This is a genomic window from Dorea sp. AM10-31 (assembly GCF_003435815.1).
Lineage (GTDB): Bacteria > Bacillota > Clostridia > Lachnospirales > Lachnospiraceae > Dorea_D > Dorea_D hominis.
On record NZ_QTUV01000003.1, the window covers coordinates 118,640 to 313,671 of the forward strand.

The 195,032-nt window shown below is 40.3% G+C and carries 186 protein-coding genes, 2 tRNA genes, 5 pseudogenes and 1 other annotated feature (1 of these 194 cut by a window edge); of the genes and pseudogenes, 139 read left to right on the forward strand and 54 right to left on the reverse strand.

Annotated elements, in window-relative coordinates; genetic code table 11:
• Window positions 1–117: the 3' end of a phosphatidylserine decarboxylase gene (locus tag DW125_RS06680; protein ID WP_117537540.1), read on the forward strand. It extends 759 nt beyond the left edge of the window; 117 of the gene's 876 nt are visible here — the last part of the coding sequence; the start codon falls outside the window, past its left edge; the stop codon is at window positions 115–117.
• 53 nt (window positions 118–170) lie between these two features.
• Here the strand turns inward: DW125_RS06680 and DW125_RS06685 are convergent, their stop codons facing one another.
• Genes DW125_RS06685 through aroF form a run of 3 tightly spaced genes read right to left on the reverse strand, consistent with a single transcriptional unit; the run spans window position 171 to window position 3,056 of the window.
• Complete coding sequence (locus tag DW125_RS06685) at window positions 171–914, reverse strand: SDR family NAD(P)-dependent oxidoreductase (protein ID WP_117537542.1); 744 nt, start codon at window positions 912–914, stop codon at window positions 171–173.
• 51 nt (window positions 915–965) lie between these two features.
• Window positions 966–2,027, reverse strand: a complete 1,062-nt coding sequence (gene aroB / locus DW125_RS06690; RefSeq protein WP_117537544.1) for a 3-dehydroquinate synthase — start codon at window positions 2,025–2,027, stop codon at window positions 966–968.
• A gap of 18 nt (window positions 2,028–2,045) precedes the next feature.
• The gene (gene aroF, locus DW125_RS06695) at window positions 2,046–3,056 is read right to left on the reverse strand and encodes a 3-deoxy-7-phosphoheptulonate synthase (RefSeq protein WP_117537546.1); all 1,011 of its coding nucleotides are present in this window, start codon (window positions 3,054–3,056) and stop codon (window positions 2,046–2,048) included.
• Window positions 3,057–3,407: 351 nt separating this feature from the next.
• Between aroF and DW125_RS06700 the strand changes: the two genes are divergently transcribed.
• A complete protein-coding gene (locus DW125_RS06700; protein ID WP_242992909.1) occupies window positions 3,408–4,331 on the forward strand; it encodes a S66 peptidase family protein in 924 nt (307 codons plus the stop codon).
• Between the two features lie 20 nt (window positions 4,332–4,351).
• On the opposite strand, the gene DW125_RS06705 is transcribed toward DW125_RS06700, so the two are convergent.
• Entirely contained in the window at window positions 4,352–6,601 is a 2,250-nt protein-coding gene (locus DW125_RS06705; protein WP_117537548.1) for a DNA topoisomerase III, read from the reverse strand.
• 176 nt (window positions 6,602–6,777) lie between these two features.
• On the opposite strand from DW125_RS06705, the gene DW125_RS06710 reads away from it, so the two are divergent.
• The 5 genes from DW125_RS06710 (at window position 6,778) to DW125_RS06730 (ending at window position 13,427) form a co-directional block, all read left to right on the forward strand.
• A tRNA-Glu gene (locus DW125_RS06710) sits at window positions 6,778–6,849 on the forward strand.
• A gap of 41 nt (window positions 6,850–6,890) precedes the next feature.
• Window positions 6,891–6,961, forward strand: a tRNA-Cys gene (locus DW125_RS06715).
• 223 nt (window positions 6,962–7,184) lie between these two features.
• Complete coding sequence (locus DW125_RS06720; protein ID WP_117537550.1) at window positions 7,185–8,669, forward strand: AAA family ATPase; 1,485 nt, start codon at window positions 7,185–7,187, stop codon at window positions 8,667–8,669.
• Window positions 8,670–8,747: 78 nt separating this feature from the next.
• Complete coding sequence (locus tag DW125_RS06725; protein ID WP_117537552.1) at window positions 8,748–9,260, forward strand: nitroreductase family protein; 513 nt, start codon at window positions 8,748–8,750, stop codon at window positions 9,258–9,260.
• 330 nt (window positions 9,261–9,590) lie between these two features.
• The gene (locus DW125_RS06730; protein ID WP_158549898.1) at window positions 9,591–13,427 is read left to right on the forward strand and encodes a S8 family serine peptidase; all 3,837 of its coding nucleotides are present in this window, start codon (window positions 9,591–9,593) and stop codon (window positions 13,425–13,427) included.
• Window positions 13,428–13,847: 420 nt separating this feature from the next.
• Here DW125_RS06730 and gnpA read toward each other — a convergent pair whose 3' ends face one another.
• The gene (gene gnpA / locus DW125_RS06735) at window positions 13,848–16,010 is read right to left on the reverse strand and encodes a 1,3-beta-galactosyl-N-acetylhexosamine phosphorylase (RefSeq protein WP_117537556.1); all 2,163 of its coding nucleotides are present in this window, start codon (window positions 16,008–16,010) and stop codon (window positions 13,848–13,850) included.
• Between the two features lie 357 nt (window positions 16,011–16,367).
• Here gnpA and DW125_RS06740 point away from each other — a divergent pair, with 357 nt between their 5' ends.
• From DW125_RS06740 to dnaB, 5 genes are all read left to right on the forward strand, one after another.
• Window positions 16,368–17,291 (forward strand): sugar phosphate nucleotidyltransferase, encoded by a 924-nt coding sequence (locus DW125_RS06740; RefSeq protein ID WP_117537558.1) that lies wholly within the window; start codon window positions 16,368–16,370, stop codon window positions 17,289–17,291.
• Between the two features lie 103 nt (window positions 17,292–17,394).
• On the forward strand, window positions 17,395–18,414 hold the full coding sequence (gene galE / locus DW125_RS06745) for a UDP-glucose 4-epimerase GalE (RefSeq protein ID WP_021861475.1): 1,020 nt from the start codon (window positions 17,395–17,397) through the stop codon (window positions 18,412–18,414).
• A 153-nt stretch (window positions 18,415–18,567) separates the two neighbouring features.
• Window positions 18,568–20,637: a DHH family phosphoesterase gene (locus tag DW125_RS06750; protein ID WP_117537560.1), complete on the forward strand. Its 2,070-nt coding sequence runs from the start codon at window positions 18,568–18,570 to the stop codon at window positions 20,635–20,637.
• Window positions 20,637–21,086 (forward strand): 50S ribosomal protein L9, encoded by a 450-nt coding sequence (gene rplI / locus DW125_RS06755; protein ID WP_021861473.1) that lies wholly within the window; start codon window positions 20,637–20,639, stop codon window positions 21,084–21,086. The genes DW125_RS06750 and rplI overlap by 1 nt, the downstream gene beginning before the upstream one ends.
• A gap of 10 nt (window positions 21,087–21,096) precedes the next feature.
• Entirely contained in the window at window positions 21,097–22,446 is a 1,350-nt protein-coding gene (dnaB, locus tag DW125_RS06760) for a replicative DNA helicase (RefSeq protein ID WP_021861472.1), read from the forward strand.
• Here dnaB and DW125_RS06765 read toward each other — a convergent pair.
• Complete coding sequence (locus tag DW125_RS06765) at window positions 22,420–22,776, reverse strand: hypothetical protein (protein WP_021861471.1); 357 nt, start codon at window positions 22,774–22,776, stop codon at window positions 22,420–22,422. The two genes, dnaB and DW125_RS06765, sit on opposite strands and share 27 nt — an antisense overlap.
• 185 nt (window positions 22,777–22,961) lie before the next feature.
• Window positions 22,962–23,132, reverse strand: a complete 171-nt coding sequence (locus DW125_RS06770; protein ID WP_021861470.1) for a DUF362 domain-containing protein — start codon at window positions 23,130–23,132, stop codon at window positions 22,962–22,964.
• Between the two features lie 226 nt (window positions 23,133–23,358).
• On the opposite strand from DW125_RS06770, the gene DW125_RS06775 reads away from it, so the two are divergent.
• The 6 genes from DW125_RS06775 (at window position 23,359) to tuf (ending at window position 29,938) form a co-directional block, all read left to right on the forward strand.
• A complete protein-coding gene (locus tag DW125_RS06775) occupies window positions 23,359–24,579 on the forward strand; it encodes a substrate-binding domain-containing protein (protein ID WP_117537562.1) in 1,221 nt (406 codons plus the stop codon).
• Between the two features lie 81 nt (window positions 24,580–24,660).
• Window positions 24,661–25,224, forward strand: coding sequence for an HD domain-containing protein (locus tag DW125_RS06780; protein WP_021861468.1), 564 nt, complete (start codon window positions 24,661–24,663; stop codon window positions 25,222–25,224).
• Between the two features lie 193 nt (window positions 25,225–25,417).
• Window positions 25,418–25,840: a 30S ribosomal protein S12 gene (gene rpsL, locus DW125_RS06785; protein WP_021861467.1), complete on the forward strand. Its 423-nt coding sequence runs from the start codon at window positions 25,418–25,420 to the stop codon at window positions 25,838–25,840.
• A gap of 161 nt (window positions 25,841–26,001) precedes the next feature.
• Window positions 26,002–26,472: a 30S ribosomal protein S7 gene (gene rpsG / locus DW125_RS06790; protein ID WP_021861466.1), complete on the forward strand. Its 471-nt coding sequence runs from the start codon at window positions 26,002–26,004 to the stop codon at window positions 26,470–26,472.
• A 17-nt stretch (window positions 26,473–26,489) separates the two neighbouring features.
• Complete coding sequence (fusA, locus tag DW125_RS06795) at window positions 26,490–28,607, forward strand: elongation factor G (protein WP_117537564.1); 2,118 nt, start codon at window positions 26,490–26,492, stop codon at window positions 28,605–28,607.
• 137 nt (window positions 28,608–28,744) lie between these two features.
• Window positions 28,745–29,938, forward strand: a complete 1,194-nt coding sequence (gene tuf / locus DW125_RS06800; RefSeq protein WP_117537566.1) for an elongation factor Tu — start codon at window positions 28,745–28,747, stop codon at window positions 29,936–29,938.
• A 266-nt stretch (window positions 29,939–30,204) separates the two neighbouring features.
• Here the strand turns inward: tuf and DW125_RS06805 are convergent, their stop codons facing one another.
• Window positions 30,205–30,738, reverse strand: a complete 534-nt coding sequence (locus DW125_RS06805; protein WP_117537568.1) for a helix-turn-helix domain-containing protein — start codon at window positions 30,736–30,738, stop codon at window positions 30,205–30,207.
• A gap of 210 nt (window positions 30,739–30,948) precedes the next feature.
• Here DW125_RS06805 and DW125_RS06810 point away from each other — a divergent pair, with 210 nt between their 5' ends.
• The 13 genes from DW125_RS06810 to DW125_RS06870 all read left to right on the forward strand — a co-directional run bounded on the left by DW125_RS06810 (window position 30,949) and on the right by DW125_RS06870 (window position 45,449).
• A complete protein-coding gene (locus DW125_RS06810) occupies window positions 30,949–31,140 on the forward strand; it encodes a helix-turn-helix domain-containing protein (protein ID WP_009243123.1) in 192 nt (63 codons plus the stop codon).
• Window positions 31,141–31,153: 13 nt separating this feature from the next.
• Complete coding sequence (locus DW125_RS06815) at window positions 31,154–32,206, forward strand: site-specific integrase (RefSeq protein ID WP_117537570.1); 1,053 nt, start codon at window positions 31,154–31,156, stop codon at window positions 32,204–32,206.
• Window positions 32,207–32,225: 19 nt separating this feature from the next.
• Window positions 32,226–32,396, forward strand: a complete 171-nt coding sequence (locus DW125_RS14085; protein ID WP_009243121.1) for a hypothetical protein — start codon at window positions 32,226–32,228, stop codon at window positions 32,394–32,396.
• Between the two features lie 187 nt (window positions 32,397–32,583).
• Complete coding sequence (locus DW125_RS06820; RefSeq protein ID WP_117537572.1) at window positions 32,584–33,258, forward strand: CHC2 zinc finger domain-containing protein; 675 nt, start codon at window positions 32,584–32,586, stop codon at window positions 33,256–33,258.
• Window positions 33,203–34,540 carry a virulence-associated E family protein gene (locus DW125_RS06825; RefSeq protein WP_117537574.1) on the forward strand — a complete coding sequence of 446 codons (1,338 nt, stop codon included), beginning with the start codon at window positions 33,203–33,205 and terminating at the stop codon, window positions 34,538–34,540. Before DW125_RS06820 ends, DW125_RS06825 begins: the two co-directional genes overlap by 56 nt.
• 117 nt (window positions 34,541–34,657) lie before the next feature.
• On the forward strand, window positions 34,658–34,885 hold the full coding sequence (locus DW125_RS06830) for a DUF5348 domain-containing protein (protein WP_117537576.1): 228 nt from the start codon (window positions 34,658–34,660) through the stop codon (window positions 34,883–34,885).
• 242 nt (window positions 34,886–35,127) lie between these two features.
• A complete protein-coding gene (locus tag DW125_RS06840; protein ID WP_117537578.1) occupies window positions 35,128–36,549 on the forward strand; it encodes a plasmid recombination protein in 1,422 nt (473 codons plus the stop codon).
• A 4-nt stretch (window positions 36,550–36,553) separates the two neighbouring features.
• Entirely contained in the window at window positions 36,554–36,928 is a 375-nt protein-coding gene (locus DW125_RS06845) for a TnpV protein (protein ID WP_117537580.1), read from the forward strand.
• Between the two features lie 149 nt (window positions 36,929–37,077).
• On the forward strand, window positions 37,078–37,551 hold the full coding sequence (locus DW125_RS06850; protein ID WP_117537582.1) for a very short patch repair endonuclease: 474 nt from the start codon (window positions 37,078–37,080) through the stop codon (window positions 37,549–37,551).
• Window positions 37,552–38,982, forward strand: coding sequence for a Sau3AI family type II restriction endonuclease (locus DW125_RS06855; RefSeq protein ID WP_330411831.1), 1,431 nt, complete (start codon window positions 37,552–37,554; stop codon window positions 38,980–38,982).
• Between the two features lies 1 nt (window position 38,983).
• On the forward strand, window positions 38,984–40,393 hold the full coding sequence (locus DW125_RS06860) for a hypothetical protein (protein WP_117537584.1): 1,410 nt from the start codon (window positions 38,984–38,986) through the stop codon (window positions 40,391–40,393).
• Window positions 40,394–40,472: 79 nt separating this feature from the next.
• Window positions 40,473–41,858: a DNA (cytosine-5-)-methyltransferase gene (gene dcm / locus DW125_RS06865; RefSeq protein WP_117537586.1), complete on the forward strand. Its 1,386-nt coding sequence runs from the start codon at window positions 40,473–40,475 to the stop codon at window positions 41,856–41,858.
• Window positions 41,859–41,906: 48 nt separating this feature from the next.
• Entirely contained in the window at window positions 41,907–45,449 is a 3,543-nt protein-coding gene (locus DW125_RS06870) for an SIR2 family NAD-dependent protein deacylase (protein ID WP_117537588.1), read from the forward strand.
• A gap of 538 nt (window positions 45,450–45,987) precedes the next feature.
• On the opposite strand, the gene DW125_RS14015 is transcribed toward DW125_RS06870, so the two are convergent.
• Window positions 45,988–46,125 carry a hypothetical protein gene (locus DW125_RS14015; protein ID WP_158549899.1) on the reverse strand — a complete coding sequence of 46 codons (138 nt, stop codon included), beginning with the start codon at window positions 46,123–46,125 and terminating at the stop codon, window positions 45,988–45,990.
• Window positions 46,126–46,205: 80 nt separating this feature from the next.
• On the opposite strand from DW125_RS14015, the pseudogene DW125_RS06875 reads away from it, so the two are divergent.
• From DW125_RS06875 to DW125_RS06885, 3 genes and pseudogenes are all read left to right on the forward strand, one after another.
• Window positions 46,206–46,415, forward strand: a pseudogene (locus tag DW125_RS06875) (TnpV protein).
• Between the two features lie 120 nt (window positions 46,416–46,535).
• Window positions 46,536–46,964, forward strand: a complete 429-nt coding sequence (locus tag DW125_RS06880) for a hypothetical protein (protein WP_242992910.1) — start codon at window positions 46,536–46,538, stop codon at window positions 46,962–46,964.
• 276 nt (window positions 46,965–47,240) lie between these two features.
• A complete protein-coding gene (locus tag DW125_RS06885) occupies window positions 47,241–47,681 on the forward strand; it encodes a helix-turn-helix domain-containing protein (protein ID WP_117537590.1) in 441 nt (146 codons plus the stop codon).
• Between the two features lie 11 nt (window positions 47,682–47,692).
• Here DW125_RS06885 and DW125_RS06890 read toward each other — a convergent pair whose 3' ends face one another.
• Window positions 47,693–47,923, reverse strand: coding sequence for an FCD domain-containing protein (locus tag DW125_RS06890; RefSeq protein ID WP_117537592.1), 231 nt, complete (start codon window positions 47,921–47,923; stop codon window positions 47,693–47,695).
• A gap of 499 nt (window positions 47,924–48,422) precedes the next feature.
• Between DW125_RS06890 and DW125_RS06900 the strand changes: the two genes are divergently transcribed.
• The 7 genes from DW125_RS06900 (at window position 48,423) to DW125_RS06930 (ending at window position 54,450) form a co-directional block, all read left to right on the forward strand.
• Window positions 48,423–48,986, forward strand: a complete 564-nt coding sequence (locus DW125_RS06900) for an HD domain-containing protein (RefSeq protein WP_117537594.1) — start codon at window positions 48,423–48,425, stop codon at window positions 48,984–48,986.
• Window positions 48,987–49,027: 41 nt separating this feature from the next.
• On the forward strand, window positions 49,028–49,264 hold the full coding sequence (locus DW125_RS06905; RefSeq protein ID WP_117537596.1) for a hypothetical protein: 237 nt from the start codon (window positions 49,028–49,030) through the stop codon (window positions 49,262–49,264).
• A gap of 2 nt (window positions 49,265–49,266) precedes the next feature.
• Window positions 49,267–49,743, forward strand: a complete 477-nt coding sequence (gene moaC / locus DW125_RS06910) for a cyclic pyranopterin monophosphate synthase MoaC (RefSeq protein WP_117537598.1) — start codon at window positions 49,267–49,269, stop codon at window positions 49,741–49,743.
• Window positions 49,740–50,858, forward strand: coding sequence for a sulfate/molybdate ABC transporter ATP-binding protein (locus tag DW125_RS06915; protein WP_117537599.1), 1,119 nt, complete (start codon window positions 49,740–49,742; stop codon window positions 50,856–50,858). Before moaC ends, DW125_RS06915 begins: the two co-directional genes overlap by 4 nt.
• A 418-nt stretch (window positions 50,859–51,276) precedes the next feature.
• Window positions 51,277–51,519: a winged helix-turn-helix transcriptional regulator gene (locus DW125_RS06920; protein ID WP_117537601.1), complete on the forward strand. Its 243-nt coding sequence runs from the start codon at window positions 51,277–51,279 to the stop codon at window positions 51,517–51,519.
• 22 nt (window positions 51,520–51,541) lie between these two features.
• On the forward strand, window positions 51,542–53,668 hold the full coding sequence (locus tag DW125_RS06925; protein WP_117537603.1) for a CocE/NonD family hydrolase: 2,127 nt from the start codon (window positions 51,542–51,544) through the stop codon (window positions 53,666–53,668).
• A 290-nt stretch (window positions 53,669–53,958) separates the two neighbouring features.
• Complete coding sequence (locus DW125_RS06930; protein WP_117537605.1) at window positions 53,959–54,450, forward strand: DUF2798 domain-containing protein; 492 nt, start codon at window positions 53,959–53,961, stop codon at window positions 54,448–54,450.
• Between the two features lie 86 nt (window positions 54,451–54,536).
• On the opposite strand, the gene DW125_RS06935 is transcribed toward DW125_RS06930, so the two are convergent.
• The 3 genes from DW125_RS06935 to DW125_RS06945 all read right to left on the reverse strand — a co-directional run bounded on the left by DW125_RS06935 (window position 54,537) and on the right by DW125_RS06945 (window position 57,615).
• Window positions 54,537–55,631: a glycerol dehydrogenase gene (locus tag DW125_RS06935; RefSeq protein WP_117537748.1), complete on the reverse strand. Its 1,095-nt coding sequence runs from the start codon at window positions 55,629–55,631 to the stop codon at window positions 54,537–54,539.
• Between the two features lie 182 nt (window positions 55,632–55,813).
• Entirely contained in the window at window positions 55,814–57,097 is a 1,284-nt protein-coding gene (locus DW125_RS06940) for an anti-sigma factor C-terminal domain-containing protein (RefSeq protein WP_117537607.1), read from the reverse strand.
• Window positions 57,094–57,615: an RNA polymerase sigma factor gene (locus tag DW125_RS06945; RefSeq protein WP_117537609.1), complete on the reverse strand. Its 522-nt coding sequence runs from the start codon at window positions 57,613–57,615 to the stop codon at window positions 57,094–57,096. The genes DW125_RS06940 and DW125_RS06945 overlap by 4 nt, the downstream gene beginning before the upstream one ends.
• A 199-nt stretch (window positions 57,616–57,814) precedes the next feature.
• Here DW125_RS06945 and DW125_RS06950 point away from each other — a divergent pair, with 199 nt between their 5' ends.
• The 9 genes from DW125_RS06950 (at window position 57,815) to DW125_RS06990 (ending at window position 66,553) form a co-directional block, all read left to right on the forward strand.
• Window positions 57,815–59,899, forward strand: coding sequence for an ATP-binding protein (locus DW125_RS06950; protein WP_242992911.1), 2,085 nt, complete (start codon window positions 57,815–57,817; stop codon window positions 59,897–59,899).
• A 335-nt stretch (window positions 59,900–60,234) separates the two neighbouring features.
• Window positions 60,235–60,717, forward strand: coding sequence for a transcription elongation factor GreA (greA, locus tag DW125_RS06955; RefSeq protein WP_021859512.1), 483 nt, complete (start codon window positions 60,235–60,237; stop codon window positions 60,715–60,717).
• Between the two features lie 69 nt (window positions 60,718–60,786).
• Window positions 60,787–62,739: a lysine--tRNA ligase gene (gene lysS / locus DW125_RS06960; RefSeq protein ID WP_117537613.1), complete on the forward strand. Its 1,953-nt coding sequence runs from the start codon at window positions 60,787–60,789 to the stop codon at window positions 62,737–62,739.
• Between the two features lie 239 nt (window positions 62,740–62,978).
• Window positions 62,979–63,215, forward strand: coding sequence for a DUF6462 family protein (locus DW125_RS06965; RefSeq protein WP_072447191.1), 237 nt, complete (start codon window positions 62,979–62,981; stop codon window positions 63,213–63,215).
• 32 nt (window positions 63,216–63,247) lie between these two features.
• A complete protein-coding gene (locus DW125_RS06970) occupies window positions 63,248–63,505 on the forward strand; it encodes an excisionase (protein ID WP_072447189.1) in 258 nt (85 codons plus the stop codon).
• The gene (locus DW125_RS06975; RefSeq protein WP_117537615.1) at window positions 63,484–64,269 is read left to right on the forward strand and encodes a ParA family protein; all 786 of its coding nucleotides are present in this window, start codon (window positions 63,484–63,486) and stop codon (window positions 64,267–64,269) included. The genes DW125_RS06970 and DW125_RS06975 overlap by 22 nt, the downstream gene beginning before the upstream one ends.
• Complete coding sequence (locus DW125_RS06980; RefSeq protein ID WP_072447185.1) at window positions 64,259–65,158, forward strand: ParB/RepB/Spo0J family partition protein; 900 nt, start codon at window positions 64,259–64,261, stop codon at window positions 65,156–65,158. The genes DW125_RS06975 and DW125_RS06980 overlap by 11 nt, the downstream gene beginning before the upstream one ends.
• An 89-nt stretch (window positions 65,159–65,247) precedes the next feature.
• Window positions 65,248–66,246 (forward strand): DUF6017 domain-containing protein, encoded by a 999-nt coding sequence (locus DW125_RS06985; RefSeq protein ID WP_072447495.1) that lies wholly within the window; start codon window positions 65,248–65,250, stop codon window positions 66,244–66,246.
• Window positions 66,247–66,256: 10 nt separating this feature from the next.
• Window positions 66,257–66,553, forward strand: a complete 297-nt coding sequence (locus tag DW125_RS06990; protein ID WP_072447183.1) for a hypothetical protein — start codon at window positions 66,257–66,259, stop codon at window positions 66,551–66,553.
• 121 nt (window positions 66,554–66,674) lie between these two features.
• Here the strand turns inward: DW125_RS06990 and DW125_RS06995 are convergent, their stop codons facing one another.
• Together DW125_RS06995 and DW125_RS07000 are read right to left on the reverse strand one after the other, a co-directional pair.
• Window positions 66,675–67,166, reverse strand: a complete 492-nt coding sequence (locus DW125_RS06995; RefSeq protein ID WP_009263190.1) for a nucleotidyltransferase domain-containing protein — start codon at window positions 67,164–67,166, stop codon at window positions 66,675–66,677.
• A gap of 145 nt (window positions 67,167–67,311) precedes the next feature.
• On the reverse strand, window positions 67,312–68,022 hold the full coding sequence (locus DW125_RS07000) for a hypothetical protein (RefSeq protein ID WP_072447181.1): 711 nt from the start codon (window positions 68,020–68,022) through the stop codon (window positions 67,312–67,314).
• Window positions 68,023–68,154: 132 nt separating this feature from the next.
• Between DW125_RS07000 and DW125_RS07005 the strand changes: the two genes are divergently transcribed.
• On the forward strand, window positions 68,155–68,316 hold the full coding sequence (locus DW125_RS07005; RefSeq protein WP_009263236.1) for an Arc family DNA-binding protein: 162 nt from the start codon (window positions 68,155–68,157) through the stop codon (window positions 68,314–68,316).
• Between the two features lie 59 nt (window positions 68,317–68,375).
• Here DW125_RS07005 and DW125_RS07010 read toward each other — a convergent pair whose 3' ends face one another.
• Both DW125_RS07010 and DW125_RS07015 read right to left on the reverse strand, forming a co-directional pair.
• Window positions 68,376–68,891: an ImmA/IrrE family metallo-endopeptidase gene (locus tag DW125_RS07010; protein WP_009263235.1), complete on the reverse strand. Its 516-nt coding sequence runs from the start codon at window positions 68,889–68,891 to the stop codon at window positions 68,376–68,378.
• Window positions 68,892–68,984: 93 nt separating this feature from the next.
• Window positions 68,985–69,395: a helix-turn-helix domain-containing protein gene (locus tag DW125_RS07015; RefSeq protein ID WP_009263234.1), complete on the reverse strand. Its 411-nt coding sequence runs from the start codon at window positions 69,393–69,395 to the stop codon at window positions 68,985–68,987.
• 305 nt (window positions 69,396–69,700) lie between these two features.
• Here DW125_RS07015 and DW125_RS07020 point away from each other — a divergent pair, with 305 nt between their 5' ends.
• The 22 genes and pseudogenes from DW125_RS07020 to DW125_RS07130 all read left to right on the forward strand — a co-directional run.
• Window positions 69,701–70,972 (forward strand): Y-family DNA polymerase, encoded by a 1,272-nt coding sequence (locus tag DW125_RS07020; RefSeq protein WP_072447179.1) that lies wholly within the window; start codon window positions 69,701–69,703, stop codon window positions 70,970–70,972.
• A gap of 11 nt (window positions 70,973–70,983) precedes the next feature.
• The gene (locus tag DW125_RS07025) at window positions 70,984–71,400 is read left to right on the forward strand and encodes a hypothetical protein (RefSeq protein ID WP_072447177.1); all 417 of its coding nucleotides are present in this window, start codon (window positions 70,984–70,986) and stop codon (window positions 71,398–71,400) included.
• Between the two features lie 911 nt (window positions 71,401–72,311).
• Window positions 72,312–72,932, forward strand: a complete 621-nt coding sequence (locus tag DW125_RS07035; RefSeq protein WP_072447173.1) for a sigma-70 family RNA polymerase sigma factor — start codon at window positions 72,312–72,314, stop codon at window positions 72,930–72,932.
• Window positions 72,933–73,401: 469 nt separating this feature from the next.
• Window positions 73,402–78,630, forward strand: a complete 5,229-nt coding sequence (locus tag DW125_RS07040; RefSeq protein ID WP_072447171.1) for a SpaA isopeptide-forming pilin-related protein — start codon at window positions 73,402–73,404, stop codon at window positions 78,628–78,630.
• A gap of 69 nt (window positions 78,631–78,699) precedes the next feature.
• Window positions 78,700–78,891: a hypothetical protein gene (locus DW125_RS07045; RefSeq protein ID WP_009268908.1), complete on the forward strand. Its 192-nt coding sequence runs from the start codon at window positions 78,700–78,702 to the stop codon at window positions 78,889–78,891.
• The gene (locus DW125_RS07050; RefSeq protein WP_072447168.1) at window positions 78,892–79,455 is read left to right on the forward strand and encodes a PcfB family protein; all 564 of its coding nucleotides are present in this window, start codon (window positions 78,892–78,894) and stop codon (window positions 79,453–79,455) included.
• The gene (locus DW125_RS07055; protein ID WP_117537617.1) at window positions 79,452–81,272 is read left to right on the forward strand and encodes a VirD4-like conjugal transfer protein, CD1115 family; all 1,821 of its coding nucleotides are present in this window, start codon (window positions 79,452–79,454) and stop codon (window positions 81,270–81,272) included. The genes DW125_RS07050 and DW125_RS07055 overlap by 4 nt, the downstream gene beginning before the upstream one ends.
• A gap of 324 nt (window positions 81,273–81,596) precedes the next feature.
• Window positions 81,597–82,079 (forward strand): DUF3955 domain-containing protein, encoded by a 483-nt coding sequence (locus tag DW125_RS07060; protein ID WP_117537619.1) that lies wholly within the window; start codon window positions 81,597–81,599, stop codon window positions 82,077–82,079.
• Window positions 82,080–82,402: 323 nt separating this feature from the next.
• Window positions 82,403–82,618, forward strand: a complete 216-nt coding sequence (locus tag DW125_RS07065) for a Maff2 family mobile element protein (protein WP_009268903.1) — start codon at window positions 82,403–82,405, stop codon at window positions 82,616–82,618.
• A 19-nt stretch (window positions 82,619–82,637) separates the two neighbouring features.
• Window positions 82,638–83,510: a VirB6/TrbL-like conjugal transfer protein, CD1112 family gene (locus tag DW125_RS07070; protein WP_117537621.1), complete on the forward strand. Its 873-nt coding sequence runs from the start codon at window positions 82,638–82,640 to the stop codon at window positions 83,508–83,510.
• A gap of 20 nt (window positions 83,511–83,530) precedes the next feature.
• Complete coding sequence (locus tag DW125_RS07075) at window positions 83,531–83,935, forward strand: PrgI family protein (protein ID WP_117537623.1); 405 nt, start codon at window positions 83,531–83,533, stop codon at window positions 83,933–83,935.
• Complete coding sequence (locus tag DW125_RS07080) at window positions 83,904–86,321, forward strand: VirB4-like conjugal transfer ATPase, CD1110 family (protein ID WP_117537625.1); 2,418 nt, start codon at window positions 83,904–83,906, stop codon at window positions 86,319–86,321. The genes DW125_RS07075 and DW125_RS07080 overlap by 32 nt, the downstream gene beginning before the upstream one ends.
• 1 nt (window position 86,322) lies before the next feature.
• Window positions 86,323–88,590 (forward strand): C40 family peptidase, encoded by a 2,268-nt coding sequence (locus DW125_RS07085; protein ID WP_117537749.1) that lies wholly within the window; start codon window positions 86,323–86,325, stop codon window positions 88,588–88,590.
• Window positions 88,591–88,609: 19 nt separating this feature from the next.
• Window positions 88,610–88,918 carry a DUF4315 family protein gene (locus DW125_RS07090; protein ID WP_016439433.1) on the forward strand — a complete coding sequence of 103 codons (309 nt, stop codon included), beginning with the start codon at window positions 88,610–88,612 and terminating at the stop codon, window positions 88,916–88,918.
• Complete coding sequence (locus tag DW125_RS07095) at window positions 88,893–89,612, forward strand: DUF4366 domain-containing protein (RefSeq protein WP_117537627.1); 720 nt, start codon at window positions 88,893–88,895, stop codon at window positions 89,610–89,612. Before DW125_RS07090 ends, DW125_RS07095 begins: the two co-directional genes overlap by 26 nt.
• A 75-nt stretch (window positions 89,613–89,687) precedes the next feature.
• Window positions 89,688–91,799, forward strand: coding sequence for a DNA topoisomerase 3 (locus tag DW125_RS07100; RefSeq protein WP_117537629.1), 2,112 nt, complete (start codon window positions 89,688–89,690; stop codon window positions 91,797–91,799).
• A gap of 15 nt (window positions 91,800–91,814) precedes the next feature.
• Window positions 91,815–92,876, forward strand: a complete 1,062-nt coding sequence (locus DW125_RS07105) for a DUF5688 family protein (protein ID WP_117537632.1) — start codon at window positions 91,815–91,817, stop codon at window positions 92,874–92,876.
• Window positions 92,877–92,965: 89 nt separating this feature from the next.
• Window positions 92,966–94,915 carry a YodL domain-containing protein gene (locus DW125_RS07110; protein WP_117537634.1) on the forward strand — a complete coding sequence of 650 codons (1,950 nt, stop codon included), beginning with the start codon at window positions 92,966–92,968 and terminating at the stop codon, window positions 94,913–94,915.
• A complete protein-coding gene (locus tag DW125_RS07115; protein WP_033143216.1) occupies window positions 94,912–95,172 on the forward strand; it encodes a transposon-transfer assisting family protein in 261 nt (86 codons plus the stop codon). Before DW125_RS07110 ends, DW125_RS07115 begins: the two co-directional genes overlap by 4 nt.
• Complete coding sequence (locus DW125_RS07120; protein WP_117537635.1) at window positions 95,162–96,037, forward strand: DUF4316 domain-containing protein; 876 nt, start codon at window positions 95,162–95,164, stop codon at window positions 96,035–96,037. Before DW125_RS07115 ends, DW125_RS07120 begins: the two co-directional genes overlap by 11 nt.
• 5 nt (window positions 96,038–96,042) lie before the next feature.
• The gene (locus DW125_RS07125) at window positions 96,043–96,333 is read left to right on the forward strand and encodes a molecular chaperone (protein ID WP_117537637.1); all 291 of its coding nucleotides are present in this window, start codon (window positions 96,043–96,045) and stop codon (window positions 96,331–96,333) included.
• Between the two features lie 256 nt (window positions 96,334–96,589).
• A pseudogene (locus DW125_RS07130) lies at window positions 96,590–96,766 on the forward strand (recombinase family protein); the annotation flags it as partial.
• Between the two features lie 7 nt (window positions 96,767–96,773).
• On the opposite strand, the gene DW125_RS07135 reads toward DW125_RS07130, so the two are convergent.
• From DW125_RS07135 to DW125_RS07165, 6 genes are all read right to left on the reverse strand, one after another.
• Window positions 96,774–98,447: a recombinase family protein gene (locus tag DW125_RS07135; protein WP_002604471.1), complete on the reverse strand. Its 1,674-nt coding sequence runs from the start codon at window positions 98,445–98,447 to the stop codon at window positions 96,774–96,776.
• Between the two features lie 77 nt (window positions 98,448–98,524).
• On the reverse strand, window positions 98,525–98,698 hold the full coding sequence (locus tag DW125_RS07140; RefSeq protein ID WP_002604472.1) for a transposon-encoded TnpW family protein: 174 nt from the start codon (window positions 98,696–98,698) through the stop codon (window positions 98,525–98,527).
• A gap of 458 nt (window positions 98,699–99,156) precedes the next feature.
• The gene (locus DW125_RS07150) at window positions 99,157–99,399 is read right to left on the reverse strand and encodes a helix-turn-helix domain-containing protein (protein ID WP_002604473.1); all 243 of its coding nucleotides are present in this window, start codon (window positions 99,397–99,399) and stop codon (window positions 99,157–99,159) included.
• On the reverse strand, window positions 99,383–99,820 hold the full coding sequence (locus tag DW125_RS07155; RefSeq protein ID WP_002604474.1) for a sigma-70 family RNA polymerase sigma factor: 438 nt from the start codon (window positions 99,818–99,820) through the stop codon (window positions 99,383–99,385). Before DW125_RS07155 ends, DW125_RS07150 begins: the two co-directional genes overlap by 17 nt.
• Before the next feature lie 469 nt (window positions 99,821–100,289).
• On the reverse strand, window positions 100,290–101,276 hold the full coding sequence (gene rlmN, locus DW125_RS07160; RefSeq protein ID WP_006774449.1) for a 23S rRNA (adenine(2503)-C(2))-methyltransferase RlmN: 987 nt from the start codon (window positions 101,274–101,276) through the stop codon (window positions 100,290–100,292).
• Between the two features lie 16 nt (window positions 101,277–101,292).
• Window positions 101,293–101,478, reverse strand: a complete 186-nt coding sequence (locus tag DW125_RS07165; RefSeq protein WP_003431289.1) for a cysteine-rich KTR domain-containing protein — start codon at window positions 101,476–101,478, stop codon at window positions 101,293–101,295.
• 398 nt (window positions 101,479–101,876) lie between these two features.
• Between DW125_RS07165 and DW125_RS07170 the strand changes: the two genes are divergently transcribed.
• The 3 genes from DW125_RS07170 to DW125_RS07180 all read left to right on the forward strand — a co-directional run bounded on the left by DW125_RS07170 (window position 101,877) and on the right by DW125_RS07180 (window position 104,030).
• A complete protein-coding gene (locus tag DW125_RS07170; RefSeq protein ID WP_044942672.1) occupies window positions 101,877–102,233 on the forward strand; it encodes a helix-turn-helix transcriptional regulator in 357 nt (118 codons plus the stop codon).
• Between the two features lie 199 nt (window positions 102,234–102,432).
• A complete protein-coding gene (locus DW125_RS07175; RefSeq protein ID WP_002584958.1) occupies window positions 102,433–102,762 on the forward strand; it encodes a plasmid mobilization protein in 330 nt (109 codons plus the stop codon).
• Window positions 102,723–104,030, forward strand: coding sequence for a relaxase/mobilization nuclease domain-containing protein (locus tag DW125_RS07180; protein ID WP_117500818.1), 1,308 nt, complete (start codon window positions 102,723–102,725; stop codon window positions 104,028–104,030). Before DW125_RS07175 ends, DW125_RS07180 begins: the two co-directional genes overlap by 40 nt.
• Here DW125_RS07180 and DW125_RS07185 read toward each other — a convergent pair.
• From DW125_RS07185 to DW125_RS07240, 12 genes and pseudogenes are all read right to left on the reverse strand, one after another.
• Window positions 103,981–104,718: pseudogene (locus tag DW125_RS07185) on the reverse strand (VirB4-like conjugal transfer ATPase, CD1110 family); the annotation flags it as partial. The gene DW125_RS07180 and the pseudogene DW125_RS07185 overlap by 50 nt on opposite strands.
• A gap of 60 nt (window positions 104,719–104,778) precedes the next feature.
• The gene (locus tag DW125_RS07190; RefSeq protein WP_117500819.1) at window positions 104,779–105,174 is read right to left on the reverse strand and encodes a plasmid mobilization protein; all 396 of its coding nucleotides are present in this window, start codon (window positions 105,172–105,174) and stop codon (window positions 104,779–104,781) included.
• 340 nt (window positions 105,175–105,514) lie between these two features.
• Entirely contained in the window at window positions 105,515–105,934 is a 420-nt protein-coding gene (locus DW125_RS07195; protein WP_173821045.1) for a winged helix-turn-helix domain-containing protein, read from the reverse strand.
• A gap of 206 nt (window positions 105,935–106,140) precedes the next feature.
• Window positions 106,141–108,303, reverse strand: a complete 2,163-nt coding sequence (locus tag DW125_RS07200; protein ID WP_117500820.1) for a HelD family protein — start codon at window positions 108,301–108,303, stop codon at window positions 106,141–106,143.
• 132 nt (window positions 108,304–108,435) lie between these two features.
• Window positions 108,436–108,615 (reverse strand): annotated as a pseudogene (locus DW125_RS07205) (MFS transporter); the annotation flags it as partial.
• 531 nt (window positions 108,616–109,146) lie between these two features.
• Window positions 109,147–109,524 (reverse strand): TnpV protein, encoded by a 378-nt coding sequence (locus DW125_RS07210; protein ID WP_008976875.1) that lies wholly within the window; start codon window positions 109,522–109,524, stop codon window positions 109,147–109,149.
• A 429-nt stretch (window positions 109,525–109,953) separates the two neighbouring features.
• The gene (locus DW125_RS07215) at window positions 109,954–110,229 is read right to left on the reverse strand and encodes a helix-turn-helix domain-containing protein (protein WP_008976874.1); all 276 of its coding nucleotides are present in this window, start codon (window positions 110,227–110,229) and stop codon (window positions 109,954–109,956) included.
• A gap of 83 nt (window positions 110,230–110,312) precedes the next feature.
• On the reverse strand, window positions 110,313–110,726 hold the full coding sequence (locus DW125_RS07220) for a dUTP diphosphatase (protein ID WP_008976873.1): 414 nt from the start codon (window positions 110,724–110,726) through the stop codon (window positions 110,313–110,315).
• The gene (locus DW125_RS07225; protein ID WP_008976872.1) at window positions 110,716–111,495 is read right to left on the reverse strand and encodes an FAD-dependent thymidylate synthase; all 780 of its coding nucleotides are present in this window, start codon (window positions 111,493–111,495) and stop codon (window positions 110,716–110,718) included. The genes DW125_RS07220 and DW125_RS07225 overlap by 11 nt, the downstream gene beginning before the upstream one ends.
• Window positions 111,482–111,808 carry a hypothetical protein gene (locus DW125_RS07230; protein ID WP_008976871.1) on the reverse strand — a complete coding sequence of 109 codons (327 nt, stop codon included), beginning with the start codon at window positions 111,806–111,808 and terminating at the stop codon, window positions 111,482–111,484. Before DW125_RS07230 ends, DW125_RS07225 begins: the two co-directional genes overlap by 14 nt.
• A 27-nt stretch (window positions 111,809–111,835) precedes the next feature.
• Window positions 111,836–113,383 carry a relaxase/mobilization nuclease domain-containing protein gene (locus tag DW125_RS07235; RefSeq protein WP_008976870.1) on the reverse strand — a complete coding sequence of 516 codons (1,548 nt, stop codon included), beginning with the start codon at window positions 113,381–113,383 and terminating at the stop codon, window positions 111,836–111,838.
• Complete coding sequence (locus DW125_RS07240; protein ID WP_008976869.1) at window positions 113,361–113,747, reverse strand: plasmid mobilization protein; 387 nt, start codon at window positions 113,745–113,747, stop codon at window positions 113,361–113,363. The genes DW125_RS07235 and DW125_RS07240 overlap by 23 nt, the downstream gene beginning before the upstream one ends.
• A 471-nt stretch (window positions 113,748–114,218) precedes the next feature.
• On the opposite strand from DW125_RS07240, the gene DW125_RS07250 reads away from it, so the two are divergent.
• The 20 genes from DW125_RS07250 to DW125_RS07350 all read left to right on the forward strand — a co-directional run bounded on the left by DW125_RS07250 (window position 114,219) and on the right by DW125_RS07350 (window position 132,789).
• A complete protein-coding gene (locus DW125_RS07250; protein WP_008976868.1) occupies window positions 114,219–115,097 on the forward strand; it encodes an SPL family radical SAM protein in 879 nt (292 codons plus the stop codon).
• A gap of 48 nt (window positions 115,098–115,145) precedes the next feature.
• On the forward strand, window positions 115,146–115,250 hold the full coding sequence (locus DW125_RS07255; protein ID WP_242992912.1) for a peptide deformylase: 105 nt from the start codon (window positions 115,146–115,148) through the stop codon (window positions 115,248–115,250).
• A 30-nt stretch (window positions 115,251–115,280) separates the two neighbouring features.
• Complete coding sequence (locus DW125_RS07260; RefSeq protein WP_008976867.1) at window positions 115,281–115,553, forward strand: hypothetical protein; 273 nt, start codon at window positions 115,281–115,283, stop codon at window positions 115,551–115,553.
• A 196-nt stretch (window positions 115,554–115,749) separates the two neighbouring features.
• Window positions 115,750–115,959, forward strand: a complete 210-nt coding sequence (locus DW125_RS07265) for a DUF6462 family protein (RefSeq protein ID WP_008976866.1) — start codon at window positions 115,750–115,752, stop codon at window positions 115,957–115,959.
• Window positions 115,960–116,070: 111 nt separating this feature from the next.
• Window positions 116,071–116,244, forward strand: a complete 174-nt coding sequence (locus DW125_RS14090; protein WP_004606461.1) for a hypothetical protein — start codon at window positions 116,071–116,073, stop codon at window positions 116,242–116,244.
• 33 nt (window positions 116,245–116,277) lie between these two features.
• The gene (locus tag DW125_RS07270; RefSeq protein ID WP_004606460.1) at window positions 116,278–117,513 is read left to right on the forward strand and encodes a site-specific integrase; all 1,236 of its coding nucleotides are present in this window, start codon (window positions 116,278–116,280) and stop codon (window positions 117,511–117,513) included.
• 156 nt (window positions 117,514–117,669) lie between these two features.
• A complete protein-coding gene (locus DW125_RS07275; protein WP_242992913.1) occupies window positions 117,670–118,170 on the forward strand; it encodes a hypothetical protein in 501 nt (166 codons plus the stop codon).
• 212 nt (window positions 118,171–118,382) lie between these two features.
• A complete protein-coding gene (locus DW125_RS07285) occupies window positions 118,383–119,135 on the forward strand; it encodes a hypothetical protein (RefSeq protein WP_117537639.1) in 753 nt (250 codons plus the stop codon).
• A 159-nt stretch (window positions 119,136–119,294) separates the two neighbouring features.
• Complete coding sequence (locus DW125_RS07295; protein WP_117537643.1) at window positions 119,295–120,320, forward strand: zinc-ribbon domain-containing protein; 1,026 nt, start codon at window positions 119,295–119,297, stop codon at window positions 120,318–120,320.
• A gap of 155 nt (window positions 120,321–120,475) precedes the next feature.
• Window positions 120,476–120,691, forward strand: coding sequence for a hypothetical protein (locus DW125_RS07300; RefSeq protein WP_117537645.1), 216 nt, complete (start codon window positions 120,476–120,478; stop codon window positions 120,689–120,691).
• A gap of 186 nt (window positions 120,692–120,877) precedes the next feature.
• Window positions 120,878–121,084: a helix-turn-helix domain-containing protein gene (locus DW125_RS07305; RefSeq protein WP_117537647.1), complete on the forward strand. Its 207-nt coding sequence runs from the start codon at window positions 120,878–120,880 to the stop codon at window positions 121,082–121,084.
• Window positions 121,085–121,125: 41 nt separating this feature from the next.
• The gene (locus DW125_RS07310) at window positions 121,126–123,990 is read left to right on the forward strand and encodes an ATP-dependent helicase (protein WP_117537652.1); all 2,865 of its coding nucleotides are present in this window, start codon (window positions 121,126–121,128) and stop codon (window positions 123,988–123,990) included.
• A 15-nt stretch (window positions 123,991–124,005) separates the two neighbouring features.
• Window positions 124,006–124,761 carry a hypothetical protein gene (locus DW125_RS07315; RefSeq protein WP_117537654.1) on the forward strand — a complete coding sequence of 252 codons (756 nt, stop codon included), beginning with the start codon at window positions 124,006–124,008 and terminating at the stop codon, window positions 124,759–124,761.
• On the forward strand, window positions 124,739–126,487 hold the full coding sequence (locus tag DW125_RS07320; RefSeq protein WP_117537656.1) for a site-specific DNA-methyltransferase: 1,749 nt from the start codon (window positions 124,739–124,741) through the stop codon (window positions 126,485–126,487). Before DW125_RS07315 ends, DW125_RS07320 begins: the two co-directional genes overlap by 23 nt.
• 3 nt (window positions 126,488–126,490) lie before the next feature.
• Complete coding sequence (locus DW125_RS07325) at window positions 126,491–129,115, forward strand: DEAD/DEAH box helicase (protein WP_117537658.1); 2,625 nt, start codon at window positions 126,491–126,493, stop codon at window positions 129,113–129,115.
• Between the two features lie 30 nt (window positions 129,116–129,145).
• Window positions 129,146–130,108 (forward strand): helix-turn-helix transcriptional regulator, encoded by a 963-nt coding sequence (locus DW125_RS07330; protein WP_117537660.1) that lies wholly within the window; start codon window positions 129,146–129,148, stop codon window positions 130,106–130,108.
• A gap of 187 nt (window positions 130,109–130,295) precedes the next feature.
• The gene (locus DW125_RS07335) at window positions 130,296–130,928 is read left to right on the forward strand and encodes a GNAT family N-acetyltransferase (protein WP_158549900.1); all 633 of its coding nucleotides are present in this window, start codon (window positions 130,296–130,298) and stop codon (window positions 130,926–130,928) included.
• A gap of 59 nt (window positions 130,929–130,987) precedes the next feature.
• Window positions 130,988–131,809: a MerR family transcriptional regulator gene (locus DW125_RS07340; RefSeq protein ID WP_117537664.1), complete on the forward strand. Its 822-nt coding sequence runs from the start codon at window positions 130,988–130,990 to the stop codon at window positions 131,807–131,809.
• Window positions 131,810–132,134: 325 nt separating this feature from the next.
• Complete coding sequence (locus DW125_RS07345; RefSeq protein ID WP_028087389.1) at window positions 132,135–132,350, forward strand: hypothetical protein; 216 nt, start codon at window positions 132,135–132,137, stop codon at window positions 132,348–132,350.
• A 22-nt stretch (window positions 132,351–132,372) separates the two neighbouring features.
• Window positions 132,373–132,789: a hypothetical protein gene (locus tag DW125_RS07350; protein WP_117537666.1), complete on the forward strand. Its 417-nt coding sequence runs from the start codon at window positions 132,373–132,375 to the stop codon at window positions 132,787–132,789.
• Between the two features lie 51 nt (window positions 132,790–132,840).
• Here the strand turns inward: DW125_RS07350 and DW125_RS07355 are convergent, their stop codons facing one another.
• On the reverse strand, window positions 132,841–133,356 hold the full coding sequence (locus DW125_RS07355; protein ID WP_117537668.1) for a helix-turn-helix domain-containing protein: 516 nt from the start codon (window positions 133,354–133,356) through the stop codon (window positions 132,841–132,843).
• 379 nt (window positions 133,357–133,735) lie between these two features.
• On the opposite strand from DW125_RS07355, the gene DW125_RS07365 reads away from it, so the two are divergent.
• The 11 genes from DW125_RS07365 (at window position 133,736) to DW125_RS07425 (ending at window position 146,469) form a co-directional block, all read left to right on the forward strand.
• On the forward strand, window positions 133,736–133,969 hold the full coding sequence (locus tag DW125_RS07365) for a hypothetical protein (protein ID WP_117537672.1): 234 nt from the start codon (window positions 133,736–133,738) through the stop codon (window positions 133,967–133,969).
• Between the two features lie 16 nt (window positions 133,970–133,985).
• A complete protein-coding gene (locus tag DW125_RS07370) occupies window positions 133,986–134,306 on the forward strand; it encodes an HIRAN domain-containing protein (RefSeq protein ID WP_117537751.1) in 321 nt (106 codons plus the stop codon).
• Entirely contained in the window at window positions 134,306–134,569 is a 264-nt protein-coding gene (locus DW125_RS07375) for a hypothetical protein (RefSeq protein WP_117537674.1), read from the forward strand. Before DW125_RS07370 ends, DW125_RS07375 begins: the two co-directional genes overlap by 1 nt.
• A 204-nt stretch (window positions 134,570–134,773) precedes the next feature.
• Complete coding sequence (locus tag DW125_RS07380) at window positions 134,774–135,091, forward strand: hypothetical protein (protein ID WP_173793386.1); 318 nt, start codon at window positions 134,774–134,776, stop codon at window positions 135,089–135,091.
• A 631-nt stretch (window positions 135,092–135,722) separates the two neighbouring features.
• A complete protein-coding gene (locus tag DW125_RS07390) occupies window positions 135,723–137,027 on the forward strand; it encodes an IS110 family transposase (RefSeq protein WP_117537678.1) in 1,305 nt (434 codons plus the stop codon).
• A gap of 536 nt (window positions 137,028–137,563) precedes the next feature.
• A complete protein-coding gene (locus DW125_RS07395) occupies window positions 137,564–141,286 on the forward strand; it encodes a hypothetical protein (protein WP_117537680.1) in 3,723 nt (1,240 codons plus the stop codon).
• A 789-nt stretch (window positions 141,287–142,075) separates the two neighbouring features.
• On the forward strand, window positions 142,076–142,684 hold the full coding sequence (locus DW125_RS07400; RefSeq protein WP_242992914.1) for a hypothetical protein: 609 nt from the start codon (window positions 142,076–142,078) through the stop codon (window positions 142,682–142,684).
• A gap of 36 nt (window positions 142,685–142,720) precedes the next feature.
• Window positions 142,721–143,008 carry a hypothetical protein gene (locus tag DW125_RS14215; protein ID WP_242992915.1) on the forward strand — a complete coding sequence of 96 codons (288 nt, stop codon included), beginning with the start codon at window positions 142,721–142,723 and terminating at the stop codon, window positions 143,006–143,008.
• A 250-nt stretch (window positions 143,009–143,258) separates the two neighbouring features.
• Window positions 143,259–143,438: a DUF6462 family protein gene (locus DW125_RS07405; RefSeq protein ID WP_117537682.1), complete on the forward strand. Its 180-nt coding sequence runs from the start codon at window positions 143,259–143,261 to the stop codon at window positions 143,436–143,438.
• Between the two features lie 768 nt (window positions 143,439–144,206).
• A complete protein-coding gene (locus tag DW125_RS07420; RefSeq protein WP_117537688.1) occupies window positions 144,207–145,343 on the forward strand; it encodes a Fic family protein in 1,137 nt (378 codons plus the stop codon).
• 25 nt (window positions 145,344–145,368) lie between these two features.
• Window positions 145,369–146,469 (forward strand): PDDEXK nuclease domain-containing protein, encoded by a 1,101-nt coding sequence (locus DW125_RS07425; RefSeq protein ID WP_330411838.1) that lies wholly within the window; start codon window positions 145,369–145,371, stop codon window positions 146,467–146,469.
• Window positions 146,470–146,586: 117 nt separating this feature from the next.
• Here the strand turns inward: DW125_RS07425 and DW125_RS07430 are convergent, their stop codons facing one another.
• The gene (locus DW125_RS07430; RefSeq protein WP_199537830.1) at window positions 146,587–146,781 is read right to left on the reverse strand and encodes a nitroreductase family protein; all 195 of its coding nucleotides are present in this window, start codon (window positions 146,779–146,781) and stop codon (window positions 146,587–146,589) included.
• Window positions 146,782–147,367: 586 nt separating this feature from the next.
• Here DW125_RS07430 and DW125_RS07435 point away from each other — a divergent pair.
• The 3 genes and pseudogenes from DW125_RS07435 to DW125_RS14465 all read left to right on the forward strand — a co-directional run.
• Window positions 147,368–148,735, forward strand: coding sequence for an MATE family efflux transporter (locus DW125_RS07435; RefSeq protein WP_117537690.1), 1,368 nt, complete (start codon window positions 147,368–147,370; stop codon window positions 148,733–148,735).
• Between the two features lie 13 nt (window positions 148,736–148,748).
• Entirely contained in the window at window positions 148,749–149,339 is a 591-nt protein-coding gene (locus tag DW125_RS07440) for a cytidylate kinase-like family protein (protein ID WP_117537692.1), read from the forward strand.
• Window positions 149,327–149,494: pseudogene (locus DW125_RS14465) on the forward strand (ATP-binding protein); the annotation flags it as partial. The gene DW125_RS07440 and the pseudogene DW125_RS14465, both read left to right, overlap by 13 nt.
• A gap of 326 nt (window positions 149,495–149,820) precedes the next feature.
• On the opposite strand, the gene DW125_RS07455 reads toward DW125_RS14465, so the two are convergent.
• Window positions 149,821–150,735, reverse strand: a complete 915-nt coding sequence (locus DW125_RS07455; protein ID WP_158549901.1) for a DMT family transporter — start codon at window positions 150,733–150,735, stop codon at window positions 149,821–149,823.
• 194 nt (window positions 150,736–150,929) lie between these two features.
• On the opposite strand from DW125_RS07455, the gene DW125_RS07460 reads away from it, so the two are divergent.
• The 3 genes from DW125_RS07460 (at window position 150,930) to DW125_RS07470 (ending at window position 153,651) form a co-directional block, all read left to right on the forward strand.
• Window positions 150,930–152,270 (forward strand): MATE family efflux transporter, encoded by a 1,341-nt coding sequence (locus DW125_RS07460; RefSeq protein WP_117537698.1) that lies wholly within the window; start codon window positions 150,930–150,932, stop codon window positions 152,268–152,270.
• 88 nt (window positions 152,271–152,358) lie between these two features.
• Window positions 152,359–152,709, forward strand: a complete 351-nt coding sequence (locus DW125_RS07465) for an Ig-like domain-containing protein (protein WP_117537700.1) — start codon at window positions 152,359–152,361, stop codon at window positions 152,707–152,709.
• A gap of 81 nt (window positions 152,710–152,790) precedes the next feature.
• Window positions 152,791–153,651: an Ig-like domain-containing protein gene (locus DW125_RS07470; protein WP_117537702.1), complete on the forward strand. Its 861-nt coding sequence runs from the start codon at window positions 152,791–152,793 to the stop codon at window positions 153,649–153,651.
• Window positions 153,652–153,707: 56 nt separating this feature from the next.
• Here DW125_RS07470 and DW125_RS07475 read toward each other — a convergent pair whose 3' ends face one another.
• From DW125_RS07475 to DW125_RS07520, 10 genes are all read right to left on the reverse strand, one after another.
• Window positions 153,708–154,769, reverse strand: a complete 1,062-nt coding sequence (locus DW125_RS07475; RefSeq protein WP_117537704.1) for a type IV pilus twitching motility protein PilT — start codon at window positions 154,767–154,769, stop codon at window positions 153,708–153,710.
• A gap of 17 nt (window positions 154,770–154,786) precedes the next feature.
• Entirely contained in the window at window positions 154,787–155,326 is a 540-nt protein-coding gene (locus DW125_RS07480) for a hypothetical protein (RefSeq protein WP_117537706.1), read from the reverse strand.
• Window positions 155,327–155,331: 5 nt separating this feature from the next.
• Complete coding sequence (locus tag DW125_RS07485; protein WP_117537708.1) at window positions 155,332–155,841, reverse strand: PulJ/GspJ family protein; 510 nt, start codon at window positions 155,839–155,841, stop codon at window positions 155,332–155,334.
• Window positions 155,838–156,353, reverse strand: a complete 516-nt coding sequence (locus DW125_RS07490; RefSeq protein WP_117537710.1) for a DUF4860 domain-containing protein — start codon at window positions 156,351–156,353, stop codon at window positions 155,838–155,840. Before DW125_RS07490 ends, DW125_RS07485 begins: the two co-directional genes overlap by 4 nt.
• The gene (locus DW125_RS14225) at window positions 156,353–156,553 is read right to left on the reverse strand and encodes a hypothetical protein (protein ID WP_226977310.1); all 201 of its coding nucleotides are present in this window, start codon (window positions 156,551–156,553) and stop codon (window positions 156,353–156,355) included. Before DW125_RS14225 ends, DW125_RS07490 begins: the two co-directional genes overlap by 1 nt.
• A gap of 214 nt (window positions 156,554–156,767) precedes the next feature.
• A complete protein-coding gene (locus tag DW125_RS07500; RefSeq protein ID WP_117537712.1) occupies window positions 156,768–157,814 on the reverse strand; it encodes a type II secretion system F family protein in 1,047 nt (348 codons plus the stop codon).
• 64 nt (window positions 157,815–157,878) lie between these two features.
• Complete coding sequence (locus tag DW125_RS07505) at window positions 157,879–158,814, reverse strand: transglutaminase domain-containing protein (protein ID WP_242992917.1); 936 nt, start codon at window positions 158,812–158,814, stop codon at window positions 157,879–157,881.
• 28 nt (window positions 158,815–158,842) lie between these two features.
• Window positions 158,843–159,580, reverse strand: a complete 738-nt coding sequence (locus tag DW125_RS07510; protein WP_021861492.1) for a hypothetical protein — start codon at window positions 159,578–159,580, stop codon at window positions 158,843–158,845.
• Window positions 159,573–160,166, reverse strand: coding sequence for an RNA polymerase sigma factor (locus DW125_RS07515; RefSeq protein ID WP_242992918.1), 594 nt, complete (start codon window positions 160,164–160,166; stop codon window positions 159,573–159,575). Before DW125_RS07515 ends, DW125_RS07510 begins: the two co-directional genes overlap by 8 nt.
• A gap of 4 nt (window positions 160,167–160,170) precedes the next feature.
• Window positions 160,171–160,872 (reverse strand): GGDEF domain-containing protein, encoded by a 702-nt coding sequence (locus DW125_RS07520; protein ID WP_117537714.1) that lies wholly within the window; start codon window positions 160,870–160,872, stop codon window positions 160,171–160,173.
• A 303-nt stretch (window positions 160,873–161,175) separates the two neighbouring features.
• Between DW125_RS07520 and lepB the strand changes: the two genes are divergently transcribed.
• Window positions 161,176–161,733: a signal peptidase I gene (gene lepB / locus DW125_RS07525; RefSeq protein ID WP_117537715.1), complete on the forward strand. Its 558-nt coding sequence runs from the start codon at window positions 161,176–161,178 to the stop codon at window positions 161,731–161,733.
• Window positions 161,734–161,807: 74 nt separating this feature from the next.
• Entirely contained in the window at window positions 161,808–162,743 is a 936-nt protein-coding gene (locus DW125_RS07530) for a DMT family transporter (protein ID WP_117537716.1), read from the forward strand.
• Here the strand turns inward: DW125_RS07530 and DW125_RS07535 are convergent.
• Entirely contained in the window at window positions 162,709–163,509 is an 801-nt protein-coding gene (locus DW125_RS07535) for a LytTR family DNA-binding domain-containing protein (protein WP_117537717.1), read from the reverse strand. The genes DW125_RS07530 and DW125_RS07535 overlap by 35 nt on opposite strands.
• A 278-nt stretch (window positions 163,510–163,787) precedes the next feature.
• Here DW125_RS07535 and DW125_RS07540 point away from each other — a divergent pair, with 278 nt between their 5' ends.
• The 8 genes from DW125_RS07540 (at window position 163,788) to DW125_RS07575 (ending at window position 174,153) form a co-directional block, all read left to right on the forward strand.
• Window positions 163,788–164,801, forward strand: a complete 1,014-nt coding sequence (locus DW125_RS07540) for a hypothetical protein (RefSeq protein ID WP_117537718.1) — start codon at window positions 163,788–163,790, stop codon at window positions 164,799–164,801.
• A gap of 147 nt (window positions 164,802–164,948) precedes the next feature.
• Window positions 164,949–165,938 (forward strand): relA/SpoT domain protein, encoded by a 990-nt coding sequence (locus tag DW125_RS07545; RefSeq protein ID WP_021861499.1) that lies wholly within the window; start codon window positions 164,949–164,951, stop codon window positions 165,936–165,938.
• A gap of 548 nt (window positions 165,939–166,486) precedes the next feature.
• Complete coding sequence (locus tag DW125_RS07550) at window positions 166,487–166,876, forward strand: GrdX family protein (protein WP_021861500.1); 390 nt, start codon at window positions 166,487–166,489, stop codon at window positions 166,874–166,876.
• Between the two features lie 90 nt (window positions 166,877–166,966).
• On the forward strand, window positions 166,967–168,253 hold the full coding sequence (grdG, locus tag DW125_RS07555) for a sarcosine reductase complex component B subunit alpha (RefSeq protein WP_117537719.1): 1,287 nt from the start codon (window positions 166,967–166,969) through the stop codon (window positions 168,251–168,253).
• 14 nt (window positions 168,254–168,267) lie between these two features.
• Window positions 168,268–169,578: a sarcosine reductase complex component B subunit beta gene (gene grdF, locus DW125_RS07560; RefSeq protein ID WP_117537720.1), complete on the forward strand. Its 1,311-nt coding sequence runs from the start codon at window positions 168,268–168,270 to the stop codon at window positions 169,576–169,578.
• Between the two features lie 403 nt (window positions 169,579–169,981).
• Window positions 169,982–170,485 carry a MarR family winged helix-turn-helix transcriptional regulator gene (locus tag DW125_RS07565; protein WP_117537721.1) on the forward strand — a complete coding sequence of 168 codons (504 nt, stop codon included), beginning with the start codon at window positions 169,982–169,984 and terminating at the stop codon, window positions 170,483–170,485.
• A gap of 58 nt (window positions 170,486–170,543) precedes the next feature.
• Window positions 170,544–172,277, forward strand: a complete 1,734-nt coding sequence (locus DW125_RS07570; protein ID WP_117537722.1) for an ABC transporter ATP-binding protein — start codon at window positions 170,544–170,546, stop codon at window positions 172,275–172,277.
• Window positions 172,270–174,153 carry an ABC transporter ATP-binding protein gene (locus tag DW125_RS07575; RefSeq protein ID WP_117537723.1) on the forward strand — a complete coding sequence of 628 codons (1,884 nt, stop codon included), beginning with the start codon at window positions 172,270–172,272 and terminating at the stop codon, window positions 174,151–174,153. Before DW125_RS07570 ends, DW125_RS07575 begins: the two co-directional genes overlap by 8 nt.
• Window positions 174,154–174,229: 76 nt before the next feature.
• Here the strand turns inward: DW125_RS07575 and hcp are convergent, their stop codons facing one another.
• From hcp to DW125_RS07590, 3 genes are all read right to left on the reverse strand, one after another.
• Window positions 174,230–175,795 (reverse strand): hydroxylamine reductase, encoded by a 1,566-nt coding sequence (hcp, locus tag DW125_RS07580; protein ID WP_334294210.1) that lies wholly within the window; start codon window positions 175,793–175,795, stop codon window positions 174,230–174,232.
• 169 nt (window positions 175,796–175,964) lie between these two features.
• Complete coding sequence (glgD, locus tag DW125_RS07585; RefSeq protein WP_021861509.1) at window positions 175,965–177,080, reverse strand: glucose-1-phosphate adenylyltransferase subunit GlgD; 1,116 nt, start codon at window positions 177,078–177,080, stop codon at window positions 175,965–175,967.
• Window position 177,081: 1 nt separating this feature from the next.
• Window positions 177,082–178,221, reverse strand: a complete 1,140-nt coding sequence (locus DW125_RS07590; protein WP_021861510.1) for a glucose-1-phosphate adenylyltransferase — start codon at window positions 178,219–178,221, stop codon at window positions 177,082–177,084.
• Between the two features lie 249 nt (window positions 178,222–178,470).
• Here DW125_RS07590 and DW125_RS07595 point away from each other — a divergent pair, with 249 nt between their 5' ends.
• The 7 genes from DW125_RS07595 to DW125_RS07625 all read left to right on the forward strand — a co-directional run bounded on the left by DW125_RS07595 (window position 178,471) and on the right by DW125_RS07625 (window position 182,984).
• Window positions 178,471–179,706 (forward strand): threonine/serine ThrE exporter family protein, encoded by a 1,236-nt coding sequence (locus DW125_RS07595; protein ID WP_021861511.1) that lies wholly within the window; start codon window positions 178,471–178,473, stop codon window positions 179,704–179,706.
• A 152-nt stretch (window positions 179,707–179,858) separates the two neighbouring features.
• Window positions 179,859–180,008, forward strand: a complete 150-nt coding sequence (rpmG, locus tag DW125_RS07600) for a 50S ribosomal protein L33 (RefSeq protein ID WP_117537725.1) — start codon at window positions 179,859–179,861, stop codon at window positions 180,006–180,008.
• A 24-nt stretch (window positions 180,009–180,032) separates the two neighbouring features.
• Window positions 180,033–180,230 carry a preprotein translocase subunit SecE gene (gene secE, locus DW125_RS07605; RefSeq protein ID WP_021861512.1) on the forward strand — a complete coding sequence of 66 codons (198 nt, stop codon included), beginning with the start codon at window positions 180,033–180,035 and terminating at the stop codon, window positions 180,228–180,230.
• Window positions 180,231–180,258: 28 nt separating this feature from the next.
• Window positions 180,259–180,774 (forward strand): transcription termination/antitermination protein NusG, encoded by a 516-nt coding sequence (gene nusG, locus DW125_RS07610; RefSeq protein WP_021861513.1) that lies wholly within the window; start codon window positions 180,259–180,261, stop codon window positions 180,772–180,774.
• Window positions 180,775–180,870: 96 nt separating this feature from the next.
• Entirely contained in the window at window positions 180,871–181,296 is a 426-nt protein-coding gene (rplK, locus tag DW125_RS07615) for a 50S ribosomal protein L11 (RefSeq protein WP_021861514.1), read from the forward strand.
• A 44-nt stretch (window positions 181,297–181,340) separates the two neighbouring features.
• Complete coding sequence (rplA, locus tag DW125_RS07620; protein ID WP_021861515.1) at window positions 181,341–182,033, forward strand: 50S ribosomal protein L1; 693 nt, start codon at window positions 181,341–181,343, stop codon at window positions 182,031–182,033.
• Window positions 182,034–182,249: 216 nt separating this feature from the next.
• Window positions 182,250–182,984 carry a DUF975 family protein gene (locus tag DW125_RS07625; protein ID WP_021861516.1) on the forward strand — a complete coding sequence of 245 codons (735 nt, stop codon included), beginning with the start codon at window positions 182,250–182,252 and terminating at the stop codon, window positions 182,982–182,984.
• Between the two features lie 43 nt (window positions 182,985–183,027).
• Here DW125_RS07625 and DW125_RS07630 read toward each other — a convergent pair whose 3' ends face one another.
• Window positions 183,028–183,981, reverse strand: coding sequence for a LysR family transcriptional regulator (locus tag DW125_RS07630; protein WP_021861517.1), 954 nt, complete (start codon window positions 183,979–183,981; stop codon window positions 183,028–183,030).
• A gap of 139 nt (window positions 183,982–184,120) precedes the next feature.
• Here DW125_RS07630 and DW125_RS07635 point away from each other — a divergent pair, with 139 nt between their 5' ends.
• From DW125_RS07635 to DW125_RS07675, 9 genes are all read left to right on the forward strand, one after another.
• Window positions 184,121–185,368: an aminotransferase class I/II-fold pyridoxal phosphate-dependent enzyme gene (locus DW125_RS07635; protein ID WP_117537726.1), complete on the forward strand. Its 1,248-nt coding sequence runs from the start codon at window positions 184,121–184,123 to the stop codon at window positions 185,366–185,368.
• An 87-nt stretch (window positions 185,369–185,455) separates the two neighbouring features.
• Window positions 185,456–185,600: a sequence feature (ribosomal protein L10 leader region), on the forward strand.
• Between the two features lie 44 nt (window positions 185,601–185,644).
• Window positions 185,645–186,178, forward strand: a complete 534-nt coding sequence (rplJ, locus tag DW125_RS07640; protein ID WP_021861519.1) for a 50S ribosomal protein L10 — start codon at window positions 185,645–185,647, stop codon at window positions 186,176–186,178.
• Window positions 186,179–186,216: 38 nt separating this feature from the next.
• On the forward strand, window positions 186,217–186,594 hold the full coding sequence (gene rplL / locus DW125_RS07645; protein WP_021861520.1) for a 50S ribosomal protein L7/L12: 378 nt from the start codon (window positions 186,217–186,219) through the stop codon (window positions 186,592–186,594).
• 203 nt (window positions 186,595–186,797) lie between these two features.
• Window positions 186,798–187,823 (forward strand): threonine aldolase family protein, encoded by a 1,026-nt coding sequence (locus DW125_RS07650; RefSeq protein ID WP_021861521.1) that lies wholly within the window; start codon window positions 186,798–186,800, stop codon window positions 187,821–187,823.
• 133 nt (window positions 187,824–187,956) lie between these two features.
• Window positions 187,957–189,093: an ROK family transcriptional regulator gene (locus tag DW125_RS07655; RefSeq protein WP_021861522.1), complete on the forward strand. Its 1,137-nt coding sequence runs from the start codon at window positions 187,957–187,959 to the stop codon at window positions 189,091–189,093.
• A 209-nt stretch (window positions 189,094–189,302) separates the two neighbouring features.
• Entirely contained in the window at window positions 189,303–190,445 is a 1,143-nt protein-coding gene (locus tag DW125_RS07660; protein WP_117537727.1) for a substrate-binding domain-containing protein, read from the forward strand.
• A 26-nt stretch (window positions 190,446–190,471) separates the two neighbouring features.
• Window positions 190,472–192,022, forward strand: coding sequence for a sugar ABC transporter ATP-binding protein (locus DW125_RS07665; protein WP_117537728.1), 1,551 nt, complete (start codon window positions 190,472–190,474; stop codon window positions 192,020–192,022).
• A gap of 12 nt (window positions 192,023–192,034) precedes the next feature.
• Window positions 192,035–193,189 (forward strand): sugar ABC transporter permease, encoded by a 1,155-nt coding sequence (locus tag DW125_RS07670; protein ID WP_021861525.1) that lies wholly within the window; start codon window positions 192,035–192,037, stop codon window positions 193,187–193,189.
• A 151-nt stretch (window positions 193,190–193,340) separates the two neighbouring features.
• On the forward strand, window positions 193,341–193,631 hold the full coding sequence (locus tag DW125_RS07675; protein WP_278336571.1) for a transglutaminase-like domain-containing protein: 291 nt from the start codon (window positions 193,341–193,343) through the stop codon (window positions 193,629–193,631).
• Between the two features lie 6 nt (window positions 193,632–193,637).
• On the opposite strand, the gene DW125_RS07680 is transcribed toward DW125_RS07675, so the two are convergent.
• Complete coding sequence (locus tag DW125_RS07680) at window positions 193,638–194,768, reverse strand: ROK family transcriptional regulator (protein WP_117537729.1); 1,131 nt, start codon at window positions 194,766–194,768, stop codon at window positions 193,638–193,640.
• Window positions 194,769–195,032 lie beyond the last annotated feature (264 nt).

Genomic DNA, 195,032 nt, shown 5'->3' on the forward strand with positions numbered 1-195,032 from the left:
ATTATCCTGTTATTGCAAAAGGATGCAGCAGTGCTGGATAGCGATCTCATCCGTAATACAGAAGAAGGATATGAAACTATCGTAAAGATGGGCGAAAGAATAGGAACGGCAAAGTAATTGCCGTTCCTATTCTTTTGAGGAAAATTCATATAATGAAGATTTGCCTTAAATTAAAGTGTGGTAAACATATCGATCACCTGTCCGGTCATGACTTTCGGTGAGTCGCATAAAAGGTAGATAATACCTTTTGCTACATCTGCAGCACTGTCCATAACAGCATTGTCCTGACCGACATTGTGGTTGTATACCCGCTGTCCCGGTGTATCTACCATACCAGGGGCAACAGCATTGACTTTAATGCCATATTCTTTTGTCTGGATTGCGGTTGTCTTTGTCAGTGTCACGATACCGCCTTTTGCTACTGCGTAGCCACCCATCTGGGAAGCGATACGTCCCATGCGGGAAGAAACACTTACGATGTCACCACTATGCTGTTTGATCATAACCGGCACAACTTTGTTGAGGCAGAGGAACGGAATCTTCAGATTTGTCTTGATGATCTGATCCCACTGCTCTTCGCTCCACTCCCAGATCTTGATTGCCTGATGTCCGACTTTGTCATAAATCTCAGATGGGTATCCACCGGCATTATTGATCAGGATATCAATGCGTCCAAATTGTTCTACAACAGCATCAACCATGGACTGTACCTGTGCGGCATCTGTCAGATCACGGGAAAGGGAAGTAGCTTTTCCTCCTTTTTCTTCGATCATCTGTACCGTCTCATCCAGGTTTGCCTGTGTTCTTGCAACACAGACAACGGTTGCGCCTTCTGCGGCAATTGCGAGAGCCGCTTCTCTTCCGATGCCCTTGCCGGCACCTGTTACAATTGCAATTTTACCTTCTAATTTCATTTATTCAGCCTCCAAAAATAAGTAGTTATCAATATATAATCAATCATTTACCTAAACAATTCGTTCAGTATCGTCAAAGAAATCCAAAGCAGCCGGATAGATATAACTGTCGCCGATCCCATGGAGGAGAATCAGATTCAAGTGATTGTTCAGATTCTTCTTATCCAGTGCAATGGCTTCTGTCAAAGCGCCAAGAGCAACACCGCAGGAAGAAGGAAGTCCGTAGATTGTAAGCAGATCCTGGATCCGTATAGAGGTTCCGTCCGGTGTAAGACCTTTTTCTTCTGCGAGTTTCGTCAGTTGATACATACCGATCGCAACCGCTTCACCATGGCTCTCACGCTCATAATGATAATACTGTTCGATCGTATGTGCCAGCGTATGCCCGAAATTCAGGAGCATACGGCTTCCTGTGTCAAACTGATCTTCTTCGACTACAACACGTTTGCAGTCTACACAACGGTAAATGATATTGCCAAGTTCGTCCTTTAAGTCGGCAAAGGAAGTATGTGTTTCCAGAAGGGAAAATAATTCCGGATCCTGGATGCATCCATACTTGATCACTTCGCCCATGCCATCGTGAATGAAATGGTCCGGCAGTGTCTGTAATACTTCCGGATCTATCAGGACGAGGGAAGGCTGATAAAATGCACCAACCAGATTCTTGCCCTGCGGCAGATCAACAGCAACTTTTCCGCCAACGGAAGAGTCAACCTGTGCAAGCAGGGAAGTCGGAATCTGGACCAGTTTGATTCCACGTAAGAAACTTGCCGCTGCAAATCCTGCCAGATCACCAATCATGCCACCGCCCAGAGCGATCAGAAGATCGCTGCGGGAAAATCGTGCCTGAAGCAATGCGTCATAGATCAGAGGAAGAGACTCAAATTTCTTCGTGGCCTCTCCATGCGGAAGCACAAGATGAAAGACTTCAAAGTCAGCTTCCAGTACTTCCGACAATGCATCTCCGTAGATCGGATAGACGTTATCGTCAGAGACGATCATGATCTTTCTGCCATGAAAGACTTCCTTAATATAAGTTCCGGCATCTGCAAGAATGTGATTCTCGATATAGATCGGATAACTGTTTTTTTCAAGATTAACGGTTAGTTTCATTGTAGCTTTACTCCTGTTCTATTGTCTGTGAATGATGTCAGCAATCTGTTTTACATCTTTCAGCAGTTCACTGTATTTTTCTGGTTTTAAGGACTGTGCTCCATCGCAGAGAGCAGCTTCCGGATTATTATGAACTTCGATCATCAGTCCGTCAGCACCGGCTGCAACAGATGCTTTTGCCATAGAATCTACGAGCCACCATTTTCCACCGGCATGGCTTGGATCGATGATAACCGGGAGGTGTGTCAGCTTCCGCAGTACAGGAACGCTCTGCAGATCCAGTGTATTTCTTGTATATGTTTCAAAAGTACGGATACCACGTTCGCACAGAATGACATTCTCATTACCAGAAGCCATAATATACTCTGCGGACATTATCCATTCTTCATATGTCGCATTCAGACCTCTCTTTAAGAGGATCGGGCGGTCAACCTGACCGAGCTGTTTTAACAGATCAAAGTTCTGCATATTTCTTGCGCCGATCTGGATCAGATCTACTTTCTCGTTGAAGACATCCAGATATTCCGGAGACATCAGTTCTGTAACGATCGGAAGTCCGACTTCTTCTTTTACTGCGCATAAGATGTCAAGACCTTCCGGTCCAAGTCCCTGGAAAGAATACGGGCTTGTTCTAGGCTTGAATGCACCGCCTCGTAACATATTCGCTCCGGCAGCTTTGATATCCTTTGCAATGGATAATACCTGCTCGTAAGTCTCAACGGAGCAAGGCCCTGCGATGTAAGCCATGTTGCCGCTTCCAACCTTCACACCAGATACATCTACAACAGTGTCTTCCGGGTGGAAAGCACGGTTTGCCAGTTTGTAAGGCTCCTGTACATGGATAACTTTGTCAACGTATGGGTTTACTTCGAAAAGCTTTGCATCGATACGGCTTGTATCACCGATACAGCCGATGATTGTCTGACCTGCACCTTTTACAATATGGGCGTCCAGACCTTTTGTTTTGATCAGATTCTCTACGCGGTCAATTTCTTTCTGACCGGAGTGTTGTTTTAATACAATAATCATAAGTGTTCTCCTCCATATTCACACTGTAAAATTTTAGCTGTTTAAAGTGCGAAACTACACTTATCTTAACGCGGAAGCCTATGTTTGTCAACCTTTTTAGCCCATTTTCGCAGAAAGCGTGGATTTTTCTCTGTTAGTGCTTAACAGGTGCTGAAATATTTGTAGATTTACCGTATAAAAATGTGTATTTTAAGTATAAACACCTCTGTTTTTAGGGGGAGTAACAAAACGTTAAACAAGAGTTACGAATATTATGGCGCAAGGTATCAGTGAACTGAATTGTCAAATGAAAAATTAGCCGATATAATGAATATGAAGGCGATCATTAGTGACAGAAAAAGAGGTATAAATATGGAAGAAATAAAAAAAGGAATCCTTTATCCAAAGCCGTTGAAGGAGGGTAATCAGATCTGTCTGATCGATCCGGCAAATGCATACACAGAGGAAGCCATCGAAGCGGTCAGCAGTTATTGGAAAGGGAGAGGTTTTCAAGTAATCTGTGCACCGGAGATGGCATTTAAAAGGGGAACACCGAAAGAGCGCGCGGCAAAATTAAATAAAGTATTTGCTGATGAAGAAAATAAAGCAGTTATGTGTATCTGGGGCGGTTATGGCACCATGACACTTCTTGATTATCTGGATTATGAAATGATCCGGGAGAGAAAGCCTGTATTTACCGGATTCAGTGATATTACAGCGCTGCATCTTGCAATCGGGCAGAAGACCGGGCTGGTGACATTTCACGGAGGTGCAGTTTATGGAAGGACGAGGACGATAACAGAAGATGCCAAAGAAGCGGTGTATCAGAGTGTGACGACACCGGTCAGAGGAAAAGCGTTTTCTAATTTTAACGGAGAACCTTTTCATATATATAAAGAAGGAATTGGCGAAGGAATTCTGACAGGTGGCAATCTGACACTATTAAGCCGGCTTACCGGAACGCCTTATGAAGTGAATACGCGTGAGAAAATCCTGTTTTTTGAAGAAATAGGCGAGAAGCCATACAGGCTACATGGCATGCTGACGCAGCTTAAGATGGCAGGAAAATTTGAAGAAGTAAAAGGAATCATTGTCGGAGATCTGAGTGGTTGTGATACGAAAGACCGTCCGGGAACAGCACTGGAAGCGGTGAAAGAGGTACTTGAAGATGTAAAATGCCCGGTCATCTATGGAGTGAGGGCCGGGCATATCGGAGATTCCATGACACTGCCATTGCACGCACAGGTGCGCATAGAGGCAGTGGAGGAATACGGTGTACAGTTCCGGGCAATATAAGAACTGCCCGGATACATGGTTTAATTATCTAATTTGATCCCGGACAATGCCTGTGCAAAGGCATTGTTGACAGGTTCTTCTTTTTGTTTGTTCAGATATTTGCGGACATCTTTTTTAGAAACACCTGCGCCTTCTTTCTGGCGTCTTGCTTTAAATGCTTCCAGTTTTTCTTTGTGTCCGCAGGAGCATACAAATGTCTCCGTATCTGCTTTCTTGATAAGTTCCATTTTCTTATGGCAGTTCGGACAGCGGGCATTGCTTGTGCGTGCGATTGTCTCGCGATAGCCGCATTCGCGGTCCTGGCAGACGAGAAGTCTTGCGTTTTTGCCGTTCACGGCAAGCATGCGCTTTCCGCAACGTGGGCATTTATGATTGGTAAGATTATCATGCTTAAAGGTGCCGTCCGCTGTTTTGATATCCTGGATCAGAGATCGGGTGTAATCCTGAATATCATGCAGGAAAACCTGCTCTTTCTGTGTGCCTTTCGCAATGTGGGACAATTCCATCTCCCAGGAGGCGGTAAGCTCCGGCTTTTTCAGATCTTCCGGAACCAGTTCAAGCAGTTGCTTTCCTTTGGAAGTGATCAAGATTTCCTGTCCCTTTTTTTCTATCAAAAATGTGTGGAATAATTTCTCTATAATATCAGCTCTTGTCGCAACGGTTCCGAGTCCGCCGGTTTCGCCAAGTGTTTTCCGGGCAGCAGCGTCTTTTGATTCCATATATTTGACGGGATTTTCCATTGCACTAAGTAGTGTGGCTTCGGTAAATCTTGCCGGAGGTTTTGTTTTGCCGGAAGTCAGAGTGGCGCGGTCAATTGTAAGATATTCTCCTTTTTTAAGCTCTGAAAGATTCTGCCCGGATACAGAAAAAATGTGCGTTTCATTATCGAAATCGTCCTCCCAATGCGCATTGCTGTCATTCTCATACACCGCTTTCCAACCGGGAGTAAGGATTTTATTTCCTTTGGAAGAAAATGACTGACCGGCGGCAGTTCCCTTGAGGGAAGTCTGCTCATACTCATAAGCAGGATAAAGGACACTGATAAAACGGCGCACGACGAGGTCATAGATTTTTCGCTCTTCATTTGTCATATGATCCAGCTGGACAAATTCCTCTGTTGGAATGATCGCATGGTGATCGCTGACCTTCCTGTCATCGACAAAAGATTTGCTTGTGTGGATCGGAGCTTTTAAAAGTGTTGGAACAAAGGCTTTATACGGACCGAAGTTGATAGCTTTCAGACGCTCTTTGATCGTCGGAACAACATCCGAACTAATATAGCGGCTGTCTGTCCGCGGATAAGTCAGTACTTTATGATTTTCATACAGGCGCTGCATAATGTTCAGCGTCTCTTTTGCGGAGAAACCAAAACGGCGGTTGGCATCCCGCTGTAATTCTGTCAGATCATAGAGACCTGGTGAAAATGTTTTTTTCTTTGTTTTGTGCACATCTGTAATTTGTAAAGACTGCCGGTTTGCGGAGTTGGTTTGTGAGGTTACACCGGCTGTGCGGTTTTTTGTCAGTGCTTCACGTAATTGTTCCAGATGTTCTTTGTGAAAAGAACGGGTGCTTTTGGATTTTTCACTCTGCCATGTCCAGGTAATTCCGCCTGCCTGCAGAGTCATACCATAATAATCCTGTGGTTTGAAAGAGCGGATCTCCGTCTCTCTTGCGGCGATCATAGCAAGCGTCGGTGTCTGGACACGTCCGCAGGAGAGCTGCGCATTGTATTTACAGGTTAAGGCACGGGTCGCGTTGATGCCGACAAGCCAGTCCGCTTCGGAGCGGCTTCTTGCTGCATAATAAAGATTGTTATATTTTCTGCCGTCTTTTAAATTCTGGAATCCTTCCCGGATCGCTTTGTCTGTGACAGAAGAAATCCAGAGCCTCTTGATCGGTTTGCGGCAGCCGGACTTATCCAGAATCCAACGTGCGACCAGCTCGCCCTCGCGACCGGCATCGGTTGCGATAATGATTTCTGAAATGTCCTTCCGGAATAGTTGTGTTTTTACATGCTGGTATTGTTTAGAAGTCTGTTTAATGACGACAAGATCCCATTTCTTCGGAATCATTGGCAGGACAGACATATTCCATTCTTTGAATTTTTTATCGTAGCTTTCCGGATCAGCCAGTGTGACCAGGTGTCCGAGCGCCCATGTGACAACGTAGGAATTGCCTTCGATTGCACCGGGCAGATTTTTATGACACTTCAGCACGCGCGCAATATCGCGTGCGACCGAAGGCTTTTCTGCTAAAACGAGTGATTTCATAGATGTAAGTCTCCTTAAATTAAGAGTTTTTTTATTCAACATAGCGGATTTCGGGCGGGGTGTCAACTGTTCAGATATTTGCAAAAAAAATTGCAAAAAAAGTTAAAAAATACTTGCAATCTGTATGTGAGTGTGTTATATTAATCTTCGGTCACGTTTGATAGTGATTTATATAAGGCTCCATGGTCAAGCGGTTAAGACATCGCCCTTTCACGGCGGTAACACGGGTTCGATTCCCGTTGGAGTCACTCAGAGCTTTCGGGCTTTTCATATATAGTATCTATAATATGGCGCCATAGCCAAGTGGTAAGGCAAAGGTCTGCAACACCTCTATCACCAGTTCAAATCTGGTTGGCGCCTCTTAGAAAGCTTCAGGAATGATCCTGAAGCTTTTTTGATGTTAGAAAGAAAGTATCTATTGGCATTTCTGCAGGTGATAAAGTTTCGTAAACATAAAAGAAGTATTTTAAGGGTGGACGCACTCCGGCAGATACGTTATAATTATGCATGGATATGCATAAAAGTAAGGCAATACATAAGAAAAGAAATATAAATATTTACAAAGATATAAAAGGAGAGCGCTATGCCAGTATTTGATTTCAACAATACTCCGGATGACAAGAAAGCAGCGGAGTGCACATACACGATTTTTTACTCCGGTGAAGGAGAAGCAACACCGGAAAAACCAATGATGGTGCTGGATAACCAGATGAAAAAATGGGAACATCATTCCCTTGGAATGTTTACAAACCCGGTAAAACGTACTGCATTTGAATTTCAGCAGGAGACGGGAACTGTCAGTGCGGACATTCTGAAAATTGACGCAAGATTTGTAAGCCTTCTGAAATGGCTCGGCGAAAATCATATCAATGTCCGCCTGTCAGGAGAGAATACAGAAGGAGGTTATGCAGTTTACAAGATCCGTGAGATTGCTTTCGGCGGTGGAACAAAGCTTTCGGCGGAAGATGGATTTTTACAGTTTATGATTGAGCGTCTGCTTGCCAGCGATGCGCCGACTTCACAGGTCAGTGACGAAGAACTGGAAGAGATGGGTGACAGCATGAAGCTCACCAGCTTACAGAGCATCATTGATTTTATGGACTGTGCCGGAAATACACTGCCGGATAATATCCGTCTCTGGGCGAGAAGAAACCTGGCGGTTGCAAAATCCCACGAAGTCTCACCGGAAGAACGCCGTCATGCGCAGAGAGCACTTTCTATTATGATGAATGTGCAGTGGAAGAGCGATTATTTTGAAGCAATCGATCCGGAAGAAGCAAGACGGATTCTGGATGAAGAATTATATGGAATGGAAAAAGTAAAACAGCGTATCATTGAGACGATCATTCAAATCAATCGTACACATACACTACCGGCATATGGGTTATTGCTGGTAGGTCCTGCGGGAACCGGTAAATCCCAGATTGCCTACGCAGTAGCAAGAATTCTGAAACTGCCGTGGACAACACTGGATATGAGTTCGATCAACGATCCGGAGCAGCTTACCGGAAGTTCTCGAATCTATTCCAACGCAAAACCGGGAATTATTATGGATGCATTTGCAATGGCAGGAGAATCCAATCTTGTATTTATTATTAATGAGCTGGACAAGGCCGCATCCGGAAAAGGCAACGGCAACCCGGCAGATGTTCTGCTGACATTGTTAGATAACCTTGGATTTACAGACAACTATATGGAATGTATGGTGCCGACTGTGGGTGTTTATCCGATCGCAACAGCTAATGACAAAGAACAGATCAGTGCGCCACTGATGTCACGTTTCGCAGTGATCGACATTCCGGATTACTCATTTGAAGAGAAAAAAGTGATTTTCTCAAAATTCTCACTTCCAAAAGTGCTCAAACGAATGAGCCTGAAAGAAGAAGAGTGTATCGTGACAGACGATGCACTGGATGCGATTATTGAAAAATATGCAGATACGACAGGTATCCGTGATCTGGAGCAGGCAGCAGAGCATATTGCAGCAAATGCACTTTATCAAATCGAAGTGGAGCATAAAGGTGCGATCACATACACAAGAGAAATGGTAAATGAACTGCTTGGTTAATCTGTCGCAACAAATATTTACGTATGGCAATAAAAAGCAGAGCAGTATTACAGGAACGGATAGCAGGAGGATATGACAATGGAATTACTTGATGTAATGAAAAAAAGATTTTCAGTACGCAAATACAAAGAGCAGCAGGTAGAGCCGGAGAAGCTGGCGAAAATCCTGGAAGCAGCACACGTTGCACCAACAGCTACCAATGCGCAGCCGGTGCGGCTGATCGTGGTACAGAGTGAAGTGGGCCGTGCAAAACTGGACAAAGCTGCGCGCCTTTATGGTGCACCGACAGTTATTATCGTATGCGCCGATCACGATAAAGCATGGGTGCGCAAATACGACCAGATGCAGACGACAGATATCGATGCTTCGATTCTGACAGATCATATGATGCTGGAAGCAACCGAACAGGGACTTGGAAGCTTGTGGGTATGCTGGTTTGATCCAAAGATTGTCAGAGAAGAGTTCGAACTTCCGGATAATCTGGAACCAATCAATCTGCTTGCACTTGGTTATGCGGATACAGAAAAAAAAGGACCGGATCGTCATAAAACAGAGCGAATTAGTCTGGATGAACTGGTGACGTATAAGTAAGAAAAAGGATGCCATTGATATCTGATTTTCTACATTTTTATTTGTTGTGAATGCCTGTAGTTATATACAGGCATTTTTGCTGTTAGGATAAACCCCTGTTTTTCCGGTCTCTTTTGCATTCCGTTATAGAACACAATAAGAACTCTTTATAAGAATTCACTTATTTCTACAGTTTCAAATACATAAAACGATAAAAGTTAAGATATTCTTAATTTTCACAAAAAAGACACAAAATGGAAGATTTTTCTGATAAAACAAAGTATAATGAGTGTAAATAACCCGTTTGAAGAGGAGAGAATAGAACCTGAGGGGAGAAAAAGGAGGAATCATATGAAGAAAAGAACGGTAAAATTGTTATCGCTCATGATGGTGACCACATTTCTGGCGACCAGTACGATAACAACGGAAGCAGCCGGGACGGGTGCGTATCAGAAGATTAAGACCGGAGATAAGATTAGCAAGAAAGAGAGCGCGAATAAAGGCGATTATGTAGAAGGACAGGCGCTGGTTTTGTATAAGGACAACAAGATTTCAACGAAAGCGGCTGCGCAGAGAGCGCTTAATGTAAGCGATATCAGCGTGTCAAAGGTATGGAATTTTGATGCAGCAGAAGAATCAAAGGGAAGGGCAAGTACGCAGAGTGCGGCTTCTGCACAGTCAAGTGCGACTACAACATCACTTACAGTCGGATTGGTTACTTCGAAGACATTAAGCACGAAGAAGTTAATTGAGAAATTATCTGCGGACAGTGATGTGCAGATAGCAGAGCCAAACTACCGTGTACATGCGTTGACAAATGATTCATATTTCAGTAAACAGTGGGGACTTAAAAATACGGGTCAGAATGGCGGCGCGGAAGGAAATGCCACGAACGTAGAGAAAAAATGGGAAAAGACCAAAGGTTCTGACGATGTTGTTGTTGCTGTTGTAGATACAGGTGTAGATTATACACATGAAGATCTGAAAGACAACATGTGGGAGAATACATATCAGCCGAAGTTAAGAGGCGAATATGGCTATGACTTTGCGAATGCTGATACAGATCCGATGGATGATGAAGGACATGGAACACATTGCGCCGGAATCATTGGCGCAAAAGGCGATAATGGCGTCGGCGTCAGTGGTATGAACCACAATGTGAAGATTATGGCATTGAAAGCATTGGATGAAAACGGTAGTGGTTCTGACAGCGATCTGATTGATGCTTACAATTATATTAACAAAGCTATAAACCTGGGAGTAAATGTTGCTGCAATCAACGATTCCTGGGGGGGAGAAGGAAAGAGTACCATTTTTAAGAAACTGATGGATCTTGTTGGAGCAAAGGGTGCGGTGTCTGTATGTGCAGCAGGAAATGAGTCGGCAGATAATGATGAAACGGCTATTTATCCGGCAAACGATGATTGCGCTTATAAGATCAGTGTAGCTGCTACAAATGAAAAGGGTGAGCTCAGCAATTATTCGAACTATGGAAAAGAGAAAGTGGATATTGCAGCTCCAGGAAGTGATATTCTCTCTACATATGCAGAGGATTGTTATAATCCATCCATTTATTCTGCAGAAAAACAGAAGGAAGTAACGCAGAAGTTTGAAAATTTCAATGGAGAGAGTACATGGGCTGATTGGAGTCCTGAAAATATTCAGATCACAAGTACATTGAATGAAAAAGAATCCGGGTACAAGGCAGAGTTAAGTGATGACAATTTGGGAGAAACAAAAGGAAAATCTTTGAAAATTTCTCTGAAAGGTGTCAGTGCAGGTGAGACGGTTTCTGTTCGGATTCCATATACAGTAAGTGAAGGAACAAAAGAATTTCCGGAATTTAGTGCAATGACGAAAGTAAACGGTCCAAAATCATCCGAGTCTCTTTTCTCAAATGGAAGTTTGTTAATCGTTGGAGAATGTGCTGCTGACCGTGATTTACCGGTAAGTGAAGATGACTTAATTAGTGAAGATTCGGAACTCGCATATAATTTTAACGGCTATCCAGTTAGTGGCGAAATGGAAGATTGGGTACATCTGGAAGTACCACAGGAAGAAAAAAATCCAAAAACAGGAGAACGTTCTATCTTTCTATCGCTTATGGCAGCTAAAAAAGGCGATTATACAATTACACTGGATGATCTGGGACTCAGTAAAGAAAATGTTGCTTCTTCTAATTTTGGTAAATATGAATATGAAAGTGGAACATCTATGGCAACTCCGTTCGTTACAGGAGCGGTTGCGTTAGAGGCAGCAGAGAATCCAAAGAGCAGTGCGGTGGAGCGTATTTCGGCAGTATTATCCCAGGTGAAGCGTACGGATGCACTGGAAGGAAAAGTAGCAACCGGAGGAATGCTGGATTATGCACAGAAAGTCGCAAATGCGCCAAGAATCAGTACTGTGAAAGTAAATCAGAGTAACGGACAGATTACGATTAATGGAAGTGGGCTGGATGCAACAGATCTGAGCGTAAATGTAACCGAAAAAGGCAGCACGACTGCAAAAGCAGCAAAGATTGTAAAGAAAACAGAAAAACAGGTAGTTATTGATGGAAAAGCATGGCTGAATCGAGTGGCATCTATTGCGGTTACAGGGAATGGAAGGACGGCAACAAAGAAGAATATTTATCTGGTAGACGGAAAATCTTCTTACAAAAAAGTAAAAGGTCTGGAAGTAGAAAGTTCATCTAATATGGCAACAGATGGTCGAAATATTTACATGGCTGATTCTGATTCAGACAGTATTAATATATTAGACCAGTCTGATCCGGAAGAAGTGGATGAATACCCACTGACAGTTGTAAAGCCGACAAAATATTTCAAGAAAGAGGCAGGCAGTCAGGGCAGATATGATTTTGCATTTGGAAATGATCTTGTCTATGCGGATGGAATGTTATACAACATTGGCGCATATTCAGAAGTACAGGGAAGTACAGATGATGATATAGATGAGGGTGATGACGACGATGATGACGATACTACGGAATCGGCATATTCTTCCGAATATAAATTATTTGCATTTAATACTTCAAACGGAAAGGTACAGTGTATTGGAGCACTTCCGTCAGCAGTGAAGAGAGCGGAAGACTGGACGCTTGCAGCTTATAATGGAAGAATTTACCTCATTGGCGGATATGATTACCAGCAGAAAGCATGCAGTAAGAAAGTTTACATCTACAATCCGGGTACAAAGAAATGGAATCAGGGTCCATCCCTTCCGGAAGGAAGAGCCGGTGGAAAAGCATTGCAGAGTGGTGGAAAACTGATTTATACACTCGGATATGGTGAAAAACAGGATGGTGTGGAATATGAAAAACAGACTTGTCCGGTTAATTTGATATTAAGTGGAAATAAGTGGACAGCATCCAAGAAGACCTTATCGACATATGGAGCTGTTACAAAAGTCGTAAATGGAAGTAAAGCATTTAAAAAGTATGATGTCAGTGTAAATATCTGTGCGGGAGGACTTGTATATGTGGGTAATCCTATGGTTGGATTAGGTGATACATTTACTTATAATGTAGCAAAAGATACTTATAATTCTACGAAATATAATCAGATAACAAATCTGGATGTTTATGATGAGGATTATGATTATGACTATGACGATGATGCAGATGAAGAATGCATAGATTACGATGCTATTGCTGTCGGCAGTACGCTCTACATCTTCGATGAGGACGGACAAGGCTACAAGGCAACCATTGGCAGTGGGCTTGTAAAAGTAACTGCAAAGGCATCCAAAGCCGGTAAGATTTCCGGAGCGAACAGAGGTATCCTTCCGGGAAATAAAGTAAGACTTACTGCAAAAGCAAATAAAGGTTATGCAGTGAAATCTTTCAAAGTGGCAGGTAAGAAAGTAAGCGGTACGTCTAAAACGATCCGCCTGACTGGAAATACAACTGCTTCTGCAAGCTTTGGCAAAGCAGTTTCCAAACTGACACTGAAAGACAAAGAGCTGACTTTAAAAGCCGGAAAGAAAGCAAAGATTCAGGTGAAAGTCACACCGAAGAGTGCGGTGAATAAGAAGTTATCTTACACATCCAGCAACAAGAGATATGCAACAGTATCTTCTAAAGGTGTAGTGCATGCGCTGAAAGCTGGAAAAGGTAAGACGGTGAAGATTACTGTTAAAGCAACAGATGGTTCTGGAAAGAAAGTTGTTTGCAAAGTGAAGATCCAGTAGGCGCCGGAGTACTCATTGAATTTCAATAATTTAAAATAAAAGAACAACTGCTCTGTGGAGTTTCCGTGGAGCAGTTGTTCTTTTTACATAATGAAGTTTAATTCGCAAAACGCAGGATTAGCATCCTGCAGATGTGCTCGAGGGAGTTATAGTGATACCATCGGATTGCTGCGTGCAGAGCACTTTCGCAATCCTACCCGACATTCGCAAAACGCAGGATTAGCATCCTGCAGATGTGCTCAAGGGAGTTATAGTGATACCATCGGATTGCTGCGTGCAGAGCACTTTCGCAATCCTACCCATCATTCGCAAAACGCAGGATTAGCATCCTGCTGTATTGCTCATGACGGGGCAGGTTTCAAGGGATTTCATCTATATATGAGCAAGCTCATACCGATGAAAATCCCTGAAACCTTGGTATCACATGATTCTCCACATGATTTCGCGTGGTTCGAGGTTGATGGTTTCGCGGGATCCGTTTCCGTCGTAGACATCGGTTGTCTGCGGGGAATCGGAGTTGTTCAGGATTGCGTATTTACCGCTTTCCGGATAAGCGTGGACTTCGCAGTTGATATTATCTGCGTTCCAGATGTAATAATTATCTTCCTTGTGGGAAGCGTAATATAAGGCGCGCAGAAGAAGTCTTGTGTTGTCCGGATCGTTAGCGAGTGCAGAGAAATATACACCGCGTCCGTCTCCGTATGCATTTGCGGCAATGTGGACTTCATCATTGGAATAATCAATGATCTCTGTACTGCCGGTAAGTGCGTACACGTCCGGTGTGCCTTCACCGAGCTGGTAAGCTCCCCAGTGCTCATCTGTAATAAAATGTGCAAGCCTCGGAACAATGTGGTATTTGGCAGTCGAAAGTGTGAAGCCAAGTTCACGGTCTACGCCGAGTACATCGGCAAGCTGGAAGAAACGACCACCGTGTAAAACAGCCGATGGTTCTCCGATACCGATAAATCCGCCGCCGTCATAAACCCATTTTCGTATGATCGTAACGAGGTCTGCATCCAGCCATTCTCTTCCACCGGAAAAAGCAGTTCCAGCATCTCCGGCATTGATAATCACATCAACATCATCCGGCACACCGTCCCTGCGGATATCCGCAAAGCTTAAAAAGCATACATCGACAGGCGAACCGCTGAGTGCTTCTAGAATACCGAAATAAGGATTGGTTTTCTTGTAACTTCGTCCCGGAAGAACGGTGTACGCCTGCCAGGAACGAAGTGTACCCCAGGAATTAAGGACGGCAACTTTCAGTCCGCTGTATGGTTTGCGTCCCTTTACATTGTCGTAAATGGTACGGTATTCGTCGGTTATTTTCTCAATGTAGTTTACAAAAGTGGTTGAAGATGTGGCAGTTCCCGGATCGCCGTCAAAAGTAAGGCGGTCCAACGGGCTTCGCATCATGGCACGTCTTGCTGCGATCCAGTTTGCAGAAGCCGTGATACATGCATGATTCTCATCTTCAAATGTCTCTTCGGACAGATATGGAAGAAGCCGTCCCTCTGTGTCATGGATACCCGGAATATCAGAGAGCATCCGGAGCGTTGTTCCGTTATATACATTTCCGGAAATGCAGTCTACGCTGATATCCTGAAAATATGGGCCGTAAGGCTCTGTTCCGATCCAGCTCTCACCGAAGAACATGGAAGCCTGTTTGCCAGCTGCATGTACCATGTCCACCAGTTCTTTTGCACGGCGGGATACGAATCTCTGGATAAAATGAGTGTAATCCCGGTAAGCCTTGGTCGGCACACGGAAAGTAGAGTTGAAGTATCCGTTATCGACCAGATCTTCCGGCTTCAGGGCATATCCGTATTCCTGCTCGAAAGTTTCCAGCGCCTGTGTGGAAACCGTAGTGCCATAGCCGAACCAGTTCGTATACTGTTCGTTTGCTTCTTCGTTGAAAATCAAAATATAATGATAGAAGAAAGAAGTAAAACGCACAATATCTGTATGAGAATGTTTGCTGAGCCATTTCTTCAAACGTTCTTTGGAATAAGCTGCTGAGAGTGGCTGGCGCACATCGATCGGAATGTGATGCGGCTCATTTGTCAGATCATCTGAGAGAAGCTCGTACATCTGCGTCGGATCCCATATGATAAAGACGAAGAAAGATACCGTATATTCGTGAAATGGAATGGCATCTGTGATCGTCAGATTGTCATGTATGCGGTCGTATTCCCATTTGTGGGAAGGAACGGTCTTGCCGGCTGTGCGGTCGATGACTTCCCACCATCTCTTCGGATCGTGGATATAATCGGCAACGAATTGTTCGCGGTAAAATCCGTCCAGAAAATCAATTGTTAAAGTTGTATTTTTTGCCAGAAAATGTCTGGACATCAGAAGTACCTGCTGGCATTCATCCATATGCTCCATGGCAAAATCGTTGTCGCCTTTTACGGGTGTGTATGTTGTACAGATCTTAACATCCAGAGATTTGGAGTGTTCATCCGGTGTTTTGTTTCCATCAAGACGAAGCACATCAGCGCCCCACCGCTCGGTGAATGTTTTCGCATCTTCTGAAAAAATAGATTGGACTGGCAGAGTCACTCTGCCTCTGGTTCTTGACATAATATATCTCCCCTTATATTGCGTAATATGGTAATGTTATAGTTAAAACTCTCGGCTATGATATCTATAGATTGCTCCGTGCTACGCACTCTCACAATCTATCCCCACCATTCGCATATCGCAGGATTAAAATCCCGCTTTTATGCTCATGTCGGGGCGGGTTCCAAAGTCATACATCCACTTATGAGCAAGCTCATGTGGTCGTATGACTTTGGAACCCTGATATCATCAGTATACCACAGATTTCCCGGACGCAATAGTAGGGAAAACAAGTTGTGGGATTGCTTTTTTTTGCGCGTTTCGTTATGATAAGAAATAGTATCAGATTTTTTGATATTGATATGGAGGTACAGATTTATGAACAAACCAGTATTGGTCATTATGGCGGCAGGAATGGGTAGCCGTTATGGTGGATTGAAACAGATTGACCCGGTAGATGAAGAAGGACATATCATTATGGATTTTTCCATGTATGATGCAAAGAGAGCCGGATTTGAAAAGGTAATTTTTATTATTAAGAGAGAAAATGAAGAAAGTTTCCGGGCAGCAGTCGGTGACCGGATGTCAGAATACATGGAAGTTTCATATGCATTTCAAGAGCTTTCTAACATTCCGGAGGGATATGAAGTTCCGGAAGGAAGAGTGAAACCATGGGGAACTGCGCACGCAGTGTTAAGCTGCATCGATCAGATTGATGGACCATTTGCCGTCATCAACGCAGATGACTACTATGGCGTTGAAGCATTCCGCCTGATCTACGATTATCTATCCAGTCATCCGGACGATGAGAAATACCGCTATGCAATGGTCGGATACCATCTTGGAAATACTGTGACTGACAACGGACATGTAGCGCGTGGTGTATGCACGTTAAATGAGAGTGGCGAGCTGGAGGCGATCAACGAGAGAACCCGTATTGAGAAGAGAAATGGTGGCATCGCTTATACAGAAGATGACGGCGCAAACTGGACGGAAGTTCCGGCAGATACACTTGTTTCCATGAATATGTGGGGATTTACAGAGAGTATTCTGCGTGAGATTAAAGCAGGATTTCCGGCATTTTTGGATGAAGGATTAAAAGAAAATCCGATGAAATGTGAATATTTCCTGCCGGCAGTTGTCAGCAGACTGCTCGGAGAGGAGAAGGCAACGGCAGCAGTTCTGGAATCAAAGGATAAATGGTACGGTGTTACTTACAAAGAAGATAAACCGGTTGTTGTTGCGGCGATGAAACGTATGAAAGAGGAAGGGTTGTATCCTAAGAATTTATGGGAAAAATAAAAGGATATTAGCAGGAATGTGCAGATTTCTTGAAGAGTACAGGCGAAAAGTGCTATACTTTGCAGGAAATGAAATGAGCACAGGACGATTAGGAGGCAATAAAATGGCAAAGATATTAATAACAGGTGGCGCAGGATATATTGGAAGTCACACTGCACTGGAACTTCTGAAAGAAGGTTATGAGGTTGTTGTATACGATAATCTCTGCAATTCTTCTAGAGAATCACTGAAGAGAGTGGAAGAGCTGACTGGAAAGAGCATTACATTTTATGAAGGAGATGTAATGGATGCAGAAGCTTTGAAAGCAATGTTTGAAGCAGAGAAGATCGATGCGGTTATCCATTGCGCAGCATTAAAAGCAGTTGGAGAATCTGTGCAGAAGCCATTGGAATACTATCGTAATAATATAACAGGTACACTGACGCTAATGGAAGTTATGCAGCAGGTTGGTGTGAAGAATATCGTATTCAGTTCTTCCGCAACAGTATATGGCAATCCGGAGACAATGCCAATCACAGAGGACTGCCCAAAAGGACAGTGCACGAACCCGTATGGATGGACCAAATCCATGATGGAGCAGATCATGACAGATGTGCAGAAAGCCAATCCGAAGATGAATGTAATCCTGCTTCGTTATTTCAATCCGGTTGGCGCGCATGAGAGCGGAAGAATCGGAGAAGATCCGAAAGGTATCCCGAACAATTTGATGCCATATATTTCACAGGTTGCAGTCGGTAAACTTGAAAAACTGGGTGTATTCGGAGACGATTACGACACACCGGACGGAACCGGTGTCCGCGATTACATCCATGTTGTAGACCTTGCAATCGGACATGTAAAAGCGATCAACTACATTTTTACAAATCCGGGATTGGAAGTGATCAACCTCGGAACCGGCGTCGGATATTCTGTTCTTGATATGGTAAAAGCATTTTCAAAGGCATGCGGCAAAGAGATTCCGTATGAGATCAAGCCTCGCAGAGCCGGAGATATTGCTATGTGCTATGCGGATCCGGAGAAGGCATGGAAAGTGCTTGGCTGGAAAGCGGAGAGAGGTCTGGATGAGATGTGTGCAGATTCCTGGAGATGGCAGTCTGCAAATCCGAAAGGATATGAAGCATAGATTTATAACAGAAAAATAAATATGAGATGAGAATGCGAAGGATGAAAAAGCCTTCGCATTTTTTGATCTTTTTGTTGCTTTTCATTTTCTGGCAAGAGTGGTATAATGTTACCATATGTTGAAAAGTCTGAATTCACAAATTAGGGGATAGTCATGGAAGAAAAGAAGAAAGACAGACAGAAGATTCGATTGAAAGGACAGCTCAAATTCTATATGCAGTGGCCGGCAATCATGGCGGTCGTACTGGTAGCACTTAACATATGGATTTATGCCATCAATAAGGGCGCAGGTCTTTTAATGGGCGTATTTGTGCTGATCTATATTATACTTTCGACGGTTATGTATTTGTACACGAACTCGCTGATGGTAAAGGATCTGATCGAATTTGCTGCGCAATATGGCATTATACAGAATACGCTGCTGAAGGAACTGGCAGTTCCGTATGCGATTCTGCTTGAAGACGGGAAGATCATATGGCTGAACAGTCAGTTTGAAGAGCTGATAGGCGATCGTGCAAAAGGTGACACATATATCAGCAAGATCATGCCGGAACTGAACCGATCTATTTACCCACGTCAGGAGAATGATGTGGTACATATGGATGTATTTTTTGAGGAACGGGAGTATCAGGCAGAACTCAGGAGAGTTTCTGCAAGAGGATTCAGCGAGAGGGAACAGGTTCTGGAACTGCCGGAGGAAAAAGAATATTTTATCGCTGTTTATTTACAGGATGTGACGAATCTGAATAAGGCGATCCGTGCAAATGAAGAACAGAGGCTTGTAGCGGGACTTATTTATATTGATAATTATGATGAAGTGATCAACAGTGTAGAAGAAGTCCGACAGTCACTTCTGATGGCGCTTGTGGATCGTAAGATCAATCAGTATATTGCCAAAGTAGATGGAATTGTGAAGAAGATGGAGAATGATAAATACTTTATCGTTGTCCAGAAGCAATATTTCAAACAGCTGGAAGACGACCGTTTTTCGATTCTGGAAGATGTGAAATCTGTGAATATAGGAAATGGAATACCGGCGACATTAAGTATCGGACTGGGACTTAGCAGTGAAGCATATTCGCAGAGTTATAACTATGCCCGTGTAGCTATTGACCTGGCACTTGCAAGAGGCGGCGATCAGGCGGTTATCAAAGACTGCAATGGAATTACATATTACGGCGGCAAGCGGGATCAGACTTCCCGTAATACACGTGTAAAAGCCCGCGTGAAAGCAGAAGCGCTGCGTGAGTTCATTACCGTCAAGGATAAGATCTTTGTTATGGGACATCAGCTTACGGACGTGGATTCTTTTGGTGCGGCGATCGGTATTTACCGTGCGGCAAACGCACTGGAGAAACGAGCATATATCGTTATCAACGAAGTGTCTGCCTCTCTGAAACCACTGTATACTGCTTATGAGAACAATCCGGATTATCCGGAGCGCCTGTTCCTAAATTCGGCAGAAGCGCTGGAACTCGCAGATGAAAGTTCGATGGTAGTTGTTGTGGATACGAACCGCCCGGGTATGACAGAATGTGAAGAACTGCTTCGTGTTGCGAAGACGATCGTTGTGCTTGACCACCACAGACAGAGCAGTGATAATATTGACAATGCGCTGCTGTCTTACATTGAACCGTATGCGTCTTCGGCGTGCGAGATGGTTTCGGAAGTTCTGCAGTATATTGTGGATGATATTAAGATTCCGAATCTGGAGGCAAGCAGTCTCTATGCCGGTATTATGATCGACACGAATAATTTTATGAATAAGACAGGTGTGCGTACATTTGAAGCAGCCGCATTTCTGAGAAGAAGCGGTGCGGATATTACACTGGTGCGTAAGATGTTCCGTGACGATATGGAATCTTACCGTGCAAAAGCGCAGATCATCAGTAGTGCGGAAGTATACCATAACAAATATGCGATCGCCAGAGGAGAGAATCTGACGATTGAGAGCCCGACGATTATCGGTGCACAGGCAGCAAATGAATTATTGGATATTAACGAAGTAAAAGCTTCTTTTGTACTGACTACTTACAATGGAAGAATCTATGTAAGCGCCAGATCAATTGATGAAGTTAATGTACAGATCATTATGGAGCGTCTCGGCGGTGGCGGTCATATGAACGCATCCGGGGCACAGTTTGACCACACAGACATGGATGAGGCTGTTGCAGATTTGAAACAGGTCATCGATGACGTGATAGAAGGAGGAGAAATCGAATAATGAAAGTAATTTTAAAAGAAGATGTAAAATCCCTTGGGAAAAAAGGTGAGATTGTAAATGTAAGTGACGGATATGCAAGAAACTTTATCCTGAAGACAGGAAAAGGTATCGAAGCAAATACAAAGAACCTGAACGATCTGAAACTCAAGAAAGCAAATGATGACAAAGTAGCACAGGAGCATTACGAGGCTGCTGTAGAACTTGGCAAGAAGATCGAAGCAGGTAAGATCGAGGTTTCCATTAAGACCGGAGAAGGCGGAAAAGCCTTTGGTTCTGTATCTTCCAAAGAGATCGCAACAGAAGTAAAAGCACAGATGGAACTGGAAGTAGATAAGAAGAAAGTACAGTTGAAAGATGCGATCAAAGCACTTGGAACATACGAAGTGCCGATCAAATTACATCCGAAAGTAACAGCCAAATTAAAGGTTGTCGTGAAAGAGGAAGCGTAGGAGGAAAACGATGGAAGAGACACTCATCAAACGGGTGATGCCTCACAGCGTGGAAGCAGAGCAGTCAGTAGTTGGTGCGATGCTGATGGACAAGGATGCCATTCTTGCAGCTTCGGAGATTATTTGCGGTGACGATTTTTACCAGAATGCGTACGGTGTAATCTTTGATTCTATGGTAGAGCTTTTTAATGAAGGCAAGCCGGTGGATCTGATCACTTTGCAGGAACGTCTGAAAGAGAAGGAAGTGCCGCCGGAGATCTCCAGTCTGGAATTTGTGCGTGATCTGGTTGCGGCAGTGCCGACATCGGCAAATGTGCGTTACTATGCGCAGATCGTATCGGATAAAGCAGTCATGCGTAAGCTGATCAAGATGAATGACGAGTTGTCGAATATCTGCTATGCGGGAAATGAACCACTGGAATCTGTGTTGGAGAAGACAGAAAAATCTGTATTTCAGCTACTTCAGAACCGGAATGCCGGAGAGTATGTGCCAATCAGACAGGTTGTTATGAATGCACTGGAGAAAGTTGAAAAAGCATCGAAGAGCAAGGGAACTGTTACGGGAATTCCGACCGGATTTATTGATCTGGATTATAAACTGTCCGGATTGCAGCCATCGGATCTCGTTCTGGTTGCGGCAAGACCTTCCATGGGTAAGACGGCGTTTGTTTTGAATATTGCACAGTACGTTGCATTTAAGAAAGATAAATGCACCGCTATTTTCAGCCTTGAGATGTCGAAGGAACAGCTGGTAAACCGACTGTTCTCGTTGGAATCACAGGTAGATGCGCAGGCACTCAGAACCGGTAATATGAAGGATTCTGACTGGGAGAAACTGATTGAAGCAGCAGGAATTATCGGGCAGTCGAATCTGATCATTGATGATACACCGAGTATTTCGATTTCAGAACTGCGGTCCAAATGCAGAAAATACAAGATGGAACACGGACTGGATTTGATCATCATTGACTACTTGCAGTTGATGAGCGGAAGTGTCGGAGGACGTTCCGAATCGAGACAGCAGGAGATTTCGGATATTTCCAGATCTTTAAAAGCGCTCGCCAGAGAGCTGAATGTGCCGGTGATCGCACTGTCACAGCTTAGCCGTGCAGTAGAACAGCGACCGGATAAGCGTCCAATGCTTTCGGATCTGCGTGAATCCGGAGCAATCGAACAGGATGCGGACGTTGTTATGTTTATTTACCGTGATGAATATTACAACAAAGATTCTGAATATAAGAAGCAGGCAGAGATTATTATTGCAAAACAAAGAAACGGCCCGGTAGGGACCGTTCATCTGGCTTGGCTCGGCGAATACACGAAGTTCGCAAATCTAAGCAGGCAGGAAAATACGCCTTAGTTTACTGACTGGACCGTGGTCTGCGGCAGCTCTCCGGAAGGATTGCTGTTGCCGGATTAGCTGGTCCAGTTTTTTAAACTCCTGTTCTTCCTGACGCTCCTTTGCATCCAGTAGGAATGACATTTCCTTACTGAACATGGAGAGCAGTACTTCGTTGTTATTTTCCAGCATCCGCTTCATATGTAACTGTTCTTTTGTGCGGCGGATATCCGGGATCAATGCTTTGAGTTCGGAAAAAGGTACTCCCTGTTCGTATAATTCTTTTACACAGTTATACAGTCTGGCATCGTCCTTTGTTTCACGTCTGAGTTGTTCCAGTGCCTTGCTCATTGTAAAACCCCCTTATTATAATAATAGAACTTCTGACGGGACAAGTATAGCATGTGCAATGTGCGAAATACGTCAAACGGTGAAAGGTGAATAAATAAAAACGAAGTTTCTTAATTACATGAAAAGAGCACTGCTCCCGGAAAATCCGGAAACAGTGCTCTTTGTTACGTTCATATGAATAACGATTAGCCCTGAGAGATAGCTCCTGTAGGACACTGAGCTGCACAAGCTCCACAGTCAACACAAGAATCAGCATTGATCTCGTAATGATCTGCTCCCTGAGAAATAGCTCCTACTGGACATTCTGCTTCGCATGCTCCACAGCTAACACATTCATCACCAATTACGTGTGCCATAGGTATGTACCTCCTTTTTATGATTGACAATTTACGTCTCTCACTATAATAATACAAATGAAAAAAATATACAAGAGGACAAAAGAAAAATCAATTCAAAAGAAAATTTAAGAAATTTTTCAACAAATTTTCAAAATTATGGTGTATAGTGTTTGTTGTTAAGATTACATCTGCATTTAATAATATGAAAAAAATGTGACAGATCAGAAGAGGGAGAGAAGAAATCATGAAAAATTTCAAAAAGATCGTTGCGTTATTGATAAGCATAACACTTCTGGCAGCAGGATGCGGTTTGCAGAAGAGTTCTTCTGAAGAGGAGAAAGAAACGACGAAGAAAGCAGAGAATAAAAAAATTACTAAAGAAGAATCTGCGCAGGCGAAGCTGGATGTGGTTAATCCGGCTGCTTACAATAATGCAAAAGGATTAAAACTGGAAAAAGGAACTTATATTTCTATTATAGGTAAGGCGAGTACCGGTGAGTACTGGAGCGAAGTAAAGAAAGGTGTAGAGAAAGCCACTGATGATATCAATGAGAATCTGGGCTATACAGGCAAAGATAAAGTGAAAATAACTTTCAATGCACCGGCGGATGCGGACGATGTAGACCAGCAGGTGAATCTTCTGGACGAAGAACTGGCGAGAGAGCCGGCGGCACTTGCAATTTCCATAGCCGATGAGCAGTCTTGTAAAGTACAGTTTGATATGGCGGCAGACAATGAGATCCCGATCGTGGCATATGACTGCGGAAGTGATTATCAGGGACTGATGGCAACGGTATCGACAGATAACACCAAGTCGGCAAAAGAAGCAGCAGATAAACTGGCAGAGGCGATGAGCAGCAAAGGAAAGGTTCTTATCCTTGCACATGATTCAAAATCCATGGCGGCAAAAGAGAGAGTTGCAGGATTCAAGGCAGAATTAAAAAAGAAATATCCGAAGATGTCAGTTGCAAACGTTTATTATATGGATAACATTGAAAAATTACAGAAAAATGTTGCTGCTGAGATCAACACTGGTACTTATGCAAGAAGTACGGACGGAGATGCAAGACTGCGTACCGGTGATGAGAAAATCAATCCGACTGATATCACAGAAGATGATATCATTGATTATTATTTGCAGAAACATCCAGATGTGTGCGGATGCTTTGCAACGAACGCGACTGCTGTAAAGACCATTGTTTCCGGCATGGACAGAACAAAAAAAGACAATGTTATGGTAGTTGGCTATGATGCAGACAAAGAAGAAATCGATATGCTCAAAAAAGGAAAAGTTGATGGCCTGGTTGTACAGAATCCATACGCAATGGGATATGCATCTGTGATCGCAGCGGCGAGATCAGCCCTTTCCATGGGAAATGAATCAGTCGTGGATACCGGATATACATGGATCACGAAGAGTAATCTGAATGATAATGAAGTTAAGAAAATGCTATATAATGAATAAAGAAAATGAACTGTGAGAGTACACAATGAAAAGTGATCGGCAGACATCATAAGATTAAGAAACGCAAGGGAGGAACAGAAAATGAACAGAGAACAGGCATATGAGATTTTACACAAATATATGAAAGGAGAGCGTTACCTTCAACATTCTTATGCAGTGGAAGCGATTATGAGAGGGCTTGCGAAGAAACTGGCTCCGGATGATGTGGAATACTGGGGAATCGCGGGACTTCTGCATGACCTGGATGAGGAACAGTGCGACTGGCAGAATGACTTGAGTGTACACGGACCGACTTCTGTGGAAATCCTGAAAAAAGAAGGTGTGGAAGATCAGGTGCTGTTTGATGCGATCTGTGCACACAATCCGAAAAGCGGAGTGAAGGCAAAGACAAATATCCAGTATGCACTTCTGGCAGCAGATCCGATGAGCGGATTTGTAAAGGCTGTAGCACAGATTTATCCGGATAAAAAAGTCGCAAGTGTAAAACATAAATCCGTGATGAAACGATTTAATGAATTGCGTTTTGCAGCAGGCGCTAACAGAGATTATATGGAAGCAATCGAATTTACAGGTCTGAGCCTGGACAATCTGATCGATGTGGCGCTGGAAGAAATGTGTGCGATTGCAGATGAACTGGGACTTTAAAACGTGACGCTTTACAGTGAAAAAGCAAGAGAAAGGTTCCGCTAAAAAAACAGGAAAAACTAGTGAAAACCCTTGACAACAGCGAGGATTCGTACTAAGATAAACAGGCGTGCATGAAAATGCATTGTGTTTTTGTGCGCCAAAGATTCATGAAAATGAAGCAGCTTATTAAAATCATAGGAGGTGAAAGAGAATGCCAACATTTAACCAGTTAGTAAAGAAGGGACGTCAGACATCTGTAAAGAAGTCTACAGCTCCAGCGCTTCAGAAAGGGTATAACTCTTTAAGAAAGAGAAGTACAGACGCATCTTCCCCACAGAAGAGAGGTGTATGTACAGCTGTTAAGACAGCAACACCGAAGAAGCCTAACTCAGCACTTAGAAAAATCGCCAGAGTTCGTCTTTCAAACGGTATTGAAGTAACAAGCTACATCCCAGGTGAAGGACACAACCTTCAGGAGCATAGCGTTGTTCTGATTCGTGGAGGAAGAGTAAAAGACCTTCCAGGTACACGTTATCACATCGTCAGAGGTACACTTGATACAGCAGGTGTAGCTAAGAGAAGACAGGCACGTTCTAAATACGGTGCTAAGAGACCAAAAGACGCTAAGAAATAAATCAAATAATTAGCGAATCTAGAAACTGTAGTCACAAACAGAACTATGATTAAGTAAGCTGCAAGGTATATAGATATGTATGCCCAGCGCTACACATGATCATTAGAAAGACACATGTGAGTACCGATGAATTAAATTATATGTTTAAGGAGGGAAGGACCGTGCCACGTAAAGGACATACTCAGAAAAGAGACGTATTAGCGGATCCGTTATACAACAATAAAGTGGTTACAAAGCTGATCAACAACATCATGCTTGATGGTAAGAAAGGCGTAGCTCAGAAGATTGTATATGGAGCATTTGAAAGAATTGCGGAAAAAGCCGATAAGCCAGCTATCGAAGTATTCGAAGAGGCTATGAACAACATCATGCCAGTACTTGAGGTAAAGGCAAGACGTATCGGTGGAGCAACATACCAGGTACCGATCGAGGTCAGAGCTGACAGAAGACAGGCTTTAGCACTTCGTTGGATCACATTGTATTCTCGTAAAAGAGGAGAAAAGACAATGGAAGAGAGACTGGCAAACGAACTTCTGGATGCAGCAAACAATACAGGCGCATCTGTAAAGAAGAAAGAAGATATGCACAAGATGGCAGAAGCAAACAAAGCATTTGCTCATTATCGTTTCTAATTATTTAGGAGGCTACAATGGCTGGAAGAGAATACCCATTAGAGAGAACCAGAAATATCGGTATCATGGCTCATATTGATGCAGGAAAGACTACACTTACAGAGCGTATTCTTTACTATACCGGTGTAAACTATAAAATTGGTGATACTCATGAAGGAACTGCTACCATGGACTGGATGGAACAGGAGCAGGAAAGAGGTATCACAATCACTTCAGCAGCTACAACTTGTCACTGGACATTGGAAGAGAATTGCAAACCGAAACCGGGCGCTTTAGAGCACCGTATCAATATCATTGATACACCGGGACACGTTGACTTTACAGTTGAGGTTGAGCGTTCACTTCGTGTACTTGACGGAGCTGTAGGTGTGTTCTGCGCAAAGGGTGGTGTTGAGCCACAGTCAGAGAACGTTTGGCGTCAGGCTGACACATATAACGTACCACGTATGGCATTCATCAATAAGATGGATATCCTTGGTGCAGATTTTTACAATGCCGTAGAGCAGATTAAGACAAGACTTGGTAAGAATGCTATCTGTCTGCAGCTGCCAATCGGTAAAGAAGATGATTTCAAGGGAATCATCGACCTGATGGAAATGAAAGCTTACATCTACAATGATGAAAAAGGTGATGACATTTCTATCGTAGATATTCCGGAAGATATGAAAGATGATGCAGAACTTTATCGTACAGAATTAGTAGAGAAGATCTGTGATCTGGATGATGATCTTATGATGGAATATCTGGAAGGAAACGAACCTTCTATCGAAGATATGAAGAAAGTTTTAAGAAAAGCTACATGTGAGTGTACAGCTGTTCCGGTATGCTGTGGATCTGCTTACAGAAACAAAGGTGTACAGAAACTGTTGGATGCTATTCTTGAATACATGCCGGCTCCGACAGACATTCCTCCAATCGAGGGTGTTGACGAAGACGGAAATGATGTTGTAAGACATTCTTCAGATGAAGAACCGTTCTCAGCACTTGCATTTAAGATTATGACAGACCCATTCGTTGGTAAACTGGCATACTTCAGAGTTTACTCTGGTACAATGAACGCAGGTTCCTATGTACTGAATGCAACAAAGAACAAAAAAGAGCGTGTGGGACGTATCCTGCAGATGCATGCTAATAAGAGAGAAGAACTTTCAAAAGTATATTCTGGAGATATTGCTGCAGCAATCGGATTTAAGTTCACTTCAACAGGTGATACAATCTGTGACGAGCAGCATCCGGTAATTCTGGAGTCCATGGAATTCCCAGAGCCGGTTATCGAGCTCGCTATCGAGCCTAAGACAAAAGCTTCTCAGGGTAAACTTGGTGAGTCTTTAGCAAAACTTGCTGAAGAAGACCCGACATTCCGTGCTCATACAGATCAGGAAACTGGTCAGACAATCATCGCCGGAATGGGTGAGCTTCACCTGGAAATCATCGTAGACAGACTTCTGCGTGAGTTTAAGGTAGAGGCTAATGTGGGCGCTCCACAGGTTGCTTACAAAGAAGCATTTACAAAAGCAGTTGACGTTGACAGCAAATATGCTAAACAGTCAGGTGGACGTGGACAGTACGGACACTGTAAAGTTAAATTTGAGCCAATGGATGTTAACGGTGAGGAGACATTCAAATTCGAATCTTCTGTAGTCGGAGGAGCTATTCCGAAAGAATACATTCCGAAGATTGGTGAAGGTATCGAAGAGGCTATGCAGTCTGGTATCCTTGGAGGATTCCCGGTTGTTGGTCTTAAGGCTAACGTATATGATGGTTCTTACCATGAAGTCGATTCAAGTGAAATGGCATTCCACATTGCCGGATCATTAGCATTCAAGGATGCTATGAAGAAGGCAGCTCCGGTACTTCTTGAGCCTATTATGAAGGTTGAAGTTACTATGCCGGAAGAGTACATGGGTGACGTTATTGGTGACATTAACTCACGTCGTGGACGTATCGAAGGAATGGATGATCTTGGCGGCGGTAAGATCGTTCATGGATATGTTCCGTTGTCCGAGATGTTCGGATATTCTACAGATCTTCGTTCCAGAACACAGGGACGTGGTAACTACTCAATGTTCTTCGAGAAATATGAACCAGTTCCGAAGTCTGTACAGGAAAAAGTATTATCCAGCAAAAACGACTAATAATCGTTAAAAAGCTTGAAAAAAGCTTGAAAAGTGCTTGAAAAACCTACTGATATGAAATATAATCAGAGATAGCCGAGCAAACGTAAATTATAAATTTGCCTTTTATGGCACTATAATAAGGAGGATTATTCAAAATGGCTAAAGCTAAATTTGAAAGAACAAAACCGCATTGTAATATCGGTACTATCGGTCACGTTGACCACGGTAAAACAACTCTTACAGCTGCTATCACAAAGACACTTGCAGCAAGAGTACCAGGAAACACAGCAGAGAACTTTGAAGATATCGATAAAGCTCCAGAAGAGAGAGAACGTGGTATCACAATTTCTACAGCTCACGTTGAGTACCAGACAGAGAAACGTCACTATGCACACGTTGACTGCCCAGGACATGCTGACTACGTAAAGAACATGATTACAGGAGCTGCTCAGATGGATGGAGCTATCCTTGTTGTAGCTGCTACTGATGGTGTTATGGCTCAGACAAGAGAACACATCCTGCTTTCTCGTCAGGTAGGTGTTCCTTACATCGTTGTATTCATGAACAAATGTGATATGGTAGATGACGAAGAACTTCTTGAATTAGTAGAGATGGAAATTCGTGAACTGTTAGACGAGTATGAGTTCCCAGGAGATGACACACCGATCATCCAGGGATCAGCTCTTAAAGCTCTTGAAGATCCTTCAGGAGAGTGGGGAGACAAGATCATGGAACTTATGGATGCTGTTGACAACTACATTCCAGACCCACAGCGTGCAACAGACCAGCCATTCCTGATGCCTGTAGAGGATGTATTCTCTATCACAGGACGTGGAACAGTTGCTACTGGTAGAGTAGAGCGTGGTGTTCTTCATGTATCTGACGAGGTTGAAATCGTTGGTATTCACGAAGAAACAAAGAAAACTGTTGTAACAGGTGTTGAGATGTTCCGTAAGCTTCTTGATGAGGCTCAGGCTGGAGATAACATCGGAGCTCTGCTTCGTGGTATCCAGAGAACTGAAATCGAAAGAGGACAGGTTCTTGTTAAACCAGGTTCAGTAACATGCCACCACAAATTCACAGCTCAGGTTTACGTTCTGACAAAAGATGAAGGTGGACGTCATACTCCATTCTTCAACAACTATCGTCCACAGTTCTACTTCAGAACAACAGACGTTACAGGTGTTTGCGAACTTCCAGAAGGTGTTGAAATGTGCATGCCTGGTGACAACGTAGAAATGACAATCGAACTGATTCACCCAGTTGCTATGGAGCAGGGACTTCGTTTCGCTATCCGTGAAGGTGGACGTACTGTAGGATCAGGACGTGTTGCTACAATCATCGAGTAATACAATCTGAATATAGATTTGTTATCGCAAGATAACGTTGTGTCCAAACGTAAGATACCCGTAGAACTTCGGTTCTACGGGTTTTTCTGTTGCCTGGAAATATATAAAAGGGCAGAAAAGAATAACGAAGAGTATAGAAAAACAGTTGCCGGGAGAGTGTCCTGACAACCGTTTGTGATAACAGAATGATAACAAAATATATAATTTTCGCAAATATGATAACAGATAAAGTGGATTTATCCACAAATCAGAGATTTGCCTGTGGATTAAGTCAGATCATATGTCTTGATCTCATTACCTTCAGTGCCCTTCTTAACGATGGTATGACAACCTATCGTAGTTCCCATAGCACGCAGTTTCCATTCTTCTTGGGTAGCGTTCAGCTTATCCAATTCTTCCTGTCTTTTATCTTCATTTTCGATAGCTAATATTTCAGCTTTTTCCTTTTCATAGACATTTTTAAATTGACACCATTTCCTGAAAAAGTCCTGCATTGTAGGATTATCGAACGTCAGTGAAATCTTCTGATCAGGCATCTCAGCAAGTGAGAGGTTCACTGAATCATCAATAGAAAACAGCAGGGAGAGCACATCTCCGACTGTTTCAATATTAAAATCCAGAAAAACACTAACATTTAATCCCAGTGCAGTTGCTATCTTTTCTAACTGATCCGGTTTTGGATTCCGAATTCCCAGTTCATATTTTCTGATCGTTCCTACGTTAATGCCGGACAGCTCGGCTAATTGTATCTGACTGTATCCTCGAAATTCCCGGAATGCCCGGATTTTTTTACCAATCATAATGCTGCCTCCTTAATAATATTTGTGCTTCTATTCTAGCACAAAAGTGAATGATACAAAAGAGCGAGATTTAACAAATTGTTGATACGAAAGCGATAGATATGGAATGGAAAAAATAAATTCGCAAATGTTTATTGACAAATTCACAAAAGTGAATTATTATAAGAGAACAATGAAAGAGTCACAAAAGTGACTGGAAAGGAGGACACTATGAGAACTAATTATATGATGACCGTTGATGATGTCATGGAAGAATTAGGTGTGAAACGCAGTAAAGCATATTCTATTCTGAAGCAGCTCAATGATGAACTGGCAAAGGAAGGATATGTAGCAGTTCGTGGAAAGATTCCACGTCCCTACTGGGAAACAAAATTTTATGGATGCTCTCAGAGAGCAGTATGAAGGAGGTTTTAAGATGTCAGCTTACAAAGACAAAACACAGGGAACCTGGTATGTGAGCTTCCGCTATATTGACTGGACAGGAAAGAAAACACAGAAGCTGAAAAGAGGATTCAAGACAAAGAAAGAAGCATTAAATTATGAAAAGGAATTCATAAGAAAAACTGCAGCGGATATGAAAATGGAGATGAACAGTTTTATTCAAGTCTATTTTGAAGATAAAAAGAATGAACTGAAAGAAAATTCAATCCGTAATAAGCAGCACATGATGAACAAACACATTGTTCCGTATTTTGGAACAAGAAAAATGAATGAGATTACACCGGCAGAGATTATCCAGTGGCAGAACACCATTCAGGAAAAAGGATACAGCAAGACTTATGAGCGTATGATTCAGAATCAGTTAAATGCACTGTTTAACCATGCACAGAAAATTTACAATCTGAAGGAAAATCCATGTAAGAAAGTAAAAAAGATGGGGAAATCGGATGCAAATAAGCTGGAATTCTGGACGAAAGCAGAATATGACAGATTTATCGTCGGGATTGAGCCGGGGAGTGAGGATTATCTGATATTTGAAATTCTGTTCTGGACAGGAATCAGGGAAGGAGAGCTTTTGGCATTGAGTCTTTCAGATTTTGATATGAGTGGAAATCTCCTGCATATCAATAAGACGTATAACCGGATCAGGAAAAGAGATGTGATTGATACTCCAAAAACAGAGAATTCAGTCCGTACCATTGATATTCCCAATTTTCTTAAGGAAGAGGTGCAGGAGTATGCGAAGAAACATTATGGATTTCCGGAAGATCAGCGGTTGTTCCCGATTGTGGCGAGAACACTGCAGAAACGTCTTAAGAAATATGAAGCACTGACCGGTGTAAAACCAATCAGAGTGCACGATATCCGTCACAGCCATGTGGCATATCTGATCTACCAGGGCGTAGAACCACTGATTATCAAGGAAAGGCTGGGGCACAAAGACATTCAGATGACATTGAACACTTATGGGCATCTGTATCCGTCACAGCAGAAAAAAGTTGCTGAGATGCTGGAAAATAAACGTTAATACGGAGGAAAAGAAGCAAATGAAAACAAAGAAAGTAGTCGGAAAAATATTTGATGCAATTAACTACAGTAAGAAGCTGAAAATAAGTTCCATTTTACCGGATCGGGATTCAGATTATGTGATTCTTCTTGAATTAGAGGACGGAAGCAAATTTGAAATCATTATTATTCCTACAAGGAGATTTGTGTAAGGAGCAAAAGCTATGACTACTGACAGACAAAAAGAAAAAGCCCAGATAAAATATCTGAGCAAGTTCTCTGATAATCAGATTCACTGATATACCATCTTGGCAGATTAAGTATATCACGAATTGAAAGATACAACAATTCCCGAATATCTGTTCATCGGAGTCTTGCTCGGAGGGGCAGGAGGTAGAAGTGACATTATTTGAACAGGTAAAAGAATGTGTGACAGCCAGACAGGCTGCGGAGCATTATGGGATTAAAGTAAAAAGAAATGGAATGGCATGTTGTCCGTTTCATAAAGACCGGCATCCAAGTATGAAGGCAGATAAAATATATCATTGCTTTGCATGTGGAGTGGGTGGCGATGCAATAGATTTTACAGCAAGGTTATTTGGAATATCACAGTATGAAGCTGCGAAAAAGCTGGTAGAAGATTTTGAACTGGATATTAAAGTTGGAAATAGAAGCAAATATGAAAGGACGCCCCGAAACAGGGCTCCCTTAAAACAAAAGCAGTCTAAAGTTGTTATGATCAGAGAAAAACTGGAACAGTGGTTGAAACATGCAACAGACGTGCTGATTAGATATCTGAAATGGATTCAGTTCTGGAAAGAGTTTTACAGACCAGAACCGGAAGAAGAATGGCACGAATTATTTACGGAGGCATTGGCAAATGAAAGAAAGATAAATGACTATCTGGACGTGCTGATGTTTGGAACAGGAGAAGAGATTGTAGAGTTTTTCAAGACGAAGAGAAGGGAGGTTGAAAAAATTGAAGAAAGAATTAACGAATATCAGCGAGGAGTCCTTGATGGAATTAGAAGATATTGTGAACGAGGAGATGCTTACAACAGAAGATGTCAATGATATGTTGGAGCATACGGATAAAGGAAGAACAAAGCAGACAATCAGAAATTGTGTAACCGTATTACAAAAAGATCCAGTGCTGAAAAAAGCGATTAAACGAAATGAGCTTTCTGGAAGAATGGACATTGTGAAAGAGGTGCCTTGGGAACGGAGAAATAACAGTCCTACGGTTACAGATACTGATGAAAATAATCTGAAAATGTATCTGGAAGAAAATTATGAACTGACAAGTGAGCGTGTGATCAAAGCAGGAGTAGATATTGTTTCCAATGAAAATAAATATCATCCAATCAGAGATTATCTGGAAAGTCTGGTCTGGGACGGGATTCCAAGAATAGAAAATATGCTTCCGCATTTCCTGGGAGCAGAAAAGAGTAAATACACAATCGGAGTAATGAAAATGCACATGCTGGCAGCGATTTCAAGAATTTATGAACCGGGAATAAAGTATGATATTATGCTTTGTCTGGTTGGAAGCCAGGGAGCCGGAAAGTCCACATTTTTCAAGTATCTGGCGATAAAAGAAGAATGGTTCAGTGACAATCTGGATCATCTGGACGATGAAAATATTTACAGAAAACTGCAGAATCACTGGATTATCGAAATGGGGGAAATGAAGGCAACTATCACAGCAAAGAATATTGAACAGATAAAATCGTTTTTGAGCAGACAGAAAGAAACTTACAAAGTACCTTATGAAGTTCACCCGGAAGACAGACCACGACAGTGTGTATTTTGTGGTACTTCAAATGATCTGAATTTCCTTCCGCTGGACAGAACCGGAAACAGACGATTTGCTCCGGTGATGACAGATATGTCGAAAGCAGAAGTTCATATTCTGGATAATGAAGCAGAGAGCAAAGCTTATATCGAACAGGCCTGGGCGGAGGCAATGGTACTGTATCGACAGGGAAATGTGTTCTTAGGATTCACAAAGGAAATTGAGGAAGAGGCAAAGCGTCTGCAAAAAGAATTTATGCCGGAAGATACCAATGCCGGAATCATACAGGCATTTCTTGATGACTACGATGACGAGTATGTATGTACCAGAATTCTGTTCGATGAAGCGCTACATCGAACCGGAGAAATGAAACAGTGGGAAGGCAAAGAGATTGCTAATATTATGAACAATGCGATTGAAGGCTGGAAACCACATGGCACACATCGGTTCGGAAAGGAATATGGAATACAGCGGTCATGGAAACGTATGGAAGATTCTGTGAAGAAAGATAAAGACGGATTTATGGAAGTACCGGAACAGTTGGAAATACCGTTTGAGTAAAGATTATTGTAAACGATGTAAACGGAACTTGATGGAAAAACTTAAAAAGTTAACTTTTAAAATCTTTTAAGCCCCGTTTACAAATTCCGTTTACAGACTGGAAAGGAGCAGAAAATGATGAAACAGGGAAGATTAAGATGTAACAGCAGCAATGGAAGATATGGATTATTATCATCAGATTTATGGATTGATACAGGATTTCACTGCGGAGAAGGACTGGAAGTGCTGGTAGATGATGAATGGGTACAGACCAGAATGGAGATGAATCTGGCAAGAGAATGGTATCTGGTGGGAACGCCTTATTGTGGAGATCTGGAATATGTGCAGGCGAGGATACCAGAATAAACAGATCTATGATCCACTTCGGTCGGTGTAGAACAGATGTCCATAAGGACGTTATGCCCCCGGCAGGGCGCAAGGGGACTTTTGATGGACGGTACGGCTGTCGAAAGTGCTTTTGCGTTACTTTTGACAAAAGTAACAAAACCGCCGTATCCGGCGAAGATTTCTTATAATCTCCATAACTGGCGTAAATACAGATTTTGTGCCATATCTGGCACTGATTTAAGAATGGGAGGTGAGAGAAAATGACAATGAAAAGGACAATAAGTGGGATGATCGGAGCTGGCTCCCTGGCACATAACAGACGTGCCTTTGTTGCAGAAAATGTTGACCGGGAAAGAGTTCATCTGAACATTAAATATTGTGATGAAAATCTGAAAACAGTCTATCACGAATTATTTGATCAGGCAGTGGAACGATACAATGAGGGAAAAAGAAATGACCGGAAGATTACAGATTATTACGAAAAGATACGTCAGGGAAAACAGGAAAAGCTGTTTCATGAAGTGATTTTTCAGATTGGAAACAGTAAAGACATGGCTGTCGGAACTGAAGAAGGAGAACTGGCTGCAAAAGTTTTGGACGAATATATGAATGATTTCCAGAAACGCAATCCTGCGTTACGGGTGTTTAACTGTTATCTCCATCTGGACGAAGCAACTCCGCATCTGCATATTGATTTTGTCCCTTATGTATCCAACTGGAAAGGAAAAGGGATGGATACCAGAGTATCGTTAAAGCAGGCAATGAAAAGTCTTGGATTCGAAGGTGAATCAAAACGAGATACGGAACTGAACCAGTGGATCAACCATGAGAAGAAAGTTCTGGCTGAGGTCATGGAGAGGCACGGAATTGAGTGGGAGAAAAAAGGAACACATGAAAAGCATCTGAATGTATATGAATTTAAGAAAAAGGAACGGATAAAAGAAGTACAGGAACTGGAGCAGGAGAAGGAATATCTGACGGCGGAAAATGAAGGACTGACCGCACAGATTGCAGAAACAAGAGATGATATACAGCATTTGAAAGAAGATAAGGCACAGGCTGTCAAAGAAAAAGAAGATGCTGAAAAGCGGGCTGAGAAGGCAGAAAAGGAATTAGAAAATCTGGAAAATCGCAGAGAACGACTGCAGCCGGTCATGGATAATGTCAGTAAGGAAATAAAAGAATACGGGACAATCAACACATTTCTTCCGGAAGCAGGTGCATTGGAGCGTGCGACAACTTACCGGGACAAGAAGATTAAACCACTGTTTATTCAGATGAAAAACAAGATTGCTGCAATGGCTGCTCAGGTCAAAGAACTTACAAGAGAACGTGATGCCTGGAGAAATAAGTTTCAGAAGAAAAAGAAAGAGTATGAGGACACGAAAGAAGAACTGCAGGCAGTCCAACAGGATAAAAAGGAACTGACTAAGGAGAAAGACATACTTCAAGACCTGGCAGGTCGATACCATCGGATTGTGCGTGTACTGGGGAATGATATGGTGGAGGATATTGTCCAGAGAGATATTCAGAACCAGAAAATCCTGGAAGAAAAACGCCGGATGGAGCAAATGCCACAGGGAAGTATTAAGGAAAGAATGGCATGGGCTGAGGAAAAACGAAGAATGGAAAATCAGCAACGTAAGAAAAACAGAACAAAGAACAGAGAAATGGAGTTGTAAGGATATGAAAAAGCATATTTATGATGAAAAGAATGGATTAAGTTACACACTGCATGGAGATTATTATCTGCCGGATCTTGTGATCAACGAGGATGAACCGACATATGGAAAATATGGAATGTTGCGGAAACAGTTTCTGAAAGAGCACAGACCGGCAAGATATCAGTATTTACTGATGACCGGAAAGCTGACAGAGCATCTGAATGTAGTAGATCAGGAAGCCAGAGAGCAGGTAGAGATATTGATGAAACAGATATCAAAACAGTTGGTGGTCACCGAGGAATTGAAGAGTAAAAATCAAATGGAGTGGGTTAGGAAGATGAATAATATAAAGAGTGCTGCGGAAGAGATTGTGCTTCAGGAATTGATTTATATGTAATGATAATATACAAAAATTAAAGTTGGATATATTACGAAAAGGACACGTTGATTGAAAAAACGTGTCTTTTTTCTTTGGGCAAAGAATTGAATAGTAGTCGTTAGTTTGATACAATAAAATGGATTATACGGTATTGAAGGTGAAGGATTATGCCGACGAAAGAGCCACGTTTTCATGGCGAAGTTACGGAAAAAAGTCATAAAAACATGAGTAAGATACGTGGAAAAGATACAAGCATAGAAATCGTTTTAAGAAAGGCTTTATGGCATAAAGGATATCGCTATCGGAAGAATTATAAAGGCTTGCCAGGAAGACCGGATATTGTTTTGACAAAGTATCGTATTGTGATTTTTTGTGATAGTGAGTTCTTCCATGGTAAGGATTGGGAAATATTAAAGCCTAAGTTGGAAAAAGGTAAAAATCCAGATTATTGGGTTAAGAAAATAGAACGTAATATCCAGAGAGATGAAGAAAAGGACCAACAATTGAATTTTATGGGATGGACGGTAGTGCATTTCTGGGGGAAGGATATTTTAAAAGATACAGATCAGTGTATTAAAGTGATTGAAGAGATTATATTTGATCAGAAACTGGAAGAAGTAGACGATGAAGAGGAAATATAAATGATGAACTATTTGAAGGAATACGATGAAACGGATCCTATCTCAATAGAAACATATGCAAAGCAGTTGATTGGGAAAACATTTGTGGATGTATGTAAGCAGGACGATATCACGAAAGCGATGGTTGTCAGAGAGACGACGAATTATGAAGTAAAACATGAGAACAAGAAACGAAAAGGCGGATTGGGGGAAATAATAGAAGAGAGATTCTTCCATTATCAAACCAATAATGACGCACGTCCAGATTTTGATAAAGCAGGTGTGGAACTTAAAGTAACGCCATATAAGAAAAACAAAAATGGTACATTAGTAGCAAAAGAGCGATTGATATTGACAATGATAGATTATTTTTCGGTTGTTGATGAAACATTTGAAGATAGTCATATGTGGCAAAAGGCTCGATTGATTTTATTAGTGTATTACTTGTATCAACAAGAGATTAAGAACCGATTGGATTATCGTATTGACTATGTGAAATTATTTGCACCGCCGGAACAAGATATCAAAATCATAGAGCATGATTTTGAAGTCATCGTTGAGAAAATCAGAAACGGAAAGGCACATGAATTATCTGAAGGAGATACGCTATATCTTGGAGCGGCACCAAAGGCTGCAACATCGAAAGATAGAAGAAAACAACCCTTCAGTGATGAATTAGCAAAACCACGGGCTTTTGCGTTCAAAAATTCATACATGACATATGTCCTTAACAATTATATTATTCCAGGAAAGAATACCTATGAGCCAATCATTAAAGAAAATGCAGAAGATTCTTTTGAAGATTATGTTGTGCGAAGAATAGATGCTTATTATGCTTGGTCAGTTAGTGATTTATGCGATACATTTCACATTGAGTATCAGAAGAAGCCGAAAAGCCTGGAAGCAATGTTGGCATATCGGATGTTAGGAATAAAGGGAAATCATGCGGAAGAATTTGAAAAAGCAAATGTTGTAGTTAAAACCATACGTATTGAGAAAAACAACAAGATAAAGGAAAATATGTCATTCCCAACTTTTAAATTTAAAGAGTTGGTTAAGGAAGATTGGGATGACTCCACATTTGGAAACTATTTGCGTGAAACAAGATTCCTTTTTGTTGTATATAAGTATGATCAACAGGGAGAACTTCGGCTGAAAGGATGTCAGTTCTGGAATATTCCTTATGATGATTTGGAAGGTAATGTAAAATCAGTATGGGAAAAAACACAGAAGGTGCTTCGAGAAGGTCTTGAGATAGAACGGAGAAATGGAAAGAATTATAATAACTTTCCGAAATCCAAAGAGAACCCGGTATGCCATGTAAGGCCACATGCACAGAATTCAAAAGATACATATGAGCTTCCTGATGGAAGACAGTATCCGAAACAGTGTTTTTGGTTAAATAATAGTTATATTTTGTCGCAGTTGGATGATCGATTCAAGGAGGAATAGTATGGCAGGCTTTATTTTTTCTATATATAAAGAAGAGAATATTGAAGGCGTAAAGAAGTGTATTAGGCAAGGAGTATATGCATCAAAAGTACCAAATGATAAACTTTCAGTACAGGAAAATGAAAGTTCAGGTAATAAAAGTAAACAAGTTATGGCAGCGGTATTGGCAGATTATTGTTCGATGCAGGCTGGTGATAATGTGTATTTTTTGTCTGATAGACGTATTTATGGAGTGGGAAAACTGGTTAATGTTGGAATAGATTGTAAATATAAAAATTTTTTGGATGCAAATATTTTTGAAAGAAAAGAAAAAGTAGTAGAAGCAGATCAACCATTAATGCAATTAGGACCAGAATATAGGTGGTTATGTCTCTTTGAGCCAGATCAACAGTTTTTTGCAGAAGGTGTTGATATGGATGAGGTACTGTCATATAGACCATCAGCGTTCAGAATGTTGAGAGCTTTTCAAGATGTTACTTTTATAAAGATAGATGATGAAGAAAATAGAGCTTTAAAAGAATGTATTTATTTAAAGAACAGAGACAAACAGAAGTATTTTGAATACAGTACATCAGAACATGAACGGATTTTACGATTCGATTTGGAGAAATATCGTATTAATCCTGAAGAAACTATAATAAAAGAATTTAATTATGAAAAAAATGAAATAAATACTGAAATGTTGCTAGAGGCCTGGATGATAGATTTTATTTCAAAAAATGGATTTGAAGGTGAAAAGTATGATTATGTTACACATCAGGTTATAGCTTCTCCATTTAAGCCATTGGCATATATTGATAAAATGGATATTTTTGCATACAGATATTTGGAGGATTTCCCGGATACAGAAAAACCAATAGAAAAATATATGGTTATAGAGCTAAAAAAAAGAAAGGCAACGAAGGACTTTCCTTTACAATTAATGAGATATGTTGATTGGATTAGTAGAGAGTATGCTGCAGGAGATTATTCTTTAATAAAGGCGGTTGGTATTGCAAAAGGTTATCCTAAGGGAATGCAAAAAACTCTAGACGAACAGTGTAAAAGAAGTTATTTGTCAGATTTGCATCCTAATACAACATCTCAATGGAATGATTTATGTTTATATGAATATTCTATGAACCAAGAAAATCAGCTAGAAATTAGGAAGAGTAATATTTATGATGCAATTTTTGAACTGAAAGAAAGACTTTCTGATATTGGTTTGAAGTATAATACTAGTAAAATTCAAATAAATGGAGAGGTATATTCACCTAAATTTAAAATACAATCAAAAAAGTGGGCTTTTTTTGATGGATTAGATGAAGAAAAAAGAATTATACTCAGTAAAAATAAGTGGAGAGCCATTGATATTTGCGGAATAAAAAATAGAGCGGATGTAAATCAACTTATTTTAGAATTATTTAAATAAGGATCTTTACAAAAACAATAAAATAAGATATTATATGTAAAGAACGATTGTTCGAATAAGAAAAGAAGAGGTAGGAAAAGTGAAGAAAACAGTTTGCGAATTGTTTGCCGGAGTAGGTGGCTTTAGATGTGGACTTAATAATATAAGAACAGCGGAAGATTATGGTAAAGAAGAAAAATGGGATACAGTTTGGTTTAGTCAGTGGGAGCCGGCAGAGAAAAGTACACAGTACGCACATGACTGTTATGTATATCGATTTGGAACAAGATTAGATAAAAATGGTGAAGATACTACTAACTACAATATTGAAGATGTAGATAAAACAACACTTCCAGATTTTAATTTGTTGGTCGGAGGATTTCCGTGCCAGGATTATTCAGTAGCCTCTTCATTGGCTACGTCTAAAGGACTTGAAGGGAAAAAAGGAATTTTATGGTGGTCAATACGTGAGACATTGGAAGCAAAGAAACCACCATTTGTATTATTAGAAAATGTAGACAGATTATTGAAATCCCCAGCTAAACAAAGAGGTAGAGATTTTGGTGTGATTCTTGCATGTTTTAGAGATGAAGGTTACACCGTAGAATGGCGAGTGATTAATGCTGCGGAATATGGATATCAGCAGAGAAGACGCCGAACATTTATTTTTGCTTATAAAAATGATACAAAATATGCGAATAGAATTTTGAAAGAAATTCAGTATACTGGGAAATTGGAAGAAGATAAAAAAATAGAATGTATGGAAAAGGCAGTTTTGGAAAATGGATTTTTCGCAGAAACATTTTCAGTAAATAAAGCGGAAAATGCTAAGATGAAAGTTAAGGAATTGCCAGCAGAAGTGGGAGAAGTATCAGATACATTTCAATGTGCGTTTGAAAATTCGGGAATAATGAAGGACGGAATAATCTATACAATAAAAACTGTACCGAATTATCATGGAAAACAAATAACATTAGGAGATGTTATGGAGACTGGAGAAGTCGAAGAGCAGTACTTCATTCCAGAAGAAAAATTGTATTATACAGATCCGTCTGTGACACATAGTGATGAAACAGAGCAACGTCTTCCAAAAGAAGATAGACAGACATGGCAGTATCTGAAAGGGGCAAAAAAATTGTTGCGTACAAGCTCTACTGATCATGAATATGTTTTCTCTGAAGGTGCGATTTCTATGATTGATCAGGAAGACAAGCCAGCACGTACAATGCTCACATCAGAAGGTGGATTTAGTAGAACTACGCATATTGTGAAAGACAAGATGACTGGAAGAGTAAGATTACTCACAGCCACAGAAGCAGAACGTATTCAGGGATTTCCTACGGATCATACGAAATATTGCCTGGTTAAGGGTGAAACAGTGGAAATGCCATTGAGAAAACGCAGATTTATGATGGGAAATGCGTTGGTAGTTAATTTGGTTGAGGATATGGAGAAGACGTTGGATAACATATTCGATGAAGAATGATGTGTTTACACTATTTAAAAAAGTTATTTCTGCAAAAGAGGTATTTAGATGAACGATAAGACTGTTTATTCTTATATAAATGATATTGCGCAACGGTTAAAAAATCCAAGAAAATATGGTGATGTTTCGTTAATGATTGGAGCTGGATTTTCAAAAAATGCACAAAGCAAAGGTATGGCAAGTATACAGCCGCCAAATTGGAGTGAACTTGCAGAAAAAATGTACGAGGAATTATATCCGGAACCATTAGAAGTACAAGAAAAAGAAGCATGGAATAAACAAAGGACTATAAAGACATCTGGAAAAAATGTCACAAAGCTGGCAGATGAATATATTGCTAATTTTGATAGAAATAAAATAAATAATTTAATAGAACAATCTATTGCAGACGAAATGTTTGTCCCTGGAGAATTGCACAAAAGGCTTTTAAAATTACATTGGTCAGATATTTTTACGACAAATTATGATACGTTGTTGGAACAGACAGTAGATATGATTTATCGTGAGAATAATTATGAAATTGTATATTCTCAAAACGATTTGCCAGGAAGTATAAAGCCACGAATAATTAAGTTGCATGGTAGTATTCCTCAAGTAAAACCATATATAATAAGCGATGAAGATTATAGAACATATCCAGATAAATATTCAGCATTAGTTAATACCGTACAGCAGGCGATGCTTGAAACTAGATTATGTTTACTAGGATTTTCCGGGGATGACCCAAACTTTCAAAGTTGGCTTGGGTGGCTGCGAGATAATATGGGTGAATATTGTCCTACGATTTATTTAATTGGTTTATATGAAAAACTCAGTGCACCAGAGAAAAAGTTGTTGGAAAATAAAGGGATTACTATAGTAGATATTTCTGGATTAGTATCTAAACAGGAAGAAAATCGACATTATCAAGCAATTTCGGAATTTGTTGGTTTGTTAGAACAAAATCAAAGTGAAAAAGATATTTATTCAGAAAGACCGTACCAGAAAGTGGATATGTTTTGGCAACCTACAGATACGGAAAAAGAAGAATATCTTAAAAAATTAAATAACTATTCATATAAAATCGAAAAGCTGATAGAGCCTTATATTTTGTTGCCAGATGAAAAAAGAGTTCAATATGCTGATTACTTTTCGGAACATTTTAGTATAATGTTGAAATTGGTTCATAATCAGGAAAAAGTGCCGGAGAAGATAATTTCAACTATTATAAAAATATTAAGGAAATGTCTGGTTATTTTGGAAGATAAAAATGCTGAATACTTAGAAGAAATGTTAAGTGAAAAAAACTTACAGATAGAAACTATATGTGAAACATTATTGTATTTAGCAGAAATGTATCGGATTGATGGAAAAAAAGAGTTATATAAAGCTTGCATGGAAAGATGCGAGGTGCATTGTAATAAAATTCCATACTACAAAAATGAATTCATTATTGAAAAAACGAAAAACTATATTTCGTTATTTAATTATGAGGAAGCAAAGGGACTGGTTGAAAAAATAGAAACACCGTCATTTGAGTATAAAATAAAAAAAGCAGCCTTGTATAAACAATTGTCAAAGAATGATATTGCAGACAAGATATTAAGTGAGTGTTCGGCGGAATTGGCGCAGATGAAATTGTCGGATGAAATATATGCTTCATACTTGGGATATCTAAATTTGTGCTACAGAATTGGAAATTGGGAAATAGCAGAGAAATATTCTGACAATAACTATTATGCTAATTCATATAATACAAGACGAATTATTGTTAAGCAAAGAGAAAAATTGCAGCAAGTTTTCTTTGAAAAAGATAGAAAAAAAGAAGAAAGAATAGTGCCATTTAGTCTTAATTCAAATAAGAGTGTTACAATATATTATTCAGGAGAAAATCCTTGTTACAAAAATTCTTTTGTTTTTATACTTGGAGTAGATAGATTGTGCTTGCCGATGTTTTCGGATCAAGCAAGACTGCTTCCACGTGTGTATGATGAGATAATGAATTCGAGTGAATATACTTATTGGAAGATGTCATTGGCTGTTAGGACAGATCAAGAAAAAGTTATAAATCAGATTTTTACACGGAAAACGCTTTTAAATATAACTGATTCAGAAAAACAGTGCCTTTTTGAAAAATTGATTGATGTTGTAAAACTGTATACAGAGAAAGATAGATATGATAAAAAAAAGTATTTTGTATCAGTGAAGAATATCTTAAATATATTATCGCGTTTAGTGGTGTTTATAGATGATGCAAATATAATTACTTTTTTGGAAATACTAAGTAGATTCAGCAAAAAGGAAGATTCGTTTATAGTTGGAGATATAAAAAAGATTTTACAGATAATTTCAACCAGATTTAACGGAAATATTGCAAATGCTTGTCAGAATATTATTTTCTCTGAGTTTGATGTGCGATATCATTTGGCTAGTTACTTTGATGATGTAGCATTTGAAATTTTTGAAGAAGATATGGAAGTTTTTTATGAAAAAGCTCTTTGCATGAGTTCAAGTGAAAATATATCTGAAAGAGACAATGGATTAGCTTGTTTATTAGTATTATGGAATAATAAACCGTTAGAAAAATATCGAAATGATATTGTAACAGTCTTTTGGAAAAATAACAAAGATGCTTTGCCGATGACAGAACTGTATTATTCATTTATTTGGGAGGGCCTACCACATCCAGAGTCGGTCGAGTTTTCAAAATTATATTTTACATATTTGATGAAGACAAAATATGTAGAAAGTGTAACCCAAACTGGACACGAAATAAATAATTCATATGCAAGTGTTCGGGATTATTTTAGTTTCTTTTATTCAACATCGGAAATTTCGGTGAGAGAATGTAATAAGGTGATTTTAAATAAAGAACTTGCAAATACAATTTTGACTCGTTCATATGATTTCATAATTCATGAAAAAAGCTTACTGGAAGATAATCTTATGGGAGAAAAAGACGATTGTGAAAATAAATTTCTAGTAATTGAAGAACTTGTTGCACTTGTTTATTGTGAGGCAATAAAAAATCAGTTGATTACAGAAATATATCCATTGATTAAAAAAATTAAGATAGCATTATCAGATTGTCAAATTAGTACAATTGCAATTGATATGCTAGAAATGGTCGAGAAAAATGAAGTTGAAGAATGCGTAGATTTGTTCGAAAATATTATTTTAACGAAAAATAAAAAGCTTTATTCAAGTGCATTTACAGGAATACAATGTTTGGTATTTTTAAAAGAAAATTGCATTCAAAATGTATCGTTTGAAAAATTTTTTAGCTCAATAAAATATTTAGATATAGAGTATTCAAAAACATTGTGGATTCATTTGACACCATTGCTCAGGCAACCTTTTTTTGCTAAGGAAGAAACTCAGAGATATATTACAGTATCTATCAGTAAGTGTATAGACATATATGAAGATTTAGCAAGTCAAGGTGAACGGTATTATTTGGATGGCTTATACAATTGTGTGGAGGCATTACATCAGTATTATAAAAGTGTTAAGACAACTGGAACAGAAGAAACAGACGAATTAAAACAATGTGTTGATAAGGTCAAGAAAATAAAAAATTATGAGATAGCAAATATTTGGTCTTACGAATAGCATGATATGATAACACCATGATAACAAAATCCCCAAAAACCACATGGACACAGCGGAAAATCTGGATTTTCCCCCACAAATCACATGAAAAATCACCATTTGCACACTGCAATACACCGGTCTGATATCGTGAAGGTGGACGTACTGTAGGATCAGGACGTGTTGCTACAATCATCGAGTAATATACGCGAAAGCAATGAATAAAGCGCCAATCAAGGCGATAAAAAAAAAGACTGCAAGCTTGCTTGTAGTCTCTTTTTTTATCGCTTTGGAAGTGGGCATTTTACGAATGTCCGCGAACGAACGACGAAGTCGTGAGATTGGCGCATATACAATAGATTTGTTATCGCAAGATAACGTTGTGTCCAAATGTAAGAAAAGAATTATTTGTAAATTTATCAGGTTAGTAATAGTGAAACATTTATCAGCAAGATGAAATACAGATAAATTTATAATTGAAAAATAAGACCAGCGGTGCCAAAACGGTGCCAAAAAGAAACTCCTGCGAATGTTTTTGCTATTCACAGGAGTAATTTTTTTACCAGCCTTTGATCTGTTCAGCACATTCTGGATCACGATGATATTGTAGTTTCAGACGGATAGTTTCCACAACTTCCTGTCTGGATTCATCATCAAGCTGATAGAACGATGTAAGCAGATTATCTACATCAGGCATACTGTTCTTACCGAAAAGGTACATCAGCGGATGTTACGAAAACAGTTCTTAAAAAATACAGATCAGCAAGATATCAGTATTTGTTATTGATTGGAAAGCTGACGGAACACTTGAATCAGATTGATCAAGAAGCCAGAAATCAGGTGGAAATGCTTACAGAACAGATGGTAAAAAAACAGGGTGTGAATGATAACTTAAAGAGATAAGATCAGATGATGTGGGTCAGATTGATGAATAATATAAAATTCAGTGCAGAAGAAATTGTATTGAAAAATATGGTATATGCATAAGTATGAAAGGGCGATAAGATCGTTCATTTACATTTTTGTATATATTGAAATAGCACTTTAGAAAACACTATGGTAAAATAAAGTGAAGAAAAATCGGGATTGTTAAAGGAGCGTGATTCAGTGGACATAATTGACAAACTTTTGGAAACCCCTTGCTACATAATGGATTTTCTTCCTAAACAAGTACCCATGAATTGTGACGGCCAGTTTTTTAAAGTAGAAACTTATCTACTCAACCACTATGATTGCTATGGGTTAAGGGATAGATTTGTTGGCGTTATTTTAAAAGCAATGTGTTACTATCCTGTATCGGTTCAATGGGGCAAATGGGTTGAACAGCCTACCCCTGAGCAAGTAACAAAAATCATTGATACTATACTGGAAAATCATTCCGGAGATGTAAATATATTATTTACAAGTAAAGATGCGCTTCTCCAGTTTGGATGGGATTGTTTAAATATGAGTATTTATAATCCAGATGAAGAAATGTGTATGTTGTTTGAGAAAATTGCAACCTCAGAAGGATTGTTTTGGCGAAAATCAGAGTGACAATTTCCAGTTGACCGAGTTCTTTAGAGCGAAGGATTGGTGGATTAGAAAGTGTCTTTTACAGAAAGGTAACAGAAATGTTTATAAACAACAGGCAGATGCTGTTGGATAGATTGCTAACAGATTAGATAATAAAGGAATTAATAGATTCAAGTTTATAGAGGACTTAATGAATCCTTGTAATATTGGGCGTTGCATGAATGTTAATTTGCGTTGCTTGATGTATTGATGGCTAATCAGTATGCTAGTTTTATCAAACGAAAGGAGTAACTAGAGATGCTTGGTGAAAATATAAAAACTTATCGACAGAAAAAAGGATATACACAGGAAGAGGTTGCCAACAGACTTCATGTGACAAGACAGACTATTTCAAAATGGGAGAAAAACTATTCGGTTCCAGATGCTGAAGTATTTGTAAAATTAGCAGATGTATTAGAGGTTCAAACAAGTCAGTTGCTTGAAGTAAAGGTAGATAGTGATATGCAAACAACAGAAGAAAAACAGAATGCATATGCAGAGCAACTAGCACATATTGCTGAACAGATGGCAATCAGAAATCGTCAACGTAAAAGAATATGGAAAACGATAGGAATAGCCTTTGCAGTAATCATCGTTGTATGTATTATTCTTATAGTTATGAATATTGCATTTTTTTCTGCTTACCCGACCACAGAGGATGTTCAGACACACGAAGAGACTATTATGTTGGAAGAATAGAGTTACGAACTTCAAGTTGTCGAGATGTTGCAAAATTTGGAATCAGGAAAGAGCGAGTTGTCCAGATGATTTTTCATCATTTGGGCGGCTTTTTCAATATCGCCATTTTTATAGGCGTCAAAAATCGTCTGATGTTCGTCATCAATCTGCGTCTGAATCTGAGTTTCCTGACTGTATTGATTTGAGAAAAGAATAATGATTCCAGGTTTCTGCATCAGAAAGAGCCGCAGCTTTACGTTCATTTTCCAGAATAGATTTCCAGGAGATCGTTAGCGGTATAGCTAATGACATTTACACCGATATTTGAATAATAAGAAACAAGCTGATCCTGCGTCAGGCGTGTCAGTGCTTCCCGGATAGGCGAGGAGCTTACCTAGAAACGTTCTTTTAGGACTTTCAGGGTGAGTTTCTCGCCACATTTAATTTACTGCGTTAAAATATCATTTCTTAAAAGCTGATAGATCTGTTCGGATAAAATTGATTTATTTAATTTCATATGAAAATTCTCCTGTTGCTTTTACAATATAACAAGTATTTTAGCATAGTAAGCGGGGGTGGCGCGGTTATAACAATTGCGAGTGCATTATTGTTGGTATTATAAATGAAAAATAAATGACAGGAAGAGGTGTCAGATGGTTCTGGCATCTTTTTTTATTGCTAGTGATTGTGTTATACTGGACTTGTTTAACTGGAGATAGAACTTAAACTATAAAATAAAGTATAAAACGAAGGAACAGTCATATGAGTGAATATATAACGACTTATACAGGAATACATTTTAAACCGACAGAACCGGAACCGGAGCTAATCCGGGTGGAAGACATTGCGCATGCGCTCTCGATGATTTGCCGGGGAAATGGACATGTGCATACATTCTGGTCGGTGGCAGAACATTGCATCTGTTGTGCGAAGGAAGCGGCAGCCAGAGGTTTGCCGGACCGCATGGTGCTTGCGTGCCTGCTTCATGACGCCAGCGAGTGTTATATGTCGGATGTCCCGACACCTTTTAAGAAGCAGCTCCCGGAGTACGAGGAGCGCGAAGAACGTCTGCTTCGCATGATTTATGAGAAATTTCTTGGCTCGGCATTGACGAAAGAAGAACAGGAGCAGTTAGATGAAATTGATCATGCTCTGGTCTTATATGATCTGGAAGTGCTGCTGAAAGAAAAACAGCAGGAGGAGAAGCCGGAGCTTCGCATTGAGCTGGATTATACGGTGTGTTCGTTTGATGTGGCGGAGGCAGAGTATTTGCAGATTTTCAGGAAGTATTATGAAAATCTACAGAGAGACAAAGGAATATCATGAGTATAGAAAATAAACAGGATGAATTATAAAGGAGATATACTATGAACGCAAAACGAGTGATTGCACTTATTGCAGCACTGGCAATACCGGTGCTATATATCATCACAATAATATTATTTATAATAGGAAACGATTATGCCAATCTGTTTCTGGCGGTGTCACTGGGAGGAACATTTTTCCTGACACCGGTCATTTTTCTGCTGACGAGAGTGCCAAAAGATATCGGAGAAGTGAGCGGAAACATTGCAGATATGTTAAAGAAAGATAAGGAAGAGTAACGATGAGTGATTTTACACATTTTAACAAGCAGGGTGAAGCCGTTATGGTGGATGTTAGCGAGAAGAAAGATACAGTAAGGGAGGCAACAGCGTCTGGACGGATACGGATGTCGGAAGAGTGTTACCTGAAAGTAAAAAATGATGATATGAAAAAGGGAGATGTGCTTGGTGTCGCGCGTATTGCCGGAATCATGGGCGCTAAGAAGACTTCCGAGCTGATTCCGCTGTGTCACATATTAAACTTAAGTAAACTGGAAGTGGAATTTATCTTCAATGACAATACTTTTGAAATTGAGACAAGGTGCACAGCGAAGACAACCGGGAAGACCGGTGTGGAAATGGAAGCGCTGACCGGGGTAAATGTCGCTTTGCTTACGATTTATGATATGTGTAAGGCAGTGGATAAGGGAATGGAAATAAATGAAGTACATTTGCTGCGCAAATCCGGCGGCAAAAGTGGAGTGTGGGAGAGACAATGATTGAGATAAACATACAGAAAACATTGGGCAGATTTCATCTGGATATGCATGTGAAAAGTAATAGCAAAAGAATCGGCATCCTTGGTGCAAGTGGCTGTGGAAAAAGTATGACATTAAAGTGTATTGCGGGGATAGAGACACCGGATCAGGGGCAGATTGTACTGGAAGAGCGGATTTTGTATGACAACACTCAGAAGATTAACATCAAACCGCAGAAGAGAAAGATTGGTTATCTTTTTCAGAATTATGCGCTGTTTCCGACGATGTCTGTGCGGAAAAATATTATGGCAGGACTTCGATGCAGCCAGGAAGAGCAGGAAAAAATTGCGGATCAGATGATCGAGAAATTCCAGCTGACCGGATTGGGAAACAGACTTCCGGGGGAACTGTCCGGTGGGCAGCAGCAGCGAGTGGCGCTGGCAAGAATTATGGCATATGAACCGGATGCGATTTTGCTGGATGAGCCATTTTCAGCGCTGGATGAATTTCTGAAAGATAAATTGCAGCAGGAACTGATGGAAATGCTGGAAGATTATCCGGGTACGGTTATTTTAGTGTCTCACAGCAGAGATGAGATTTATCGTTTCAGTGAAGAACTTGTCATTATGGACAAGGGAAAAGTGGTATGTGCCGGAAAGACAGAAGAGATTTTTGCATACCCGGAGTGGAAAGAAGCAGCGAGATTGACCGGGTGTAAAAATATCACGAAAGTAATCCGTGAAGATGCCCATCATTTGCAGGTGCCGGCATGGGAAATCTGTCTTGCACTGAAGCAGGAGATATCGGAAGAAATCCAGTACATAGGAATCCGCGCACATGACTTTGTGCCGGTGTGGGATGAGATTTCAGATGAAGGAAAGCGGAATCAGGAGAAAGCGAATGAAAATTTGAATAACAACCGGATCCCGGTGAAAATTGAAAGTGTAGCAAAACTTCCATTTGAGCACAGATTTTTTCTGCGGATATCCGAGAAATGCCGGGAAGAAAATGTAGAAACAGAAGCAAGCGAAAATGTGTGCTGGTTTGTGCAGCGCGACCAGTGGAAAATGCTGGAAGAGCGAGGTCTCCCGGCATGGCTTTATCTCCCGGAGGAGAAGATATTATTATTAAAATAAATATCAGAGTGTTGTAAGTACTTTCTGTTGATTTGCGTTGTATCAGGATTATGCGCCGGGACGCATGTGTGTCTGGCTTGAATCTGGTTTTATTTTATTGGGGAAGGCACTCTCCGACAAGTACACACAATTAAGTGGTGTAGTACTCTGGAGGAAACGATTGCGTGTTTATAAGGGAAATCGGAGTCTCTGAAATACAAAAAATTTAAGAAGGTGATGGAAAAACAGATGGGAATATTGGATAAAAGAATCGAATGTGTTATCATAAGCATGTAGCGAAAACTTCAAGGATTATGAATATTCGGAGAAGGATTACGTGAGTGCAAAGCGCAGAGCGATTTGTATAATTGGATACAGGAAAAGCAAGGTCAAGTATATGAGTGTACAGGGAAATGCAAAGACGTAGCCGGCATGTCCGATAGAGACAACGCTGACATTGAATGGAGATAAATGGAAAGTGCTGATCTTGAGAGATTTGCTGACCGGGACGAAACGGTTCGGTGAATTGAAGAAATCAATTGGAAGTGTGTCGCAGAAAGGTGAGTATTCCCTGATGAAACTTGGGTGGAGCCTGCAGCCGATCCTGGATGCCATGAAAGACTGGGGCGAAGACTATAAGAGCAGTCTGGAGAAAAAATACGAAAATCATAAAAAGATATGATTTGTCATTTGGAGGTTTTACAATGGAAGAAAAGTGTTACAGTAAAGTACCGGTATTTGAAAATGGAATGGCTCAGCCAGTATTTCCATTTACCGATGGGAAAAGCGGAGAAAAATACGATGCGAAGACATCTGATACAGTGAGATATTGTGTTTATGTTGAATCCGATTATGATATGGACGGAGACGGAAAAAGAGATCTTGTCAAAGCATTGATCCAAGTTCCGCGAAGTGCTGTAGAGGGAAATTATAAAGCACCTGCTTTATTCGAGGCGCGTCCGTACTGTGCCGGTGTGCAGGAAGACGGATATCAGCATATGAAAGATGTAGCGGAGAAGGAATACCGCAAATTTGATATGGAAGAGTTGAATCACAAGGCAGATCCGCGTGTACCGACTGGTTCTGTCAGTGCAATGGAACTGGCACTTAAAGCAGATCCATCTGACTGGTATTACCCGGATAAAGGGAACAACAACAGTATGGTTTACGAGAATTTAGAGAATTTCAACTATTATCTTGTGCGTGGATTTGCAGTGATTGTCAGCGCAGGATTTGGTGCACTCGGCTCAGATGGATTTAATTTTGTCGGTTCAGATTTTGAAAGAGATGCTTTCAAATGTGTGGTAGAATGGCTGCACGGAGATCGCACTGCTTACGCAGACCGCACAGGAACAACCGAGACAAAGGCAGACTGGTGCAATGGAAAAGTTGCCATGACTGGAAGATCTTATGCAGGAACAATGCCATTTGCAGTGGCAACAACCGGTGTGGAAGGTCTTAAGACAATCGTTCCGGTTGCAGGAATCGCAGACTGGTACACACAGCAGAATATGCAGGGTGCACAGCGTTACTGGCCAAAAGAGATGTTAAATAGTTTTCTGGCTTACTACTGCTCCAGCCGCTATAATGACGAGACATTATCCGAAAAGCAGCTGGATGATATCGCCGCATTTCATCACGAATTAAGTTTGCAGCAGTTAAAATGTGGATTTGACTATGATCCGGAGTTCTGGGGAAGCGGAAATTATCGCTTAAATGCAGAGAAGATCAAATGCAGCGCTCTGATCGTACAGGGATTGAATGATGAGAATGTTTCAACGAAACAGTTTGAAATGATGTACCGTTCTTTCAAACAGGCAGGACAGACGGTGAAGACAATCGTGCATCAGGGACCACATATCACACCGACTATGCCGAATAAAAATTACGGTATTTTGCTCGATGGTCAATTCTATGATGACGTTGTAAATAAATGGATTTCTCATTATCTGTTTGATGTGGAAAATGATGCAGAAGAGATGCCGGAAGTTCTGGCACAGACGAACTATGATCAGAAGAAGTGGGAAATAGAAAAGTCATGGCTCGTAAGTGACAGCATGAAGCTTAACAGCGCTGAATCGGGAGAGGCAGTGATCGATACAGACTGGGAGAAAGCCGGAATCAGTGCAGAAAACTTCGATGACGTGATGGGTATTACATCTACCAACATGGGCAAACGTTATGTGACAGCACCATTTGAGAAAGCTGTTACAGTGCAGGGTACTGTGTGCCTGAAGATGAGAGCTGCGTTAAAAGACGGAGATGCGGAATGCGATTTCCATCCGGAGAACAGAAATGATGCAGATACACTTACGATGAAGCTTGGAAACTCAAAAATTTCCGGTAAGATGGATGATGTGGAAGTTGCAGTTCTTCTCTGCGATGTGTGTGATGAGGAATTTGACAGCATTCAGACAGTTGATCCGGAGAGAAATATTGTTCCGGTAGAGGTCGTAAAAGAAGGCGGCATTGTAAATGGCGGAGATCTTCCGGCATTTGATGAAGCCGAATTTAAGACAGTACATAAAAAATACCGTGTGATCACAAGAGCATTTGCAGACCTGTGTAACCCGGAAGCAGGATACGAACCGGAGACGGCGCAGAACAGTATTGAACTTAAAAAGGGTGAATATCACGATTATAACATTTATCTGAATGCGACCAGATATACGGTGCAGCCGGGACATAGCCTTGCGATTGTAATTGCAACAGAAGATCCGGTAAACTGCCTGATCCATAAGACTTACAGTGTTGCAATCGATAATGCATCTGTGAAAGCGGAAGTACCTGTGACAAAAGCAGCAGAGGACAGAACATTAACTCTGAAATAGCAGAAGCGATTGTCTTAGATATGTTATGATGATGTGTTATAAGATGAGATGTAAATGAAAGAGATGCCAGGAAAGTAAGATAATGCTTTCCTGGTAAAAATCAAAGAATATTTTGGAGTTGAGAGTTGCATTTTCGACGGGAATTTGTTAGAATAACTAACCGTATGAAAAATAAATAAAGATTTTGGTATTAATTGGAAACGACACAAGTGTATGCTTGATTAACGAACAACACAAGTGTCTTTTTTGTACCCATTTTAAGAATTTATGAGAGAAAAGGAGAACAAACAATGCCAAAAACTTTATTTCAAAACATTTTTTTTACACTGATGATGTCATTTTTGATGGTCTACGTCATGGTCTGTTACAATATCGCACTGAACATGGGTGGAATGAGCAATGAAATTTTCCTGATGGCTTTTGTAGAAATGAAAATCATGTGGCCGGTTGCATTTTTACTGGAGTTCTTTGTAGTAGATAAGATGGCACATGCACTTGCGTTCCGTATTGTGACACCGAAGGACAGACAGATTGTAATCGTACTTGCAATTTCTGCAATGATCGTATGCATTATGTGTCCGGTTATGAGTCTGATCGCGACAGTACTTTTCAAAAATGCAGGAGCAAATGTGATTGCAACATGGTTTGAAACAACATTTTTTAATTTCCCGGTTGCATTATTCTGGCAGATTTTTTACTGCGGACCGTGTATTCGTTTTATTTTTGGAAAATTATTTCCGGAAAAGGAAAATGCATCAGATGCAGTAGGTGCGGAATCATAGAGAAATGTTATAATTAAGAAATACAACGGGGCTGTCGCGCTAGTAATCATTAAAGCGCCAGCCCCGTTTGTTAATGTATGATTATATTATTTGCCAAGCGCGAGCTTACCCATTGCATCTGCCTGAAGGATAGCATCATACAGTTCAACCGGCTGTACGTCGCCGGCAAGATTGTGGATGGTTTCACCTGGTACACAGGCATTTTTGGCGATTGTTTCAACCTGTTCTGCAGTAGTAACTCCAATTTCTTCAAGTGTAACAGGAAGACCGACTTCCATACAGAAATTCTGTACTTCTTCAAATTCTTCTTTTGGAACACCTTCCAGAATAAGCTGAACCAATGTTCCGAGTGCAACACAGCAGCCGTGGTCGGCATGTGCGATTCCAAGAGAAGTTACACCGTTGTAGAAAGAGTGTGCAGCGGCACAGTTTACATTATCAGCACCAACACCGGAAAGATATACATTTGCCTCTACAATATTCTCCAAAGCAGGAGTAACAGCATGTACTTTGCATGCTTCTACAGCCTGTTTACCGTATTCACGAAGTGTGTCATAACACAATCTTGCAAGTGCTTGACCGGCTCTTGTGATTCCAGTACCTTCCAGACTGGCAGATTCAGTACGGATAGAAGCGCGACCTTCAAAATAAGTTCCGAGTGCATCGCCCATTCCTGCAATGAGGAATTTTACCGGCGCATTGGCGATGACCGTCGTATCAACCATGACTGCATCCGGGTTAGTAGGATAGAATAAATATTTATCAAAACTATGATCGTCGTTGTAAATAACGGAAAGTCCGGTACATGGTGCATCAGTTGCAGCAACTGTAGGAACAATAACGATATGTTTTCCTGAATAGTATGCAGTTGCTTTTGCTGTATCGACTGCACTTCCACCTCCGACAGCAACAACAGTGTCTATTTTGTCTTCTTTTACAATGTCTTGCATTTTGGCTATTTCACTTTTGCTGGAAATGCCGCCGAAAATTTCATAACGTCTGTAGTCGTCTAAATCTCTAAAACTCTGCTCGATTTTATCGTGGCAGGCTTTATATCCGCTCCGGGAACAGACAAATAACCATCTTTTTCCCATATAGCCCATTTCTTCCTGAAACTTCAAAAGTGCATCTCTGCCCTGTACATATTTGAGTGGTTCACGCATTGCTCTAAGTCTCTCCATCATGATCAGTTACCTCCTGAAATTATATATATCTTTTTGCTGCCGTCTATAGTATAGCATAATTTCAAAAAAGTGTGATAATTTTTTAACATATTAATTAAAAAATAACGATGAGTTTAATGTGGTAAAGTGTTAAATTTGGGACGGGGATTTTCTAGAAAAGCCCCGTCCCAAATTTAGTTTTACTGCATCTCTTCTGTATAGATTGAATAGACTTCTTTCTGATTAATCAGTTCCTCCAGAGTTTCTTTATCCGTAACGGTTGCGTATCCATAGATGTGAAGTCCGTGTTTCTTCACATAGGATTTCGCTTGTGCAAGTATTCCGGCATTAAAAGTTCCGGTATTACCGGATTCGGACATCATCTGTACAAATTTTCCCTGATCGGTAAGGTAATTTAAAAGGCTCAGAAAATGCTGCTTCGCATATTTTTCTTTGTATAGATTTTTAATTGCACTATCTGCTTCATCAATCCAGCCATCTTTATTGATCTTACATCCCGGAAATAAATTAGGATATTTCTTATCATTCCATGCAATCGGACTGAAAGAAGAAGGATTGCATACGAAACCGATATTTGGGGTATGGAGTGAATAGGATGGATCACCATCTAAAGAATCAAATGCATTTATCTGCACACCGCACCATACTTCGTTGATCTTCTGCTTTTGAATATATTTTGCAAAAGAAGGATAATCCATAATATTTTCCAGAGATACATAAGCTAAGTACATTTTACGTGAATCCAGATCTTTGATGTAAGCTTTTGAATCTTCTTTGTTTCCACCGGCGCTTGTGGAAATAGATTCGTCTTCTTTCAAATCTGCAACTTTTTCCATGTATGCAACATTTTCAGAAGCAGAAGAGGTTTTTGACTTTGCATCTGCCTGATTCCAGAAAAATGAATTGCCGACTGGCGTTTTTAAAACATTGCTGTCATAGTAATGGATTTTTCCGCGTGTAATATAACCGGAGACATCTGTCATCGTTCCGGTCATGCTGAAAGTCTGTGGAATTGTAAAATTATAATCGCCATATCCTTTTGATTCCACAGTGGCAGAAACTCTGCGCTTACCCGGAAGAAACAGTTCTGTGTAAGCTGCCATATCCCGGCTGAGCTGTGTCTGGGTGGCTTGACCGGCCTTGGCTTCTTTGGCAGGATTATAATAAAATCTGGAAACGACTGACGGCAGGCAAAATTGTATAAATAACACCAGTACAAGTGTGACTGCAAGCACAGCGAGTCCAAGTTTGCGGAAAGCACTTCGGATAGAGCGGTTGACGACTTTGACAAAATCGGTATCGTCTTTTTCCGTAAATACATCGCCTAATTCCGGAATTTCCTCTTTTTCATAAAGATAATCACCAATAGCTTCCTGACGCTCAATGTCCTGTTCTATTTTTTTTTGCTGTTCCAGCTCAAGTTCGCCGGCTTTATATAATTCGATTAATTCACGATAAGTCATCTTGTTCCCTCCTGATATGATATAAGATATTTTTTGAGCTCTTTTTTCGCACGATAGGCAAGCATTTTCACGCTGCCGGTAGTGAGCCGTAGCATGGCGGCAATTTCTTTCTGGGAAAAATCTCCAAAATATTGTAAAAGAATGACTTCTTTCTGCTGTCCTTTTAAATGGTGGATCGCTTCCCAAAGCTGTTTTGTCCCTTCTTTTTGTAATATTTCTTCCAGAACATCCTTCTTGATAAAATATTCCGAAACAGGAGCTACATCTTCTGTATGAATTGCCTCCAGTGATGCAAGAGTTTTTGCTTTCTTATAATAATTGTAGTAAAGATTTCTCGCTACCATATAAAGCCAGGCACGCATATTGGTGTGAGAATCCTTCAGCGAAAGCCAGGCTTTTAAAAATGTATCCTGTAAAATATCGTCAGTTACAGTGCAGTTTGAACTGAGTGAATAGATGTAAAGATACAGTTCTCTGTAGTAGCGTTTATACAGTTGTTCCAGTAAATATTTGTTCAGATCCTCACCCCCTCACTTTCATACTTGAGATATCCGTAGCTTTCTTAACTATATAACAATTTTGCTTTAAAGAGGTAACGATTTTGTTTAATAATTTTTTCGGGTATCACTTTATGGTATAATAAGACTGAATTTTAGTCTAAAATATGGATAAAAAGTGACATTGAAGATAGAGGGGGATAAAATGGGAGGTTTTCACATGTTTCGGAAAAATGTGAGCGCAGGAAAGGTTAATTTTATTGTATTTATTATATTTGTATTTATTCTGGGTGGAAGTGTGGAATTGCAGATAAATATGAATAAAAAAAGTGCCAGAATGGCATGCGGTATGGTGCTGGATCAGGCGGAATCTGTAATTGATAAAAATGCCGGTGATGGAGCGGACATTACAGAATTTATTTCTAAAATGCCATTCACAGAGACAATGACAATTTACATATGGGAAGATGACGGGGCGAGTTTTCTTCCGCTTCCGAAGAAGGAAGGAGTCCGGTTAAAGAAGACAGATAAGATTGAAAAAGAATGGAATTATCTGGTTAGTGAGAAATATAAAAATTACAATCTTGCGGTGACATATCCGTTAAAGAAAGCTAATGTGAGTGTTCCGGGGACAACGGCGCTCCTAGGTCTGGCACTTATGGCGGCGCTTATCATTATCAATATTGTAATAGCGCAGGCATTTAAAGCACAGGAAAAGAGTAAAAGTGAACTGCAGGATACAAACAATATTCTGGAAACTGCAGGATTTGGAATATGGTATATCCGCCTAATGGAAGGAAAAAAGCCGCGGATGTATGCAAATCCGAAGATGAAAGAGGTACTTGGAATCGAGGGACAGTTTTTATCAGAGGAAGAAGTTTATGATTTCTGGTATTCCCGTATCCCGGAGAAAGCAGTACAATCTGTGCAGGACAGTGTGCAGGAAATGCTGGACGGAAATGTTTCAGAAAATACTTATCAATGGGAGCATCCGGATAAGGGCATGATCTATGTGCGTTGCGGTGGGGCATGTTATGAAAAAGGAGAAAAAGAACAGGTGTTAGGCGGTTATCACAGTGATGTTACGGCAATTGTCACAGAAGATGAGCGCAGACAGAGAGAACTTCGGGAAGCCAAAGAAGCAGCAGAACGCGCAAATGTAGCAAAGACAAGCTTCCTGTCGCGCATGAGTCACGATATCAGGACTCCGTTAAATGCAATTATCGGGCTGATCCGTATTAATGAAAAACACGAAAATGATAAAGAACTGGTAAAAGAGAATTATAAGAAGATCATGATTTCAGCAAATCATCTGTTATCGCTGATCAATGACATTTTACAGATGAGCAAGCTGGAAAATGGAGAAGTGAACCTGATGCATGAAGCACTTGATCTTCATCAGCTTTCGCAGGATGTTTTGAATATGATTGATCTGCGTGCGTCCGAGGCAGGAATTACATTAGAATATGAACGGTCGATGGACGAAGTGAAATATCCATATGTATATGGAAGCGCTCTGCATCTTCGCCAGATTTTCCTGAACATATACAGTAATTCAATCAAATATAATACACTTGGTGGCAGAATTACGACGAAAATGCGCTGTGCCAGCATGGAAAATGGCATTGTAACATACCAGTGGACAATCTCTGACACGGGAATCGGAATGACTGAAGAATTTCTGGAGCATATATTTGAACCATTTGCACAGGAACATTCCGATGCGAGAAGTATTTACAAAGGAACGGGGCTTGGAATGGCGATCGTAAAATCACTTATTGATAAGATGAACGGAACGATTGAAGTTTCAAGCAGAGAAGGAGTCGGCAGTATATTTGTGATCACGCTTCCTTTTGAGCTGGCAGAGGAATCTGAGGTGAAAAAATCCGAAGAACTTTCAATTGATGGAACGATTGATGGGTTGTCATTGCTACTCGCTGAAGATAATGAATTAAATGCGGAAATTGCAGAATTACAATTGAAAGAAGCAGGAGCAGACGTTACAATTGTCAGAGATGGACAACAGGCGGTAGATTTATTCATAGAAAAACCGGAAGGAACATTTGATGCAATCCTAATGGATATTATGATGCCGGTAATGGACGGACTGTCTGCAACTCGTGTGATTCGTGTGTTAGACCGGGAAGATGCTAAGACGATTCCGATCATTGCGATGACAGCAAACGCATTTGCGGAAGATGCGAGAAGAAGTATGGAAGCGGGAATGAACGCACATCTCGCAAAGCCATTGGATATGAAAAAAGTTATATTAACCATTCAAAAATGTTGTGATAATAAAAAGTAGAGTGATGTTCGGATATAGGAAAAAGAAATATACAGAACGAAAAGGAAAGGCTTAGTATAGATACGGAAAAAAGAAAAGGAACAATTAATTATCAACAGCCTATTGACGAGATATATTAAACATGGCTGGATGTTTATTCCTGTTTTAATTTGAATATAAAGAGCATATAATTAGAAAAGAAAAATATTGACATTAACAGGAACTTTCTATATAATAATGAAATTGTGAAAGTGTCTTTATTTGTGCCTGAACAGGCAGAATAATGAATAAAAATAACAGATTTATGAATATGTATACCAAAGTTGCAAGTATAAAAGAAAAGGAGTAAAAGCATAATGGAAGCAAAGAAGAGATTACTTACTTATGCAGGATTGAAGGCGCTGGAAGACGAGCTTGAGAATCTGAAAGTTGTAAAACGTAAAGAAGTTGCCGGAAAAATCAAAGAGGCAAGAGAGCAGGGAGACCTGTCTGAGAATGCAGAGTATGATGCAGCAAAAGATGAGCAGAGAGACATAGAAGCAAGAATCGAAGAGTTGGAAGGCATTTTAAAGAATGCAGAAGTTGTTGTAGAAGATGAAGTAGATTATGATAAAATCAACGTTGGATGTACTGTAAAAGTATTTGATATTACATTTGATGAAGAGATGGAATTCAAGATTGTAGGTTCTACAGAGGCTAACAGTCTGGAAGGTAAGATTTCCAATGAGTCACCGGTAGGACATGCTCTGATCGGTAAGACAGTGAACGATGTCGTAGAAGTAGAGACACAGGCAGGAATTATGCAGTACCGTGTACTGGATATCAGTCGCTCAAACTAATTTAGAAGATGACAATCCAACCCCTCAGAGACTGAGGGGTTTAGTCGCATAAAAGGGAAGGAGAAAAGAATGGGAGAGCAGAAGAAGACACAGGAACCGGATTTAAATCAGTTAAAGAAAGTCCGCAGAGAGAAACTCGCCGATTTACAGGCTAATGGAAAGAATCCATTTGAGATTACAAAGTATGATGTGACATGTCACGCTGCTGATGTGAAAGACAATTATGAAGAGATGGAAGGAAAACACGTAACACTTGCGGGACGTATCATGCAGAAACGTGTTATGGGAAAAGCTTCTTTCTGTAACATTCTGGATCAGAGTGGAAACATTCAGTCTTATGTTGCAAGAGACAGCATTGGAGAAGAAGAATACAAAGATTTCAAGAAGATGGATATCGGAGATATCGTAGGACTGGAAGGTGAAGTCTTCAAAACAAAAACAGGAGAGATTTCTATTCATGCCTCTGCTGTAAAACTGTTATCTAAGAGTCTTCAGATCCTTCCGGAAAAATTCCATGGACTGACCAATACTGATACACGTTATCGTCAGAGATATGTGGATCTGATCATGAACCCGGAAGTACGTGACACATTTATCAAGAGATCCAAAATTATCGCATCTATCAGAAATTACCTTAACGGACAGGGATTCTTAGAGGTAGAGACACCAATGCTTGTACAGAACGCAGGTGGTGCAGCAGCAAGACCGTTCGAGACACATTTCAATGCACTGAACGAAGACCTGAAACTTCGTATTTCTCTGGAGCTGTACTTAAAGAGACTGATTGTCGGTGGTATGGAGAGAGTTTATGAGATTGGACGTGTATTCCGTAATGAAGGCCTGGACACAAGACATAATCCGGAATTTACGCTGATGGAGTTATACCAGGCATATACAGATTACAATGGAATGATGGATCTGACAGAGAACCTGTATCGTCATGTTGCACAGGAAGTTCTCGGAACAACTAAGATTGTTTACAAAGGAATCGAGATCGACCTTGGTAAGCCGTTTGAAAGAATTACAATGATCGATGCTGTTAAGAAATATGCAGGTATCGACTGGAATGAAGTTGAGACAGAAGAAGATGCGAAGAAGTTAGCTGACGAGCATCATATCGAATACGAAGCAAGACATAAGAAAGGTGATATCTTAAGCCTCTTCTTTGAGGAGTATGCTGAGAAACACCTGTTACAGCCAACATTTGTTATGGATCATCCGATCGAGATTTCTCCACTTACAAAGAAGAAACCGGAAGACCCGAATTATGTAGAACGTTTTGAGTTCTTCATGAATGGATGGGAGATGGCAAATGCGTACTCTGAGTTAAATGATCCAATCGACCAGAGAGAGCGTTTCAAAGCACAGGAAGAACTGCTTGCACAGGGTGACGAGGAAGCAAACACAACAGATGAAGACTTCCTGAACGCACTGGAGATCGGTATGCCGCCTACAGGTGGTATCGGATTTGGTATCGATCGTATGTGTATGCTGCTTACAGGCGCAGAAGCAATCCGTGACGTATTATTGTTCCCGACAATGAAGAGCATGGGAGCCGCAAAGAATGAAGCTAACAATGCTGCACAGTCTGCTCCGGCAAAATCTGTTGCAACATTTACCGCTACATCTGACATGGCAGAAAAGATTGATTTCTCTAATGTAGAAGTAGAACCATTATTCGAAGACATGGTTGATTTCGATACATTTAGCAAGTCAGATTTCCGTGCTGTAAAGGTAAAAGAATGTGAAGCAGTTCCAAAATCTAAGAAGCTTTTGAAGTTCGTATTAGACGATGGAAGTGGCGTAGAACGTGTGATTTTAAGCGGAATTCACGATTATTATGAGCCGGAAGAACTGGTTGGAAAGACATTGCTTGCAATCACAAACCTTCCACCACGTAAGATGATGGGAATTGATTCTTGCGGTATGATCATCTCCGCTACACACCTTGTAGAAGGAAGAGAAGGATTGAATGTTCTGATCCTGGATGATCACATTCCGGCAGGAGCAAAATTGTACTAAGTGAGTAAAAATACTTCACAATTTGACAACAAAAATTTTCTTTGACAACAATTTGACAACAAATTTGTATTCCAACATGAATCATCATGAAGAATGGTGATTAGTTGTCAGTAATACTACTCCAACAATATAGATTGTTGAGGGCACTTTTTGAAAGAAAAATCTTTCAGAGAGTGCCCTTTTTTTATTCATTAACAATGTCCGTTGTGGTTGAGTAAAAGCTGAAAGGAGAAACAGATTTGAAAACAGAAAATATGTACTATAACCAACAGAAGCGTTCAGAGGTAAAAGAAGAAGCCCGTCGACTTAGAAGAAAATTTCTTCGTTATCAACAAGCAGAAATCGTATATAGCCTGTCACATAAAAAGTTGATGGAACTTGCAAATGATGCGGGTGCGATTTACAGAATGGAAGGAATCGTTTTGATAAACAGAGAAATCTTTGATGAATATCTTGAACAATTTCATGAAAAATAAGATGACAAATCGGAGAAAGGAATTTAGTTGAGATGCATGGAAAGGTATGGATGTTTTCTAATCTTATTGATGATGAAGATATAGAATTTATGCAACATGAATTTATAAGTTATAAACAAGCTATGGATTATTACGAGCTTGGATATAAGCCAATCGTAAGATTATCTCACAAGGCAGGAGCAGTTTATAAGGTTGGAAAAAAAGTTCTAATTAAGCGAAGCACATTTGAAAAATATCTGAGAGAAAATATCAGAAGGGAGAAAGAAGAATGGGAAAGGTTATTTCAGTAGCAAACCAGAAAGGCGGAGTTGCAAAAAGTACAACGACTTTAAATCTTGGGGTAGGATTGGCAAGACAAGGAAAAAAAGTGTTATTGATCGATGCGGATCCACAGGGAAGTTTGACTGCTAGTCTTGGGTATGTAGAACCGGATGATATTGGAACTACACTTGCAACTATTATGATGAATATTATCAATGACGAGGAAATTGCTGAGGACGAAGGCATTTTACATCATGAGGAACAAGTGGATCTCCTACCGGCCAATATTGAGTTATCTGCTTTAGAAGTAACCATGAGTAATGTAATGAGCAGAGAGCTGATCATGAAGGAATATATTGATACGATGCAATCACGATACGATTATATTTTAATTGATTGTATGCCGAGTTTAGGCATGATGACCATCAATGCTTTAGTAGCTTCTGATACGGTTCTGATACCTGTACAAGCTGCATATCTGCCGGTTAAAGGACTTCAACAGTTGATCAGGACTATTTCTATGGTAAAGAAGAGATTGAACCGGAAGCTGACGATACAGGGAATTCTTTTGACAATGGTGGATTTTCGTACTAATTACGCCAAAGATATTGCTTCTAGAGTGAGAGAAACTTATGGATCTAAGATTTCTATCTTTGAAAATGTCATTCCATTATCAGTTAAGGTAGCTGAAGCAAGTGCGGAAGGAAAAAGTATTTATTGTCATTGTCCAAATGGAAAAGTATCTATGGCTTATGAAAATCTGACGCAGGAGGTTTTGGAAAATGAAAAGTAGAAGTGGAGAAAAAATCAAATTGACAAGCATTGATGAATTGCTAGGAGTAGTCAATGAAGAGTCTGCAATGGAAATAGAAATCAACAGAATACATGCATTTAAAGATCATCCTTTCAAAGTATTGGATGATGAAAAGATGGCAGATTTAGTAGAGAGTGTAAAGACCTACGGGGTATTGACACCAGTTTTGTTACGGTCCGATGGTGAAAATGGATATGAGATGATCTCAGGTCATCGAAGAATGCACGCGGCTGTTATAGCTGGATTGGCAACAATTCCTGCAATTGTGAGAGAATTATCCGATGATGATGCAGTCATCGCTATGGTAGATGCCAATATCCAACGAGAAGAGTTACTTCCGAGCGAAAAAGCATTTGCTTATAGAATGAAATTGGAGGCAATGAAGAGACAAGGGGTAAGAAACGATTTAACTTTGTGCCAAAATGGCACGAAGTATCGTACTGATGTAGTTATAGCTGAACAGGTAGGAGAGAGCGCTCGTAATGTTCAGCGTTACATTCGCCTTACAGAATTGATTCCAGAATTATTAGATATGGTAGATGCAAAAAAATTGAATTTTACCATTGCCGTTGATATTTCCTACATTGAAAAGGAAATACAGAAATGGATCTACGAGTATATCCGTGATACAGGATTTGTTAAACCAAAGCAGATTACAGCTTTGAGAAAACAGTTGGAAGAAGGATCGGTGAACCAGGGATTTATGATTTCGATTTTTAATAGCTGCATAGCAGTAAAAGCACCGGAACGAAAAGTGGTGTTATCAGGAAAGAAGCTCACAAAGTATTTTCCGGAAGATTATTCGGAAACGGATATGGAAAAGGTGATTGAGGCATTACTGGAACAATGGAAAAGAGAACAGGAATAAGGGGTGTCAAAATAAGATACCCCAAAGAAAAAGAGATACAGAAGTTTAAAAAAAGGACTTCTATGAGAGAAAGGAAGGGAGGAAGATACATGGACAAAAAAATGAATTTTAAATATTTTTATGGAACAGAAGCAGACCAGTTTAGTTTTTACAGAATACCCAAAGCGTTATTTACCAATGACTGTTTTAAGGATCTTTCCAGTGATGCGAAGATCTTATACGGTTTGATGCTGGACAGAATGTCTTTATCCATTAAGAATCAGTGGTTTGATGAAGAAAATCGGGCATATATCTATTTTTCCATTGAAGATATCATGGAATTATTGAATTGTGGCAGAAATAAAGCGGTGAAATCTCTTCAGGAGCTGGATGATGAAAAAGGGATAGGTTTGATTGAAAAGCGCAGACAGGGCTTTGGAAAGGTTACGATCATCTATGTAAAATCATTTGTTCAGGAGGAATGTGAGGAACAGAAAAAAGAAAAATCAAAGATGGTGAAGTTTATAAATCAAACTTCTGTAGAGGAAGAAGAGACAGAAGAAGTTTACATTTCAAACTTCAAGAAGTCCGAAAAACAAACTTCAAGAAGTCCCGAAAATAAACTTCAAGAAGTTTACATTTCAAACTCTAATAATACTAATATTAACAATACTAATCTTAGTGAGAATAAATCTAATCATATCGTATCTGCAGGTGGGATAGGATCCGAAGAGGATGAGATGGAAACGTTACATGCGTATCAATCTCTGATCAAAGACAATCTGGATTATGATTCTTTGTTAGTGAGTCATCCTCATGACAAAAATCAGATTGATGAAATCGTGGATCTGATCGTAGAGACTGTTATGTGTAAGAGTGATAAAGTACTGATTGCAAGCAACTGGTATTCAGGAGCCTTGGTAAGAGGAAAATTCATGAAGCTGGATTATTCCCATGTAGAGTATGTGCTGCATTGTCTGGAAGGAAATACGAGTAAAATCAAGAATATCAAGAAATATTTACTTGCGGCATTGTTCAATGCACCTTCAACAATCAGTGGATATTACCGAGCAGAAGTAAATCATGATATGCCGTGGCTGGCAAGATAGGAGGACAGATATGGGTATTTTAAAAGTGGCAGGAAAAGTGTTATTGATTCCATTGTGGTTTATCATTTCGATCATAGGTGTCGGAGTGAAGCTATTAGTACATATGGTGGCAGTCGCAAAAAAAATATTGGGATTTGGAATTATGGCGTTGTTCATTGGAACAGTAATCTGTTATCAAGACTGGCTACAGGCAGCTTTTCTGGCTTGTATGGGAGGTGTTCTGATCTTTATCTTATTTGCCGGAGAATTTATAGATACTGTAATCGACTTACTTAGAGAAAAAATATGTGCATTGATTTTAGGTTAAGAAAAGATGATGATAGTTGAAAGAGTCTTAGTGATTTCAGATGAAAATAGAGCCTCTCCTTCATGGAAAGGCTCTATAAGAAAAGTCCAAACTGAAATTTATCTTAGAAATTACAGCAATGTTATTTTGATAAACTTTCAAGAATTGAAATATCATGCTTATCTTTATCTCTTAATTCATAACCTGAATGGAAAACTTTTTGGCCTTTTAAAGATATACAAGGAATTGTTTTGCCTTCAAAAAAAACACTACCAAAGTAATCTTTTTCAAACTCATACCATCCACCCTCTAAATCAGCTTGTTTTGAAGTTCCGTCCTCATTTAAAACGAACGGGTGAATGTCTAAGTAACCAAGTTCATCACTATATAACTCTATTCTAACCGGTTTCCAGTCTGTATCAATTTTATAGCCCAGATTCAAAAGCACATTTAACAATTTTTCCGTATGTTGAGCATCAAAATTTATATCTATATCTCTATGAATTCTTGTTTGTTTACCAGCTAAAATATCTACACCCCATCCGCCATCCAACCAGTATGTAATTCCAGTATTTTCGAATAATTCTATTACTTTCATTAAATCTTCTTTTGTTGTTATTTCTTTTCTACCCATACAAAGTCTCCTTTACAACTTCTATATAATTGTTTAGTTAAGTCAATATCAATATCTAATTGCCAAGGCTCAAAATCAAAAATCATGGTCATCACACTCCTTTTTAAAATTCAGATTTGTCGTTTTTTTCAGTATATCATAATTTTTATATTTCCGGTAGATAAAAGGCTTTTGTTTCTACGGAATTGTCTTCAAACTCCATTTCCACATAATAATCCCGGATGAAAATTGATCGGTAATAATCTTGTAAGGAATAAATATCAAGAGTTTTAAAATCAACCAAACACAGAGGAATCGGTTCTTTCTTTTCGTTTTCATATTTCCAATGTTCTAAGGAAGCAGCAACTTTATCAAGGCAACCTTGGCAGAGATGATCCGTTAGATTTCTTTTGTTCAATTTGTAGTTTTCCGGTAACGTGATATCTATCTCAGCCATTCCTCTGGAAACATCTCCATGAGAGGAATACGTGATTTCGCCGGTGTTTCCAAAAAGTATATTTGAACCGGTTTTATTTGGTATTTCATTTCCGTTTTCATCATATGCTTTTAGTTGGAAATCTAAGACGTACCAGTCATTGAGGGAAATCAGTCCAACCGTATCAAATTTTCGATAATAGTCCATCATACTATAATCAGAACTTCCACATAAATAGCATATAGAGATATCTTTCAGATTTGATTGCAGATCGTCAAAGGTTATTTCTGTCCGTTCTTTTGGGGCATCTGCTTTCAGGGAATGTGTTAGAAAAATGCGGTGATGTATAGCATAACCGATGAGAAAGGATATAGCTAATAGGATGGTGCACCAGAATAAATCTTTTCTGATATGATAATATTTTTTTCTTTTTTCATGCATAATTGAATTCCTCCGTGAAAAAATATAGTGTACTTAAAATAAGTCCATTTAAAACATTCTACCATTATTTGTACTTAAAATGAACTTGAAATATGAACTTAATATGTACTTATAGAGATGGAGAGAATAATCATGGAGAAAGAGAAGCATTTAGGATTACGGATTGATGCTGAAACGCATAAAAAACTGAAAAGCCTGGCAGAATTTGAAGGGCGTTCGATCAATGGAGAAGTGCTATATTTAATACGTCAGGCAATCATGGAATTTGAAAATAAGCATGGAGAACTGAAATAAAAGAATCTTCACATATGGATATAAGAAAAGCCCGTTCAGTTGTATGGAACGGGCAAATTTTATTTGGCCAGGAAGTTGCTCTGTATTTCCAGCGGCATATTGTAGTTCTGACCACGCTTGATCAGACTGTATAACTTGAAGCTCATGAGTTCCGGACTGGAGTTTAAGCAGCTACAGAGCCCGAAATAGTTCAGGTCTTCGTTCTTTGACAGGTCTGCGATTTCTTTATCATCCAGGATAAGATCTGCAGCGAAAAGGTTCGCTTCGTATTCCGTATTATCCCTCATGTTATATAAGACATCATCTTTCATCGGCGCCATTTTGAGCTGAGAACGATGCAGAATGATGTGACCGAGTTCGTGGGCGGCAACAATCTTTTTCTCTTCCTCAGAGAGAAAACTGCTTACCATAACATAAATGGTCTGGCAGCTCATGAAACAGTATCCCTTTAATTTTTCGTAGCGGTCTGTTTCACCAACGATCACATTCATTTCTTCCAATATTTCAAAAGGATCCCTGGTCTTGAACTTTTTTACAAGTTTTTCTACTTTGTTGTAAATATATGAATTCCCCAAATATATCACCTCGTGTATGAATCAAATAGAAGCGGGTAATGGTACTTTTGACAATAAAACTATATCCTATAGGCTGTCCCATAATCACCCCATCTATTTGGCATCTAAATATTTCTTTGGTGTAAATTTCTTTGCACGTCTCTTGGAATCCAGATATAAAGACTGGATCTCATCCATAAAGGCTGTTTTGTCTTCATCAGAAAGCTCCCCGCCAGCGAACATTGCAGCGGCCTGTTCTAAGATCTGCTGAGCCTGTTTTGCTCCACGGTTTCCAAATTGTTCAGATGCTTCTGTGATAAAAGCCTCTTCTTCTGTCATGAGATAGGAGATATCGCAGCTTAAAATGTCTGCAAGTTTCTGGTAAAGGTCATGTTTCTTTGGATAACGGCCTTCAATTTCCCATCCCCGAACAGTCCGAAGGGAGACACCGACAGCATCGGCTAATTGGGTTTGGTTGAGTCCTTTGTTCTTTCTTAAATTTTTCACTTTTTCACCGAATGTCATAAAAATACCTACTTTCTAATTGGCGTTTCAGGATCTTTATGTATGATGCTGAAACGGGATAGGAAATAAATTTCCCATAATCAACAAGTTGCCTCTTGACAAGAGGCGAATGATTGCCTATAATGTGAATCACAACAGAAAGGCAACTACTTGCCTATAATATAAATGATATTTCCTTTCTTGTCAATGGATTTACTGAAAATTGCCTATTTTGACACGATCACTATCGTGTGAAAAAGAGTTGGGATGAGATCTGATTGCTTAGGGGAAGGAGAAAGATAGGCAACTTATGGGAGGTGATTGATTTGAAACAGAAGGAAACATTCCTCTGTATTGATCTGAAATCTTTTTATGCTTCTGTTGAGTGTGTGGAAAGAGGACTGGATCCGTTTACTACCAATCTGGTTGTTGCAGATCCGGACCGATCGGTATCCACCATTTGCCTTGCCATCACGCCGGCTATGAAAAAGCTGGGGATCCGTAACCGTTGCAGGATCCATGAGATACCGGATCATATCGAATATATTGTGGCAAAACCGAGGATGCAGCTCTATATGGAGTATTCGGCAAGGATATACGGGATTTATTTAAACTATGTGGCAAAAGAAGATATCCATGTTTACAGTGTGGATGAGTGCTTTATGGATGTTACAAGATACCTTTCCCTGTATCACCTTACAGAGAAAGAAATGGCACAAAAACTGATGGATGCGGTCATGGAAGAAACCGGAATTACAGCAACAGCAGGAATTGGAACTAACCTGTATCTTGCAAAGATCGCAATGGATATTGTGGCAAAACATATAGAGGATCATATCGGAATGTTGGATGAGATCTCTTACCGGGAACAGTTATGGGAACATAAACCATTGAGTGATTTCTGGCGCATTGGTTCCAGAACAGAGAGAAAATTAGCCGGATATGGAATCCAAACGATGGGGGATATCGCACTTGCCTCTATCCAGTCGGAAGACTGGCTGTATAAAATGTTTGGAATCGATGCAGAACTATTGATCGATCATGCCTGGGGCTGTGAGTCCTGTAAAATGAGTGATATCAAAAATTATCATACAGAAGAGCATAGTCTTTCCAATGGACAGGTATTGATGAGAAATTACACATTTGAAGAAGCTGCTGTTGTTGTAAGAGAAATGACAGATGTACTGGTTTTGGATCTGGTGGAAAAGGGACTGGTAACGAATTCTGTAACCTTGTGGATCGCTTACGATCATCGTTTTGAAAGGGAGCCATCGAAAGGAACCGTAAGGTTTCCAGATCGTACCAATTGTTCCAAGGAAATGATTGATACAGTAGAAGCACTTTATCGAAAGATCGCAGATCCACATACCGGGATCAGACGGATAGAGATCATTGCAAATAAGATAACACCAGAAGGCTATCAGCAATATACTCTTTTCCAGAATTCCATAAAAGCAGAAAAGGAAAGACATCTGCAGGAAGCAGTATTACAGGTGAAAAAGCGTTATGGAAAAAATGCGATCATGCGGGGATCCAATCTGTTGGAATGTTCTACCTATCGGGAAAGAAATAATCAGGTTGGGGGACATCGTGCGTAGGAGGTGAAAGTATGCTGGCAAAGGCTTATCAGAAATATTTATATATTCCGAGACCGGTTTCCAAAAGATATCCTATGGATGTGCAGCACAGAGCGAAGCAATTTGCCCCCTTTGCAGCACTTCGGGGATTTGAGGAGATCGTTCGGAAACAGGAAGTTCTTTATGAACAAAGGAAGGTCTTATCCGAAGAACAAAAATGTGGATTGGATAGGAAGCTACAGATGGTTTCTGTTGGAATGAAGATACAGGCAACCTATTTTAAAGAAAACCGGGAAATGAAACCGGCAGGCCAGTATCATACGATTTGCGGAACCGTTGAATTTTTTGATCCATCCATTCATTTACGGATTGATGATACGATCATTTTGATCCAGGATCTTTGTGAGTTATCCGGAGATATATTTGAAGAATTGGAATTACCTTGTTAAATACAATCGGCAGAAATTCTTAGTATCCTGGGTGAGTGGGAATCCGGAGAGAATAAGGATGGATGCACCAGATCAACAAAGCAGATCTGGGATTTGATGATCATGCTGTTCGTGCAGCTTTGGCACTTACGGAATGGACAACATGATGCTCATAAGGCGGATTTGATTTCCCTTTGATCCGTTGAGTAATAAAAATGGAATTTTTTATTATTGCTTAAAGGAGGAAGCCTATGGGATCAGATGCTATCAGATGGCATGTACATTGCTCTGTATGCGGAGCATTTATTGAAAAAAGCGCACATTGCGATTCAGAAGTAGAGTGCAAGAAATGTAGAAGCACTTTGGAGATTTTAGTAAAAGATGATATTGTTTCAGTACGGCCTTTGCACATCAAAGACGAAAAACTGAAAGAAAGAATGCGGGTATATTCTCAAAAAATGATGAATTCCCGAAAGGAAACTAAATAAAATGAGCTATTAGAATAAGCGGTGGATTTGGCTGGAACCATCAAGGCTGCACCTGATAGCAAGAGTTTGTCAAGGAGCTGAACCTGACTGGAATCATGAAGAGCCCGGCAAAACATTTGCAGATACAATGCAGGATGATATTTCATTCTGTGTCTGTGGAAGCATTTGTTTTGCCGGCTTTTTTTGTTTTCTCAAAAATTTTAAAAAAAGTTGAGTTTTTAACCTGTAAAACAGGGCTTTTTCCTTTCTATATATAGAGGGCAAAGTTTCGTGTGCAAAAATCAGAGAGGATACGGAATTTTGTATGATATAGCCGAAGGAGGTAATTACATAGGAGCTGCGGACTCCCGTTCAAAAAAAACGGGTGAGTTCGTGGCTAATTGTGATGAGTTTTTTATAGAGTTCATGGATCACCCGTAGCCGTAAGGCAGAAAGGTGGTCCATATGTTGACATTAAAAGAATTAAAGAAAGTAGTAAAAGTGGCAGGTATGACAAAGAGAGTCCCTTCTGAAAAGGCGTTAGAAAAAGAAGAGATTGTAGTAAAGGAAATTCTGAGTGGGGAATGTGATATTACCGTTTACGCAAATGGGTATGTGTTATACAGGGAAAACGGAAAGAAAACCATCTTTCCACTCCATTCCTGTAAAGATTATCAATACATGGATGTGAAGGAAGATCGAAGTATTATGAACGAAGAATTTTTTGACAACGAAAATTGGTACATTCGTTTGTTAATGGAAGCAACGGATCGTATGGAAATAAATCAGACTAAGGTGGCATCAAACCATAGGATCATTTCTTATAGCGATTTTGTGGATGACAGAACCATATTGGTAGATCCATCTTCGGATATTCTCGACCAGTATATTGAAAAAGAGATGCTTCATGATCTTTTAGATTGTCTGACTGCCAGACAGAAAGAAATCATCCAATTATTTTACTTTGAAGAAATGAATCAAAACAAGATTGCGGACTATCTTGGAATCAGACAGCAGAGTGTTTGTGAAATGATAAAAAGAGCACTTTCTGTTATGAAAAAACATGCAGATAAAGAAGAAAATTAAAAAAAATCAAAAAAATTTAAAAAGCACCCTGTAAAACAGGCCGTTTTCCTTTCGTTATATGAAGACGTTTGTAAGAAACACTTCATGTACCTTGAAAAGAGAATAGCCTGCCCGGAGTGATACCTGCCTTGAATGTGCATTGTGCGTGTCCTGACAGAGAAAACGTTTTGGAGATATGGACTCTAAAACAGGAACGGATCCGGGGAAGAGAACAGGAAAACGCTTAAATCTTAAATAAAAAATAATTGTCTGAATCAAAATGAGGATGACAGTAGAAATCATATGGCGGTGTTTGTTTGAAAAAGCAGATACCGCCATATATTTGTGCTGTTATCTCAGCAAAGTGCTGACTGTCCCAAATAGCACAAAACCAGGAAAGGAGGGGATTATTTTCAGGAAAGAATGATGGAAAACGATGAACAAGTATAACGGATAAATAAGATTCAGAAGAAAGGAAGGATTTAAGAACATGAAAGTGAAACAAAAAGCAAAGCGGGTTGTATCCGGATTGCTGACAGCGGTCACTCTTTTATCTACGGTGTTATCACCAATCAGCAGTTATGCTGCGGAGCTTCCCAAAGAAAGAAAACTGCCTCTTTTGGAAGAGGTACAAAGCCAGTTAGATGAAGATGAGATTGTTCTGGCAAAGGATCATCAGGTGGAAGTGGGAACAAATTTTGATGTAAAAACAGATTTTACAGGGTTAGAGATCAAGGATGCGGCAAAGGTAAAGATTACTTTTGAAGAAGCAAAGAATGAGCAGGGAGAGGATTTTACAACATCCCATGCAGATACCTATAAAACTGTTTATCAGGTAGAAACGGTCAATCAGGAACATCCGAATTATCAGATCAGCAGAAATGTGGTCGTAAAGGAAATAGAAAAAGAGAGTGAAAGTCCTTCAGCAGATGCAGAGCAACCCGAAACAAAAGAGACGGAAGAAGATGAGGAGGATTCAGAGAAGCCGTCAGAAATCCCAACAGAGACACCGGATGTATCAGAAGGAAATGCTGCTTTTGATGCTTTGGTAGAACAGATGACAGAACAGGATACCTTTGATGAAGGATCGGGATTAGCATTACATGATGTAATGGAACAGGCTGCAAATCAGGGAGTGGATTTTGAGGCTATGGAAACCGGAGAAGTTGCGACTTTTTCAGCAATAGCAGCCAGAGATGCAAGTGTAGGATCTCAGCAGGTAACTATTGAAAAAGGTCCAATATATCGATATGCAGACTATGGGCTTGGAACATATCTTACAGAGCCGTATTATATTTCTTATGGAAGTGTAAGAGCAACGGCTTATTGTATCCAGCCGGCAAAGCCAGGTCCGGGTTCCGGTACCTATACCATCACAAAGCTGGCTGATAATCAGGCTCTTGCAAAGGTCTGTTATTACGGTACCGATGCGGCAGGTGAAGAAAGTTATTTTGCGAACAAGCACAGTGATTTTTCAGCAGGAAAGAGATTTATCCTTGTCCATATGGCGGCTGCTTATGCTTATGGCAGTAGTGATGCGTTCTATGGAACCAATGCAACAGGACAGGAACTAGCAATGGATATTTACAATTATTGTGTAAAGAAGCCTGAGATACCGGATGTATCCATGTCATTTTCCGATGCCAATGTAAAGGCTTATGTAGAAGGAAATACACAGCGTACAAAGGAAATCACATTCCATGCGGCAGGACAGCAGAGTGTGACGATCAGCCTTCCATCCGGCGTGCGTTTTCACAACGTGAGTACAGGAAGTACAAGTACACCGGGAGCAAAGGTAACGGTCAAGGGAGGTACAAAGTTTTATCTTTCTGCACCTCTGACACAGGCAGAAGATACCGCAGAAGTATTTGCTACAACCATGGCAGGTGGATTAAAGAAAGATTATTCTGCGTATAAACTGACAACGAATTCCAGTACTCAAGATCTTGCCTTTATTTTTGGAGAAGGTGTGGAAACAACAAATAAAGTAAGTCTGAATGTTACATGGACAAAACAGGCAGAAATTGCGATTGTAAAAAATGATAAAGACACCGGAAACCATCTGGCAGGAGCAATCTATGGTGTTTACCGTGATAAGGAATGCTCAGATTTAATCACACAGATGCCAGCAACAGACAGCAAAGGTGCTTCTAAAGTAACAGTCGAAAAAACACAGGAGATTGTGTATGTAAAAGAGATCCAGCCACCGGCAAATTATCAGGCAGATCCAACTGTTTATCCGGTAGATGTCAATATCGGTAAAACAAGTACAAAGAATGTTCTGAATGAACGTACTTATGCAAAGATCCATCTGATCAAAGAAGATGCGCAAACAGGAGCAAATCCACAAGGAGATGCGACTTTAGAAGGTGCGGTGTATGGCCTCTATGCGAGAGAAAACATTGTACATCCAGATGGAACAACAGGAATTGTACATAAAGCCGGTGATCTTGTATCTACCTTAAAAGTAGATCAGAAAGGAGATGCTGTGGTAAAAGACCTGTATCTTGGAAAATATTTTGTAAAAGAGATCCAGGCGCCGGAAGGATATCTGTTAGACGAGACAGAGCATGATGTGAAATGTTCTTATGAAGGTGGCACAGTCCCAATGATAGAACGTACTGTGAAATCAACAGAACTTGTTATGAAACAGCCGTTCCAGATCATAAAAGCTGCGAACAATGGGCAAACGGATGCAGATCTGTTAAAAGGGGCAGGTTTCAGCGCTTACTTAAAGAGCAGCCTGGAGAAAAAAGAAGATGGAAGTAATGATTTTTCCCATGCAGAGCCAGTCATCCTTACAGCAGATGGTAAAACGGAAATGTTCACAGATGAGAAAGGGTATGCGTGCAGTATTCCGCTTCCATATGGAACGTATATTGTACGAGAAACAACCACACCTCATAATTATAAACCGGTAGAGGATTTTGAGATTACCATCCGTGAAAACAATCCAAACAAACCACAGGTTTGGAAGGTACTGTTGGACAAAGAATTTTCCGCAAAGTTAAAGATCATCAAAAAAGATGATGAAACAAAGAAACCGGTATTAGTAGCCGGCACAGAATTCAAAATTTATGATCTGGATCATAAGAAATATGTGGAACAGGTAACAACCTATCCTACGGTCACAGTCCATAAATCTTTCTTTACGGACAGCCAGGGATACCTGATCTTGCCGAAAAACTTAGAGATCGGGCACTATCGTATTGAAGAAGTGACAGCACCGGATGGATATGTTGTGAACAAAAACTATGTAGAGATCACCGTGGATTCGGATACTGCCTATGAAGTAGATGGGGTAAGTGGAGACGTGATCATTGAAGTTTCCTATGAAGATCAGCCGGTAAAGGGAAATCTTGTTGTGTATAAGAAAGGCGAGATGATTTCCGGTTTTGAGAAAGACTTTATCTATAAGGAACAGTATCTTTCCGGGGCGGAATTTGAAGTGCGTGCGGCAGAGGATATCTGCACTCCGGATCATCAGAAAGATGCAGATGGAAACCGTATCGTACTTTATGCAAAGGATACGCTTGTGACAACGATCACAACGGGAGAGAGTGGAAAAGCTGTAGCAAAGGATCTGCCGCTTGGAAGATACTATGTAGTGGAAACAAAGGCGCCGGAAGGATTTGTATTAAATCCGGAGCCGGTAAAGGTTACATTAACTTATCAGGATCAGGATACACCGATCGTGGAAGCAGAAGCAATCGTAGGAAATGACAGACAGAAAGTCGCTATTTCCGTAGAAAAACAGGATGCAGAAAATGGACGGGTATTATCCGGGGCTGTGTTTGGCATCTATAACAAGAAAGATATCCAGGCAAATGGAAAAGTTCTTGTGAAAGCAGATACCTTATTACAGGAAATGACATCCGATGAGAACGGTATGGCAACATGCACCCTGGATCTTCCATTTGGAGAATACTATGTAAAAGAATTAAAAGCGCCGGAAGGTTTTGTTTCTTCGGATGAGGTTCTGGAATTTGTTGCAGAGTATCAGGGACAGGAGACAAAGATTGTTTCCTTACAGGCCGTAAAGAAGAATGAACCGACTACAGCAGAGTTCACAAAGTCTGATCTGACCACAGGCGTAGAGCTGGAGGGCGCAAGATTGAAGGTCATGGATAAAGATGGAAATGTGATCGATGAATGGACATCTGAAAAGGATAAGCCACATGTGATCAAGCGTCTGGTTGTCGGAGAAACCTATACCCTTCATGAAGAGTTTGCTCCATACGGTTATCTGAAAGCAACGGATGTGACATTTACGGTCAAAGATACTGCCGAAGTACAGAAAGTGGAAATGAAGGATGAAGTTCCAAAAGGGCTTCTGATCATCAACAAAAAGGGAGAATTTTTAGAGAAGATCACTCTTCTGGATAATGTGAAAGGAACGGTAGAACATTTCTTTGAATATATCACAGGAAACTTAAGTGAAGTCACCTTTGAAGTCTATGCTGCAGAAGATATCAAGGCTGCAGATGGCATAAGTGCAGACCATTATAAGAAAGATGAGCTGGTAGGCACGGTCACAACCGATGAGAAGGGAATCGCAAAAATGGAAGACCTTCCGGTAGGAAAATATTATGTGAAGGAAGTGAAAACGGCACATGGTTTTGTACTGGATGGAGAGCCTAGATTTGTGGATCTGACCTATCGTGACCAGGATACACCGGTGGTTACTTTTGATGAAGAATGGCAGAACAACCGGCAGAAGATAAAAGTAACGATCCTTAAAAAAGAAAAGGAAACAGAACGTATGCTGGAAGGTGCGATCTTCGGCTTATTTACAAAAGAAGATATCAAAGGCAGAGATGGAAAAGTCCTGATGGAAGCCGGAACGTTGATCGAGCAGAAAACAACGGATGAAAATGGACAGATTCTTTTCAAAGCAGATCTTCCAGTGGATGGGACCTATATCGTAAAAGAAATCTATGCACCGGATGGTTTTGTGACATCGAATGAAGAAAAGGAATTCACTTTTGAGTATGGAAAACCAGAAGAAGCTGAGGTTTCCTATGAGTTTGTTTTTGAAAATGAGCCGACAACGGTAGAACTTACGAAAACAGACCTTACCACAGGGAAAGAACTTCCGGGAGCGCATCTGAAGGTGACAGATGAAGATGGAAATGTAATCGAGGAGTGGGTATCTACAGAGAAAGCCCATGTGATCAAGGAACTGACAGTTGGAAAATCCTATACGATGACAGAAACAAAACCGGCAGATGGATATGTAACTGCTGAGAGCATTACCTTTACAGTAGAAAATACTGCAGAAATCCAGAAACAGGAGATGAAAGATGATGTGACAAAGGTGTTGATCTCGAAACAGGATATCGCAGGAAAAGAGCTTCCAGGTGCAAAGCTTACGATCTTAGATGAAGATGGAAAAGTGGTAGAAAGCTGGACATCTACAGAAGAGGCACATTATATAGAGATGCTTCCGATCGGAAAGTACACGCTCAGGGAAGAAACGGCACCGGAAGGTTATCTGGTTGCAAAGGATGTGGAATTTGAAGTAAAAGATACCGCCGAAGTGCAGAAGGTTGTTATGGTTGATGAGGAAAAACCAAAAGAAAGCACTCCGGAAGGTGGAAAACCTTCTAAAGATGCACCGAAGACTGGGGATAACACCAACTTGCTGTTATGGCTGCTCGTGCTTGGAATGAGTTTAAGTGGAGTGGTAGTCCTTGGAAGAAAAATAAAGAAGAAATAATGTAAGGGAAAGCGTTCATGGAAACCTGAGGGAATCTGTGAACGCTTTTTTGTAAGGAGGAACATGAGGATGGACAGGAGAAGAGACAAGAACCTGATCGTGGAACCAAATGCAGCAATGCCGGGGAGAAAATACAGTGAAGAAAAACCCTGGTCTTGTAAATATTGTTATTGGTGGGAAGGAAGAAAAAAGGGATGCATTGAGAAGCAGTGCTATTATTTGCTTCCCACAAAGGATCAAGGAAAGAAAGGAAGTGGTTAATTGCAGGATGAAGTGAATGAAAAAATCATAGCTCTGTGTGTCCAGACAACCCGGATGAGTACCGGTGTGTTAAAGGCATCTATGAGAAAATTTCTGGATGGAATGAACAGACAGAAACAGAAGCGAGTACAGGTAAAACAGGCTGTCAAAACGGGGAAAGCACAGGAAAAGGGCAGAGAAAAAGAAAGAAAACGACAGGAGATGAAAAAGCCTCATGGAAAGCAGACGATAAAGCAACTGATCGCACAGGGAGCACAGCTTACAAATATCCAGATTACAGATCAAAATATCAAGTCTTTTGACCGGGTAGCCCGAAAATATGGGATTGATTATAGTCTGAAAAAGGATTCCCGTGTGGAACCGCCGTTGTATCTGGTATTTTTTAAATCGAAAGATGTGGATGTGATGACGGCTGCTTTTAAAGAATATGCAGGTATAGAGCTGGATCAGTCTAAAAAGAAAAAACCTTCTGTCCGAAAGAAACTACAGAAGACAAAGGAGAGAAAAGCAAAACAACGTCAGAGAGTAAAAACAAGACAGAAAGTCAGAGGACAGGAACGATGATCCGGGAAAAGATGCAGAATATCCAGATGAAGAGAGTGGTGATATTAAGCATTCCGTATCTGATCATCTTCTATCTTGCAGATAAATGCTTTTGGCTTTATCGTCATTGTATGGGAAATAGCATGATTGAAAAAATCGGTGTGATGCTGATGAATTTCCCATTGGCATTTACCAACTGGTTTCCGAGCTTTTATCTACAAGATTTGCTGGGAGGTGTGATCGTAGCACTTATTTTTAGAATCGTCTTGTATTATAAAGCGAAGAATGCAAAGAAGTTCCGGCATGGAGAGGAGTATGGATCAGCCCGGTGGGGAAATCGGAAAGATATCGAACCATTTGAAGATCCGGTATTTGAGAACAATATCATTCTGACCGAAACAGAACGGCTTACGATGAATAGCAGACCGAAAGCTCCTAAATATGCCAGAAACAAGAATGTGATTGTGATCGGAGGATCAGGTTCTGGAAAAACAAGGTTTTATGTAAAGCCTCAACTTATGCAAATGACAGATCATGTATCCTATGTGGTGACAGATCCAAAGGGAACGATCATCGTAGAATGTGGAAAGATGCTAGTAAATGGAGGATATCGGATCAAGGTGCTGAATACGATCAATTTCAAAAAGTCGATGCACTATAATCCATTCCATTACATCCGTAGTGAAAAAGATATCCTCAAACTTGTGAATACCATCATAGCAAATACGAAGGGGGAAGGAGAAAAATCTACGGAAGATTTCTGGGTGAAAGCGGAACGCCTTCTGTATTCTGCTCTGATCGGTTATATTTGGTATGAAGCGCCGGAAGAAGAACAGAACTTTTCTACTCTTTTGGAATTCATCAATGCCAGTGAAACGAGAGAAGAAGATGAAGAATTTAAGAATGCGGTCGATGAACTGTTTGAAGAATTGGAGGCGGATAATCCGGAACACTTTGCAGTCAGACAATATCGAAAATATAAGCTGGCTGCCGGAAAAACAGCGAAGTCGATCCTTATTTCCTGCGGTGCCAGACTTGCTCCTTTTGATATCCAGGAACTTCGGGAGATCATGTCTTATGATGAAATGGAGCTGGATATGATCGGGGACCAGAAGACAGCAATGTTCGTGATTATCAGTGATACCGATGATACATTCAATTTTGTGGTGGCGATCATGTACACACAGCTTTTTAATCTGCTCTGTGATAAAGCAGATGATGAGCATGGTGGAAGACTTCCGTACCATGTGCGATTACTGCTGGATGAGTTCAGTAATATTGGGCAGATCCCGAAATTCGACAAATTGATCGCAACGATCCGAAGCCGTGAAATCTCTGCTTCTATTATTTTACAGTCACAGAGCCAGTTAAAAACCATTTATAAGGATGCGGCTGAAACCATCACAGGGAATTGCGATACCGTATTATTTCTTGGAGGAAAAGAAAGCTCCACGTTAAAGGAGATATCGGAAACGCTGGGAAAAGAGACCATCGATCTTTACAATACCTCTGATACCAGAGGGACAAGCCAGTCCTATGGTTTGAATTATCAGAAGACAGGGAAAGAATTGATGAGCCGGGATGAACTGGCTGTAATGGATGGAAATAAATGTATCTTACAGCTTCGAGGCGTACGGCCATTTCTCAGTAACAAATATGATATCACAAAGCATAAGAGATATAAGGAATTGTCGGATGCGGATAAAAGGAATGCGTTTGATGTGGAAAAATATCTGGAGCATAAACTGGTCTTTTCTCAGAATACAGAGTTTGAGATGTATGAAGTAAATGTAACAGAAGAGGATGTGAAAGAAGTGATAGAGGAAGAAGTAAACTAAAAAGAGTATCTTTTGGGTTAGAAATGTGATATTCTTTTATAAAAACAAATTTGAATTGAACTAAATTTCAAGTTGTGAAGGTGAAATGGCAATGTACCCTAATTTTTGGTTAATAATGTTTTGTGCTTTTATAGTTTTGCTGGAAGATATATCAGTAAAAAAAAGGAAATAGATAAAACGGGAAATTTAAATGTTGGAGAAGGGAATATTAGCCTCAATATAGGAATGCAAGAGGTTCTTGCGTCTGTTTTTTTGATATGCAAGAGGCACTTTCTTGAAAAAAACTTGGTTGAATTATAGACTGGAAACACGGAGGTGAAATACATGGATTTTGGAGAACAAATTAAAAACATTCGTCAAAAAGAAAAATTGACACAAGAACAATTTGCTATGAAACTGAATGTGAGTAGACAAGCTGTTTCAAACTGGGAGAATAACAAAAATCTTCCAGATATAGGAATGCTTATTTTGATGTCTGATGTGTTTCAAATATCTCTGGATTATTTGATTAAAGGAGAAAACGAAATGAACAACATGACAGAAAAAGTAATCAAAGATGGAAGTGAAACCAGAAGAGCCAAGTATAATATGGTGTGCTCGATTATAGGCAGTTTCTTGATTTTAATCGGAATTATACTGCTTTTTGTGAAGGGACTGTCGGTAGAGTATATTGATGCACAAGGGGTGCTGCATGAGAATTTCTTTCTTGTCCCAATTGGATTTTTATGCGTGTTTAGTGGTTTGATTTCTTTTATTACAGTTGGTATAACTACAATTATCAGCAAATTTAAAAATAGGAACTCATAATTATAGTGCTATTTTCAAGGCAATTTTTTCTTGAATGTGGAAACTATTATTCACATGGATTGTCAAATTTCAGTTTGTCAAATTGAAGTGTAGTATTAAAAATTAAATAAAAAGCGTTAGAGCATGTAGATATCCGTCTATGTGCTCTTTTTTTGCGTTTTTTTAAGAAAAGCCCTGATGATCAGGCAGAAAGGAGAGGAAAGTGAAGATAAAAATAAGATCACCTTGCAAATAAAACCAGTAAAAAAAGAGGTCTGAATAATAGGGGAAGGAGAGAGGAAACGCTGACAGACCATAGAAACAGCGTTTATTCAGAAAAGAATATGGGATTTTTCGGAAGTGCAATTACAATCTTACAGACATTAGTCGTAGCGATTGGTGCAGGTCTTGGTGTCTGGGGAGTCATCAACCTGATGGAAGGTTACGGAAATGATAATCCGGGTGCTAAATCACAGGGAATTAAGCAGCTTATGAGTGGCGGTGGTGTGATCCTGATCGGTACACAGTTGATTCCGCTTTTGAGTGGATTATTTGGTTAAAAGAAAGGAGTAGAGATCCATGTTCAATCAAATTTTTGATGCGATTGAGGAATGGATGAGGGAACTTCTAACAGGTATGATCAGTTCTAACCTGGACCGTATGTTTACGGATGTCAATCAGAAGACAAGCGAGATTGCGGGCCAGGTTGGACAGACACCACAAGGATGGAATGGCAGTATCTTTAGTATGATCGAAGGACTGTCAAATTCAGTTATCATGCCGATTGCAGGTATCATCATAACATTTGTACTGTGTTATGAATTGATCTCCATGCTGACAGAGCGAAATAATATGCATGATATTGATACATGGATGTTCTTTAAGTATTTTGTAAAAATGTGGATCGCCGTTTATCTGGTAAGCAATACGTTTACCATCACGATGGCAGTCTTTGATGTAGGACAAAGCGTCGTAAACTCGGCGGCAGGGCTGGTTTCCGGAGATACATCCATTGATATCAGCTCTGCGATCACAGATTTATCTACTACATTGGAAAGCATGGAGATCGGGGAACTTGTGATATTGGCATTGGAAACTTTGATCGTAAGTTTCTGTATGAAGATCATGTCTGTACTCATTACGGTTATCTTGTATGTCCGTATGATAGAAATTTACCTTTATACCTCAGTTGCACCGATCCCATTCGCAACGATGAGCAACAGAGAGTGGGGACAGATCGGAACGAATTATTTCAGAGGACTCTTTGCCCTGGCATTCCAGGCATTTCTGATGATGGTATGTGTTGCTATTTATGCAGTATTAGTGGCAGGCATCCAGTTTTCAGATAATCTGAGTTCCTCATTATTTGGTGTGATGGCATATACGGTGATCTTATGTTTCAGTCTGTTCAAGACAGGATCACTTAGTAAGTCAATCTTTAATGCACATTAAAAAGAAAGGAAGTGAAACACATGGCGTATGTGAGTGTGCCGAAAGATTTAACGAAAGTAAAGAATAAAGTGGCATTTAATCTTACAAAAAGGCAATTGATCTGTATTGGCATTGGAGCAGCTATGGGAATTCCCTGTTATTTTCTCTTTAGAAATGCTCTTGGAATCAATAATGCTGCAGTCCTTATGGTACTTATGATGCTGCCGGCCTTTTTGTTTGCCATGTATGAGAAAGATGGAATGCATCTGGAAGACGTATTGATGCATGTGATCCGGGTAAAATTTATCCGGCCATCTGTCAGAAAATATGAAACTGAAAACTATTATGAATTGGATCCAGATGGAGAAGATCAGAAAACGATGAGAAAGGAAGAAAGGAAAGGGGGAAAAAGCGGTGGTAAGAAAAAGAAAAAAGACCGCAAATAAAAAGAAGAATGGAAAAAAAGATGTAAAGAAACTTACCGTTCAACAGACCATTGCCTACAAAGAAATGGGAAGGGATGGTATTTGCAGGGTGCAGGGAAATGTCTATTCCAAATGTATCCGGTTTTACGATATCAACTATCAGTTAGCGCAGAATGAAGATAAGAATGCGATCTTTGAAAACTGGTGTGATTTCCTGAATTATTTTGACAGCAGCATCCATTTTCAGCTTAGTTTTATCAATCATAAGAGCAGCATGAAGGAATTTGAGCAGGTGATCAAGATCAGCCCACAGAGAGATGCTTATGATGATATCCGTATGGAATATGCCAACATGCTGAAAAAACAGCTTGCAAGAGGAAACAATGGTTTGGTGAAAACGAAATACATCACCTTTTCCATTGAAGCGGAAAATATCCGGGAAGCAAAACCGAAGCTGGAGCGTATCGAATCCGATATCCTGAATAACTTTAAGATCCTTGGTGTGATGGCGTATCCTCTGAATGGGGAGGAACGATTGCGGCTCCTGTATGAAACCTTTAATCCGGATTCCACAGTAGATTTCCAGTTTGATTATGGCTCTATGATCAAAACTGGTTTAAACACAAAAGATTATGTAGCGCCTACCAGTTTTGTCTTTAAGGATGGGAAGATCTTCCAGATGGGAAATACGATGGGGGCGGTTTCTTATTTACAGATTCTTGCTCCGGAGCTGACAGACAAGATGCTGGCAGAGTTTTTGGATATTGATAAGGACTTGATCGTAAATCTGCATATTCAGTCTGTGGATCAGATAAAAGCGATCAAGCTGGTAAAAAGCAAAGTAACGGATATCAACAGAATGAAAATTGAAGAGCAGAAAAAAGCAGTAAGAGCAGGGTACGATATGGATATCATTCCGTCGGATCTGAATACCTATGGAGGGGAAGCAAAACGGCTTTTGGAAGATCTGCAGTCACGAAATGAGCGTATGTTCCTTGTAACAGCGCTCTTTTTAAATACCGCAAAAAGCAAGCAGGAATTGGATAATGCAATCTTTCAGACAGCCGGTATCGCACAGAAATATAATTGTATGTTAAAGCGTCTGGACTATCAGCAGGAAGAAGGCTTGATGAGCAGCCTTCCCCTTGGAGTCAGCCATATTCCGATAAAAAGAGCGCTGACAACGACCAGCACAGCGATTTTTGTACCATTTACCACACAGGAATTATTTATGGGTGGCGATTCTTTGTATTATGGACTGAACGCTACCAGCAATAACCTGATCATGGTAGATAGAAAGAAGTCGAAAAACCCTAATGGCCTGATCCTCGGTACGCCCGGATCAGGAAAATCCTTTGCAGCAAAAAGGGAAATGACAAATGTATTTTTTACGACCAATGATGACATTATCATTGGAGATCCGGAAGGTGAGTATTATCCATTGGTTCATGCTTTGGGAGGACAGGTCATCCATATTTCTCCAAACAGTAAGGATTACATCAATCCGATGGATATCAACATGAATTATTCTGAGGATGATAATCCGCTGGGAGTAAAATCTGACTTTATTTTATCCCTTTGTGAATTGATCATGGGAAGCCGGGATGGAATTGAAGCGGAAGAAAAGTCTGTCATTGACCGATGCCTTCCGCTTGTATATCAGAACTATTTTTCTGATCCGAAACCGGAAAATATGCCAATCCTTGGAGATCTGTATGATTGTCTCCGCAAACAGAAAGAACCTCAGGCACAGAGGATTGCCACAGCTTTGGAAATCTACGTCAACGGATCTTTGAAAGTGTTTAATCACCAGACCAACGTAGAACTGAATAACAGGATTGTCTGTTTTGATATCAAGGAGCTCGGCAAGCAGTTGAAAAAGCTTGGAATGCTCATCATACAGGATCAGGTGTGGAACCGGGTGACTGTCAACCGTGGCGTAAAATCTACCTGGTACTATATCGATGAATTCCATCTCCTTCTGAAAGAAGAGCAGACGGCATCTTATTCGGTAGAGATCTTCAAGAGGTTTAGGAAGTGGGGCGGAATCCCGACTGGAATCACGCAGAATATAAAGGATCTCCTATCCAGCCGGGAGATTGAAAATATTTTTGAAAACAGTGACTTTATTTTGATGTTAAATCAGGCTGCAGGTGACCGGCAGATTCTGGCAAAACAATTAAATATCTCACCGTATCAGTTGTCTTATGTTACGAATTCCGGGGAAGGAGAAGGACTTCTCTTTTATGGGACAACGATCATTCCGTTTAAGGATAAGTTTGATAAGTCCCTGAAGTTATATTCTCTGATGACAACAAAGCCGGAAGAAGTGGAACAAAGAGAAAAGGAAGGAGGCGGAAGTCTTGGCAGGGAAAGAACTGAAAGGAAGAGAGAAAGTTGTAAGTAAAATGACAAGAGACGGTCTAACGGAAGAAAATCTGGCAGATGGTTCCGTAAAAGATATCAGCCATAAAAGCCGGGGCAGACCGCCGGAAATGAAACAGGACTTTGTTTTTGACCGGGAAAAGAAGAAAGTCAAGCTGCCGGATGGACAAGGTGGGGAACGGAATCTGCAAAAAAAGCAGATCCGAAAATCCTCTTTGCGAAAAGAAGCAGTAGCCGAGGAGCCTATTTTAGAAGAATCTGTGTTAGATGGAGAAGGAACTGGAGAGAAAAACGTTTCTGGAGAATCCCTCAAATACAAGAAAAAGTTTCGGGAACATGCGCAGATACCGGAAGATGACTCCTTGACCGGACAGAAGAAAAAGATCCGGAAAAAGCAGATCCAGAAACAGATGAGAAAAGAGCAGACAAAATCCGGAAGGTTATCCTTTGATGACGAGGAAAGTCAGATGGTAAAAGGCCCGGGGATGAAACTGGGCAGAACCATTGGAAGGTATGCGGTAAGAGATGCAATTTCAAAAGGGGGATCGGATCCAGAAGAAGAGGAACAGGATGTTGCAACGGAAACGGTTCAGTTTGCAGAAAGAGGGACCGAAACAGCGGTAAGAGGTCTGCGCTATGCACAGCTTCGAAACCAGCGTGCAGATGTAAAGGCAAACCGGAGAGGATATCATCTGGATGAAACCGGAGAAAAGTTAAAATTTGGTATGAGTGACAGTATGGGGAAAGCAGGGGCGGAGGAAACGGCCAAAAAGTCGGAAGAGAAGAAAAGGGTTCTGAACCGCCTTTTCCAGAGAAAACGATATAAGGATGCCTATCGGGCTGCCAGAACAGGAAAATCTGCAGGCAGTGCAGGTGGGACGGCAACTGTTGCCGGCGTTGAGAATATAACCGTGAAAGCGAAGATCGCATTAAAAGAGATTGTGAAGCGGAATCGGGCTGTATTTTTCGGCGCCGGTATTTTTGTGCTCTTATTTCTAATTGTAGCAGTATCTTTGGGAAGCTGCAGCGCTTCCATACAAGGGGGCGGCTCTGTGATCGAGATCACCACATATCCGGGAACGGATGAAGATATCTATGCGGCTGAGAACTACTATGTTTCTTTGGAAACGGCTTTGAACCAGCAGATCAATGAGATGGAAACTACTCATCCGGACTATGATGAATACCAGTACAACGTAGGCGAGATCGCTCATAATCCGTATCATCTGATCTCCTATCTGACAGCAAAATATGGGGATTGGAAATTTGAAGACATCAAGGATGAATTACAGGCTTTATTTGAAGCACAGTACAGCTTGGATACGGAAAGCAAAACAGAAACCGTGACAGAAACGAAGACGGTACGGGTAGGGGAATCCTTAGGGAACGTAGTTACCAGCGGTTACTGTAATTGTTCGATCTGTTGCGGACAATGGTCAGGCGGTCCTACAGCGAGTGGCGTTTATCCAACTGCAAACCATACAATCGCGGTAGATGCTTCTGATCCATTTGTTCCGATGGGAACAAAGATTGTGATGAATGGCGTGGAATATACCGTAGAGGATACGGGAGCCTTTGCAAGATATGGAGTGCAGTTCGATGTTTACTATGATAATCACAGTGCAGCATCCGCACATGGTCATAAGACCTGGGAAGCGTTTATTGCGGATAGTAACGGAAGCAATGAAGTGACGGTAACGAATACGACAACGAAGAAGATCTTGTATGTTACCTTAGGGAATACAGGATTTGATGCAGTCGCAAGAGCCAATCTGAATGAGGAACAGATGATCCTATACAATGCTTTAAATACCACCTATGGAAACAGAAATTACTTGTGGGATACAGGAAATATCTCTACAGGCTCCGGTTCAGACGGAATGAGTTATGAAATACCTCCGGAAGCATTACAGGATGAAGAATTTGCCCGGATGATCCGGGAAGCTGAGAAATATCTGGGAGTCCCGTATGTATGGGGAGGATATTCGCCTTCTGGATTTGACTGTTCCGGATTTGTATCCTATGTGATCAATCATTGTGGAAACGGATGGAATCTGGGAAGACAGACCGCAGAGGGATTGCGAAACAGTTGTACGTTTGTTTCTCCGGGCGATGCAAAGCCGGGAGATCTGATCTTTTTCCAGGGAACGTACAATACGCCAGGAGCAAGCCATGTGGGTATCTATGTGGGAAATAACATGATGATCCATTGTGGAGATCCGATCCATTATTCCAATATCGGTACTGCATACTGGCAGCAACATTTTATGTGTTTTGGCAGATTGCCATAAGAAAAGGAGAGTGAAAGATTTGAATAAAAAAATCAAGAAATATATGGAAGAGATCCATAAGACAGAACAGAAGATCGCTGATCTTCAACAGTATCTCAAAGGACTTCATGCTGCTTTAAAACAGGAAGAAGATAATGAGATGATCAAAAGCATCCGTGGAATGAAATTAGACAGTCATGCCCTGCATGATCTTCTGAATGGAATCCAGGAAGGAACCGTAAAATTTCAGGTCAGCCAGGAGTCTGAGGAAGAAGGAACAGGCTCCTTTGTATTTACAGAAAAGAAAGAGGAGGGACATCCGTATGGTGAAATGGAAAAAACTGAATAAGAAAGTGGCAGGAGTATTGTTAGGCGTTATGGTGCTTTTTTCCGCATCCACAACAGCCTTTGCATATGTGGATCCGTCGGCAGAGACGGCAAATACAGAAGCGGCACAGACGGAGACGGTACAGAATGAAGAAACAGAAAAGCCGGCAGATGAGGGGGTTCTGCCGGAAAATAATACAACAGAGAAGAAAGAAGATGCTTTTACAGAACCGGGGAATGGGGAAGTCCAGGATGATATCCAGAATGGATCCAGTAAAGAATTCCTTACGATCACAACAAAGAATAACAATACCTTTTATCTTGTGATTGACCGCAGTTCTACCTCCCAGAATGTATATTTGTTATCCCAGGTAGATGAAAATGATCTGAAGGAATTTGTGGATCAGGAAAAAGAGACGGCAACTGTCACACCCACTCCGCAGGTAGTCATCGATGAAAATAAAACTGAAGAAACCGGTAAAAAAGAAGAGATAACAAAGCCAGAAAAAGAGAAGATGCCACAAGCGAATATGGGAGCAATGGCAGCAATCTTTATTCTTGCGTTAGGTGGAGTTGCAGCTTATTACTACTTCAAGATCTATAAGCCAAAGAAAGAGGAAGAAGAGGATTTTGAAGAGGAAGGACTGGAAACAAGTGACGGATTGGAGATCATCAATGAGGATGAATTTGAAGACCGGGAAGAAGAAAATGAATAAAAAACAAAAAAAATGAGTGGAACGCCCTGTATTTTTGGGGCGTTTCCTTTCGTTATATGAAGGAGGTAATAAGTTATGTATTTAGTAATTGCAGAAAAACCAAGCGTGTCCAAAGCGATTGCGGAAGTGATCGGGGCATCAAAAAAAGAAGAAGGGTATCTGGAGGGAAAGGGCTGCATTGTCAGTTGGTGTTTTGGCCATCTTGCAGAATATGTTCCACCGGATTCTTATGATGAAAGGTTCACCAGATGGCTGTATGAGGATCTTCCGTTCATCCCAGAAGAATGGAAACTGGCAGTATCCAAAGATAAGAAAGAACAGTTCTATATTTTGAAAAAGCTGCTGAACCGCCCGGATATTGAGTTTGTGGTAAATGCCTGTGATGCCGGACGGGAAGGAGAACTGATCTTTAAGCATGTATATGATCTGTCGGGAAGTAAAAAGCCGGTCAAGAGATTATGGATCAGTTCGCTGGAAAGTTCTTCGATCTTAGAAGGGATGGAACATCTGAAAGCCGGAGAAACCTATCATAATCTGGCAGAAGCGGCGGTTTGCCGGGCACAGGCAGACTGGCTTGTCGGTATGAATGCGACAAGAGCTTACACAACAAAATATTTTAAAAAGCTGGCAGTTGGCCGCGTGCAGACACCGACTCTTGCCATGCTTGTCGAAAGACAGAAGCAGATTTCAGGTTTCAAAAAAGAAAAATATTTTAATGTGGTTTTGGATTGTGATGGACTGATCGCAGAGAAGAAGAAAATCTTCGATGTGGAAGAAGCAGAAAGAGTGTGGAAAACCTGTCAGGGCAGTGATGCGATTGTGGAAAAGGTGGAGTCAAAGGAAAAGACGGTAAAACCGCCGAAACTGTATGACCTGACAACCCTACAGAGAGAGGCGAACCGTATCTATGGAATGACTGCTCAGCAGACATTAAATGCGGCGCAAAGCCTGTATGAGCAGAAGCTGATCACTTATCCGCGTACAGACAGCCAGTATTTGACAAGCGATATGGAAGAAACAGCGAAACAAGTGATCCGTAAGATCCATGAGAAATATCAATTGCTGGGACCGTTTGACCAGCCCAAAACACCGGAGGTAAAGAAGGTGCTGAATGACAAGAAAGTATCGGATCATCATGCGATCATTCCTACGGTAGAACTTGCAGAATTTGACTTCTCTAAGCTAAGAGAATGGGAACAAAAGATTTTATTCCTGATCGCAGTACATACCGTAGAAGCAATGGAAGAAGATCATGTATTCATGGAGACAGAGGTGGAAGTACGATGTCAGGATGAAATATTTAAAGCAAAAGGAAAAGTGATCAAACAGATCGGTTGGAAACTGTATGAGGAATGCTTTAAGAATGATGATGGACTTGCCATAGAAAACCCGGCAGATGCAGGGAAGGACCACATTCCAAAAGTAGAAGTAGATCATAAGTTTTACAACGTGTCCGCAGCGAAGACGGAACATTTTACAGCACCACCGAAACCGTATAGTGAAGATACTCTCCTTGCGGCAATGGAAACTGCTGGAAATAAGGAATTTGATGAAGACACAGAAAAGAAAGGATTAGGAACTCCGGCAACAAGGGCAGGGATCATAGAAAAACTGATCGCTTCCCAGTATGCGGTACGAAAAGGCAAACAGATCCTTCCAACAGAGGACGGAATAATATTGATTGATATCTTACCGGATTTCTTGAAATCTGCCACCATGACAGCCGAATGGGAAAACCAACTGTTAGAGATGGAGCAGGGAAAGATGGCTCCTGGGCAGTTTATGACAGGCATCGAAAAGCTGATTTCCATGATGCTGAATCATTGTGACTCCATTCCGGAAGAAGAGACACGAAGATTCCAGAAAAAAGAGAGCTTGGGAACCTGTCCGGTCTGTGGCGGCCTGGTCTATGAAGGAAAGAAAAATTTCTATTGCGGTAATCGTGAATGTAATTTTTGTCTCTGGAAAGAAAACAAGTATTTACAGAGTATGGAAAAGGATATGGATACCAGGATGGCTGCTGAGCTTCTGAAGAATGGAAGTGTTCATGTGAAGGATCTGTATTCCAGAAAAAAAGATCTGTATTTTGAAGCAGATCTGCATATGGAAGCCGATGAAAACGGGAGAGTGACATTTTCATTATCTTTCCCGAAAAAGAAAACAACGAAGAAAAATAAGAGAAAATAGAAGGAGGAATAAGATATGGATTTTAATCAATTTGTTGACGAAGTAAAGGGAAGAATCAAACAGTTTCTTCCGATTGAATATGAAGGTGCCCAGGTAAAAATCGAAGAGATAAAGAAATTAAATGAGAATTATCTCGGAATCACGGTCTTAAAAGAAAATCAGGTAATCGCGCCGACCTTTAACCTGAATCAGTTATACGAAATGTTCCAGTCAGATCCACAGAATTCTATGGAAAACATTTTGAGAAATATTACGGAGCTGGTGCTTGATGCACCGGAACAGTTTGATCCGAAGAGCATCACAGAATATGAGACTGCAAAGGATAAGCTGTTCATCCGCGTATCTTCAGCAGAAAAAAATGAAGAAATGCTGCAGAACGTACCTCACCAGATGAGAGAAGATCTGGCAATTACCTATCATCTTGCAATCAGCATTGATGATATTGGGGTGGGTTCTACGATGATCACGAATGATATTTTAAAACGTTATGGGATCAGTGAGGAACAGCTTCATGCAGATGCCATGGAAAACAGTCCTAATGTCAGACCGGTTCAGGTGATGATTATGGGAAGTATGATTGAGCAGCTTATGGGAATGGGTTCTGAAACAATCATGAGGGACGAACCTGTTCAGAACATTACAGAAATTATTTCAAAGGGAATGGGAATGGAAAGGGAGACTCCGATGTTCATTATCACGAATCCGCAGACAGTGGATGGAGCAGGTGTGATTTTTTATCCGGAAGTAATGGAGCAGATTGGGGAAGGTTTTCAGGGAGACTTCTTTATTCTGCCCTCTTCCACCCATGAAACATTAGTCATTCCGGATAATGGAACATTTGATTACCGGGTTCTGGAGGATATGGTCCAGACGATCAATGAAAATGAAGTCGCTCCGGAAGAACGACTTTCCGATCACGTCTATCATTATGATGTGAAAGACCGGGTATTTGAAAGGGCAGATAAATTTGAAGAGCGTCAGAAAGAGAAAACAGCTCAGCTTGGTAAAAATGAGCATACGGGAAAAGAGCAGAGTATGAAGCAGCCGAAAGCTAAGAAACATGAGATGGAATTATAGAAGTGTAGAGTCCGTATAACGATAAGATGGGAATCCCTCATACACACGGCTGTATGGGGGATTTTTTAAAAGAGAAAGAGAGGAAATGAATGAGCGAAGAATTGACAAAAACCAAATTACTTCCCATACAGGGAAAAGATATGGACAGTATCATGCAAAACCTGGAAACAGGAGTCGCAGAACTATTTACCAGTGAACGGTATCAGGAATATTTGAAGACAATGTCAAAATTCCATAATTATTCTTTTAATAATACGCTGTTGATCGCCATGCAAAGACCGGATGCCACCTTAGTAACGGGATATCGGAACTGGCAGTCTATGGGCAGACAGGTAAAAAAAGGGGAGAAGGGAATCACCATTATCGCACCGGCGCCAATCAAAAGAAAAAAGGAGCAGGCAGTATTGGATCATGATCAGAAACCAGTCATCGGTCCGGATGGAAAACCAAAGACGGAAGAGGTAGAGGTCACACTTCCGTGTTTCAAGGCGATTACAGTATTTGATATTGAACAGACCACAGGAGAGCCGATTCAGACACTTGCTCCGGAAATCCTGACAGCGGCAGTAGAAGATTTTGACTTATTCCTGCAAGCAATCCGGGAAATCTCACCAGTGCCGATACGATTCGATGCGATCGAAGGATCTGCAAACGGTTATTATCACAACCTGGATAAAGAGATCGTGATCAAAAAAGAAATGAGCCAGAGCCAGACCTTAAAAACAGCGATCCATGAAACCGCACATGCAAGGTTACATGATAAGGAGATCATGGAAAGCCAGGGCATCGAGAAGGACCGGCTGACAAAAGAAGTGGAAGCAGAGTCAGTCGCGTATTGTGTGTGCTCTGCCTTTGAACTGGATACGTCAGAATACAGTTTTCCGTATATTGCAGGTTGGAGCAGTGGAAAAGAAATGAGAGAATTGAAAGCATCTATGAATGTGATCCGTAAGACGGCCGGAGAAATGATCGATGAGCTGACAGAAAAAATAGAAATGATGCTGGAACAGAAACAAGAGAAATTACTTGCTGCAGTAGAAGCTGCCGGATACCGTTTTGCAAAAGAAGAAAGCAATTCCCAACATCTGCAGTTTATTCCAGACGGCACTCATAGGATGCAGGGACATTTATTTGCAAAATCCTGGAATGAAGTGGAACGATGGGTAGAAGCAATCATAGAAAAAGGAGATCCGATCCAGAAAGAACGTGTAGAGCGAGTGATATATCCGGAACGGTTTGAACAGAGTTTTGAAGAAATGATGTTTACAAGGAAAGAATGCAGGCTCTCAATCTATCATTTGGATAAAAATGGATCTGGAAGAGATCAATTATTTGTGGGAATGGAAGACCTGCAGGAAAAAGGGATCACGATAACTGCGGATCAGTATCGATGTGTTTATTCCAGCCTGTATCTGCCAAATGAAGATATGAATGCGATTTACAGTATTTTTAATGATGATCCACCGGCTGATTATAAGGCACACTCCCTGTCTGTCAGTGATGTTGTGATCATGAATCAGAATGGGGATATGAAAGCATATTTTGTGGATCGCTTTGGATTCCAGGAACTTCCGGATTTTGTAGAAGAGAGAAAAAAGATACTCGGAATGGAAAATGACATTCAGAAAAAGGATATCTTAGAGCAAACGAGTTGTATCAGCTTCTATGCGGCAGAGTGTTCAGAGTTTCCGATATTAGGAGAAGTTCATCATGATCTTACTTTGCCGGAAGCTTTAGAAGCGTATGAGAAGATACCTGCAGAACGAATGAATGGGCTCAAATCTGTTGGTTTTAACCTGCAGGAAGGGAGTGATTATGACGGAATGATGGATCTGATGGTTGCCGGAAGATCACAAAGAGAAATCTTAGATTCCATACCATTTTACAGGGAGAACAAGTTGGTGCAGGAAGCCCTGAAACGTGTAGAACAATATATCGACAAAAAGCCTCTGAATGTAGAGAAAACCAGACCAAAAGAAGAAAAAGGAGAGATACAGAAAACCAAATCTCAAAAAAGAAGGGAGGATATGAGCTTATGAGTAAAGTAACATTTGAAGAAGATGAATTGGCGGTTGTGGCTCTTTTCCAGGAAAACACAAGAAAGGATACGATAGATATTTTGAAAGACACTTTAGAGGCATTGGAAGAAACGAAAGAAGATCCGTTGGAAGACGATCTGCTGGAAACGATTGCATCTGCGATCAGTAAGTTACAGATGATCGAAGATAAATATTATTATTCCCTGGATCTAAATCGTTATCTGAATAACCTGGAGGATGATGCTTATGAAGAATGATCAATTTGCAGTTTACCGAGTAGACCGTCACTCGGAAGGGAGAGACCTTTGGCACCTTTCCTATCAGGAAGCGGTAAGCAGGAAACTTGCGATAAGGATTGAATATTACCGGCAGATGGATATCAGGCCATTATTGGCGGGGGAGAGTGCAATTGCTTTATGGAAACGCATGAAAGAGTCCTGTGAAGTCAGTGATGTGCTTGTACTGAATCAGAATGGGGAAATCCATTGTTATTATGTCAATGAAGATTATCCACAGCTTTTATCAGGGTTCATCCGTTTAAACCCATCAGGTACATTGGTCACATTGGATACGGAAAATTACCGCATTAGTGGAAAGCCGGGAAACTGGATGGCTACGGATGATATCATCATTGATGGAAAACAGTTTTATCTCATGGAGCATCAGGAATATCACAGGCAGGTTGCCTATATCATCCTAGATAGTTATGGGAAGATGATCATGGAGGAATGTAAGAATGGATTTGATGAAAAAACCAAACAGAAACTCCATGAGCTTATGAAAACACCGGAACAAAGGGAACAGGAATATCAAAAATATAAAGAAAGGCTGGAACATTATCAGAAATTTTTTGAGAATGGGACTTATGAGAGAAGCTGGGAATCCGGAACAGAAGAAAACTATAATATGGTGGATGGCCAGGTAAATAATCTAAAAAATGCAGAAGAGAAAAGTGTGGAAAGAAAGCCGGCACAGAAGCTATACCAATCCTCAAAAAAGAAACCAAAGAAAAGAGAGTCAGTAATCAAGAGATTACGGGAAAAACAGATTGCAATCGCTGTGAAATCTGGAAAACCGGTACCGAGATATTTGGAGCAGGAGATGGAAAGGAGGAGAGACTAAATGCTATGAAATTGTCAAAGTATGAAAAAGAAACGATTATCCTGACAAATGAAGAAGATCGATATTATAGTGTCTATACATTTAATCAGGGATTACAGAAACGACTAAAGAATTTTGCAGAGAGATATCCGGAATGCTGCTATCTAAGCAACTCAACAAAAGAAGGAAGTGAAACCTATATAATCCAAAAGGGACGGTTATCATTGAATTTAAGACCTCCTTATGCAAAGGAACGAATTCAGAAAGCATTAGAAACAATTCAAATAGCACGTGAGGAGAAGTCGGATGATTCATAAGACACGATTTAAACAAAAAAAGCCTCATGACCATGAGGAAAAATGAAAGCAAAAAGTATTCTGTGATAAAGTAATAAGGCTTAGAAGAGAAAATGTCTCTTCTAGGCTTTTTTTTAGTAAGAAAGTAGTTTGGACATATGTTTTTGAAACGACAATAAGTATAGTAAAATTTGTACCAGAGGGCTATACTTTAACAGGACGATAAACATCGTCCTTTTTAAATTGCAAGAATACATAACGAAAGGAGGTTAAGAGAATGTCAAGGACTTCAAAAATTACTGCACTTTATGAGCGTTTATCAAGGGATGATGACCTTACTGGCGAGTCAAATTCAATTATCAATCAAAAGAAATACTTGGAAGATTATGCCCGTAGAAATGGGTTCGGTAACATTCGACATTTTACGGATGATGGTTTTTCGGGTGTGAATTTTGCTGGGGTTAGATAGCGATACTTTTTACATCTACCATGTTGCGGCGGTCATGGTTGACAACTTGCGTCGGCTCCTGCTCGGTATCAACCTGTCCGACAAAGCTATAATGGATTTCGATTTTCCGGGTGTTGGTTTCCCGGTCTAATTCATGTATCAAAATACGGTCGATAAACTCATGGACGTTTTCATAGGTCAATTCCTGTATGTCGCTGTATTTCCCGACAATCTGAATAAACCTTGATATATCCCTTTTTCGCTCGGTAACGGTTGCGATCTGCTGTTGTAACTCGTCTATCCTTGCGGCAAGGGATTTCTTTTCGTCCTCATAGCCGGAAGTTAGAAACACAAACCGTTCATCTGTCAGTCTGCCTAATGCGTTGTCCTCATACAGCTTGCGGAAAAGCGTGTCAAGTTCGGTCATACGCGCCTGTGCTTTGAAAAGTTCCTTTTGCTGCTGCGCTAATGCCTTTCTCGCTTCCATGTCGCCGTACTCGGTAGCTTTACAGATAAAGTCCTGTTCGTGTTCCTTAACATACCGCAAAACCCGCCGCATATCTTCCAGCACTAAATCAAGAAGTACGTTTTTGCGGATATAATGAGAGGTACACTCGCTGCCTGTCCTTGCCCTGTTGCGCCATGCGCCGCAAGAATAGGAAAACTTGCGCGGCTCGATATTTACGCCCTGTTGGTAATACATCTTATGTCTGCAACCAGCGCAAAACAGCAAGCCGGAAAAAATATCAATCTCCGCTGCTTTTGTCGGGCGGTGGCGGGTAGCAATCCGCTTTTGCGCAAGTTCAAAGGTTTCCTCGTCAACAAGCGGCTCATGGGTGTTTGGGAAGAAATAGCGTTGTTCTTCTTCGTTCTTCCGGGTCTTTTTCGACTTGTAGGATACCTTGTGAGTTTTCGCGGTTATGGTATGCCCTAAATATTCCTGCCTTGCTAATATGTCATAGAGCGTTTTGTCCGGCCAAGTATAGGGGGCGATCATTGCCCGCTGATACCGCGCCTGTCCTGTACGCTGATAGCGCAACGCTCCAATCGTCAAGACTTTGTTTTCCGCAAGCCATTTTTGGATTTCGCACATACGCACGCCGCTAACAAACATAGCGAAAACCTGTTTGACAATCGGCGCGGTTTCCGGGTCGGGTATAAGGTGGTGGCGGTTGTTCGGGTCTGGGATATAGCCGTATGGATATTCCCCGTTGACGCGCTCGCCTTTTTGCGCCTGTGCCTGTTTAACTGCGCGGATTTTCTTGCTTGTGTCGCGGGCGTAAAACTCGTTAAACCAGTTCCGCAAGGGGGTAAACTCGTTATCCTCCCGCGCTGTGTCAACTCCGTCGTTGATCGCGATATAGCGTACTCCGTTTTCGGGAAATACAATCTCTATGAGTTCGCCCGTTTTCAGATAGTTTCTGCCAAGACGGGAAAGGTCTTTGGTAATGACCGTCGCCACTCGTCCGGCTTCCACTTCCTGCAACATCGCTTGCAGCCCCTCGCGCTCAAAACTCACGCCGGAAAATCCGTCGTCCACAAAAAACTTTGTGTTCAAAAAATGGTGTTCGTCCGCATAGCGTTGAAGTATCATTTTTTGGTGCTGTATGCTTCCGCTTTCTCCGGCTTGCATATCCTCTTGACTTAAACGGCAGTAAAGGGCGGTGATTTTATTCGACTGTAACATTAGTCCTCCTTTCCGACAGCCGAATAAACAGGTATAATGTGTTGCTATCATTATACCATATCCCGCCGCCTAATGCACTACTCGGACGCTAAAAATCCCGGATTTCCGGGCTTTTTCTGCAAATCCTTTACAATGAGTTTCTCAATCTTTTTATGGATTGTATCGGTTGCCTTTTCACTCGGCAACGCTTGAACAAGATAGGTGATTTTCCCTATTTTGCGTTCGGTTGTAATTGTCTGTTTTTTATCCATTAGAAAAACCTCCTTTTCCTGTATGGATAAACTATATTCGTCAAAAGGCAAAAACGGGCGGTTGTTAGCTGCAACCTCACGGGAGTTTCACCCCGGCCCATGCTTATGGGTGCGCCGCGCAATACTTTGAGGGTGTTCAACGCGGGAGTATCATTGTGCCGCCTTGTATGTCGTCGCCCACAAGCTGCTAAACCTGTTTTACGGCGCGGTAGTTCTCGCTCGGCTTTTCCCCTATGGGGAAAAGCTGTCATGGCGTACCCGCCGACTGGCTCGGTACAGACGGAATGTACCCGTTTGCCTGTTATGCTGCGCACCAAAGGCCGCTTTCTTTGTCAAAGAACAATAGGCTTTGTCGGCCTGCAAAAGCACATCAACAGCGGATATGCTTTTGCGGAACGACAAATAGCCCATAACGGGAAGCGTGGAAAGGGGACACGCTCCCCGCATGGGCTAAAAGATTATCCTACATGAAAAGCAAGGGTGCGGGTAATAAGGCGCACTTGCAGCCTGTTACGCATTTCCTCGTCCACATAGGAATAGGTATTGCCCGCGTCGTCTTTCAGCGTGCGGGTACAAAGTTTCGCTATGTAACCCTCGTAGTGCTTCAAGATCGCGCACATGGCGGTTGTGTCGCCGTTTGCCGCTGCGGAAATGACAGGGAACGGCAACAGATTTTCAGACTTCCTAACGGTATTCATCATCTGCTTTTCCCTCCAAATACTGTTTGATTTTCGCAAGCGCGGATTTCCTGTGCCGGAAAACCGTCGTGCGTACAACATTCAGCAGTTCGCCAATTTCCGCGTCGCTCATATCCAAGAAGTAGGACAAAAGGATAATGTCGCGTTTCCTTTCGGGCAAAGCGTTAAGGGCTTCGGCAAGCAGTTCATTTTTGACGAGTACATCAAAGCCGGACACTTGAAAACGGAAATAATCGCTTTCGTATTCGTCCGTTGTGAAAAGCTGCGCGAGTTCGCTTTCGCTCAAATCCGAAAAAGTAACTTCGCGTGCTGCGCGTTTCGCAAGAGTGCGGCGGTGGCTTTTCGCTTCGCCGACCAAAGTTTTCTTTGCTAATGCGTCGTACTGATGTTGTATTCTTTCCTTGTCGGAAGAAGATAGCTCCATAGAGTTCACCTCCTTCCCGCGTGGAGTAGAGGACGGGAGTTAAGGGCTTGTCCTCTCTGCCCCTTTCGCTCCGTACCCGTTCGGGAGATGGCTCTTGAGTGCGCTTTTCAGAAAAAAGTTGAAAAAAGCAAAATGCGCCCGTCCGCAAGACGCGGACGGGCGCAAAGGAAATGTAAGCAGTAGCTAAATGTATTGACAGTTCACATTCATAGCCGGAATATCCCGCTTGCGGAGCATAGCTTTTTTTGACCGCAAAGCATTAGGCGGGTTACAGTAAATAAAAATGGACACGGCGATACCTCCCCGATACCGCCGTATCCTTAAAAAAGGGCGACTTTAATACACTACCCGCAATCCATTCTATAATAGGGAACAGCGGCTTTTGCGCAATATTAAATAAAAAAGCCGATAACACATAGGTTTTTTGACCTAATGCGTTATCGGCTCTGCGTCTATGCGTCTGGCACTTTTAATCATTTTTTTTGAATTTATTATATGTGTTAGCTAACTGTCCACAAGCCGCGTTAATCTCTCTGCCATGAGAAACTCTCATAGTAACTTCAAGTCCTGCTTGCTCTAATTGATGTTTGAATGCAACTATTTCCCGTTTCTGTGGTGCTTTAATTCTTGAATTGCTTGTTGGGTTGTATTGTAACACGTTAATCATAACTTTTTTGCCCCGAAACCATTTTGCAAGTTGTCTTACATCTGAGGGCCGGTCATTTATACCCGGTAAAAGCAAATACGCAAAGACAATTTTGCGATTATGCCTTTCAGAATAGGATAAGGCTTGCTTAACAACATCTTCAATAGCATATATGCGCATGTGAGGAATAATACGATTTCTTGCAGATTGTGTTGCTGCGTGTAAAGATATTGTCAACTGAATTTTAAGATGTTCCTCGCGCAATTTTTTTAATTGATCGACCGGACCAACTGTTGATATGGTAATGCCGTCGGTTGGAAAGTTGAGCCCATATCTATCTCGGAGAATATGGATTGCTTTTATCAAGTTGTCATAATTGAATAAAGGCTCTCCCATACCCATAAAAACGATACGGTTTACTTTTCGACGCAACAATATAATCTGTTGTACGATTTCTGACGATGTTAGATTACGAACAAAGCCATTTCGCCCGGACTCACAAAAAATACAACCAACAGGACAACCGACTTGTGTGCTCACGCAAACAGTTCCACCATCTCGCCGCTTGATAAAAACCGTTTCAATGTATTTGTTGTCTTTCAGTTCGTAAACATACTTTTCAGTATCACTGCTTTTGCAAATATTTTTTACCAACATTGATAGATTTTTTTTGCGTGGTAATTGCTTATATAATTCTTCATATAAGGCTTTTGCTTCATTCTCGCCAATAACTTCCGACATTTCTTTGTAAGTAAATCCGTATGGATCATTCCGTACTTCCGCAGGCGTATATTTAGGTAAACGTTTCATTTTTATATCCTTTCTTCTAAATAATAAAAGTTTGTTTTTCTGTATTTTTGATTACAATCTCTAATTTTTCTACATCAATGATATGCGTCAATTTGCATTTAGGGCAGAAAAGAGGAAAATCTTTTAATACAGTATTATGAAATACTTGAACTCTCGTCTTTCCGTTACAAATCGGACATTTTATCCAATATTTTTTAAGCATTATATTTCACTCGTCCTTTTTACACAAAAAAATGCAGGTCAATCCTCAACATGAGCATTGACCTGCATTTATAATGCACAGAGCAGTACAACAAAACTAAGGCATAGCTTGCACTATGTCTATACTATATCTATACGTCGTTAGTTTTTTGTATAGCATCCGCAAAATAAGCATGACAAAAAAGCCCATGTTGAAAATGGGAAAATCCTTTTTTTCAATGATTATCTAATACGCATGCTATGCAACATAAACGCCACCTCCTTTTACATAAATTTTATTTTATCAGAAAATCAGTCTACTGTCAATACACAACAGGAAGTATTTAACCTAATGATATGAATTGTGTGGACATATCCAAAAAGAAAGGTGAACTGTAAAATGTAACAGGGTGAATGAAAATGGCAAAAAGACCCGTACCATTGTACGACTTTAAGGCTTTCGGGGCAGCTATAAAAGCCGCGAGAAATGAATACGGCGAGAGCCGCAAAAAGGTAAGCGACGAGTTATATATTTCCCCGCGCTACCTTGCGAATATCGAGAACAAGGGACAACAGCCGAGTTTACAGGTATTCTATGACCTTGTAACCCGGTATCATATTTCGGTAGATCAATTTTTCTTCCCGAACAGCAATGCGGAGAAATCCACCGGGCGGCGGCAGCTTGACGCGCTGCTGGACGGTATGAGCGATAAAGGCATACGGATTGTAACCGCAACGGCAAGGGAGATAACAGAAGTCGAACAAGCAGAGGACTAACCTCACAATATGGGAAGCAGGAGATTGCAGCGCATAGGGGCTGCAATCTTTTTTTGCGCCAAATTAGAAAGAGAGTGCAACAAACGCTGCCTTTGAAACGGGATAAGGAGTAGATAGCAAGCACAGCAAACGAGTACCCGTTTGCGAAAAGTGCTTGTTGGGATAATCCCAAACCCTTATACCGAAAGGCGGTGCGGAAATGGAAAACCGAAAGAGAAATATACAGATGAAGTTTTACGTTACGGAAGAAGAAAAGCGGCTGATCGACGAGAAGATGAAGCAGCTTCCCATAAAGCAGTATGGGGCATACTTCCGTAAAATGGCGATAGACGGGTATATTCTTGTCGTTGACCGAAGCGACACAAAAGCATATATCCGGGAACTGCAAGCGGTGAGCCGGAACATCAACCAGATTGCAAAACGCGCCAATGCGACGGGGACGGTTTACAGGCAGGATATAGAGGACATTAAAAAGGCGGTGGACGAGATATGGCGGTTACAAAGACGCACCCTATTAAATCAACCTTAAAGGCTGCGATAGACTATATCTTAAATCCCGAAAAGACAGACGGGAAGCTGCTTGCGTCCTCTTTCGGCTGCGGGCTGGAAACCGCCGATATTGAGTTTGCATGGACGCGGGAAGCTGCCGGAGATCGCGGCACACATTTAGGGCGGCACTTGATACAATCCTTTGCGGTGGGAGAAACCACACCGGAAGAAGCGCACAAAATCGGCATGGAACTTGCCGGGGCGGTATTAGGCGGCAAGTATGAGTTTGTTTTGACAACTCACGTCGATAAAGACCATCTGCATAATCACTTGATTTTCAACGCGGTTAGCTTCGTTGACTACAAAAAGTACCATTCCAACAAGCAAAGCTATCACTTTATCCGGCGCACCAGCGACAGGATATGTAAAGAGCATGGGCTATCCGTCGTCGTACCGGGACAGGACAAGGGAAAAAGCTATGCAGAATACACCGCCGAAAAGCAAGGGACAAGCTACAAAGCAAAGCTGAAAACGGCGATAGATACTCTCATTCCCCAAGTGAAAGATTTTGACGAACTGCTGCGCCGCTTGCAGGAAATGGGGTATGAAATCAAACAGGGCAAATACATTTCCTTTCGCGCTGCCGGACAGGAACGGTTTACCCGCACAAAGACGCTCGGCGCGGCCTATACGGAAGAAGCGATAAAGGAGCGTATCAAGGGCGTGTATGTTGCCAAAACAAAAACGCTGCGGGAAGATAAGAAAATCCGGCTTGTCGTCGATCTTGAAAACAGTATCAAAGCCCAACAGTCGGCGGGCTATGAACGGTGGGCAAAAATCCATAATCTGAAACAGGCTGCTAAAAGCATGAACTTCCTAACCGAAAACAAGATTGAGTATTATAGCGAACTTGAAAGCAAGATAGCCGATATTATGACCGCCCATGACGCGGCGGCAAGGGCGGTTAAGGACGTAGAGCAGCGTATGTCTGATTTGTCGCTGCTTATCAAGCACACGACCACATACCGACAATTAAAACCGATTTACGAGGAATACAAGAAGTCGCGGGACAAGGAAAAGTATCTGCGGGGGCATGAAAGCGAAATTATCCTGTTTGAAGCTGCGGCAAGGGCATTAAAGGAAATGCAGATAAAGAAGCTGCCCGATCTCGCCGCGCTGCGCAAGGAGTATAGCAGCTTAAACGACAGAAAAAGCAAATTGTATGAGGATTACCGCCAAGCGAAAAAGCAAATGCAAGAACGAAAACGGCGGTGCTGCTGGTCGTCAAGCCGCGCTGGATATGGATAAGGTTTTCCCCCAACGGGATAGAGGACATAAGCCCCTGTTCCTGCCGGTAGTCAAGGCGGGTCAAAATGCAGTTGTATTTCTGCGCGATTGCCGCCGCTCCAAATACTTCGTTATCCAATTTCTGCTTGGTATCTGCAAGGTTTAAGACAAGCAGCGTAAGCAGAAACATTCTTTCGTTGCGGCTCTGCAAATCGCGGAGTAGGTTTTTTGCTTCCCCGCCGTAGGTGGCAAGGTCGGACGGAATAATATCCATGTCGTAGCCGCTGCGGATTGCTTTTTTCTGTTCCTCGATTTTCATACGGTCAAGGTCGGTAATCTTGCGCTTAATCGTCTTGATTGCTTCGTTGTGGTCGATACTCTGAATGTGCAGATTGACGATAATCCCGTTTTCCGCGTCCATGAAGTCGGCAAGCATACGGTCGGAGAGTTCCGGCGCGACGATCTGCAAAAAGGAAACTGCGCCAAACTTGCCGCCCATTTGAAACATTCGCCCGTCGCCAAATCGGAAAGAGGACGGCGCGATAAAGTCTTTGACAGAAAGACCGCTTGCGGGTAGCCATTCCCACGCAAAGTTAAAGCGTTCCCCGTCCGGGTGGAAAATCCCATGCAGCACTTCAAGACGCTGTTTCCCGTCCAATACCCGCGCCGCCGCGCCGATCACCTTAAAATGGTTGAGGGTGTGGGCTTCATGGTAAACTCGTCATGTTCAAAGGTTAGGTACTGCTCGGCAGCTCCATAGTCGGCATTTTTAGAGCTGATATGTTTGAATGTTGCCAACGGCTTCACCTACTTTCTGCAAGACTTCAAACTTCAAGGCGGCAAGCTCCGCTGTGGCGGCTCGTACCTCTTGGGAGAGGGCGTTATAGGGTGCGCCGTACTCGTTCAGACAGCGGGCAATCTGGTTTAAGTTGCCGCCGATTTTCCCGTATTCGGCTGTGAGTTTCCCAACGGCAGAGAGTAACTCATCATTGACCGGGGAAACAGTAATGACCGGGCGTATGCTTGACTTAATGAGGGCTTGTCGGATAAATTCGGCTTGGCTCATTTTGCAGAGGGTGACACGCTCGGAAAACTCGGCGTATTCTTCCTCGGTCAAGCGTGTCTTGATTACCCGGCTTCGGTGGGGCGTGTTGTATCTTTTCATGGCTGTGAACCTCCTTTCGTGGGTGGATTTTTTCAAGCGGCGCAAGCCGCAAAAGGCGGGCTTGGGGTGGCAACCCCAACAAGATTCCCATAGGACAAAATGAGCCGGTAGGCGAAATTTGGTACTGTGGTAGAATCTTGCTCTAAGAAAACGGCGAAACTCCCCCTTTACTCCTTACTACGCAGAGAAATGCAAATATGGCAAAGTTTTGAAAAACTTTTTGATAAAACTTTTCGACAAAGCTGGAAAATCAGCGCGGTTTTTGGCGCAAAAAAACAGGAAACCTTTTCTGATTTCCTGTCATGGTATGCCGCTGTAACGGGCGGCGGTTATTCTGTTGTCATTCCCCGGAAGCAAACTTGTAGCCCATACCTAAAACGGTTTTTATGTAAATGGGCTTGCGGCTGTCCGGCTCTATTTTTTTCCGCAGGTTGTAAATCACATTTGCAACGCTTGACTGGCAGCTTTCACTTTCCATGTTCCAAACGGCTTCAAATATTTGTGTCCGTGTGAGGACAATGCCGGGGTTGGAAGCAAGATATACAAGGGTACTGTATTCAAGGCGGGTAAGGCTTACTTCCTCCCCGTCTTGAAATACCCGGCGTTGGTTCTGCTTTATTTCCAGTCCCGGAAAAGATAACACGGAAGCGGTTGTGATCTGCATGGGTTCAATCTGTATATAATCAGATATTGCCGATATGATTTTGTCAATCGCTGTTTCCTCTTGTTCGTTAAGTGTCAGCAGTAGTAATTTCCCCATGTTCATTACCTCTTTTATCCGTTGAATTTAAACTATATTTTTCTGTCGTGTTTTTGACAGTAAGCAACAAATATATATGATAGAGAGCGTAATGTCAATTTAATGCCATTAAAAGAGAAAGATGGTCTGTCTAATTATTATCATTTTGTTCATATGCACTTACGCTGCGTTTGGCATTTAGGCAATTCAATATATTGTAAATTTATCTATATCAGCGGGCTAACCTCATTTTCACAAAATAAGCTAAGTTTGTGAAGCGCTCTTGTGCAGGCAACATATAAGAGGTTTTTATCATCTTCATCATGGTAGTTTTGGCTATCTGCATCACAAATTAAGACAGTATCAAATTCTAATCCCTTTGACATATATACTGGTAAGATAAACACGCCTTGTAAATCTGATACGCTCCCATTTTTAATTAATTGAATATCAAGTTTGTGTTTAATTTTATTAAATAGATAGGTTGAATTTTTTTCGGTTTTACAAATTAAGCATATCGACTGAAACCCTTTCTCTTGGCATAATTTTATTTCCTTAACAATTTCATCAATGAAGATTTCGGAATTATCAGCAATATATACTTTTGGGCTATCGCCATTCCGATTAAAACTTTTTATCTGTGAACTTTGTTCAATGAACTTTAAACTAAAATTTAAAATTTCATTCGTACAACGGAAACTTTTATCCAACATAATAAGAGAAGATTTTTTCTTGTTCAATATTTTTTGAATTTGTTCGTAGAAAGAAATATCTTCTTTTTTGGCAAGAGTCTGTTTCATATCTCCTAAAATAGTAAATTTGGCATTAGAAAAAAGCAAATTAAATATTTCATATTGGAGAGGGTAGTAGTCCTGTGCTTCATCAATGACTACCTGCTTAATATTTTTATATTTATTTGTTCCGTATATTTTTAAATACAAATAAGCGATTGCTATTGCGTCATCATAATACAAGCTGTCTGCTTCCAAATTTTCCTTAGTATATTTCCAAATATTTTTTATGTTTTGTGACGGATTGCTATTTTGCAGCAGGCTATAAAAATAGGCTTCATTGCTAAATAATATTTTATATAATTCAACAATGTCAATTTTTATAAATTTCTGTATTTCCTGCTTGATTAGATTTTTTTCTTCTTTATGCCCCCGCCCTTTTCCTGTTCCAAATATTTGTTCTAAAATATAATCTTCTAATTGTTCTAATTTTATGCCTAATGGTGTTTCTGGTCTTCCTAATATCTTGTCTTTTAGAATTTGCCCGCTTACAACGCATTTTCCCTCATAATAAACATCTTCAAATTCTATCCACTGGCGGGGTATATCAATGAGAAATTGGTCTAAAATTTCCCTAAAAAAACTTGACGTTTTAAATTCTATACTATTTCTTGAAATTTCCTTGTATTTTGAATTGACAATCAAGTTTTCTAAAAAATCATTTCTTGACTGAATTTTCCTGCCATTTAATAACTCACTAAGTATATCTTCAAACACGGAAGAAATAACATTATCTTCTCCCAATTCGGGCAATACATTTGAAATATATTGCTCAAATATAGAATTTGGGGAAATAATCATAATGTTATTTGCGGACAGCTTTGTTTGTAAACCTTGATACATAAGATAAGCAGCCCGGTGGAGAGCAATAGAGGTTTTTCCACTTCCCGCTACACCCTGTACCATTAGCAGGTCATTTTCCATATCTCTAATAACCACGTCCTGTTCATGCTGAATTGTTTCAACAATAGCTTTCATTTTAGCAGTAGTGTTTTGTGACAGTAATTGCCTTAAAAATTCATCAACAATCTGAACATCTGAATCAAAAAAATATTCCAGTATTCCGTTTTTTATTTCATATTGGCGTTTCAAATTGAGTTCACCTGTTACTCGTCCACATGGAGCGTCATAAAACGCTTCGCCTGTCATAAAACGATAGAAAACACTGGCAATCGGCGATCTCCAATCATAAACATACATCTCTTGATAGCTGTTTTTTCGTAGAGAAGAACGTCCAATGTATATTTTTTCAAATTCGTCCTCATCATCAAATTTAAAATCAATTCGGGCAAAATAGGGCGATTTTATCATCTTTTCTAACAGAAGTATTTTATGTTCTTCTTCTTCATAATCTATAATTTTGTCTGTAACAGGATTGATATATTGGCTTAATTCAACAAGTGCCTCGAAACCGTCTGATGTGTACAGTGATGTAATGCCGTGTTCTGTATTTTCACGCACATCTTTTTTGGCTTCGATAATTTCTGATTTCTTTTTGTCTGCCGCTTCTTTTGCCTGCTTTAATTGTTCCTCGGCTAAAGAGATTGTTTGTGCTAATCTTTTTTCTTCAAACGCTTTTTCTGTCTGATTATTCCCCATAATGATTATGACCTCCTTGAAAAATGAAAGAAAGTTTTACTGAAACATTGCTAGGCTAGTTTAGCATGTGTCAGCTTATATAAACAGTCTTGTATTTATAAAATTTGTATGGTATTATTATAGTGGGAAGAAGTATGTTAGATAGGGTAAAAAACCTACTAGTGAAGCCATAGACAAGACTATCGCAGATCCTGTTTTCTCTGTAAGGTAAAAAATGATCGCCATTTGCAGGATGGCACTAGTGATTAATGATACTGCCTGCCCTGCCCATATTGTATAAAACTTAAGTTTCCAATTGTTGTATTTTTCCATTTATATTATCTCCTGCATATTATTTTGCTTGAATTTCTATTTTGAACAGCATTCTAGGCAATAAAAAATGCAGGCCAAAATCCACAATGTGGCTTTTGGTCTGCATACATACAATTTGGAAACATTCATATTAAAGACATAGTTAAATAAAGGTATAGTTAAATAACTTATATCTCACCGTAACTAATGAATGCTCAATATCGTATAAATAAGCACAACAAAAAAGCCTATCATCGGGGATAGATTCTGCTTTTTTTATTGCCAGCTTATCTTAAACGCATTGAGGCTGTCATAGTTTCGGTTCCTCCTAAACTCTTATTTGTATCAGCATATATTTTAACACAATAAGTTGTTTTAAGCAACGTTTAAAATTGAAAAAAGCCACGGACAGCGATAGCAAAATACGCAATACCGTCAATGGTCTCGATGAACAGTGCAAGCACTGCCATTGACGGTATTTCTTTATTTTGCTTATGAGCAGACAAGGGCAGTAAGCCAAAAGCTGGCTTACCGCCCCAATCACTCATTCTGTTATGCGTAGATAATCTCGCTGTAAATGATTTCTCTAACTCTGGACTGAATTTCATTCATTTTCTGTACCCACAGCATAGCATTATCTGCTTTCAGTTTCTCGGTCACATTTTCCTGCTCTGCAATTTGCTTTGTCAGCAGGAGCAAACGCTCCTGTGCCTGTCTGTCAATATCTGCAAGGTAGGAGTTTAGTGTACCCTCAATCAGCATTGTGGTATAGAGGAACTGCTTATGCTCCTTTAGATACTGCTTGTGGCGCTGTCCCCACAAACCGATAGGCTGTGTTTCTTCTTCGGAAAGTATCAGACAAGGGATATAATAATCTCCCTGCAATTCATACCATAAACCGTTGCTTTCATCAAAAATGTACTTGTCCATATAATAAATCCTCCAGTATAATATATTCGCACATACGTCACAGTTCTCCGATTGCCACATTCTCTTATATCTTGTTATCAGATTTTCTTGCCCTTGTGTTTGCCCTTATCAGCTTCCAAGGGAAGAATAAACGTAAGTGAAATCGTATAATAAGTTAAGGTGAGCATTTTGCGATAAACCCTTTATTTTCAAGGCTTTCGGAGGATTTTATTAAAACCCTGTGAGGGTTAATAACCACTTATAAAAATGTGGTTTTCAAATTGCAGTTTGTATAACTGGCAACCCAATCACAATTAAATCTTCACAGCTTTGCTAAGCAGGAAATCTGAAATGATATGCTCCCTTTATGAGAGACAGTAAAATAATAAACTGTCATCACGAAGAGAGCATATCTAAAGATTTCCTGCTTTTTTTATTTTATTAAAAAAATTATAATTCTGCAGAAAGTTCATGCATCCAGAAGGACGCAGCATCATATTCTCTTGGTTCAGATAATACTGGAACGGTGAGGACATCGATTGGTACGTAAAGTATTTTAGCCATTTTAGCAAGGATTTCATCACGAGGCTTTCTTGCATCTGCTTCATATTGTGCAATTCTGACATCAGCAGAATCTTCCGGAAAGCCAAGTGCAATACCTAGTTCTTTTTGTGTGAGATGATTTTTCTGTCTCAAATGTTTTAATTTTCTTCCAAACGTAATCATAATAGAAAATCCTTTCTGTAAGTTATTTTGATTGTGCGAGGTGTCAAATGATATATCATTCGGCACCTCTGGTTTTATGATCTTTATTCCCCGGTACTTCCGAAAGCACCAATATCTCTTGCTTCTCCGAGATCCAGAACAAAGTCGGCAATTAGAACGGGAGTGATAACCAGTTGCCCTACACGGGTATCTTTGCTGAGTATTTGGGATTCTGAACTAACATTGCTGATAATGGCATGAATTTCGCCACGATATCCGGAATCAATAGGCGGAAGTTCGCAGACCAATCCTTTTGCAGCCATGCTGCTTCTTGGAAAGACATAACCGGCATATCCATCCGGAATCATGAGCCCAAATCCTAAGGGAATTCTTGCAATCTCTCCTGGCTTTAATGTGCAGTCATAAGGCATATACACATCGGCGCCGGCATCGTTTTCATGAGGTCGGAAGGGATAATGATCTTTCTCTAACCCAAAGTCGATCAATTTAATTTTCATAAACAGCTTCCCTCCCTTCTACGAGCAGAGGATAATCTGCTTTCATTATTTCTAATGGAGACCAGTCTTTTGGGATGGGGATTCCACAGGACATAGCACCTTCTTCACAACATCCCCTTTGGCAGAAAGGACCGGTCAGCTTCGGTGAAAATAACACCGGATCGAATTCATATAGTTTCTGCCAGATGTCCAACATTACAATTCTTGTTTCGTCGGTATTTCTTCTGCAGATACGCTGACTGATCATATGTTTCCACTCATAAGGTGTAGCACAGATGATCAGAATATTTCTTAAAGCATGGGGGAGGGCATAGCCGGCAGAATCATGATGAAATCCCACAGAACACAATTCCTGATAACATCTGAGATCCGATAAGCAGCTTTGCAGATAGAGATCAATGTATCTCTGTTCGGAAAAAAGGATTTCATATGGGATCACAAATGCAGCTTTTTCTGAATAGTTGCTATATTGCAGAGATGCACTCATGAATTTTACTTCATTCTGATGACGAGTGATCTGTGCAAGAAAACGTCTGCTTGCTCCTACAATCGCAACGGTGATCACAGTAAATTTCTGTACGGTTGGATGGGGAAGACTGGCAATCCGGTCTACAGTTTTATCCGTAAAAGATTTCTGATAAAGAGCCATAAGATCATCCATGTTTTGAATGGAATGCCCCTGTTGGGTAAGCCTTGCTGCGAATACCATGTTTTGAGCTGCTTCCTGAATGGTATAACTATTTAAAATCTTTGTCTCAATGTGATCCATAGGCTTGTTCCTCCTTTATCAATGCTTTCAGCAGAATGAGATAGTTGATGCAGTCTGTGATCTTCTCATCCCATTGTTCTAACTCAAATTGGAGCAACGAAGAGTAACACATATCATAGAGAGATACGACATGCTTCGACATCATTCCGGCCAGAGCAGTCTTAGGTGTGCATCCCTGTAATGAGGCAGCAATTTTAAATGCACTCAGGCGATCAATGCGGTCTCCGGTGTATTCTTTTTTCTTGTGTACCAGTACATCGGCACATTTTCGATATTGTTGTTCAAGGACAACATTAAATTCATTTTGTGTCATATTGTAATTCCTCCTTCGTAAAATGATTTATAATTCGGGTTCCCGTGTCTTTTGTTTTTTGGGAACCTGGTTGTGGAGAATTGCTTCCACATTTTTGTCTACGGTTCTTAAATCTTGTGTCAGATCCTTTAGAGATCGGATGGATGATTTTTGCTGGTCGATCTGTTCCTGCAAGCTGGCTTTTTGTTCCTTCAATGTTTTGATAGGAAGCATCTTTCCATCTGGATAAAAAGATTTCAGCCAGTCACGGGCTTCTTCATATGCTTGAATTTCAGCGGTGTGTTCCTTTCGGAATCTGCCTTTGTTTTTCGCTTTTAAAAATTCGGTATAGATTGCTTTCTGTGCAAAATATTGTCCGGTGTAATGAATCTGCCGGTTGATGCTTTTCAAATCTGCATTCATTTCCATAAGCTGATCTGTTGCCTGATCTAACTGTTTTTGAGATTCGGAAAAGGCACTTTTTAATTCGGTTTGGGTATTGTATCCATGTTCTTGCACATAGATAATGGTATTTGCCATTTCCTGAAGATTGGATATTTTTACCCGATGAGCATATCCGGGACTTTGCATTGCTTTCACATTTTTCTGAAGATCTACCACCAACCGTAAATGAGATCTGACATAAAGAATGGTTATCGGATTTTTTCGTAAGAAGAGCTGTTCTAAATGTTCTTTGCCGTATTGAGTTCCTAAAGCCTTCTCTGTAATCCGTTTGTCCCGATCCGGATGGAGATAACGATATCTTCCCCTCTCTTCAATAACGGAAATCTGATATTTTTCAAAAAGCAGAGATTGGAATTCCTGAAAGTTTTTGGAATGCGAGCTGCATTCTTCAATGGCATTTCTGAGTTCCTGCTTCTGTGTTTGAAATGTTGTGGCTGTTGGTTTCAATCCATCGGCAATGATTTTTTTATTTGTCTCTTCTAATTTTTTCTGTCCGGATTTTTGAGCCATATATTCTGCTTGTGGCACTTTAGTTTCAGCCGGAGAGAGAAGATCGATTTGATGAAGTCCCTCTTGGATGCACATATCCATAATTTCCTTTTTGAAATAATCCAGAAATTTATTTGTGGATCGGTGCTTGTATCCGGCTTCATGATCGTGAGGCTGCGTCATATAAGATTCTCTTTTTACTGTGTTTTTACGAACACTATTGATAACAATGTGCGTATGGATATTGCCGGATCCATTGTGACCATCGGTATGTGTCACGATAAGAGCCTGATATCCTGGAAAAATTTTCTTTGCAAGTTCTAAAGATAGAGCCTGTGCTTTTTCTCCCGTCAGATCACATTCAATAGCATCGGCAGGATCATAACTGATGATATAGTGATGACTTTTGATTTCGGATTTGCTTCGGTTCTTTTTAAAATGTTCATTACATTCATAGCATTCAACATCAAAAGTATCGGGATTACAGTTGAGACCATCCATGTATAATTCATCTCTTCGCAGTGGTCGATTAAATTCATCAAGAATCATTTTTCCGGTTGATTCATCATGTTGAAAGATGAGATAATCCAGAGCATCTGAATAGTTTGCATTTCGACTTTTAATATGTTTCACTATTGCCATGATAATCACCTATTACTTTTAGCAGTTCTTTTTTTAATCTATAGAGATCGTAAAGGCATTGCTGGATTTCATTTGCTACAGATTTAGAGTACGCTCCTCCAGTGTTAAAATACTTTGCAATCTGATTAAGATTAGAGCCGATTTTTCCATACTCTGCTAAGAGCATTTTTACTGTTTTGCTTTCAATGACAACCTCATAGTGTATGGCCATTTTGTGATCTAAAATCAGGTTTCTCAGATAATCAGAACGTGATAATTTTGCCTGAGAAGCGGCATGATTGACTAACTCTAATTCAATGTCACTTAATCTTAAACAGATGATATTAGAGTGTTTCATTTCATTTCTTTTTTTCTTCGGTGCCATGTTCCTCCTTTCTTAATTTGGCACTTCCAACTTTATGGCACTCCACAAGAAATATCAGCTGTCCCTTCTGATACTTCTGGTGTTGCGTACACATTTTATGTGGAAGCCAATCTGACATTTTGCAAATGTCAGTATCGAGGGTATGGGGAGCGAAATCCACATCAAGATAAAACTCAAAGTAATAGGAAAGCCAAAATGGCGATACCGTATTACTGAGTGGATCTTGCTCTTGAAAGATTAACCCTCTCATATATCGAAATGCTCAGAGGGGAAAATACAGGGCGAGATAGAAAAAAAGTTAAAAAACTGTTATACTACAATTCAGAATCAATCAAAAAACGATTTTGAGAATAAAAGTATGAAGAAAATGATAAAACTAATTTGCCTTATGAGACAGAAACTAGACGTTTACCTCTTCCAGGTGTGCGTAGGACAACAAGATATCAGGCGATAGATGAAAGGGGGAAGGAAATGCATTATGTAACATCAAAAGGCATTCTATCGGCATCCAATGGAATGAATCTATACCGGGGATGCACGCATGGTTGCATTTATTGTGATTCAAGAAGTGATTGCTATCATATGAATCATGCATTTGAAGATATTGAAGTAAAACAGAATGCACTTGAGTTGCTAGAGGATGCCCTGAAAAGAAAACGGAAGCGATGTATGATAGGTACCGGAGCAATGACCGATCCATATATCCCATTGGAAAATGACTTGCGGTATGTGAGAAAATCATTGTCACTTGCTGAAAAATATGGGTTTGGGTTTACCCTGATTACGAAATCAACCCAAGTGCTTCGTGACTTAGATATTTTAAAAAAAATCAATGAAAAAACGAAATGTGTCGTACAGATGACATTAACTACTTACGATGAACAGTTGTGTCGGAAATTAGAGCCTAATGTCAGTACAACCAAAGAACGGTATGAAGCGTTAAAGATTTTGCATCAAGAGGGCATTCCTACGGTTGTATGGTTATGTCCAATCTTGCCGTTTATTAACGATACTGAAGAAAATCTGCGTGGTATATTAAATTATTGCGTTGAAACAAAAGTGTATGGGATTATAAATTTTGGTATGGGTTTGACTTTACGAGAAGGGAATCGTGAATATTTCTATAAACAATTGGATCGTCTGTTTCCTGGACTGAAAGGAAAATATATTGCCTATTATGGGAATCAATATATTTTGCCAAGCCCAAATGAAAACCATCTACGGAAGATATTCAATCAAACATGTGACAAATACCATATTGTTCATGATAATGATAAAGTGTTTGAATATCTGCGTACCTATGAAGAAAAAGATAAGTGTGAGCAACTATCACTTTTTGATTTTATATAGATGGAATTCTTAATCATCTTGATTTGTTGGACGAATGTTGAAATTATTATGAAACAGACTTTTGATGATGCAAAACAGAATTTGAAACTTGATGGATGGATCGCGCAGATCTGTCAGCATGAATTGGATCATTGGGAAGGAATATTGATATAAGCAGCGTAAAATTTACAGGAGAAATGGTTTATGAAAACAGAGAGAACAGATGAGTTGTACAAGGTTTTACTTACCAAAGGATATCCAAAAGAACTTTGTTCAGAAATAGCTTACAATATTTTGAATACTGATTATACGGCGACTAGAATGTTAGGATACTTGTATCGTTACACGGAACCTAGAATAGAAGATGTAATAGATGAGATGATAGCAATTTTAAGTGACCGGGAAGAATTCATAAAGAAAAAAGAAATGGAACAGGCACAGGCCGTTATAAACGAGATTTATAGAAATGGGTTGTGATATAAAATATGAAAATAAAATAATTCAATATGAATATTAGTAATTTGTAACGATAGTTGTCGAAGAAAAGTCTTTGACAACTATTTTTTTAACTTTTTATCATAATCACCCTGTAAAATCCATTGATTTCCTTTCGTTATATGAGAAGACAAATTTGTTTTCTTTCTTATTTATAAATGGAAAGGAGTTTTGTGAAATGGGTTTTGCAAGAAAAGATGTGGAAGCTACTAAGAAAATGGAAAAGAAGTTCGTGAGATATCCAGAAGGTGCGGAGAAATACAGTTTAGGATTGACAAAATTTCAGGCATTAGCAAAAGAGGCGAAAGCAGTCTATAAAATTGATAAAGTAGCTTTAGTTAATTGTGAGATATTTGAAAAATATTTGGAAACATTCCGAGAGTATTAAAATTTTAAGAGAGAAAATAAGAGAGAAGAACTTCTATAGTTTTCTGCATTTTTAATTGACTTTATGTCATACAGAAAGTATAATGTTGGTATAGGAGGTATAAGAGCTGAAATGAAAAAGATGGGAAGACCAAAATCAGACAATGCAAAGAAGAAAGTATTAAGCATTCGTGTTCCTGATCAGCTATATTCCCAGATGCTTGCATACGCCGAACAACATAAAATGACTACAACGGACATTGTCCTAAAAGGGGTAGAGATACTTTTATCCGAGCAGAAAAAATAGTGAGTGCTTCTCTCTTAAGAGGAGGAAACTATTATGGCGAAAGTTAGAAAAGATTTGCGAGGAAGATCTTTACGCAAAGGAGAAGTACAAAGATCATCAGATAAAAGATATATGTACACCTATACAGACCCGATGGGCAGACGTAAATTTATATATGCTAACGATCTGGCAGAACTAAGAGAGAAAGAAGCTAAACTGATGAAGGATCAGTTGGACGGATTGGATCTCTACGTTGCTGGCAAGGCAAGTGTGAATGATACGTTTGATCGGTATATGTCCACGAAGTATAATTTGCGTGAATCTACAAAAAGTTCATATTTATATACGTACGATCATTATGTACGTGATACCTTTGGAAAAAAGCGGATTGCTGATATAAAGTATTCTGATGTATTGCAGTTTTATTATTATCTTCTTAATGAAGTAAAAATTTCATTAGGAACTTTAGATACTGTTCATTGTTTGCTTCATCCAACATTTCAGTTGGCAGTGCGGGATGAGATCATACGAAATAATCCTACTGATGGAGTAATGAAAGAAATCAGCAGAGAATCCGGGAAGAACAGAGGAATCAGACATGCATTGACAGTAGAGCAGCAAAGAGCATTTATGGAATATATTGCGAACCATCCGATATATTATCATTGGTGGCCTATGTTTACGGTGTTGCTTGGAACAGGATGTAGAATTGGTGAGGCATTAGGGCTTCGATGGCAAGACCTAGATTATGACAAAAGAACAATCAGTATCAATCACAGTTTGAGTTATTATCAAAAACCAGAAAGCAACAAAAGTGTATTGAGAATATCCAAACCTAAAACGGAAGCGGGAATTCGTACAATTCCAATGTTAGATATTGTGAAAGATGCTTTTGAAATGCTTTATGAAGAACAACTGGAAAATGGTTTTAATGAATCAGAAATTGATGGAATGTCAGGATTTATTTTTTGTAATCGTTTTGGAATGGTTCCAAATCCACAAACAGTCAATCATACGATTAAGCGTATAGCAAATAGTTATAATGCAGACGAAGTGGTGCGAGCTAAAAAAGAACGCAGAGATCCTATTATACTACCTAATTTTTCTTGCCATCATCTGAGACATACTTTTTGTACACGACTTTGCGAAAATGAAACAAATTTAAAAGTTATTCAATCCATTATGGGACATAGAAACATTGAAACAACGATGGACATTTATGCGGAAGCAACAGAAGAAAAGAAACAAGAATCATTCGAGAATTTAGCAGCAAAATTAGATATTTTTTGAGAAGTGCTTAGTAAAACGGATGACAACAATTTGTTTGGTTTACAGCAAATTGACAACAAAGATAATTTAATAATGACGAATAGTGAAGTAATTATAAGGTTTATAAATTTAGAAAAAATAGTACAGTGACGCATCCCGAAGAATCATGAAGAAAACGTGAAATCTTTCCCGACAATGAAGAGTCTTGACTCTGACAAAAAAGCAGGAAAATCCGGAGCAGTAGAAGAAGCAACTGCAAACGACAACAACGGATTCTTCAAAGACAATGCGAAGATTGACTTCTCCAACGTAAAGGTTGAGCCTTTATTTGAAGAAGAGGTTGATTTCGATACATTCAGCAAATCTGATTTCCGTGCCGTAAAGGTTAAAGAGTGTGTAGCAGTTCCGAAGAGCAAGAAGCTCCTTCAGTTCACACTGGATGACGGAACAGGTACAGACAGAACCATTTTAAGCGGTATTCACGCTTATTATGAGCCAGAAGAGTTAGTTGGAAAGACACTGATTGCAATCACCAACCTTCCGCCAAGAAAGATGATGGGAATCGAGTCTTGCGGTATGCTGCTTTCAGCAGTGAATAACCTGAAGGATTCAGAGGATGAAGAACTGCATCTTCTGATGGTTGATAACCATATTCCGGCAGGTGCGAAGCTGTATTAAGATGATGTAAAAATGTACCGTTTCACCAAATAGACGGGACGTACTTCATTTGATAAAAAACAGCGATTTACATCAAACTTACATCAATTGATGCAGAAATCGGTGCAAGCAAGAAAAAATCGCATAATTAGTGCAATGAGTGGGCAATTCCAATCGGAGTTGCCCATTTTTAAAACAAACAGAAATACAAATCGAGATTTTGTGGAGGGTTTATGGAAATAAAATATTTGGAGTGGAACTTGCATGCAATGGGTGGAATAGGATATGAGATTCCATCATTTATTAGTAATTATATTAACTCTGTAGATATATTTGTTTTAGTTGAATTTTGCACATCAAATGGTTGGGGAGAATTTAAACATGATATAGAGAAAGAGTTTGATCTATATTGTTCTCCATTTGTTTCAAAAAGGTATAACCAAGTTTGTATTGGCGTACGTAGAAACTTAATGTACAAGTTAATTGCAGTTAAGACTGTAGATGTCTGTGATGTTAATCGTCCTGAGTTTTTACAAGTTGATATTGAAATTGAAAATAAGAAGTTAAGTATTATCGGTACTCGAATTAAAACAGAAAGTGGCACGAAGTTAATTCAATATAATTATTTAAAAGGTTGCTTTAAAAATATAGATAGATTTTTGTGTTTGGGGGATTTTAATTGTGTTCATAAGACATTATCCGAATGTTTTTCATTAGTTGCTGAGGTATATGGTCCAAGGATAGTTAATGATTACCATAGTTTTGTGTTTAAGGATGGAGATAGTGTTGGCTTAGACTGGCTTGTTGAAAAAGGTTTAGATTCTGTATACAACGGATATAAAGATGTAAAATATAGTCCTATTGCTACATATGATTGGAGCTTTCTTACGGAAGAAAATGGATATTTGGGAAAAACAGAATATGACTATTTGGGAATTAAAGGTTTGCCAGACCATGCTATATTAAAAGGAATGGTTAAAATTTAAGGATTCTTAGAAGTGAAACTTCCAGTTTGCCAACTTGCCCTTTGAGAGAGGAGAAATCCTTTTCTCAAAGGTTTTTTTCTATTTATACGGATATTCGCAAACTACAAGATAAAGCCAAAACTTCATATACTCTAAGCACAAGGAGGTTGAGGTTTGGCTATGAACAACAGTTTAGCAGAAGTACACCCGGAGCTTGTTTCGGAGTGGTCAGAGAAGAATTTACCGCTTACACCTGATGATATTACCTTTGGTTCAAATAAAAAAGTATGGTGGAGAGGTGCTTGCGGTCATGAATGGCAGGCAAGTGTTAAGGCTCGTTCTAATGGAGAAAAATGCCCGATATGTTCCGGTGCGAGAGTGATTGCAGGGATTAACGATTTGGCAACATTAGAGCCGCTACTGGAAAAGCAGTGGTCGGAAAAGAATAAGATAAAACCGACAGAAGTTTCTATTGGTTCTCATAAGAAAGTAATTTGGAGATGTGAGAAAGGACACGAGTGGGAAGCTGCTGTTAAGAGCAGGACAATAAATAAAACAGGTTGCCCATATTGTTCCCATAATAAAGTGTTGGCAGGATTTAATGACCTTGCAACACTTCAGCCGGATATAGCTGCCGAGTGGTCGGATAGAAATTATCCGTTACTTCCAACTCAGGTTACGGTCTTTGCCAATCGTAAGGCTTGGTGGAAGTGTAAGGATTGCGGCAGAAAGTGGAACACTCTTATTTCTACCCGTTCCGGTGGGAGCAAATGCCCGTATTGCAGTGGGTACATATTCCTGAAAGGGTTTAACGATTTGCAGACAACACACCCTGAAATTGCTTTGGAGTGGTCAGAAAAGAACTTGCCGTTGAAGCTCGATACAATCGGCAAGAATATAAGAAAGTTCCGACTTGCGAGGAAATTACGCCAAGAAGATTTGGCTGAGAAAACAGATTTGACAACAAATTATATTGGTATGGTTGAGCGTGGAGAGAAAATTCCGTCACTCGAAACTTTCATAAAGATAGTAAATGCTTTAGGTGTATCATCAGATATGGTTCTTACAGATGTTCTGGAAACGGGATATACAGTCAAGAACTCAATGCTGAATGAGAAGCTTGAAAAACTTGCTCCTGAAGATAGAAACAGAATTTATGAAGTCATAGATACACTTGTGAAGCAGTCAAAGCAAATACTTCCATAAAACGCAGAAGTTCGTCCTAATCGACGAGCTTTCTTTTTTTCAGTATAAAAAATTTCTGCTATCGACAAATTTTTCGGGACTTCGACAGAGCAAATATGCTATAACAACAACTGTCAGTGACAGACACATACTAATAGACATAGGAGGAAGTAGATGTGAACGACATTTTCAGACAAATAGCGAAAGAAAATGGAACAACCGAAAAAGCAGTAAAAGAGGAAATGCAGTTTGCCATTCGGGAAGCAATGAAAAGTGCTGAACCGGAAGCAATAGCTTTTTGGAAAGTAGTTGCACCGGACGGAAAAGAGCCGCCGATAGAAAAGGTCATAGCAATGATTGCATTGAATGTTAATAATAGAATGTATAATTGAGGTGCTTCGGCATCTCTTTTTTAGTATTCTTTAAAAGAGTCGTATTAGGTGTTTGTAAAAAGTGACACCTTAGTGCCTGAAAGGTTACATTTCTGTCCGAAATCTTGAAATGCCTGAAAATTTAATATATAATGTTAAATGGTTAACTGTAACGAAGAAGAATTATAAGATGAAGAGGTGTTACTGATGAAGATATGCTATAACAAACTTCAAAAACTTATGATTGACAATCAAATGAAAAGACAGGATTTAATGCGTGCAGCCGAAATTACATCATACGCTGCAACGAAGATAAATAAGAATGAGCCAGTATCTCTTGAAGTACTGATGAGGATATGTCGGGTGTTTCATTGCGACATCGGAGATATATGCGAAGTTATTTTAGATGAATAAAGAAAAGTGGATTTTACTGGGACGGAATAGGAGCTGTTTATATGTTTAATTATGGAAATGCAAACGAAGCTCAAAAAGAAGCAATAAGTGCCACAGACGGTCTTGTGCTTATCACAGCAGGACCCGGTACAGGTAAAACATTTACACTTGTTAAGAGGGCGGTTTATCTTATTCAAGAATGTGGCATAAAACCTGAACAAATAATGATGGCTACTTTTACGGAAAAGGCAGCTAAAGAACTTATAACCCGTATTACAAATGAGTTAGCAGAAAGGAATATTTCTGTCAATGTAAATGAAATGTATATTGGTACATTTCACTCTTTATGTTTGAGGATTATAAAAGAGAATTTAGAGTTTACAAGACTTAAACGAAATTATCGTTTACTTGATACTTTCGACCAAAAGTATCTTGTGTTTAGAAATTTTCATAAATTCAAGAATATAGAGGGAATTGATGAGCTTCTTTCAAAGGGAGGTTCTTGGAAACGGTCTGATGAGATTTGCACATATGTCAACCATTTGTCTGAAGAAATGGTTGATATTGAAGCATTGAAGTCAGATGATAATCCTGGGATAAGAACACTTGGAAGAGTGCTGTCTGTTTATCAAGAAATGCTTGAGGAAGGAAATTTGATTGATTTCTCAACAATTCAGACTGAATGTTACAAATTGCTTATGCAGAATAAACAGATATTAGAAGAATTACAAGATAAACTGCAATATCTTATGATAGATGAATATCAGGATACAAATTACATACAGGAACAGATAGTGTTTTTGCTTGGAGCTAAACATCATAATATATGCGTTGTAGGAGATGATGACCAAGGTTTATATCGTTTTAGGGGTGCAACTATCCGTAATATACTTGAATTTCCGCACAAATTTGAAAATGAGGGATGTAAGATTATTCCGCTGGTAGTAAATTATCGTTCTAATAGTGATATTGTGGATTTTTATAACGAATGGATATCAACTACATCGGGGCATAAATTCAAATTTTCTTGGGATAGATATCGCTATCAAAAGAAAATTGAGCCACACGTAAAGTCCGATATACAAAGTCCTGCGGTAGTAAAATTATTTAGCAAAGATGATGAAGATGAGTGGCATGAGAAAATACTTGGTTTTATTAAGGAGTTAAAAGAATCAGGAAAGCTTACGGATTACAACCAACTGGCTTTTTTATTCAGCTCGGTTAAGCATCAGCGAGTAACAGCACTTGCAAATTTTTTGGAGAGAAATGGAATAAATGTCTATTCTCCCCGTTCAGATATGTTTTTCAAACGTGATGAGATAAAACTGGCATTGGGGTGTTTAATGCTTATGTTTCCTAAATATGTAATGAAACTTGAAAAACAAGAATTTGATTTTTTGCAGGTAGAACATTACCGATATTATAGGGAATGCATTGTTGCTGCTAATGAATATGTTACTAGGGCGGATAATAAAGAACTATTACAGTTTATTAGAAAACACGGCAAAGTACACGCAGGGTTGACTGGAACGACGGATTATGCTTATTCAGGATTGCTTTATAAGTTGTTTATGTTTAGACCTTTTAGCGATATTCTTGATACAGATATGAGTGTAGGTGTTGTTGATATTCGACCTACAAGAAATCTTGCTTTACTTACACAGATAATCGGTAAGTTTGAGTATCTGCATAGAGTTGATGTATTTAATGGTTCATATATTGATAGAAACACAGAACTACTTTTTAATCTTTATTTAAAACTACTTTATGACGGTGGAATATCTGAGTATGAGGACGAGGCGGAGTATGCACCGAGTGGTTGTGTGTCATTCCTTACAATACATCAATCTAAAGGAATGGAGTTCCCAATTGTATTGGTGGATTCTTTAAGTAATGTACCGAGAAAAACATATAAAGACCTTATGACAGAAGTCGAGGAAAAATATTTCCATAGACCGGCATTTGAACCTTATGACCAAACAAAGTATTTTGATTTTTGGAGATTATACTATACGGCTTTTTCAAGGGCACAGAATTTGCTCGTACTTACCTGCGATGAAAATAAACGTACTCCAAGCCAATACTTTAGAGATATTTATGATGAAATTCAGAGTGTGGATAGTGACGAATTTGATTTAAGCGAATTTTTTTTTCAATCTGTAAAGAAGGTAAATTTGAAAAATTCCTTTTCGTTTACTTCTCACATTACAGTTTATGAAACTTGTGCTTTACAGTATAAGTTCTATAAGGAACTTGAATTTATGCCTGTTCGACAGAACGCTATGATGTTCGGTACTTTGGTTCATGAAACCATTGAAGATATTCATAGAGCTGCTATCAGAGGAGAAGTCGATAAAATCACTAACGATAATATTGCTACTTGGTTTGAGTCAAATTATAATTCGCTTGTTAAGTCGGAGCATACTTATTTGGCTGAGCCACAGCGTAATGCAGCACTCAGTCAAGTAGAACGATATGCAAAGAGAATGGACGGCAAATGGGCATCTGTTCAGCAGGCTGAGGTAGATGTAAGTCTTGTTAAAGAGGACTATATCATAGATGGTAAGATTGACCTTGTCAAAGGCGTTGACGGTACAGTTGAAATAGTTGATTTCAAATCTGAGCGAAAGCCAGATATGGTTAAGATGCGAGAAAGGTTAGAACATTATCGTAGACAATTACAAATCTATGCTTATCTTATTGAACAGAGAACCGGACAGAAGGTAAGCAAAATGCATCTCTACTATACGGGAGAAGAAAATGGTAATCCGATGATAACATATCCTTATACAAGGACTGCTATTGAAGGAACAGTTGCAGCTTTTGATGATACTGTACATAAAATTCTGAGGAAGGATTTTAAGCATCGTTGCGATGATGCGAAAACTTGTAAGAACTGCGATTTTCGATACTACTGCAATAAGTAACGAGAGGTAGAGTGTATGGCAGAACATAGAGTTAGGAAAAATAATATTATATATATTATTCCAACAGATGAACTTTTCATAAAATGGAAAAATGATGAAGCTTTTATAGATGAATATGGCAGGTTGATGAATCGAAAACCACATAGGGTACTTAAGGAATTAAAGCATTATGTGGCTGATAGTGTGGTGCAGGAAAGTTATGCTTCTCCTATAAAAGATTTAGTTCGAGATAAGATGGTAGAATATTCTAAATATGCCATTGACCGAGCAGGAGATGTTTTTTTCTATGAAGTAATTCCTAATGTTTGGCATAAGCATATAGTCCCACTTTGGAAGGGGGCAAAAGATGTTTTATTTTCTAAAGAGCTTAAGATAGACCAGATAAAATGTGAAACAGAACATAAGGTAGTTGAGAATCAGCCGATATTGTCTGAAATTATGACGAAGGAAGAAGTAGATGCAGAAAAGCGAAAGCTTCTTTATCATTGGATTGGGCTGTTAAGCAGTCTTACGAAACTTCAAAATGCAGGAGAGCTTGATGTTGAATCCACTTTAGCACAGCTTACAGAACCAATGATGATTGAAGGAGTGAATGCTTTGCTGAGTGAAAATCCTAATCTGTTGGAAACTGATAAATATATTCTACTTCATAGTTTACTGGGGCGGGATTTGTATATGGAAGGACGACTTATACCGATTAGAGACGCAGAAATAAAAAAGGTAGCAAAGAATAACGGAGGATTAAAAAATGGAAGGACAAATGACTTTTGAATTTGCTAAACGCCCGACAATTAAGGGGTTTCCGGAACTTAGATGGACGGGAAAGCGTCCTTATGAATCTACACAGTATTATCCGGCTCAGCTTCGTGAGAGATACGGTGAGGAAACAAATGGCTGGATAAATAAGATATTCTGGGGAGATAACTTACAGGTTATGAGCCATTTGATTAAAGAATATCGTGGTAAAATTGACCTTATCTATATCGACCCGCCATTCGATAGTAAAGCAGATTATAAAAAGAAAATCGAAGTTAAAGGCGTAGGTAAGGCAGAAACTGACTCTACATCATTCGAAGAAAAACAATATGGCGATATTTGGACAAATGATGAATATCTTCAATTTATGTACGAACGTTTACTGATAATGAGAGAATTATTAAGTGAATCAGGCAGTATATATGTTCACTGTGATTGGCATAAGTCATCTTTTCTGAGAATAATCTTAGACGAGGTTTTTGGACCAGAAAATTTTAGAAATGAAATTGTTTGGAGTTACTTTGGCTTTAAAAGAGCAACTTCTAAAAAATTTCCACAAAAACATGATTTAATCTATTCTTATACAAAAAATAGCGATAATTATACATGGAATGTTCAATATAGACCTCACTCTCCAGAATACATAAAGAGATTTAAGAAAGATGAAAATGGACGTTTATATAGGGATGATGTAAATCCTACGGGTGGTGGAACACGAATTATCTATCTGGATGAAGTAAAGGGAGATATTATAGACTCTGTTTGGAATGATATTCCTCCTGTAAATCCAGTGGCTAAAGAACGATGCGATTATCCGACTCAAAAACCAGAAAAGCTTGTTGAAAGGATAATAAATGCATCGACAAACCCGGGCGACTTGGTTTTCGATTGCTTTATGGGAAGTGGAACAACGCAGGCTGTCGCTATGAAACTTGGTAGAAGGTTCATAGGGGCTGATATTAACCTCGGCTCAATTCAAACTACTACTAAACGCCTTATCAATGTAGCAAACGAATTAAGCGAACAGCTGCAGGACAATGAAAAATATACAGGATTTGAAGTATATAATGTCAATAATTATGACTTCTTTAGGAATCCTCTCGAAGCGAAGGAACTAATTATACAAGCTCTCGAAATTCAACCATTTCCACAGAGTGATGTTTGGGATGGTGAACTTGATGGTCGAATGGTTAAGATTATGCCGGTAAATCGTATTGCAACTAAGGCAGACTTGGAAGAGTTGAAAGCTAACTTGCCATATAAGACTTACGAAAAGAGAAAAGCTGAAAATCCAACTCAACCGGTTGAGAAGATTACAATTGTTTGTATGGGTCACGAACCGGATTTGAAGGCTTCTTTGGAGCAGGAACTTTCTGAATATAAGTTAGATATTGAAATTGTAGATATTCTTAGAGAAAAGAAAGACTTGCAATTAAAACGAGAAGCGGAAGCCGAGATTGTCAGAGAAGGCAATAAGTTAGTTATCAGAGCTTTCTATCCTATGAACCTTATGCAGAAGCTTTCATTGCAGAAGGAATATGTAGAGGATTGGCGTCAATTAGTCGAGTCTATAATGATTGATTGGAATTTTGACGGAGTAGTTATGCAGCCGACCGTAACAGATGTGCCGGATAAAAAAGAGATAGTAAGCGGTGTGTATGACATACCTGAAAATGCAGGTACGATACGAGTTAAAATCACTGACCTTTTATCGGAATCCTTAGAAGTGGAGGTCGAGTAATCTATGGCGAGAAAAACAACTGACTTTATTCAGGATTTTGCCTTTTATGAACAGTTGTGGGAGTATTATACTCAGAACAGGGGGAAAATCCGTTCACGATACAATGATTTGACTAAGAAATTCCTTGCGTATAATGACAGTCGTGAAAACAGAGATGCTTTCTTAAGAAAGCCGCAGTTTGAAGCGTTGGAGATGTATGTGTTTATAAAGGAATTTATGAATAATGCCCATATGTATCAAATATTCGATGAGTGGAGAAAGAGAGAAAATCGCTTTGCTGATGCTTCATATTACACCATCCACAAAGGTGGTCAGGGTACTTTGATTGATATGGGCGATAAACAGAATGAAATCGTATTCAAGCAGATGAAAAAATACAAGGAAGATTACCCGAACTACATTTATGCTTTGACAATGGGACTTGGTAAAACCATACTTATGGCAACTTGTATTTTCTATGAGTTTCTGCTTGCAAAGAAGTATCCGAAAGACAAGAGATTTTGTCATAATGCTTTGGTATTTGCACCAGACAAGACAGTCTTAGAATCTCTTCGAGAAATTATGACTTTTGATAAAACAAAGGTTGTGCCACCGGAATATGCTCGTGTGTTAGACCAAAATATTAAGTTCCATTTTCTTGAGGAAACAGGGGTAACGCTTCATACGATAGACGACTCGGATTTCAATATTGTTATTTCAAATAACCAGAAGATTATCGTAAAGAAAAAGCGTAAAGCAGATACACCGGCTGATGTACTTTTTGGAACCGGTTCTCTGCTTACAGATGTTTACGGAGATGATGAGGGCGATGATGATGTTTGGGATGACGCTTCTCTGATTGATAATCAGCGTTTTAAGAAACTCTGTCGTTTGCCACAGCTTGGTGTGTATGTCGATGAAGCACATCATTTGTTTGGAGCTAATTTGGAGAAAGAACTTCGTTCTGGTGGAGCAAACAAGACCACTCTGCGTAATACAATCAATATGCTTGCTGCAAGCACCTCTATTGTTGCTTGCTATAACTACACAGGTACACCGTATGTTAATAAGCAGGTGTTACCAGAGGTAGTATATGCCTATGGGTTGAATGAGTCTATCGCTCACGGATATTTAAAAGATGCAGACCCGATTGGGTTTGAAAATGTTAAAAATGAGGAGTTTCTGCGTACTTCGATTACAAAATTCTGGGAACGCTATGGCGGTAAAACTTATGAGGGATTATTACCGAAGCTTGCTATTTTTGCAGCAAATGTTAAAGAAGCAACAGATGTGGTACGTCCTGCTGTTGAAAAAGTATTAAGTGAACTTGGTATATCGCTTTCGACTGTTTTGGTAAATACAGGCGACACGTCTGTCACAAAAGATGAGGATATTAAGAATTTTAACAACCTTGATGTTATTGGTACTGAGGGAAGTAAAAAGCAATTTATTATCCTTGTTGAAAAGGGGCGAGAGGGTTGGAATTGTCGTTCACTGCTTGGAATTGCTTTATTTAGAAGTCCAAAATCAAAAGTATTTGTTCTACAGGCTACAATGCGTTGCTTAAGACAGCTTACAAAGGAACAGTTAAAAGCTACAATTTTCTTGTCAAAAGAGAATTATGACACGCTCGATGATGAACTTCGAAAAAATTATAATATGGAGATTTCAGATTTTGGTAAATCCCCAAATACAAATAAAAAAGTGTATAAGGTTCGTGTTTTACCGCCGCCAAGAAGTATTAAAATGAAAAGATTGTGGCACGAATATTCTCTCATCGAAAAGGAATATTCTGTACCTATTGATTTCCATTTGGCAGAATTGGACGAGTCAAAATATGAAGCTAAGATGTATGAAAAAGGAAGTTTGCGATTAGGATTATCTGAAAAGGAAACGAATATTGACTCTATGAAAGAGCAAGAGCGATTTAGCGAATTTTCTTTGACGGCAGAAATTTCACGGTATATGAATATTTCTTGCCTTACGATTGCTAAGATATTACGTGAGTCCGTGGACGGTTCAGATAATATTGTTGCAGCAGTTAATCGTCATAATGAGATTTTGGAAGATGTGATAATACCTGAAATTTTTCATACACTTTATGAGGTTAAGAGTACACAGAAAAGTGAAGATGTTGATATGGTACTTCTTAGGGAACCAAAAGATTCAGGATACTATGAGTTTTCTGCCAATGATGAGCTTGTAATTACCAAAGGACACAATAATTTCACTCCAAAGGAAGAAGCAAAGAGTTTCCATGCAGATACATATTGTTTCGACTCTAAACCAGAGAAAGAATGTTTTTTACAGTATATTTCAAGTAATAAGGTTAAGGAAATTTATTTTACTGGTATGTTTACTTCTAATCAAGGTGATTTGTCGGTGCAATATTATGACCCTGAGTCAAAGCGATTGAGAAAGTACTATCCTGATTTTCTTGCTCTAATGGAAGATGGTTCATATCAACTGATAGAGGTAAAAGGCGATAATAAGATAGATGATGAAGTTGTACTTGCCAAAAAAGCGGCAGCCGAGGAAATGGCAGTTGCAAGCGGTATCCACTATTTAATGTATGCAGGAAGTACGCTCATGAAATCAAATGTTTTAGAACCAACTTTAGTAGTTCAACAGGCAAGTATCGAGATATAGATTTAATCAAGTGATGAGTATGTAAAAATTATGGAAACAAAGCCAAGGATTTTATATTTACAAAAGATTTTACTGGAAAGAACCGATGAAGAAAATCCTCTTTCCACAACACAGTTAATCAATATATTGAATGATGAGTACGGAATATCTGCACATAGAACTACAGTCACAAAAGACATTGCAGCACTTCAGGAGTTTGGAATGGACATTGTTACTATCCATTCTACTCAGAGCAAATACTTTGTAGCCAGTCGTAAGTTTGAATTGCCGGAACTAAAACTGCTGATAGATGCAGTGGAGTCATCGAAGTTCATTACAAAGAAGAAAAGCGAAACTTTGATTGAGAAGATACATACGATGACCAGTCCGGGGCAGGTGGCAAAGCTAAAGCGTAATAACTATGTGGTCAATCGCATTAAGCCGGATAATGAGCAGATATATTACATTATTGACGCTATAAACGATGCCATCAACGCAGGTAAACAGATTTCTTTCCAGTATTACGATTATACCGGATTAAAGAAAAAGGTTCTGAAGAATAAGGGCGAAGTGTATAAGCTCAGTCCGTATAAACTTCTCTGGTGTGGGGACTATTATTATGTTCTCGGATATTCAGAGAAGAAAAGCAAGGTTATCAATTTCAGGGTAGACCGTATTGCTTCCAAGCCGGAGATATTGGATAAAGATATTGTTCCTATGCCCGATGATTTTGATATTGAGAATTACACAAAGGAAGTATTCTTTATGTTCTCAGGCGAGAAAGTCCTTGTAGATTTACGGTGTGATAACAGTCTGATGAAAACAATGGTTGACCGTTTCGGAGAAGATGTGACAATCCTTGCGTATGATATGACATCTTTCAGAGTACAGACAGAAGTATCAGCCAGTCCTACCTTTTTCGGTTGGGTGTTTGGCTTTAATGGCAAGGTACAGATACTTGCACCGGAAAGCTTGAAAGAGCAATACAAACAAATGCTTACAAAAGCTACTTAAGATATGAAAGAGAATGAATAGTGCAGATTTGAATTTGTGCAGATGGTCTGCACAAAGCGTGAAGTCAATATTAAATAACAATTAAAGGTAATACCACAATATATGCAGGGGTTTTTATATCCCACCTATTGTTCTACACTATAATCATCAAGATCGCATATAAAAATGATTGATGGTGGGTGAGAAAATGGATAAAGAAGAAAAATATAGCAACAGAATGAGACTTCCTAAAGATGGAGCAATATTAGCCGAAAATGATAATATTGTACTCAAAGCGGTATCTGAAGATCAAAAGTATCATATGCTCAGTGTATCATATGAATGCTCTTTTCTTAAACACGAATTCGAAAATGAAACTTACCGAAAATATCTATGGGAAGAGTTTATAAGGGAAAATGTAGCCAATTATTGTATTTATACTAAGGATACAAATGAGTTTATTGGATACTGTGGAATCAAGAACCTTGCTCGGGAAATACCAGAATTAGCAATTGAGTTGCTGTCAAAATATAGGAAATATGGATATGGATTTCAGGCATTATCTCTTCTTATGGATCAATTTTCTGAGATTACAGGGGAGCATGTTTTCCGTAGCAGAGTGGAAGTAGATAATTATGCGAGCCAGGCTTTGCACAGAAAACTGGGCGCAGTACCAAATGGAATAAGTGAATTTCTTCTCCATGGTGAAGAAATAATCAAATATCAAAATGAAAATCAACATCTTATAGATGATAATATCCGAAAACTTGCAGCAGATTTTGGTGTCGAGCCTATAGAGATCCTTGGGCATGTCTTAGAATATAAGATTGAATGGAAGTAACATAATTATCTTGACATTCCCCTTAAGGGTAATGCTAGTTTAAAGTAGAAGGTGATCTGATGTATACGATAAGTCAATTTGCAAAACTTTGTAATACAAGTACAAAAACAATTAGGTTTTATGATAATAAGGGGGTTTTACCCGCCGATTACGTTTCGAAAGAAAATGGATATCGCTTTTATGAAGAAGATACAGTAGAACTTTTTCGACAGATATCAAAATTAAAAGAAGCAGGATTTACATTAGCGGAGATTGATCAACATTTAAAAGCCCAGGATGGGATATCAACTGAAAATTTTATTGATAAAAAGATTGAAGAGTTAAAAAGTCAGATTGCACATTGCTATAAACTGAAGGAGCAAGATAATATGAGAGAAATCAATATTGTGTTTCAAAAATTGGAAGCGGAAAGAACAAGAGTTGAACAGACAGCAATAATTAATTTACGGTACGGAAATCAAAAGACGCTACTTCCGGTAGCAGCAGAAATTGTTGATGAATGTGAGAAACTAATTCAGAGAATTGCAACACCGGGAATATGTGCTATTAATTGTGAAGAGGATGAATTTATACGTTTTGTACAGGGGAGAAAAGCTGTTGAATTTGTAAGTATGCACTTTGCTTCGAAGACTTCCAGAGAAGAAATTACAAAAAAAGTAAATCAGAGCGAATATGAAAAATACGATGCTGTATTTGTATATTGCAGCTGTTCATCAGCTATATCAAAAAATACACTTGTTGTTTTAGATTTTGCGAAATGGTTTGATTATGGGACAGATGAGAAGGGACGAAAAAGAGCAGAAGGAGCTTTTGAATTTAATGAGAAGTTGGATGGAATAGATGTTAAGTTGATTCTGTTTGAAAAAAATACTGCTATATAACCAATAGGCTCAGGGAATTTCCTCTGGGTCTTTCTTAAGATTCCTCGAAAATTGAGAATTACATATGTTCAATTCTTTGTATTAGGTATATATTTTGAAAAGTTATCCGGTTATACTGACAATATCAAAAGGCAGAACTGTTAGAATGAGGTGAGCAGATGGATACAGCACAGAGAATAAGGTTAATTCGGATGATTGAAAAAATAGAGAAGAACCCAAAATTCAGTAGTAAAATCGGTGTGAGAAATACATCTGAGTTTATATCAAGTAAACAATCAAAAAAATGAATGATTCAAATCATAACAGGAGTCAGAAGGAGTAGAATATGTTATCGTTACTATTTGCTATATGCATGATCTGGTTTATTGGAAAATTTTTTATATTTGGTGTAAAAGCATCCTGGGGAATCTTAAAGCTGCTCTGTACAGTTGTCTTTTTCCCGGTGATTTTGATAGGAATGGTTGTTGGCGGACTGATTTATATTGCATTTCCATTGTTGATCATCGGTGGAATCATTGCACTTATATCATCTAACTCATAAAAATACGAGGAGGGAAGAAATTATGGGATATGATATAGAAAAAGAGAAACGAGAAGCGATTGAAGCAGGACAACGTGCGTTAAGTAGTCTTCGGACAGCAAAAGAAAACCTGAACAGTGCAAAAAAATGGGGCTTGGTGGATATGTTTGGCGGTGGATTCTTTTCTACGATGTTTAAACACTCCAAGATGGATCAAGCCAGACAAAATATGGAACAGGCGAAATATGATCTTCGTAATTTCAGTAGAGAATTAAATGATGTGAACATGGCTTGTAATTTAAATATCAATACTGGAGACTTCTTATCTTTTGCAGATTATTTTTTTGATGGATTTGTTGTGGATTGGATGGTGCAGGATCGAATCAATAATGCCAGACATCAGGTGGAAGAAGCTATCCGCAGAACGGAATACATCATAAACCAGTTACAGCATATGTAAAGGAAAGAGGCAGTGAACCATAAATAGGTTCGCTGCCTTGTTTTTTCATACTTATTTCTGTTTCTTTTTTTCTTCTCTGAGCAATTCGATGTTTAGTCCCTGCTCTCCGGCTGTTTTATCAACCCAGAGATTCAGAGAATCTATTGCCAGAGAAATTTCATCCAGTTTGTTACTGATAAAAGCAAAATCCTTGATCTCATCATCGCTGATTTTACCGTCACGGGCAATCTGGATCAGACGTGTGATAAGAGGATTAATCTCATTCAGACTGGCAATGGTTTCCAGGATTATATTGGATAAGTCAGAAACTTCGACTTCCGGGACATAACGATGACCGATTTCGCATTTATGAGAGCAGTAATAATTGCAGAGATCTGGTCGTCCGTAAGCGTCTGCCATCTGGATAATATCGTAAGGTGTAGGTTCCTGTATTTCATATTCAAATTTTTCAATTTTAGAATCAGAAACAGCAGTCATTTTTTCGCTGGCTTCTGATCTGGTAAGACCGGCTTCTTCCCGGCAAATCTGATAAATTGTTTTATTTTCTCTTGTAGATTGTTTCCCCATGAGAATGACCTCCCTGTATATCGCAAAACATGAGGATTATCAGGTGTTAAGTCCACATGCTGTGCGTGTATTTCCTGTATGGATTTTATTATACTGGAAGCATCAGTAAACAACAAGGTTATAAATGGATAGGAAGCCAGAAAGACTGCTGGTTGCTAAAAAAATCGAAAATTACGTGGGATTTTTATACCCCACCTATTGATATACACTGTAACCATCAAAGAAGATTAAATCATAAAATTCAAAGAAATGGAGGAGTTGGCAATGAAAGGTTTTAACACTGGTGATGGTTACATGGGATTGGTAGATGGTAAATATATCTTGTTTGCCAGTGAATCCGATTACTATGAATACATGAACGATTAAAGGAGGAGCTGCTATGAAAGGAATATTCGGAAGTATGTTTGATCTGAACCATGATGGAAATATTAGTCCACTGGAAAGCGTAATGGAATTTACTTTCCTAAATGAACTACTGAAAGACGATTCTGACGTACAGACGGAGTTAGAATTATCGGGACTGGATCCAGACGAGTTGGAGTTTATGGATGCAGATGAACGAAGAGAAGCACTAGAAGATGCCGGACTGGATCCGGATGAATATGATTTCTAAGGAAGGAGCGTTTACAATGGCAAAAGTATTTATCACACTGACAGGAACAAAACATTATTTCGGAAATGATTTTCTTGAAAAGGGTACGAAAATCAGACTGGAGAAAGAGCCGGATAATGAGTATGACAAGGAAGCAATCAAAGTAACTTATGAAGGCCTTGGAAAAATCGGGTATGTGGCGAACAGCTCTTATACTGTTATTGGTGAGTCGATGAGTGCCGGACGTCTCTACGACAAGATTGGAGATGTTGCATATGCAAAGGTAATACTTGTTACACCAGCTGGGACAATCTGCAAAATTTGTAAAAAGAGTCTGGTAAAAGATGAGGAGCAATAATGAAAAACAAAGAGATATTGAGAAAAATCTATTATGAAAATAGGGCAATAAACAGAAATATTCAGCGCCTGGCTAATATCAGTTTAATTGGCTTGCTTGCAAGGTCGGCCAAAGAAGCAAAAGAAAGCGATGATGAACAAGGAAAAAATCTTGCAAAAGCAGGGCTGCTCTTAGTAGTTATTTCGGAAGCCCTGATAATAATTAGTGATATTCTAGATCATCGGAAAATGAAAATCGAAGAGAAAATAGAAAAGTGTGAGTAAGGGAGCAGAAATGTATACAAAAGAACAGAATGAAGAAATCAGAAGACTGTTCCTCAGACGAACGGAAAAAGATTAAAGAAGAATTAAAGCCATATATGGATCAGCTTCCAGAATATACACATTTGGTTACTGAGCTATTCAGAGAATAACGTATTTTAATATGTAATAAAAGGGATATGAATTTTTTTTAGGAGGAACGAACAAATGAGTAAAAAAGAAGGATACAGCAGAAAAGGATTATTTGGAGAAATCAAGCATTATGATGCGAATGGAAGAAAGGTCGGAGAAAGTAGACCCAATATCTTGGGAGGATATAGCAATTACGATACAAATGGTCATAAAACCGGTGAGAGTAGACCTGGCATCTTTGGAGGAATGAATCATTATGACAGCCACGGACACAAAACTGGATCAACCAGACCTGGTATATTGGGTGGAGCAAATCATTATGATGACAAAGGGCATAAAACTGGTCACAGCAATCCTGGAATATTAGGTGGCTGGAACCACTACGATGACTGATATTTAAGAAAGAAGGAGTCAACATGTACAATCTGATCATAGATCTGGAAATGTGTAATGTGCCGAGAGATTATCGGCAGAGATCTTATAAATATGCAAATGAAAGTCTGATTTGGTGAATTGAAAAAGTAAAATCCACCTTGCAAAGGTAAATTCTACTTTGCAGAAGGGCATGCGGACGAAAAGTTGGACTGTGTAATGCCTGACATGTTATGAGATACACACAAGAACAAATATCGACAGCACTTGTATTACTGAAAGCGACAGGATCCCCAGACAAAGTTGTCCAAACCTTAGGGTATCCATCTGCACCAATGCTTTATCATTGGCGTAAAAAGTATCCTGAGTATTACGATGTTCCAAATCAAAAACATTGGAGACAAGCTCCAACTGAATTGAAACATGACGTAATTAAACATTGCCTTATTGAGGGCGAGCCTGTAAAATTAGTGGCAGAAGAAATCGGATACACACCTTCCTTGATATATAAATGGATTAGGGAGCTTCCTGTATAATTTAAAATGTAAGAAATCCTAAGAAAGAAGGTTGAGAAAAAATACCTCAGTGTAAAATAAGATTACTGACTTTGGACGGTTAGTAAAAAATCTTATTAAACAGAGAGGTATTCCATATGAATTGTAACACACAGAACGCTAAGATTAAATCTATTACTGAAAAAACTTTGATTGTAGGAATTGATGTAGGTAGTGAAACCCACTATGCAAGAGCATTCGATTGGAGAAACATTGAATTTTCCAAGAAACCATTCGCATTTAGCAATGATGAAGCTGGTTTTGCTTCTTTTAAGGCATGGTTGGAGGACATCAAGGAAAAATTCGGCAAAACGATTGTGCTTCCTGGTATGGAACCAACAGGACATTATTGGTTCAATCTTGGAGCATTCCTGCAGGACAACGGAATGAAGCCAGTACACGTGAATCCTCACCATGTACACAAGTCAAAGGAATTGGATGATAACAATCCAAGTAAAGATGATCGTAAAGATCCTAAGACAATCGCAGCGTTGGTAAATGAAGGAAGATTCAATTACCCATATATTCCTACAGGCGTATATGCAGAGATTAGAAGTTTATACGGGCTTCAAGTAATGACACAGGAAGCACTTATACGAGTGAAAAACCGAATTGCACGTTGGCTTAGTATCTATTTTCCGGAGTACAAAGACGTTTACCGGAGTTGCAATGCAATTAGTGGAGTGATGGTGCTTAAAGTATGTCCATTACCGGCAGATATCGTAATGCTTGGAGCAGATGGTGTTAATAAAATCTGGCGAGATGCCAAACTAAGAGCAGCTGGAATGAAGAGGACACGGCCCCTGGTAGAGACTGCAAAGCACAGTGTTGGAAGCACAGAGTCACCGGAAGCTGCAAAATATGAAATGGAACTTCTGCTAGGGGACTATGATGTTTATACAAAGCGCTTGGAGGAATTGACAGAAAAGATAGAAGTAAAGCTGGAAGAAATCCCATATGTAGATAAACTTTTGGAGATAAAAGGTGTAGGAAAAAAGATAGTGAGTGGACTCATTGCAGAAATAGGTGACATTAGTCGTTTTGATAATCCAAAGCAGGTACAGAAACTTGCAGGATATGCGATAGTTGCATGCAGTTCTGGAAAACATAAGGGCGAGAGTCATATCAGTTATAGAGGAAGAAAACGTCTTCGTTATGTACTGTACGAAGCAGCCATTTCATTGATTGGACAGAATGCAGAGTTCAAAGAAATACATCGTTATTATCTTACGCGACAGAACAATCCGTTGAAAAAGATGGAGTCTGTGATTGCAGTAGCATGTAAAGCCCTACGAGTCTTCTGCGCAATACTTACAAAGGGTGTGAGCTATGATGGAAAGTTTATGCTGGAATCTATCAGGTATCCAGAAAATCAGGTGTTGGGAAACCGCATAGCAGCGTAGAAACATAGAAGCAACATCTTTCATGATTGAACAGAGCTGTTGAAGATTCGACATCTGTGTTCAGTCATGATGGATGACTGAAATGAAACAATGATAACCAATGACCGAGGAAGATGTGACAGGGAAAACGTCCACGAATATCGTGCCTGCACAGGGAACAAAGGTCAGTAATGAAAAATACAAAGAGTGAGCCAGTAGTCGGAAGGAATATTTTCCAGAAGGCAATGACCCTGTAAGGGAGCTAGTCCGACACCTTGGTTATGGACAGGTGGAACGAAGGAAGTGAGGATCTCTGGAAACAGAGATGATCCTGGTAGACACGGGAGGTGCGTTGCCATAGAGGGATGGGTATACACAAGGCCATGAATAGCGGAAAACAGAGACGTTTATTCAAGTGTACCCTAAAACCACTATTTCCGCACAAGATGCAGAGGAATGTCCACACCTATGGCTCAATTCTACTGAGATATGTAACAAAGAAACATTGATTTTCTAAGGAAAATCACTTGACTAAATAGGGGGAGAGTGACTAAAGTATGATAATCGAGACAGCATTAGTAGAACTAGCAAAAGCAGGGGGAACGGAACTATTTCTATCATCGAGTGAAAGCCTACTGAAGAAGGTTAAAACAGCAAAAGATATAAAACAATTATTCATTAATACGGGTAAATTTTTTGTTGATTATGAAAATGATGCAGATCAATTATTTGATGATATGGCCAACGTGCTTTCAAAGAAGAATATGACAAAGCTGGCCAATGAATTGAAGGATGAACCAGGATATAAATTAAAGGATAGGCTACTCAATTCATTAATGGGAATCATGAAAGAATATGAAATCCCGCACGGCATGGCTCTGTCATATGCGAACGCAATTCTATTTGCAATTATGGAGCAACTTCCGGTGGTTGCACCAGACAAATATGATCGTGCATATCAAGCTGAATGGAAAGCAGAGCAGGAAGAAAGCTTTAAGGAGTTAGCAGAGAAATTTGAGAGATTAAGAAATGAACTTCAGATATATCAAAGTCGACAGTTAGAGATATTATCAGCTGATGCGATTGATTTAGATATCAGGCGTCAAACTACTGATCCTAAGATAGGTTTTGACTTCTTTAATGTGGATGACGATACATTTAGGGAAGCACTTGAAAGTAAGAAAAATGATGAAGTTATAGCGATAAAAGCGCGATGCAAAGAAGAAGCTATCTATTGCACAATAAATGAATTATGGATGCAAGGAGAAAATCGTCCAATATTCATAGTGAAGAATGAAGAAGACTGGAAGAGCTTACTTCAGATAAAGGATGCTGGAAATATTTATATACCATGGTTTTATTCAAATCAAATTGTCGCCATTCCTAATAATACTAATATATTTGTATTTACTGAACGTGTTCCGTCATTTATTAAAGGGGAGATAACTTTACGCCCACGTACATACTCTACAATATCAGCATCTTTACAGAGAGCGGGGATGGGAATAAATGAAGCCAATAAATTAGTATCAGAGACTCATGGCCTATTTATACCGTTAAAGAAGAAATTGTTTAATGGAGCATATTTAAAAGAGCCTAGATGGTTAAATGGATTACATCGCAACATTAAGGAAACAGCATTATTGATAGGCCAATGGACAGACTGTGATGGTGACAAGGCAGTTATAGAATCCTTAAGTGGCATTAAGTATCAAGATTTTATTTCAGAGATAAAGGAATATGCTAAGGATGAAGATCCATTTATTCATATCGTAGATATCAATTCAACAAAGGAATATTATCTGGCAAGTGCTGAAAATGCATGGGATTATATTGATGTTGATAACGATAGTGAAATCTGGAATAAATTTAAGGATGTTCTCTTTGAAGTTATAAATGAGGCAGAAAAACTATTCACATATTCATCTCAAGAAAAGCTTGTTGCACAGTTTAAAGGAGAAAAATTCTTTTGGTCTGCAATAATAAGAAAAGGGATGTTACGTAGTCTTATTATGAAGGCTTACTATAAAAAAGATAATAATTGCCAAGTTCAGTTAGATTCTTTAGTAAGCAAAATTTTGGAATATATCCAAACTTCAGAACAGTGGCATTATATTTCAAACTTTTTTGTTGATTTATGTGAAGTATCACCGAATAGTGTGCTTAATAAGTTAGAAGAAGAACAAATTAATCCTACGGGGCTAATGGAACTGTTTGAAAATCAATCATCTGATTTCTTATTCGGCAGGAATGATTATATTGAGATTTTGTGGGGAGTTGAGGAGTTTCTTGTACAGAGAGAATACGCATCTCGTGCATATGCATGGCTTCTATATCTTGATAATTTATCTTTTGAATACAAATCAAATTCACCAAAGGATATCTTTGGGAAATTACTATGTACGTGGCATAATTTTTCAGCATTTAGCAAAAGTAATGACAAAATAGAAATTGCAGCTAAGGCATTAGCAAAAGATAAAAATGCATGGGACCATATTTTTGGAGCACTACCAATAGGACATGCAAGTATTTTTGGCGACTTATATGCACCTAAATATAGAAATCATGTGGAAGAAGACACAATAACCAGAAAAGAGATGTATGACACCAATTTGGGATATATAGACCTTCTTTTAAAAGCAACTGATTTTAAACCCCAAAGGTGGAATGATCTGTTAAGTATATATGATGAAGTTGACCCAGATATTCGAAAGAAGATTAAGGAAAAATTATTATTTGAAATTGCACAGATGGACGATGATGAAAGGCTGATAATCAAGAATAACATCAGAAGAGTGGTTTATAAGCATCGATATTTTGCGTCAGCTGAATGGGCTATGGGCGAAGATTTGATTGGTGAGATGCTTGATATACTAGATTCAATAAACTTCACTCAACAAGAATATGATTTTGAATATCTATTTAGACCCTCATATGATGGTATTATTCTGGATCCAGTTCCTTATGATGTGGATGACAAAAGAGATATAAACGAAAGCAAAACAAAAGATCTCCTTGTCAAAAAAATAAATGAGTTTAAAGAAAATAATTATAGCCTGGAATTATTATCAAAGCTCTGTGCGAAGGAGAAGTCTTCCTATCTAGGTCGAGTATTGTCGGATTATTGGGATGATGATAATTTTGATAAAAATGTATTTGCATCACTATATAAGTGCCAGAGTAAACATGAGATGGCAATAGAATACATTGAAGGATTAGCTCGCAGAGGAGTTGATGTATATACTAATGTAAACGAATTAAGTGAGTGCGTAGAGTTAGATGATGATTTTAGAATTATACTATTCAGAATCGAAGCTTTATATACAGATAAGAAACCATTAGTCGATAATGCTTCAGTAGAAATAAAACATGCATTTTGGAAAGATTTTCGATGGTTTTCATCTAATAATATGGATTGGGCAGTGGCAGAGTGCCAGCAGTATGGAACAGTTAATTCGTATTTGGACTTATTGTATAGATTCCATGAAAATCGAAATCTTACACCAGAGCAATTGCTTGAAAAAATGCAACGGCTTGATGTGATGGAACGAGGAAGTATTAATTCGATGACGGATTATTATTTAAAAGAATTACTAAAGCCATTACAGGAGCAATGCATTGAAGATCGAGATAAATGTGCAAAGATAGCGCATATTGAGATTGCATTCTTTTATCTATTGGACTGGGAAGATATGAAGTGCTTTCAAAAGGAAATAAAGCACGATCCTGAAATGTATGCAGAAATGGTCTCAGTTATATTTAGACATGATGGTGATGATCCCGAAGAAAGAAAGACAGAAGAGTTTCGTAATTATGCGCAGGTAATACATAGGTTGTTTGATATGGCAAAGTTTTGTCCATGTGAAGAAAATGGCACTGTTAGTTATGATGAGATTAAGGTGTGGGTAGATAAACTGATACGGATACTTGATTCGAATCACCAAAAAGAAATGTTTGGATATGTGTTAGGAAGGTTGTTTGCATATGCACCTAAAACAGCTGATGGTCATTATCCATGTGAAGCAGTGTGCCAGATTATAGAGGAATATGGGGATGAATCTTTACTGAGTGAATATAGATGTGAGTTGTTCAATAAAAGAGGAATATTTAGTCCTTCAGCAGGTAGGGCAGAGAAAGACATTGCAGAAGGTTACAAAGATAATGCAGATTTTTTAAGCATTAAGTACCCGAAGACTGCTGATGTGTTTTTCAAAATGTCACAAAGATATGTATATGATTCTGACCTAGAAAGACGGCGTGTCGAAAATGGGTATTTTTAGAATTTAGTCTTAGAAATACAAATTGTAGAGGAAATGTAGAGGCTATGTAGATTGTAATGCATTTTAAAGGCTGATATTATTATCATAGACAAACGTGAACGAAATCACCGGAGCGGTGACGGACATCACGTTTGTTTTTCTTTTGCAGAAGAATTGAATATGGACAATGAGTTGAGCGTCAGCTCGTGATCAGAAGATTGCGAGTCTGGCGCTTTTTTCATGCCCACAATTCCGGGTGACGATCCGGATCAACCAAATCAAAAGCAGAAAGGAAAACAAAATTATGGATTATGAACAGTTCAAAAAATGAATCGAAGAGGATCTTCACCAGGCACTTGCTGATCATGGTATTGATGCAAACTTCAGTCAGCATCATGTTGAGAAGCTGAATGTTTCCTATGATGCACTTAGCGTTACTCCTGAGGGTAGTCACATCGGTGTGAATGCAAATCTCAGTGCCATGTTCGAGGCTATTGAGAACGGGCTGCGACTATCTTTGATAGAGAGCTAACAGATATCTTTGATGTCTGTACGAGGGTATGGGGAATCGGAATCCCCATCAAGAGACTTACCCTGAGGTATGCCGTAGCCATAAAATGGCGATACGGTAATACCTGGGTGGATCTTGCTCTAATCTACGAACCCTCTTACATATACAAAAGATGGAGGGGGAAAATACAGGGTGTGAGAGAAAAGAATTTTAGAAAAATCAAAATAACTCAAAAACTTGGCTTTTAACATTGCCAAAGTTAAAATGAAAGTGAATGAGTTAAAAGGAGAACGAGAAATATGTTTACAAGCGTATTCGGGATTTCTATAAAATATGAAGCATGGAATCATCAGGATTCTTTGCCTGTTTATATTTCAGGGAGTTATGATTTTCATACAGCATATATTGGAAACAAACGTTGTATAATGCTTGCTCCAACAGAAGAACTTGCAACACTTCCGGCACTGAAAAAACAGATTACAAAAATACAGCAGATTGATAATGTGCCAGTCGTATTTGAACTTACAACGGTATCAAATTATCGAAGAAAAAGCCTTATAGAAAATAATATATCGTTTATTACTGATAAGCAGGTCTTTCTTCCTTTCATTGGGACAATGCTTTCTGATGAAAAAGAACCCCAAAAGCTGGTGGGTAAGTTTGTTTACTCCGCGCAGCAGTTGTTTTTATTTTATCTTTACAGTAAGAAAAAACGATTGTATATTTCAGAAGCCGGAAAAGTGCTTCCATTTACAGCAATGACCTTGACCAGAGCAGTAAAGCAGTTGGAAACGACGGATTTGTTTTTGGTAGCAAAAGACGGTGTCAACAAGTTTATTGAGTCAAAATATAAGAGAGATGAATTATTTGAAAAAGCAAAAGTATATTTGACGACTCCTGTCCGCTAAGCAGGATATATAGATAAGACGCAAGTTACGGAAAATATGGTCTTTGCAGGGGAAACGGCACTTTCTGAAAAAACAATGTTAAATTCAAGCCTAGTTGTTACCTATGCAATTAGTGAGAAAGATTATGATAAAACCTTGCTAACCGATGAATTGATAGACCCGGATAAGCAGGTAAGACTTGAATTATGGGCATACAGCCCGAAACAATTTTCAGAGGATAACAGTGCTGATGATATTTCCATTGTTTTATCTTTAGGAGATACAAACGATGAAAGAATTGAAGAAGCAGTAGATGAATTGCAGGAAAGAAGGTTGCAGGAGTAATGGCCAGCGGATTTACAAAATTTAAGGAAAGATTTCAGGGTTTTGAAAATCAATATGTCATCATCGGTGGGACAGCTTGCGATTTGATTATGGAAAACGAAGAATTACCGTTTCGTGCTACAATTTGAACGATAATATATAATTTTTCTCTAAAGCCAAAAAAATTTCATATCAGAGGCTGTATTTTCACCCTCCTTCTTTTGTATATATGAAAGATATTTTTTTATGTACGAAGGAAGGAGGTTTTTTCATGCCTAAAGTCAGAAAAAAAATTCCAGAATTGGAAAAGCTGGTGCAGGTCGGAAGAAAGAAATTTGTCCGTTATGAGGAAGGGGCACAATTATATTCTATGGGTTTGCATACATTTCAGGAATTGGCGAAGGGAAAACTATATTTTATACGATTGCTGATGAACATGTGCGTTCTGTGATTGCCCAAGGACTGAACATATCGAAGAACAGTAGGAATGAAAATATAAAGAGAAAGAAGCAGAAGTTTTCTCATATATTCAGAACGAGAAAGTCCTGTAACGTCAGCAGCTTCATTTAACACTGCCAATTCAATATCCGTTGCATTCTGTATTATTCTGGAACAGATACCATTGAAAAAGTAGGATCTATATGGGATATGGGGCACTGGTGTCAGCAACCGCTCCAGCATTAGGTCTTACATATGGAGGTATTGTAAACCAGACTTTAGGATGGAGATACATTTTTGTACTTTTAGTTCCTGTTTTGATTATTACGCTTATTTCAATACGCTTATACAGTTTGCAGGAGCTGTAGGAACCAGTGTTTGTGCGGCATTGGTGGCAGCAGCGCAGATGCAGAATAATTCTTTCAGCCATGAGCAAAAAACGGCAGCAAAAGAATGTAATATGCCGTTATCAACTTTTCGATATCGAGCAGAAATTTCGAAAAAGCTAGATTATTGTAAGGTGGGTATTTTACATGAAAGTGTACTTTTTGACAAACGATTTTTACTGTTGTAGAGGCACTTCTGTCATTGGAAGATAGGCTGTTTTATGATAATATGGAATGGTAAAGAAAAAATGAGCATTTTACAGGAAGGTACAGATACTTGCACCGGAAAGTGTGAAAGAACAGTACAGACAGATGATTGCAAAAGCCGATGAGGGTATGCAGGAAAGCGAATAATGTAGATTTGACTTATAAGACTATGAAGCGAGGTAGTGGATATGGAAAAAGACCCGTTTAAGGAATATTTGAGGGAGTCTGAACCGGATAAAGCTCATAAGGGTTATGCTTGGAGTACGGCAATCGGACTTCAGGCAGTGGACGGACTCAAACCATCTAAATATCTGATTGATACTGCCATTCAGAATATTGAAGGTAAAATTACGATGAAAGAAGCACAGACCCTTATCGACAGTTATTATGAAGAAAGATCAGTGCATTTGTCCGATGATGAACGTACCGAAGAAGCGGATAAGGTTTCGTCCCGTATCGCAGAAATTCTTTCCGAAACAGCGTTCTCATTTTCTCCGAATGAGTATATCTCTATCCACCGTAAACTTTTTCAGGGGATTTATAAACACGCCGGAAAGATTCGAGATTACAACATCACAAAGAAAGAATGGGTGCTTGATGGAGCAACCGTTATGTACGGCAGTGCGTCCGAACTGAGAGCTACACTGGAATACGATTTTTCGCAGGAGAAAGATTTTAGCTATAAAGGACTTTCAATGGACGAGATTATCCATCATCTTGCGGTATTTGTTTCAAGGTTATGGCAAATCCATATCTTCGGAGAAGGCAATACGAGAACAATGGCAGTGTTCTTCATCAAATATTTAAGGACACTTGGGTTCTCTGCAACCAATGATATTTTTGCGGGAAATGCGTGGTATTTCAGAAACGCACTTGTCCGTGCAAACTATACGAACCTGCAAAAAGGTATTCACGAAACAACAGAGTATCTGGAAGCGTTTCTCAGAAATCTACTTTTGAACGAGAAAAACGAGCTTCATAATCGAAAACTTCATATAAGTGGACTTTTGAACGAAGAAAAAGTGGATATTGGGGATAAAAAAGTGGATATTGAGAATGGAAAAGTGGACATTCAAGATGAAAAAGTGGATATTGAAAGTGTACTTTCCGAAAAAAGTAGTGATTTCTCGGTAAAAACGACGATTCATATCCATAGACTTTTTGAGAAGTTTGGCTTTGATGAGGTGTTTGGAAGAAGTGCGGTTATGGAACTTCTTGAGCTGAAAAGTTCAGGTGCTTCAAAACTTCTTTCCAATTTGGTAAAGGCAGATATTATTGAACCAGTATCCGGTTACGGAAAAGGAAAATATAAATTCAAGAAGTAATTAGAAATTCCAAGGAGCGATGGCTATGGAGAATAAATTAGAAAAAATCGGTCAAAATAGTTTTATGGATAATTATGTTAAAACCGATGACATCTTAAAGGATATGTGTGGGATTATCGAGTCCTCACAAAAAGCTGCATATCAGGCTGTCAATACATTGCTCGTGCAGAGAAATTGGTTGATTGGTTACAGAATAGCAGAAGAAGAATTAGGTGGAGATGAACGCTCGGAGTATGGGCTAGAGGTAATAAAGAAAATTTCTAAAGAACTGACTCAGCGATATGGAAAAGGATATGATAGAAGTAATTTATATCATTGTCTGAAGTTTTATAAAACCTTTCCTGAAATTGTCGACACGGCGTGTAGACAATCCGGCGTTCTGCTTTCGTGGTCGCATTATAGAACATTATTACAGGTCAAAGACCCTGAAGCTCGTGACTGGTATGAGAAAGAAGCCGTAGAACAGACTTGGAGTGTTCGTACTTTGCAGAGGAACATTTCTTTTCAGTATTATTATCGTATGCTGGGGACACAGAAAAAAGAGCTTGTAGAAAGTGAAATGAAGGAACTGACTGCACCGTATCAGAATGATAAGTTGGAGTTTATCAAAAATCCGGTAGTTGCAGAGTTTTTAGGTTTTTCTCAGAATACAGATTTCACAGAGAGTGACCTTGAGAAAAGTATTCTTTCCAATTTGCAGAAATTCTTGATGGAGCTTGGAAAGGGGTATGCTTTTGTGGCAAGACAGCAGCATATTCATACGGAGAAGCAGGACTACTATATCGACCTTGTATTCTACAATTACATACTGAAATGCTTTGTCCTTATTGATTTGAAAACAGAGAAGATAACACATCAAGATGTAGGACAGATGGATATGTATATCCGTATGTATGATGAACTGAAATGCAGCGAGGGCGATAACCCAACAATCGGTATTGTCCTTTGTTCTGATACAGATGATGATATTGCCCGTTATTCTGTTATGCACGGCAATGAACAATTATTTGCTTCCAAGTACAAATTATACTTACCGACAAAAGAAGAACTGAGAGCGGAGATTGAAACCCAAAAGGCAATGTTTTATCTTCAGCAGCAGGATAACGAAGAAAAGGAAACAGAATAGAATTTGTGCAGACGGTCTGCACAAATTGCAAAATCTAAGGTCATTGAACAAAAAAATCAGGAGTTCATGCCTTTGTCATTACAAAACATAGTGTATCCGCTTCTTGTCAAAACGATCCTACTGAGTATGAACCGCTTCCGGATAGCCGCATGGAATAATAGCGAAAGCGTCCAGATTTTCAGGCACGTTCAATACTGTACGGACAGCCTCCATTCGTTCTTTCAGAGGAGCAATTCCAAGCCAGACAGCACCTAGCCCGAGGGCGTCTGCTTCCAGTAAGAGATTTTCTACAGAAGCACTCATATCAACCATACCATTTCCTAGTCCAGAAGCAAAGTATCCGCATAAAATTGTGACAGCGGCAAATACAAAGGAAATGGAAATAATCTTGAGTGCCGGAATCCAGCATTTCCGGGCTTGCGGAGAATAGCTGTAATAATTGTTTTGGTAAAGTACAGAAGATGTCTTCCAGTTTGTTTTTGGTGTTCATGTGACCTCCTGTTTGGTAAAAAAATAAGCGCGAAATCGGTGAGGATAAGCTGTTCCTCGTGATTTCACGCTTTAAAAGCCGGCTTGGTTTCTTTATTTCGTGCCTATTATAATGCATAAAAGAGAAAAAATGCAAGAAAATTTTTGTTTGACATTTTTTAAAAAGAAAAATATAATAACTTATAAACGAGTGGCAAACTAGCGTAAATCCAGTTTTGCTGCTCGTTTTTTTGTGCGCATGCTGTTGCACATTATGAAAATATATAATGCATTTTAAAGTGTGTAGCTTATCAGCGTAAGTCCAGCTTATGAGGTAAGTGCACACTTTTTTTATGCAGAAAAGGGAGGCTGAATCCTCTCCTCACCAAAGGGGTCGGATTTTGCTTCGCAAAACAAGGAGGATTATAAAATGGCAGAAAGTAACAAGATGAAGGAGATGCCGGTAAATAAGCTCATGGTTCAAATGGGAATACCGATGATCTTATCTATGGCATTGCAGGCGGTTTACAACATTGTAGACAGTGCCTTTGTTGGAAACATGAGATCAGGAAGTGAGGCGGCACTTAATGCACTTACACTGGTATTTCCGGTTCAGATGCTCATGGTAGCAGTTGGAATCGGAACAGGTGTGGGAACAAATGCACTTCTTGCAAGAACACTTGGACAGGGAAATGGTAAAAAAGCAGCAAAAGTTGCGGGAAACAGTTTGTTTCTTGGGGTGATTATTTATGCGGTGTGCCTGTTGTTTGGAATTTTCGGAGTAAGAGCATATATTTTATCACAGACAATTGACCCTGAAGTTATATCAATGGGAACAGACTACTTAAGAATATGCTGCGTAATTTCATTTGGAATTATTTTCTTTTCGATATTTGAAAAACTCTTACAGGCAACAGGACGTTCACTATATTCTACAATCGGTCAGGTTGTGGGTGCAGTGGTAAATATTATCCTTGATCCGATCATGATTTATGGTATTGGACCGGTTCCTGAAATGGGAGTGAAGGGAGCTGCATATGCAACTGTTATTGGACAGGTTGCGTCTGCAATATTATTGTTTGTATTTCATATGAAACTGAATAAGGAATTTGAACATGATGTAGAGTATATGAAACCGGATAGCGGAATAATCAAGGAAATATATGCAATTGGACTTCCTGCAATTATTGCACAGGCACTTATGTCTATCATGGTATATGTGATGAATCTGATTTTGAAATTCAGTCCTTCCGCACAGACTGCATATGGATTGTTCTATAAAGTACAGCAGTTTGTATTATTCCTTGCCTTTGGGCTTAGAGATGCAATCACTCCGATTATTGCATTTGCTTATGGTATGAGAAGTAAAAAGAGAATTCAGGATGGAATCAGGTATGGACTGCTCTATACCGTTGTACTAATGATTCTAGGAATTGCAATTACGGAAATTTTCCCTGGAGCTTTTGCAACTTTGTTCAATGCAGGACAGTCAAGGGAATATTTTATCGGAGCAATGAGGATAATCTCAATAAGCTTTCTGTTTGCTGGAATAAATGTTGCTTATCAGGGAATTTATCAGGCACTGGATGGCGGCGTTGAATCATTGGTTATCTCTCTTCTGAGACAGCTTATCATTATCCTGCCACTGGCTGGAATTTTTTCTGCGTTTGTCAGAAATGGTCAGATGGGAGTTTCCCTTATCTGGTGGGCATTTCCAATAACTGAGGTTATTTCATGTCTGGTAGGATATGTATTTTTAAAGAGAATCAGAAAGAATAAAGTAGATGTTTTAAAATAAGGAGGAATAAAAAATGGCAAAAAGAATTATTACAATCAGCAGAGAGTTTGGAAGCGGTGGTCGATTTATCGGTGAAGAAGTGGCAAAGAAGCTTGGCATTGCGTATTATGACAAGGATATCATTGGACAGATTGCAGAACAGTCAGGATTGTCACCAGAGTATATTAAAGAAAATGCAGAGTTATCCCCAAAGAAAGGCTTATTTGCATATGCATTTGCCGGACGTGACATTACAGGAAAGTCCATAGAAGATATCGTATATGAGGCACAGAGAAAAGTTATTTTGAAGTTGGCCCAAAAGGAGCCTTGTGTAATCATTGGAAGAAATGCTGATTATATTCTTAAAGACAGGGATGATGTGTTAAATGTGTTTATTCATGGGGATATGCCGGAAAAAATACAGCGTATCATGGGATTATATAATGTTGAAAAGCAGGAAGCTGTCAAAATGATGACAGACACAGATAAAAGACGTATGACAAATTATAACTTTTACACCGAGCAGAAATGGGGAAAAGCCAGTAATTATACGTTGTGCCTGAACAGTTCACAGCTTGGATATGACAGGTGTGAGAAGATAATTATGGAATGCGATATGATGTAAAAGGGAAATCCTATTTTGACTCTCCAAATAAATATTACTGAGAAGATATTGGACTTGGAAATGCAAGAATAGGTTCCCGTCGGCAGGAAATGACTCATATAATGGAGAATATCATATATAATGAGTTGAATATCAGGCAGTTTTCTGTTGATGTTTTGTAATCGCATGCGCCAAATAGAAGAAAGCTAAGACGGAATCAATACACATGCACAATATCCGCTGGCAGGTTGAAAACAGTAGATGGTCAGAGTCTTGTCGATTTCCGGACTATAATCGTGCAGGATATGTTTATTGCCGTTTAACGCCACATCCGCATAAGTAACAAGCCATTTTTTATCTCCATTTTCAAAGACTTCATAAAAGGAACGATTCAACATTTCTGAAACGGGAATGCCCTCAACAACATCCTGTGTAAATCTTTCGGGTTGATGATAAAATCGTAGGTTTATAGAATACAAAAATATAAAGAAATAGATATTGATTACTTCACATCCTTTTCCGGTACATTCAATAGCACGACCGCTGCGATCGTAAAGCAAAGCCCCAATACGGAGAGCAGACTTGGCGTCTCGGAGTAGAGCACTGCGCCGAAAATCATAGCGGCAGCAGGCTCACTGGATGCGAGGATGGAAGCTTTGCCGGTTTCCATATAGCGCATGGAAAGCGAGAAAAGCGCATACGGAAGGACAGAGGAGATCAGCGCATGTACAAACATGACACCGGTATAGGAGAAATAAGCCGGTGTGCATAAAGCACGGATAGTATGCATATTTGAAAATGGAAGCATGGACAGTCCGGAAAATAAAGTACCATAAAAAGTAATCGTCAGGAAATGATAGTTTTTCTGTGTCATGCGTTTGCTGACAAGGCTATATGAGGCATAGAAAAAGCAGGCGAGAAGACCGCAGACGATGCCGCGGACAGACCATGCAAGTCCGCCTTTTTCAAATACACCACTGACCAGGACGCAGCCGGTGAGCGCCAGAATGACGCAGCCGGTTTTGCGTCCTGTGATTTTTTCATGGAAAAACATTGCCGCCAGAAACAGTACAAAAACCGGACACATGGCAAGAAGAACTGCCGCAAGTGCCAGAGAACTGCTGGAAACCGAAATATTATAAAAAATGCTGAGTGCCGTCATTCCGATCATGCCGCTCGCAATAAAAAGCCAGAGATCCTTAAGGTTTACATGGAACAGAGAGCGGTTGTAGATGAGCATACAGATGCCTGTAATGAGAGCTGCGAGAAGCATACGGCAGCTGATGATCGTGAAATTATCAACTCCGGCATTTTCCAGAGTTCGGACAAAAATTCCTGTAGCGCCCCAGCAGATGCCGGAGAGAAAGGGAAGAATCCCAGTATATTTTTTTGCTTTTAATAATGTTTGTGCTTTCATGTTAATTAATTTCCTTATCAATCTGTGTTGCAATTCGTATTTCATGGAATTATCATACCACAAAAGCATGACATTAGGGTCAAAAGTATTTTACAGAGAAGAAAGGGTGTGCTAAAATAGACCGGAAAATATCCGAAGGACAGAAACTTAAATTAAAGTGAAAGCAAAGAGCGAAAGAGAGTAAGAAGCGTAAGATGAAAGATTTAACAAAAGGAAAACCATCGGTACTTGTATTTACATTTGCAGTACCGATTTTTTTAGGAAATTTACTACAATTGACATACAGTCTTGCCGACACACGAATCGTCGGCTCCTTTCTTGGAGGAAATGCACTTGCAGCAGTCGGAGCAACGAGCACGTTAAGTGGACTGATTATCGGTTTCCTGCTTGGATTGTCAAATGGATTTGCCATTATCACGGCACAGAAATTCGGCGCCGGAGATATCGAACAAATGCGGAAATCATTTGCCCAGTCGTTAGTTCTTGGAACAGGAATTTCGGTATTCTTTACTGTGCTTGGACTTGCATTTCTGCGACAAATTCTGCAATTCTTAAATATACCGGAAAAATTGCTGCCAATGGCAAGATCTTACATTATTATTATCATAGCCGGGCTGCTTGCAACCTTTTTATATGATGCCTGTGCGGCAGCGTTGCGTGCCATCGGGGACACTGTGACACCGCTCATCATTCTCGCAGTATCGGTCGCGTTAAATATCGCCGGAGATTTATTTTTCGTAGTTGTACTGCACAGTGGTGTGAGAGGTGCGGCAATCGCAACCGTTCTTGCACAAGGGCTGGCATTTGTCATCTGCTGGTTTTACATGATGCACAAATACGAAATTCTCCGCCTGTCAAAGGAAGACTTCTGTCATGTCAATCCGGCCATGCGAAAGGAAATGTTAAGCGCCGGTCTGTCGATGGGATTTATGAGTTCCCTTATCAATATCGGATCGTTGACCTTGCAGACGGCAATCAATCAGCTTGGAAAAGAAATTATTATTGCACACACGGCGGCAAGAAAATTGTCGGAAATGTTTATGATCATGTTCAGCGTATTTGGGCAGACGATGGCAACCTACTGCGGCCAGAATATGGGCGCAGGCAAGATGGACCGTGTAAAGCAGGGAATCAAAGTGGCACTTCTGTATACATTTATCTGGTCGGCTATGTCTGCAGTCGCAAGTTATACGATCGGTGATTTCCTTGTCTATCTCGTAACAGGAACGCACAATAAAATTGTGCTTCTGAATGCGACTAACTATTTGAAATTCAATACCATTTTTTATTTCGTGACAACGATCATCTGTATTTTGCGAAATGCGATGCAGGGACTTGGCGATCATGTAACACCGCTTGTGTCCAGTTCTCTGGAAATGATCGGGAAAATTATCATTGCTTTTACACTGGTGCCGTGGCTTGGCTATACAGGAGTGATTCTCGCGGAGCCGCTGGTCTGGTTTATTATGGTAATTCCGCTGCTGATACAGATTTTTCGCATGCCTGCATTTAAAAAGACTGAAAAAATACAATAAAAGAAAATAATGGTCTGAAAATAATTGACGAAAGCTTCTTTAGTAAAGTATAATTTTTATATGGGGTAGTAAGAAATGGAGGAATAATATGTGGAAAGGAAATAAGACCTGGTGGGAGCAGCTTGCAACCGGTATTCTGATAATTGCGCTGGCTGTTACATTTTCACTGAGTGGATGGATCGGTGTTAAGGCAAGGGGTGTTTCAAGACCGAATCTGAATACGACCAGCCTCTATATGTATGCAGGACAGAATGAGAAACTTGCCGTGAATAATACGAGGGCAAGAGTCAAATGGTCCAGTAGCAACACGAAGGTTGCGCAGGTCAGCCCAAGAGGAATGGTGCGTGCGGTCAGAACCGGCAGATGTCTGATTTCCGCGAAAGTCAAGGGTAAGACATTAAAGTGTCGTGTGCAGGTTGTCACAAAGCAGAGATACTAAGATGCTCTTTCTAAGAAAAGTTGTGTGATTAGAAGGCTTTTCTTAATGTAGAGATAAAAAACAAATTGGGAGGAAGAAGGCATGAAAGAAAACAGAAGAAACGTATGGAAACGTCTGTCGGCAGGGTTACTGGTGATTGCAATGGCGGTGACGCTTGCATTTGGTGGCTGGAGTGGGGAAGCAAAAGCAGCCGTTAAACCAAAACTCAGCAAGACAAGTGCTGCAATGTATCCGGGACAGAGTATGAAACTGAAAGTGAAGAACACAAGTGCCAAAATCAAATGGTCCAGCAGCAATAAGAAAATTGCAAAGGTCAGTTCCAAAGGAACAGTAAAAGCAGTAAAACTTGGAAAATGCACAATTACTGCAAAAGTAAAAGGTAAGAAATTAAAATGTAAAGTGGCAGTTGTCACAAAGGAAAATTACCGTGCGAGAAAGCTGTATGATCTGGTAAGAGAAAAAGGAAAAAATCAGGGCGATGGAATGTACATGCTTTCCATGACTTCTAAACAAGGAAAAAATAATGAAAAAGATATTAATATTATTGCATATCCCAAAAAATGGCAGATGCAATTCAGTTATATAGACATGAACGAAAAAGCGGACAAGATGACAGGTACAGCAATCGCGATGGATATCGTAAAAGATAAAGCAGGGGAATTACAAATAATTGATATGAAACTTAAGGAAGATTATGTTATCTTTATTTTAGGAAAGCTTGACAAATCTTACGATGGAAACCGTAAGGGAATGAATTTGACAAAATGTCTGGAAGGTGAACTGATGAGCGAAAGTGATGATGAACTGGAGTACAGCGGAAAGCCTCGTGAAAAAGACTGGACAAAAGCAGTCAGCTATACAAAAACAGCATTCAAATACTACGATAAACTTTTAGGAAAATATGGCTATTCCATGAAGAAAATCGGATTTACAAAATACTAAAAAAAGTGAACAAAGAGAGTAGATAAGGCAGGTCAATTTGACCTGCCTTGTTATTATTATAACCTCCGCTTCAACATCTCCGGATTCGTCGCATAAGTCAGCGCAGTATCCTTGGAGATCGTACCATCCTTATAAAGTTTCAAGAGGCTCGCATCCATGGAAACCAGTTCCGGTGTGGCGGAAGAATAGATCATACCATCAATCTGCGGGATTTTATTATCACGGATCATATTGCGGATGGCAGGTGTTACCGTCATAATTTCAAATGCCGGAACTTGGTGTCCGTCAATAGTAGGGACAAGCTGCTGTGATATAACAGCCTGCAGAACCATGGATAACTGGACTGCAATCTGTCGTTGCTGGTTCGGCGGGAATACATCGATGATACGGTCGATCGTATTGGCGGCACCGATCGTATGTAAAGTTGAGAAAATCAGGTGTCCGGTCTCGGCAGCCGTCATGGCAACCTGTATCGTCTCGAAATCACGCATTTCGCCAAGGAGAATGACATCCGGGCTCTGGCGCAGAGACGCACGCAACGCCGTTACATAGCTGACGGTATCGACAGAAATCTCGCGCTGGCTGACGATACTCTTATTGTGGCGGTGAAGAAATTCCAGTGGATCTTCCAGTGTGATAATGTGTTCATGGCGTGTCTGGTTGATGTGGTCGATCACGCAGGCAAGTGTTGTAGATTTACCGCTTCCGGCAGGACCGGTGACGAGTACCAGACCTTTGGAAAAGTCGGCAAAATCAATGACCTGCTGAGGGATTCCCTGCTCCTTTGCATCCGGCAGAGAGAACGAGATCACTCGGATGACGGCGGATAGAGAACCTCTCTGTTTGAAGGCACTGACACGGAAACGGGAAAGTCCCGGAATGGAAAATGAAAAATCATCATCTCCGGTAGCAAGAAGTGTCTGCATGTCGCGTTCATTTGCCATCTGGTAAATCTGTTTAATAATCTCGGCAGTATCCTTCGGTTTCAGGCGTTCTTCATCTTCATGTACAATGATGCCATTTAACCGCATGGAAACCGGAAGCCCGGCAACAATAAAAACATCGGAAGCGTTGGAGTTTACCGTTTTTTCAAGTAATTGTGAAGCGAGTGTTATCATAAATAAAAGTCTCCTTTTTATTTTTTAAGTAAGTTCAAAGAATTGTCTCCGTTCCAGTCTGCAGTTGAAAGTGTCTGCCAGCCAGTGATGCGGTACAGATCAGGAGTTGTAGTTTTTGCAGAGGAGAGGCTGCGTTTGTCTGTCTGCTCAGACGGATGCAGAATCAGCAGGCGTGTCTGCAATGCCTGTTTATCATTGATCTTCGTCTGATAAGTCAATGTAAGGGAATCCGAAGTTCTCTTTAAAGTAATATCCGAATTGTTTTTATAATGCTGTTCGATATTTTTGTAATATCCGGCAATATCGGAAGTCTGAAGGTAACAGTTTTTAAGTACCTGATCGATTTTTGCAAGAGTCTCTTCCGCACGACCTGATGCTTTGTAATACTCCTGCGCATGAATGGTGGATTTCCGGGCGGTCTGATAATCCGAAGCGGCACTGGAAAGTGACAGCGCTGCAAAGGTGATCATACACAATACAATGAAGATCATCAGCAGAGTGACCGATCCGATATTTGTAATTGGAAAATTTTTTTGTTTTGAACCTGATGTATTCATAATCATCAATCCTTTGCGTAGCGCTTTAGTGTTAAATGTGTAATTTCAGAAGCTGCCCTGCCTGACTGTTTCTCAGAAGATTTACTGGAAGATATACTGGCAGTGCTTTCTGCGAGGCGCAGAGCTTTGATCTGAAAATGGCACATGGAATCTTCTTTATCTGTTGTCTGTAACTGAATCTGGTAGAATGCTTTTTCCGGCAGGCAGGCTTTCCAGTCTGTATCATAATAAATAACAGCGTTTCTGCCATCCATTTCACAGGCCGGAAATTCACTTTCAAGAGTCTCTGAAAATGTCTTTTCATCTTTTAACTCTGCCGCGTCTATTGTATTTAAAAGCCCGGCAACATCTTCCAGACGGGAAAGCGCCTGTTCCGTCTCGGTAGCCTGTGTACTCAGTGTATGTGCTTTGACGAAAGTGCGCAGGCATACAGCACCGGTCAGTGCAAAAAACAGTATGGCGATCATAATTTCCAGCAGAAAGATGCCGGAGCGCTTGTGATTCTGTTGTTTCATGAATGGCTCCTTTCTGCAAGCAGGCGGCTGACTTGTGTGCCATTTTTTTCGGTTATCATAATGCGGTACAGTCCGTTTTTCTTTCGTGTGACGGTCAGATCACGGGCTTCGATCACTTTCTTTCCAGCTTTAAGAGAAGCGTCAGCGTCATCTCGTACGATCAGTTCTTTCAGCCACCCACCATCTGTATAGAGATATGTTGTATAGCCGGTAGTATCTGTATTTCCGTTATTATCAGCAGAAGTATCAGCCGGCATGTGGAAAGCAAGACATTCCCTGCCTTCACGCTTCTCGACAGATACAACGCCGTATGTGTCATTTGCGCGAAATTTTTCCGTAATATAGGAAAGTGGTGTGGTAGTCTGGTAATTTTTATCTGCCTGTTCCGTCTGTGCAGCGTAAATACGTGCAGACAGAAGCAGTACGATCAGTGCGGAAACCGCAAATACAAGTAAAAGTGTCAGCGGAAATATAAAGTCTATCATATGTTTTCTCGAACGTTCAAAACGCATTAGTTTCCGCCTCCTTTCCGGATGATCGTAACGTCAGGCATAATATTGGCGCCCAATGGCTGGTAATCCACAAAATATTTGGAAGAGTCATATGTCAGGCCATAATGTTTTTTCAAATATGCCAGACTCTCCGGATAAGTGCCTTCCTGCGCATAGCAGCGGGTGATATCGCGGGTAACGGCAGACTGCAGCGTTTCCATCTCGTTTTTCTCCATGTCTTTCTGGACGGATATGATTCCGTATGAGAAAAATCCAAAGACAGCAAGAAATAAAGCGATGGAAATCAGAACATTCCGCAAATATGAAGTTTGCCGGTTTTTAATAAAACGACGGGACATCTTTAGTCGTTCCTTTCTATCTTGATGTATCAATTACCGGGGAACAGATTTCTTATTCATGTTAAGAAACCAGGTATTATAATGTTGCCATGATGCTGATGAGTGGTAGCATGACAGACAGAAGAATGATGCCGACGATCACGGACAGAATGATGACAAGTGTCGGTTCGATCGCAGTGATCATTCTGGAGAGCCGGTTATCGATCTCTTCTTCGTACTGTCCGGCGATCTTGTTCATCACTTCTTCCAACACACCGGTCTTAGAACCGATGGATGCCATTTTGGCATAAATTCCTGAGAAAATGTGATTGGAAAGAAGTGTTTCGCACAGATCTTCGCCATTTGTAACTGCTTCGGAGCAGGCTTCCAGACGGGTGCGGAAAGCTCCTTTCTTGATAAGTGGAATGGAGAGTTTCAGACATTCCGCAGGTGTCAGTCCGCTGCTTAAAGTCAATGCCATACCACTTGCAAAATGACATGCGCCGATTTGATCCTGAAGAGAACGGCCGCCGTGAAGTTTTCCCATAAATCCAAGGAGCAGCTGGTGTCCACGTTTTGTCCAGAACAGGTAAGCAGCGCCGGCAGCAAGCAGTACAAGGACAATGCCGCAGACGACGATGTGTGCGTTTAAGAACTGACCAAATCGCAGGATACCCAGTGACAATCCGCTCATTTCTCTGCCGAGCTGGGCAAATACCTGATTGAAGATCGGCATAACTCTTGTCACCAGTACAAGGATGACGAGGATCATCATAAAGATCATAAGTAAAGGATAGGTAACTGCATTGTGGATCGTCTGGTTTAGCGCAGCTTCTTTCTCATAATAGTCTGCAAGGGAAGTCATAACTTCATCCAGTTTTCCTGCCTGTTCCCCAATCTGTACCATCTGGATCATATAGTCCGGAAATGCGTGTGTATCTTTTAGTGCAAGGTGCAGGGAACCGGTATTCAGAAGCATGGTGTTGATGCTTTCCAGTAATCTCTTCTCTTCTGGTTCGGTTGTATCTTCCAGCATGATAGAAATTCCCTCTATAGAAGAAATACCGGATCGCAGGATCATAGCAATCTGCGAACAGAATGCCGCGGTCTCGGCATTGGAGAGAGGCGTGTGTGTCTCGGTCATAATTACTCCTTTCCGGGTTACAGCAGTTTTGTATGCCTGGTATATCATAACCCGATCATTGTATTTAATAGTTGAATTTCACAACGTAATGATTTTTGTCATTTACATATTTCTTGACGGACTCTTTGTCGTTGCTGGCGGCAAGTGTTGGATCCATAAGTTGCCAGTCTTTTCCGTCAAATTTGATGATATCATCCACCCAGCCTTTGTCATCTACATAAGTGCTGATCCAGGCGTGGTAAGTTTCACCGGCATAACCGACTTCCAGTTTGGTCGGAATCCGCTGGGAACGCAGCATGGAAGTCATAAGAGCTGCATAATCGAAACAGATGCCTTTGCCGGTTTTCAAAGTTTCATCTACATTTGGAATATATCCATAAGAAACGTTTTCAGCTTTGGCGTTATCGTAAGCGACATGTTTCACCACATAGTTATAAACATTCTGTATGACTTCCAGATCCGTCCATGTATTTTCCGCAAGTTTCTGCCCTTTTTTTACTGCATTTGATTTCGCAGTGAACCAGACATACTGGTTCGGGTAGAGGAAAGGAAGAAACCTATCCTTGATCTTTGCGGAAATGGTCTGCTCCAGAGCGACTGCATAAGAATCTCCGCTTACATTTTCCAGAATACTGAGTGAATAACTGCCATTTCCGGCATTGAGTGGAACTGCCGTATAACCGGCGTCTTTACTCAGAAGATAAGTATAATTTGCCTGATCCGGTCCGGCAATCTGTAATTTTACTTTGGATTTGCCACCGGTATATTTTACCATGATATATCCTTCGGAAATATGTGACGCATCGATGGATGCACTGTTATTTTTGTAAACTTTTTTGCCGGGGGCAGACGGAGATAATACTTTTGGCGTGGAATCACGCTTTGGCCCGGAATGATCGGCTTCATTTGAATGGGAAGACGAACAGCCGGATAATACAAAAAGAAGAATCCCGATAAGTAATATAACAGGCAAAGCATGTGATGTCTTTTTCATAGTCATATCGGGATTCTCCTTTTTAAAATGTACGTTATTTCTTAACCGGAGAGAGCAACAATTCCAGTTCATTACCGGCATTATCCGGAATCTTAATAGTTGTCGGTTGCTTCGGTATCATAAAAGAAATGGTACCGGTTTTCTTGTTGATACTCTTCGGGACAAGACCGGAAATCGCATCGTAGTTGATACCGGAATATGTGTCGGATACGTCCAGATATACAACTCCGTGACGGGAGTAGGAGTCCAGAAGTTTCGGTTTCTCGGTATCCAGACTGGAAACTTTGTAACTACGTAAGGAAGTCTGTGCGTTCATGCCTTCTGCATGGATTGTCAGTGTTCCGTTAGAAGTAACTTCCGCAGTATAAGTATGCGTATCTTTCTTCGTTAAAGCGACCGGATGTCCATCCAGGTCAGCGGTAACTTCCCGGATCGGGAGCAGTGTCTTTACCCGGATATTGTAAACAGCGGACTGTGCAGAGTCTACTTTGGTACGTTCTGCAATAATCGTTGGCTTAATGAATAAAAGCGGCATTAAGATCAGAAGCAGTGTGCACAGATAGGCCAGCGTCCGTCCGAAACCAAAGGTCGTTTTCTTGTAATTGCCCCAGTCTTCCAGAACTTCGACCGGAATTGTGCTCGGTTCCATGTCGCATGCGTTAAAAACGTTGTTCAGAAGCTGGTTCGCAGTCTTCGAATCCAAAGCAGGAATGTCTGTATTGTCAAAAGAAGATGCGTGAAGGTCTAACTCAGAAGTATAATCTTTATTCAAAACAAATCCCTCCTTTTTCTTCGTGGAGCATGTTTTCCAGAAGTTTGCGCCCTTTGCGCAAACGCCGTTTGACAGTACTCCGGCTGTAATCCATCGCAACGGCAATATCTTCGATGCTCATATTATTGTAATAGCGCATGATGATCGCCTGCGAATATTGTGGAGGCAGTGACTGGATCGCCTGCATCAGCCGTGCTTTTGCATCTTTTTTCAGAATATGCTTCTCCGGATTCGTCATGATATCCGAGAAAGATTCTGAAAAATCAGATGTCTGACCGGAGGATATATAATCCAGTTCCTGTTCCTGCCGTTTCCTTTTCTGCCAAGTGTCAAAACAGATCCGGAATGTGATCTGGTGCAACCAGGATACAAAGAGACGCGGATTCTTCAGTGTGTCCAGATTCTTTAATACTAAAATGTAAACTTCCTGCAGGATGTCCTGTGCAAGATAAGGATCTTTTACATATTGATAGGCAAAACGGTACTGCGACTGATAAGTAGCAGTATATAATTCTGCAAATGCATCGCTGTCTCCTTCCTGCGTTTTGCGTACCAGTTTTGCAATGTAATCATAATCAAGTTCCATGCGTCTAACTCCTTTGTACATTCGTTGATCTGGATATACGTTTGTTTGCAAGTGCGATCAGCCGGGTAATCTGATCCAGATGTTCATTACGATTCAGTGCGATACCGGTGTGATATTCAATGGCAATAGAATCCGGTGCCTGATTGTGCTGGGCAACCCGGTTTTCAATGCGCTGGATAAAAAGATCTATATTTTCCTCGGTACAGTCTTCAAAGATTGCAAGAAACTTATTACCACCGTTGCGACCGACAAAACATAAAGACGTTGCCGCAGTGGAAAGAATATTGGAAAAATCTTTCAACAGACGGTTGCCGGTAGCATGTGTGTAAAGGTTATTAATCTCTGAAAGATTGGAAAGATCGATCATAATACAGCCGATGTTTTCCGGAAGTTTCTCGTCGTAATATTTCTCAATGACTGTATCACAGCTGAAACGGTTTGGCATACCGGATATCGGATCGGAATAAGCGACACCGTATAAGTTATGATAGTTCAGTTTAATTGTTGAGATAAGGTTAAAATCGATCAGCAGGAAAATAAAGCTGACCAATAACAGTACCCATACGACAAAAAACAAAATCGTGGCAGGGCGGGATGAAAATACGAACTGTTTCACTTCTGGTTTCAGAAGGAGAAACAGACTTAAGATGGTAAGGATCGCCAGTATTGCAAGCTGGAGAACCTTGAATGACGTGTACTTTTTCATAATTGTGAATCCTCCGTTCAATTCAGGTCCATTGACGGGTGTTGCTTATGTCTATAGTTTCAGGCTGAAAATCCCCGTGTGTTACTTCTTGTCCGAGTTTTACGCTCATATATCTGCAGAACTAAGTTTATGTAATGATATATGAATGTATTTCTCTGATATCATTAGTATATTATATCACAAATAATAAGGGAATACCATATTTCGACAGTCACAGATTTGCACATAGATTGGGTGTTGAGATATAAGGGTAAAATCGTTATAATAAGGAAGGTAAAAGAAACAGGAAGAAGGTTTTACAAGATGGAGATAGAGAGTATTAAGCAAAAAGTGCTGGAAGATGTAGATCCGGTCATGAAGAAGAAAAAAGCAAAAGAACGCCGGAAACAACGACTGATCGTGATAATGCAGTTCCTGCTCGTTTTTGTTGTTATCATAGGTCTATTCCATTTTTTTATGGGGATATCGACAGTTGACGGAGAATCGATGTATCCGACACTGCATGACAAGAATGTAGTTATTTATGAGAGACATAACAGCGAATACAAAGCCGGAGACATCGTGGCGCTCGATATGCCGAACGGGGATGTATATGTGAAGAGAGTGATTGCTGTAGCAGGGGATACCGTTAATATTGACCGTGAAAAGATCTATGTCAACGGAGAAGAAGTTACGACACCGCAGGCAGTCGGTAAGACGGAAGCAAAGTCTGATAAGATCACCTACCCGCTGACGGTAGAAGATAAGCAGGTTTTTGTGCTCGGTGATAACCGAGAGGTTTCCAGGGATTCCAGAGAAATTGGCACTGTGAAGATAAAAAACATCAAGGGAAAGATCAGATGGTCTATAGGAATCTTTTAAAAAATATGCTATGCTGACGAATAGGATAAGTATCCGAACAGATAAGAGTACAATGAGAGAATGAGGATGAAAAAATGGGATATACAGAACTTACGGAACAATTTGAACGCCGTGAGAAGATGAGAGGCACCGCTTTGACAATATTAGGCGGTGTCTTTTGGGGGCTTGCAGGAGTTTTTGGAAAATATTCATTTGAACACAGAGGGATGACACCACAGTGGCTGGTAAATGTGCGCCTGATCATTGCGGGATTGATCCTTCTGTCCACAGTAGTTGCAAAACAGAAAAAAGATACTTTCCGCATATGGAAGAATCCAAGACATGTGATCCGGATGATGTTGTATGGTATGATCGGTATTGCGGCCTGCCAGATGACATATTATATGGCAGTAGATGATTCAAATGCAGGTATCGCAACAGTATTGCAGTATGTGGCACCGGTTATCATCATGCTGTACACATCGCTTGTCAACCGGAAATTGCCGGAAGTATCAGAGCGTATTGCACTGGTTCTTGCATTTGGCGGAGTCATACTGATCGCAACGCACGGAGATCTGACACAGCTTACAGTGTCCAAAACAACTTTGTTTCTTGGACTTGCATCTGCGCTTGCGACCGTATTTTATAATCTGCTTCCGGGTAATCTGATGAGCGAATATGGAACATTTGCGATCGTTGGCTGGGGTATGTTAATCAGCGGAATCGGACTGATTCCAATTGTAAGACCGTGGACAATCACGGCGCAGATTATATGGGACTGGCAGACATTTTTGTGTGTAATGGTCGTAATCATCATGGGAACCGTGCTTTCTTTCGGATGCTACATGGAAGGGCTGCGTCTGATCGGCGGAACAAGGGCGAGTCTATTTGCATCGGTAGAACCACTGACAGCAACACTTGCATCCGTATTATTTATGGGCGTTTCCTTTGAATTCATGGATCTTTTAGGATTTGCAGGAATCATCGGTGCAGTTATTATTCTTTCACTTCCGGGGAAGAAGAAAAATTAGCCAGCAGCTTTTTTATATGCGTGTATCGTTTCTCTGGTATCGGAATAGAGACCCCATTGGTAAGTGTAAAGGAGAACCGCTGGATACTGGCGACGTAAGTCAGGTTCACCAGATAACTTTCGTGACAGCGGATCAGTTCCGGTTCACAGCGTTTGCATAGAGCGGACAGACGCTCAACACATTCAAATGTCTGCGTCGAAGTGTGCAGCAGAGTATGAGAACCACAGGATTCTACATACAGAATCAGATCCGGTTTCAGATAAATCATGGAGCGGTCTTTTCCATGAAAAGTAACTCTTCTGCGCTTTATCTGCCCGGATAGACCCATGGATTTATAGGTTTCAGCATAATGAACAGGATAGATAGTATCCCGCGGATCATAGGCCATCGCATTGGAAATGTGGCAAAGCCGGATGCGTGGGATATTATTTTGCATAGCCCATAGCATAGAAATTCTTTGATGGACGCGATTTGAACTGCCATCTGGCCAGAAAGTATCCAACTGAAAAGTAAGAAGCACATCCAGAGTAGAAGGACTGCCTGTGTCGAGCGGATAGACAACGAGATTTGAAACAGTAAAACGCAGTTCATGTTTTTCTTTCTGAAATGCATCTATCAGATTATCTTTTCCGCGGATCATTTGATTATGCGCTGGTCCAAGCCACAGAATATCATCGTGGCAGTTTTCAAGGAATGACTGGATTTTGTTGTCATAATATTCTAATAAAATTGCAGCACTGCAAATGGTATATTTTTCAATATTCATAGAATTCCCTTCCCAAAATGCAGATTCCAGTTCATAAAAGGCAAGTGAAATTTTAAAGAAAACAAGTCGTTTTTTATATTTTATTGCAAGGGATGTAAAAATGCAATATTATTATACCAAGGAAACCAAAACAGGTAGCAATCTGCTGGTATTATATAAAGTGTCAGTAAAGGGATCTGCCCCGAAATAAGCATAAAAGCGGAAAATTAAAATTATATTTAAAAGAGAGTAAATTTAAAATAAGGTGAAAAATTAAGACAGAAAGAAGATGAAGTATTATGGAACATAAGTTATGGTTTATGGGAACATCCTATGTTCCGGGTGAAGCAAGAACTCTCATTGACAATCTGGAAGATTCTGCACACAGGGAAATGGCACGTGCGGAATTTTATTATTTTCGGGGAGAAAGTGAGAAGGCGGCAGAAATTTCCGAGAAGTATCTGCAGGATGAAGATCTTGTATTCAGAATGTCGGCATGTCTGATCTATATTTTTTCTGATTTTTCGGTAGGAGGAGTAGAGGCAGCAAAAGCAGGTGCACATGTTATGAAAGTGACGGCTGATGTGCTGCTTCATTCAGAAGATCGCAAAGAGAGAGCATATGCGGCATTTGCCGGAAGTGTGGCAAAAGTGCTGCTTCATATCGAAGACTGGGAAGCACCTCTGATCTTTGAATATCTAACAGATCTTCCAAAAGGATTGCGGTTATGGGGATGTTACTTTATCGCATATGATGCTTATCAGAAGGGAGAGTATGAGCGCTCCCGCGGAATCGTAGAGACAGGGCTTGCATTCAGCCCGCAGTTATATCCGGTTTCGTCTATATATCTTCACCTTGTGGCAGCGATGGACGCTGTCAGTATGAAGAAAACGAAAGAAGCCGAAGAGCATTTTCGGGCAGCATGGGAACTGGCAGAGCCGGATGGACTGCTGGAAGGAATCGGTGAACATCATGGACTTTTACAGGGGCTGGTGGAACAATATATAAAAGAAGAGTCGCCGGAAGAATTCGACCGGATATTCCGGATCATGGAACGTTTCAGTTACGGATGGCAGAAATGGCATGGCCTTAGAAGCAAAGGAGAAGGAGCAAAAGCAGTCGGCGGGAAACTCAGTGTACTTACGAAAGAAGAATTTGTAGTAGCTATGCTGGCAAACAGAGGCTGGATGAATGTGGAGATTGCCGAACATATGGGAATTGAACAGAATCAGCTTAACCGGACGCTAAAAGCGGTTTACAAAAAGCTGGGAATTGCCAATCGGCGGCAATTGAAGAAATATATGCTGCAGTGACATTTTATAGTAGTTAATCCGTTTCAAAGGGTATTACACGAAATTCGTGTGGTGCCCTTTCTTTTTGAACGCTTAAATTACAGAAAGATTGTACTGCAACACATATGCTCATCTGTTATAATGAAATAAGTTTAAGAGGTGATGCGAATGATAACATTAAACGATTATTTATATTCCGGAAATACAGTCTTTAAGATTTTACACAAATATATCGTAGATCTTAGAAAAGAAGCAAAACGTACCGGCAATGAGATCGATCTGATCCACAGTAATTTTCTGATCCAGATTCAGGAAATGCTGGAACACAACGACTTCCTGACAGCACAGTCACAGAAGATCCGTGAATTTTACAAATATATGGCAAAGGAATATCCGTTTCTTGCATTTACATTCAAAGGCAGGATCAAATCACTGCTCCGTGCGGAAGAGAAATTCAATGGTTATATCGTGGAATGTGTCTATGAATGTTACGAGAAATACGGGCGCTATCCGACCATTTCCGAATTAAAAGAAAAATTAAACTGTTTCCGTGATTTTATTGCATATCGGATCGTAGTTTCTCTTCCGAAATGCAACGTAAAAAATGAAGCAGAATGGGAGAAGGAAGAGATCGAGTATCTGTATCAGATTGCCAATGTGTTGCCGGGATTTCTGGAAGCACAGGGATTTTCGGCAGAGTCGGCAAGAGGCGTGCTGGAGAGTAAGTCAGAGCAGCTTCATGATAATGTCCGCCCGTATTACAGAGATTATATTTCTAATCATATTGAGAGTGGATACCAGTCTCTCCATATTACATTTTACGATAACAGTTCACGAAGCTATATGGAAGTGCAGCTTCGGACGAAGACAATGGACGATATTGCAGAGATTGGTGCGGCAAATCATAAGGCTTACGAGAAGAAGCAGGAGCAGGAGCGAACAAGGAGGAAAGTTATTCCGGAGGGCGAGAACCTGTATTTTGATGAAGCATATGAGCGTGGAAAACGGCTTGTTAATCTGGAGTTAAAAGACCTGGATGTCAATATGTTCGCAGCAGTGAACAACAGTCTGATTAACGACGGCTGTGGTCTGTACAGGGGACGTCAGATTCTGCCGTACGAGCATTTATCCAGATATCAGAATGACCTGATTGACTAGTTATCAGCGTGCGACGCATTTAATAAAAATAGTTTGACAACAGAATAATGTTGTACTAAATTATAAAAAACAATTGAACATACTAAACCAATGAAGCGGAGATCAAAGCATTCATGCGCGCACAGGTCATGCTGTGAATCAAGGTGGCACCGCGGGTGGTATAAGCCGGATATATATTTTTTTCCAATGCAGAACTCGTCCTTGACAGAAATTATTTTAGTTTCTGTCAAGGACTTTTTTTATTTATTTCTACCAGAGGACCAAAACAGGCGAGCCCGTTGTGCCTGCGGCACTTTTGCTTGAATAATTTTATGGTAAAAATAGATAAAAAAATAACAAAATGTTAAGAAAATCCATTGAAACTACATAAAGATTGTGCTACATTGAATTTGATAGAAAAAGCAAATGAAAGATTATATTTATAGAAAAACATTATAATACAAACACACCGAATAAAACAATATAAAGGCGGAACAGAGGGCACTTTGTTCTAACAATCTTTATAAGAATGATACCTTGTAATATAGATATCTACAGAGGAAAAGCGTATGTACGAACGAGAGAAAGCAATCATAATTACGAATAATGACCGCGTGTTTGAAGCATACAAAGATGAGATGCAAGTTATTTTAAAACAGACGTATGAAGAAGTTCTGATCGCAACGCGGGATATGGTTTATGACCGCCATATTCTGCTGACACATCCGCAGGCATCGAGCCTGAAACCGAATCAGACGCCATATCGGTCTGTAATTGTATACCCGGGAAGCGGGGAAGATGCGATGAAGGCAATCCTGCTGATTGAAAAATGTCTGGAAGTATACAGACGCTGGCAGGAGATAGCACCGTCCCCGGCTTCCTACCCCAAAAAAGTAGAGGATGATTTCAAGACCATTGATTTATCCATAGTTCAGAATGTTATGCCAAGGATCGTTTAGCGCAGCAGACAGTGCAGAGACGATAGCAAGGTATTTATAACAGAGATAAAAATAGCTTTAAAGTAAAGCAGAATGAGGAGGGAAGGAAGTATGAAACTGGAGTTAGGTAAAATTGAGATCAAGGATATCCGGTTTGGTGACAAGTCCTGCGTGGATGATCATGTGCTTTCTATCAATAAGGAAGAAGTAGAACGCCTTGTGTTGGAAGATGACAAATTGATTGGCTGCCATCTGGAACTTGCAAAACCGGGTGAGAAGACAAGAATCACGCCGGTAAAAGACGTAATCGAACCACGTGTAAAAGTCAGTGGCGGTGAGATTTTCCCAGGTGTGATCGGAAAAGTGTCTCCACAGGTTGGAAGTGGAAGAACACATGCATTATCCGGCTGCTGTGTTGTTACAGTGGGACGAATCGTAGGATTTCAGGAAGGTGTCATTGATATGAGCGGACCGGCAGCAGATTATTGTCCGTTTTCAAAGACGCTCAATGTGTGCGTGGTGATCGAACCAAAAGAAGGTCTGGAAACACATGTTTATGAGCGTGCGGGACGTATGGCAGGCCTCAAAGTTGCAACATATCTCGGCGAACTTGCAAGAAATATCGAACCGGACACACTGGAAGTGTATGAGACAAAGCCAATTCTGGAACAAGCACAGCAATACCCGGATCTTCCGAAGATCGGATATGTACATATGCTTCAGTCACAGGGATTGCTGCATGATACTTATTATTATGGAGTGGATGCAAAACAGATCGTACCGACATTTATGTATCCGACAGAGATCATGGATGGTGCAATCGTATCCGGTAACTGTGTGGCACCGTGTGATAAAGTAACCAGCTATCATCATCTGCACAATCCGGTTATTGAAGATTTATACAGACATCATGGAAAAGATCTCAATTTCATGGGCGTGATTCTGACGAATGAAAATGTATTTCTTGCGGATAAGGAACGTCATTCTGATATGGTTGCGAAGCTGTGTCAGTGGATGGGACTGGACGGAGTGCTGATCACAGAAGAAGGATATGGCAATCCGGATACAGATCTGATGATGAACTGCAAGAAAGTAGAAAGAGCCGGAACGAAAGTTTGCCTGATTACAGATGAGTTCCCAGGTAAGGATGGAAAATCTGCTTCTCTGGCAGATACCTGTGATGAAGCAACAGCACTTGCATCCTGTGGACAGGGTAATGCAACACTTCATTTCCCGGCAATGGATAAGGTAATCGGAACAACAGAATATATCGAGAGCCAGATCGGCGGCTGGGCAGGCTGTATGAACGAAGACGGTTCATTTGAAGCAGAACTGCAGATCATTATCGCATCTACAATTGCGAACGGCTACAACAAACTGGCAGCAAAAGGATACTAAAGGAGGGGTGAAACATGGCAGCATATCGAATTGTACATTATCTGAATCAGTTCTTCGGCGGTATCGGCGGAGAAGATAAAGCAGATTATGAACCGGAAGTACAAGAGAAGGTCATCGGACCGGGACTGGCACTGGCACAGGGACTCGGAGACGATTATGAGATCGTTGCGACTGTGATCTGTGGTGATAACTATTTTGGAGAGAATCTGGATGAAGCGACAGATACAATTGTAGAGATGGTGAAACGTTATCACCCGGACGTATTTGTTGCAGGACCGGCATTTAATGCGGGACGTTATGGAGTAGCATGCGGAACAATATGCAAGGCAGTGGAAGAAAGACTTGGCATTCCGGTTGTGTCCGGTATGTATAAGGAAAATCCGGGAACAGATATGTTCCGTCAGGATGTGATTCTCGTAGAGACAGGTAATTCTGCAGCAACAATGCGTAAAGCAGTACCGAAATTTGTGAATCTGATCCGTAAGCTTGCGGCAGGTGAAGAGATCCTTGGACCAGCAGAGGAAGGATATCTGGAGAGAGGAATCCGTGTTAATTATTTTGCGGATGAGAGAGGTTCTGAGAGAGGAATCCAGATGCTTCTTAAGAAGATTGCCGGAGAAGAATTTTCCACAGACCTTCCGATGCCGAAGTTCGACCGTGTTCCTCCGGCAGAAGCTATCAAGGATATGAGCAAGGCAACGATCGCCATTGTAACTTCTGGCGGTATCGTGCCACTTGACAATCCGGATCATATCGAATCATCCAATGCAACCAAATTTGGCTGGTATCCGATCGAGGGAATGGAAAAGATGTCAAAGGATGATTATACAACAATCCATGGTGGATATGACAGACAGTTTGTAATGGAAGATCCAAATCTCGTTATTCCACTGGATGTTCTCCGGAAGAAGGAAAAGGACGGAGAGATTGGTAAATTGTATCCGTATTTTGCAAGTACGACCGGAACTGGAACGGCTACCAATTCAGCAGCAAAATTCGGTACGGATATTGGTAAGAAGCTGGTAGAAGATCATGTAGATGCAGTTATTCTTGTAAGTACCTGAGGTACCTGTACACGTTGCGGTGCAACGATGGTAAAAGGCATTGAAGCATATGGTATCCCGGTGGTGCATGTGTGTACAGTAGTTCCGATTTCACGCACGATCGGTGCGAACCGAATTGTTCCGGCGATTGGAATCCCGTATCCGCTCGGTGATCCGACAGAAGGCGAAGCAGAATCTTATAAAATCAGGGATGCTTTGGTTGAGAAAGCTTTGCAAGCACTTCAGACACCAGTTACAGACCAGACAGTATTCGAAAATTAGTAATCAGATCTGGAAGAATAGAAGTAAAATTTATAAGACAATAACAAATTTATAGATACATGCCCCGTGAGAGACAAAAAGAAGAACCCTTCTTTTTGTCTCTCTTTGTGTATACGATGAGCCAAGTACAGATTTGTGCTTGCACAAGAATCTGTATTTGGCGAATGTACATCACCTGGCTGTTAAGCGAGCTGGTGTATGAAGTATTATGGCAGCGAGGAAGCCGTCTAAAAAAATATATTGACATATGAAAATAAGACACATATAATAAGTTAGCATACGAACAGTTAGTACACGAACTATTCAGAGACTAACTGTTACGTAGAAATTAAAATGTGTGACCAGGAAGAGATATCAGAGCATATAATCAGGTCTGTACATAGATTACAAGGAGGAATCAAATATGCAGGATTCAGATCAGAAAATCAAAGAGATGCATATGGGAAGGCTGATCCATATACTTTCTCATCAGATGAAACGGCACAATTGTGGGACGCCATTTGATGATACGGAAGAACTCACGGCAATGCAGAGACACGTGCTCAAATTTATTTTGCTGGAATCTGAGCACAAGGATATTTACCAGAAAGATGTGGAAGAAGAATTCTGTATCCGCAAGTCTACAGCAACCGGAATACTGAAATTAATGGAAGAGCATGGATTTATCACGCGTGAAGCGGTAGAGTCTGATGCCCGGCTGAAACGGATAGTTCCGACAGGGAAGGCTGAAAAAGTGCACAAATTTATTATGGAGCACATTCACCAGACCGAAGCAATGCTGGTCGCAGGTATTTCTGAAGAAGATGTACTGACATGCAAGAAGGTTATGTATCTCATGTATCGGAACCTTGCCGAAGGAGAAAAGGCGGCAAAAGAAGAAACAGCAAAAAAGAAAGCAGATAAATAAGAAAACAGCTAAACAATAAAAAGTTATGAGATAGAAAAATGAAAAGGAGGAGATAACGATGAACAAAACATTGTTGAAATCTGTCAGAGAATACAAAAAGCAGTCTGTCATGGCACCTCTTCTTGTAGTTCTGGAAGTTTTTATGGAAGTTTTGATCCCGCTTGAGATGGCAAAGATCATTGATGTGGGAATCGCACAGGGAGATATGAATTACATCATACAGAGAGGAGTTATCCTGGTGGTCATGGCAATGCTGGCATTGTTTTTTGGTGTGCAGGCAGGAAATATGGCAGCTGTTGCCGGAGCCGGATATGCGAAGAATCTGCGTCATGATATTTTCTATAAGATACAGGAATTTTCGTTCCATAATATCGATCATTTCTCCACATCCGGACTGGTTACACGTATGACAACAGATATTACGAACGTGCAGATGGCGTATATGATGAGCATTCGTCTGTTAGCAAGAGCGCCGATCATGGTGATCTTATCGTGGGTGATGACACTTCTTCTGAATAAGAAAGCAGCGTTACTGTTTCTGATCGTAGTGCCGGTGCTTGGCGGAACACTGATATTTATTGCAAAAAAAGCACATCCGCATTTTATCAAAGTATTTGATGAGTACGATGTGTTAAATAATTCCGTGCAGGAAAATGTAAATGCATCCCGTGTGGTAAAGGCATTTGTAAGAGAAGACTATGAAGTGAAGAAATTTCACGGCATTTCCCAGTATGTGTATAATCTGTTCACAAAGGCAGAGAAGATTGTTGCGTGGAACTCACCGGTAATGCAGTTCGTCATGTATACAGTTGTTATCCTGCTTGTTCTGATCGGTGGAAAGAGTATTATCGGTGGTCAGATGGAGACAGGAGAACTGACCAGTATTATTGTATACGCATTGCAGATCATTGGTGCACTGATGATGGTTACATTTGTATTTGTTATGATCATGATTGCGCAGGCATCCACAGACCGTATTACAGAGGTGCTGGAAGAAGTACCGGAGATGCAGGATAAGGAAAATGCAGTAAAGACGGTAGACAATGGCGAGATTGTTTTCAATCATGTGAATTTCAGCTATGCCGGAGAAGGCGGAAATCTGTCGCTGAAAGATATAAATCTTCATATTAAATCCGGTCAGACGATCGGTATCATCGGAGGAACCGGAAGTGCGAAGTCTACACTTGTTCAGCTCATTCCAAGACTTTATGATGTCACAGGCGGACAGGTAAAAGTCGGTGGCGTGGATGTCAGAGATTATGATCTGAAAGTGTTGCGTGACCAGGTGTCCATGGTACTTCAGAAAAATGTATTATTTACCGGGACGATATACGACAACATCCGCTGGGGTGATAAAGATGCAAGCGAAGAGGAAGTAAAAAGAGTATGCCGTCTTGCACAGGCAGACGGATTTGTACAGGAATTTCCGGACGGATATAATACGCAGATCGTGCAGGGCGGTAACAATGTATCCGGTGGACAGAAACAGCGTCTCTGTATTGCAAGAGCATTGCTGAAGAAGCCGAAAATCCTTATTCTGGACGATTCAACGAGCGCAGTAGATACAAAGACGGATGCGCTGATCCGTAAAGCATTCCGGGAAGAGATTCCGGATACGACGAAAATCATTATCGCACAGCGTATTTCTTCTATAGAAGATGCAGATCAGATCATCGTGCTGGATGACGGTAAGGTGATGGGTGTCGGAACATCGGAAGAGTTGCTGAAGACAAATGATATTTATCGGGAAGTTTATGAGTCACAGGTGAAAGGAGGCGGCGAAGATGAATAAGAAAAAGAGAATTTCTAAAAATGATATCAAGACAGCAAAGCGGCTTCTGAAATATGTGACAGAAACTTATAAATTCCGATTTGTGCTTGTATTTATCTGTATTCTGATCAGTTCGGTAGCAAGTATTTCCGTTTCACTGTCGTTGAAATTTATGCTGGATGATTATATTATTCCGTTGATCGGGCAGCAGAATCCGAATTACACAGAACTGTATCAGGCACTTGGTGTGCTGGCATGCATTTTCATCGCCGGAGTGCTGGCGACATTCACATACACAAGATTGATGGTTTATATCGGTCAGGGCGTGTTAAAACGTGTCCGTGACGATATGTTTGAACATATGCAGACACTGCCGATCCGCTATTTTGACGAGCGTACCAATGGTTCCATCATGAGTCTTTACACAAATGATACAGATGCGTTAAGGCAGATGATCAGCCAGGCAATCCCGCAGGCGTTGATGTCTCTGTTTACGATCATCGTAACTTTCATTTCCATGCTTGTGTTAAGTCCGATCCTGACAGTTCTTGCATTTGTTGTGATTGGAATTATGATGAAGGTGACAGGAAAAATCGGTGGAAACAGTGGAAAATATTTTGTGAAACAGCAGAATTCACTTGCGGATGTAACAGGATTTGTAGAAGAACGGATGAACGGACAGCGCGTTGTCAAAGTGTTCAACCATGAACGAATTTCTGAACAGGAATTTGATGAGCTGAATGAAGCGTTGTTCAAGAGTGCTTCCCAGGCAAATAAATTTGCAAATATGATGGGACCGGTTATCGGAAATATCGGTAACTTACAGTTTGTACTGACGGCAGTTCTTGGCGGTTTCCTCTCTGTAGCAGGGGTCGGAGGAATTACGCTTGGCGTTATGGCATCATATCTCCAGTTTACGAAGAGCTTTACACAGCCGTTCATGCAGGTGGCGCAGCAGTTTAACTCGATTGTTATGGCGCTTGCCGGTGCAGAACGTATCTTTGCATTGATTGATGAAGAACCGGAGAAGGACGAGGGTTATGTCACACTGGTCAATGCGAAGAAAGATGCAGATGGAAATATTACTGAGTGCAAAGAGAGAACCGGTATGTGGGCATGGAAACATCCGCACAGCGCAGATGGAAGTGTGACATATACAGAGCTGACCGGAGATGTCCGCTTTGAAGATGTAACGTTTGGATACAAAGATGATAAAGTAATTCTGCATGACATCAGTCTATTTGCAAAACCGGGACAGAAATTGGCATTTGTCGGATCGACCGGAGCAGGTAAGACAACAATCACAAACCTGATCAACCGTTTCTACGATATTCAGGAAGGCAAAATCCGCTATGACGGAATCAATATTGACAAGATCAAAAAGGATGATCTGAGACGGTCTCTTGGAATTGTACTGCAAGATACGCATTTATTTACCGGAACAATCATGGACAATATTCGTTATGGTAATCTGAATGCGACTGACGAGCAGGTATACGAGGCGGCGAAACTGGCGCATGCAGATCAGTTTATTAAAATGCTGCCGCACGGCTACCAGACATTGTTAAGCGGAGACGGTGAGGAACTCTCACAGGGACAGAGACAGCTTCTGTCGATTGCAAGAGCTGCCGTTGCCAATCCGCCGGTACTGATCCTGGATGAAGCGACTTCTAGCATTGATACACGTACAGAGAGTATCGTACAGAAGGGAATGGATAACCTGATGAAAGGACGTACCGTATTTGTGATCGCACATCGGCTCTCTACGATCCGTAACAGTAACGCGATCATTGTTCTGGAGCACGGTAAGATCATCGAGAGAGGTGATCACGAAGATCTCATTAAGAACAAGGGCACGTACTACCAGCTCTATACCGGAAAATTGGAATTATCATAAATAAAAGCAAACCTCCTGCCAGAATCATGAACTCTGGCAGGAGGTTTTTGCTTAGGCGAATTCCGAAGAAGCAATACTATCCGAGGATGCGTTTCAGATCTGCCTCTGGTGTGGAAATTGGTGTCAGCTGATACGTTTCTTTTAATACTTCCAAAACATTTGGTGAGACAAATGCAGGGAGTGTAGGCCCGAGAAGGATATTCCGGATACCAAGATATAACAGTGTGAGCAGGATGCAGACCGCTTTCTGCTCATACCATGACAATACAAGAGTCAGGGGCAGTTCATTGACGCTGCAGTGAAAGGCATCGGCGAGAGCCAGCGCTACTTGAATCGCACTGTAAGCATCATTGCACTGTCCCATATCCATAATACGGGGAAGTCCGTCTATTTCGCCCAGATGCAGATCATTGATCCGGTACTTGCCGCAGGCAAGCGTGAGAATCAATGTATCGGAAGGCGTCTTTTTGGCAAATTCGGTGTAGTAGTTCCGCCCCGGAGCTGCACCGTCGCAGCCACCGATCAGGAAAAAATGACGGATTTTCCCGTTTTTTACAAGATTAATGATCCTGCCGGCTTCTTTTAAGACAGTGCCGTGCGCAAATCCGGTCATAACAGTATTGCCGCCATTGACGCCGTACATCGGATGGTCTTTACCGTAACCGCCACATTCCAGTGCTTTTTCAATAACCGGTGTAAAATCTTTCTCTTCTCCGATGTGGATAAGTTCTGGGTAAGAGACGATGGAGGTGGTAAATACACGGTCGCAATAGCTCTGTCTTACCGGCATGAGGCAGTTTGTTGTGAACAGGATTGGTGCCGGAATGTTGTGAAATTCAAATTGCTGGTTCTGCCATGCAGTTCCGAAATTTCCTTTCAGATGTGGATATTTCTTAAGCTCCGGGTAGCCGTGGGCAGGCAGCATTTCACTGTGTGTATAAATGTTGATGCCCGTATCGTTTGTCTGTTCCAGAAGCAATTTCAAATCGTGAAGATCGTGTCCACTTACAACAATAAAAGGTCCTTTTTCAATCGTAAGTGGAACTTCAGTCGGAACGGGAGTTCCATAGCTTTCCGTATTGGCTTTGTCCAGAAGCTCCATGCATCGGTAATTGACCTCTCCGGTTTTCAGGACGTAGGAGAGAAGTCTTTCGAAGTTTTCTTTACTAGTATCTGACGGTTCACCGAGAACAGCAAGCGCTTCGTAGAAATAATTCAGAACATCCCGGTCAGTGTAGCCAAGCGCCAGTGCATGATAAGCATAGGCAGCCATGCCGCGCAGTCCGAAGAGGATCAGAGATTTCAAAGAGCGGATATCCTCATGATTTTCCCAGATATTTCGGATGTCATATTCTTCTGCGGAAGCATCGATCGCGTTTCTTTCCGCTTGTATTTCCTGTGTCAGTTTGCGCACATTGTCTTCATAGAAATTCACATTTGTGATCGTTGTAAAAAGTCCTTTAAGCACGAGTCGGTCAGATTGTTCAGAAGGTGTCTTTTTATTTACTGCGCGGGCAAGACCAATCAGAGCGTTTGTGAGTGCATCCTGCGCATTTGCAGTGCCACATTTTTTGCCACAGACGCCGGCATTTCCTTCACAGCCGGTATTGTGAGCGGTCTGCTGGCATTGAAAACAAAACATTTTATTCATAGGGTGTCATCCTTTCTTTGTAGTATAATATAGGATTTGTAAAATTGGGGAAAATATACAGGAATAAAAAATCTCCTGCCAGAATTTCTCCGGCAGGAGGTGAATGTCTCAGTTTTAGAAAAGTACATCGTAGTTTCAGTTTTTTGACACTGGTATTATGTTATAAAGTATCACCGCGTTTGATATATCCTGGATGACCCGGATCCGCAATAATCTCTGGTGTATGGATCAGTTTGGCATTGCGGTCGATGACCATATTCTCAACATGAACACCTTTGCCGATCTTGACGCCGGAAAGAACAACACAATTCTTCACGACAGCGCCCTCTTCAATCTGGCAACCACGTCCCATAACAGAATGTTCAACCGTTCCCTCAATTGAGCTTCCGTTGGAAATAACAGAATTTTTTACATCTGCACTTTCAAAATAATGTGTCGGTGCGGAATCGTTTGTACGTGTATAAATTGGCCAGTCTTTACTAAAGAGGCTTCTTGCTGTCTTAAAATCAATCAGAGAGATATTTGCATTATAATAACTTCCAAAATCAGAGATTGCAGCAAAATAACCTCTGTGGGAAACACCACGGATATCAAGTTCGCCACATTCCATGTTAATGATATCTGCAAGTGTATATGAGGAAGAAGTTTTCTTCGCTTTGTGAATCAGTTCAATGAAAAGCTCTTTCTTCATTATATAAGTATCCATGGAGATATTTCGTGTCTTTGCTGTTCCACGGTTCGGCTCCATGTCCAGTACGCCTTTCTGCTTGTTCAGGTTCAGAACATTACAGTTGATGAAAGCGCTTTTGGCATTGTCAACTGTGTGATATAACATTGTAATATCAGCACCGGATTCAATGTGTGTCTCAATCAGATCAGTATAATCCTGACAGTAGATCATATAGCTTGGAGTGATTACAACATATGGGAAATCTTCTGATTCAATACATTCCATATTATCGTAAAATGCTGCAATATCATTATTATAAAGATCCTGTTCGTTGCCAGTCATAGAAAATAAAGTATGTAAACGTCCACGCTTAGAGTTAATGTTGTAATGTCTTCCTGTTCCAAGATGGTCGTTCAGAGAACGTGGCTTTCTTCTTACGTAAACCTGAATGTGGTCAATGCCGCTATTACTCATATTTGAAATAGGAAAGTCTACAACACGGTATCTTCCCAGAAAGGAAACTGCTGCGACCGGACGATAACTCTGCAATCCTTCAACGCGGACATGGTTTCCCGCAAAATTTACAATTCCAAATGCTTTTGCCATATTATTCAACCCCCTTTACGCGCTTGGACACAAGTTCAATATGTTCGCTGTCTGCGCTTCCTACAACGGCGTCTTTGCCAATCTTAACACCGTCTGCGACAAGTGCGCGGGTGATAACAGCGCCTTCTTCAACCTCTACGCCCGGCATCAGTACGCTGTCGATGACCTTTGCACCAGGGTTGACTCTTGCACCGGTGAAAAGGACAGAATTTTTCACTTCGCCGTCTACCATACAGCCCTGTGTAATAAATGCGCGGGTGATGTCGGCATCCGGTCCGATATACTGAGGAAGAGCTGTAACATCCTCGGTATAGATTTTCCATGTCGGATCGCCCAGATCCAGTTCGTTGTTGGCATCCAGAAGATCCATATTAGCTTCCCAGAGAGAATCGATCGTTCCGACATCTTTCCAGTACCCTTTGAACTTGTATGCATAAAGATATTTGCCATCATTTAATAATGTAGGGATAATATCTTTACCAAAATCATGGCTGGAATCCGTATCCTTCATATCAGCAATCAGCATCTTACGGAGAAGTTTCCAATTAAATATGTAAATTCCCATAGAAGCCAGATTACTCTTCGGTTTTTCCGGTTTCTCCTCGAATTCTATAATCTGTCCTTCTTCGTTTGTGTTCATGATACCGAAACGGCTAGCTTCTTTCATCGGGACCTGGATAACTGCAATTGTCGCATCGGCATTGTGTGCCTTGTGCTCCTCCAGCATCTTCGCATAATTCATCTTATAAATGTGATCGCCGGAAAGAACAAGTACATATTCCGGATCGTATGTGTCGATGAAATCAATGTTCTGTGAAATCGCATCGGCAGTACCGCGGTAAACATCCAGATTGGTGTCTGCTTTCTCGCGAGGAGGCAGTACATAGACACCGCTTTCTTTTGCGTCAAGTCCCCAGCGGCGACCTGCAGCTACATAACTGTTTAGAAGAATGGATTCATACTGTGTTAAGACACCTACAACATCTATTCCACTGTTGGCACAGTTGCTGAGCGGGAAATCAACAATGCGATATTTGCCACCGTAAGATACGGCTGGTTTTGCCACTTTGTTAGTCAGCTCATGCAGTCGGGATCCTCTGCCACCAGCTAAAATCATTGCTAACATATTATTATGTTTCATAGTGAGCCCTCTCTTTCTTACTCGATAAAATAATTATACAATTTTTTGCTATCAGACGCAATTGTATTGCAATGTTTTTACTAAAATTTTTGTGAAAAAAGAGACAATATAGCGAAAATTGTTTATAGATAAAAACAATAAATGTTAATCATTGATTACTATTGTCTAATAGTTATAAATGTGCTAGATTTATACGGTAAAATCGGATTATAAAATAGAGAGATTTATTTGAGAAAGGGAGGAAATGCAATGGATTATCAGAGATTGCTACAGGGAATCCTTGATATCGGAGAAGCTATGCTGATGAGTGGGGCTGAGAACTTCCGAATAGATGACAGTTTATATAGAATATGTAAGAGTTATGGTTTTGTAAAATATGATGTATTTGTTATACCAAGCAACATTCAGATCACGGTGGAGACGCCGGATGGAGAGATCCTTACACAGATCCGTCATATCGAATCGACAGATACGAATTTTGACAGACTGGATTATCTCAATAATCTGTGCAGATATGTTTGCCAAAATAAACCGGACGACAAGGAACTTCGGGAAAAATATCTGGAAGTTATGAGAAGACCACAGCAGAAACCATATACGAAGTATTTTGCTGCCGTGATGGGCGGAACCGGATTTGCCGTGTTCTTTGGATGCAATTTTGCGGATGCAATCGTTGCAGTGATCGTATCGCTGATGATCGTTATTGTAGGCGGATGGTTAAGCAGAAGAGAAGAGAATCTGATGATTTACAACCTGATCCTGTCTTTTTTATCAGAAGTGATCATTATAGAGTCTGTCCGGATGGGGCTTGGAAGTCATCCGGAGAGGATTATGATCGGCATCGTTATGCTGCTGATCAGTGGACTTGGCACAACGAACGGTATCCGGGAGCTTTTGCAGAGAGATTTCATTTCCGGAACGATCAATATCATGAATTCGATGCTGGGAGCTGCAGGAATTGCATTCGGTACGGCGCTTGCGATGATCATGCTGAAAGGTGTATCAGCGGAAGGCTTTATTTTAAATCACAGTATACCAATCCAGCTGATATCCTGTACGATTGCCTGTATTGGATTTGCATTCTGGTTTAAGATCCGTGGGAGACAGGTGTGGTATTCCGGAGTAGGTGCTTTCTTTACCTGGGCGATTTATGCCGGAGTATATGCGATCAGACCGAGTAACTTTATTGCAACCTTACTGGGAGCCGTATTCGTAGGATTTTTTGCATTTATCATGTCGAGAGTCAACCGCGCGCCGTCAACGATCTTCCTGACTGCGTCTGTGTTCCCGCTGATTCCCGGACCGAATCTCTACTATATGATGTATGGAATCACCAGCAATGATAAAGCAATGGCAATCAGCGAGACGATGGTATTGTTTGAAACATGTCTGGCAATTGCTTTTGGATTCCTTATCGTTGATGTGGCATCCAGAACGATCATGCGGGCTATGAAGAGAGAATATCATATAGGAAAACATTCATAATAGAAGAAAAAGGCTTGCTTTTTCACCTGGTGTATGGTACACTATGATGGCGAATGGAAGTAGGTCTTTTTTTTATGCCTAAAAAAGACGAGGCAGTCTCGCAAACTGCCAGCAACACGTTAACTTAAGAAATATGAAGCGAGGTGGAAGTTGTGCGTACAAGAATCACATTGGAATGTACAGAATGCAAGCAGCGTAACTACAACATGACAAAGGATAAGAAATCTCATCCGGAGCGCATGGAAACAAAGAAATACTGCAGATTCTGTAAGTCACACACATTGCACAAGGAAACAAAATAATCGCCAAGAAGGAGTGTGAATGTCATGAGTGAAAAGACTCAGAAAAAAAGCTGGTTTAAAGGTCTTAGCAGTGAATTCAAAAAGATCGTGTGGCCAGATCAGATGACACTTGTGAAACACTCGGCAGCCGTTGTTATCACTTCGGCAATTCTGGGTGCGATTATTGCACTGATTGATTTCCTGGTACAGCATGGTATCGATATATTAGTCAATCTTGGCTAATTAAGAAACGAACAGGAAAGGTGAGATTATGTCAGAAGCAAGATGGTATGTAGTTCATACTTATTCAGGGTATGAGAACAAAGTAAAAGCCAACATTGATAAGACAGTTGAAAACAGACATCTGGAAGATCAGATCCTGGAGGTTCGTGTTCCGATGCAGGATGTAGTGGAACTCAAGAACGGAGTGCAGAAAGCAACTCAGAAGAAGATGTTTCCGGGATACGTGCTCATTCATATGATCATGAATGACGACACTTGGTATGTTGTGCGTAATACAAGAGGAGTAACGGGATTTGTCGGACCTGGATCAAAACCGGTTCCGCTTACAGACGCTGAGATGGCTCCACTTGGAATTGCACAGGACAACATTGTGGTAGATTTTGAAGAAGGAGATACCATTCAGGTTATTGCCGGAGCATGGGCTGACACTGTTGGTGTTATTCAGACGATTAACCCGCAGAAGCAGAGCCTGACGATCAATGTTGAACTGTTCGGCCGCGAAACGCCGGTAGAAATTGGTTTCGCAGAAGTTAAAAAGATGTAAGAGCACAGAGATTTATTCTGTACCCATTACGAAAGTTAGAAGAAGATGTGGGAGGGTACACGTAAGTCCCGCAATCACCACAAGGAGGTAATTGAAATGGCAAAAAAAGTACAAGGTTACATTAAATTACAGATTCCTGCTGGAAAAGCAACTCCGGCACCACCGGTTGGACCAGCTCTTGGTCAGCACGGTGTAAACATCGTTGAATTTACAAAACAGTTCAACGCTAAGACAGCAGATCAGGGAGATATGATCATCCCTGTAGTAATTACTGTTTATAATGACAGAAGCTTCAGCTTCATCACAAAGACACCACCGGCAGCAGTTCTGATTAAGAAAGCCTGCAACATCAAATCTGGATCAGGCGTTCCGAATAAGAAGAAAGTTGCTACTATTACAAAAGCACAGGTTCAGGAAATCGCTGAGCTTAAGATGCCGGACTTAAATGCTGCATCTGTTGAATCTGCTATGAGCATGATCGCAGGAACTTGCCGCAGCATGGGTGTAACAGTTGAAGAATAAGTGGGAGGGTTTTCCCGATAATACCACAAGGAGGTTTATTTAGAATGAAAAGAGGAAAGAAATACGTTGAAGCTGCAAAAGCAATCGACAGAGCAACTCTGTATGATGCTGCTGATGCAGTAGCATTAGTAAAGAAAACTGCAGTAGCAAAATTCGATGAAACAATCGAAGCTCATATCAGAACCGGATGTGACGGACGTCACGCTGACCAGCAGATTCGTGGAGCAGTTGTACTGCCACACGGAACAGGTAAAAAAGTTCGTATCTTAGTATTTGCTAAAGATGCTAAAGCTGAAGAAGCTAAAGCAGCTGGAGCTGATTATGTTGGAGGAGAAGAACTCATTCCGAAGATCCAGAACGAGAACTGGTTCGAATTTGACGTAGTAGTAGCTACACCAGATATGATGGGTGTTGTTGGTCGTCTTGGTCGTGTACTTGGACCAAAAGGACTTATGCCGAACCCGAAGGCTGGTACAGTAACTATGGACGTTACAAAAGCTGTTCAGGAAATCAAAGCCGGTAAGATTGAGTACAGACTTGATAAAACAAACATTATCCATGTGCCAGTAGGTAAAGCATCCTTTACTGAAGAACAACTTGCGGACAACTTCCAGACGCTTATCGATGCAATTAACAAAGCAAGACCAGCAGCTGTTAAAGGACAGTACTTAAAGAGTGTTGTTCTGACATCTACAATGGGACCTGGTGTTAAGGTTAACCCAATGAAACTTGCTTAATTAAAGGCAGAATAATATCATGGAGTCTTTGCAAAACGGATGAAGTGTTCATCCGCGGAGCGAAGGCTCTTTTTTGTTTTAGCGTTGAAGGAAAGATTAAGAATTTATGAAGAGCCTTGTGTTTCGTGTCGAAAGATAGTAAGATGGGATTATCTTTCAGAATGTAACAGCTTGCAGCGTTTCTGCATACTGAAGATGAGAAGGAGGACGAGGGTTATGTATTTAAACACAGAATTGAAAATGAATGGAAAGAATGCTTTCCGTAGAAATTACTGGCCGTGTGTCGGAGCAACGCTTGTGGTTAGTTTACTTACAGGGGGTGGCACATCTGTAGCCAGTAATGCATCAGATGTGTCGAGCCTGGCGACGAATACATTTTCGGGTTCAACATCTGCTACAGACTACATTATGAGCATTCCAACAGGGCTTGCAGGAATGGCAGTCAGCATCTTGGGAGTAGTAGCTATCCTTGCAGTATTGTTTAGCTTATTTGTCAGTAATGTAATGGAAGTTGGTGGAGACCGCTTCTTTATCCAGAACAGAGATTCAGCGCCGACAGTCGGAACAATTTTTGACGGATTCAAGTCTGGCAATTATCTGAATATTGTAAAGACAATGTTTCTGAAAGACTTATATACTTTCCTGTGGACATTACTGCTGATCATTCCGGGGATTGTAAAGAGTTTTGAATACCTGATGGTTCCGTATATTCTTGCGGAAAATCCAGGTATGGACAGTAGAGAGGCATTTGCATTGAGTAAACAGATGATGGACGGAGAGAAAGCAAATGCATTTATGCTGGGACTGTCCTTTATTGGTTGGTATATTTTAACTATTATAACATGTGGAATTGCAGGTGTTTTCTATGTATATCCATATGTATATGCAACGTATGCTGAATTGTACGCATATAATAAAGAAAAAGCATTCCAGCAGGGATGGATTCATTAGAATGAAATATTAAAGCTTTCAGCTACAGCAATGAGGTCGGCAATTACGCCGACGGCAGATTTTGAAGATGAGTCATGGAGAGAAATTCTTCCATGGCTCTTGTTTTATATTTGTGGTTCTTGTAGTAGAAATAAACCTGACGGTGGGCGCTGTCACCGGCTAATTTGTAATAAACGAAATGCTCAAATGCCGGGAGCTGTCTTACAAGCATATCGCTAATAAATGTGGCACCGAGCTGTGTGGATGCAGCCATGTAGGCGGTGGACTGCTGATCCAGTTCCAGAATAATATGTGGGTGAAAGCCTGCTTCGCGGCACAGCCTGTCTGCACGGATCCTTGTGTCATTTCCCGGTGCAAGAGTGATAAAAGGAAGCTTTGAAAAATGCTCCAGTGGCACAGCAGGGCAGGTACCTTTCAGATAGTCCTTGTTTTGGATTGATTCATGAGATAACTGGTATGATTCAAGCTTTTCGTTTTCGCGGAAATGACGTGGGACAGCGAGAAAAATATTTTCCATACAGTAGAGTTCACGGCTGTAAAGTGTACTGTCATAATGATAGTTGTCGATTACGAAGTCAACGGAGTTATTGCTGAGCAAAGATTCCAGAAGCGTTGTATTTCCCTCTGTGATCTGGATGTCAACGTCAGGGAATTTTTTCTTAAAATCTGTGACGATCGGTGGCAGAACATAACCGGCGAAGAGCGTGCTGGCGCCAAGCGACAGACTTCCGGTTTTCAGTGTAGTCAGATTGTTGATGTAATTTTCCACCCGCTGCTCAATCTGGAAAATCTCTTCCGCAGCTTTTATATAAACTTCCCCGACTTCTGTAAGCTGCAGTGGGCTGGTGCTGCGGTCGAACAAAGGAAACCCGATTTCTTTCTCTACTTTCTTTACACGGGCGCTTAAAGAAGGCTGGCTGATATAAAGGTTCTGCGCGGCTTTTGAAAAGCTCTTTTCTCTGTAAACTTCATAAATATATTTCTTCCACGTAAACATAAAATACTCCTTATAGTTAAAGCGATATAACATTTATATAATTATAAATATTTGAATATAGTATACTACTGCGTTATGATAATAGCAACAAGAGAAAGATAAACAAATAATGATATAAAATATAAAGGTGGGGAATACAATGAATAAAATCTTAAGAGCAAAGAGAATGGAACATGTACACTCAGATATCAGAGGGCCATTATTTGTTGAAGCTATGAACATGCAGGCAAAGGGAATCGACGTGCTGAAATTGAATACCGGTAATCCGGCAACATTTGGTTTTAAACAGCCGAAGAGCATTGAAGATGCGCTGGAGCATCACACAGCTGATGGGGTAGGCTATTGTGATTTCAGGGGGATGCCGCAGTCCCGTGAAGCGATTAGCTCATATCACAGATCAAAAGGAATCAAAGGCGTAACAGCTGATGATGTATTTATTGGTAATGGAGTCAGTGAGGTTGTTTCGTTTGCATTAATGCCACTTTTAAATGATGGCGATGAAGTGCTTGTACCGACACCGAGTTATTCAATTTGGGGAAATTCTGTATATCTTGCAGGAGGAAAACCGGTGTTCTATGTTTGCGATGAGAAGGCAAACTGGTATCCGGATATCGACGATATCCGTTCTAAGATCACATCCAGAACAAAAGCAATCGTTGTGATCAATCCGAATAATCCGACTGGAATGTTATATCCAAGAGAGATTCTGGAACAGATCGTTGAAGTCGCAAGAGAAGCCGGAATCATGGTATTTGCCGATGAAATCTACGACCGCCTTGTAATGGACGGACTGGAGCATACATCGATCGCATCACTTGCGGAGGATGTGCCGATGGTAACGCTGAACGGACTTTCCAAATCCCACTGCTTGTGTGGATACAGATGTGGATGGATGATCATCAGCGGACCGAGAGCACTGACAGAAGATTACAAACAGGGAATCGTACAGCTTACATCTCTTCGTTTGTGCGCAAATACACTGGGACAGATTGTTATCCCGGCTGCACTTGATGATATGGAGACACCGATGTCCATGGTTCGCCCGGGTGGAAGAATCTACGAGCAGAGAGAAGCAACGATCCGTGAGCTTGAGAAGATCGACGGACTTTCATTTGTAAAGAACAACAGTGCATTCTATATCTTCCCGAAAATGGATGCAGATAAGTTCCACATTACGGATGACAAGCAGTTTGCAAGTGATCTGCTTCATGAGACAAATATTCTGCTTGTACCGGGAAGCGGATTTGATTGGCACAGACCGGATCACTTCCGTCTGGTTATGCTTCCACAGGCAGAAGTTCTCTCTGATGCGATGAAACGTATGGGAGAGTTCCTGGATGGTTATGACCAGAGAAAGTCCTTTAAAATAGAGAGAAAATCTGCGTAAAACAGATCGCGAAAACAGATTATAAAAATGGTCATAAAAAATAACGGATAAATACAAAAAAGTATTGACAAATACATGCAGATGTGATAATCTATCTAAGGACTGCCGAAGACAGTAGGTATTCGCAAGAATGTAAGGATGAGATTCAGACGCCTACCGAGGAAAGATCGATACAAAATGTATGACTTTACAACCTCTATGTCTTGGGATGTAGAGGTTTTATTTTTTATCTATCGGCGGTGTAAAACTCAAAATCTATAAGGAGGTGCACCATTCGTGGCAAAAGTTGAATTAAAACAACCAATCGTACAGGCTATTGCAGAAGATATCAAAGATGCAGCAAGCGTTGTCTTAGTTGACTATCGTGGACTGACTGTTGCAGAGGACACTGCTCTTCGTAAACAGTTAAGAGAAGCTGGTATCGTCTACAAAGTTTGTAAAAACACAATGATGAAAAGAGCTTTTGAAGGAACTGATTTTGCAGCTTTAGATGAACACTTGGAAGGTCCAAGCGCTATCGCAATTTCTAAAGATGACGCTACAGCTCCTGCAAGAATCCTTTGCAAATTCGCAAAAGATGCAAAAGCACTTGAATTAAAAGCTGGTGTTGTTGAAGGTACAGTTTACGATGTAGCAGGACTTACAGAACTTTCCAAAGTTCCTTCAAGAGAAGAGTTACTGTCCAAGTTACTTGGAAGCTTACAGTCACCTATCACCAATCTTGCTCGTGTTCTTAATCAGATCGCAGAGCAGGGAGGCGAAGCTGCTCCGGCTGAAGAAGCAGCAGAAGAAGCTCCGACAGAGGAGTAATCAATTATAACAAATATTAAAAAATGGAGGATAATAAAATGGCAAAATTAACAACAGCTGAATTTATTGATGCAATCAAAGAGTTATCAGTATTAGAGTTAAATGATTTAGTAAAAGCATGTGAAGAAGAATTTGGTGTTTCTGCAGCAGCAGGTGTAGTAGTTGCAGCAGCAGGAGCTGACGGAGCAGGAGCAGCAGAAGAGAAAGATGAGTTCGACGTAGAATTAGTATCTGCTGGATCTTCTAAAGTTAAAGTAATCAAAGTTGTTCGTGAGATCACAGGACTTGGATTAAAAGAAGCTAAAGAATTAGTAGACGGAGCTCCGAAGGTAGTTAAAGAAGGCGCTTCTAAAGCTGAGGCTGAGGAAATCAAAGCTAAACTTGAGGGCGAAGGTGCAGAAGTTAACCTTAAATAATTTTGAGTTTTCATACACTGAGTGTAAAAAGAGTTCGCATTATGCGGACTCTTTTTTATATGAAACTTGTTTAAGTAATATGTTATAAATAAGTTTGAACTTAACTTATTTGAGTAATATGATACAAATAAGTTTCTGTTGAACTTGTTTGAGTAATATGTTATAAAAGTGAAATAGCACAAAACTTAACAGGAGGTTTTCAAATGATACGTTTTAACAATGATTACAATCATGGCGCGCATAATGCGATTATTCAGGCGATTGGTGAGATCAATACAGAATCTTATGCGGGATATGGAGAAGATGAGTGGTGTCAGAAAGGAGCCGACGAGATCCGGAAATATCTTGGCGGTGCAGATGTAGATATTCATTTTATGGTTGGGGGAACACCGGCGAATATTACCGTAATGACTGCTGCCTTACGTCCTTATGAGAGTGTGATCTGTGCAGAAAACGGACATATCAATCACCATGAGGCAGGTTCTATTGAACATACCGGACATAAGATATTGTCAGTTCCTGCGAAAGAAGGAAAATTAACGGCAGAAGCAGTCAGAGAGACAGCCGCACATTATTACGATCACGGACAGGTGGAATTTCTGACTGCTCCGAAGATTGTATTTCTATCTTCGCCTTCCGAATATGGAACTATCTACAGTAAGAAAGAGCTTTTAGAGATTCGGAAAGTATGCGATCAGTACAATATGTATCTGTACGTGGACGGTGCAAGACTTGGTTACTGGCTTTCATGCAGTGCATGTGATGTGACGCTGGAAGATCTTGCACGGATCGCGGATGTATTTTACATAGGTGGAACGAAGTGCGGCGCTTTATTTGGAGAAGCGCTTGTAATTGTAAACAAAAACTTGCGCGACCATTTCCGCACTTACATGAAACAGAGTGGCGGAATCCTTGCAAAAGGCTGGCTGCTCGGTGTGCAGTTCTATACATTGTTCAAAGATGGACTTTATTTTGAACTTACAAAACATGCAGATGATCTGGCAGCAAAACTGAAACAGGGATTTGCCGATGCTTCGATCCCGCTGTACATGGACAGCCCTACAAATCAGTTATTTGTAATTCTGACAAATGAAAAGGCAGACGAACTTGCAGAAGAGTTTACTTATGAATTTGATCATGTAGTAGATGAAGAACGTATCTGCGTGCGCTTCTGTACAAGCTGGAGCAGCACAGAAGAAGAGGTTGATAAATTAATCGCGGCTTTGTAAAGTTGCAGAAAATATGTGACATTTCAACGATACACCTGTAAAGGACGTTCTCCTAGGCTGCAATGGACAAGTTGACACGTTTTTTTGCGGAGTATATAATAAATTGCAGTCATACAACAGGGAGGATATAGTTTTGGAAAAGTTAAAACCTGTGGCAACAGAAAGAAGACGGCAGATGAGAAATGACATCTACCGCTATATTTTTTATTCCAAAGAACCGGTCAGCAAGCAGCAAATTGCAAATGCACTGAATGTCAGCCGTCCAACAGTGCTCCAGAATCTTCTGGAGTTAGAAGAGGCCGGTCTGGTAGAAATGGCAGAAATCAGAGAATCCCAGGGAGGAAGACCACCGGCAGCTTATGTGGCAAAGGGGGATATTAAGATGGCGCTTGGTGTGTCGCTGTCAGCAAATCAACTCAAATTTCTGCTCTCGGATCTGAAGCAGAATGTACTGGCATATAAGGAGATAGATCTGGAGTATCAGACAGATTCAGATGTATTTGCGATTACAGAAGAACAGCTTGAAGTATTTCTCACAGAAAATCATGTAGACCGGAAACGCCTGTTGGGAGTCGGAATTACAATACCAGGAGTATTTGATGAAAATACCAAGAATCTAATACTTTCACCAACAATAAAACTAAAAGATTTTCGTATAGAAGAGATCCGTAAAAAAATTCCATATCCGCTGTATTTTGAAAATGACGGAATTAGTGGTGGCGTCGCAGAATGGCTTTCGCGGGATGCCGAAGAGAAAAAGAAGGATTTTGTGTATTTATTTCTGGAAGAAGGAGTAGGGGGAGCTATTTTTTTAAATGGAGCACCTTTTTACGGAGTTTCACACAGAAGTGCTGAGTTTGGACACATGAAAGTAGAATCTAATGGGAAGATCTGCAACTGCGGAAAGAGAGGATGTCTGGAAGCCTACTGCAGTGCACTGAGACTGAGCACAGAGCTGGGAATCACGATAGATAAATTCTTTGAAGATCTGGAAGATAATCCGGAATATCAGAAAATCTGGGAGGATGTTCTGGAACATCTGGCAGTCGGTATTAATAATTTAAGACTCGCATTCGACTGTGATGTTGTACTTGGCGGTTTTCTGTCATACTATTTGCAGCCATATATGGGGAAATTAAAAGAGATGGTTGCTGATCTGAGTATTTTCGGGGAAGATGCAGAATATATTAAGATAGGTCAATACCCAAGACGGGCTGTCATGATGGGTGTCGCATGGCATTTTACAAATGAATATATAGAAAATATATAAAAATGTGTCGGAGTACGAAAGGCTCCAGCATATTTTTTGATTATATAAAGTGCACAAAAAATAAAAAAGATATTGTTTGTTTTTAACAAAAAAACGAAAAGCTATTGAAAAAAAAGTAGAATACAGGTATATTCTACTTATGAAAGTTGTTTTACAAAAATAATTTCATAAGTAATTACAAAAGTAGTAAAAAGAAAGGAAGGAACGAGATGAAGGTGAAAAGAATATTGTCAGGACTGCTGGCAGTAGCAATGGTCTTCTCGCTTACCGCATGCAGCGGCATCATGGAACCAAAGAAGAATGATGGAAAGAAGACGGTTGGAATTGCGATGCCGACAAAGACACTGGAACGATGGAACCGTGATGGTGCATACCTGAAAAAGAAGTTCGAAGATGCCGGGTATAATGTAGAGCTTACTTATTCGGATAACAAGATCGATCAGCAAGTAAAGGATATAGAAAGTCTGATCGCAGATGATGTGAATCTGCTTCTGGTAGCAACGATCGACGGTGAGTCTATGACGCAAGTATTAAGAGATGCAAAGGATATGGGAATTCCTGTAATTGCATACGACCGTCTGATCCGTGAATCGGATGCAATTGATTATTATGTTTCCTTTGATAATTACAAGGTTGGACAGATGCAGGGACAATTTGTAATTGACAAATTCGGACTGGATCTGAAGGACAAATCAAAGAGTTATAACATTGAATTTACAGCAGGTGATCCGGCAGACAATAATGCGACATATTTCTTTAATGGTGCTTATGACACATTAAAACCTTACTTGGATGCAGGAATCCTGAAAGTTCCTTCTAAACAGACAAAGTTTGATCAGGTTGCAACAAAAGCCTGGGATACGGCAACTGCGATGACCAGATTCCAGAATATTTTAGGATCTAACTATTCCAAAGGAAAACAACTGGATGCAGTGGTATGTTCCAATGATGCAACAGCATTAGGAGTACTTCAGGCAATTGATTCGGACTATGCCGGAGATAATAAAGTACTGCTTACCGGGCAGGATGCGGACGAAGCCAATCTTGCAAAGATTGTAGATGGAAAACAGACGATGACTATTTACAAAACATCAGCAAATGAAGCAGAAGTAGCCATTGATGTAGGAAAAGCAATCTTAAATGGAGAAAAACCAGATGCGGATTTGATAAAAAAAGCCAACTGGGATTTTTCATGTAAGTATGATACAAAGACTTATGATAACGGTAAAAAGGTTGTTCCATCTTACCTGCTGACTCCGGTGGTTGTCACAAAAGATAATCTTCAAAAAGAATTGATTGATACAGGATATTACAAACTGGATAAGAAGGGATATCCGAAGAATGCAAATTAACCTGATGAGACGGGAGGAAGAAAGAGATGGCTGATTATATTCTGGAAATGAAGAACATTACAAAGCTTTATCCGGGAGTAAAAGCGCTTGACAATGTAAATCTCAAAGTCGAAAGAGGAGAGATTCATGCACTGGTCGGTGAAAATGGTGCCGGAAAATCAACGCTTATGAATGTTCTTTCCGGAACGATTCCTTACGGGGAATACACCGGAGATATTGTATATAATGGAGAAGTTTGTCAGTTCCATAATATTCATGACAGTGAGGACAAAAAAATCGTAATTATCCACCAGGAACTTGCGTTGATTCCTGAAATGACAATTGCGGAGAATATGTTTCTTGGAAATGAACGGAAAAACAGATTCGGAAAAATTAACTGGAATGAAGCGTACAAACAGGCTGATGAAAATATGAAAAAAGTAGGCTTAAAAGAACAGTCTTCCATGTTGATCAAAGACATCGGAACCGGAAAACAGCAACTGGTTGAGATCGCAAAAGCACTTTCCAAAGATGTAAAACTTCTGATTCTGGATGAGCCTACAGCATCTTTAAACGAAAAAGATTCCAAGATGCTTCTGGACATGCTTTTAAAATTCAAAGAAGAGGGAATGACGGCGATCATCATTACCCACAAATTGAACGAAGTTGCTTATGTTGCTGATAAGATTACGGTAGTCCGTGATGGATCAACAATCGAAACTATGGATAATAAAGATCACAACATAGATGAAGAACGAATCATCAAGGGAATGGTCGGAAGAGAATTGTCCAACCGTTATCCGCAGCGTGAGCATAACATTAGTGATGAAGTACTTTTTGAGGCGAAAGACTGGACTGTTTATCATCCGGTTTATACAGAAAAATGTATGGTAGATCATGTGAACTTTCATGTAAACAGAGGAGAGATTGTAGGATTCTCCGGGCTTCAGGGCGCCGGAAGAACAGAACTTGCAATGTCTTTATTTGGAAAAAATTATGGAAGCCATATTTCCGGACAGGAGTTTATCCGAGGTGAAGAAGTTCATTTGAAAAATGAAAAAGATGCAATTTTACATGGACTGGCATATGCAACGGAAGACCGGAAAACAAACGGATTGATTCTAAGTGACACAATTGCACGGAATACAACAATGGCAAGAATGGAAAAAATATCTAATCGCTTTGGTGTGATCGATGTAGATAAAGAGAATAAAGTTGCCGAAGAGTATGTAAAAAGGATGCGTACAAAGACACCGGGGATTTTCCAGAAAGCCGGTAACCTGTCAGGAGGAAATCAGCAGAAAGTACTCCTGTCAAAATGGATGTTCGCAGAACCGGATGTTTTATTCCTGGATGAGCCGGGACGAGGTATTGACGTAGGAGCAAAATATGAGATTTACTGCATTATGAATGAAATGGTAAAAGAAGGCAAAGCAGTTGTTATGATTTCTTCAGAACTGCCGGAACTTCTTGGAATGTGTGATCGAATTTATATTATGAACGAAGGAAAACTGGTGGGAGAGTTAGAAGCCAGTGAAGCAACGCAGGAGCGAATCATGGATAAGATTCTTTCCTCAAATGATGAAAAGGAAAACTAAGGAGGTAACGGCATGAAACTGAAGTCAACATTAAAACAATATACCATGGTTATTGCATTGGTTATTGTATTTATATTTTTTACAGTATTGACAGGGGGGAGACTGATTCTTGCACAGAATATCTCCAACTTGCTTTTGCAGAACGCATATGTAATGGTAATGGCATGTGGAATGCTTTTATGTATTTTAACAGGTGGTAACGTAGATCTGTCAGTAGGAGCAACCTTATGTCTCTCCGCTGCGCTGGCAGCAACAGCATTGCAGTCCGGTAAATCACCGGTTGTTGCGATCATAATGGCAATGGCTGCTGCACTGGTTATCGGACTGTTTCAGGGTATTTTAATTGGATATATCCATGTTCCTCCGTTTATCTGTACACTGGCAGGTATGTTCTTATACAGAGGTCTGGCACGTGCGGTACTGGATTCCAAAACATGTGGTATTACAAATGAAAAATTCCTGGATATTTTCTCTTCATACTTAAGAATGCCAGGTGAAAAACCAAGAGCATGTACTTCTTCTCTGATCGTTGCAGTAATTGTTGCAGTAGTTATTGCTGCTTGTATGCTCTTTAGTTATTATGGAAAGAAAAAACATGGCTATGAAACGAAACCATTTATTTCCATGCTAATCAAATTGATCATTATTGATGCATTAATTGTTATATATGGATGGAAACTTTCACAGTTCAAAGGAATTCCGGTCATGTTACTTTGGATTCTTGCAGTTGTCATTATCTTCGCTTTTGTTACTTCATCTACTGTATTTGGACGTTATTTCTATGCAGTTGGTGGAAATGAGAAGGCGACAAAGCTTTCAGGAATTGATCCTAGAAGAGTGTATTTCTGGGCTTACTTCCTGATGAGTGCATTAGCTGGTCTGTCTGGTCTGCTGGTAGCTGCCAGAATCGGTTCTGTAGATGGAAACATGGGAAATACATATGAGATGGATGCCATCGCATCTTGCTTCATCGGAGGAGCTTCTGCATATGGTGGCTCAGGAACTGTCGGAGGAGTTATGGTCGGTGCCGTTCTGCTGGGTGTTATCAATCAGGGAATGTCAATTTACGGACTGCCGGATCAGTGGCAGTATGTAGTAAAAGGAGTTGTACTTCTTGCTGCTGTAATTTTCGATGTAGTTTCTAATAAGAAAACAGGAAAAGCATAAAACGGAATAATAGGAAATAAAATGCCGGAGTCTTTCTCTTTCAGAATGAGAAGAGAAAGACTCCGGCATTTTATAATGAAATTATACAGATGAATTTTCAGACTAACAGTGAAGTCCGTCAGATTGGCTTAAGGAGAAAAATTTTGATCCGCTGGATTCGTTCCTTAATGAGTCACATTCCGTAAATGCAATGCTGTATGCTTCCGCAGCAGTGGAATCATTCCGGACACATGGGATCCCGGCGCGGTATGTGGAAGGATATTATCTGTCGGATAATCAGATTGCGCAGAGCGATGACGGACATGAGCTGTTGTCGGGAGAAGATATGCATGCATGGGCGGAAGTTTATTTTGACGGTGTGGGATGGCTTCCGGTAGATGTAACACCGGGCTATTATTATGATACGGCAGAGCTACGGACAGTTATCTGGAAGAACTTGTGAGGGAGACTACAGATTCATAATTTCATGCAGATATTCTTTGACATAACTGATCGCGGCGCCCTCGCATCGGAGCGCTTTTTGATTCTGTCCCTGACGGATAAAACGCTGTTCCGTAGGAAAGGCAGATTTTTCAGATGCATAACGGTGCAGAGTATCGATATCTTCTTCCGTAAGATACGGAGAGAGCGTACCGCCGATCAGTACCGGATAATCAATAAACATACGCAGGTTATTAATGGCAGTCGCAAGATTCAGGAGATAGGTATTCCAACATTCCTGACAAGTGCGGTTGCCTTTTCTTAATTCTTCAAAAAATGTATGCAGATGCCCGGTCACGTCAATAAGCGGCTGTGTAGAACAGTAAGTTTCCATGCAGCCACGGCGGCCGCAGTAACATGGGCGGCCATTCGGAATCAGAGTCATATGCTCAAAGACACCGCTCTTCAGATCTGTGCCTTTAAGAGAGCTACGGTTTACAATCAGTGCACCGCTTAGATGACTGCGGATATTCAGGTAAATGAAGTCCTTCAAAGAAGGATGAGACCACAGTTCAAACTGCGCGGCAGCTTCCGCATCGTGGAAAAATTTGCACGGGTACGGAAGATGATCTGTAAATACAGAAATATGAAGTCCTGTACAATTTAAAATCTTACCGTAAGTGACAGTCGTTCCGTCTGCAGAAATCAGTCCCTGGAGTACAATGCCGACTCCAAGGATTTTTTTATGGTCAATTTTATTTCCGTTAATAAAATGTGTAATGCTGTTACAGATATTCCGGAAATAAGAAACTTCGTTGACAAAACCAATTTCATACCATGCCGTGCAGATCGTATTCCCGTACAGGTCAATTGCCGTAATTTCATAAGAGTCCTGCAGTAACTCGACACCGATGGAGATCTTAGAATCCGGGATAAATACGATCGCATTCGCTTTTCGTCCGCCGGTGGATTCGTAATAGCCGCTCTTCTCGATCAGCCCTTCTTCGGAACACTCACGGATCAGATTGATCACGGTCGGACGGCTCAGATGCAGCAATTCACATAAAACCTGTTGCTGACTGGATTCGTTTTCATAAATATGGCGGAGAAGTGCCTGCTTGTTATTCTTTTTTACATCAGATGTTGTCATTGGACTCATAATCGCACCTCATTCAAATTCGTTCTTAAAGGAAGTATATCACAAAATCAAATGGACAATGATAGTGCAAAGTGCATAAAAAATAAAAAAAATAATAGTAAATTTGTGATAATTGACAAAAATAGAAAAAAGAAATACACTTATGTAAAAGAGGTTTACAGAAGTAAATTAAAAAAGTGACGAAGAAGATTTGAATCAAGGAGGAAAAGAAATGAGCAATTTACCAGAGAAAATGAAAGCAATCGTTGCGTATGCACCTGGAGA

Coding starts and splice junctions, on each gene's coding strand:
- DW125_RS06685 (WP_117537542.1), bottom strand. CDS start 914: ATGAAATTAGAAGGTAAAATTGCAATTGTAACAGGTGCCGGCAAGGGC.
- aroB (WP_117537544.1), bottom strand. CDS start 2,027: ATGAAACTAACCGTTAATCTTGAAAAAAACAGTTATCCGATCTATATC.
- aroF (WP_117537546.1), bottom strand. CDS start 3,056: ATGATTATTGTATTAAAACAACACTCCGGTCAGAAAGAAATTGACCGC.
- DW125_RS06700 (WP_242992909.1), top strand. CDS start 3,408: ATGGAAGAAATAAAAAAAGGAATCCTTTATCCAAAGCCGTTGAAGGAG.
- DW125_RS06705 (WP_117537548.1), bottom strand. CDS start 6,601: ATGAAATCACTCGTTTTAGCAGAAAAGCCTTCGGTCGCACGCGATATT.
- DW125_RS06720 (WP_117537550.1), top strand. CDS start 7,185: ATGCCAGTATTTGATTTCAACAATACTCCGGATGACAAGAAAGCAGCG.
- DW125_RS06725 (WP_117537552.1), top strand. CDS start 8,748: ATGGAATTACTTGATGTAATGAAAAAAAGATTTTCAGTACGCAAATAC.
- DW125_RS06730 (WP_158549898.1), top strand. CDS start 9,591: ATGAAGAAAAGAACGGTAAAATTGTTATCGCTCATGATGGTGACCACA.
- gnpA (WP_117537556.1), bottom strand. CDS start 16,010: ATGTCAAGAACCAGAGGCAGAGTGACTCTGCCAGTCCAATCTATTTTT.
- DW125_RS06740 (WP_117537558.1), top strand. CDS start 16,368: ATGAACAAACCAGTATTGGTCATTATGGCGGCAGGAATGGGTAGCCGT.
- galE (WP_021861475.1), top strand. CDS start 17,395: ATGGCAAAGATATTAATAACAGGTGGCGCAGGATATATTGGAAGTCAC.
- DW125_RS06750 (WP_117537560.1), top strand. CDS start 18,568: ATGGAAGAAAAGAAGAAAGACAGACAGAAGATTCGATTGAAAGGACAG.
- rplI (WP_021861473.1), top strand. CDS start 20,637: ATGAAAGTAATTTTAAAAGAAGATGTAAAATCCCTTGGGAAAAAAGGT.
- dnaB (WP_021861472.1), top strand. CDS start 21,097: ATGGAAGAGACACTCATCAAACGGGTGATGCCTCACAGCGTGGAAGCA.
- DW125_RS06765 (WP_021861471.1), bottom strand. CDS start 22,776: ATGAGCAAGGCACTGGAACAACTCAGACGTGAAACAAAGGACGATGCC.
- DW125_RS06770 (WP_021861470.1), bottom strand. CDS start 23,132: ATGGCACACGTAATTGGTGATGAATGTGTTAGCTGTGGAGCATGCGAA.
- DW125_RS06775 (WP_117537562.1), top strand. CDS start 23,359: ATGAAAAATTTCAAAAAGATCGTTGCGTTATTGATAAGCATAACACTT.
- DW125_RS06780 (WP_021861468.1), top strand. CDS start 24,661: ATGAACAGAGAACAGGCATATGAGATTTTACACAAATATATGAAAGGA.
- rpsL (WP_021861467.1), top strand. CDS start 25,418: ATGCCAACATTTAACCAGTTAGTAAAGAAGGGACGTCAGACATCTGTA.
- fusA (WP_117537564.1), top strand. CDS start 26,490: ATGGCTGGAAGAGAATACCCATTAGAGAGAACCAGAAATATCGGTATC.
- tuf (WP_117537566.1), top strand. CDS start 28,745: ATGGCTAAAGCTAAATTTGAAAGAACAAAACCGCATTGTAATATCGGT.
- DW125_RS06805 (WP_117537568.1), bottom strand. CDS start 30,738: ATGATTGGTAAAAAAATCCGGGCATTCCGGGAATTTCGAGGATACAGT.
- DW125_RS06810 (WP_009243123.1), top strand. CDS start 30,949: ATGAGAACTAATTATATGATGACCGTTGATGATGTCATGGAAGAATTA.
- DW125_RS06815 (WP_117537570.1), top strand. CDS start 31,154: ATGTCAGCTTACAAAGACAAAACACAGGGAACCTGGTATGTGAGCTTC.
- DW125_RS14085 (WP_009243121.1), top strand. CDS start 32,226: ATGAAAACAAAGAAAGTAGTCGGAAAAATATTTGATGCAATTAACTAC.
- DW125_RS06825 (WP_117537574.1), top strand. CDS start 33,203: ATGGAATTAGAAGATATTGTGAACGAGGAGATGCTTACAACAGAAGAT.
- DW125_RS06830 (WP_117537576.1), top strand. CDS start 34,658: ATGAAACAGGGAAGATTAAGATGTAACAGCAGCAATGGAAGATATGGA.
- DW125_RS06840 (WP_117537578.1), top strand. CDS start 35,128: ATGACAATGAAAAGGACAATAAGTGGGATGATCGGAGCTGGCTCCCTG.
- DW125_RS06845 (WP_117537580.1), top strand. CDS start 36,554: ATGAAAAAGCATATTTATGATGAAAAGAATGGATTAAGTTACACACTG.
- DW125_RS06850 (WP_117537582.1), top strand. CDS start 37,078: ATGCCGACGAAAGAGCCACGTTTTCATGGCGAAGTTACGGAAAAAAGT.
- DW125_RS06855 (WP_330411831.1), top strand. CDS start 37,552: ATGATGAACTATTTGAAGGAATACGATGAAACGGATCCTATCTCAATA.
- DW125_RS06860 (WP_117537584.1), top strand. CDS start 38,984: ATGGCAGGCTTTATTTTTTCTATATATAAAGAAGAGAATATTGAAGGC.
- DW125_RS06870 (WP_117537588.1), top strand. CDS start 41,907: ATGAACGATAAGACTGTTTATTCTTATATAAATGATATTGCGCAACGG.
- DW125_RS14015 (WP_158549899.1), bottom strand. CDS start 46,125: ATGCCTGATGTAGATAATCTGCTTACATCGTTCTATCAGCTTGATGAT.
- DW125_RS06885 (WP_117537590.1), top strand. CDS start 47,241: ATGCTTGGTGAAAATATAAAAACTTATCGACAGAAAAAAGGATATACA.
- DW125_RS06890 (WP_117537592.1), bottom strand. CDS start 47,923: ATGAACGTAAAGCTGCGGCTCTTTCTGATGCAGAAACCTGGAATCATT.
- DW125_RS06900 (WP_117537594.1), top strand. CDS start 48,423: ATGAGTGAATATATAACGACTTATACAGGAATACATTTTAAACCGACA.
- DW125_RS06905 (WP_117537596.1), top strand. CDS start 49,028: ATGAACGCAAAACGAGTGATTGCACTTATTGCAGCACTGGCAATACCG.
- moaC (WP_117537598.1), top strand. CDS start 49,267: ATGAGTGATTTTACACATTTTAACAAGCAGGGTGAAGCCGTTATGGTG.
- DW125_RS06915 (WP_117537599.1), top strand. CDS start 49,740: ATGATTGAGATAAACATACAGAAAACATTGGGCAGATTTCATCTGGAT.
- DW125_RS06925 (WP_117537603.1), top strand. CDS start 51,542: ATGGAAGAAAAGTGTTACAGTAAAGTACCGGTATTTGAAAATGGAATG.
- DW125_RS06930 (WP_117537605.1), top strand. CDS start 53,959: ATGCCAAAAACTTTATTTCAAAACATTTTTTTTACACTGATGATGTCA.
- DW125_RS06935 (WP_117537748.1), bottom strand. CDS start 55,631: ATGGAGAGACTTAGAGCAATGCGTGAACCACTCAAATATGTACAGGGC.
- DW125_RS06940 (WP_117537607.1), bottom strand. CDS start 57,097: ATGACTTATCGTGAATTAATCGAATTATATAAAGCCGGCGAACTTGAG.
- DW125_RS06950 (WP_242992911.1), top strand. CDS start 57,815: ATGTTTCGGAAAAATGTGAGCGCAGGAAAGGTTAATTTTATTGTATTT.
- greA (WP_021859512.1), top strand. CDS start 60,235: ATGGAAGCAAAGAAGAGATTACTTACTTATGCAGGATTGAAGGCGCTG.
- lysS (WP_117537613.1), top strand. CDS start 60,787: ATGGGAGAGCAGAAGAAGACACAGGAACCGGATTTAAATCAGTTAAAG.
- DW125_RS06970 (WP_072447189.1), top strand. CDS start 63,248: ATGCATGGAAAGGTATGGATGTTTTCTAATCTTATTGATGATGAAGAT.
- DW125_RS06975 (WP_117537615.1), top strand. CDS start 63,484: ATGGGAAAGGTTATTTCAGTAGCAAACCAGAAAGGCGGAGTTGCAAAA.
- DW125_RS06980 (WP_072447185.1), top strand. CDS start 64,259: ATGAAAAGTAGAAGTGGAGAAAAAATCAAATTGACAAGCATTGATGAA.
- DW125_RS06985 (WP_072447495.1), top strand. CDS start 65,248: ATGGACAAAAAAATGAATTTTAAATATTTTTATGGAACAGAAGCAGAC.
- DW125_RS06990 (WP_072447183.1), top strand. CDS start 66,257: ATGGGTATTTTAAAAGTGGCAGGAAAAGTGTTATTGATTCCATTGTGG.
- DW125_RS06995 (WP_009263190.1), bottom strand. CDS start 67,166: ATGGGTAGAAAAGAAATAACAACAAAAGAAGATTTAATGAAAGTAATA.
- DW125_RS07000 (WP_072447181.1), bottom strand. CDS start 68,022: ATGCATGAAAAAAGAAAAAAATATTATCATATCAGAAAAGATTTATTC.
- DW125_RS07005 (WP_009263236.1), top strand. CDS start 68,155: ATGGAGAAAGAGAAGCATTTAGGATTACGGATTGATGCTGAAACGCAT.
- DW125_RS07015 (WP_009263234.1), bottom strand. CDS start 69,395: ATGACATTCGGTGAAAAAGTGAAAAATTTAAGAAAGAACAAAGGACTC.
- DW125_RS07025 (WP_072447177.1), top strand. CDS start 70,984: ATGCTGGCAAAGGCTTATCAGAAATATTTATATATTCCGAGACCGGTT.
- DW125_RS07035 (WP_072447173.1), top strand. CDS start 72,312: ATGTTGACATTAAAAGAATTAAAGAAAGTAGTAAAAGTGGCAGGTATG.
- DW125_RS07040 (WP_072447171.1), top strand. CDS start 73,402: ATGAAAGTGAAACAAAAAGCAAAGCGGGTTGTATCCGGATTGCTGACA.
- DW125_RS07045 (WP_009268908.1), top strand. CDS start 78,700: ATGGACAGGAGAAGAGACAAGAACCTGATCGTGGAACCAAATGCAGCA.
- DW125_RS07055 (WP_117537617.1), top strand. CDS start 79,452: ATGATCCGGGAAAAGATGCAGAATATCCAGATGAAGAGAGTGGTGATA.
- DW125_RS07060 (WP_117537619.1), top strand. CDS start 81,597: ATGGATTTTGGAGAACAAATTAAAAACATTCGTCAAAAAGAAAAATTG.
- DW125_RS07065 (WP_009268903.1), top strand. CDS start 82,403: ATGGGATTTTTCGGAAGTGCAATTACAATCTTACAGACATTAGTCGTA.
- DW125_RS07070 (WP_117537621.1), top strand. CDS start 82,638: ATGTTCAATCAAATTTTTGATGCGATTGAGGAATGGATGAGGGAACTT.
- DW125_RS07075 (WP_117537623.1), top strand. CDS start 83,531: ATGGCGTATGTGAGTGTGCCGAAAGATTTAACGAAAGTAAAGAATAAA.
- DW125_RS07085 (WP_117537749.1), top strand. CDS start 86,323: ATGACAAGAGACGGTCTAACGGAAGAAAATCTGGCAGATGGTTCCGTA.
- DW125_RS07095 (WP_117537627.1), top strand. CDS start 88,893: ATGGTGAAATGGAAAAAACTGAATAAGAAAGTGGCAGGAGTATTGTTA.
- DW125_RS07100 (WP_117537629.1), top strand. CDS start 89,688: ATGTATTTAGTAATTGCAGAAAAACCAAGCGTGTCCAAAGCGATTGCG.
- DW125_RS07105 (WP_117537632.1), top strand. CDS start 91,815: ATGGATTTTAATCAATTTGTTGACGAAGTAAAGGGAAGAATCAAACAG.
- DW125_RS07110 (WP_117537634.1), top strand. CDS start 92,966: ATGAGCGAAGAATTGACAAAAACCAAATTACTTCCCATACAGGGAAAA.
- DW125_RS07115 (WP_033143216.1), top strand. CDS start 94,912: ATGAGTAAAGTAACATTTGAAGAAGATGAATTGGCGGTTGTGGCTCTT.
- DW125_RS07120 (WP_117537635.1), top strand. CDS start 95,162: ATGAAGAATGATCAATTTGCAGTTTACCGAGTAGACCGTCACTCGGAA.
- DW125_RS07125 (WP_117537637.1), top strand. CDS start 96,043: ATGAAATTGTCAAAGTATGAAAAAGAAACGATTATCCTGACAAATGAA.
- DW125_RS07135 (WP_002604471.1), bottom strand. CDS start 98,447: ATGTTACAGTCGAATAAAATCACCGCCCTTTACTGCCGTTTAAGTCAA.
- DW125_RS07140 (WP_002604472.1), bottom strand. CDS start 98,698: ATGGATAAAAAACAGACAATTACAACCGAACGCAAAATAGGGAAAATC.
- DW125_RS07150 (WP_002604473.1), bottom strand. CDS start 99,399: ATGATGAATACCGTTAGGAAGTCTGAAAATCTGTTGCCGTTCCCTGTC.
- DW125_RS07155 (WP_002604474.1), bottom strand. CDS start 99,820: ATGGAGCTATCTTCTTCCGACAAGGAAAGAATACAACATCAGTACGAC.
- rlmN (WP_006774449.1), bottom strand. CDS start 101,276: ATGAAACGTTTACCTAAATATACGCCTGCGGAAGTACGGAATGATCCA.
- DW125_RS07165 (WP_003431289.1), bottom strand. CDS start 101,478: ATGCTTAAAAAATATTGGATAAAATGTCCGATTTGTAACGGAAAGACG.
- DW125_RS07170 (WP_044942672.1), top strand. CDS start 101,877: ATGGCAAAAAGACCCGTACCATTGTACGACTTTAAGGCTTTCGGGGCA.
- DW125_RS07175 (WP_002584958.1), top strand. CDS start 102,433: ATGGAAAACCGAAAGAGAAATATACAGATGAAGTTTTACGTTACGGAA.
- DW125_RS07180 (WP_117500818.1), top strand. CDS start 102,723: ATGGCGGTTACAAAGACGCACCCTATTAAATCAACCTTAAAGGCTGCG.
- DW125_RS07190 (WP_117500819.1), bottom strand. CDS start 105,174: ATGAAAAGATACAACACGCCCCACCGAAGCCGGGTAATCAAGACACGC.
- DW125_RS07195 (WP_173821045.1), bottom strand. CDS start 105,934: ATGGGGAAATTACTACTGCTGACACTTAACGAACAAGAGGAAACAGCG.
- DW125_RS07200 (WP_117500820.1), bottom strand. CDS start 108,303: ATGGGGAATAATCAGACAGAAAAAGCGTTTGAAGAAAAAAGATTAGCA.
- DW125_RS07210 (WP_008976875.1), bottom strand. CDS start 109,524: ATGGACAAGTACATTTTTGATGAAAGCAACGGTTTATGGTATGAATTG.
- DW125_RS07215 (WP_008976874.1), bottom strand. CDS start 110,229: ATGATTACGTTTGGAAGAAAATTAAAACATTTGAGACAGAAAAATCAT.
- DW125_RS07220 (WP_008976873.1), bottom strand. CDS start 110,726: ATGAAAATTAAATTGATCGACTTTGGGTTAGAGAAAGATCATTATCCC.
- DW125_RS07225 (WP_008976872.1), bottom strand. CDS start 111,495: ATGGATCACATTGAGACAAAGATTTTAAATAGTTATACCATTCAGGAA.
- DW125_RS07230 (WP_008976871.1), bottom strand. CDS start 111,808: ATGACACAAAATGAATTTAATGTTGTCCTTGAACAACAATATCGAAAA.
- DW125_RS07235 (WP_008976870.1), bottom strand. CDS start 113,383: ATGGCAATAGTGAAACATATTAAAAGTCGAAATGCAAACTATTCAGAT.
- DW125_RS07240 (WP_008976869.1), bottom strand. CDS start 113,747: ATGGCACCGAAGAAAAAAAGAAATGAAATGAAACACTCTAATATCATC.
- DW125_RS07250 (WP_008976868.1), top strand. CDS start 114,219: ATGCATTATGTAACATCAAAAGGCATTCTATCGGCATCCAATGGAATG.
- DW125_RS07255 (WP_242992912.1), top strand. CDS start 115,146: ATGAAACAGACTTTTGATGATGCAAAACAGAATTTGAAACTTGATGGA.
- DW125_RS07260 (WP_008976867.1), top strand. CDS start 115,281: ATGAAAACAGAGAGAACAGATGAGTTGTACAAGGTTTTACTTACCAAA.
- DW125_RS07265 (WP_008976866.1), top strand. CDS start 115,750: ATGGGTTTTGCAAGAAAAGATGTGGAAGCTACTAAGAAAATGGAAAAG.
- DW125_RS14090 (WP_004606461.1), top strand. CDS start 116,071: ATGAAAAAGATGGGAAGACCAAAATCAGACAATGCAAAGAAGAAAGTA.
- DW125_RS07270 (WP_004606460.1), top strand. CDS start 116,278: ATGGCGAAAGTTAGAAAAGATTTGCGAGGAAGATCTTTACGCAAAGGA.
- DW125_RS07285 (WP_117537639.1), top strand. CDS start 118,383: ATGGAAATAAAATATTTGGAGTGGAACTTGCATGCAATGGGTGGAATA.
- DW125_RS07295 (WP_117537643.1), top strand. CDS start 119,295: ATGAACAACAGTTTAGCAGAAGTACACCCGGAGCTTGTTTCGGAGTGG.
- DW125_RS07305 (WP_117537647.1), top strand. CDS start 120,878: ATGAAGATATGCTATAACAAACTTCAAAAACTTATGATTGACAATCAA.
- DW125_RS07310 (WP_117537652.1), top strand. CDS start 121,126: ATGTTTAATTATGGAAATGCAAACGAAGCTCAAAAAGAAGCAATAAGT.
- DW125_RS07315 (WP_117537654.1), top strand. CDS start 124,006: ATGGCAGAACATAGAGTTAGGAAAAATAATATTATATATATTATTCCA.
- DW125_RS07320 (WP_117537656.1), top strand. CDS start 124,739: ATGGAAGGACAAATGACTTTTGAATTTGCTAAACGCCCGACAATTAAG.
- DW125_RS07325 (WP_117537658.1), top strand. CDS start 126,491: ATGGCGAGAAAAACAACTGACTTTATTCAGGATTTTGCCTTTTATGAA.
- DW125_RS07330 (WP_117537660.1), top strand. CDS start 129,146: ATGGAAACAAAGCCAAGGATTTTATATTTACAAAAGATTTTACTGGAA.
- DW125_RS07335 (WP_158549900.1), top strand. CDS start 130,296: ATGGATAAAGAAGAAAAATATAGCAACAGAATGAGACTTCCTAAAGAT.
- DW125_RS07340 (WP_117537664.1), top strand. CDS start 130,988: ATGTATACGATAAGTCAATTTGCAAAACTTTGTAATACAAGTACAAAA.
- DW125_RS07345 (WP_028087389.1), top strand. CDS start 132,135: ATGTTATCGTTACTATTTGCTATATGCATGATCTGGTTTATTGGAAAA.
- DW125_RS07350 (WP_117537666.1), top strand. CDS start 132,373: ATGGGATATGATATAGAAAAAGAGAAACGAGAAGCGATTGAAGCAGGA.
- DW125_RS07355 (WP_117537668.1), bottom strand. CDS start 133,356: ATGGGGAAACAATCTACAAGAGAAAATAAAACAATTTATCAGATTTGC.
- DW125_RS07365 (WP_117537672.1), top strand. CDS start 133,736: ATGAAAGGAATATTCGGAAGTATGTTTGATCTGAACCATGATGGAAAT.
- DW125_RS07370 (WP_117537751.1), top strand. CDS start 133,986: ATGGCAAAAGTATTTATCACACTGACAGGAACAAAACATTATTTCGGA.
- DW125_RS07375 (WP_117537674.1), top strand. CDS start 134,306: ATGAAAAACAAAGAGATATTGAGAAAAATCTATTATGAAAATAGGGCA.
- DW125_RS07380 (WP_173793386.1), top strand. CDS start 134,774: ATGAGTAAAAAAGAAGGATACAGCAGAAAAGGATTATTTGGAGAAATC.
- DW125_RS07390 (WP_117537678.1), top strand. CDS start 135,723: ATGAATTGTAACACACAGAACGCTAAGATTAAATCTATTACTGAAAAA.
- DW125_RS07395 (WP_117537680.1), top strand. CDS start 137,564: ATGATAATCGAGACAGCATTAGTAGAACTAGCAAAAGCAGGGGGAACG.
- DW125_RS07400 (WP_242992914.1), top strand. CDS start 142,076: ATGTTTACAAGCGTATTCGGGATTTCTATAAAATATGAAGCATGGAAT.
- DW125_RS14215 (WP_242992915.1), top strand. CDS start 142,721: ATGGTCTTTGCAGGGGAAACGGCACTTTCTGAAAAAACAATGTTAAAT.
- DW125_RS07405 (WP_117537682.1), top strand. CDS start 143,259: ATGCCTAAAGTCAGAAAAAAAATTCCAGAATTGGAAAAGCTGGTGCAG.
- DW125_RS07420 (WP_117537688.1), top strand. CDS start 144,207: ATGGAAAAAGACCCGTTTAAGGAATATTTGAGGGAGTCTGAACCGGAT.
- DW125_RS07425 (WP_330411838.1), top strand. CDS start 145,369: ATGGAGAATAAATTAGAAAAAATCGGTCAAAATAGTTTTATGGATAAT.
- DW125_RS07430 (WP_199537830.1), bottom strand. CDS start 146,781: ATGGTTGATATGAGTGCTTCTGTAGAAAATCTCTTACTGGAAGCAGAC.
- DW125_RS07435 (WP_117537690.1), top strand. CDS start 147,368: ATGGCAGAAAGTAACAAGATGAAGGAGATGCCGGTAAATAAGCTCATG.
- DW125_RS07440 (WP_117537692.1), top strand. CDS start 148,749: ATGGCAAAAAGAATTATTACAATCAGCAGAGAGTTTGGAAGCGGTGGT.
- DW125_RS07455 (WP_158549901.1), bottom strand. CDS start 150,735: ATGAAAGCACAAACATTATTAAAAGCAAAAAAATATACTGGGATTCTT.
- DW125_RS07460 (WP_117537698.1), top strand. CDS start 150,930: ATGAAAGATTTAACAAAAGGAAAACCATCGGTACTTGTATTTACATTT.
- DW125_RS07465 (WP_117537700.1), top strand. CDS start 152,359: ATGTGGAAAGGAAATAAGACCTGGTGGGAGCAGCTTGCAACCGGTATT.
- DW125_RS07470 (WP_117537702.1), top strand. CDS start 152,791: ATGAAAGAAAACAGAAGAAACGTATGGAAACGTCTGTCGGCAGGGTTA.
- DW125_RS07475 (WP_117537704.1), bottom strand. CDS start 154,769: ATGATAACACTCGCTTCACAATTACTTGAAAAAACGGTAAACTCCAAC.
- DW125_RS07480 (WP_117537706.1), bottom strand. CDS start 155,326: ATGAATACATCAGGTTCAAAACAAAAAAATTTTCCAATTACAAATATC.
- DW125_RS07485 (WP_117537708.1), bottom strand. CDS start 155,841: ATGAAACAACAGAATCACAAGCGCTCCGGCATCTTTCTGCTGGAAATT.
- DW125_RS07490 (WP_117537710.1), bottom strand. CDS start 156,353: ATGCGTTTTGAACGTTCGAGAAAACATATGATAGACTTTATATTTCCG.
- DW125_RS14225 (WP_226977310.1), bottom strand. CDS start 156,553: ATGGAAACGCTGCAGTCTGCCGTTACCCGCGATATCACCCGCTGCTAT.
- DW125_RS07500 (WP_117537712.1), bottom strand. CDS start 157,814: ATGACCGAGACACACACGCCTCTCTCCAATGCCGAGACCGCGGCATTC.
- DW125_RS07505 (WP_242992917.1), bottom strand. CDS start 158,814: ATGACTATGAAAAAGACATCACATGCTTTGCCTGTTATATTACTTATC.
- DW125_RS07515 (WP_242992918.1), bottom strand. CDS start 160,166: ATGGAACTTGATTATGATTACATTGCAAAACTGGTACGCAAAACGCAG.
- DW125_RS07520 (WP_117537714.1), bottom strand. CDS start 160,872: ATGAAAAAGTACACGTCATTCAAGGTTCTCCAGCTTGCAATACTGGCG.
- lepB (WP_117537715.1), top strand. CDS start 161,176: ATGGAGATAGAGAGTATTAAGCAAAAAGTGCTGGAAGATGTAGATCCG.
- DW125_RS07530 (WP_117537716.1), top strand. CDS start 161,808: ATGGGATATACAGAACTTACGGAACAATTTGAACGCCGTGAGAAGATG.
- DW125_RS07535 (WP_117537717.1), bottom strand. CDS start 163,509: ATGAATATTGAAAAATATACCATTTGCAGTGCTGCAATTTTATTAGAA.
- DW125_RS07540 (WP_117537718.1), top strand. CDS start 163,788: ATGGAACATAAGTTATGGTTTATGGGAACATCCTATGTTCCGGGTGAA.
- DW125_RS07545 (WP_021861499.1), top strand. CDS start 164,949: ATGATAACATTAAACGATTATTTATATTCCGGAAATACAGTCTTTAAG.
- DW125_RS07550 (WP_021861500.1), top strand. CDS start 166,487: ATGTACGAACGAGAGAAAGCAATCATAATTACGAATAATGACCGCGTG.
- grdG (WP_117537719.1), top strand. CDS start 166,967: ATGAAACTGGAGTTAGGTAAAATTGAGATCAAGGATATCCGGTTTGGT.
- DW125_RS07565 (WP_117537721.1), top strand. CDS start 169,982: ATGCAGGATTCAGATCAGAAAATCAAAGAGATGCATATGGGAAGGCTG.
- DW125_RS07570 (WP_117537722.1), top strand. CDS start 170,544: ATGAACAAAACATTGTTGAAATCTGTCAGAGAATACAAAAAGCAGTCT.
- DW125_RS07575 (WP_117537723.1), top strand. CDS start 172,270: ATGAATAAGAAAAAGAGAATTTCTAAAAATGATATCAAGACAGCAAAG.
- hcp (WP_334294210.1), bottom strand. CDS start 175,795: ATGTTTTGTTTTCAATGCCAGCAGACCGCTCACAATACCGGCTGTGAA.
- glgD (WP_021861509.1), bottom strand. CDS start 177,080: ATGGCAAAAGCATTTGGAATTGTAAATTTTGCGGGAAACCATGTCCGC.
- DW125_RS07590 (WP_021861510.1), bottom strand. CDS start 178,221: ATGAAACATAATAATATGTTAGCAATGATTTTAGCTGGTGGCAGAGGA.
- DW125_RS07595 (WP_021861511.1), top strand. CDS start 178,471: ATGGATTATCAGAGATTGCTACAGGGAATCCTTGATATCGGAGAAGCT.
- secE (WP_021861512.1), top strand. CDS start 180,033: ATGAGTGAAAAGACTCAGAAAAAAAGCTGGTTTAAAGGTCTTAGCAGT.
- nusG (WP_021861513.1), top strand. CDS start 180,259: ATGTCAGAAGCAAGATGGTATGTAGTTCATACTTATTCAGGGTATGAG.
- rplK (WP_021861514.1), top strand. CDS start 180,871: ATGGCAAAAAAAGTACAAGGTTACATTAAATTACAGATTCCTGCTGGA.
- rplA (WP_021861515.1), top strand. CDS start 181,341: ATGAAAAGAGGAAAGAAATACGTTGAAGCTGCAAAAGCAATCGACAGA.
- DW125_RS07625 (WP_021861516.1), top strand. CDS start 182,250: ATGTATTTAAACACAGAATTGAAAATGAATGGAAAGAATGCTTTCCGT.
- DW125_RS07630 (WP_021861517.1), bottom strand. CDS start 183,981: ATGTTTACGTGGAAGAAATATATTTATGAAGTTTACAGAGAAAAGAGC.
- DW125_RS07635 (WP_117537726.1), top strand. CDS start 184,121: ATGAATAAAATCTTAAGAGCAAAGAGAATGGAACATGTACACTCAGAT.
- rplL (WP_021861520.1), top strand. CDS start 186,217: ATGGCAAAATTAACAACAGCTGAATTTATTGATGCAATCAAAGAGTTA.
- DW125_RS07650 (WP_021861521.1), top strand. CDS start 186,798: ATGATACGTTTTAACAATGATTACAATCATGGCGCGCATAATGCGATT.
- DW125_RS07660 (WP_117537727.1), top strand. CDS start 189,303: ATGAAGGTGAAAAGAATATTGTCAGGACTGCTGGCAGTAGCAATGGTC.
- DW125_RS07665 (WP_117537728.1), top strand. CDS start 190,472: ATGGCTGATTATATTCTGGAAATGAAGAACATTACAAAGCTTTATCCG.
- DW125_RS07670 (WP_021861525.1), top strand. CDS start 192,035: ATGAAACTGAAGTCAACATTAAAACAATATACCATGGTTATTGCATTG.
- DW125_RS07680 (WP_117537729.1), bottom strand. CDS start 194,768: ATGAGTCCAATGACAACATCTGATGTAAAAAAGAATAACAAGCAGGCA.